The organism is Bacillus sp. KICET-3, assembly GCF_033261025.1.
Taxonomy (GTDB): Bacteria; Bacillota; Bacilli; order Bacillales; family Bacillaceae; genus Bacillus; species Bacillus sonorensis.
This window is the reverse complement of record NZ_CP137345.1, coordinates 2073826-2298720: the sequence shown is the minus strand read 5'-3', so window position 1 is coordinate 2298720 and position 224895 is coordinate 2073826. Positions and strand designations below refer to the sequence as shown.

General features: G+C 36.3%; 288 protein-coding genes and 13 pseudogenes (2 of these 301 cut by a window edge). 93 read left to right on the top strand and 208 right to left on the bottom strand.

Annotation, left to right across the window (positions count from 1 at the left end; genetic code table 11):
- Positions 1-364 carry the 5' portion of a response regulator gene (locus R5H20_RS11705; RefSeq protein ID WP_006637031.1) on the bottom strand. The gene continues 2 nt to the left of window position 1, outside the view, so only the first 364 of its 366 coding nucleotides appear in the window; its start codon is at positions 362-364; the stop codon is cut by the window's left edge — 1 of its three bases falls inside, at position 1.
- A gap of 54 nt (positions 365-418) precedes the next feature.
- Positions 419-1126 carry a cytochrome c biogenesis protein CcdA gene (locus R5H20_RS11700; protein ID WP_006637030.1) on the bottom strand — a complete coding sequence of 236 codons (708 nt, stop codon included), beginning with the start codon at positions 1124-1126 and terminating at the stop codon, positions 419-421.
- A gap of 244 nt (positions 1127-1370) precedes the next feature.
- Between R5H20_RS11700 and R5H20_RS11695 the strand changes: the two genes are divergently transcribed.
- Positions 1371-1535 carry an aspartyl-phosphate phosphatase Spo0E family protein gene (locus tag R5H20_RS11695; RefSeq protein WP_006637029.1) on the top strand — a complete coding sequence of 55 codons (165 nt, stop codon included), beginning with the start codon at positions 1371-1373 and terminating at the stop codon, positions 1533-1535.
- 81 nt (positions 1536-1616) lie between these two features.
- Here R5H20_RS11695 and R5H20_RS11690 read toward each other — a convergent pair whose 3' ends face one another.
- The 6 genes from R5H20_RS11690 to yneA all read right to left on the bottom strand — a co-directional run bounded on the left by R5H20_RS11690 (position 1617) and on the right by yneA (position 5980).
- Entirely contained in the window at positions 1617-1835 is a 219-nt protein-coding gene (locus R5H20_RS11690) for a YneF family protein (RefSeq protein WP_003182236.1), read from the bottom strand.
- Between the two features lie 84 nt (positions 1836-1919).
- The gene (gene sirA, locus R5H20_RS11685; protein ID WP_006637028.1) at positions 1920-2360 is read right to left on the bottom strand and encodes a sporulation inhibitor of replication protein SirA; all 441 of its coding nucleotides are present in this window, start codon (positions 2358-2360) and stop codon (positions 1920-1922) included.
- A gap of 164 nt (positions 2361-2524) precedes the next feature.
- Positions 2525-4528 carry a transketolase gene (gene tkt / locus R5H20_RS11680; RefSeq protein WP_006637027.1) on the bottom strand — a complete coding sequence of 668 codons (2004 nt, stop codon included), beginning with the start codon at positions 4526-4528 and terminating at the stop codon, positions 2525-2527.
- Between the two features lie 176 nt (positions 4529-4704).
- Positions 4705-4938 carry a DUF896 domain-containing protein gene (locus R5H20_RS11675; protein ID WP_006637026.1) on the bottom strand — a complete coding sequence of 78 codons (234 nt, stop codon included), beginning with the start codon at positions 4936-4938 and terminating at the stop codon, positions 4705-4707.
- Between the two features lie 47 nt (positions 4939-4985).
- Complete coding sequence (locus R5H20_RS11670) at positions 4986-5648, bottom strand: YneB family resolvase-like protein (protein WP_006637025.1); 663 nt, start codon at positions 5646-5648, stop codon at positions 4986-4988.
- Between the two features lie 20 nt (positions 5649-5668).
- Positions 5669-5980, bottom strand: coding sequence for a cell division suppressor protein YneA (yneA, locus tag R5H20_RS11665; RefSeq protein WP_006637024.1), 312 nt, complete (start codon positions 5978-5980; stop codon positions 5669-5671).
- A 156-nt stretch (positions 5981-6136) separates the two neighbouring features.
- On the opposite strand from yneA, the gene lexA reads away from it, so the two are divergent.
- On the top strand, positions 6137-6760 hold the full coding sequence (gene lexA / locus R5H20_RS11660) for a transcriptional repressor LexA (protein WP_006637023.1): 624 nt from the start codon (positions 6137-6139) through the stop codon (positions 6758-6760).
- Between the two features lie 329 nt (positions 6761-7089).
- Here lexA and R5H20_RS11655 read toward each other — a convergent pair whose 3' ends face one another.
- The 5 genes from R5H20_RS11655 to R5H20_RS11635 form a co-directional block, all read right to left on the bottom strand.
- Complete coding sequence (locus R5H20_RS11655; RefSeq protein WP_006637022.1) at positions 7090-9522, bottom strand: peptidase G2 autoproteolytic cleavage domain-containing protein; 2433 nt, start codon at positions 9520-9522, stop codon at positions 7090-7092.
- A gap of 266 nt (positions 9523-9788) precedes the next feature.
- Positions 9789-10628 carry a thymidylate synthase gene (locus R5H20_RS11650; RefSeq protein WP_006637021.1) on the bottom strand — a complete coding sequence of 280 codons (840 nt, stop codon included), beginning with the start codon at positions 10626-10628 and terminating at the stop codon, positions 9789-9791.
- A 68-nt stretch (positions 10629-10696) separates the two neighbouring features.
- Positions 10697-11461 (bottom strand): hypothetical protein, encoded by a 765-nt coding sequence (locus tag R5H20_RS11645; protein ID WP_006637020.1) that lies wholly within the window; start codon positions 11459-11461, stop codon positions 10697-10699.
- A 70-nt stretch (positions 11462-11531) separates the two neighbouring features.
- Positions 11532-12359, bottom strand: coding sequence for a prohibitin family protein (locus tag R5H20_RS11640; protein ID WP_006637019.1), 828 nt, complete (start codon positions 12357-12359; stop codon positions 11532-11534).
- Positions 12331-12492: a hypothetical protein gene (locus tag R5H20_RS11635; RefSeq protein ID WP_006637018.1), complete on the bottom strand. Its 162-nt coding sequence runs from the start codon at positions 12490-12492 to the stop codon at positions 12331-12333. Before R5H20_RS11635 ends, R5H20_RS11640 begins: the two co-directional genes overlap by 29 nt.
- 194 nt (positions 12493-12686) lie before the next feature.
- Between R5H20_RS11635 and R5H20_RS11630 the strand changes: the two genes are divergently transcribed.
- Positions 12687-13226 carry an AAA family ATPase gene (locus tag R5H20_RS11630; RefSeq protein WP_100244879.1) on the top strand — a complete coding sequence of 180 codons (540 nt, stop codon included), beginning with the start codon at positions 12687-12689 and terminating at the stop codon, positions 13224-13226.
- A gap of 91 nt (positions 13227-13317) precedes the next feature.
- On the opposite strand, the gene R5H20_RS11625 is transcribed toward R5H20_RS11630, so the two are convergent.
- From R5H20_RS11625 to resA, 5 genes and pseudogenes are all read right to left on the bottom strand, one after another.
- On the bottom strand, positions 13318-13923 hold the full coding sequence (locus R5H20_RS11625) for a TetR/AcrR family transcriptional regulator (RefSeq protein ID WP_006637016.1): 606 nt from the start codon (positions 13921-13923) through the stop codon (positions 13318-13320).
- A gap of 350 nt (positions 13924-14273) precedes the next feature.
- The gene (locus R5H20_RS11620; protein WP_006637015.1) at positions 14274-14573 is read right to left on the bottom strand and encodes a hypothetical protein; all 300 of its coding nucleotides are present in this window, start codon (positions 14571-14573) and stop codon (positions 14274-14276) included.
- Between the two features lie 658 nt (positions 14574-15231).
- On the bottom strand, positions 15232-16032 hold the full coding sequence (locus R5H20_RS11615; protein WP_006637014.1) for a DUF2935 domain-containing protein: 801 nt from the start codon (positions 16030-16032) through the stop codon (positions 15232-15234).
- A gap of 88 nt (positions 16033-16120) precedes the next feature.
- A pseudogene (locus R5H20_RS11610) lies at positions 16121-16518 on the bottom strand (manganese catalase family protein).
- Positions 16519-16667: 149 nt separating this feature from the next.
- Positions 16668-17210 carry a thiol-disulfide oxidoreductase ResA gene (gene resA, locus R5H20_RS11605; RefSeq protein WP_006637012.1) on the bottom strand — a complete coding sequence of 181 codons (543 nt, stop codon included), beginning with the start codon at positions 17208-17210 and terminating at the stop codon, positions 16668-16670.
- Positions 17211-17383: 173 nt separating this feature from the next.
- Here resA and R5H20_RS11600 point away from each other — a divergent pair, with 173 nt between their 5' ends.
- Positions 17384-17569 (top strand): DUF4177 domain-containing protein, encoded by a 186-nt coding sequence (locus R5H20_RS11600; protein ID WP_006637011.1) that lies wholly within the window; start codon positions 17384-17386, stop codon positions 17567-17569.
- A gap of 74 nt (positions 17570-17643) precedes the next feature.
- Here the strand turns inward: R5H20_RS11600 and speG are convergent, their stop codons facing one another.
- The 6 genes from speG to R5H20_RS11570 all read right to left on the bottom strand — a co-directional run bounded on the left by speG (position 17644) and on the right by R5H20_RS11570 (position 22527).
- A complete protein-coding gene (speG, locus tag R5H20_RS11595; RefSeq protein WP_006637010.1) occupies positions 17644-18171 on the bottom strand; it encodes a spermidine N1-acetyltransferase in 528 nt (175 codons plus the stop codon).
- Positions 18172-18188: 17 nt separating this feature from the next.
- Positions 18189-18503 (bottom strand): DMT family transporter, encoded by a 315-nt coding sequence (locus R5H20_RS11590; protein ID WP_006637009.1) that lies wholly within the window; start codon positions 18501-18503, stop codon positions 18189-18191.
- Entirely contained in the window at positions 18503-18838 is a 336-nt protein-coding gene (locus tag R5H20_RS11585; protein ID WP_006637008.1) for a DMT family transporter, read from the bottom strand. The genes R5H20_RS11590 and R5H20_RS11585 overlap by 1 nt, the downstream gene beginning before the upstream one ends.
- Before the next feature lie 71 nt (positions 18839-18909).
- Complete coding sequence (locus R5H20_RS11580; RefSeq protein ID WP_006637007.1) at positions 18910-19500, bottom strand: TetR/AcrR family transcriptional regulator; 591 nt, start codon at positions 19498-19500, stop codon at positions 18910-18912.
- Positions 19501-19942: 442 nt separating this feature from the next.
- Entirely contained in the window at positions 19943-21073 is a 1131-nt protein-coding gene (locus R5H20_RS11575; RefSeq protein ID WP_006637006.1) for a Rap family tetratricopeptide repeat protein, read from the bottom strand.
- A 194-nt stretch (positions 21074-21267) separates the two neighbouring features.
- Complete coding sequence (locus tag R5H20_RS11570) at positions 21268-22527, bottom strand: MFS transporter (protein WP_006637005.1); 1260 nt, start codon at positions 22525-22527, stop codon at positions 21268-21270.
- Positions 22528-22850: 323 nt separating this feature from the next.
- Between R5H20_RS11570 and R5H20_RS23595 the strand changes: the two genes are divergently transcribed.
- Both R5H20_RS23595 and R5H20_RS11560 read left to right on the top strand, forming a co-directional pair.
- Complete coding sequence (locus R5H20_RS23595; protein WP_373870216.1) at positions 22851-23189, top strand: hypothetical protein; 339 nt, start codon at positions 22851-22853, stop codon at positions 23187-23189.
- Positions 23190-23731: 542 nt separating this feature from the next.
- Positions 23732-24181: a YrvL family regulatory protein gene (locus tag R5H20_RS11560; protein WP_006637002.1), complete on the top strand. Its 450-nt coding sequence runs from the start codon at positions 23732-23734 to the stop codon at positions 24179-24181.
- 14 nt (positions 24182-24195) lie between these two features.
- Here the strand turns inward: R5H20_RS11560 and R5H20_RS11555 are convergent, their stop codons facing one another.
- On the bottom strand, positions 24196-25131 hold the full coding sequence (locus R5H20_RS11555) for an aldo/keto reductase (protein ID WP_006637001.1): 936 nt from the start codon (positions 25129-25131) through the stop codon (positions 24196-24198).
- A 194-nt stretch (positions 25132-25325) separates the two neighbouring features.
- Here R5H20_RS11555 and R5H20_RS11550 point away from each other — a divergent pair, with 194 nt between their 5' ends.
- Entirely contained in the window at positions 25326-25424 is a 99-nt protein-coding gene (locus R5H20_RS11550) for a YjcZ family sporulation protein (RefSeq protein WP_081605354.1), read from the top strand.
- A gap of 406 nt (positions 25425-25830) precedes the next feature.
- Here R5H20_RS11550 and R5H20_RS11545 read toward each other — a convergent pair whose 3' ends face one another.
- From R5H20_RS11545 to R5H20_RS11505, 9 genes are all read right to left on the bottom strand, one after another.
- Positions 25831-26556, bottom strand: a complete 726-nt coding sequence (locus tag R5H20_RS11545) for an NPP1 family protein (RefSeq protein ID WP_006637000.1) — start codon at positions 26554-26556, stop codon at positions 25831-25833.
- Positions 26557-26797: 241 nt separating this feature from the next.
- Positions 26798-27571, bottom strand: coding sequence for an acetoin reductase (locus R5H20_RS11540; RefSeq protein WP_006636999.1), 774 nt, complete (start codon positions 27569-27571; stop codon positions 26798-26800).
- Positions 27572-27708: 137 nt separating this feature from the next.
- Positions 27709-27885 carry a hypothetical protein gene (locus R5H20_RS11535; RefSeq protein ID WP_006636998.1) on the bottom strand — a complete coding sequence of 59 codons (177 nt, stop codon included), beginning with the start codon at positions 27883-27885 and terminating at the stop codon, positions 27709-27711.
- 336 nt (positions 27886-28221) lie between these two features.
- Complete coding sequence (locus R5H20_RS11530) at positions 28222-28638, bottom strand: VOC family protein (protein ID WP_006636997.1); 417 nt, start codon at positions 28636-28638, stop codon at positions 28222-28224.
- Positions 28639-28724: 86 nt separating this feature from the next.
- Entirely contained in the window at positions 28725-28928 is a 204-nt protein-coding gene (locus tag R5H20_RS11525) for a helix-turn-helix transcriptional regulator (protein ID WP_006636996.1), read from the bottom strand.
- Complete coding sequence (locus tag R5H20_RS11520) at positions 28929-29231, bottom strand: hypothetical protein (protein WP_006636995.1); 303 nt, start codon at positions 29229-29231, stop codon at positions 28929-28931. It abuts the gene before it with no gap.
- 327 nt (positions 29232-29558) lie between these two features.
- Positions 29559-29696, bottom strand: a complete 138-nt coding sequence (locus R5H20_RS11515; protein WP_236835616.1) for a response regulator aspartate phosphatase — start codon at positions 29694-29696, stop codon at positions 29559-29561.
- A 273-nt stretch (positions 29697-29969) separates the two neighbouring features.
- Positions 29970-30197 carry a hypothetical protein gene (locus R5H20_RS11510; protein WP_224254505.1) on the bottom strand — a complete coding sequence of 76 codons (228 nt, stop codon included), beginning with the start codon at positions 30195-30197 and terminating at the stop codon, positions 29970-29972.
- A 224-nt stretch (positions 30198-30421) separates the two neighbouring features.
- Positions 30422-30928: a Rok-like winged helix domain-containing protein gene (locus R5H20_RS11505; RefSeq protein ID WP_006636992.1), complete on the bottom strand. Its 507-nt coding sequence runs from the start codon at positions 30926-30928 to the stop codon at positions 30422-30424.
- 275 nt (positions 30929-31203) lie between these two features.
- Here R5H20_RS11505 and adhP point away from each other — a divergent pair, with 275 nt between their 5' ends.
- Positions 31204-32220 carry an alcohol dehydrogenase AdhP gene (gene adhP, locus R5H20_RS11500; protein WP_006636991.1) on the top strand — a complete coding sequence of 339 codons (1017 nt, stop codon included), beginning with the start codon at positions 31204-31206 and terminating at the stop codon, positions 32218-32220.
- 380 nt (positions 32221-32600) lie between these two features.
- Here adhP and R5H20_RS11495 read toward each other — a convergent pair whose 3' ends face one another.
- The 4 genes from R5H20_RS11495 to R5H20_RS11480 form a co-directional block, all read right to left on the bottom strand.
- A complete protein-coding gene (locus R5H20_RS11495; protein ID WP_006636990.1) occupies positions 32601-33041 on the bottom strand; it encodes a hypothetical protein in 441 nt (146 codons plus the stop codon).
- Between the two features lie 428 nt (positions 33042-33469).
- Entirely contained in the window at positions 33470-33904 is a 435-nt protein-coding gene (locus R5H20_RS11490; RefSeq protein ID WP_006636989.1) for a dUTP diphosphatase, read from the bottom strand.
- Positions 33905-33933: 29 nt separating this feature from the next.
- Positions 33934-34398: a DUF2691 family protein gene (locus tag R5H20_RS11485; protein WP_006636988.1), complete on the bottom strand. Its 465-nt coding sequence runs from the start codon at positions 34396-34398 to the stop codon at positions 33934-33936.
- Between the two features lie 70 nt (positions 34399-34468).
- Entirely contained in the window at positions 34469-34855 is a 387-nt protein-coding gene (locus R5H20_RS11480) for a hypothetical protein (protein WP_040348003.1), read from the bottom strand.
- A 263-nt stretch (positions 34856-35118) separates the two neighbouring features.
- On the opposite strand from R5H20_RS11480, the gene alr reads away from it, so the two are divergent.
- The gene (gene alr / locus R5H20_RS11475) at positions 35119-36300 is read left to right on the top strand and encodes an alanine racemase (RefSeq protein WP_006636986.1); all 1182 of its coding nucleotides are present in this window, start codon (positions 35119-35121) and stop codon (positions 36298-36300) included.
- Positions 36301-36562: 262 nt separating this feature from the next.
- Here alr and R5H20_RS11470 read toward each other — a convergent pair whose 3' ends face one another.
- Positions 36563-36814 (bottom strand): hypothetical protein, encoded by a 252-nt coding sequence (locus tag R5H20_RS11470; protein WP_006636985.1) that lies wholly within the window; start codon positions 36812-36814, stop codon positions 36563-36565.
- A 530-nt stretch (positions 36815-37344) separates the two neighbouring features.
- On the opposite strand from R5H20_RS11470, the gene R5H20_RS11465 reads away from it, so the two are divergent.
- Entirely contained in the window at positions 37345-37728 is a 384-nt protein-coding gene (locus R5H20_RS11465) for a UPF0715 family protein (protein ID WP_006636984.1), read from the top strand.
- A gap of 616 nt (positions 37729-38344) precedes the next feature.
- Here the strand turns inward: R5H20_RS11465 and R5H20_RS11460 are convergent.
- Together R5H20_RS11460 and R5H20_RS11455 are read right to left on the bottom strand one after the other, a co-directional pair.
- Positions 38345-39568 carry a cation:proton antiporter gene (locus R5H20_RS11460; protein WP_006636983.1) on the bottom strand — a complete coding sequence of 408 codons (1224 nt, stop codon included), beginning with the start codon at positions 39566-39568 and terminating at the stop codon, positions 38345-38347.
- A 16-nt stretch (positions 39569-39584) separates the two neighbouring features.
- Positions 39585-40073, bottom strand: a complete 489-nt coding sequence (locus R5H20_RS11455) for a cation:proton antiporter regulatory subunit (RefSeq protein WP_006636982.1) — start codon at positions 40071-40073, stop codon at positions 39585-39587.
- A 608-nt stretch (positions 40074-40681) separates the two neighbouring features.
- Between R5H20_RS11455 and R5H20_RS11450 the strand changes: the two are divergent.
- Positions 40682-40875, top strand: a pseudogene (locus tag R5H20_RS11450) (hypothetical protein); the annotation flags it as partial.
- Positions 40876-41003: 128 nt separating this feature from the next.
- On the opposite strand, the pseudogene R5H20_RS11445 reads toward R5H20_RS11450, so the two are convergent.
- The 4 genes and pseudogenes from R5H20_RS11445 to R5H20_RS11430 form a co-directional block, all read right to left on the bottom strand.
- Positions 41004-41183 (bottom strand): annotated as a pseudogene (locus R5H20_RS11445) (NPP1 family protein); the annotation flags it as partial.
- A gap of 85 nt (positions 41184-41268) precedes the next feature.
- Positions 41269-41370: a response regulator aspartate phosphatase gene (locus tag R5H20_RS11440; RefSeq protein WP_224254503.1), complete on the bottom strand. Its 102-nt coding sequence runs from the start codon at positions 41368-41370 to the stop codon at positions 41269-41271.
- A gap of 251 nt (positions 41371-41621) precedes the next feature.
- Complete coding sequence (locus R5H20_RS11435) at positions 41622-43058, bottom strand: DUF6179 domain-containing protein (RefSeq protein WP_006636981.1); 1437 nt, start codon at positions 43056-43058, stop codon at positions 41622-41624.
- Position 43059: 1 nt separating this feature from the next.
- Entirely contained in the window at positions 43060-43527 is a 468-nt protein-coding gene (locus R5H20_RS11430; RefSeq protein ID WP_006636980.1) for a DUF6323 family protein, read from the bottom strand.
- Positions 43528-44198: 671 nt separating this feature from the next.
- Here R5H20_RS11430 and R5H20_RS11425 point away from each other — a divergent pair.
- Positions 44199-44363: pseudogene (locus tag R5H20_RS11425) on the top strand (XkdX family protein); the annotation flags it as partial.
- Between the two features lie 491 nt (positions 44364-44854).
- On the opposite strand, the gene R5H20_RS11420 reads toward R5H20_RS11425, so the two are convergent.
- The 14 genes and pseudogenes from R5H20_RS11420 to R5H20_RS11350 form a co-directional block, all read right to left on the bottom strand.
- Positions 44855-45085: a hypothetical protein gene (locus R5H20_RS11420; RefSeq protein WP_006636979.1), complete on the bottom strand. Its 231-nt coding sequence runs from the start codon at positions 45083-45085 to the stop codon at positions 44855-44857.
- 802 nt (positions 45086-45887) lie between these two features.
- On the bottom strand, positions 45888-46016 hold the full coding sequence (locus R5H20_RS11415) for a hypothetical protein (protein WP_255131167.1): 129 nt from the start codon (positions 46014-46016) through the stop codon (positions 45888-45890).
- Positions 46013-47119, bottom strand: a complete 1107-nt coding sequence (locus tag R5H20_RS11410; protein WP_006636977.1) for a Rap family tetratricopeptide repeat protein — start codon at positions 47117-47119, stop codon at positions 46013-46015. Before R5H20_RS11410 ends, R5H20_RS11415 begins: the two co-directional genes overlap by 4 nt.
- A gap of 133 nt (positions 47120-47252) precedes the next feature.
- The gene (locus tag R5H20_RS11405) at positions 47253-48515 is read right to left on the bottom strand and encodes an MFS transporter (RefSeq protein WP_088272871.1); all 1263 of its coding nucleotides are present in this window, start codon (positions 48513-48515) and stop codon (positions 47253-47255) included.
- Between the two features lie 726 nt (positions 48516-49241).
- On the bottom strand, positions 49242-51842 hold the full coding sequence (gene ppsA, locus R5H20_RS11400) for a phosphoenolpyruvate synthase (protein WP_006636975.1): 2601 nt from the start codon (positions 51840-51842) through the stop codon (positions 49242-49244).
- 502 nt (positions 51843-52344) lie between these two features.
- Positions 52345-52647 carry a ClbS/DfsB family four-helix bundle protein gene (locus R5H20_RS11395; RefSeq protein WP_006636974.1) on the bottom strand — a complete coding sequence of 101 codons (303 nt, stop codon included), beginning with the start codon at positions 52645-52647 and terminating at the stop codon, positions 52345-52347.
- A 751-nt stretch (positions 52648-53398) separates the two neighbouring features.
- Entirely contained in the window at positions 53399-53521 is a 123-nt protein-coding gene (locus R5H20_RS11390; RefSeq protein WP_255131860.1) for a hypothetical protein, read from the bottom strand.
- Positions 53511-54641, bottom strand: coding sequence for a Rap family tetratricopeptide repeat protein (locus R5H20_RS11385; protein ID WP_006636973.1), 1131 nt, complete (start codon positions 54639-54641; stop codon positions 53511-53513). The genes R5H20_RS11390 and R5H20_RS11385 overlap by 11 nt, the downstream gene beginning before the upstream one ends.
- A 129-nt stretch (positions 54642-54770) precedes the next feature.
- Positions 54771-56030, bottom strand: coding sequence for an MFS transporter (locus R5H20_RS11380; protein ID WP_006636972.1), 1260 nt, complete (start codon positions 56028-56030; stop codon positions 54771-54773).
- A gap of 662 nt (positions 56031-56692) precedes the next feature.
- Positions 56693-57067, bottom strand: coding sequence for a DUF956 family protein (locus tag R5H20_RS11375; protein WP_006636971.1), 375 nt, complete (start codon positions 57065-57067; stop codon positions 56693-56695).
- Between the two features lie 195 nt (positions 57068-57262).
- Positions 57263-58174 (bottom strand): PTS system mannose/fructose/sorbose family transporter subunit IID, encoded by a 912-nt coding sequence (locus R5H20_RS11370; RefSeq protein WP_006636970.1) that lies wholly within the window; start codon positions 58172-58174, stop codon positions 57263-57265.
- Positions 58175-58195: 21 nt separating this feature from the next.
- Positions 58196-58996, bottom strand: coding sequence for a PTS mannose/fructose/sorbose transporter subunit IIC (locus R5H20_RS11365; protein ID WP_006636969.1), 801 nt, complete (start codon positions 58994-58996; stop codon positions 58196-58198).
- A gap of 35 nt (positions 58997-59031) precedes the next feature.
- Positions 59032-60018: a mannose/fructose/sorbose PTS transporter subunit IIA gene (locus tag R5H20_RS11360; protein WP_006636968.1), complete on the bottom strand. Its 987-nt coding sequence runs from the start codon at positions 60016-60018 to the stop codon at positions 59032-59034.
- 977 nt (positions 60019-60995) lie between these two features.
- Positions 60996-61274: pseudogene (locus R5H20_RS11350) on the bottom strand (hypothetical protein); the annotation flags it as partial.
- Position 61275: 1 nt separating this feature from the next.
- Between R5H20_RS11350 and R5H20_RS11345 the strand changes: the two are divergent.
- A pseudogene (locus tag R5H20_RS11345) lies at positions 61276-61438 on the top strand (small, acid-soluble spore protein, alpha/beta type).
- Between the two features lie 124 nt (positions 61439-61562).
- Positions 61563-61799: a hypothetical protein gene (locus tag R5H20_RS11340; protein ID WP_006636965.1), complete on the top strand. Its 237-nt coding sequence runs from the start codon at positions 61563-61565 to the stop codon at positions 61797-61799.
- 82 nt (positions 61800-61881) lie between these two features.
- Here the strand turns inward: R5H20_RS11340 and R5H20_RS11335 are convergent.
- Both R5H20_RS11335 and R5H20_RS11330 read right to left on the bottom strand, forming a co-directional pair.
- Positions 61882-62144 (bottom strand): annotated as a pseudogene (locus R5H20_RS11335) (ERCC4 domain-containing protein); the annotation flags it as partial.
- Positions 62145-62407: 263 nt separating this feature from the next.
- Entirely contained in the window at positions 62408-62563 is a 156-nt protein-coding gene (locus R5H20_RS11330) for a hypothetical protein (protein WP_157678839.1), read from the bottom strand.
- Between the two features lie 151 nt (positions 62564-62714).
- Between R5H20_RS11330 and R5H20_RS11325 the strand changes: the two genes are divergently transcribed.
- Entirely contained in the window at positions 62715-63152 is a 438-nt protein-coding gene (locus R5H20_RS11325; RefSeq protein ID WP_006636964.1) for a hypothetical protein, read from the top strand.
- A 689-nt stretch (positions 63153-63841) separates the two neighbouring features.
- On the opposite strand, the gene R5H20_RS11320 is transcribed toward R5H20_RS11325, so the two are convergent.
- Positions 63842-64267, bottom strand: a complete 426-nt coding sequence (locus R5H20_RS11320; RefSeq protein WP_006636963.1) for an HIT domain-containing protein — start codon at positions 64265-64267, stop codon at positions 63842-63844.
- Positions 64268-64631: 364 nt separating this feature from the next.
- Positions 64632-65300 (bottom strand): 7-cyano-7-deazaguanine synthase, encoded by a 669-nt coding sequence (locus tag R5H20_RS11315; protein ID WP_088272872.1) that lies wholly within the window; start codon positions 65298-65300, stop codon positions 64632-64634.
- A gap of 312 nt (positions 65301-65612) precedes the next feature.
- On the opposite strand from R5H20_RS11315, the gene R5H20_RS11310 reads away from it, so the two are divergent.
- The 5 genes from R5H20_RS11310 to R5H20_RS11290 all read left to right on the top strand — a co-directional run bounded on the left by R5H20_RS11310 (position 65613) and on the right by R5H20_RS11290 (position 67935).
- Positions 65613-66011 (top strand): hypothetical protein, encoded by a 399-nt coding sequence (locus R5H20_RS11310; RefSeq protein WP_006640443.1) that lies wholly within the window; start codon positions 65613-65615, stop codon positions 66009-66011.
- An 81-nt stretch (positions 66012-66092) separates the two neighbouring features.
- Complete coding sequence (locus tag R5H20_RS11305; RefSeq protein WP_006640444.1) at positions 66093-66551, top strand: hypothetical protein; 459 nt, start codon at positions 66093-66095, stop codon at positions 66549-66551.
- A gap of 70 nt (positions 66552-66621) precedes the next feature.
- Positions 66622-67476: a hypothetical protein gene (locus R5H20_RS11300; RefSeq protein ID WP_326072251.1), complete on the top strand. Its 855-nt coding sequence runs from the start codon at positions 66622-66624 to the stop codon at positions 67474-67476.
- Entirely contained in the window at positions 67461-67655 is a 195-nt protein-coding gene (locus tag R5H20_RS11295) for a hypothetical protein (protein WP_006640446.1), read from the top strand. Before R5H20_RS11300 ends, R5H20_RS11295 begins: the two co-directional genes overlap by 16 nt.
- Positions 67656-67758: 103 nt before the next feature.
- Positions 67759-67935: a hypothetical protein gene (locus R5H20_RS11290; protein WP_006640447.1), complete on the top strand. Its 177-nt coding sequence runs from the start codon at positions 67759-67761 to the stop codon at positions 67933-67935.
- A 69-nt stretch (positions 67936-68004) separates the two neighbouring features.
- Here R5H20_RS11290 and R5H20_RS11285 read toward each other — a convergent pair whose 3' ends face one another.
- A complete protein-coding gene (locus R5H20_RS11285) occupies positions 68005-68301 on the bottom strand; it encodes a hypothetical protein (RefSeq protein ID WP_006640448.1) in 297 nt (98 codons plus the stop codon).
- A gap of 53 nt (positions 68302-68354) precedes the next feature.
- Positions 68355-68606 carry a hypothetical protein gene (locus tag R5H20_RS11280; protein WP_006640449.1) on the bottom strand — a complete coding sequence of 84 codons (252 nt, stop codon included), beginning with the start codon at positions 68604-68606 and terminating at the stop codon, positions 68355-68357.
- A gap of 86 nt (positions 68607-68692) precedes the next feature.
- Here R5H20_RS11280 and R5H20_RS11275 point away from each other — a divergent pair, with 86 nt between their 5' ends.
- The 5 genes from R5H20_RS11275 to R5H20_RS11255 all read left to right on the top strand — a co-directional run bounded on the left by R5H20_RS11275 (position 68693) and on the right by R5H20_RS11255 (position 71617).
- Positions 68693-69223, top strand: a complete 531-nt coding sequence (locus R5H20_RS11275) for a hypothetical protein (RefSeq protein ID WP_006640450.1) — start codon at positions 68693-68695, stop codon at positions 69221-69223.
- Positions 69187-69654 carry a hypothetical protein gene (locus tag R5H20_RS11270; protein WP_006640451.1) on the top strand — a complete coding sequence of 156 codons (468 nt, stop codon included), beginning with the start codon at positions 69187-69189 and terminating at the stop codon, positions 69652-69654. The genes R5H20_RS11275 and R5H20_RS11270 overlap by 37 nt, the downstream gene beginning before the upstream one ends.
- A gap of 194 nt (positions 69655-69848) precedes the next feature.
- Complete coding sequence (locus R5H20_RS11265) at positions 69849-70172, top strand: DUF3139 domain-containing protein (protein ID WP_006640452.1); 324 nt, start codon at positions 69849-69851, stop codon at positions 70170-70172.
- Between the two features lie 78 nt (positions 70173-70250).
- Complete coding sequence (locus R5H20_RS11260; protein ID WP_006640453.1) at positions 70251-70811, top strand: YiiX/YebB-like N1pC/P60 family cysteine hydrolase; 561 nt, start codon at positions 70251-70253, stop codon at positions 70809-70811.
- A gap of 383 nt (positions 70812-71194) precedes the next feature.
- Positions 71195-71617, top strand: coding sequence for a hypothetical protein (locus R5H20_RS11255; protein ID WP_006640454.1), 423 nt, complete (start codon positions 71195-71197; stop codon positions 71615-71617).
- 550 nt (positions 71618-72167) lie between these two features.
- Here R5H20_RS11255 and R5H20_RS11250 read toward each other — a convergent pair.
- From R5H20_RS11250 to R5H20_RS11240, 3 genes are all read right to left on the bottom strand, one after another.
- Positions 72168-72335: a hypothetical protein gene (locus tag R5H20_RS11250; RefSeq protein ID WP_006640456.1), complete on the bottom strand. Its 168-nt coding sequence runs from the start codon at positions 72333-72335 to the stop codon at positions 72168-72170.
- Between the two features lie 233 nt (positions 72336-72568).
- A complete protein-coding gene (locus tag R5H20_RS11245) occupies positions 72569-72841 on the bottom strand; it encodes a DUF3986 family protein (RefSeq protein ID WP_006640457.1) in 273 nt (90 codons plus the stop codon).
- A gap of 1065 nt (positions 72842-73906) precedes the next feature.
- The gene (locus R5H20_RS11240; RefSeq protein WP_006640459.1) at positions 73907-74566 is read right to left on the bottom strand and encodes a hypothetical protein; all 660 of its coding nucleotides are present in this window, start codon (positions 74564-74566) and stop codon (positions 73907-73909) included.
- A gap of 282 nt (positions 74567-74848) precedes the next feature.
- Here R5H20_RS11240 and R5H20_RS11235 point away from each other — a divergent pair, with 282 nt between their 5' ends.
- Together R5H20_RS11235 and R5H20_RS11230 are read left to right on the top strand one after the other, a co-directional pair.
- A complete protein-coding gene (locus tag R5H20_RS11235) occupies positions 74849-75139 on the top strand; it encodes a hypothetical protein (protein ID WP_006640460.1) in 291 nt (96 codons plus the stop codon).
- A 178-nt stretch (positions 75140-75317) separates the two neighbouring features.
- A complete protein-coding gene (locus R5H20_RS11230; protein ID WP_309521149.1) occupies positions 75318-75404 on the top strand; it encodes a putative holin-like toxin in 87 nt (28 codons plus the stop codon).
- Positions 75405-75811: 407 nt separating this feature from the next.
- Here the strand turns inward: R5H20_RS11230 and R5H20_RS11225 are convergent, their stop codons facing one another.
- The 7 genes from R5H20_RS11225 to R5H20_RS11195 form a co-directional block, all read right to left on the bottom strand.
- Positions 75812-76021 (bottom strand): DUF3600 domain-containing protein, encoded by a 210-nt coding sequence (locus R5H20_RS11225; protein WP_006640461.1) that lies wholly within the window; start codon positions 76019-76021, stop codon positions 75812-75814.
- A gap of 85 nt (positions 76022-76106) precedes the next feature.
- On the bottom strand, positions 76107-76631 hold the full coding sequence (locus R5H20_RS23590; protein ID WP_411802013.1) for an HAAS domain-containing protein: 525 nt from the start codon (positions 76629-76631) through the stop codon (positions 76107-76109).
- Positions 76565-76864 (bottom strand): hypothetical protein, encoded by a 300-nt coding sequence (locus tag R5H20_RS11215; RefSeq protein ID WP_155011462.1) that lies wholly within the window; start codon positions 76862-76864, stop codon positions 76565-76567. Before R5H20_RS11215 ends, R5H20_RS23590 begins: the two co-directional genes overlap by 67 nt.
- Positions 76857-77201 carry a PadR family transcriptional regulator gene (locus R5H20_RS11210; protein ID WP_040348883.1) on the bottom strand — a complete coding sequence of 115 codons (345 nt, stop codon included), beginning with the start codon at positions 77199-77201 and terminating at the stop codon, positions 76857-76859. The genes R5H20_RS11215 and R5H20_RS11210 overlap by 8 nt, the downstream gene beginning before the upstream one ends.
- A gap of 202 nt (positions 77202-77403) precedes the next feature.
- Entirely contained in the window at positions 77404-78237 is an 834-nt protein-coding gene (locus R5H20_RS11205; protein ID WP_006640464.1) for a GNAT family N-acetyltransferase, read from the bottom strand.
- Between the two features lie 44 nt (positions 78238-78281).
- Positions 78282-78725 carry a GNAT family N-acetyltransferase gene (locus tag R5H20_RS11200; protein ID WP_006640465.1) on the bottom strand — a complete coding sequence of 148 codons (444 nt, stop codon included), beginning with the start codon at positions 78723-78725 and terminating at the stop codon, positions 78282-78284.
- A gap of 501 nt (positions 78726-79226) precedes the next feature.
- Entirely contained in the window at positions 79227-79472 is a 246-nt protein-coding gene (locus R5H20_RS11195) for a hypothetical protein (RefSeq protein ID WP_006640468.1), read from the bottom strand.
- 66 nt (positions 79473-79538) lie between these two features.
- Between R5H20_RS11195 and R5H20_RS11190 the strand changes: the two genes are divergently transcribed.
- The 3 genes from R5H20_RS11190 to R5H20_RS11180 all read left to right on the top strand — a co-directional run bounded on the left by R5H20_RS11190 (position 79539) and on the right by R5H20_RS11180 (position 80872).
- Positions 79539-79919: a UPF0715 family protein gene (locus tag R5H20_RS11190; protein ID WP_006640469.1), complete on the top strand. Its 381-nt coding sequence runs from the start codon at positions 79539-79541 to the stop codon at positions 79917-79919.
- Positions 79920-80222: 303 nt separating this feature from the next.
- Positions 80223-80486, top strand: a complete 264-nt coding sequence (locus tag R5H20_RS11185; RefSeq protein ID WP_255131670.1) for a tyrosine-type recombinase/integrase — start codon at positions 80223-80225, stop codon at positions 80484-80486.
- A gap of 41 nt (positions 80487-80527) precedes the next feature.
- Positions 80528-80872 (top strand): tyrosine-type recombinase/integrase, encoded by a 345-nt coding sequence (locus R5H20_RS11180; RefSeq protein WP_373870219.1) that lies wholly within the window; start codon positions 80528-80530, stop codon positions 80870-80872.
- Positions 80873-80989: 117 nt separating this feature from the next.
- On the opposite strand, the gene glnA is transcribed toward R5H20_RS11180, so the two are convergent.
- From glnA to R5H20_RS11135, 9 genes and pseudogenes are all read right to left on the bottom strand, one after another.
- Complete coding sequence (gene glnA / locus R5H20_RS11175) at positions 80990-82324, bottom strand: type I glutamate--ammonia ligase (RefSeq protein WP_006640470.1); 1335 nt, start codon at positions 82322-82324, stop codon at positions 80990-80992.
- Between the two features lie 57 nt (positions 82325-82381).
- Complete coding sequence (locus R5H20_RS11170) at positions 82382-82789, bottom strand: MerR family transcriptional regulator (RefSeq protein ID WP_006640471.1); 408 nt, start codon at positions 82787-82789, stop codon at positions 82382-82384.
- Between the two features lie 101 nt (positions 82790-82890).
- Positions 82891-84156, bottom strand: a complete 1266-nt coding sequence (locus R5H20_RS11165) for a methionine gamma-lyase family protein (protein ID WP_006640472.1) — start codon at positions 84154-84156, stop codon at positions 82891-82893.
- Between the two features lie 19 nt (positions 84157-84175).
- Positions 84176-85438 carry a GTPase HflX gene (gene hflX, locus R5H20_RS11160; RefSeq protein WP_006640473.1) on the bottom strand — a complete coding sequence of 421 codons (1263 nt, stop codon included), beginning with the start codon at positions 85436-85438 and terminating at the stop codon, positions 84176-84178.
- 102 nt (positions 85439-85540) lie between these two features.
- Positions 85541-85963 (bottom strand): annotated as a pseudogene (locus tag R5H20_RS11155) (stage V sporulation protein K); the annotation flags it as partial.
- Positions 85938-87638 carry a recombinase family protein gene (locus R5H20_RS11150; RefSeq protein WP_224254498.1) on the bottom strand — a complete coding sequence of 567 codons (1701 nt, stop codon included), beginning with the start codon at positions 87636-87638 and terminating at the stop codon, positions 85938-85940. The gene R5H20_RS11150 and the pseudogene R5H20_RS11155, both read right to left, overlap by 26 nt.
- A 208-nt stretch (positions 87639-87846) precedes the next feature.
- On the bottom strand, positions 87847-88449 hold the full coding sequence (locus R5H20_RS11145; protein WP_088272875.1) for a PDDEXK family nuclease: 603 nt from the start codon (positions 88447-88449) through the stop codon (positions 87847-87849).
- 48 nt (positions 88450-88497) lie between these two features.
- Positions 88498-88674 (bottom strand): hypothetical protein, encoded by a 177-nt coding sequence (locus R5H20_RS11140; protein ID WP_167373795.1) that lies wholly within the window; start codon positions 88672-88674, stop codon positions 88498-88500.
- Positions 88661-89101, bottom strand: coding sequence for a riboflavin biosynthesis intermediates N-glycosidase (locus tag R5H20_RS11135; protein ID WP_088272876.1), 441 nt, complete (start codon positions 89099-89101; stop codon positions 88661-88663). Before R5H20_RS11135 ends, R5H20_RS11140 begins: the two co-directional genes overlap by 14 nt.
- Positions 89102-89585: 484 nt before the next feature.
- Here R5H20_RS11135 and R5H20_RS11130 point away from each other — a divergent pair, with 484 nt between their 5' ends.
- Positions 89586-90680, top strand: coding sequence for a hypothetical protein (locus tag R5H20_RS11130; protein WP_088272878.1), 1095 nt, complete (start codon positions 89586-89588; stop codon positions 90678-90680).
- A gap of 197 nt (positions 90681-90877) precedes the next feature.
- On the opposite strand, the gene R5H20_RS11125 is transcribed toward R5H20_RS11130, so the two are convergent.
- Entirely contained in the window at positions 90878-91690 is an 813-nt protein-coding gene (locus tag R5H20_RS11125; protein ID WP_088272879.1) for a metallophosphoesterase family protein, read from the bottom strand.
- Between the two features lie 112 nt (positions 91691-91802).
- Between R5H20_RS11125 and R5H20_RS11120 the strand changes: the two genes are divergently transcribed.
- A complete protein-coding gene (locus R5H20_RS11120) occupies positions 91803-92012 on the top strand; it encodes an alpha/beta-type small acid-soluble spore protein (protein WP_407654258.1) in 210 nt (69 codons plus the stop codon).
- A gap of 261 nt (positions 92013-92273) precedes the next feature.
- Here the strand turns inward: R5H20_RS11120 and R5H20_RS11115 are convergent, their stop codons facing one another.
- From R5H20_RS11115 to R5H20_RS11030, 18 genes and pseudogenes are all read right to left on the bottom strand, one after another.
- The gene (locus tag R5H20_RS11115) at positions 92274-92723 is read right to left on the bottom strand and encodes a hypothetical protein (protein WP_224254497.1); all 450 of its coding nucleotides are present in this window, start codon (positions 92721-92723) and stop codon (positions 92274-92276) included.
- A 12-nt stretch (positions 92724-92735) separates the two neighbouring features.
- The gene (locus tag R5H20_RS11110; protein ID WP_088272881.1) at positions 92736-93119 is read right to left on the bottom strand and encodes a hypothetical protein; all 384 of its coding nucleotides are present in this window, start codon (positions 93117-93119) and stop codon (positions 92736-92738) included.
- 293 nt (positions 93120-93412) lie between these two features.
- Positions 93413-93778: a hypothetical protein gene (locus R5H20_RS11105; RefSeq protein ID WP_088272883.1), complete on the bottom strand. Its 366-nt coding sequence runs from the start codon at positions 93776-93778 to the stop codon at positions 93413-93415.
- Positions 93779-93965: 187 nt separating this feature from the next.
- Positions 93966-94817 (bottom strand): thymidylate synthase, encoded by an 852-nt coding sequence (gene thyA, locus R5H20_RS11100; RefSeq protein ID WP_088272884.1) that lies wholly within the window; start codon positions 94815-94817, stop codon positions 93966-93968.
- A gap of 1 nt (position 94818) precedes the next feature.
- Entirely contained in the window at positions 94819-95106 is a 288-nt protein-coding gene (locus R5H20_RS11095) for a hypothetical protein (RefSeq protein ID WP_088272885.1), read from the bottom strand.
- A 41-nt stretch (positions 95107-95147) separates the two neighbouring features.
- Positions 95148-95312 carry a hypothetical protein gene (locus tag R5H20_RS11090; RefSeq protein WP_167373796.1) on the bottom strand — a complete coding sequence of 55 codons (165 nt, stop codon included), beginning with the start codon at positions 95310-95312 and terminating at the stop codon, positions 95148-95150.
- A 111-nt stretch (positions 95313-95423) separates the two neighbouring features.
- Positions 95424-95858: a dUTP diphosphatase gene (locus R5H20_RS11085; protein ID WP_088272886.1), complete on the bottom strand. Its 435-nt coding sequence runs from the start codon at positions 95856-95858 to the stop codon at positions 95424-95426.
- A 43-nt stretch (positions 95859-95901) separates the two neighbouring features.
- Entirely contained in the window at positions 95902-96336 is a 435-nt protein-coding gene (locus R5H20_RS11080; protein WP_046132825.1) for a hypothetical protein, read from the bottom strand.
- An 18-nt stretch (positions 96337-96354) separates the two neighbouring features.
- Positions 96355-96654 carry a hypothetical protein gene (locus R5H20_RS11075; RefSeq protein ID WP_006640503.1) on the bottom strand — a complete coding sequence of 100 codons (300 nt, stop codon included), beginning with the start codon at positions 96652-96654 and terminating at the stop codon, positions 96355-96357.
- 47 nt (positions 96655-96701) lie between these two features.
- A complete protein-coding gene (locus tag R5H20_RS11070) occupies positions 96702-97058 on the bottom strand; it encodes an aminoacyl-tRNA hydrolase (protein ID WP_065894503.1) in 357 nt (118 codons plus the stop codon).
- Positions 97059-97063: 5 nt separating this feature from the next.
- The gene (locus R5H20_RS11065; protein WP_088273122.1) at positions 97064-97309 is read right to left on the bottom strand and encodes a glutaredoxin family protein; all 246 of its coding nucleotides are present in this window, start codon (positions 97307-97309) and stop codon (positions 97064-97066) included.
- Positions 97309-98235 (bottom strand): class 1b ribonucleoside-diphosphate reductase subunit beta, encoded by a 927-nt coding sequence (gene nrdF, locus R5H20_RS11060; protein WP_411859081.1) that lies wholly within the window; start codon positions 98233-98235, stop codon positions 97309-97311. The genes R5H20_RS11065 and nrdF overlap by 1 nt, the downstream gene beginning before the upstream one ends.
- Before the next feature lie 54 nt (positions 98236-98289).
- Complete coding sequence (locus tag R5H20_RS11055; RefSeq protein WP_065894499.1) at positions 98290-98511, bottom strand: hypothetical protein; 222 nt, start codon at positions 98509-98511, stop codon at positions 98290-98292.
- 22 nt (positions 98512-98533) lie between these two features.
- Positions 98534-101068 (bottom strand): annotated as a pseudogene (locus R5H20_RS11050) (LAGLIDADG family homing endonuclease); the annotation flags it as partial.
- A 251-nt stretch (positions 101069-101319) separates the two neighbouring features.
- Positions 101320-101994: pseudogene (locus R5H20_RS11045) on the bottom strand (ribonucleotide reductase N-terminal alpha domain-containing protein); the annotation flags it as partial.
- Positions 101995-102001: 7 nt separating this feature from the next.
- A complete protein-coding gene (nrdI, locus tag R5H20_RS11040; protein WP_009328274.1) occupies positions 102002-102403 on the bottom strand; it encodes a class Ib ribonucleoside-diphosphate reductase assembly flavoprotein NrdI in 402 nt (133 codons plus the stop codon).
- The gene (locus R5H20_RS11035) at positions 102403-102750 is read right to left on the bottom strand and encodes a hypothetical protein (RefSeq protein WP_009328275.1); all 348 of its coding nucleotides are present in this window, start codon (positions 102748-102750) and stop codon (positions 102403-102405) included. The genes nrdI and R5H20_RS11035 overlap by 1 nt, the downstream gene beginning before the upstream one ends.
- A 131-nt stretch (positions 102751-102881) precedes the next feature.
- On the bottom strand, positions 102882-103055 hold the full coding sequence (locus R5H20_RS11030) for a hypothetical protein (protein WP_017474745.1): 174 nt from the start codon (positions 103053-103055) through the stop codon (positions 102882-102884).
- A gap of 397 nt (positions 103056-103452) precedes the next feature.
- On the opposite strand from R5H20_RS11030, the gene R5H20_RS11025 reads away from it, so the two are divergent.
- The gene (locus R5H20_RS11025) at positions 103453-103767 is read left to right on the top strand and encodes a hypothetical protein (protein WP_009328276.1); all 315 of its coding nucleotides are present in this window, start codon (positions 103453-103455) and stop codon (positions 103765-103767) included.
- Positions 103768-103807: 40 nt separating this feature from the next.
- Here R5H20_RS11025 and R5H20_RS11020 read toward each other — a convergent pair whose 3' ends face one another.
- The 23 genes and pseudogenes from R5H20_RS11020 to R5H20_RS10905 form a co-directional block, all read right to left on the bottom strand.
- On the bottom strand, positions 103808-103945 hold the full coding sequence (locus R5H20_RS11020) for a DUF1653 domain-containing protein (RefSeq protein WP_231105304.1): 138 nt from the start codon (positions 103943-103945) through the stop codon (positions 103808-103810).
- Positions 103946-104033: 88 nt separating this feature from the next.
- Positions 104034-104225 (bottom strand): hypothetical protein, encoded by a 192-nt coding sequence (locus R5H20_RS11015; RefSeq protein WP_017474747.1) that lies wholly within the window; start codon positions 104223-104225, stop codon positions 104034-104036.
- Positions 104226-104268: 43 nt separating this feature from the next.
- Positions 104269-104616, bottom strand: a complete 348-nt coding sequence (locus tag R5H20_RS11010) for a hypothetical protein (RefSeq protein WP_088272889.1) — start codon at positions 104614-104616, stop codon at positions 104269-104271.
- A 49-nt stretch (positions 104617-104665) separates the two neighbouring features.
- Positions 104666-104872 carry a hypothetical protein gene (locus tag R5H20_RS11005; protein ID WP_006640517.1) on the bottom strand — a complete coding sequence of 69 codons (207 nt, stop codon included), beginning with the start codon at positions 104870-104872 and terminating at the stop codon, positions 104666-104668.
- Positions 104873-104890: 18 nt separating this feature from the next.
- Entirely contained in the window at positions 104891-105238 is a 348-nt protein-coding gene (locus tag R5H20_RS11000; RefSeq protein WP_006640518.1) for a hypothetical protein, read from the bottom strand.
- Between the two features lie 14 nt (positions 105239-105252).
- Positions 105253-105648, bottom strand: coding sequence for a hypothetical protein (locus R5H20_RS10995; RefSeq protein WP_006640519.1), 396 nt, complete (start codon positions 105646-105648; stop codon positions 105253-105255).
- Positions 105649-106142: 494 nt separating this feature from the next.
- On the bottom strand, positions 106143-106313 hold the full coding sequence (locus R5H20_RS10990) for a hypothetical protein (protein WP_157678840.1): 171 nt from the start codon (positions 106311-106313) through the stop codon (positions 106143-106145).
- Positions 106314-107095: 782 nt separating this feature from the next.
- Entirely contained in the window at positions 107096-107857 is a 762-nt protein-coding gene (locus tag R5H20_RS10985) for a DNA-methyltransferase (protein WP_082142532.1), read from the bottom strand.
- An 88-nt stretch (positions 107858-107945) separates the two neighbouring features.
- Complete coding sequence (locus R5H20_RS10980) at positions 107946-108143, bottom strand: hypothetical protein (protein WP_048355945.1); 198 nt, start codon at positions 108141-108143, stop codon at positions 107946-107948.
- Positions 108144-108154: 11 nt separating this feature from the next.
- Positions 108155-108739 carry a nucleoside/nucleotide kinase family protein gene (locus R5H20_RS10975; RefSeq protein WP_048355944.1) on the bottom strand — a complete coding sequence of 195 codons (585 nt, stop codon included), beginning with the start codon at positions 108737-108739 and terminating at the stop codon, positions 108155-108157.
- Between the two features lie 174 nt (positions 108740-108913).
- Complete coding sequence (locus tag R5H20_RS10965; protein WP_164918157.1) at positions 108914-109057, bottom strand: hypothetical protein; 144 nt, start codon at positions 109055-109057, stop codon at positions 108914-108916.
- On the bottom strand, positions 109054-109272 hold the full coding sequence (locus R5H20_RS10960; protein ID WP_006640523.1) for a YorP family protein: 219 nt from the start codon (positions 109270-109272) through the stop codon (positions 109054-109056). The genes R5H20_RS10965 and R5H20_RS10960 overlap by 4 nt, the downstream gene beginning before the upstream one ends.
- A 4-nt stretch (positions 109273-109276) precedes the next feature.
- Complete coding sequence (locus R5H20_RS10955) at positions 109277-109987, bottom strand: 3D domain-containing protein (protein ID WP_118310541.1); 711 nt, start codon at positions 109985-109987, stop codon at positions 109277-109279.
- 9 nt (positions 109988-109996) lie between these two features.
- Positions 109997-112558 (bottom strand): annotated as a pseudogene (locus tag R5H20_RS10950) (DNA polymerase III subunit alpha); the annotation flags it as partial.
- A gap of 288 nt (positions 112559-112846) precedes the next feature.
- Entirely contained in the window at positions 112847-113779 is a 933-nt protein-coding gene (locus tag R5H20_RS10945) for a helix-turn-helix domain-containing protein (protein ID WP_053071255.1), read from the bottom strand.
- Between the two features lie 62 nt (positions 113780-113841).
- Positions 113842-115239 (bottom strand): annotated as a pseudogene (locus R5H20_RS10940) (PHP domain-containing protein); the annotation flags it as partial.
- Between the two features lie 15 nt (positions 115240-115254).
- On the bottom strand, positions 115255-116976 hold the full coding sequence (gene recJ, locus R5H20_RS10935; protein ID WP_046132617.1) for a single-stranded-DNA-specific exonuclease RecJ: 1722 nt from the start codon (positions 116974-116976) through the stop codon (positions 115255-115257).
- Positions 116977-116979: 3 nt separating this feature from the next.
- Positions 116980-118113 (bottom strand): hypothetical protein, encoded by a 1134-nt coding sequence (locus R5H20_RS10930; RefSeq protein ID WP_046132618.1) that lies wholly within the window; start codon positions 118111-118113, stop codon positions 116980-116982.
- 16 nt (positions 118114-118129) lie between these two features.
- Positions 118130-119644 (bottom strand): replicative DNA helicase, encoded by a 1515-nt coding sequence (locus tag R5H20_RS10925; protein WP_088272892.1) that lies wholly within the window; start codon positions 119642-119644, stop codon positions 118130-118132.
- A 14-nt stretch (positions 119645-119658) separates the two neighbouring features.
- Positions 119659-120129: a hypothetical protein gene (locus R5H20_RS10920; protein ID WP_046132620.1), complete on the bottom strand. Its 471-nt coding sequence runs from the start codon at positions 120127-120129 to the stop codon at positions 119659-119661.
- 41 nt (positions 120130-120170) lie between these two features.
- Positions 120171-121142 carry an ATP-binding protein gene (locus tag R5H20_RS10915; protein WP_088272893.1) on the bottom strand — a complete coding sequence of 324 codons (972 nt, stop codon included), beginning with the start codon at positions 121140-121142 and terminating at the stop codon, positions 120171-120173.
- A 54-nt stretch (positions 121143-121196) separates the two neighbouring features.
- Positions 121197-122107: pseudogene (locus tag R5H20_RS10910) on the bottom strand (hypothetical protein).
- 249 nt (positions 122108-122356) lie between these two features.
- Positions 122357-122689 (bottom strand): hypothetical protein, encoded by a 333-nt coding sequence (locus R5H20_RS10905; RefSeq protein WP_088272895.1) that lies wholly within the window; start codon positions 122687-122689, stop codon positions 122357-122359.
- 243 nt (positions 122690-122932) lie between these two features.
- On the opposite strand from R5H20_RS10905, the gene R5H20_RS10900 reads away from it, so the two are divergent.
- The 5 genes from R5H20_RS10900 to R5H20_RS10880 all read left to right on the top strand — a co-directional run bounded on the left by R5H20_RS10900 (position 122933) and on the right by R5H20_RS10880 (position 126567).
- A complete protein-coding gene (locus R5H20_RS10900; RefSeq protein WP_157678842.1) occupies positions 122933-123823 on the top strand; it encodes a S8 family peptidase in 891 nt (296 codons plus the stop codon).
- A 17-nt stretch (positions 123824-123840) separates the two neighbouring features.
- Complete coding sequence (locus R5H20_RS10895; RefSeq protein WP_088272897.1) at positions 123841-124731, top strand: SAR2788 family putative toxin; 891 nt, start codon at positions 123841-123843, stop codon at positions 124729-124731.
- Positions 124732-124761: 30 nt separating this feature from the next.
- Positions 124762-125121 (top strand): hypothetical protein, encoded by a 360-nt coding sequence (locus R5H20_RS10890; RefSeq protein WP_006640535.1) that lies wholly within the window; start codon positions 124762-124764, stop codon positions 125119-125121.
- A gap of 365 nt (positions 125122-125486) precedes the next feature.
- Positions 125487-125972, top strand: coding sequence for a hypothetical protein (locus R5H20_RS10885; protein ID WP_006640536.1), 486 nt, complete (start codon positions 125487-125489; stop codon positions 125970-125972).
- Positions 125973-126045: 73 nt separating this feature from the next.
- Positions 126046-126567, top strand: coding sequence for a hypothetical protein (locus tag R5H20_RS10880; RefSeq protein WP_006640537.1), 522 nt, complete (start codon positions 126046-126048; stop codon positions 126565-126567).
- Positions 126568-126702: 135 nt separating this feature from the next.
- Here R5H20_RS10880 and R5H20_RS10875 read toward each other — a convergent pair whose 3' ends face one another.
- From R5H20_RS10875 to R5H20_RS10840, 8 genes are all read right to left on the bottom strand, one after another.
- Entirely contained in the window at positions 126703-126957 is a 255-nt protein-coding gene (locus R5H20_RS10875) for a hypothetical protein (RefSeq protein ID WP_006640538.1), read from the bottom strand.
- Positions 126958-127057: 100 nt separating this feature from the next.
- A complete protein-coding gene (locus R5H20_RS10870) occupies positions 127058-127246 on the bottom strand; it encodes a hypothetical protein (RefSeq protein WP_006640539.1) in 189 nt (62 codons plus the stop codon).
- Positions 127246-127440, bottom strand: coding sequence for a hypothetical protein (locus tag R5H20_RS10865; RefSeq protein WP_088272898.1), 195 nt, complete (start codon positions 127438-127440; stop codon positions 127246-127248). Before R5H20_RS10865 ends, R5H20_RS10870 begins: the two co-directional genes overlap by 1 nt.
- Complete coding sequence (locus R5H20_RS10860) at positions 127437-127625, bottom strand: hypothetical protein (RefSeq protein WP_009330082.1); 189 nt, start codon at positions 127623-127625, stop codon at positions 127437-127439. The genes R5H20_RS10865 and R5H20_RS10860 overlap by 4 nt, the downstream gene beginning before the upstream one ends.
- Positions 127622-128002 (bottom strand): YopX family protein, encoded by a 381-nt coding sequence (locus R5H20_RS10855; protein WP_088272899.1) that lies wholly within the window; start codon positions 128000-128002, stop codon positions 127622-127624. Before R5H20_RS10855 ends, R5H20_RS10860 begins: the two co-directional genes overlap by 4 nt.
- Before the next feature lie 38 nt (positions 128003-128040).
- Positions 128041-128214 (bottom strand): hypothetical protein, encoded by a 174-nt coding sequence (locus R5H20_RS10850; RefSeq protein ID WP_157678843.1) that lies wholly within the window; start codon positions 128212-128214, stop codon positions 128041-128043.
- Between the two features lie 119 nt (positions 128215-128333).
- Positions 128334-128696 carry a BC1872 family protein gene (locus R5H20_RS10845; protein WP_006640545.1) on the bottom strand — a complete coding sequence of 121 codons (363 nt, stop codon included), beginning with the start codon at positions 128694-128696 and terminating at the stop codon, positions 128334-128336.
- Positions 128693-128917 (bottom strand): hypothetical protein, encoded by a 225-nt coding sequence (locus tag R5H20_RS10840; protein ID WP_006640546.1) that lies wholly within the window; start codon positions 128915-128917, stop codon positions 128693-128695. Before R5H20_RS10840 ends, R5H20_RS10845 begins: the two co-directional genes overlap by 4 nt.
- A gap of 92 nt (positions 128918-129009) precedes the next feature.
- On the opposite strand from R5H20_RS10840, the gene R5H20_RS10835 reads away from it, so the two are divergent.
- Positions 129010-129822: an ATP-dependent DNA ligase gene (locus R5H20_RS10835; RefSeq protein WP_006640547.1), complete on the top strand. Its 813-nt coding sequence runs from the start codon at positions 129010-129012 to the stop codon at positions 129820-129822.
- Between the two features lie 9 nt (positions 129823-129831).
- Here R5H20_RS10835 and R5H20_RS10830 read toward each other — a convergent pair whose 3' ends face one another.
- The 32 genes from R5H20_RS10830 to R5H20_RS10675 form a co-directional block, all read right to left on the bottom strand.
- Entirely contained in the window at positions 129832-130080 is a 249-nt protein-coding gene (locus R5H20_RS10830) for a hypothetical protein (protein ID WP_006640548.1), read from the bottom strand.
- Between the two features lie 26 nt (positions 130081-130106).
- Positions 130107-130622: a hypothetical protein gene (locus R5H20_RS10825; RefSeq protein ID WP_006640549.1), complete on the bottom strand. Its 516-nt coding sequence runs from the start codon at positions 130620-130622 to the stop codon at positions 130107-130109.
- Positions 130623-130725: 103 nt separating this feature from the next.
- Positions 130726-130953: a hypothetical protein gene (locus tag R5H20_RS10820; protein WP_006640550.1), complete on the bottom strand. Its 228-nt coding sequence runs from the start codon at positions 130951-130953 to the stop codon at positions 130726-130728.
- Between the two features lie 159 nt (positions 130954-131112).
- A complete protein-coding gene (locus tag R5H20_RS10815; RefSeq protein ID WP_006640551.1) occupies positions 131113-131922 on the bottom strand; it encodes a hypothetical protein in 810 nt (269 codons plus the stop codon).
- A complete protein-coding gene (locus R5H20_RS10810; RefSeq protein WP_157678844.1) occupies positions 131909-132073 on the bottom strand; it encodes a hypothetical protein in 165 nt (54 codons plus the stop codon). Before R5H20_RS10810 ends, R5H20_RS10815 begins: the two co-directional genes overlap by 14 nt.
- Positions 132074-132223: 150 nt before the next feature.
- Entirely contained in the window at positions 132224-132511 is a 288-nt protein-coding gene (locus R5H20_RS10805) for a hypothetical protein (protein ID WP_006640553.1), read from the bottom strand.
- 21 nt (positions 132512-132532) lie between these two features.
- Positions 132533-132706, bottom strand: coding sequence for a hypothetical protein (locus tag R5H20_RS10800; RefSeq protein WP_040348866.1), 174 nt, complete (start codon positions 132704-132706; stop codon positions 132533-132535).
- Between the two features lie 26 nt (positions 132707-132732).
- Positions 132733-133077 carry a hypothetical protein gene (locus tag R5H20_RS10795; protein ID WP_031314806.1) on the bottom strand — a complete coding sequence of 115 codons (345 nt, stop codon included), beginning with the start codon at positions 133075-133077 and terminating at the stop codon, positions 132733-132735.
- Between the two features lie 46 nt (positions 133078-133123).
- A complete protein-coding gene (locus R5H20_RS10790) occupies positions 133124-133321 on the bottom strand; it encodes a hypothetical protein (RefSeq protein WP_006640555.1) in 198 nt (65 codons plus the stop codon).
- Between the two features lie 179 nt (positions 133322-133500).
- Positions 133501-133764, bottom strand: a complete 264-nt coding sequence (locus R5H20_RS10785) for a hypothetical protein (protein WP_088272900.1) — start codon at positions 133762-133764, stop codon at positions 133501-133503.
- A gap of 41 nt (positions 133765-133805) precedes the next feature.
- Positions 133806-134432 (bottom strand): SLOG family protein, encoded by a 627-nt coding sequence (locus R5H20_RS10780; RefSeq protein WP_088272901.1) that lies wholly within the window; start codon positions 134430-134432, stop codon positions 133806-133808.
- Positions 134433-134572: 140 nt separating this feature from the next.
- Entirely contained in the window at positions 134573-134695 is a 123-nt protein-coding gene (locus tag R5H20_RS10775; protein ID WP_263441275.1) for a hypothetical protein, read from the bottom strand.
- Positions 134696-134735: 40 nt separating this feature from the next.
- Positions 134736-135365, bottom strand: a complete 630-nt coding sequence (locus tag R5H20_RS10770; protein WP_088272902.1) for a DUF3920 family protein — start codon at positions 135363-135365, stop codon at positions 134736-134738.
- 35 nt (positions 135366-135400) lie between these two features.
- Positions 135401-135688, bottom strand: a complete 288-nt coding sequence (locus R5H20_RS10765) for a hypothetical protein (RefSeq protein WP_088272903.1) — start codon at positions 135686-135688, stop codon at positions 135401-135403.
- 28 nt (positions 135689-135716) lie between these two features.
- Positions 135717-135965 (bottom strand): hypothetical protein, encoded by a 249-nt coding sequence (locus tag R5H20_RS10760; RefSeq protein ID WP_088272904.1) that lies wholly within the window; start codon positions 135963-135965, stop codon positions 135717-135719.
- Between the two features lie 27 nt (positions 135966-135992).
- Positions 135993-136340 (bottom strand): hypothetical protein, encoded by a 348-nt coding sequence (locus tag R5H20_RS10755; RefSeq protein ID WP_088272905.1) that lies wholly within the window; start codon positions 136338-136340, stop codon positions 135993-135995.
- Entirely contained in the window at positions 136337-137065 is a 729-nt protein-coding gene (locus R5H20_RS10750; RefSeq protein WP_088272906.1) for a hypothetical protein, read from the bottom strand. Before R5H20_RS10750 ends, R5H20_RS10755 begins: the two co-directional genes overlap by 4 nt.
- A gap of 227 nt (positions 137066-137292) precedes the next feature.
- On the bottom strand, positions 137293-137523 hold the full coding sequence (locus tag R5H20_RS10745; RefSeq protein ID WP_224254496.1) for a hypothetical protein: 231 nt from the start codon (positions 137521-137523) through the stop codon (positions 137293-137295).
- Between the two features lie 329 nt (positions 137524-137852).
- Positions 137853-138125, bottom strand: a complete 273-nt coding sequence (locus R5H20_RS10740) for a YopT family protein (RefSeq protein ID WP_088272908.1) — start codon at positions 138123-138125, stop codon at positions 137853-137855.
- A gap of 386 nt (positions 138126-138511) precedes the next feature.
- A complete protein-coding gene (locus tag R5H20_RS10735) occupies positions 138512-139516 on the bottom strand; it encodes a phage lytic cycle repressor MrpR family protein (RefSeq protein ID WP_088272909.1) in 1005 nt (334 codons plus the stop codon).
- A gap of 17 nt (positions 139517-139533) precedes the next feature.
- On the bottom strand, positions 139534-140910 hold the full coding sequence (locus tag R5H20_RS10730; RefSeq protein ID WP_088272910.1) for a DNA sulfur modification protein DndB: 1377 nt from the start codon (positions 140908-140910) through the stop codon (positions 139534-139536).
- 57 nt (positions 140911-140967) lie between these two features.
- Positions 140968-142068 (bottom strand): tyrosine-type recombinase/integrase, encoded by a 1101-nt coding sequence (locus tag R5H20_RS10725; RefSeq protein WP_088272911.1) that lies wholly within the window; start codon positions 142066-142068, stop codon positions 140968-140970.
- Positions 142069-142131: 63 nt separating this feature from the next.
- On the bottom strand, positions 142132-142434 hold the full coding sequence (locus R5H20_RS10720; protein WP_065894446.1) for a hypothetical protein: 303 nt from the start codon (positions 142432-142434) through the stop codon (positions 142132-142134).
- On the bottom strand, positions 142431-142640 hold the full coding sequence (locus R5H20_RS10715) for a hypothetical protein (protein WP_088272912.1): 210 nt from the start codon (positions 142638-142640) through the stop codon (positions 142431-142433). Before R5H20_RS10715 ends, R5H20_RS10720 begins: the two co-directional genes overlap by 4 nt.
- A gap of 402 nt (positions 142641-143042) precedes the next feature.
- On the bottom strand, positions 143043-144209 hold the full coding sequence (locus R5H20_RS10710) for an AimR family lysis-lysogeny pheromone receptor (RefSeq protein ID WP_088272913.1): 1167 nt from the start codon (positions 144207-144209) through the stop codon (positions 143043-143045).
- A gap of 136 nt (positions 144210-144345) precedes the next feature.
- A complete protein-coding gene (locus R5H20_RS10705) occupies positions 144346-144573 on the bottom strand; it encodes a hypothetical protein (RefSeq protein WP_088272914.1) in 228 nt (75 codons plus the stop codon).
- 52 nt (positions 144574-144625) lie between these two features.
- Positions 144626-146083, bottom strand: coding sequence for an adenylate/guanylate cyclase domain-containing protein (locus tag R5H20_RS10700; protein WP_088272915.1), 1458 nt, complete (start codon positions 146081-146083; stop codon positions 144626-144628).
- A 10-nt stretch (positions 146084-146093) separates the two neighbouring features.
- Entirely contained in the window at positions 146094-146693 is a 600-nt protein-coding gene (locus tag R5H20_RS10695) for a Pycsar system effector family protein (RefSeq protein WP_088272916.1), read from the bottom strand.
- 27 nt (positions 146694-146720) lie between these two features.
- Positions 146721-147260, bottom strand: coding sequence for a hypothetical protein (locus R5H20_RS10690; protein ID WP_088272917.1), 540 nt, complete (start codon positions 147258-147260; stop codon positions 146721-146723).
- A 25-nt stretch (positions 147261-147285) separates the two neighbouring features.
- On the bottom strand, positions 147286-147564 hold the full coding sequence (locus tag R5H20_RS10685; RefSeq protein WP_088272918.1) for a recombinase family protein: 279 nt from the start codon (positions 147562-147564) through the stop codon (positions 147286-147288).
- A gap of 21 nt (positions 147565-147585) precedes the next feature.
- Positions 147586-147822, bottom strand: coding sequence for a hypothetical protein (locus R5H20_RS10680; protein ID WP_088272919.1), 237 nt, complete (start codon positions 147820-147822; stop codon positions 147586-147588).
- Between the two features lie 300 nt (positions 147823-148122).
- Entirely contained in the window at positions 148123-148572 is a 450-nt protein-coding gene (locus R5H20_RS10675) for a hypothetical protein (protein ID WP_088272920.1), read from the bottom strand.
- A gap of 93 nt (positions 148573-148665) precedes the next feature.
- Here R5H20_RS10675 and R5H20_RS10670 point away from each other — a divergent pair, with 93 nt between their 5' ends.
- Positions 148666-148845 carry a DUF8096 family protein gene (locus R5H20_RS10670; RefSeq protein WP_065894433.1) on the top strand — a complete coding sequence of 60 codons (180 nt, stop codon included), beginning with the start codon at positions 148666-148668 and terminating at the stop codon, positions 148843-148845.
- A 50-nt stretch (positions 148846-148895) separates the two neighbouring features.
- Here R5H20_RS10670 and R5H20_RS10665 read toward each other — a convergent pair whose 3' ends face one another.
- From R5H20_RS10665 to R5H20_RS10565, 21 genes are all read right to left on the bottom strand, one after another.
- Entirely contained in the window at positions 148896-149117 is a 222-nt protein-coding gene (locus R5H20_RS10665; protein WP_006640579.1) for a CAP domain-containing protein, read from the bottom strand.
- The gene (locus R5H20_RS10660) at positions 149114-149626 is read right to left on the bottom strand and encodes a DUF262 domain-containing protein (protein WP_006640580.1); all 513 of its coding nucleotides are present in this window, start codon (positions 149624-149626) and stop codon (positions 149114-149116) included. Before R5H20_RS10660 ends, R5H20_RS10665 begins: the two co-directional genes overlap by 4 nt.
- Positions 149627-149892: 266 nt before the next feature.
- On the bottom strand, positions 149893-151134 hold the full coding sequence (locus tag R5H20_RS10655; RefSeq protein WP_006640582.1) for a hypothetical protein: 1242 nt from the start codon (positions 151132-151134) through the stop codon (positions 149893-149895).
- Positions 151135-151182: 48 nt separating this feature from the next.
- Positions 151183-151482 (bottom strand): hypothetical protein, encoded by a 300-nt coding sequence (locus R5H20_RS10650; RefSeq protein WP_088272922.1) that lies wholly within the window; start codon positions 151480-151482, stop codon positions 151183-151185.
- Between the two features lie 101 nt (positions 151483-151583).
- On the bottom strand, positions 151584-151790 hold the full coding sequence (locus R5H20_RS10645) for a helix-turn-helix domain-containing protein (protein WP_006640584.1): 207 nt from the start codon (positions 151788-151790) through the stop codon (positions 151584-151586).
- A 399-nt stretch (positions 151791-152189) separates the two neighbouring features.
- Complete coding sequence (locus R5H20_RS10640) at positions 152190-152381, bottom strand: hypothetical protein (RefSeq protein WP_006640585.1); 192 nt, start codon at positions 152379-152381, stop codon at positions 152190-152192.
- A 132-nt stretch (positions 152382-152513) separates the two neighbouring features.
- Positions 152514-152726, bottom strand: coding sequence for a hypothetical protein (locus R5H20_RS10635; protein ID WP_006640586.1), 213 nt, complete (start codon positions 152724-152726; stop codon positions 152514-152516).
- A gap of 43 nt (positions 152727-152769) precedes the next feature.
- Positions 152770-153162, bottom strand: coding sequence for a ribonuclease H family protein (locus R5H20_RS10630; RefSeq protein ID WP_006640587.1), 393 nt, complete (start codon positions 153160-153162; stop codon positions 152770-152772).
- A gap of 44 nt (positions 153163-153206) precedes the next feature.
- On the bottom strand, positions 153207-153452 hold the full coding sequence (locus R5H20_RS10625; protein WP_006640588.1) for a hypothetical protein: 246 nt from the start codon (positions 153450-153452) through the stop codon (positions 153207-153209).
- Between the two features lie 381 nt (positions 153453-153833).
- The gene (locus R5H20_RS10620; protein WP_006640589.1) at positions 153834-154076 is read right to left on the bottom strand and encodes a hypothetical protein; all 243 of its coding nucleotides are present in this window, start codon (positions 154074-154076) and stop codon (positions 153834-153836) included.
- A gap of 272 nt (positions 154077-154348) precedes the next feature.
- Positions 154349-154618 carry a hypothetical protein gene (locus R5H20_RS10615; RefSeq protein ID WP_006640590.1) on the bottom strand — a complete coding sequence of 90 codons (270 nt, stop codon included), beginning with the start codon at positions 154616-154618 and terminating at the stop codon, positions 154349-154351.
- Positions 154619-154651: 33 nt separating this feature from the next.
- Positions 154652-154846 carry a hypothetical protein gene (locus tag R5H20_RS10610; protein WP_048407291.1) on the bottom strand — a complete coding sequence of 65 codons (195 nt, stop codon included), beginning with the start codon at positions 154844-154846 and terminating at the stop codon, positions 154652-154654.
- Between the two features lie 154 nt (positions 154847-155000).
- Positions 155001-155213, bottom strand: a complete 213-nt coding sequence (locus R5H20_RS10605) for a hypothetical protein (protein ID WP_006640591.1) — start codon at positions 155211-155213, stop codon at positions 155001-155003.
- 32 nt (positions 155214-155245) lie between these two features.
- On the bottom strand, positions 155246-155686 hold the full coding sequence (locus R5H20_RS10600; protein ID WP_048407292.1) for a hypothetical protein: 441 nt from the start codon (positions 155684-155686) through the stop codon (positions 155246-155248).
- A gap of 20 nt (positions 155687-155706) precedes the next feature.
- The gene (locus R5H20_RS10595) at positions 155707-156057 is read right to left on the bottom strand and encodes a hypothetical protein (RefSeq protein ID WP_006640593.1); all 351 of its coding nucleotides are present in this window, start codon (positions 156055-156057) and stop codon (positions 155707-155709) included.
- A 113-nt stretch (positions 156058-156170) separates the two neighbouring features.
- Positions 156171-156428: a hypothetical protein gene (locus tag R5H20_RS10590; RefSeq protein ID WP_006640594.1), complete on the bottom strand. Its 258-nt coding sequence runs from the start codon at positions 156426-156428 to the stop codon at positions 156171-156173.
- A 6-nt stretch (positions 156429-156434) separates the two neighbouring features.
- On the bottom strand, positions 156435-157127 hold the full coding sequence (locus R5H20_RS10585) for a hypothetical protein (RefSeq protein ID WP_006640595.1): 693 nt from the start codon (positions 157125-157127) through the stop codon (positions 156435-156437).
- A gap of 309 nt (positions 157128-157436) precedes the next feature.
- Complete coding sequence (locus tag R5H20_RS10580; RefSeq protein WP_276562602.1) at positions 157437-158639, bottom strand: hypothetical protein; 1203 nt, start codon at positions 158637-158639, stop codon at positions 157437-157439.
- Positions 158640-158655: 16 nt separating this feature from the next.
- Positions 158656-159531 (bottom strand): GIY-YIG nuclease family protein, encoded by an 876-nt coding sequence (locus tag R5H20_RS10575; protein ID WP_006640597.1) that lies wholly within the window; start codon positions 159529-159531, stop codon positions 158656-158658.
- Positions 159532-159843: 312 nt separating this feature from the next.
- Entirely contained in the window at positions 159844-160023 is a 180-nt protein-coding gene (gene yonT / locus R5H20_RS10570; protein ID WP_006640598.1) for a type I TA system toxin YonT, read from the bottom strand.
- 611 nt (positions 160024-160634) lie between these two features.
- Complete coding sequence (locus tag R5H20_RS10565) at positions 160635-160916, bottom strand: hypothetical protein (protein ID WP_006640599.1); 282 nt, start codon at positions 160914-160916, stop codon at positions 160635-160637.
- A gap of 236 nt (positions 160917-161152) precedes the next feature.
- On the opposite strand from R5H20_RS10565, the gene R5H20_RS10560 reads away from it, so the two are divergent.
- Positions 161153-161590 carry a hypothetical protein gene (locus R5H20_RS10560; protein ID WP_006640600.1) on the top strand — a complete coding sequence of 146 codons (438 nt, stop codon included), beginning with the start codon at positions 161153-161155 and terminating at the stop codon, positions 161588-161590.
- A 695-nt stretch (positions 161591-162285) separates the two neighbouring features.
- Here R5H20_RS10560 and R5H20_RS10555 read toward each other — a convergent pair.
- The 3 genes from R5H20_RS10555 to R5H20_RS10545 form a co-directional block, all read right to left on the bottom strand.
- Positions 162286-162711: an HIT domain-containing protein gene (locus R5H20_RS10555; RefSeq protein WP_006640601.1), complete on the bottom strand. Its 426-nt coding sequence runs from the start codon at positions 162709-162711 to the stop codon at positions 162286-162288.
- Positions 162704-162982 carry a P-loop NTPase family protein gene (locus R5H20_RS10550; RefSeq protein WP_006640602.1) on the bottom strand — a complete coding sequence of 93 codons (279 nt, stop codon included), beginning with the start codon at positions 162980-162982 and terminating at the stop codon, positions 162704-162706. The genes R5H20_RS10555 and R5H20_RS10550 overlap by 8 nt, the downstream gene beginning before the upstream one ends.
- An 81-nt stretch (positions 162983-163063) precedes the next feature.
- Positions 163064-163732, bottom strand: a complete 669-nt coding sequence (locus R5H20_RS10545; RefSeq protein ID WP_053071294.1) for a 7-cyano-7-deazaguanine synthase — start codon at positions 163730-163732, stop codon at positions 163064-163066.
- 311 nt (positions 163733-164043) lie between these two features.
- Between R5H20_RS10545 and R5H20_RS10540 the strand changes: the two genes are divergently transcribed.
- From R5H20_RS10540 to R5H20_RS10505, 8 genes are all read left to right on the top strand, one after another.
- A complete protein-coding gene (locus R5H20_RS10540; RefSeq protein ID WP_006640179.1) occupies positions 164044-164496 on the top strand; it encodes a hypothetical protein in 453 nt (150 codons plus the stop codon).
- A 30-nt stretch (positions 164497-164526) separates the two neighbouring features.
- A complete protein-coding gene (locus tag R5H20_RS10535) occupies positions 164527-167301 on the top strand; it encodes a hypothetical protein (protein ID WP_048407314.1) in 2775 nt (924 codons plus the stop codon).
- The gene (locus R5H20_RS10530; protein WP_006640181.1) at positions 167298-168098 is read left to right on the top strand and encodes a hypothetical protein; all 801 of its coding nucleotides are present in this window, start codon (positions 167298-167300) and stop codon (positions 168096-168098) included. Before R5H20_RS10535 ends, R5H20_RS10530 begins: the two co-directional genes overlap by 4 nt.
- Before the next feature lie 105 nt (positions 168099-168203).
- A complete protein-coding gene (locus R5H20_RS10525; protein WP_006640182.1) occupies positions 168204-168479 on the top strand; it encodes an HU family DNA-binding protein in 276 nt (91 codons plus the stop codon).
- Between the two features lie 526 nt (positions 168480-169005).
- On the top strand, positions 169006-169521 hold the full coding sequence (locus R5H20_RS10520) for a hypothetical protein (RefSeq protein WP_006640183.1): 516 nt from the start codon (positions 169006-169008) through the stop codon (positions 169519-169521).
- 647 nt (positions 169522-170168) lie between these two features.
- A complete protein-coding gene (locus tag R5H20_RS10515) occupies positions 170169-170372 on the top strand; it encodes a YonK family protein (protein WP_006640184.1) in 204 nt (67 codons plus the stop codon).
- Positions 170373-170384: 12 nt separating this feature from the next.
- Positions 170385-171602: a hypothetical protein gene (locus tag R5H20_RS10510; RefSeq protein ID WP_006640185.1), complete on the top strand. Its 1218-nt coding sequence runs from the start codon at positions 170385-170387 to the stop codon at positions 171600-171602.
- Between the two features lie 19 nt (positions 171603-171621).
- A complete protein-coding gene (locus R5H20_RS10505) occupies positions 171622-171774 on the top strand; it encodes a hypothetical protein (RefSeq protein WP_006640186.1) in 153 nt (50 codons plus the stop codon).
- A 296-nt stretch (positions 171775-172070) separates the two neighbouring features.
- Here R5H20_RS10505 and R5H20_RS10500 read toward each other — a convergent pair whose 3' ends face one another.
- Both R5H20_RS10500 and R5H20_RS10495 read right to left on the bottom strand, forming a co-directional pair.
- Positions 172071-172445 carry a hypothetical protein gene (locus tag R5H20_RS10500; protein WP_006640187.1) on the bottom strand — a complete coding sequence of 125 codons (375 nt, stop codon included), beginning with the start codon at positions 172443-172445 and terminating at the stop codon, positions 172071-172073.
- A gap of 25 nt (positions 172446-172470) precedes the next feature.
- Entirely contained in the window at positions 172471-172668 is a 198-nt protein-coding gene (locus tag R5H20_RS10495) for a helix-turn-helix transcriptional regulator (protein WP_006640188.1), read from the bottom strand.
- A gap of 171 nt (positions 172669-172839) precedes the next feature.
- Here R5H20_RS10495 and R5H20_RS10490 point away from each other — a divergent pair, with 171 nt between their 5' ends.
- The 22 genes from R5H20_RS10490 to R5H20_RS10385 all read left to right on the top strand — a co-directional run bounded on the left by R5H20_RS10490 (position 172840) and on the right by R5H20_RS10385 (position 189964).
- The gene (locus R5H20_RS10490) at positions 172840-173772 is read left to right on the top strand and encodes a hypothetical protein (RefSeq protein WP_006640189.1); all 933 of its coding nucleotides are present in this window, start codon (positions 172840-172842) and stop codon (positions 173770-173772) included.
- A complete protein-coding gene (locus R5H20_RS10485; RefSeq protein WP_006640190.1) occupies positions 173756-175525 on the top strand; it encodes a terminase large subunit domain-containing protein in 1770 nt (589 codons plus the stop codon). The genes R5H20_RS10490 and R5H20_RS10485 overlap by 17 nt, the downstream gene beginning before the upstream one ends.
- A 17-nt stretch (positions 175526-175542) precedes the next feature.
- Complete coding sequence (locus R5H20_RS10480) at positions 175543-177063, top strand: hypothetical protein (RefSeq protein WP_088272924.1); 1521 nt, start codon at positions 175543-175545, stop codon at positions 177061-177063.
- A gap of 33 nt (positions 177064-177096) precedes the next feature.
- Positions 177097-178536: a hypothetical protein gene (locus tag R5H20_RS10475; protein WP_006640192.1), complete on the top strand. Its 1440-nt coding sequence runs from the start codon at positions 177097-177099 to the stop codon at positions 178534-178536.
- A 25-nt stretch (positions 178537-178561) separates the two neighbouring features.
- The gene (locus R5H20_RS10470; RefSeq protein ID WP_006640193.1) at positions 178562-179164 is read left to right on the top strand and encodes a hypothetical protein; all 603 of its coding nucleotides are present in this window, start codon (positions 178562-178564) and stop codon (positions 179162-179164) included.
- A 43-nt stretch (positions 179165-179207) separates the two neighbouring features.
- A complete protein-coding gene (locus R5H20_RS10465; protein WP_006640194.1) occupies positions 179208-180224 on the top strand; it encodes a hypothetical protein in 1017 nt (338 codons plus the stop codon).
- 40 nt (positions 180225-180264) lie between these two features.
- On the top strand, positions 180265-180735 hold the full coding sequence (locus R5H20_RS10460; protein WP_006640195.1) for a hypothetical protein: 471 nt from the start codon (positions 180265-180267) through the stop codon (positions 180733-180735).
- Between the two features lie 11 nt (positions 180736-180746).
- Positions 180747-181145 (top strand): hypothetical protein, encoded by a 399-nt coding sequence (locus R5H20_RS10455; protein ID WP_006640196.1) that lies wholly within the window; start codon positions 180747-180749, stop codon positions 181143-181145.
- Complete coding sequence (locus R5H20_RS10450; protein WP_006640197.1) at positions 181142-181384, top strand: hypothetical protein; 243 nt, start codon at positions 181142-181144, stop codon at positions 181382-181384. The genes R5H20_RS10455 and R5H20_RS10450 overlap by 4 nt, the downstream gene beginning before the upstream one ends.
- Positions 181371-182030 carry a hypothetical protein gene (locus R5H20_RS10445; RefSeq protein WP_006640198.1) on the top strand — a complete coding sequence of 220 codons (660 nt, stop codon included), beginning with the start codon at positions 181371-181373 and terminating at the stop codon, positions 182028-182030. The genes R5H20_RS10450 and R5H20_RS10445 overlap by 14 nt, the downstream gene beginning before the upstream one ends.
- The gene (locus tag R5H20_RS10440; RefSeq protein WP_006640199.1) at positions 182027-182557 is read left to right on the top strand and encodes a hypothetical protein; all 531 of its coding nucleotides are present in this window, start codon (positions 182027-182029) and stop codon (positions 182555-182557) included. Before R5H20_RS10445 ends, R5H20_RS10440 begins: the two co-directional genes overlap by 4 nt.
- The gene (locus R5H20_RS10435; protein ID WP_006640200.1) at positions 182554-183273 is read left to right on the top strand and encodes a hypothetical protein; all 720 of its coding nucleotides are present in this window, start codon (positions 182554-182556) and stop codon (positions 183271-183273) included. The genes R5H20_RS10440 and R5H20_RS10435 overlap by 4 nt, the downstream gene beginning before the upstream one ends.
- A gap of 44 nt (positions 183274-183317) precedes the next feature.
- Positions 183318-184112 (top strand): hypothetical protein, encoded by a 795-nt coding sequence (locus R5H20_RS10430; RefSeq protein WP_006640201.1) that lies wholly within the window; start codon positions 183318-183320, stop codon positions 184110-184112.
- A gap of 39 nt (positions 184113-184151) precedes the next feature.
- Complete coding sequence (locus tag R5H20_RS10425) at positions 184152-184523, top strand: hypothetical protein (RefSeq protein ID WP_006640202.1); 372 nt, start codon at positions 184152-184154, stop codon at positions 184521-184523.
- A gap of 109 nt (positions 184524-184632) precedes the next feature.
- Complete coding sequence (locus R5H20_RS10420) at positions 184633-184998, top strand: hypothetical protein (protein ID WP_006640203.1); 366 nt, start codon at positions 184633-184635, stop codon at positions 184996-184998.
- 2 nt (positions 184999-185000) lie between these two features.
- A complete protein-coding gene (locus tag R5H20_RS10415; RefSeq protein WP_006640204.1) occupies positions 185001-186671 on the top strand; it encodes a pyocin knob domain-containing protein in 1671 nt (556 codons plus the stop codon).
- 12 nt (positions 186672-186683) lie between these two features.
- On the top strand, positions 186684-187001 hold the full coding sequence (locus R5H20_RS10410; protein ID WP_006640205.1) for a hypothetical protein: 318 nt from the start codon (positions 186684-186686) through the stop codon (positions 186999-187001).
- A complete protein-coding gene (locus R5H20_RS10405) occupies positions 186998-187189 on the top strand; it encodes an XkdX family protein (RefSeq protein WP_006640206.1) in 192 nt (63 codons plus the stop codon). Before R5H20_RS10410 ends, R5H20_RS10405 begins: the two co-directional genes overlap by 4 nt.
- Positions 187190-187229: 40 nt before the next feature.
- A complete protein-coding gene (locus tag R5H20_RS10400; RefSeq protein WP_088272925.1) occupies positions 187230-187712 on the top strand; it encodes a hypothetical protein in 483 nt (160 codons plus the stop codon).
- Complete coding sequence (locus R5H20_RS10395; protein ID WP_088272926.1) at positions 187712-188131, top strand: hypothetical protein; 420 nt, start codon at positions 187712-187714, stop codon at positions 188129-188131. Before R5H20_RS10400 ends, R5H20_RS10395 begins: the two co-directional genes overlap by 1 nt.
- 14 nt (positions 188132-188145) lie before the next feature.
- Positions 188146-189147 carry a tyrosine-type recombinase/integrase gene (locus tag R5H20_RS10390; RefSeq protein ID WP_088272927.1) on the top strand — a complete coding sequence of 334 codons (1002 nt, stop codon included), beginning with the start codon at positions 188146-188148 and terminating at the stop codon, positions 189145-189147.
- 139 nt (positions 189148-189286) lie between these two features.
- Entirely contained in the window at positions 189287-189964 is a 678-nt protein-coding gene (locus R5H20_RS10385; protein ID WP_016886023.1) for a type II toxin-antitoxin system PemK/MazF family toxin, read from the top strand.
- Between the two features lie 136 nt (positions 189965-190100).
- On the opposite strand, the gene R5H20_RS10380 is transcribed toward R5H20_RS10385, so the two are convergent.
- Positions 190101-190403, bottom strand: a complete 303-nt coding sequence (locus R5H20_RS10380; RefSeq protein WP_088272928.1) for a hypothetical protein — start codon at positions 190401-190403, stop codon at positions 190101-190103.
- A gap of 109 nt (positions 190404-190512) precedes the next feature.
- On the opposite strand from R5H20_RS10380, the gene R5H20_RS10375 reads away from it, so the two are divergent.
- The 3 genes from R5H20_RS10375 (at position 190513) to R5H20_RS10365 (ending at position 192240) form a co-directional block, all read left to right on the top strand.
- Positions 190513-190890 carry a hypothetical protein gene (locus R5H20_RS10375; RefSeq protein ID WP_224254495.1) on the top strand — a complete coding sequence of 126 codons (378 nt, stop codon included), beginning with the start codon at positions 190513-190515 and terminating at the stop codon, positions 190888-190890.
- A 157-nt stretch (positions 190891-191047) separates the two neighbouring features.
- Positions 191048-191422 (top strand): hypothetical protein, encoded by a 375-nt coding sequence (locus tag R5H20_RS10370; protein WP_046132697.1) that lies wholly within the window; start codon positions 191048-191050, stop codon positions 191420-191422.
- Positions 191423-191514: 92 nt separating this feature from the next.
- A complete protein-coding gene (locus R5H20_RS10365; protein WP_088272929.1) occupies positions 191515-192240 on the top strand; it encodes a hypothetical protein in 726 nt (241 codons plus the stop codon).
- On the opposite strand, the gene R5H20_RS10360 is transcribed toward R5H20_RS10365, so the two are convergent.
- Positions 192237-192383, bottom strand: a complete 147-nt coding sequence (locus R5H20_RS10360) for a hypothetical protein (protein WP_156183657.1) — start codon at positions 192381-192383, stop codon at positions 192237-192239. The two genes, R5H20_RS10365 and R5H20_RS10360, sit on opposite strands and share 4 nt — an antisense overlap.
- A gap of 119 nt (positions 192384-192502) precedes the next feature.
- On the opposite strand from R5H20_RS10360, the gene R5H20_RS10355 reads away from it, so the two are divergent.
- On the top strand, positions 192503-192967 hold the full coding sequence (locus R5H20_RS10355; protein WP_048407055.1) for a hypothetical protein: 465 nt from the start codon (positions 192503-192505) through the stop codon (positions 192965-192967).
- Positions 192968-193007: 40 nt separating this feature from the next.
- Positions 193008-193169, top strand: coding sequence for a hypothetical protein (locus R5H20_RS10350; protein ID WP_167373797.1), 162 nt, complete (start codon positions 193008-193010; stop codon positions 193167-193169).
- An 80-nt stretch (positions 193170-193249) separates the two neighbouring features.
- Here R5H20_RS10350 and R5H20_RS10345 read toward each other — a convergent pair whose 3' ends face one another.
- Entirely contained in the window at positions 193250-194170 is a 921-nt protein-coding gene (locus R5H20_RS10345) for a DUF4062 domain-containing protein (protein WP_088272930.1), read from the bottom strand.
- 258 nt (positions 194171-194428) lie between these two features.
- Here R5H20_RS10345 and R5H20_RS10340 point away from each other — a divergent pair, with 258 nt between their 5' ends.
- Positions 194429-195055 carry a hypothetical protein gene (locus R5H20_RS10340; protein ID WP_224254494.1) on the top strand — a complete coding sequence of 209 codons (627 nt, stop codon included), beginning with the start codon at positions 194429-194431 and terminating at the stop codon, positions 195053-195055.
- Positions 195056-195064: 9 nt separating this feature from the next.
- On the opposite strand, the gene R5H20_RS10335 is transcribed toward R5H20_RS10340, so the two are convergent.
- The gene (locus R5H20_RS10335) at positions 195065-195223 is read right to left on the bottom strand and encodes an Arc family DNA-binding protein (RefSeq protein ID WP_081691817.1); all 159 of its coding nucleotides are present in this window, start codon (positions 195221-195223) and stop codon (positions 195065-195067) included.
- Positions 195224-195374: 151 nt separating this feature from the next.
- Here R5H20_RS10335 and R5H20_RS10330 point away from each other — a divergent pair, with 151 nt between their 5' ends.
- The 16 genes from R5H20_RS10330 to R5H20_RS10255 all read left to right on the top strand — a co-directional run bounded on the left by R5H20_RS10330 (position 195375) and on the right by R5H20_RS10255 (position 214288).
- Positions 195375-195629, top strand: a complete 255-nt coding sequence (locus tag R5H20_RS10330; protein ID WP_088272931.1) for a hypothetical protein — start codon at positions 195375-195377, stop codon at positions 195627-195629.
- Positions 195613-197070: a PDDEXK family nuclease gene (locus R5H20_RS10325; RefSeq protein WP_088272932.1), complete on the top strand. Its 1458-nt coding sequence runs from the start codon at positions 195613-195615 to the stop codon at positions 197068-197070. Before R5H20_RS10330 ends, R5H20_RS10325 begins: the two co-directional genes overlap by 17 nt.
- Positions 197067-197318 carry a hypothetical protein gene (locus R5H20_RS10320; RefSeq protein WP_009328405.1) on the top strand — a complete coding sequence of 84 codons (252 nt, stop codon included), beginning with the start codon at positions 197067-197069 and terminating at the stop codon, positions 197316-197318. Before R5H20_RS10325 ends, R5H20_RS10320 begins: the two co-directional genes overlap by 4 nt.
- Positions 197319-197406: 88 nt before the next feature.
- Positions 197407-199059: a phage tail tape measure protein gene (locus R5H20_RS10315; RefSeq protein WP_224254493.1), complete on the top strand. Its 1653-nt coding sequence runs from the start codon at positions 197407-197409 to the stop codon at positions 199057-199059.
- Between the two features lie 112 nt (positions 199060-199171).
- On the top strand, positions 199172-199435 hold the full coding sequence (locus R5H20_RS10310; protein WP_157678845.1) for a phage tail tape measure protein: 264 nt from the start codon (positions 199172-199174) through the stop codon (positions 199433-199435).
- Positions 199436-199750: 315 nt separating this feature from the next.
- Positions 199751-204616 carry a transglycosylase SLT domain-containing protein gene (locus tag R5H20_RS10305; protein ID WP_411859078.1) on the top strand — a complete coding sequence of 1622 codons (4866 nt, stop codon included), beginning with the start codon at positions 199751-199753 and terminating at the stop codon, positions 204614-204616.
- 53 nt (positions 204617-204669) lie between these two features.
- Complete coding sequence (locus R5H20_RS10300; protein ID WP_048406883.1) at positions 204670-205431, top strand: distal tail protein Dit; 762 nt, start codon at positions 204670-204672, stop codon at positions 205429-205431.
- 3 nt (positions 205432-205434) lie between these two features.
- Positions 205435-208074: a phage tail spike protein gene (locus R5H20_RS10295; protein WP_048406882.1), complete on the top strand. Its 2640-nt coding sequence runs from the start codon at positions 205435-205437 to the stop codon at positions 208072-208074.
- Positions 208075-208089: 15 nt separating this feature from the next.
- The gene (locus tag R5H20_RS10290) at positions 208090-208887 is read left to right on the top strand and encodes a hypothetical protein (protein WP_046132709.1); all 798 of its coding nucleotides are present in this window, start codon (positions 208090-208092) and stop codon (positions 208885-208887) included.
- An 18-nt stretch (positions 208888-208905) separates the two neighbouring features.
- Entirely contained in the window at positions 208906-211470 is a 2565-nt protein-coding gene (locus R5H20_RS10285) for a peptidase G2 autoproteolytic cleavage domain-containing protein (protein WP_088272935.1), read from the top strand.
- Between the two features lie 25 nt (positions 211471-211495).
- Entirely contained in the window at positions 211496-211654 is a 159-nt protein-coding gene (locus tag R5H20_RS10280; protein WP_156415981.1) for a hypothetical protein, read from the top strand.
- Positions 211655-211805: 151 nt separating this feature from the next.
- Positions 211806-212894, top strand: coding sequence for an N-acetylmuramoyl-L-alanine amidase (locus tag R5H20_RS10275; protein WP_006640227.1), 1089 nt, complete (start codon positions 211806-211808; stop codon positions 212892-212894).
- 131 nt (positions 212895-213025) lie between these two features.
- A complete protein-coding gene (locus R5H20_RS10270; protein ID WP_006640228.1) occupies positions 213026-213412 on the top strand; it encodes a hypothetical protein in 387 nt (128 codons plus the stop codon).
- 18 nt (positions 213413-213430) lie between these two features.
- Positions 213431-213685 (top strand): phage holin, encoded by a 255-nt coding sequence (locus tag R5H20_RS10265; protein ID WP_006640229.1) that lies wholly within the window; start codon positions 213431-213433, stop codon positions 213683-213685.
- An 18-nt stretch (positions 213686-213703) separates the two neighbouring features.
- Positions 213704-214012, top strand: a complete 309-nt coding sequence (locus tag R5H20_RS10260) for a hypothetical protein (protein WP_006640230.1) — start codon at positions 213704-213706, stop codon at positions 214010-214012.
- Positions 214013-214138: 126 nt separating this feature from the next.
- Positions 214139-214288 (top strand): putative holin-like toxin, encoded by a 150-nt coding sequence (locus tag R5H20_RS10255; protein WP_156183647.1) that lies wholly within the window; start codon positions 214139-214141, stop codon positions 214286-214288.
- 584 nt (positions 214289-214872) lie between these two features.
- Here R5H20_RS10255 and R5H20_RS10250 read toward each other — a convergent pair.
- The 12 genes from R5H20_RS10250 to R5H20_RS10195 all read right to left on the bottom strand — a co-directional run.
- Entirely contained in the window at positions 214873-215010 is a 138-nt protein-coding gene (locus R5H20_RS10250; protein WP_006640232.1) for a hypothetical protein, read from the bottom strand.
- Positions 215010-216107 carry a response regulator aspartate phosphatase gene (locus tag R5H20_RS10245; protein WP_006640233.1) on the bottom strand — a complete coding sequence of 366 codons (1098 nt, stop codon included), beginning with the start codon at positions 216105-216107 and terminating at the stop codon, positions 215010-215012. Before R5H20_RS10245 ends, R5H20_RS10250 begins: the two co-directional genes overlap by 1 nt.
- A 193-nt stretch (positions 216108-216300) precedes the next feature.
- The gene (locus R5H20_RS10240) at positions 216301-216654 is read right to left on the bottom strand and encodes a hypothetical protein (RefSeq protein WP_006640234.1); all 354 of its coding nucleotides are present in this window, start codon (positions 216652-216654) and stop codon (positions 216301-216303) included.
- A gap of 77 nt (positions 216655-216731) precedes the next feature.
- Positions 216732-217238: a Rok-like winged helix domain-containing protein gene (locus tag R5H20_RS10235; RefSeq protein ID WP_088272936.1), complete on the bottom strand. Its 507-nt coding sequence runs from the start codon at positions 217236-217238 to the stop codon at positions 216732-216734.
- Between the two features lie 139 nt (positions 217239-217377).
- Complete coding sequence (locus tag R5H20_RS10230) at positions 217378-217842, bottom strand: SMI1/KNR4 family protein (protein ID WP_088272937.1); 465 nt, start codon at positions 217840-217842, stop codon at positions 217378-217380.
- A 119-nt stretch (positions 217843-217961) separates the two neighbouring features.
- Positions 217962-218417: a DUF4274 domain-containing protein gene (locus R5H20_RS10225; RefSeq protein ID WP_088272938.1), complete on the bottom strand. Its 456-nt coding sequence runs from the start codon at positions 218415-218417 to the stop codon at positions 217962-217964.
- Positions 218418-218627: 210 nt separating this feature from the next.
- The gene (locus R5H20_RS10220) at positions 218628-219155 is read right to left on the bottom strand and encodes a hypothetical protein (protein ID WP_088272939.1); all 528 of its coding nucleotides are present in this window, start codon (positions 219153-219155) and stop codon (positions 218628-218630) included.
- Between the two features lie 9 nt (positions 219156-219164).
- The gene (locus R5H20_RS10215; protein WP_088272940.1) at positions 219165-221018 is read right to left on the bottom strand and encodes a T7SS effector LXG polymorphic toxin; all 1854 of its coding nucleotides are present in this window, start codon (positions 221016-221018) and stop codon (positions 219165-219167) included.
- A gap of 171 nt (positions 221019-221189) precedes the next feature.
- The gene (locus R5H20_RS10210; RefSeq protein WP_157678846.1) at positions 221190-221741 is read right to left on the bottom strand and encodes an SMI1/KNR4 family protein; all 552 of its coding nucleotides are present in this window, start codon (positions 221739-221741) and stop codon (positions 221190-221192) included.
- Positions 221742-221762: 21 nt separating this feature from the next.
- Positions 221763-222638 (bottom strand): HNH endonuclease signature motif containing protein, encoded by an 876-nt coding sequence (locus R5H20_RS10205; protein ID WP_224254492.1) that lies wholly within the window; start codon positions 222636-222638, stop codon positions 221763-221765.
- A 175-nt stretch (positions 222639-222813) separates the two neighbouring features.
- A complete protein-coding gene (locus R5H20_RS10200) occupies positions 222814-224244 on the bottom strand; it encodes an IS4 family transposase (protein ID WP_088272942.1) in 1431 nt (476 codons plus the stop codon).
- 232 nt (positions 224245-224476) lie between these two features.
- Positions 224477-224895: the end of an MFS transporter gene (locus tag R5H20_RS10195; RefSeq protein ID WP_088272943.1), read on the bottom strand. The gene runs 841 nt beyond the window's last position; only the last 419 of its 1260 coding nucleotides appear in the window; its start codon lies off the right edge, out of view; the stop codon is at positions 224477-224479.

Sequence of the window (224895 nt, the reverse complement as noted above, 5' to 3'; positions counted from 1 at the left end):
ATGCGTTACCCAATACAAGCCGAATGGCTTCCAGCACTTTTGCCTCTTCAAAAGGTTTGACAATAAAGTCTTTTGCCCCGGCCTCGATCGCTTCGACGACAATCCGCTGCTGGCGCATGGCCGTACACATAATCACCTTTACTTTCGGATCAATCTCGATCATTTCCTTTAACGCTTCGATTCCGTTTTTCACAGGCATCGTAATGTCCATGATCACCAAGTCCGGTCTCAGCTTTTGGTACAACAGTACGGCGTCTTTTCCATTCCCGGCTTCCCCTGCGACTTGAAAGTTCTCCGTTTCAAGTATTTCTCTGATTTTGTCTCTCATAAATTTTGTGTCATCAACAATTAATACCCTTGTCATACTCCCCTCCAACATCACGATTGATTATAGCAAAATCCATATCCAAAAAGGCTTCTAAAAGCCCCTAAAATCGCCGAACAGCTCTGATAACACAATGATGATTTTCGTCATCCAGTCAAAAAACAAAAGGACTCCGATCAAAACCATGGCGGCTCCTCCAATCTTCATGATCAAAAGCTGATGATTGCGGAACCATTTCATCTTTGAAATGAAAAAGGACAGCAGCAAAAACGGCAGGCTGAATCCAAGCGCGTAAAGCAGCATATATGGCACTGCAGATACCGGATTGGTACCGGCCAGCGCGATAACGGCTGCCAATATCGGCCCCGTGCACGGCGTCCAGCCGGCCGCAAATGCCATTCCAATGCCGACGGACCCCAGGAGCCCGCCCGGCCTGTTTTTCAATTGGAGACGCCGTTCCTTCATTAAAAACGCCGGCTTAAAAACGCCCAGCGTGACAAAACCGAAAAAGACAATCAATATAGCGCCAAGCTGCCTGATCAGATTGTGGTACTCTTTAAAAAAAGAGCCGATAAGCGATGTCCCGTAGCCCAGGGCAACAAAAATAACCGAAAAGCCAATCAGAAAAAACACCGTATGCAGCAGGCTTCTCTTTTGCAGCATAAGCCTGTCTGTATGGATTTCTCTCATGCTGACACCTGTAATGTAGGATAAAAATGCCGGATACAGCGGCAGACAGCAAGGTGAAATAAACGATAGGAATCCGGCGCCGAAAGCCAGCACATAATTAATATCTGCCATTCCCCCTCCTCCTTCCATCTATTGGAATATCATACAGAAAAATCATCTCTTATGACATTTCCATTTCAATTTCCTAACATATCACCAAAAAGGATTTCGATTTTCCGAATTCATTTATATAATCAATTTTGGCAATTTCCCCTTCTCACCTTTAGAATTGAAAAGAAACCTATATATGGATATAATAGCATTTAGTAGGCATCGGAAAAGATGAGTTATACAGAAGAAAGGATAAATTTCTGTGATGAAAGAAAACCTGCTTCATGAAATTGAGGAAAAAAGAAAAGAGCTGCTGCAAATCGTCATGACAAACGGCATGACATCACATGTTACCCTTCAGCACAGCCAGCAGCTGGATATCCTTCTCTTGGAATACCAAAAACTATCGCTCAGCGGCAGCACCCAATAATTATAGATCAAAATAAAAAACCCAGAAAGCGGGTTTTTTATTTTATAACCATGTTCCTTCTATGTCATAATCGCATTCGTATTATTTCGTTTGATTTTCCATGGCTTTCATCATTTGGTTAATTTTCTTTTGCGACGGCTTCATGCCCATCTGCATCATCATCATACGTAACATTTGTTCATTAATTGGCGGATTCTTTTTCAAATAGTTCATCATATATTTACGAGCGATGAAAAATCCAAGTGCAACTCCTGCGAGCAATGCCAAAACGCCCACTAGGATGACAACCCATAAATCCATTTAACTTCCTCCTTCATGTTGTCTCGTATAAAGTGTACTAAACCAAAGGCTATTATACAACATTTACAGTCCAAATTCTTTTTTTTATATAAAATTTCTTTCTTTGACGGGGTTCAGCCATCCGTAGCGCTTCATACCAAAATCCATTGCGAGAAAACAAGGGCTTACTTTCCTTAATATTTCAAAAAAGACGGTTTCCACATCGAACTTGCCGTTTGCTAAAATTTCGATATAGCGATCTTTCATAATAAAAGAAGCGCTGCCCTCCGGAACCAGCAGTCTGTAAATACAGTCAACCTGTGTATATTCCGCTCTGCTGAGGTTCATTTTAAGCCTTTTGTGGATATGAGAAACCGGAATCGGCTTTGTAATATACTCGATTTGCCTGGAAGCCAGCTGAGATTTTGTTTCCTCGGGGCTTGTCCAATGATAATCATAGAAAAGCTTGAACATGACAGATTCCTTCCCAAAATAGTGGCTGGCAAATTCCTCTTCAATCAGATACGTATAATAATGGCGTTCCATCCCTGCTCATCCCCCTCGGTATCACGATTCTGATGATATATGTCTTCTATTATACAAGAGGGGACAAGAAATAATTGTCTGATGATGATAAAAGAAGGGACTAATTTTGTCGAAAACCAAAAAAGAGAATGATCATCAAGATCATTCTCTTCTCTATTTGTTAATTATTTTTGTAAAAGTTTTTTCACGCGGTCTGCCACGTTTTCTGCCGTAAAGCCGTATTCCTTCATAATGGTTTCTCCAGGAGCGGATGCACCAAATTGATCGATGGCGAGAATATCTCCTTCAGTGCCCGTGTATTTGTCCCATCCTAGCGGGGAACCCATTTCAATTGCAAGACGCTTCGTCACATCAGACGGAAGAACAGCGTTTTTGTAATCTTGAGGCTGCTTGTCGAAGCGGTCCCAAGACGGAACGCTGACGACAGATACGTCAATGCCTTCTTTGCGGAGTTCGCTTTGTGCGTCGACCGCAAGTCCGACCTCTGATCCGCTCGCAAGGAGAATCGCGGCGGGTTTTTCATTTTGAGATTTTGAAACGACATAGGCTCCTCTTTCAACGCCTTCATATGCCGCTTGGCCAGACTGGTCGATCGTCGGCAGGTTTTGGCGCGTCAGTACGAGAGCGGTCGGCTGATCTTTCGATTGCAGCGCAAGCTTCCATGCAGCAGCTGTTTCATTTCCGTCCGCAGGTCTGATGACAGACAGGTTTGGAAGAGCGCGAAGCGATGCAAGCTGTTCAATCGGCTCGTGCGTCGGGCCGTCTTCTCCCACCGCGATGCTGTCATGGGTAAATACATATGTGACCGGAAGTCCCATAAGTGCAGCAAGGCGAATCGCCGGTCTCAAGTAGTCTGAGAAGACGAAGAATGTGCCTGCAAATACCCGCAGACCGCCATGGAGAGCCATCCCGTTTAAAGCGGCCCCCATCGCAAATTCGCGAACGCCGAACCAAATGTTTCTGCCGGCATAGTCCTTCGCTGAAAAATCGCCGCCGTTTTTGATCGTTGTTTTATTGGAGCCGGCCAAATCGGCGGAACCGCCAAAGAAAAATGGAACTTGTTTTGCAATCCCGTTCAGCACTTCTCCTGATGAAGCGCGGGAAGCAAGGCTGCTTCCTTTTTCATATACAGGAATTTCTTTATCCCAGCCAGACGGGAGATCTCCTTTTATGCCTAATTCCAGCTGCTCCGCAAGATCAGGATAAGCTTTTTTATAGGCGGAGAAGAGCTCGTTCCATTCCTGCTCTTTGCGTTTGCCGTCTTCTTTTACCGTTTCACGGAAGTGGTCGTACACTTCGGAAGGAACATAAAAATCTTCTTCATATGTCCACTCGTATGCTTCTTTCGTCAGCTTGGCCTCTTCTGAGCCAAGAGGAGCGCCGTGAACGCCTGAAGTTCCCGCACGGTTTGGAGAACCGTAGCCGATCGTTGTTTTTACTTCAATTAATGTCGGCTGCTTCTCATTTTGCTTCGCCTTTTCAAGGGCTGCTGTAATTTCAGCAATATTATTTCCGTCTTCCACATAGAGTACTTCCCAGTTCATCGCTTCAAAGCGCTGCTTGACATTTTCGGAGAAGGAGCGGTTCAGCTCTCCGTCAAGGGAAATATCGTTGGAATCATACAGCACGATTAAACGGCCGAGCTTCAGATGGCCAGCAAGAGAAGCCGCTTCTGATGATATTCCTTCCATTAAGTCTCCGTCACCGCAAATGCTGTATGTATAATGGTCGACAACACGATACTCGTCACGATTATAAGTTTCCGCAAGGTGGCGTTCTGCAAGAGCCATACCGACCGCCATTGCGATTCCTTGTCCAAGCGGGCCTGTCGTCGCATCAACCCCAGGAGTATGTCCAAATTCAGGGTGCCCAGGCGTTTTGCTGCCCCATTGCCGGAAATTCTTTAAGTCATCCATTGAAACGTCATATCCGCTTAAATGAAGCATGCTGTACAACAGCATAGAACCGTGTCCGGCAGATAGCACAAAGCGGTCTCTGTTGAACCAATTAGGATTCTCAGGGTTTACATTCATCATTTTAGTCCAAAGCGCATAAGCCATTGGAGCAGCCCCCATCGGCATGCCTGGATGGCCGGATTTGGCTTTTTCGATAGCATCTATGGATAGTGTTCGTATCGTTGCTACAGACTTTAATTCAATCGTTTTCATTTTTATCCCCTTCCTGTATGTACTCTACTTTCTTATCATAAATCTACCCATCAGTTTTCACAACCATTTCAGCTCAAAAGCTGAATGAAAAAATCATGAATTTTTGTCATGCTTTCCTTATTGTTCATCAATAGTATATACAAAAAGGGAATACGATATTGGCGTATTCCCTGAAATTAATGCAGCCTGCGGCTTCTTTTTTCCTTTTTCAGCTTTTCGGGAGTTACATCATTGCCCTCCGGATCTACGATCGTTACGTTTTTCAAAGTATTTTTCATAGATGCGCGGACTCCCTTCAGATATTCTTGGCGAAGCTGCTGCTGTTCGGCTTTTTCTTCGTCTGTTAAAGAGCCAGTTTTTGATTTTTTGGCAAGCTCTTTAATTCTGGCTATTTTTTCTTTAGAAATCATGGTAAACTCCTTTAATCTGTTTAATCTTCATACTACTAAATTCGCTCTCATTTGACAACAGATTGGTCTGATCCGCCCTCTTTAAATTCCTGGTAGCGGCGGTGAACAGTTGCTTTGGAAATGCTGTAGCCAAAACCTCTTAGAACCGCTGCAATCTCGGCAAACGTCAGCTTGTTTTCCCTCAGCCTGATGATTTCCGACAACGGGGCTTCTATCCGCTCCCTGCCGGTTCCTTCATGCTGATTTTTCAAGTTTTTCTCCGGACGGTATCCGTTTTCGACCGCTTTTTTCATGCCCCTTTTTATTTTCAGATTATGGATCTTCCGCTGATATTCTTCCACAATGCCGACAATCTCCAAAACCATTGAGTCTGCTTCTGAAAGTTCCAGCTGTCCCCTGTGGGCCAATGTGTAGATTTGGACACCTTCTTTATATAAACAGTGAAGCAGCGCGATTTTTGCATTGCCTCTGCCGAGCCGCGTGTCATCCTGAATTAAAACGGCGTCGACATCAGACGTTTTTATCTCTTCAAGCAAATCGAGGACGCCGTCGCGATCCAGCTCATATCCGCTCGCCTGTTCGGAAATGACTTTCAAAACGGTCATCCCGTGCTCGGCGGCAAGCATTGCAAGCTCTTCTTCCTGCCGTTTTAAGGAGGTCTCCTGCTGTTCTTTCGCCGTGCTCACCCTGGTGTATATAATCGCATTCACGGAAATCCCCCCCATTCCTGTTACTCTACCACAGCCAGCTGATATTGGTCAGAGTGCTGCTTGGTTACCGGCACGACTAAAACATCGCCGGGTTGGATAACGGATGTCGGCAAATCGTTTTGTTCGGCAACCCACTCGATGAATTTTTGCCTGTCGGCGGCTTTTCCTCCTTGAATGCGGTCTGCCAGCCCCCATAACGAATCCCCTTCTTGAACTTCTATTTTAACATATTGCTTGTTTTCTTCGATCTTAGCGGCAAAAGACATAAACAGAATACAAATGCTAATCCCGACGGTAAAGAGACTAACGAAAATGAATGATTCTTTTTTCAAATCGATCACCTCAAACAGAATATTTGTTCGCTTTTAGTGACTTCAGTATACATACGAACAAATGTTTCTGTCAATCGTTTTTTTCGAACCTATGTTTGTACTCAAAGGAAAAACATGCTATAATCTAGCTAAAATCGACGTTTTGAGGTGCAAAACATGACGAAGCTATCAAAAAGACAACTTGATATTTTGCGTTTCATAAAGGAAGAAGTGAAGCGCAAAGGCTATCCGCCTTCCGTGAGGGAGATTGGCGAAGCGGTCGGCCTGGCATCAAGTTCAACCGTACACGGCCATTTGGCAAGGCTTGAAACAAAGGGGCTGATCAGAAGGGACCCGACAAAGCCGAGAGCGATTGAAATCCTGGACACTGAAGAAGGAGTCCACATTCCGAAAAACCAGGTTGTCAATGTTCCCGTCATCGGAAAGGTGACGGCCGGAACACCGATTACCGCCGTCGAAAATATCGAGGAGTACTTTCCGCTTCCGGATCGCCTGGCTCCGCCGGACGAGCATGTTTTCATGCTGGAGATTATGGGGGAAAGCATGATAGACGCAGGAATATTGGATAAAGACTATGTGATTGTGAAACAGCAGAACACGGCAAACAACGGTGACATCGTCGTCGCCATGACCGAGGACGATGAAGCGACCGTCAAACGGTTTTTCAAGGAAGCGAACCATATCCGCCTGCAGCCGGAGAACCCGACGATGGAGCCGATCATTCTGCAAAATGTAACCATTCTCGGAAAAGTGATCGGCGTTTTCCGCACCGTCCATTAAAAGGGGAAGCTCTTCTTGCTGCCGGTTATTCCGGCAGCTTTTTTGCATAAAAAAATCAGGTTCATATCCGGACCCGTTTTGGGAGGATGAACCTGAAAAGAGGAATTCATAATATGCTTACAACATCATTATCTCCGATATCATATTTCCAGTCAACAAAAAAGTTGCATAAAGGAAACTTTTTTTAGGCTTCGCCGGAACTGCCGGCCCCGGAACCTGCCCTTGCCATCTAGCTCAGCATGTCCCGCCGATCTCTCCCGATAGTGAATGTTTGGCACTCCAGTTGTGAATGAAATATGGAGAAATGTCTCTTCTGCCCGTCTTGCCCGCTATTTAATCATGACAAGCGCGATCCCGTATCCTTTTTCAAGGCTGTAAGGAGCGGTTATTTTCATCACTTTCCAAGAACCTGCGCCAGCCCTTGTCCCGATTCCGTTAAGCGCCTTGATGTAATCGCCTTGTTGTACCGTGCCGTCAATCCGTACATACTGCCGTCCCAAAAGGCCAACGACATGCCATTGGTCTCCGGCAGCCCGCAGAAAACGGCTCGCTTCCAGAGTTTCATCAAAGTCGGGATTTATTTTCGGGATGCGAATCGTCTCCCCTGTTTCTTCATCAATCGCGTTCTCTTCAATCAATCCGCCGAATTCGTTCGTCAAATAGCGTTCCTGCCGGGCGAACCCCAATTCTCCCGAAATAAAAGCGACCGTTTCCGAAATAACCCCCAGCATGTCATCCCCTGCTTGGGCCGGTGCGATTTTTTCTCCTCTTAACGCCACAATGGTGCCTGTTTCGATGAGCTGCCCGTTTTCACTTTCAAAATACTCTCCGTATCCGGTTAAGGAAGACCTGACAGAACCCGCAAATGTTCCATTCCCGTAAAGGGAATCCAGAAGCCATTTAATTGACTGGTATCCCCCGGCTACTGTGTACGGCTCTTCAAGCGTAATGCTTTCAGAGGACAGTATCGTTCTGGATACGCTGTTTCCTTTAATATGAGAGTTGTTTGAAGCGGTGATAAAGGCGCGGGAGCCCTCTGTGCTGGAACCGCCTGAAGACCCGATGACGGCATTTCTTTCGCCTTTGGCCGTAATATCGCCTGTTCCTGCGATGACGGCGCTTGATGGCTCAAACGCAAAGCCTGAGGTGGTGGCAATTTGCGCTCCGCCCTTTAAGCTGACGGGTACCTGCTGGTAGGTTTGCCCTTTAATGGATGCAGCCGCATCATACCCCTCTGCGAGAACGCCGACGACCACGGCCTGGCTGTTCGGTGTCTGAATTCCTACTGTACCGCCATCGGCTATCATCGTTCCATTCATAATATTGACATTATAAAGCCCGCCGCCAATCGAGATTCCTTTTGGAGCGGAATGATAAATATCGAAGTTTGAAATTTTGACATGATCGGTTTTATTTGCCCCGCCTGACAGATTGATATCGACGCCGGCCTTTTTAAATCCGCGGATTTTGATGCCGTTGATCGTGATGTTTTGACTGCGGTACTGCAAGGCTACCACCGGATTGCCTCCATAGTCGTATTCCGGATTGCCGATCGCTGTGAATCCGCTTACATAAACATTCTTATATGCTGAAATAACGAGTGCCCTTGGCGTTATGCCATCATACAGCGAGTTAAAGACCGGTTCGACAGCCGTGCAATCAATAAGCGTGACATCGTACGCTGTGGTGCTTTCAGGATCTGTAGCCTGATGATGGCCGATATGGCGAAGGTCAAATGCACGGGTATCGCGGTATGAGACATGCCCGATAATATGGACGTTTTGAGAAGCCGGCCACATGTCGTGCGCTTTGACCTCAACCCCGCGGATGTTTCCGCTTGTAACATTATTCAAAAGCCAGACATGCTTGGAACCGTCGTCAATTTCTATCCCATTGGAGTTGGACGCCCCTTCGGCATGCTCTGTCCCGCGCGGATTTGCCGAATGACAGTTTGAAATAAAAATGTATTCGCTGTAATGCGTTGTGATCCCGTCATCACCCGCGCCATATGCCACACAATTATCGATCCAAATATATTTCGAGCCGTCCTTTGTCCAGTCGGTTTCAGGAGAATGATCATATGTCGGCGACGTAATGTCAATGCCGTGAAGACCTGCATTGACGGCTTCGACATCTTTGATCCAGCCGAACTCCACTTTGGCAAGCGTTAAACAGCTTGAATACTGCCCGCCGGGATTTCTTACCCCGCCTTGCCTGTCCGGATTCCAGTCCAATGTCATCCCCTGGACGAAAATATTTCGGTTCCCATTTTGATAATCATCATTTGTGATCACCCATTCATATGCGGGTGCATCTTCATGAAGTTTAATGACAGTTACGCCTTTTCCTTGTCCGACAAAATACGTCCAGGACGGAAGCTTGATTCCCTGAACGAGATATACGCCTGCCGGAACGTTTATTTTGACGTGTCCATTGCCAATCGCTTTGCGAAACGCTTCTGTATTATCTCTTCCATCGGCAACGGCTCCAAAATCTTCGACATTTACCTCCCGGGTGATTTTGCTGAGAAGCTTTTCATATTCCTTGTCAAGCCGCTCTTTTAACACCGAGGTGATCTCGCCTTCAGCCGTCACCCTTGCATCTGTTACTTCAACGCTTTGAGAAGTCCCTGCATGCTGTATAAGATTATCCATCCTTGCTTTGAGCTGCTCCATTTCTGTAAGTGCAAAGGAATCCTCATCAATACGAGTCCGCAATCCCGCATGTAGAGACAGATCAGAAGGTTTCTTGAAATTGACCATTAAAAGACACCTCTTTCTTATAATATAAGCGTTGAAATGTGGGGCGGAAAAACCGCGGTCTTTCATTACAGGATCAGTAATTTCCGCCTTCTTTTTCAAAGTTATAATTAGCCGTCCATGGTCAAAACTCCTCTGCCAAACATGATGATTCGTAAAAAAAGATGGAGAACATTTATGGTACCCCATCCTTTCATGTAAAACCTGCAATTTTTTCCTCGCTGCAATTCCTCCCGGAGTCTGTAAAAAAGCGGAATGACCGCCCCTTTTCATACTGCCACTTCAAATGTCAGCTTTTCACCGTGCTTATAATCGATCAATTTAAAATCATCAATCGTAAAATCATAAAAATCTTTTACATCCGGATTGATCCAAAGTTTTGGCGCTTCATGCTGCTCGCGCTTCAGCTGAATGCGCAAATGATCAATATGGCGGGTGTAGATGTGGCAGTCGCCGATATTAAAAATATACTCCCCAAGCTCGTAGCCGAGCACTTGGGCAATCATCCGCTGCAGCACATTATATTGAAACACATTGAACGGATTCCCCAAAGCCATATCATTGCTCCTTGCTCTTACTTCCAATGATAGTTTTCCTTCCTTAACATACCATTGCGTTTCATACACGCAAGGCGTCAGCGCCATCTCATCCAAATCATCCGGATTCCACAGCATTGTGATATGTCTGCGTGACGACGGATTGTGCTTTAATTGATGGAGCAAATAATCGACCTGATCTACTTTTTGGCCGTTTAGCGCTCTGTTTTTCTTTGCCAATTGATACCCGTATGCCGCACCGATCGTGCCGTCCTTCAGTCTCCACTGGTCCCAAATATGTACACCCATATCATTCAGCACTTGCACGTCATTGGATTTAAGCTGCCAGATCCACAGCAATTCTTTAATCGCCGTTTTCCATGCCACTTTTTTCGTTGTCAAAATCGGAACCTCTGAATTATCAAAACGCATTTTCTGGCTCATGACGCTCAAAGTATGGGCCGGTGTGCCGTCTGAATCCCACCTTGTCCGCACATCATACTCTTTATCAGAAATGCCGTTGTCCATAATGTTTTGAATGATTGCGTTGTATTGCTGATCATAGTGGCTCATGATATCCTCTCCTCTTCTTCTCTTTCCAAATGATATGAATAAAATGAGTTTTTTTCAATAGAAAAATCTTACGTGAATAAGTTGAACTTATAAATTTCCAAAGCTTCACGCAAAACATGTTTGTCATATCCGGCCATATGATGAATGTTTTCAACCCATCCCTCTATTGTATCCGGAGCCGGTTCATTGACTATTCCCCGGCTTGTGCTCAACCAGCTGCTCCAGTCGCAGAACTCCCAATGCGCGGTTTCATCTTGATACGGGACCCTGCACTCCAATAACGGCTCTCGATTGAATGTACGTTGCGAATATTCGGCGGCTTCTAAAAAAAGCTTCATCTCAACAGGTTCAGGGTTATAGCCTTGTTTTGACGTTTTTCCGTTCGGCCTGTGGTAGACGACTTCAATATGGCTGTGGACAGGCGTGATTTGAACCTGTGCAGCCGGAAAAAAGCCGCTCAGCTTCTCGTTTGTATAGTCTTCACTCTCAATATCCACTAAAATCGGCTGCAGCCACTGGTCTCCTAAATCGCATAAAAACCGCCGTCCTCTTTCATCGAGTGCGATCACCGCTGCATGCGCATCTTCCGTTTTGAAATGATGGCCGATCGGATAAGCTTCAATCCCCTCTTTGCTAAATTCATCAAGCAGCCAAATCGCGAGGTCGAAACAATTGCCTGAAATGCCGAATTGCCGGTAATGCTCTTTCATCAAAGATACCTCGCGCTGCTTCCGATTCCCGGCCTGCTGATAAAACCACGCTTTTGTCAACGTTTCCATCGGAAAACGGTCAAATTTCCGCCATGTCGAAAGGATGTTTTTCGAAGCCTGCATTCGATCACTCCTCTGTTTTTATTCGAACGCGAAAAAACCCTTAGTCAATAAGGGATTTTTCATAGAAAACTTATTTCTCATCCTTTGGGAGCTGGATTAAAGCATTTGAACCCGTAGCCTTCGGCATTTTTCCGTCCCACTTTTGTATCCATTGGTACTGAATCATTTCGTCAGACATTGATTTTTTGATAATGTCATTATACTCGGCAATACCTTCTGCTTCGATCTTTTTCTTTTTCGCTTCCGCTTCGGCTATCTTGAGTTCTGTCTGCGTTCTTTCCAGCTCCTGTGATGATTTGACGCGTGCGTCAATCGCTTCTTGTGTTGCCTTGTCAGGCTTTGGTACGCCCAGGGTTAAATCGTCAATGACAAAACCGAGCCTTTTCATATCATCGGCAAACGTTTTTTGCACCTCAGCGGCGGCATCAGATGACTTTTGTCCGTACGTATCAATGACTGAGTATTTTGAAATCGATTTTCTCGCCGCGTCCCACAGTCTTGTTTTCAGATAGCTGTTCTCAATTGATTGGATATCGACGGCTCCGAATTTATTAAACAATTCCACGACTTTATCAGGCTGAACGACATAGTTATAGGCAATGTCCATAGAAATGTTTTTTCCGTCAGAGGTGGCCACCTGGATATCCTGGTTGTTTACCGTCTGCATTCTGACCGGGTACTCTGTCACCTTGTCAAACAGTCCGACGAAATGCCACCCTTGATCAAGTGTTTCTGATTTGACGCCGCCGTTTGGAGAGTATACAACGCCAACGTAGCCGTTTGGTATTTTTTCGATAAATAACGATGCCAGGAATCCCCCTGCAATCAAGGCAATGCCAACGATTATTCCGCCAAGCAATGCTTTGCTTTTATTCTTTTTCGTTTGTTGTTCTTTCATCCGTGTCATCCTCCAGTGTTTTCTTGATTTTACTTGCCCCTCTTCCGATTTTTTGAAAAAGCGGACTTAGCATAAGCCATACTCCAAACCCGATGATGAACAGCAAAATGATCGAACCAATCATAACTTTCATGTTTCTCCCCCCTTGAGTTTAGAATGCAGTATGACTTTTCATCCTGCTTATATTTACGTTCATATGAACTTAAAGTTTCATTTTTTTAAAGCCGTCTGGAGGATTGCTGAAAGCTTTAGAGAATTTATAGCAAAGCCCCCCTAAATTGCTGCTTTTCGGGCAGAGTGACGAATATTTCAATAAGGAGGAATCCCATGATGCTTAAAAAAGGCGTTTATATCATAACCGGACTTATGGCCTCAGGAAAATCTACGATTGCGCAGATGCTGGCAGAACAATTTGATCAGGGAGTCCATGTACGCGGAGATATATTTCGGAAAATGATTGTAACAGGAGGAATCGATATGGCGCCTGAAAGCCCTCAAGCCGCAGTAGAACAATTGAGGCTTCGCTACCATATAGCGGCAAAAGTTGCAGACATGTACTACAAAAGCGGATTTGCAGTTGTGCTGCAGGATGTTTACTTGGGAAAAGAGGTCTATTCTTTTCTTGACCTGTTTGAAGCAAAGCCGCTGTACTTCATTACGCTGAATCCAAAAATTGACGTTTTGTTGAAGAGAGAGAAAAAGCGCAGTAAAACAGGCTACATTATCTGGGAAGTTGAAGCGCTTGAAAACATCATGAAAAATGAAAATCCGAGAATAGGGCTTTGGATCGATTCATCTGATTTGACGCCTGAAGAAACGCTGAATGACATTATCAAACGGGCAGAATCTGAGGCGCGCCTTGTATGACACGCTGATGACCCGGGGAATTCTGAGACAATGCAAGGCTGCAGACAAAGTCAGCAGCCTCTTGACAAGCGCCGGCTGTTCAAAACATTGGTTATGTATTGAAGATTTTATTTTTTATTTGTGAATAAATGGTTGGATTGAGCAAATAGATGATGGATTGCAGCTGTTCCTGTTTGTTGATCGAGGGATCTGCGTGATTCTGATGATTATAGCCGCTAAAAATCGCGATCATCGTCGATGCCATTACTCTTGGAGGAATCTGGGTTTGAACGATGCCTTCCTTCTGCAGCTGCTCGATCAGCACAACAAAAAACTCTCTCCATTGTTCATATAATAGTGCGACCTTCTTCTGGATTTCAGGATATCTGTGACTGTTTGCCATAAATTCCATAAATAAAGCTGTCGTATGCTCTTTATTCGTTTTTTGAATCAATTGCTCGATACCTGTTAACAGTCCCCTTAAAGTCTTCTTCCGAAAGCATTTCATGCTGATCTGAAAGCGTTCTTCCATTTGCTCGTTCACAATATGTAAAAATAACGTCTCTTTAGACTTAAAGTACAAATAAAATGTGGCTTTCGAATAACCGGCTTCCTTCATGATTTCATCAACAGAGGTTGCCGAATAGCCATTTTGAGCAAACAAACGGCAGCCCGCATCTATGATTTTTCGGACCGTATTCAGTGTATTCTTTTTCATTAAGCTGTCCTCTCTTTTCTGATTGAAAGTGAATGGGTATGTATTTAGAAAAGCAATAAGCGTTAAGCACCATTCCATTTTTGATAGAATCATAACTGTAAAAAACGCTTAATGATTACGATACGCCAACAGCCTGGACAGACGCTCTTTTATCAAGCATAGCAGTGTCAAGCGAACTACGCCAAGTGACATAAGCCCGTTATCTCCAATGAATTGAACAAGGCCAAACGGTATGTAAATTTATGCTTGAAGGTACTTCTTGACGACGAATTTCTCCCTTGTTTTGTTTTAATAAAATTCCCGGCATCCATTCTAACATTTAATGCTAAAAAATTCATATATATTCTAATTTATTTAATGAAACATTTCAGTCTTTTATAGGAATTGATAAAATGATCCGGGTCACCGTTGACCTCATAGGCGAAGACCCCTTGATTTGTATGGAGATAAAGCAGACCGGCGTCAGTGAACGGCCTGTATGACATATCATTGATATTTTCCAAATCAAATTGATGGCTTGCGCTTTGGACTCGATCTTTGTATAAACGGAGACAGTGCTGTGTTTTCACATATTTTTGCTGATTGTATTTGATGATCTTTTCTGTTTTATGATAAGAAATAACGGAAATGACGCTTTGCTCTTCCTTCACCTTGTTAGACCTCCATATTCAGGACAGACTGATCGGTATCCCGGCTTTTGACTACATGTTATCTGTTTCATAGACAAAGGTAAAGTCGCGATCTCCGTCAAAAAAGCACCGTTGAAGCATAATGAACCGCTTTTAAAACTACGCAATTGGATGTCGATGGATTTTATATAACATCTATCCTTTTGTGTATGGCGAATCCTCTATAGCCGGATGGTTTCCGCAGTGTGACAGGTGCCAAAGCGCTCTCCTGTTTGGGAAAGCACCTCTTCCCTTAATGTTGCTGTCGTCGTGCAACGCCTTCGTCCACCATATTGCTCGCATGACGGGCGGTTTTCTGGCGCTGAGATGATCAAGAGATTTACCGGAACGGAAAAATCGATACTTTCGCCGCTTTAAGTCTGTTTCATCAATACCCATTTGTTGTTACCACAAACTTACTTTTATAGCCGATTGCGCTGCCGGAAAAAAGCGGTCAGCCGTTTTTTTCGTTCGTTTCCCGGTAGTCTGCGGGCTCCCTCCTTTCATTGATTTTGAACATGAATGGTCCGTTTTCTATATTTTTCTTTTACCCCAAAACATGTCTGTCCTATTTTGTACATCGGAAGTAAAATGGATTTCTTTAACAAATGAAACATAAAAAAGCATACATATGTACGCTTTATTTTTCCTGCAGCCGCGGTTTTGCAGGATCGCACGCTGGCTTTTCCGTATTTGTCGATTCAGCGATTTTCATTAAATAATAGCATTCTTCCCTCGCCATATGGTCTGCCATCAGGGCTGAAAAAGTCCCAAGCATTTGATCGGTCAACTCCAATTCCTCTATCTCATGTAAAAAAGTACGGAACAATTCGATCTCAAGCTTGATGTCTTCGTTCATTTTTCTGAGGGCTGGAAATGATTCAACATTGGCTCTAAGGTAGCCTGTCAGCTCCACAGATTTCAGATAAAACTGTTCAAAGTGCTTCACAAAACCCCGGCTTTGTTTTTTCAGCCGTTTTTCAACCGCGTCGAGATCGTCGCTGATCGCCCCCGCATGTCCCGCTGCATCCATCAGCCACAGCATATGATGGTGCAATTCATGAAAAATGGGCGGGACTTCCCGCTTTTTCAGATATTTCATGACAAGTAAATACTCCTCGAGTTCATTTACCATATGATTGATAAATGTTGGTGAAAGGTGAATCCTAATATCGCCTGTTAAGTGCCTTCTAATCAGAGAAAGCTTGAATTTTCTGAAGCTGAGGGTATATTCCTCCGCTTCCAATGTGAGCGAATACAAATCGGCAGAAGTATTTACTTTCTTCAACAGCACATCAAACGTTTGCTTGAACCGCTTCGCCTGCTGAATGTCATCCTTTTCTTTTTCCGCCAAAGAATCAAGAATAAAACGGGCATGATCCCCCAAAACCTGAAGCCAGAATTTGTGTTCAAAGACTGCCGTTTCCTGAAATGTTTTCAAGACCGCGCCTCCCTTTCATAACCATTCTTCATTATGGCTATTCGCCGTCGGCTTGAATTATGATCAATGCAAGCTGTGATTCTATTAATTAATAGAGGTGTGGAGGCGGCGTGTCATGAATATAAGGCGGAGCTGGTCTTAAAACGGGTTTTTTGGCAAGCGGCTGCGGATGTTCTACATATGAAACACCCCTTCGCCATCTATGCTTCGGCCCTTTGCCCATCTTCCAGCGGCACTTTCATTTCCTCTGGAGAAATTAAATAAAACACGGGACACTTCTCTTTTCTCAAGATTTCTAGGGAAGGTGCTGGAAACGACGACATTTTCTTTTGCTTCTAATTCTTTAATCGCCAGTTCCCCAAATTGGCCCCCTAAAATTTCTTGGAGCTTTTTGGCGAACAAGGCATCGGGCTTGTCGGGTTTTGCATGATACTGCAATTCTTTAATATGAAAAACATAGGAACCGCTCCTTTCCCGATACCTTATGAGAAAGAAAAAAACAGGTGTATGTCTGATGGGTCTGATTGTACAGAAGGAGCCTTGGTACACAAGTCCTTGAAGCCGGCAAAGCGGCGAAACCGGCCTGGGCAGACATTCTAAAGAGCAAACATTAAAGCGGAAAAGCCTTCCGATTTTCATGATTTGTCTTGCAATAGCTCAACTATCCACTGATTCAGCTGCCGGGTTGACATTTCTCCTTCATAAGCGCGCTCGACCGTGCCGTCAGAATGAATAAAAAAGGTTGTCGGCAGATTAAGCAGCTCCCAGGAACGGAATACCTCTGCTCTCTTGTCCATAGCCACAGGAAAGGTCAAGCCGTAACGATCCAAAAAACTCCTCACCGCCACATCTGATTCCTGGACATTTACGCCGATGATTTCAAAATCGTCTCCTTTATAGCGCTCATATGCTTTCTGAATGGCCGGCATCTCTCTTTTGCATGGTTCACACCAAGAACCCCAAAAATTCACGACAACCGCCTTGCCTTTAAAATGTTTCAGCTCGATTTCCCCGCCGTTTACCCGCGGCAATGTAAAATTCGGGGCGGGCTGATGAAGTTCAGTGCTTTTCCCCCGGTCATCGTTCATCGCAAATTGCTGATAAAGAGCAAACCCTGCGGCCGAACATAACACGATGAAAATGATCATTCTGAACAAGCATCTCTTCTGTCTTTTCATCTGTATTCTCCTTTGACTCCCGCATGATCACGGATACAGCTCCCATAATACTTAGATACGGCCGGGGTGAATTCCTTTATACTGCACAAAAAACTATGCTATATATGGCAAATATTTTACGGAACCATTTCCCTCCTCTATTCGTATTTATCATTATAAAGGAGGAGATGCTAATGAAAGAATATGAATTTGTAAGAGTCGAACTGAGCGCATTCAACAAAAAACCAAAAGAAGATTACCAACAAATCATTCACGATTACGCACAAAAAGGATGGAGGTTTGTTCAAATCTTCGCGCCCGGCATTTCCGGATATGGAACAGCAGCTTATTTTGATCTGATCTTTGAAAGGGACGCCTAGTCAAGATGACTGGGCTTTCATTCTTTTTCAGAACCGGCTCTGTGTGGCCCCCTAAAAACTAGATATATAAATGCTCACGATTTATTTTGTTTTATGGCTAAAAATTCGTTTTGAAAAATGCACATTCTGATGGCATTATGGTAAAAGCCGTCCACGAAAAACTCGTCTTGCAGCTCGCTTTCGATTGAAAAACCGGATTTTTTATAAAGATGAATCGCTTTTTTGTTTTCTTCATCGACGATTAAATAAAGCTTATGCAAATTTAAAACCGAAAACGCGTAATTCATCGCCAAATAAGTGGCATCAAACGAATAGCCATTGCCTTGATGCTCCGGATCGATGATGATTTGAAACTCCGCTCTCCGATGAATATAATCAATCTCGACCAGCTCAACCAATCCGATCATCTCTGTGCCTTTTTGCACGATAAAGCGCCGTTCACTTTGGTCATGAATATGCTTATCAAACAAATCCTGCAATTCCACAAACGTCTCATACGGCTCCTCAAACCAATAAGACATGATCTTCGCATCATTATTGAGACGGTGGACAAACGGCAAATCCTCTCTTTCCAACGGACGCAATTTCAGCTGATAATCCATGTACATATCCTCCTCTATTAAGATGTAAGCCGGAGCCCAATGACCCCGACGATTATAAGACAAAGGGAAATCAATTGCGGGACACGGAACCGCTCCTTGAACCAAAGAAAGCTGACGGCTGTCACGCCGATGCTCCCTACTCCGGTCCAGACGGCATAAGCCACGCCGGAAGGAAGAGCCTGCATAGCTTTTGAAAGGCAATAAAACGATAGAGCAAAGCCCAGCGTCATGACAATGATCGGCCATTTCTTTCTCATGCCATCAATATATTTCATCGCTATGGCCGCAATCACTTCCTCAATACCGGCAATGAATAATAAAAACCACGCCATTACTGTTCACCTCTGGATTGAATGTTTTTTTCTTTAGTGAATAGCTTCATTCCGATAATCCCGGCCAGCAGCAAACCTAAAAAGAAAATCTGTCCTCCTGAAAAAGGTTCCCCAAAAAAGATTCCTGCTGCATATGTGCCAACCGTGCCAATTCCGACAAAGACGGTGTAAGCCGAAGCCATCGGTATTGTTTTGTAAGAACAAATTAACAAAATAAAGCTGACGGCAATCAAAACAAGGATGATTAACCAATCAGAGAACGTATCCGCATGTTTAAGAGCGGTGGCCCAAATCACTTCAAGAAAACCCGCGATGAAAACAAGCAGCCAGCTCAAACAAAACACCCCCATGATATGAATGAATGTCAGTCATTTTTAGGCCATAAAAAATGAACGGTGCATACCCGTCATTTTTTATGTAAAACTAAGCTCCTTTTGAGAAATGTAAAAATTTCATTCTTGAATGCTTCCAGATCTTCATCTTTTTCAGCCCCAATGTAGTACCGTTCAGCTGTATTTTCAACAAAATTAATAATCGTTCTGGCCGTCCATCTTACATTAATATCACGAATAATGTCACCGTTCTCAGCGGCTTTTTTGATGATTTCCTCAAGCCAGGAATAATACGGCTGATAAATCGCTTCCCACTTTTCCATTGAGTGATCGATCGCAAGACCGGAATAGCAAAGAACGATAATATCCTTATGAACGTTGGTTATATGAAAGGTTTCATCAATTAAAATCTCTAAAACCCTCCAGAAATGCTCTGTGCCGTCAATTTTGCCTTTAATTTGCTCCAGAGTATGTGTCAGAAGATTTTCGGCAATCGCCGGTATCAAAGCATTTTTTGAGGAGAAGTATAAATAAAAGGTCCCTTGTGCGGTCCCTGCCCGTTTCACAATATCTGAAATGGAGGCCTTATCCAACCCTTTTTCAGAAATGACTTCAATGGCCGCATGCAGAATTTTTTCATATTTCCCCGACGTTTGTTTTGGCATATTGAAGACCTCCCTAAAAATGAATGACTCTCATTCATTTTAGCGGATCAATTTTTTCGTGTCAACAGAGGCTTGAGCCGTTTTGCTGAACGTTGAAACGGTCTTCGATGAATGAAAATCCACAACCGTATTCTATGATACTGTCTTGTCACTAAATGAAATAACCGAGCGAATCCGGCGGGTGGATTGATGTTAATTGCCCTTTGCCAGCAAAGAAAAACTCCTTGCAGCGCCTATTTGGTATGCATGCAGATGTCTGTTATCGACGCCACTCAATCGACAAGACAACCTAATTCAAGGTTGTCTTGCGTTGAAAAAAGCCCCTGTATTCCATTACGTTTCCATTCTTTCAGCAGCTTTAAATGCTGCACTTTCGTATTGGACGTTGGTCGTGCCGATAATCCCTGTGATTCCCAAAAAAACAACTGCATAAATGAAAATTTTAGACTTCAAGCAACAATTCACCCCGCTGAATTTTTATTCGTGCGTCAATCGCCTTGCGGTAAAACTCGTTTGCGCCCATTAATTCCCGCTTGCTGGACAGAAAGTCCCCGATAAAAACGCCGTACCATTCCATATCAGGATACATGTTTGTTTTTTCGAAGTATTGAAATGTTTCCCGTAAAAGGTCTAAATTCGGAGATAAGTAAAGACCTTTAACCATTTTTAGTTTTTCGAGCACGGTTTCCTCTCTGCATTGTTTCGCTAACTTCTTTGACTTTTTATAAAATTCCTTGGCATTTTCCAGATTATTTTGTTTCCCTTCATTAAACGCCATCATAAACAACGTTCTTGCCTGATAGTTCAAATTTTCAGGCTCTTGAATGTCAAGTGATTTTTTGTAATAAAGGGAAGCATTAGCATATTCTTCAAGCTTATCATAACATAATCCAACATTAAAAAGCGCTTTGCGGATCAAATAATTTTCGCCAAGTTTCTCGGCATCTTCTAATGCTTGCTTCGCGTGCTTTAACGCTTCTTCATTGCGCATATTATCGAGCCAGTTTCCTGAAATGACAAACTGACAGTGAACCTGTCTGCCGCCATAGCTGGGGTCGTTGCGGTAAATATGATAGGCGCGTCTGGCGTAATGCATCGAAAAGTATGTCTGCTTCATATGGTAAAAGACTTCAGACATCTTAAAGTAAAATTCAGCTTTCTCCACTTCTTCCCCTTCGATAGAATCGAGTTCTTGCTCCGCTATTCTGTAGAAATTCAAACAATGAATCAGTTCTTTTTGCCTGAAATAGTACATTCCCATAAAGAAATGATAATAATATTCAAGCTTCCCATTTAAGTTCTTGCTTCTTCTCGTTGTCTTCAGCTCTTCATATCGCTTTTCAATATCCCTCTTCACATCTGGATAGAGGTAGTCAAGCATCAGTTCGTGGCGGAATTCCAGAAGGGAAAAATAAAGGAGCACATCTTGATTTTCTTCCATCAGTGCTATTTCTTTTTTAACTTCCTCTTTTCGTTCTTCAGCTGTCTTCACCCAATTATTTTTAATAGCGACATACCAATGATTCATTTTCGTTGCTACCCAATCATAAGGAATCACCATTTCATTGGACAAGTTTCAAACCCCTTCCGTTGGGATAAATGATAAAAATGAAATTGTTTCATCCCGTATCTTTTGGACTTGTTCAATATCGTGTGAAACTTTACCGCACGCACTCTTTAAGCAACTCCCAAATATTTATTGATGTTTATTATATTATACGATATTTTCAGAATCTTAAGAATATGTAATGCAAATAAATGATTTTCTTACATTTTTACGCTTCCCTCTTTTTCCCTTATCAAGTCTGAGCGCTGTGACCGACAAAGTTTTGTAAATGTTAACACCCCTATCCCTGCAAGGATTTCAACCAGCCCTCCAAAAGCAATTACTTTTCCCGCTCCAAAAATTTCCGCTGCGTAGCCTGAGATTAACGCCCCCAACGGAATCATGACATACGAGATCGTTCTGATAACGGCAAATACTTGCGGCTGATCATCATCATCAACCGATATCTGAATAATCGTATGTTCAGGGACATTGATTGCACTGATTGTTGCTCCAAGAGTAAAAGCCGCTAAGAATACAAGCAGCAAGATTGAATTCATTCCGGTCAAGAAAAATGCTGCGCCCTCTACCATTCCGGCTGCGACAAACAGCAGCCCATATCGATTCACTTTTACTTTTGTCAAAATATATCCCATCAAAAATGCTCCTGCGGCTGTTAAGATCCTCATGATGGAATGAACCATCGGCCCCTCGTTTAAATCTTCGGCAATATAGACTGCAGCCAATGCTTCCCATGGAGCGGAACCTATATTTAAAAAAATGCAATAGACCGCAAGCGGAAACAAAATATGATGCTGCCGGACAAGAGCAAATCCCCTTTTTAATTTCTTCAAATATGTACCCTGCTGTTTAGGGCCCCCGGCTTTCGCTTCTTCAGCTTTTGTATGGTACGTAATCAAAAGAACCAGAAAGGCCGACATCATGTAGAGCGGAAGGATGATCAGCATTGTATAGGCTGCGCCGATCACAACGATCATAGCGCCGCAAAGCGTCACAGCAGCCAGTTTTACAATTTGACCCGAAGACTGGATCACTGCATTCGCCTTTTGAATGAGATCCTCTTTCACAATTTTCGGAATGATGGAAACAGATGCAGGGTCATATGAAGCTCCTGTGGCTGAATGAATAAGCATGAGTAAGATGATAAACCACAGCGGAGAAAAGCCATTAAAATAGCATATTGGAATCACCAGCATGATGAATGCCCTTGTCAGATCAGAAAAAAACATCCAGAACTTTAGTGCGGCTGTGTTCATCAGCGGCGTGATGATTGGCCCTATAACGGCCTGAGGAAGAAAAGTGACAGCTATTAAAAAAGCAGTACCGAGAGCCCCTTTGCCATCCAGAATCAAAAACCACAGAATCGTATTAAACGCCAAGGTATCTGCCGTTATCTTTACCATTTTTGAATAAAAAAGAAACGTGAAGTTTTTTTGCCAAACCGTGTTTGTCCCATCCATTTCTCCGAAATCCCCCTTACAAAAATCCCTCATTTTTACAATAGCTATCTATTAAGGTATCCTATTTTTGGTTTGCAAGTCAATAAGTGCATGAAGGACTTTTACATTCTCTCGTTATAGTAAGAGCCTTCTCACATGATTGCTTTATCAGCAATATAGACATGGCGTTATATTCCATTCGTGAAATATAACAAGACTAAAAATGTGTTTATTCATCTAAATGGAAAACGAAACGTATGGCTTGACAAACGGCAAGCCTTGATTTCCCATGTCTTCCAATGATATGATTCGTGGTGAACATATTCATTTTAACGGTCCGACTTATGAAACAATGTCCGGCAGCTAAAACACCGTATAATCACAAATGGCTGGTACATGAATGGAGCAGGGGAGGTTCAGATACATACAATATAGCTGAAAAATTCGGGTTTAAAGAAGGTGGAATACATATGAAGTTTAACAAAGCCGGTTTTTTGGGGGCTCTTTTTATTTTTTTCTCTTTCATCATATCAATATATTTTATCTTTTATACTGATGCTTTAATACCTGCAGGGTATGATTTAGCGATTGACGGAATCGTCATCTCCAGAACTTTAATGATCGCTCTGACTTTATACTTAGCCTCAAAATTAGGATACTTCCTTCTTAACAAAAAAGATTAACTGATTCATTGAAAGCCGGTTGCAGCTTTGTTAATAATCTGTGGTAACCGCTTTCCCCCTTTCAAGCTTTTGCTGCTATGTATGGCCTATATATGATAACCTGTCCTTTTCATCCGCTGTAAAAAGGAATGACATTTAATGATGGATATGATTAAAAAAATCATTGCCGGTTTTTTCATCTGCCATATAACGTTTTTAAGTCTCATCTATTTACATCTTTTTCGGCTGGGAGTACTTAATGAATGGGACGATACGTTCATCTATGCATTCATGATATTTTCTTACATACCAGTCATGGCTCTATTGGAGTACTTTATGTTTTATATCTTTATCAACATGCTTCATTTGCGATTTTCCATAAGAATAGCCACAGTGTCTGTATTAACGGTTCTGGTTAATAGTGTCATTCTTTATTTCCAATCAAAAGAAATGATAATAGCGGGTATAACGGCCATAAGCACTCTCATGATGTGTACGGCCCTGCCTTTTATAAACAGAAAAAAACGCACCGAAACAAAGAACTAAAGGAGTACAGCTGAAACATGAACAAAAAAGATTTACCCTTCAAAAAATTGGATTTGAAGTCTAAGTTAAGCGTCATCATTGGCATCGGTCTGATTCTCTTTGTGGCTGTTGCAATCACCGCGTTTTTTATCTTTTTTGGCGTCACCGGATTTTTCAGGCTATTTGGTGTTTCTTATGAATCGAACACCTCCATCGTGATCTTTATTCTTCTTTGCTTTTTAGTCGGCGCGTTTTTTGAATTTATTGAAAAAATACTGGTCGTTATGGTCTCTCTATCTTTTGATAACAGAGCTTTATATCTTTCTCTAACATTTACAATCCATTTTTTTATGAATTTGATCACATTTCACATTGTAGACAGGATCATGTCCAGCATTTTTATACCTGCACACGTTCTTTTAGCCGCCTCAGCCTTGATTGCTTTCATTGAAGTGGTGTTTGATAAAAAACACGCTAAATCTCATTAAAAACAATTTTATATTTATGGCACGATGTTGCCGGCTGCTTTGTAAATCTCATACCATTCCTCACGGGTCAGCTTGATTTCAGAACCCTTGCACGCATCCTTCATTCTCTTCATTTTCGTCGTACCGAGCACCACTTGAATATCAGCCGGATGAGTTGTAATCCAAGCAACAGCGATTGCCGTGTTTGGCACATCATATTTTCTAGCAATTTGCTCAATCACTTCATTTAGTTTTGGGAATTTTTCATGATCTCCCAAAAACGGCCCTTTAAAAAAGCCGGTTTGGAAGGGCGACCATGCTTGTACCGTAATATCATGCAGACGGCAATATTCCAATATACTGCTGTCGCGGTTAATCGCTTGATCTGCTCCCATATTTAAAGCAATTCCCGCATCAATCAGCGGTGTATGGGCAATGCTGAATTGGAGCTGGTTTACCACCACTTTATGCCGAATATACTTTTCCAGTAATTGAATCTGTGCCGGATTGTGGTTTGATACGCCAAAATACCTTACCTTTCCGCTGGCATGAAGCTCATCAAACGCCTCGGCAACCTCCTCCGGATCCATCAACGGGTCGGGACGATGAAGCAAAAGAATATCCAGATAATCCGTTTTTAATCGATTTAAACTATTGTTGACGGAATCAATAATATGCTCTTTTGAAAAATCATAGTAATTTTTTGCGGAGTTGATGCCGCATTTCGTTTGCAGAACCATTTTCTCGCGTATACCGGCGTTCATTTGAACCGCTTTCGCAAAATGTTCCTCACATTGGCCGACAAATTCGGATCCATAAATATCTGCATGATCAAAAAAGTTAATGTTCTCCTCCATCGCTGTACGAATAAGCTTTTCAGCAGCAGATACAGACAGCTCAGTTAAACGCATATTTCCCATTATCAGATTTGACACTTGCAAATCGGTATTAGCTATCCTGTTGTATTTCACTTAAAATACCTCCTTTTGAGATGTGCTGGTGAGAATTGCTGTTTACTCCTAGTATTCGATACGGGCACCCTCTCCTCCTTGGAAAAACTGGTGAATAAAGATTATAAGTTTATTTTTGAAACCCCTTATATATGATCTATACAATAACTCGTGATTAACATAGGATGAACTATGACTTCAAGGAGGTGAACTACATGAGCGGAGGTTACGGAACAGGTTTTGCGTTAATTGTTGTTTTGTTCATTCTCTTGATCATCGTCGGAGCCAGCTGGGTTGGCGGCGGATTTTATTAATCGTCATTCCCCAACTCCTATTTGAGAAGTGCAGGAATAACATGTCGGTACACGGTAAGCAAAAGGTGTTATCACTGCACTCTCAAACCACTGTCAGAAAAAAATGCTTTTCCCTGATTTATTTACTCCTCCCCATGTTATTGAATGACGTAATAAAAGGCCCTTTTTAAGGGTCTTTTCTCTTTACAGCTGTTTCAGCGGGTAAGAATCGTCGCATGCAGTTTCAGTTACAGATGACCCGGAATGGCAGTTTCCATAAGTGCTGCCTGTCCCAAAAAACCCTCAGCCATTAGACGGTTCTTTAAAATAAAAAACTGGTATGAATTCGATTAAATATCGTCATCACACCAGCCAATATGTAAAATTGCTTCTATTTTCTGATTCAACTGTAAAAACCAATTAGAAATTATTTAAACCAAGCTTTTCCTAAGTTATTCATAAAGTTTTTATCGTTAAAAGGAACGTTTGCTTTTCCGAAATCTGTTGTATTTAGTGCATTCCTTGCAGCAGGAGTTAAATCATCCCAGCCGATTAACGGCTGAGTGCCACCTACAACACGATCGCTCATCATCAATTCATGGTTGAGCGGCCACGTGCTGTCATAGGCAATCAAAGGATGAGTGCCATCTTCCATGTTGGTTCCGCTAGGAGCTGCATTTGTAAATTTTCCGTGGCCTGAATATGCAACCGATAAAGCTTTTGGATTTTGATTTGCCGGATTATCAACCCATACGACGATTCCTTCCCAGTCGTGTCTATGACCTAATCCAGGCGAAGCTTCATCTTTAGGAAAATACCAGGAATACATAATAGCCCAAACTCCATTGTACCAGGCAGAGCGCGTATATACTTGTCCAGTATTTTTGCTGCAATGTCCTTCAGGCGCTCCAGTAGGCTCCAACCCTCCACTTGTGTTGCCTTGCGCATCGACTGCAGGAAATGGCACACATCCGCTGTACACCTTCAAATATGGCTGAAAACGTTTTGCTGCTTTTTGAGAAACGGTTGAAGGGGCTACTTCTTTGAATCCTACCACTTTGTCATGATCAATGACACCTGCATTTGCAGTTGGAACCAGGCTGGCAGATGAAAAAAATGACAGTAACAGTGCGGCACATACAATTTTCTTCATTTTTTTACCTCCTCTTCCTTTATAAGATTGATTGTATGTAAGGGGCATGCTTTGTCAATTGCATCATTTGTACTATTTTTCAAGGATGGATGTGATTCGATTTATAAAAGGAATCCCCAGGTTAAAAACTGGAGACTCCTCCTTTTCTCAATATTTTCTTAAACGATAGCACGATAAATAAAAGAGAGACGATCATTTCTGATCATCTCTCTTTTAATTTCCAACCGATGCACTGCATTTCTTATCGATAAACAAGACCGCCATCAGTCAGTATAGCCTGGCCGGTTATATAATCTGAATCATCTGAAGCCAAGAAAGATACTAAATTAGCGACATCTTCAGGTGTTTGATATCTTTTGAGCGCAATTTCTGAAGAGAACTTTTCAAAAGCTTCCCCCGGCTTTAAGTCATCACTGTACTTAACCATTTCTTCATCGATTCTGTCCCACATTTTTGTTTTTGCAACACCTGGACAGTATGCATTTACGGTTATTTTATATTTAGCCAACTCTTTAGCGGCTGAATGTGTGAAAGATTTTACGGCATGCTTAGTTGCAGAATATGTGCCAAGCATTTCAAATGATTCGTGGCCTGCTATACTGCAGGCATTAATGATTTTTCCTTTTGTTTCTTGCTTAATGAATTGTTCTGCCGCTGCCTGAGTGCCAAATACCACACCATTCACATTAATGTTAAACAATCTGTTGAGCTGTTCTTCTGTAATTTCCAAAAACGGCGAAACCGCATCGATCCCCGCATTGTTCACAAAAACATCTAAACGGCCAAATGCAGCGACTGCTTTTTTCACTAAATTGAACTGGTCTTCTCGTTTAGATACATCCCCTTTAACACCGATAACACGAAAATTTTTTTCTTCAAATTCTGAAACCGTTTTGTTTAGCAGTGCTTCATTTATATCATGCAGCACAACACGAAAACCATCCTTGCATAGCCTCTCAGCTATGCCTTTCCCTAATCCGCCTGCAGAACCTGTAACGATTGCTACCTTGTTCATAAACATTCCCCTTTTGCGAAAAAATTAGTGTGTTCATCTCTTTCAGTATAGCAAAATCGATGTCAATTTTGTTTGCAGACGCATGGGGCGCTTAATTAAATGTAGTTTGAATGACTGATTTTGCAGAGAGGAAAACCTTAAGAATCAGCATGACTAAATACTTGTTTAACCTTATAAAAAATTGCAGCAAGATATAAAATTGCAATAAACACTAACACTCCAGTGCCAAAATCAGTTTTCGACACTAAATAAAGGCTTATCACACCGAAAATAATGTACATTACAATATCAAAAACACTTTTCTTGTTGTTCATGAGGCTCCCCCATTTAGAATTGACTGCAACCCTAGGATTCTACAATATTACTTTGGATCATTATTTACCACTAACCCTATCATATTTCTTTTTTGTCATACATAAAAAATCAAAAAATTGAGTCAATGTTCCTGATGGATGCTTTGAGTTCTTTTTCTTATGTTTGCTTCTATTCCAAATTTAAACAAGGAAAGGAAGTGATCAGCTGTCAAAAGCAGCTCCATACAACCTTACTGAACAAGCGAAGTTTAAAAAAGAAAAGGCATCCTAACGGATGTCTCTTTATAGTGATATCTATATTAAGATTAGCCTTTCGAAACACAAAACAAACAATTTTTAAATTTCCCAATCCGGATTCCAGACTACCTCCCATAGATGGCCATCAGGGTCTTGGAAATATCCAGAATAGCCGCCCCAGAAAGTATCGTGTGGCGGAACTGTTATAGCGGCACCTGCTTTCTTCGCCCGTGCCATGACCTCATCTACTTCCTCTTTGCTTCCAACATTATGCCCTATCGTAAATTCTGTTGGGCTTGGCGCTGTCTTTTTAAGCTTAGTGTCATGGGCGATATCATCCCTCTTCCAAATTGCAAGCCTGAGGCCTGCTTGTAAATCGAAAAAAGCAACAGCACCATGTTCAAACTCTTTTCCAACAATACCGTCTGTGGAAAGCCCTAATCCATCGCGGTAGAAATGAAGTGATTTTTCCAAATCTTCTACTCCCAGTGTTATCACTGTAATTCTTGGTTTCAAAATATAGCCCCCCCAAAAAGATTTTTTCGCATCAGAAAAAAGAAGTCTCTTTAATTGCCCAAGTCAGTTTGAAAAAGCTCGTTTTATCACTTTCTAATTGAACCACTGATGAAAAGCTCATCTACTGTGGTATCCAATACAGAGGCTATGTCAAACGCTAATTGTAAAGTAGGGTCGTATTTATCATTTTCAATTGCATTTATTGTTTGTCTGGATACCTTACAGAGTTTAGCCAGTTCTTCCTGGGATAATTTAGCTGATTTTCTTAATTTCTTAATGTGATTTTCCATTTAATCACCATATTTTTTCCTGTAAATTAGTAATGTTACCAGGTATATAATTAAAATCACCGTCAGAAACATTATCGGCGAAATTCCATAACCATTATAAGAAGTATTCCCCTGAATAGTTAGATAAATTGACTGTGCAACTTCTAAAATCAGCATACCTGTAACTACGATAAATACATATGATTGAGCTTTCGTGTTGATAAACTTCCTTCTTTCATCACCCTTTTGAGAAAATGGTGCAGCAAAAATCAAAATTCCGCAAACTAATAATATGACTGAATACACAATTTTAACCCAATCCATTTTTTAGTTTTCCTCCTTATTAAAAATGTAAAAAGTATTTGACACTTATTATTGTAGCAATAGCTTCAAAAATGTCAAATACTTTTTACACTATAAATTTTTTTTATACAATTATAACTAAAAACAACAATCTTTTAGAAAACAGCCTAAAATAAGATTCAGCCTTTTCTGTTCGGTCACTTTCGATCGCTTCGATTTCCATTTCAGCCCTTCTGTAGCAATTCAATGAGAATACAAGCTCTTTTTGTCTGAAGTAGTACATTCCCATAAAAAATGATAATAATATTCAAGCATTCCGTTGAGATCTTCGTTCCCACTTTGTTTCCTTCAGCTTTTTGTATTGCTTATCGTTGTATCAGCAGTTGGATAAAGTTCTCCCAGCATAAGCTGATGACGGAACTCCAACAACGAAAAATAAACAAGAGCATCTTGATTTTCTTCCATCATTGCTATTTCTTGCTCCACCTCTTCTTTTGCTTTTTCTGCAGCAGCACGCCTGTTATTCTTGATAAGGAATCACGCTTTCAGTAGCCACTTCTTAACCCCCTCTCGTTAAATGAAGCAAAGCGATGAAAAGATGCCCTTCTTGATAAGAAAATTAATATTATCTCTCTTTAAAACTCTAAATATTCTATATACAGAAAAATATATTCCATATACTCAGCTATTAAAGCGCCCAGAGGAATCATCACATATGAAATCATGCTTATAATAGCGTATACTTGGGGTTGATCTTCATCAGCAACCGATATTTGTATGCTCAGGGACATTGATGGCATTAATTGTCGCTCCTAATACAAAGGCTGCAATAAAAACCAGAAGCAAAAGTGAGTTCATGCCTGTAATGAAAAATGCTGTTCCCTCAACTATTCCAGCGGCGACAAACAACTCCCCATATCGATTCACCTTGACTCTAGTTAAAATGAATCCCATAAAAAATGCACCGCCGGTTGTTAAAATTCTCATGATCGAATGAATAACCGCCCCTTGGTTTAACTCTTCCGATATGTAAACTTCTTCCGTTTATTCCTATGATGCAGATCTTAAATTTAAAAATACGCTAAAAATAGCCAAGGGGAACAAAATCTGATGCCGCCTGCACAAGTGTAAACCCTCTTCTTCATTTCTTGAAGCGTGGTTCTTATGGCCTTGTTACATTTGTATTTGTGTTATCACATGTAAGAAAGCCCTTATTCAGAAGGGCTTTCATTCATTGCATTCGCTTTCGTTTTTCTATAAACATAGCGGCCGCGATATGTTTTTTCAACTTCAGGATGGAATCTCATCAACCCCTGCATAAAAGTTGTCATATTATTGATGGGTATACCCGTTTCTTTTTCAATTTCCTTTTGAAGCTCATAACCCCTTATTTCACCTTTTTGGTTCTGTAATATTTTTAATGCTGCTTCACGGTGTTTATAAGCCTTTGTTCCAGGTTTGGGTTTTCTCGGTTTTGAGATGGAATCATTTGATGAAGCCGGATGTTTTAATTTATTATTTTCAAAAGACTTTGCGGTTTCACTGACCAGCTCAATTAATGATTTTTTATTCATTTCGGGGGAATCACCCTGACTGTCTAATTCACGCAGCTTTGCATAAATTTCATTTCGCTCTGTTCGAAGTTCCCGCACGGCATTAATCTCAGCATCTTTGAGCTGTTCAAGTCTTAATCGGAGTGCATCTCTTTCGTTGAACAACATTCCCATCTCCCAAAAATATTATTTTATTATAGTTTATAGCAATTTTTTAACTTTAACAATTGTTTTGTTAATTTATTTAAATGCAATAAGCTCCTTCTCACGACGGAAGTTGATTCCCCTTTTTTAGGGTGTCGAAATTATATCATTTGAGTACACGGACTGCCTTTTATCTAAAAAGTTCATATTTATGTTGATTTTGAGAACAGAATAGTGTGCTAAATTATGAGTGTAGGACCAATTACCTAACAAAAATTGGAAGGGGTTTTATTTGAATGAAAGCAGTAATAGCAACAAAAGACAAAAGTGTAGAGGTAGTAAAAAAAGAATTGCGTCCTTTAAAACATGGTGAAGCCAAAGTCAAGATGGAATACTGCGGTGTATGCCATACTGACTTACATGTTAAGAATGCTGATTTTGGTGATGTTGCAGGCGTCACTTTAGGTCATGAAGGAATAGGGATTGTAACCGAGATTGGTGAAGGCGTAACGACCTTAAAAGAGGGAGATCGCGTCTCTATTGCGTGGATGTTTGAAAGCTGTGGTCACTGTGAGTACTGCTTAACAGGTCGTGAAACACTATGCCGTGATGTGAAAAATGCCGGTTATACAGTTGATGGAGCAATGGCTGAAGAAGCAATCGTAACAGCCGATTATGCAGTAAAAGTGCCTGAAAATTTAGATCCGGCAGCAGCAAGCAGTATTACTTGTGCAGGTGTAACAACATATAAAGCAGTAAAAGTCAGTGAAATTAAGCCTGGTCAATGGATCGGTGTATTTGGTGTCGGTGGTTTGGGCAACTTAGCTGTGCAATATGCAAAGAATGTATTTAACGCTAAAGTGATTGCTTTCGATATTAACGATGAAAAATTGGAGCTTGCTGAAAGCTTAGGTGCAGATATTGTTGTAAACAGCTTAAATGAAGACCCAGTTGCTACGGCAAAAGAAGTGACAAACGGTTTAGGTCTTGATGCTACAATAATTACTGCTGTTGCTAAAACCCCTTTCAACCAAGCAATTGATGTTGTAAAAGCTGGCGCTCGAGCAGTTGCTGTTGGTTTACCCGTAGACAAGATGGATTTGGATATTCCTCGTCTTGTACTGGATGGAATTCAAGTTATAGGTTCATTAGTTGGTACTAGAGAAGACTTGAAGGAAGCTTTCCAATTTGCTGCAGAAGGCAAGGTTGTTCCTAAAGTTACAAAACGTCCAATCCAAGATGTTCATGATATTTTTGAAGAAATGGAACAGGGTAAAGTAACAGGCCGTATGGTTATAGATTTTGCTGAGTAATAATTTTAAAGTAAAAGTCCAAATCAATAAGGCTGTCGAGATGTTGTCGATAGCCTTGGGTCCCCTCTTCTTTAAAGCTATCGGCTTATGAACTGCTCGAATCGCCTATGCCAGAAGGATATCTCGTTATGGCCGATATATGCGAATCATCCTTCCAGAGTATCGAGGGTTTTGTTTTTATGGTGAAGGAGGAACTATCAGAAATATTTGAGGATGCACTTGAAGAATGGTTTCTCTCTGCATCAATTCTCATAAGCCAATACGGTGGAGATAGTGATGATCTTGAAAGGAGAGAAAAATTGTTTAGACAGCGTTTTATTGATGTGTTGAATAGAAAGGGAAGCAGTTCTCTCCTTTCAGGCGGCATTAAACGTTTCAGATTAATTCCAGTCCGGCTCCTCATGTTCAAAGCCGTAAAAACCTTTAATTTTGACGTCACCGCAGCCATCAGACACCTTAGTAATGTCTATATAATGGTTCCTTCTTGGGGTTCCTGCTACTTTGTCGGTGGCGCTAAAATCAAAATGATTTCCAGTAAACTCTTTTTCGCTTAGCGTAAAATATCTATTGCTTATTGTTATCCTCTGCAATTTAATGTTGAGAGTACATCCATCCGCATTAAATATTGTAAATCTGTAATAAGGCCAGGTTGAATAATTATCCTTATTATTACTGTCAGCCATAAAAAACCCTATGTTATCCTCAGTCATCGTAAAACTGACTTTTTTTTGATCCTTTGTGATCTTTGCCATTGAATTCTGCACATTGAAATTCAAAGCCAATAAAAATGTTAACACCGTACAAGCTAAAAATTTTTTCATGAACACCCCTCCCTATTTACCCGCATTATAACTCTTTTTCAATAAAAAGGAAATCAGAAGTTTAATTGTAAAGTGTCTTTAAGTGGTTTAGTGATGGAAGCGTCGATCGAACAAGTGAGGTCTGAAATAGAGAAGCAGTACCCCCTTCTATAGAAAACTGATAACATGAACAACTGGTGTTAATGAAGGGAAAAATGTCATTATCGGAAAAGAATTGTTTGCATTACTCGAATGTTACACCCGGATGAGTGGCCATGCCGATAATCCAAGTTGTTTGAGAGCTGTCATTATGGCTATGGTTAATTTTAAGAACATTTTATTTTTCAATTTGTTAATTTCTTCCACTTGATGTCATGCGGAGGCGAAAATATAAAAATGATCCCTTGGCTGCACTCTGCATAGTATGAAGGCAGCCAAGGCTTGTTTATTTACTTAGTGCCGGTTGAGCCGTGTCCTCCGCGATTTTCGTTGCCTAAATGATCAACTTCAACCAATTCAACTGCAGGCATCTTCTTCATGATTCTGAACTGGCAAATACGTTCTCCTTTCTTAATTTCAGTGTCTCTTAACGCATAAGCCGGGAAAAACCAGAAATCATCGTCCCCTTTGTATGACTCATCAATCACGCCCATAGAATTTGTCTGAATGATTCCAAAGTTTTTATATGTACTTGAACGAGGAACAACATGAGCTTCATATCCTTCAGGCAATTCCATCGCTACTCCAAGAGGGATCAATTTAAACTCGCCTTTTGGAATTGATACATCTTCCGCGGCTCTTAGATCAATCCAATCACCTTGTGCAATTTTTGAAATTCGTGTTTGTGTTTCATCTGAATATTTGATTTTGATTTGCAGTGACATATGTATTAGCTCCTTTATTATTTATTGCATTACCATACGGTAAGACTTGTTCTTACATCGTTTTCATCAGTTATAAATTTAACATCTTCGAATTCATTCTTTAAGGCATTTAGATAAAGCTTTTCAACAACATTTATGTCTTTGCAGTATATCGAAACATAACTACTGTCTACCAATAATAGGACAAGTTCGCATTCACTGTTCATAAACTCTTCATATGTATTGATTTGATTAACTACTTTGCCCAATGGATATGCTCGTAATTCAACGAAAATGGCATAGTACTGATTATTTCGTAAACGACTGGCTAAGTCTGCTCCTTCAATTACTGAGTTGTCTAAAAGGAATTGTTCATAATCTAACTCACCGTCTATAACGAAATAAGATTCCCCACCCATTTTCCACAAATAGTTCCCTACGTTAAATGGCTTTAATATCTTCCATAGGTAGTTTCCATATTCATTTGGTATTTGAAAACTTACTCCCCTTCTCATTAAAACTCCTTTCTAGGGTCAAAAACTGAATATGTAATTATATACTCAAACCTAATTAAAGTATAACAATCTAATAACCCTTATCTCCAGCTAAAACTTTGACGCCAGTCCCCTTTCTCATCTTCACACTTGACCTAATACTGCATTTCATTTTATTTCCATTTTTGACGAGAAGGATTGTGACAGTGACCTCATCACTCCATACTCTGCTGCCCGTACGTAACAACAATCGCAAGAGTGGAATGATGACAAGTAGTCCAAGTTTGATTATAATGTCTTCTGTTGCTGTTTTGCACCCATTTCCTATTGTGGTCAAGAAAAATCGAGCGATTTTATTTTCATAATCAACCAATAAAGTTAACATCTTCAGGTCTGCCCCAAACTCATTTTCTTCATATACCATGGATAATTTGATAGGTGATTTCCCAGATTGCATTAATTCAATACTGCTCAGCAAACTTCTCTTCTTCAATAGCTGCAAAGAGTGATCCCGAATTTTCTCAAACAGAAGATTGAAAAGGCCTCTTGAATTTATGATGTATATGATCCCCTAGTTGTGACATCGATGAACTTCTTCTCGTTATATCAACGGTTTACTGTTGAATGATTTCAGTAAAGGTTGAATAAAAATTAGATTGAAAGCACCAACATTGATGTTAAGGAATTTATGGAACGGCTACATGCGGTTTATACTATTCTATAAGAAAGAAGGAAACGTTGATGAAAAAGCTTTGCCGTGAAGTTTGGGCAGAAGTGGATCTTGATGCCATTAAAAAAAATTTACGAGCGATTCGCCATCATATTCCAAAGAAGAGCAAAATTATGGCTGTCGTAAAAGCGAACGCTTATGGTCACGGGTCGGTCGAAGTGGCGCGCCATGCATTGGAACATGGGGCGAGTGAGCTCGCTGTTGCCAGCCTTGAGGAAGGAATCGTATTACGAAAAGCGGGGATTACAGCACCTATCCTTGTGCTTGGTTTTACACCCCTTAGATGTGTCAAAGAGTCAGCAGCATGGAATATCACGTTATCAGCATTTCAGGTTGATTGGATAAAAGAAGCGAACGAAATATTGGAAAAAGAAGCGGAGACGAACCGGTTGAATATCCATATTAATGTGGATACCGGCATGGGGCGATTAGGTGTACGGACAAAAGAAAAGCTTTTAGAAATAGTGAAAGCACTTACAGCAAGCAAATTCCTTAGATGGAAAGGAATCTTTACACATTTTTCAACAGCTGATGAGCCAGATACTACACTCACCAGACTGCAGCATGATAAGTTTATCAGTTTTCTTCGCTTTCTAAAAGATCAAGGGTTTGAGCTGCCCACCGTGCATATGAATAACACGGCTGCTTCTATCGCTTTCCCGGAGTTTAGCGCTGATATGATTCGTTTAGGTATAGGTATGTATGGGCTATATCCTTCAGAATATATAAAGCAACTCAATCTCGTTAAGCTTGTTCCTGCATTAAGTTTGAAAGCGCGTATCGCTTATGTGAAAACCATGCTGACAGAACCGCGGACCATTAGTTATGGTGCTACATACATCGCGGAGCCTGGGGAAGTAATCGCTACACTTCCGGTCGGCTATGCTGACGGTTATTCCCGCGCACTTTCCAATCGCGGGTTTGTTCTTCATCGCGGAAGACGAGTGCCGGTGGCGGGAAGAGTGACAATGGATATGATAATGGTTAGTTTAGGAGAGGGTGAAGGGAGACAAGGAGAGGAAGTTGTGATTTACGGCCGGCAAAAAGGAGCAGAGATTTCCGTTGATGAAGTGGCTGACATGCTGGATACGATTAACTATGAAGTGGTATCTACCATAAGCCGCCGCGTCCCTCGTATTTATATAAGAGATGGCGAGATTTTGAAGGTGTCGACTCCGGTATTATACGTGTAGGTTTTTAATCCCTCTTGTAATCACCTTACTTGAGGGGTTGCACAGAAGAACATCACTTTATCCAAAAAAGGAAACAAAGTGATGTTAACATCATTAGCTATTATGGTCGTATATGGTGCAACCGCCTCCCCATTCCAATCCTTGATGCAGTCACTATAAAGCTGCTGAGTGAAAGGAAGATGAAGAAGTTTACCAATAATGCGATAAAAAAATTCTGTCTCAATTGCTTGAGACAGAATTTAAAAAATAAGTTACGATTTAATCACTTATATACGTAGCAAGTACCACTGATAACTGTTACACATGTATATGTTCTAGAATAAGATTTACCTTCACTGTCTCTAAAGAAAACAGTTACAGTATTGTCGCCATTCCATTGGAATTGATATGCATCTGGATATTTATCTCGAATAGGCGTTAAATCCGGCGCCGCACTTGCAGGTAGTCCAGATACTAACAAAGCCCCGGCAACTGCAACCGCTCCCACTACTTTTTTGAATTTGTTTTTAAACATAAACACATCCCCTTTACATTTTGTTGTCCTATTAAATGCTTGTCCATTTAATAGGCATCTTGATCTTAACACTTCAAGGATGAAAAAATTGTCAAATAATGTAGAATTGAAAAATTTTTCAAAAATAATACACATATTTACATTTGTTTAATAAGGAGTGTTCCCTTTCAACCCCTCTTCCTTAACCGAAAAACAAAAGAACACCACTTTTCAGGGCGGGGTTCGCTTTAAGTATGCTTCTCTTTGCTATTATAGCGGACTTTACAATAATGCCTATTGGGTAACTCTATAAATTTATCAATAAACTCTTGGATTCCAGTGTTTCTTCTCAACCTATTTGAACACTAGTCCCCCTTTAAAAATTTCCACATTTGCTCGATAATAGATTCGAGGTGAATATTGGCATGTGGCCATTTAAGAAGAAAACTTCAGCAGGAACTTGATTTGGCATTAGAATAGAATGGACAATTTTTGACGTTTAAACCTCAACCTTCAGCTAAAATGTATTGATTACACAAGGAAGGGGCTTTATGAAAAAAATGGCAGGTTTCACTATAACGATTTTGTTTTCAAGCCTAACCTTAGGCTTGATTCAATATTTGATAACTGGCGCTTTCTCTCAAATATATTTGATCATTGTATTTCCTTTTTATTTTTTCTTCCCTTTATTAATATTTGCGATTCCTTTGCAGTATGTTCTGAATAAAAAACCAAAAAAATTCTCGTTCGTTTATTTCCTGTTCTATTTACTCGTGTCATCGGCAGCAAACTTTTTGCTTTTTTATCTCGCAAGCATCCCTGGTTATCCGCCCTTATTTGCAAGACTTGAAATATATTTCTATAGTGTGGTTGCTGCTATTACATACTGGTTTTGGGATTCGATAGTTGCACAAAAGAAAATTACCGAGCATTAATTTTTCCTGCATCTTACTATTAAAAATACCCGCGAATTAAAACCCCTTGGCACCAGTGGTGTCAAGAGGTCGACAGATTGATACTGAGCATATACTGCTCGCACTCCCAAGGATAGACTTGTGTGCGGATTATAATCTAATAGCACGATAAAAAAAGAAGACGACGTTATGCGTCCCTCTATTTCTGACATTGTTTTCGTATAAAACACCCAGACCAAACAAAAAAATTGAAGTAATTATTGTATCAGCCGACCCAATTACGGCAAACAATATACCGCAAATGATTAAGGAGAATGATTTTACATTTGGGGTGAAGATTCTATTGCGGCATTACTTTGAAATAAGATCACTCACTCTTAACAATTTGCGGATTCAAGGAAACGGAGGCAGGATCATAAGAAGCCCCAGTTGCCGAATGTATCAGTACAAGATCGTATAAGACAAAAAGAAAGGAAAAACGCACATGTGAAGCCATCCGCTGCGGCTCTCACTCCAATAGTGCAAAGCAACGTAGTTTGAAAGAAGCTGATTTTTATTGAAGGAAAGTGAATGTTATGTTGATAATGTAAGTTTAAGTGAAGTAACTGTTGCCAATTGGGAAAGATAGGCATATAGATTAATTGGGTGTTTTCATTTTTCTCTTTTCCGCAGGTTTGCTCCACTTGAAAATTTTGTTTAAATGTTTATAAAAACTCTTACTTTCTTTTGCCATAAGTGGTCCTGCAACTGCCAGAATGAGAACATAGAGCGCGGTAAAAGGCGTTAAAATAGGATTTAATCCTGCTGTAACCCCTAAATTAGCTACGATGATAGAAAATTCTCCCCGAGCCATGATGGTTAATCCGATATTAGTAGAAGCTTTATGGGATAGCCCCGCTTTCCTTCCAGAAATCATTCCGGCCACAAAATTGCTTATTATCGTAAGTATAGCTGCACCTAGTGCCAGCCAAATGGCATCAGCTAATGTTGATGGATCAATACTTAATCCAAAACTGAAAAAGAAAATGGCCCCAAAGAAATCCCTAAATGGAACGACAAGATGTTCAATACGATCCCGATGCTCAGTCTCAGAAAAAACCAAACCTAACAATAAGGCACCAATCGCTTCTGCCACGTGAAGTGTTTCTGAAAATCCCGCAACAAAAAATAGGATCGAAAATATCACAATAATAAAAATTTCATCTGATTTTATGTTTAACCATTTATTTAATAACGAGGCTCCTTTTCGTGCGATAATAAAGAATAGTAACATATAACCAACAGAAATAAGTACAGAGGTGAAGATACCGAGAAAAGATGTAGAACCTGCAAGCAAAATTCCCGATACAGTTGTTAAAAATAAAGCCAGAAAGATATCGTCAAATAAAATAATCCCCAGTATGAGCTCTGTTTCGGGATTAGCTGTTCTTTTTAAATCGACAAGAACTTTGGCTACAATCGCACTAGAAGATACACTAAGCAGTCCAGCAATAATGAGTGTTTCCATCCAAGGCATACCTGTGACAAATCCATACAGAAGACCTAAGATAAAGTTAATGGCCACATAGATACTGCCGCCTACTACGATGTTTTGCCCTGATTTGACCAGTTTGCCAACGGAAAATTCAAGCCCTAAATAGAAAAGCAAAAAAAGTACGCCTATTCGGCCTAGGAATTGAATAATCTCCTGACTTTCGATAAATGTTAAATCAATGATCCCAATCGTCGGAGCATGTGGGCCCACAATCATCCCAAAAATAATTAGAAAGGGGATGATTGAAAACTTTAGTCTGTTTGCAACAACAGCTCCAATCGCAACTATAACAAGTGCCGTACCAACTTCAAATACTAAGTGATCCATCTATATTCTCCACTCCTTACGTTGATAGCAGCTTTTTAATTAATTCTTTAATCTGCTGTCTTTCTCCTGAAACAACTAATGTGTCGCCAGCTTCAATAACTGTATCAGATCCCGGATTGTGTGACTTTTTGCTGTTTTTTTTCTTAATAGCAATGACAGTAACTCCAAAGTTATTTCTGATATCAATTTCACCAATGGTTTTATTTACAGCGGGTGCATTGGGCTCTACTTGATACCATTCAATGATTGTATCATCAAAGGCAAATTCTACAGTTTCTAAAGCTTTAGGTTTATATGCCATACCTCCTAGTATACTTGCAATTTTTCTGGCTTCAGAATCGTTAAATGTAGCACTGACCAAAACCTCTTCATGATCGTCAGCATCAAAATGATAAATTTCTCTGCGGCCGTCATCATGGATTACAATGACCAACTTATCCTGATTTTTTGTAAAGATCTCAAACTTATATCCGATTCCCGGAAGCTCAATTTCCCGAATATTCATTTAATATTCCTCCTCTGAAAACAATAATGGATATGGATTAGGGCTTTTCTTAAGATTGACTTCAATTTTGCATTCCTTCCCCATTTTAAATTCCAAGACATTTGAACGACTCAGAAGGGCCGAATGATGAAACCGTTTTCAAAAGAAACCTCCTTCCCTATTGCCCCTTCTTACTCCGATAAATTTAGATGTGAAGACAAAAAAGAAGGTAAGATTGTTCCGAACACTTTTTTACATATTTTATAAAATTAACGCACTCAACATAATTTACATATATTGCTCAATGAGCCTCCTTTATCCATGTAACTCAATACCATTATAGTATTGATTTGTAACAATGCAAACGCCAAAGATTATGTAATTAGCCAACACTTGATTAAAGATCTTTCGACTTCCTCAGTTTTATACGATTTTCTCACGAATGCTCGCTTAATCGCAGGATTCCATCTGAATTAACGGGTAATTGCAGAGGGATTCAGGAACAGTTTAATAAACCTACAGAAGTTACATGCAAAAAGAACCTGGTTGAACACTTTAGCTCAATTTGGGATGCTGCAAATGCTAATTTGTTGTTTGTAGGACCTGACACACTATATATAAAAAAGGACACATTTCAAGTAAATAATATTTTATTTCACCCCACTCCTAATGAATGTAGTGTGTATGATTGGTTGAGACAAGGAGAAAACTCCTTGAAATTTCCCTTTATGATGATCCACCAAGTGCAGTATACTTAGCGGATGGTCAGAAAATATGGAAAATAAATAATGATGAACAGCAATTGACAAGTTGGAATTTATAAAAACAGCCCTCTCTTCAATTTTAGCCTTTGTTTTCGGCTCGTAAATGCCGTCAGCAGAGCAAAACGTTCATGGATTGAAAAAAAGAGCCCAACTCTTTAAGAAGGACTCTTTCAATATGTGACAAATTTTATTTAAACCAAGCTTTTCTTAAATTGTTGTTAAAATTAGCATCATTAAAAGGAACATTGGCTTTGCCAAAGCTGATTGTATTAAGAGCATGTCTTGCAGCAGGGGTCAGATCATCCCGTCCAATCAGCGGTTGCATGCCGCTTTTTATGCTATCAACATACAAGCCATGATGTAGCGGGGCTTGAGGAGCATCATATGCAGGAATGTACCATTTTAGACAAAAAGAACTGCTTCACGCTCTGGGCTACTATCAGCTAAACTCTTCATAATGAACCTCTATATCTCTCGCTGCTTCTGGATAGAGGTATTCTATGACGGAATTCTAGCAATGAAAAATAGATAAGAACATCCTGATTTTCTTCCATATAGCGATCTCTTGTTTAACCTCAGATTTCATCTTTTCGGCTTCATCAAGCCAGTTGTTTTTAAGAGCAATCTTTCTAATACTTAGATTCTTGAAAACTCTTTGTACTATACTTTTGAAATTTTTAGTATTGAAAACATGAATTTTCCTACATTTTAATTTAAAACTGCTATTTTATTCAGACTCCTTCTCATAGCTGTTTTTGTTATTAACTGTTGACTTTAGACTCTCCCTTTTTAATTACGTCTTTACTCAATAAAACGATATCTCCTCATAGTCAATATCATCGATCAGGTGTCCAACAGCTGCAATGCGCTCATCTTCCAATTGCTTGATAAACTTTATATAATACGTTTCCCACTCGCTCTTTGCTTCAGTGCAGTCAGCAACAATGTCAAAGAAATTCCGAATTCCCCCTCTTAATTCTTCATAAAATACAATTTTAGCAAAAATAGCCAATTCAAAATTTCCAAACGTAGCAAAAAGTGCGTCATATTCGTCGTCAAACAGACATCCCGAATTTAGCAAATCCAGATAATCATGAAGTGAAACAAAATGATCGCGAATCAGTGATATTTTTTCTGTTATGTTTTCACTTCCCATGATGCAATCCACCAATTTCCGAATTTCAATATCACTCATACGATCATTTTCATTTAACATTAACGCCATTGGTTTTTCGCTCTCTTCAATTTCCCTGATGATCAACATTTTGAAGCTATCAATTTCCGCAGCGTTATTTACCCTTTGAATAAATTCATCACGATACAAATTGATATAACTGGTAAGCGTTTGATCCGTTTGTAAATCCCTCTGTAACCGATCAAATGCTTCGTTAATCAAATTTGCCCTTTTATCTGCATGGCAATCACTTAACAACCGACTCAACCTGTCATATTGAACTTCAGAAATTCTGACTTGATTGGCGCCACCCCCGGATAGCAGTGAAAAAACAGCATTGTTTATCATTAACTCAAAAATATTAAAAAGTTCAATGCGATAATTAAAGCGGCATATTCTCCCGAAGTTTGTCAAGACATACATTAAATCCTGATGGTTAAAAAAGTGACAGAATCTCGTTTCTATTAGCAGTCGTTCTAAATACTGTTTAATATAAAAAACACCTTGAAGTTGCATATTGTCAATGGCTAAAGGATAGTCAATGCTCGCCATTGTGTTTTGAGCTTCAAAAATAATATTATAATTGTTCATAAATACAGGTAACGATTCGTCAATAGTTAAATTATAAGCATCAACAGGAACATCTAATTTCATTTTTTTCACGTCTTGATACAATTGTTTAGTTTCTTCAAAATAATGGTGAAGTAATTCGACACCTTTGGTATATATATTTTTTACACTATCAGAACGCAAATGCACTACAACCTCTTCAGGTTTCTCAAAATGGAGAGCATAAGCATCCATTGCATACATGAGGGAAACCATAATCCCTTCCGCCGTTTCCGTTGTCACTGACGTACTTTCCCCTTGGGTATACTGACCTATCAATCGTTGCAGGATTTGCATCATCTCTACCTGTATCTGGCAAGCTTTCTCACTGGTAATAGCTCCAACATTTTGGCCTTCTTTTAGAAGTGACAACATATATTGACTTTGCTTTAGCTTTGATTTATCAATAGTAAAATTTGATACCGAATCATAACGATTTAAAGTGTTATCTAAGTCCATGTTATTCATCACCTTTATATAAAGACTCACTTCTTATCTTATCCCTTCTGAAACTATCCGCGAATTCCTCCATGTTACTTCTTAATAACTCTAAAGACCCGGCAGAAGGCCCGTTAAAACACTCCATCATCTGATGAATCAGTTTCATGTCCCCAATCTTATCTTCTGTTTCATTTCTAAGATAATAAAAAATCTCCTGAAGCTCGTTTAACGTTTCAACATAATTATCCTCATCCGTATAGGGGGAGGCAGCAAACACCTCAATTAATTCCTTTAATACTTCAATCCCCAGTTCTATACGTCCATGATCATGAAGCACTTTATTTCTAAAAACCATTAACGTTTTTATATCGTTGGGCGTTAAAATCAGGCCATGCTCTTTTGTTTTTTCATTTAATTCAAGTAGTTCGACTATTGGTTTAGATTGGGGAGATAATTGAATGGAATTCAAAATCCGAGATAAGTTCATAACCTCTCTTCCTTTCAAAAGCATTTTTTTTAAAAAAACATTGACTTTTTATATCTTTTGTGTTATAATAAAATTGGACTCTTTTAGTCCGTAAACAATAATTTATTCTATTTACTTAAATATGTCAATAGTTGTTTTTCATCAGTATTGTTTCTTTCCCTCTTAAAGGCTACAAGATACGATTCGGCTTTTTTATTCCTCAAAAACATTTTTAATTCCCTTCAAGAGTTTTCCGTCTTTTGCAAAATTACGTTTTACCTCCAAAATTTTTATCTCCTTATACTCCATTCTGTTTAAAATTGTTTTTTATCCTACCTGCTCTACATCATTCAAGTTAAACCATTAAATCATAATTGGATTATCAGGGTTTGGTTTATCATATTTTTCAAATTCGTTTTTCTTTATATTTATATTATTTTTAATTAGTTTATAAAGTTGTATGTATTAGTCTGCGAAGGGTTTGGGAAGGTACAGACCAAATTAAGACAGTGAAAGCAGTTTTAAATATTGATCAGCATCCCAAGGTTTTCATATGTTTATTCTTTTGAAGTAATTCAGATAATGTAAAAGGTCCCTGATCAATTGTATACGCTAGGTATTCTTTATGTTTAAAATTATTTGCAGCTCTTGCATTGCATGAAACAAAACCTTTAGTATAACCGTTACCCTTTATCTTCCTTGTTTATGATTGGGGCTGCTATGAAGACGATTCTATTATGAGAGATTACGTTGAGTGGGGTCATTTCGTTCCTGCTGAGTATGAAGAAATTACAGGTAGAAGCTATGATAAACCATTCATTAATGTCAGTGTGGATTTGGGAACGTGTGTGACACCAAAAGGTGTTTTTTATTTTGGATTTAAAAGGAGGAATTATGATGACAACGCAAAAATTAACGCTCAGTCATATTAAAGAGGATAATAAGAAATATAATGAAAAGCAAAGAATCGAATTGAATGATCAATATCATACTTGCATTTATCCGAATTACAATAATACTCTCCTGAAAGACTTGAGATCCAATCAAAAAAAGGAGTTAAAACTGATTTAGGTGCTGGAGATTTAGCTTATCTCTATATGTTAAATGATATCAGAAGAGATGAATGTTAAACAGGTCATGAAGGATGTCGATTTACACTACATCCTTCCCCTCTGCTTTTCGTGAATACGAAATAAAAAAAGAGCAGTCTCATCAACTGCTCCTAAATGCTATGTGTATTATTCTATGATCTCCGCTTCTATGTGAGGCAACGTAATCTGATATCCTATGTATAGGAACCTTGAATTGTCCGGCATTCAATAATCTTATTAATTATTCAATCGTTCCTCTAAATCATGAATCCTTCGTTCAACTCAGAGAACTTCTTGTCGTTGTATCTATGATCACGTTCAATGTTCTTATTGATTAGTTTAAGCATGGATATGACTTCTTCAGGCTCGTTTTCTTCAATGCGTGTTAATGTTTTGTCGATTGTATCTAAACGCTCATTTACGCTTTTGAAGCCTTCTTTCATTTCCTTTTGCATTTCGTAGATCGCTTGCAAAACTTGATTATCCATTTCGTTCACCTCTTTCTATTGATTATATCATCATTGTAATGGTTTTGTTTAATCTTTTTTGGAGTGTTCCCCCCGCTGCTCGATTTTCAGAAGAAATCATGTCTGTCAATTTGACAGGTATTATAAGTTGAAAAGTCCACTGTCGGTTTAACCGACGGCGGGTACAGCAAACAGAAATTCAGTTTGCAGGTAAAAATACCGCCTTGCGTTTAAGGTTGACGATTTAAACTGCACCTTTCCCTTCTGCTTAAGATAAACATTCCTGAGAAAGAAAATTGTGGTATAATTAGGCATATTGTTTGATGAGGTGGTTTGATGAATAATAAAGCTTTATTTTATATGGAGTATTGACAGCTTTCTTCCATTTTATGGATGGAGAGTTTTTGCTGTGATACTCACCATATTAGGAATATCACTTTTGGCAACTGAGCCTTTTTGAATGCGAAATAAACAACTAGCCAATAAATTTAGAAATGATGTTGAAATTCTTAAACAATACGATTCAGACTTCAATGCCGATGGTTCTTTTACTAATTACAATAAAAAAATTTCGCTCAATGAGTTCAAGCGTATTTTAAAACTTTATAAACGAAATGAACAGAATGAACTTGTTGAGTTCTCCTACCCTTTTTCACAAATAGTTGAGTCATCAATTGCATTAAACTTGGCATTGTTTATATACATTAAAAAGAAATAGACCATCCCTTGTGTTTATGGAAAAATTAAAGGGCGGTCTATATTTTATTACTTTAATTATCCGCTTACAGTTTTTACTTCCACATGCTTTTTTGAAAAATGTGTATCAGAAGACAGCCTTTTCAGCAACTTGAACATGTTCACCTTGTTGGATTGCAATCTTTCCAGTAGATACTCCGAAAGCAACCAGACCAGCTAAGATGACCGTAGAAGCAATGGCAATTGTCTTTTTCATTTTAATTCCTCCGTCATTTTTAGAATTTGATCCCTTGCGTGAATACATTTTTCAAGAAACTTAGCCGTGTTTGTAATATCATCCGATTTTTTGAAGTAGCATCCCACTTCTAGTGTTAATTCTGCTACATCGTTCCATAACCCCATCTGCTCTAAAGTGTCAAGGGAATCCGCTAATACACTTTCATTGTACTCATCGTACAAAGTGTTAACAAGAGTAAATTTCGCCAAATATTCCTTATCCCCTTCTTTTTCTGCACGATTTAATCCTTTTTTTAACCATTCCCTTGCTTCTTCAATATGTCCAGATTTGTACAAAACGTGAGTTAGATTGTAAATAGCTTTTAACCCATTATAAGTATGAGCATATTCATCAATTAGTAAAGCGTTTTTAAAACAGTCTTCTGCTTCAGAAAGCATATTTCTTCTAATATAAAAAATTCCCAGATTATGATAAACCTTTCCCACTGAGTTGGGGATACCCACTGTTTTGGCAATGTTTAATGCGTGTTCGTAATGTTTGTATGCTGCTTCATAGCGGAATAAATCCAGCTTGTTTGCTCCGAGAATCATTTCACTGCTGACTGTACGATGGGCATAGTCGTCATATTCGCGAAATACAGCCAAGGCTTTTTCTGCATACGCCAACGAGAAAAAGTATTGATCAATATGATAATAGGATATGGCTAAATGATAATAGAATTCTGCTTTTTCAATTTCATCCTCAATTTTCACAAGTTTATCCTCAGCTAATTTATAATAATTAATTGCTTCAATGTATTTCTTTTTGGAAAACATGTATTGACCAGAGAAAAACAAGAAGTAATACTGCAACATGTCATCAGTTTTCTGCATTTCGGGACTTTTCTGAATCTTCTCGAGAATACTGCCAGATGATTTGAACATATCTAACAACAGTTTATGACGAGAATCTAAGAGATTATAATAAAGAAGCAAGTTCTGATTTTCTTCCATGTCTTCTAGCATGTTGTTAATTTCTTCTTTTATTTTCACTGCATTTTCAATTTCACGCTTCTTAATCATCGTATACCATTGATTAATCTTATTAGCTACTTCTTGATATGCAATTTTTGTTTTTGCCAATCCCTTTCATCCTTTCTTTTATGGTTCACGAAACAAATTTTATAATCATCTGTATTATCGCAAAATTCAGAATGATTCGAAATATTTTTGTTTAAATTTGTAAAACGATGTCGTTTTTCATAACAATTCTTTTTTAAACCCTTAAACTCTCTTCCTTTTCTTTGATTAGATCAGTACGCTGAGCTTTCCCAAGCTTAGTAAACAGCAGGATACCAATTCCAGCAAGGATCTCAATTAATCCACCGAAAGCAATTACTTTTCCTGCACCAAATACAGTTGCAGCATATCCCCCTACTAATGCACCTAAAGGAATCATGACATACGAAATCATACTAATAATTGAATAAACCTGTGGCTGATCGTCATCATCAACAGACATTTGAATAATGGTGTGTTCAGGAACATTAATTGCGCTAATTGTGGCTCCTAATGCAAAGGCGGCTAGAAATAATAAAGGCAAAAGGGAGTTCATTCCTGTGACAAAAAAAGCTACACCTTCTACAATTCCGGCTGTGACAAACAACAGACCATATCGATTTACTTTAACCTTTGCCAAAACGTAACCTAATAAAAATGCTCCACCAGCAGTTGTGACTTTGATTAAAGAATGAATGATTGGATCACCATTTAGTTCCTCAGCTATATAGACTGCCGAAAGTGCTTCCCAAGGTGCAGAGGCCAAATTAGAGAAAACGCAATAAATAGCTAATGGAAACAAAATATGGTGATTTCGGACAAGAGTAAAACCTCTTCTTAGTTTTTTCAAATATGTATCCTTTCGCTTTGACTCTTCAACTTTCTGTTTATTGTTTTCTTTCATGCTATATTTAATAAAGAGAACTAAACTTGCTGAAATCATATAAAGTGGGAATGTAATCAACGTAGCTTGCGCTGCCCCAATTGCGACAATAAGCACACCACAAAGGGTAACTGCAACAAGCCTAACGACATGTTCTGACGATTGCATGATTGCATTTGCTTTTTGAATGAAATCTCGTTTTACAATTTTCGGAATTAATGAAACAGATGCAGGATTATAGGATGCTCCTGTGGCTGAATGAACAAGCATAAGCAAAATGATAAACCATAATGGCGAAAAACCGCTGAAATAGAATATTGGAATCATTAGCATGATCGACGCTCTTGTTAAATCAGCAAAGAACATCCAAAATTTTAATGAATATGTTCTCATGAGAGGAGTAATAATTGGCCCCAACAGGGCTTGTGGAAGAAAAGACACCGCCAAGAGCAGAGCTGTACCAATCGCGCCCTTCCCTTCATAAATCAAAAACCACAGAATCGTATTAACAGCAAAGCAATCTGCGGTTATCTTCACCAATTTAGAGCAAAAAAGAAAGGTGAAGTTTTTTTGCCATACGGTATTACCACTATCCATTTTTCATAAATCCCCCTTACAAAAATCCCTCTTTTTTACAGTGGTTATTTTATAAGCATATCCTATTTTTAGTTAACTGGTCAATGTCAGGAGGGAATAATTAAGGAAAAGTTTATGTTAAATGGACTCTTAATCGGTACTCGGTAATGGAAAATGATGTTCACAGCTCCTGCAATTTATTCTTCATATGCAACTTTAACGAGCTACCTCGCCTCCCCTTCTTCAGTTCTTATATAATAAGGATACTCTACAAACATGTCATCACATATGATCCTTCTTGGATTTTTGCTTTTTCTTTTCTCAAATAATGATTAAGTTGTTTTATTATCGAAAAAACTTTCTTAACTTTTCCTCATAAATTCAACAAGCTCTGTGCTTTTATCTGAATCTGCTTTCTTCATCCTTGTTCTATTGCATGAATACAAAGATTAATAATGATTTTTTCGTGGATAAGTTCATCTCAAATAATAGGTTTCATACCCTATTACCTCGTTAACCGAATATATGTTATACATCAATTTAACAGGTTCCAAACAAAAAAGCCCTTACTTGGGGTAATACCACGTAGCTGACACCACTCGAAAAACTCATTGATAAAAATATAAGAACCCTCCGGATCCGGAGAGTTCTTTTTATGAGTGATAAATGCAGCTGTAGCAACCGCATGATGTTGGTTGACCACCGTCTTTCGTTTGTTGAATAAGGCTTTTGTGCAATAGACAGCAATTACAATATTTCGATATAACCTTCTGTTCCATGCATGCGAATTCGTTGCCCATCTTTTATCAGTCGGGTAGCATTCTCCACTCCGACGACTGCCGGTAAGCCATATTCACGTGCGATAACTGCTCCATGGGTCATCAGGCCGCCGACTTCGGTAATCAGGCCTTTTATGGATACAAACAATGGTGTCCAGCTGGGATCAGTAAAGGAGGTGACTAATATATCCCCTTCTTCCAGATCGGCATCTTCTAGTTTTAAGATGACACGCGCTCGCCCCTCTATAACTCCGGAAGAAACAGGCAGACCTACAATTGCTCCGTCCGGAAGATTTTCTCGTTTGTACTCACCTGCAATGATTTCGCCATCAGACGTGATTACACGTGGTGGAGTTAGTTTTTCATATAATTTGTACTCGTCTTTTCGTTTGCTGATAATCTGATCATCTAATTTTTTTGTGCGTACGACTTCGTGAAGTTCTTCAAAAGTGAGATAGTATATATCTTCTTTTTCTTGGATAACACCCAATTGTACGAGTTGTTCGGCTTCTTTCAGTAAAGCCTGCTTATAAACGAAGTAGCGATTCACCATGCCGTATTTTGGATATTCCCTATACCCGCTGAAATTCCGGATTATGTCGATCATTCGTTTGGTTTCTTTGGCTTTTTGTTCACCATCCGGTAATTCCTTCAATCGATCTAATAACTCTGGTTCTTTTTTCAAAGCTTCCTGCCGTCCTTGCTCGAATTTTCGTTTTCTGGCATTAGGAGCAAAGTTTTTGATGTTGCCCAGAATCAGCGGGACAAGTGTAATGGGTTTTTCACTCCAACGAGTTCTGGTTATATCGATTTCTCCGGCACAGCGCATTCCGTATTTGTCAAGATAAGCATAGATAGCGTCTTGTGTTTCCTGTCCGCCATCAAACTGAGCCAGCTCATCCAAAAAGTTATCATCTTTTACATGTTGTAAATAATCAATGACTTCCGGATAAGGACGAATTACATCTGCGACATTGAGTAGCGCCAGACCCATTTCCGAAGTAATATTGTTTGGTACAGATTGAGAAAGCGGATCTGCTGCATGTTTTTCACCTAACCACTCGTTCATATTTTCGTTAATCCATGATGAAGCATTCATAGCAGCTCGAATCACAACCGAACTTTTTGGGTTAAATAAAATCTTCTTTAATTCCTGGATATCTTCCAGAATAAAGCTAAATAAATCCGATCCTGATTTCGTTTGGATGTTTTGTTTTAATTTTTCTATCGATGTTTGACTACTCTTAATCAAATCAGAAACGATTGTCGGATCGTTTTCAACTTGAGCCAGCATATCTGCATTGCCTCTGCTGGGATTTGGTGCTGTTTTATCATTTGGTATCGACTTAATGAAATCTCGTCGCTCAATTATGGTCATAAGTGCGTCTTTTAAGAGCGGATCGTGTTGTCCCATGCCATTTAATAAAAATTCTCTGCTGTCAGGTGATGCCAGATTATGTGTGACATCAACAAATAACCTTCCACCAGCTTTACGCATGGGTGCAGAAGTCGTCAACAGAAAAAAAGACAATCCCAGTGGTTTTATGGGATCCGTCATCATTTGTTGATGACCAACAGAGATATAGACGTGATTTTCTTGATCGCTCGCTTCAGGGATGGGGTATAAAGTTGTGATGGGACGACTCTGGACAATATAAAAAGTATCGCGGGCCAAACACCATTCGATATCTTGCGGCCGGCCGAAATAAGCTTCGATCTGTCTTCCGATGCGTGCCAGTTGTAAAATTTGTTCATCAGTCAGTGTTTGAGTCTTTTGCTGATCAGGATCGATCTGCTTCGTCTCCGTTCCGGCTTCTTTTCGTCCATAGATCGCCAATTTTTTGGCCGCTATCCTCTTATCGACGATTTGCCCATCCTGTACTTTATAACAATCGGCAGATACCAAACCAGAGACCAGCGCTTCTCCAAGTCCAAAACCGGCATCGATTGACAGCAGCTTTCGGTTGGAAGTAATCGGATCAGCGGTAAATAAAATCCCTGAAGCCTGCGGGAAAACCATCCTTTGAACAATAACGGATATATAAACTTGACTGTGGTCAAATCCATTTTGCACACGGTAGATGACCGCGCGGTCGGTAAATAGGGAAGCCCAGCATTTGCTGATATGCTGCAAGATTGCTTCTTTTCCAATGATATTTAAATAGGTGTCTTGTTGACCGGCAAAAGAGGCATGTGGTAAATCTTCAGCAGTCGCACTAGAACGCACGGCATAAGCATGTTCATCGCCAAACTGGGAGAGATAGTGAGCAACTGCTTTCACAACATCGGAAGGAATTTCTGCTTCCATAATGATTTGTCGAATCTTCCTGCTGATTTCACGAATTTGATCTCGATCCTCCACTTTTAGCATGTTCAGTTGATCCAACAACGCTTGGAACGTTTCGTTTTGTTTGATGGCTTCCCGATACCCAACTGTTGTGACACAAAATCCTTCTGGTACTTGTATTCCTTGAATTTTTGATAATTCCCCTAAATTTAACCCTTTTCCCCCAACGAGCGAAAGCTTTGTTTTTTCCATTTCGTGAAAACCGAGAACCAAAGAATCCATTCTATATCTCTCCTTCGAAAAAAAAAATTGACAAAAGCTTTCCGGCGTGGTACACTCAAAATATAAGATGGATAACTATAACTTTTCACCCGAAAGCAGACGTAATCTGATTATATCATCGTGTCTGTTTTTGGGCAATATAAAAAGAACCTGGCGAAAATGTCAGGTTCTTTCTTACTTTCCCGCTACCATTCGTCACATCAAAAAACCTGGTTCAATCGGTTAGATCGATTAGATTGTTTTGCTTGTCTGAGCAGCTTAGAATATTCATTTTGCTCTGCTCTTCCCGAGGTTGGCGTATAATATTAATCTCAGAATCGTTGAATTGCTCAGATCTCACACGTAATGCTTCCCTTTCAGTAATGGTGTTTTTTGATAAATTGCAAAGAAAACGAGGAAAATCACCTTATAGACAAAAAGAATAAGAAAAAAGAGGACATTAAAGAGATAGTATACGCGCAAAAGGCGGTGACTACAAAATCTTCTTGGTCAGATACTCATATTATCCAAGCTGATTCTTTTTCCACTTCCGTATTTTAGTCCTGAAACTTTTAAATGGAGCCACAGAGTTGATATGAATAAACCTTATGGCAGGCCATTTTGGATTTTTGCCTGTCCAATTTAAAGTACCTTGGATATATAATTCTTCGTTCGTGAGCGTATCAACCCAAGACTGAAATTGCGCCTCTACTTTCTTGAATTCTTGACGAAGTTCAGTTAATGAAAGGTGGGAATATGTATTGTAAAAAGATTGATAAAGAGCTCCTAATTGGTTCCATTTATAATCAGGAGAAGGCGTTACCACTGGTTTCCCTAGGCGCTCATCAGTGTACACGATTATTTGAGTTCGGATAAAGGGATGCTATTATATTTGTTCTAAGGCTGCTAAAAGTTCTGAATCATTAATTTTAAGAAATTTTTTGAATTTACTTGGGTTAAAGTTATTCAATGCTCGCCCTCCAATATTGTGTATAATGTATAGCACAACAACGATAACGAATTACTTATCTCAAATGCACAGGCAGCTATTGCACAAATGAAAATTGAAAATAGCTCAAGAGTTTGGTGTTCAGTTAGGTGCTGACCTACACTTGGAGTAAATGGATAAGCTGGCGGAGTTATCAACTAAAACGTCTTGTTCAAATTGCTCAATAGCATCAGGGCTTTCAGTCCCATTAACTTTCCGGGCTACTTCTAAATTCCCTTGCTTTAATTTCCATAATTTACAATTCTGCAATCTTCTATATAGCCATAGGACCTGACACCCACTTATGAATGGTAAAAGTAAATCAATTAAGAAAAGAGTGGTTTTCAGATGTTCAAATCCCATCCTTTTATTAGAAATGCACTTAACTTCCTGGTCATCGCTATCTCTCTAATCAAGGTATTAATCATCTATTAAGTGTAGTCTTAGCATTTGTTCCTGCAGGAATTATTCGTGCTATATTAGGTTGCACATGGGAGCCTATCAAAAAAGCCTCAATAACTCCAATTAACAAACAAAAAAGACAACCAAGTCACAGTTGTCTTTTTGAAATTTATTTAGATATAGCCATTTAAATTGCCATTCTGTCCGCCACATGATAAGTTGTTGCGTTATCTAATTGGGCAAAAGAAGAACCTGCCACACCGACAGCACCCAATAAAAGAATAGTACACATAATCAGCTTAATCTTCATTTATCATGCCCCTCCTTTGAATTTGCCTTCTTGCATCCACTACTCTACGATAAAACTCAATTGAATCATGCAGCATGTCTTTTCTTTCTAAGAATTCTGCAACAGTGACTCCATACTCTTCTATGTCTGCATACATACTTTTCTGCTCGAAGAACTCGAAAGCTTCTCTAACTAAGTCTAAATCAAAGGACAAATATACTCCATTAATCATTTTCATTTTTGTTAGGAATTCATAATCCCCCAATTTTTCAGCCATTTCCTTACCTTCAAAATATAAATCTTCTGCGTCAATCCACTTCTCCTGTTTTGCTTTGACATGCGAAAGATTAAAAATGGCTTTAGGCAAATAACTGTGCTTATCTTTTTTATAAAGCTCCACAGCTTTTTGGAAATGTTCATCCGCTTTGTCAAGTTCTTCAAGTTGATTATAACATATTCCAGTGTTTAAGTGCGAAGAACCGATTAAATAATCTATTTTGAGTTTTTTTGCGTCTTTAAGAGCTTGTCCAGTGTGGTGTAGAGCTTTTTCAGGATACATTTTATCTAACCAGTTACCAGAAATCAAAAATTGGCACTGAACTCGCCGCTGACCATAGGTAGGGTATTTTAAATAAAGTTTGTATGCATGATTAGCATAATACATTGAAAAGTATGTCTGTTTCATATAGTAATAAATTTCTGACAATTTAAAGGAGAATTCCGCCTTTTCCATTTCATCACAGTCAAATGAGTTCAATTGGATTTCAGCATCCTTGTAGTACTTCAAGGCAAGAATCAATTCTTTTTCTCTGAAATGATACATTCCCGCAAAGAAATGATAATAATACTCTAACATTCCGATTAACTTTTCGTTTTTTCTAACTACCTTCAAGTCTTCATATTGTTTGTCAATGTCTCTTTTACCATCAGGACAAAGATAGTCAAGCATAAGCTCATGACGAAATTTTAAAAGCTGGTAATAGACCACCGCATCTTGATTCTCTTCCATTACCTCAATTTCTTTTTTGACTTGCTCTTTCATTTCCTCAGCTGTTTTTACCCAGTTATTTTTCAATGCAACATACCAATGATTCATTTTCGTTGCTACCCAATCATAAGGAATCACACTTTCATTCGACAAGTTTCAAACCCCTTCCCTATTTTATGATAATCGAATTACAACTCAATCCTCATTTAAACTCTTTAAATTATAGCATATTTTTGGAATATTTAGCATATAAAACACATGTGAGTATGAAATAATTTTCAATCATATTTTCAAGCTCTCTTCTTTCACCTTTATCAAGTCTGCTCGTTTTGTTTTACTAAGTTTAGTGAGAGTTAGAATAGCAACTCCTGCGAGAATTTCAATCAATCCACCAAAGGCGATTACTTTTCCTGCACCAAAAACAGTTGCTGCATATCCACCAACTAATGCTCCTAATGGGATCATTACATGAGATGTCATTCTTATTACGGCAAATACTTGCGGTTGATCTTCTTCCGCAACTGATGTTTGGATAATCGTATGTTCAGGGACATTGATAGCACTGATTGTTGAGCCTAAAACAAACGCTGCAGTGAGCACCAATATCAAGTATGAATTAATACCTGTGATGAAAAAAGCTGTTCCCTCTACTATGCCAGCAGCGACAAACAGTAATCCATATCGATTTACCCTTACTTTTGTAAGAATAAAGCCCATAAAAAAAGCACCTATTGCAGTTGTAACTCTTAAAAAAGCATGAATGACCGAGTCGCCATTCAAATCTTCTGAAATATATACAGCTGAAAGCGCCTCCCAAGGAGCAGCACCCAAATTTAAAAAGATACAATAAATAGCCAATGGGAATAAAATTTGATGATTTCTTACAAGGACAAAACCTCTTTTAAGTTTTCTCAAATATGTACCTTTTTGATTGAGTGCTTTTTCCTTGGTTTTATCATCTTTTAATTTATATTTTATTAAAAGAACTAAGCCGGCGGAGATGATATATAGTGGGAAAGTAAGTAACATTGTGTTTGCTGCCCCAATAACCGCGATCAACACCCCGCAAAACATGACGGCTGCCAACTTTACAACTTGTACTGACGATTCTATAGTGGCATTTCCTTTTTGGATAAGATCTTTCGTTACAATGTGCGGAATTAAAGAAACAGATGCAGGATCATAAGAAGCTCCAGTCGCCGAATGTATTAACATTAAAGAAATAATAAACCATAATGGTGAAAATCCATTGAAATAGCATAGTGGAATTAATAACATCAGTATGGATCTCGTTATATCTGCTGAGAACATCCAGAATTTCAGTGTGTCTGTTTTCATTAAAGGAGAAATCAACGGTGCAATTAAAACTTGAGGAAGAATAGTGACTGCTATTAACAACGCTGTCCCAATAGCTCCTTGTCCATCTAATATAAGAAACCACAGAATAGAATTAAATGCAAAACTATCTGCAATTACCTTCACCAACTTGGAACAATAGAGAATGGTGAAGTTTTTTTGCCATACGGTCTTACCACTATCCATTTTTCATAAATCCCCCTTACAAAAATCCCTCTTTTTTACAGTGGTTATTTTATAAGCATATCCTATTTTTGGTTAACTGGTCAATGTCAGGAAGGAATAATTAAGGAAAAGTTTATGTTAAATGGGCTCTTAATCGGGAGTGAAAAATGATGTCACAGCTCCTGCAATTTATTCTTCATATGCAACTTTAAATGAGCTTTCCAATACCTCGCCTCCCCTTCTTCAGTTCTTATATTATTAAGGAAACTCTACAAACATGTCATCACATATTAGCTTTCTTGGATTTTTGTTTTTTCTTTTCTCAAATAATGATTAAGTTGTTTTATTATCAAAAGAACTTTCTTAACTTTTCCTCATAATATTCAACAAGCTCTGTGCTTTTATCTACTCTGCTTTCTTCATCCTTGTCTCTATCTCATGAATACAAAGACCAATATTAATTTTTTCGGGGCAATAAAAACATAACGGAAGAACAGGCAAGAGCGAAGCTAACACGAAATGTTAAGCGGTTCAAGATGAAGCGCCAGAGCGCGTTCTAAGAAGTGGGCTCTTTTCGAATGTTTATATGTATCATGATCTTCACATAACCGAAATTTGCTAAAGCTCATGCTTTATTCCGTTTCTTTAAATGCTAAAACAATCATCTTCTTTTTTTCATTCCATTATTTCTTCTTACCTATCGACTTAAAAGCTCGTTTAATAACATCAAAGAAACTTAAGGACCGTACCATGTGATCTGGATTTACATATTCTCGTATGGCCCGAAGAACTTTTTTAGGTTCCTTAGAAGAAAAGCTGAAGCTCCCGTTTGTCTTCGTTTCAATCGCATAACGCGGAATCCATTTCCCCTTAAACATCACAGAGGCTATAACGTAGTCTACTTCCTCCCACGGAATTTGAATAAACTTACGAGGATCACGAGAATTATAAAATTCAAACCCTTTATCACCAATCATAATTTTCCCATAGTCTGTAAATCCAGTAAAAGCGGTGGCATCCATTACTAAATCTACCTTTGTATTAATTGATTGAACCATTATATCCGCTCCATTTCATTTATTATACGTTTCTTTAAGCAATTGACCCAATACAAAAAATGGCTAAGACGATAATTTCCAGCCACTTTTTGTATGCTAACATTATCGATTCACAGACTACAGAAGTCTGCTACTAAACTATACTTCAATCTCAACAATCTTAAATACTAAACATGAAAGCATCAGCAACTTTAATTATAAAAGTCCAATTACGTGACCAACTACCCCAAATACGAATAAACCAAGAATAATAACAATTGGGCTGACTTTTTTCTTAAGCAGCCACATACATAAAAATGTCAGAAGCAATGCAGCTAAACCAGGAATTAATTGATCCAAGTTATCTTGTAAGGTCGTTACTTTCGTAGATGAAAGTGCCAGTCCTGAGTTTGCTTGTTCAAAAGCTTGACGAATCCCTTCTCCACCTGCAGGAAGTTTGTCCCATTCAACATATGCACCTTTATCTAACTGAACTTCAGAAACAACCGGCTGGAATTTAATCGATACCCACCGTTGCACTAAGGCAGCAAGTACGAACATACCAAGGATTGATGCACCTTTTGTAATATCTTGCAATAATCCACCTGAAAGATCATCGGTGATTTTAGAACCGGCTTTATATCCAAATTCTTGTGTATACCACATAAATCCCCAACGAATCAGGTTCCAAGCTAAGAAGAAAAGGATTGGCCCAAGAATATTTCCACCCATTGCTAATGATGCCCCTAAAGCACCTAACATCGGACGTAAAGTAAACCAGAATACAGGATCACCGACACCAGCTAAAGGACCCATCATCCCAACTTTAACTCCTTGAATTGCCACATCATCAACTTCTGCACCATTAGCACGTTCTTCTTCAAGTGCTAATGTAACTCCTAGAATTGGTGAAGCTATATAAGGATGCGTATTAAAAAATTCCAAGTGACGTTTTAACGCTGCTACACGATCTTCTTTGGATTTATATAATTTTTTGATTGCTGGAATCATTGAGAAGGCCCAGCCGCCATTCTGCATACGTTCATAGTTCCAAGAGCCCTGAATAAACGTAGAACGCCAGGCAACGGTTAAGCGATCTCTTTTTGTTAATTGTATTTTTTCCGCCATTTCTCTTCTCCTCCTTCAGGATTAATAATCATTTAAGATATCACCAAGCGGGTCGCCAGAATTGCCTCCGCCACCTTTTGAAGAACCACCCATTTTAGAAAGATTCAAATAAATAAGAGCTAAAGCTACACCTAATGCACCCAGTGCAATAAGTGTTAACTCAGAAATTGCGGCTATTACGAAGCCAATAATGAAGAATGGCCATACTTCTTTTGTTGCCATCATATTAATAACTAATGCATAACCAACAGCAACAACCATTCCACCACCAATAGCCATTCCGTCTGTTAGCCATGCAGGCATTGACTCCAAGAATGATCGAACGCTGTCTGCCGGGATAAATAAAAGTGCTCCTGCAGGAAACGCAATTCTGATACCTTGTAAACACACCGCAACGATATGTAAAATTTCGATTCTTTTAATATTTCCTTTCTCAGCTGCCGTATCCATCATATGTACGATAGGAACAGCAATTGTACGAACGATCATTGTTAAGAATAGACCTGCTACTGCAAGTGGAACCGCTACTGCGATTGCTGATGCAACACCGTCAACACCTTGTCCGCCCAATACTAAAATAATTGCTGATGCAACTGATGCAAATGCAGCATCCGGCGCTACGGCTGCCCCGATATTTGCCCATCCAAGCGCAATCATTTGAAGTGTACCGCCAAGAACAACACCAGCCTCCAAGTTACCTGTTACTAAACCGATTAATGTACATGCCACTAGTGGTTGATGGAATTGAAATTCATCTAATATTCCTTCCATACCAGCCAGAAAAGCAATAAATATGATTAAAACAATTTCTATAATAGACATCATATGCCCTCCTTTTATACAAAATTGTTATATCACTATACCAATTCACCCTTCGCTTTTTTTAAAATGTCATCCATGTTTGCGCGAGAATCACTAGGTACTTTACGTACATCAAACCGGATGCCTTTTTCTTTCATTTTTTCGAAAGCCTCAACATCTTCTCGCCCCATAGAAAGTACATGACTAACGACAACTTTACCGGTTGAATGAGCCATAGACCCAACGTTAACTTCTTTAATCGCCACACCACCCTCAATAACTCTTAGGACATCTAGTGGGTTTTCAAATAATAATAGTGCTTTCGTGCCGCCAAAACGGGGATCTTTTGCAACTTCAACCATTTTTCTGATTGGAACAACATTTGCCTTAACCCCTGGCGGTGCCGCCTGCTCGATCAATTTCTTACGAAGGTCATCTCTAGACACTGCATCTGAAACTACGATTATACGATTTGGTTTTGTAGCCTTTGTCCATGCAGTCGCTACCTGACCATGCAATAAACGAGAATCCACACGGGCTAAAACGAACTTAATCTTCCCGTTACCAACTACTTTACCTGGAGGAAGCACACCCAGTGCTTGTCCGCCTTCCGCAACTGCAGCAGCAGCATTTTCTTTAGGTTCTAGCTCTTCAGGTTTAATTCTAACCCCTTCTTTTGCTGTTTTAATGATGTGAGCTGCGATTTCTTGAGCAGACGTCATTGAAAAACGGGATGCATAAGCTTCAATCACCATTGGCAAGTTCATACCGGCAACGATTGCCCAATTGTCTTTGTGTTCTTCATACAAGCCATTAGCTTGATTAAATGGAGTACCGCCCCATAGATCGACAAGGAATAATACTTCATCTTGATTATCAAAAGATGCAATTGCTGCTTCCATTTTTGCTCTCAAATCGTCTGGACCTTCGCTTGGCATTAAAGTGACAGCCTTAACATTTTCTTGTTCTCCCAAAATCATTGTGCCAGATTGTAAGATGCCTTCAGCAAATCCGCCATGGCTTGCCAGGATAATCCCTACCATCTCTCTACCTCCTAAACATTTATTCTGAATGGATACAACCAACACAACTATTTATGCTTCAGTTTCGTCAGTCTTTATCTATTAAAAAATACTTCCCCTCCTAAGAAAATCCACCCTTTACTCCTAGTCTATTCTGTATCACCACTTGTATAAACCGCTTTCATTTTACTGTTTTTAAACTAAATTGATTCTAAATCGTCACTTCAAATACATTAAACTACCAGTTTTTTGTTTGTACTATACTTTTTTCTCATCTCCCTATCGAATCATTTGTTCAGTTATTACAATAACATAGGAAAAAGGTTACAAAACAAGTCCTGTATGACATTTTTATGAAAAATTCCATTCTATCATTTTCACGAGAGAAACCGCGATAATATTTTCTCTATTTAAATCTTCGCTTCACCCCCTGTAGAAATGGTATTTCGATTTAATCCAATGCCCGCAAACTTCCATGGTTTTCGCTGTTTTCATCTCGGTTTTCTAATGAATCCTGTTGATGATCATTATCCCAATCGATTATCGTAAAATTAACATTTTTTTGAAAAATTAAGACCGTAAAATAAGTCGTTTAATTGTAAATATTGTGATAGATCATGGAACAGTTTCCGAATATCCGACAGACGGCAAGAACAAGCCGTAAAAATGGATAAAACCGTATTACTTTGAGGGTTGTCCATAAGCTACTCAAACAAGAATTCTTTTGTCTGTTTAGCAGGAAGCACCCATTTTCTCCCGACTTTTCTTTTCGGAAATCTTGAATCAAAAAAGGACTTCTCTTGAATGGCGTTCCAACAGATTTTTGTATTTTTCATTAGATCTTCTGTATCCCAGAATAATAATTCATTGTCTAATTTATTCAAGTGTTTTTCTAGTTCCTCAAGATATAGCTTCTATACTTCTTTTTGATCAATGTTGATATTTAACATATAATCCCCTTTCGATTTCCGTTTTTGCTCGTTTTTTATTAATTCATCTCAGAACTTGTTCAGATAATATGTATAATTGACTTTTTTCTTCATCCATCTGACTTCAGTTTCGATTTCTTCACAGATCTTGACTATCGGTAAGCTTGAGTTGTTAACTTAATTTATGCTCTAACTGATTTTCAGCTATGTTTTATATGAAAGGAAATTATCAATATGTACGAAATACACTTTGTTTCCCGGCTCTCTAAATTGAAACAGAAAACCTGGTATCACATAATCGAATTTAGATGCCTCTTTAAGATATTTGATTTGTTGAGGCTTTATAATTATGATGAATGAATTGCTTATCCTAAATGCTCAGGCTGCTATTGAACAAATGAAGTTTGAAATAGCTCAAGAGTTTGGTATTCAATTAGGCGCTGAGACTACTTCAAGAGCAAACGCATCGGTTGCTGGAGAAAATTACTAAACGCCTTGTCCAAATGGCTTAACAGCAAATGAGCGGGCAATTTCATTAGGAGTGGCTTATAGCTGCTCCTTTTCCATCTACACTTGATCAACCACAATTTCTAATGGTATTATTTTCTTATACAGAAGCATTAAGAGGTGTTAATTGTGACTTGGATCAAAAGATTAAGAGAGTACTTTAAACAACATCGCAAAATATCTTTGATTATTGAATTACTTATTGCGATTCTATCGGTATCAATAAGCATTCTATTTTTCGGACGCCATGAAGGTGCTTTTATTGGATTTTTCATGTATATCTTTATAAGTAATTTTATTGGTACAAATGGATCTTTTATCGATCCTGATAAATTCATCGAGTCAAAAAAACATGGAGATAAATAACATCATTGTAAATGATTGACGTGATCCTCTTCCAAATTCGTATAAAAATTATATTCACCTCAAAAGGCCTTCATTAATTCATTCACACAAGGCCCCCCTTTAACAGCTCCCGGGCCATGTAATGAAAATGATGATAGATATAGTTTCCGGTCGCGCTCGGGTTAATAAAAACGGTTGAAAAATTGTAACGGACTTCAAACGTTTTTAAGCTGCCGAGCAGAGACTGCGGCTTATATTTTGAGCGATATTTTCCGTTCAGTATTTTTTGAAGCCTTCCAGATCCTCCACAAGAAGAGCGAAGGGATAGTTTGAGACGCGGATCAATTTATTTTCAAACCGGTAACGAGAAGAGCTTGTGCGTTTCTTCATAGCTCACCCCGACCGTTCTCCAAAATAGAACGAGCAACATAACAAAATAATTGATGATTTTGGATTTTATCAATCGTCTGTCTAACTGTATAATCTTGTTCAGAGATATTCACTAAGAACTGTATATTATGTGACTGGACAAATTCCTAGAGCTCCGGATCAGCGCTCTCCATGATACTTAGTGTTCCGATTTACTATCATAGCAACAAAAATGATCTGAATTTAATGATTTGATTATTTTATGCATAAAAGACAGCAAGTTCTTTTGTTGTTACACAACCATTAGGACACTTCACAGTTTTAGGATATCCCGTTCCCAACTCCTTAAACATTTTCTTTCTGCACTTTGGACATACTCTATACGCCATTTCAGCATAGTCTTTTTTTGTCTTCATTTTTGTTTCTCTCTTTTTGTTTATATGTAGATTCTCATATACATAAAATACCAATCTATTGACACATTGAATAAAGAGAGATGCTAGGCTATGATTTCATTAGATGGAATTATTTATATAAAATTCCATCTAAAAGGAGGAGAGTTTAAAGATGAAAAAGGTTTTAAGGCTGTGTGTTTTATTCGGTGTCACCATGGCAATTCTTTTAGGGTTCTCACCTCAGAATGCTTCTGCGGCTTGGTCAGATTGGCAGAGCTTTGACGGGTTTAAACAAGGCTGTAAAGTGCGTGTCTATACTGATGCCTTGAACTACTCATCTAAGGCTAGTACAGTTGATGTGAAGGCTGAACAGAATGGTAACTGTGGTACTATTTATTATAATATGTTTTTGTCCTGGAAGGGATCAGATTCAGTTTCGATAGGATCAAACGTGCCAACAGGTTCATTTACTTCTAATACTCCTTTGAAATCTATTAATATTATTCATCAACAAGAGAAAACAGATGCTATTGTTTATTTAGAGATGAAAAAATCGTCTGATGGAGATATTTTATATAGAGCTAAATCACAATGGCTTACTGTAGAATAAAGAATAGTGGGGATCAGTTTAATAACTGGTCTCTTTTTCATGTGAGGAATATAATACATGTGTGTTGATGTAATGAGATGATTAATAATATAGCACAAGTGTGTTAAATAAAAAATAAGTCTTCGACTCGCGGCTTGCTGTTATTCTCACGATTATAAATAAAAAAGAAATGTTTCAGGGTTATTGTGAACATCAATAAAATTTTTTCGAAATATATTTACTCAACCTATTGACTTTTCATTATAATATGTTCTCTCTTATTTCTGAATAATGGTTCAATAAATCCAGTTATAACAACCCTTATAACCGCAAATGGATTCCATATATTAGGTTATAGAGGGGGGGTTAACATCCAAATTGCGTCAAATGGGGGTATATTCGCCCCTAGCACTTCCATTTCCACACCATGATTATTTTTTCGATTTCAGCCAAAATTCAATCGTAATCGCTATCGTAAAATCCTTTCACCCCATTGCCTTTCTCTAGTACACTCCCCTTCTCAATCTAATCATTCTCATTTCCTTCTACATCAGGGGTTTTACGATTCAGCTCCCCTCTTCCCTAAATAAATAACGCATAAATCCCTTGGCGCTATAGCCTTTTATTTACTTCTATCATCTCATAACGATAACTTCATTTTTTCGGTTTCAATATAATATGGGGAAACAAAAAGAGATAATCATTTCTGATCATCTCCCTACAATATTTTTCCATAACGAAAGTAAGTTGTTCTTATTAGCTGCTGTATAGTCGGTATCTAATTTAAATTCCAACTTTTCATTCACGTGCCTTGGGATTACATGAAAATGCAGATGTTTAATATCTTGTTGAGCAAAATGCCCATTATCCGACAATATAGTGTAATCTTCACAAACACCTGAGTTAATTAATATTTGAGGAACATTTATAAGAGAATTCATTAAAGCCTTTGAAAGTGAAGGGTCGTTTAAGTGATCTAATCTTTCAATATGATTATTAGGGATAATTAATGTATGACCATATGAAATAGGATTTATATCAAGAAATGCTGTTACAAAGTCATTTTTGTATATCTCAAAACAAGAAATTTTTTGTCTAACTATATCACAAAATATACATTTATCCATTTCACTCATACTTTGTTAAGTGTTCCCCTCTTTCTGACATTGTTTTCGCACATAATAAAAAATAAAATTCCATTACAAAACACAAAAATTGAAGTAGTTAAAAATAACAAGTATTCTGTCAGATGTATAGTATTTCCGACTACACTTCTTTTTAAAAGTGAGGATATAGAATATAAAGGTACAATATCGGAGAAAAAGTCTGTGTTAAAAGGCAATGACATTACAGCTAACAACAAACTTACTAATTCACCTGGATTAACATTAAAAGAAACATTTAAGAAATAGCCAACATTTATCTATCCCACCTCTAAACAGTTAAAAACAAGCCTACGTTTTCTTTTTGTAAGAAAACCTAGGCTTTTTATGTGTTCAACTACACATTTACACTTGAATTTTTGCTATTTACATTTCCATATAGCGTATTGTCAGTCATTCCATTGTCTTTGAAAGCCTTTTGCCTATTTTTACATGGATCACACCAACCACAATGAATAGTGCTATTAGAAGCGCAACTCCAAGTTTCTTCAAGTGGTACACCAAGATCGAATCCAGTTTTTAAAACCTCAGCTTTTGTCTTATCAAGAAATGGTGTGTGAATTTTAAATTCGCGACCCAATTCAATTGAAATAGCTTTTGAAAGTAAATTGAAAAATTCATAATTGTTTTCTCTAAAAATCGTATCATCCTTGTGAACCGCGTAAAATAAATGATGAATGTCATTCTCTGCTGCATAAGAAGCAGCTAAAGAAATAGCAATTCCTGCTCCAAATGCTTTAATAGGAGATGGCAGATGGGCTATACGAAGAATATGAATTGGATCGTCTTCCATATAGAATTCTCGTAAAACGCTTTCAAAACTAATGAATTTATGAGACTTACTAATATCTTTCGCAATGAAATTAGCGGTTCTCTTTTCTGCCTCCCCCTCTTCTTCTCCAAAATTGAACGTTAATGTGTGCAGTTCATATCCCTGATGTTTAATCCAGTAAGCCAAAGTTGAAGAATCTGGTCCTCCTGATAACATTAGTAACGCTTTTTCCATTAAAAATCACCTCTTCCAATTTTTCTTATATTGTAACCACAACCCTTATTGGGATCAATATATTTTTTGAAATTATTGAAAATACAATTAATATTGCCCATTTTTGGACGTGTTATGTTCAACCCTGAAAGGTTATGGTATTAAAAAAATATTAGATACAAACAAATTAAAAGGATATTTTAGATATATATAAAAGTGAACAGGGAGTTTGATATGTAATTGGGATCAGTTGATTAGTGTTAAACGTCCTAAAGAATATTCAATAGGAGTGTGATTCAGTGAAAAATAAATCGAAAATTTTGGAGGAGAAGCATGTTACTACATAATACAGAAGGATATACATTAACAAAAGATATTCAAATCAAAGAAAATGGTCATACATACATAAAACGAGAAGCATTAAACCGTGATCTCAACATTGGGGAAGCAGCTTATGTTGGTCATAGCAGAAATAAGAGATTAAGTGAAGAAGAATATATGTTTATTAGAAAAGAACCTGTTACCTATGAAAACGATACTATTTCAAAAAAATTATTAAACAAATTAAAAAGATTGATTGAAGACGAAATTAGTAATGACATTTGTCTTTCGTCTGAAGAGAAAGTGAAACACATTAAATCGATCATCAAGAGAAACCCCTGGATTGAAGATATGTCGTTTATATCTTGTCCATCCAATATGAGTAATGAGGATCTTCCATCACCTGCTTGATCAGATGGGATCATACATAACTGAAATCGAATTATTAAAAACAAATTAAAAAGATGAATTAAATAAAAGGAGGATTGCCTATTGGACAATAAACAATTTTATACATATAAATTTAATTCTTCGCGCCTAAAGGAATTTGGATACAACATTACTCTTTCCTTTCAAGAAGCACAGGAATACAACGAGGTAATTGCCTTATTTGATAATCAAATTTTAAGATCAATAAGAGACATTAAGAACGAAATCATCGACTATACTTACCTTGAGACTCTTCACAAAGAGAAAGAGCATTTACAAAAACAAGAGCATTCTCAAGAAATCTCCAAAAGATTAAAAGAAATTCAGTCAGAAATCAATGAGATGCTTTTCGTGCCAGAATACATAACGATCAAAATGGATCACAATAGCCATTATAGAGACTTACATAAAAATGGATTGATCTTAAATAATAAACGGTTTGTCCGCTTCTCTTCTTCTGCAGGTCAAGCAAAGAGTATCAACCGTTGTATTTATCGAAGAAGAGACATCGAAAAGACTTAATGAAATCCTGGATAACGGAAGAAATTTAAACAAAGCCCTAGTCCCTTCTAAGTTTAATGCTTATAAGGGATTGGCTGGCAGCGCCACTCAAGTGGTTAGCGCTCCCCGGTTTTGCTTAGTCCCTGATTATTATAGCGAAACTAACGTTAAAGTAAACTTTGTGACTGAAACAGATTATGAAGACGATGACATTATCGAAATTAAAGATATTGTTGAATCATTTAACCGTTTTGACGGCCAAGGTTTGATCAGCTATGAAATGGCGAGGAAATGGGCAGATGAATTGGGTTTAGATTATGTACCCGCGCAATGGTGCATCAGACAGAACTTCATCAAAGGAATGCTCAACACCTTCCCCATTCATGAGTTTTGTGAAAAAGTCAATAACGGCAATTACAGAATAAGAACTTCATATAAGGACATAAATGGGAAACCAAAAATTGTTGACTTAAGAGACATCGATGTAATCCTTACCGAAAGCCAATTTAAACTTTGGGACAGCTTTCCTTCTATTGAAGTTTATGAACATAATTGCGAAAAGAACAATTTAAAATGGCATAGTCCTAAAAAAGATAAAGGCATTTTGAAAATGAATTATCAATTTTTGCAGACACTGAACCTTAATAACGAGGACATTGAAACGATCTGTGAGAAGTTTGTAAATTGGATTACTGGTGTTAATTCAGGGAACATCTATTACACCATTCTGTTCTTGCTTGGAACTGACATTACAGACGAAAAAATCATGAATTACTTAGAGAAATCTGAAAATCATTGGGTTAAGTCCTTAATCGTAAATCTAAATTTAATCAATTCATCTTTTCTCTCTAAAATTATCTATCTCACAGTTAAAATCCTTACTTATTGTGGGAAGTTTTCTGATATACTCTTCGTAAAGGAGACAATTATATGGATGCAGAAATGAGAGAAAAACCCATTGTAACAGGAAAAGATGCTGAAAGGTTCCTTGAAAAAGTACGACGTAATAACAGAAGAATTGAGGCGAGAAGAGCACGAAAAAAAGAATTAATTCGAAAAGGATCCGCAGCAATTAACAATCAATATGGAACCACATTGAAGATGTTAAGCGAAAATGATGAATAAGGATGTGTGGGAACTTAAACAAATAAACATGCCTCTTCCCTTCCCATCAAAAACAATTGGGGTAGAAACATATGAGTTAAAATTCTTGAGGTGACTGACAAAAATGACTTTTTTAACTGTTATTAAGGTTATTGTGGCATTAACTGTGCTGGGTTTATTTGCTTGGACATTCAAGAGCCAAAAAAGTGCTGACGATGATGATGTGTTCAAATATGGCAGGTATATGATTTATCTGCTTGTAGCTGAAGTCGCATTGTATGCCATATTCAGTTTTGTTTGAGATAGTAAACCTACATACATGTTTCCTTGTTCTAATTCAAAATCCCCACCATTCAGTGGGGGTTTTATTTTATATTTGATCTAGTATAGCTAAAAGTTCCGGGTCATTAATTTTAAAAATCATAAATTGAATATAATCAATTTTGTTTGTGTCAGGGAAATGACAAGTGGTTATGGTAAAGTTCGTAGCATGTTTTCCTAACAGTCCAGCAATACGCAAGGCGATATCTACATTTTCAAAGTCAATATTAAAGCTTGCATACTCTTGATTCGAGTAATAATTTCTTATCCTTGTGTCCTTTGGGTTTGGTGGGTTTGAAATGCTATCAAGAATTTTCTTGAATTTTTTCGAATCAAAGTTAATCAATGTTTGGCCTCCAATAAATGTTATCGGCTTTTAAGCACAGCTAAAAGTTCAATTTAAAATGTAGGCTCTTCTCTTTCAATTATGTTTTTGCAGCCCCTAGAAATAATGATACCTAAAAGTATTAGTGGGATAACAAAGCTCCATACGGCTAAAATTCCTAATATTGAAGCTCCAGCATAATCAACTGCAGCAGCTTGTTTAAATATCGAACCTGCTAAACCATTAAACAACAGAAACATGGTAAATAAAACTCGACCTTCCACTGTAATTAATGCTGCTATGTATTTTTTTAATTTTTGCATCATAATAAATTTCTCCCCCTTTATGTAAATTATAGCACAAAATGCTTTAAAAATTTCCACATTTGCCCGATAATAGGATCGAGGTGAAAATGGTGGAATTTAGTGAAATCGTAAAGCATCAGCTTGCAACAGCAACATTAAGAAAATTAACCAAATTCATTCGAAAAGAGTTTCCTGCTAAAGGACAACCTCATTCTGAACAAGAGAGGAAGTATGAAGCTCTTAAAAAGTTAAGTGATAATGATCTCTCCTCTGGCATAGCTCGGATGGTCAGAATTGGAACAAGCTTTGATCATTCAAAATTTGCTGCGCTTTTTGTTGTGATATTGACCTTATTATTTGGTGTATTCAAAGTTGTATTCGTTGACAACAAACAACCTCTTGGAAGTGGAGTTTACTTCACATTTACGGTGTTTGCAGTTTCATTGCTTTTGATTGCTATCGGATTAGATAAAGGGAATATGATTACTGCTTCCTATTTTAAAACACTGCTGGAACAAGCAAAGGCGGACAAAGGGAATGAAAAGAAGCCCCCTCTTCTAAAACAAGATCTAATAATCAAATTAAAACAAAGATCTCAAATGTGTGGCCTTTTTGGAAAAAGAATAATTTTTATATAAAAGAAGCAAAAAATTTAGAGGAAGTCTTACTTAAGTGGACAAACAAAGAATTAACTTTCTATATAAGTGACTGCTTTGGCTATTGGTCATCTAAAGATAAGAAAGCTGAACTGCAGCGTATAAGGGGCTTAGATCTGGACACTGTAATTCTGTCTATTGCAAGAATGAAGGATATCGAAGAATACACTGATAATTCAAAGATTATACCAGGTCTAGCAACGGTAACCACCTTCTTCGTACCACAACTTATACAGTACTTTGCGTATGGAAAGCTTACTTTTTTTTCAGTCACATTTGGATTTATTTTTTCTTTGGTGACCCTTTATGTGTTTAGTGTGAATATTGATTTTGGAAGGACATATCGAGCAAGAGCAGCTCAATACAGAAGTTTACTTGAACAGGTGAAGTCTGAAATGGAGAAGACATCCTAATGGGTGTCTTTTTTATTTAGTTGCAAATAGCCTGTAATTTTCGTAAGAATGTCAGTCAAAGTTTTGACCCGAATATGTCAACTCAATTTGAATATAGTTAACATTTTTGTTAGAATAGAGAGGGCTAATCACAAAATCCCATTAGGGTAAGCATTTACCACGAAACCTAATTTTTAAAGGATCGGTGATTGAGATTGAAAAAAATTGCACTGTCTTTTCTTATTGTAGCTGGTTTGGTTGTTGCAGCAATTTTTTCGGTTAATTATTTTTATAATGTCCAAGCTGAAAAAATTGCGGATAAAACTGAGAGCTATCTTTTAAACAAGGAAAATAAGAAAAAAGAAGATATCAAAGAGATAAAAGGCATACGTTCAAAGGGTGGTGACTACGGGATCTTGGTTCGAGTAATTTACAAAGACAATCCGAACGTTCATTATTTTTATAAGTCTTATAAGGGTAAGATCACCTACGACGGCAAGGAAGATATAAGCAAGGCTAAAGAACCGAAATTAAATTGAAAAAAATGATAAAAAATGAAGGATTATCCTCCTTTGTGTTTAATTATGTAAAATAACACAATAAAAGGAGGATAAAATATGAAAGTCGTTCGCAAAACATTAACTTTGTTGCTTTTGTTTGGGTGTATATTTACTCAAACGCAATTTGCTCATGCTGTTAACTATAGTAATGGTAAAGCAGCTAAAGCCGGAGATGTTTTAATTTCCGACCTCTCTATAGACAATTATTTTGTAGGTCATGTTGCAATCGTTGGGCAAGATGGGAAATCAGCTATAGAGGTGTATAAAGGCAGAAGTACTGTTAAAAGCTCTTCATTAAGCTCGTGGCTTAAAAAACAATCTACAGGATATTATGTACAAAGGTATAACAATGCTAGCATCAGAGCTGGGGCAGCCGCATGGGCAAGTTATAATGTTGGAGCAAAATATAATTATAAAATTATATCTGGTTCTGCCTTAAGAGACTGGAAGGATCTTTATTGTTCCAAATTTGTGTATCAGGCTTTTTACTATAGTGGAGGGGTTAAGTTAAAAGCACTGGGACAACAAGGTGAGTTGATAGAATATCCTCCAACGTCAAATTGGGTTCTTCAACCTATGACTATGATTGTTATGAGTGGCTTCACAAGAATTAAATAATCTTACAAACAAATAAAAGGCATCCTAATGGATGTCTTTTTTTCATATTATAATACAGAAGATGCCCTGAAAGCCCATGAACAATACCTAGAAACTCTTCAAGAAAGCCAAAACAGTGATATTTAATTCTTCTTTATTTTCGGCGGATTTAATATTAGTGATGGTTTATCGGCTGAATTTTGTTCGTGTTTTGGTGTGTTCATTGCATTCTCAGTCGGTCTAATATCTGGTCTAATTTCCGTTGGTCTGTTATTGGGTCTTTTTTTCATAACAATCTCTCCTCGTTTGGTGATCATTCTAATCGTACCACAATTTAGGGAGGTTTTCCCTCCTCTTTAAAATTTTCCATTTATGTACGATAATCATCTTGAGGTGAATGTACAATGAGTGCTGATGAATATTATAAAAAATATTTAGAAGAGAGTTTAATTAGGCTAAAAACTCCAGAACTCATAAAATTTATTAAAAGAGAATTTCCTGAAGAGGTGACTTATAACCATGAGGTTCACCAAAAGAAAATTGAAATTTTGAAATCCTTATCAGCAACAGACTTATCAGCAGCTATTGCAAGATTGTCTAGAATTCAGCGAAAGTTTGATCATACTAAATTATGGACTATTGGCGCGGTTTTTATTGGTACAGCTCTTGTTAATTTACAAATCTTATTTAAAGTGAATCTTACAAAAATTTCTGAGGAAAATTATATTAGTTGTATATTGTATGGTATTGCTGCCTTAACAGTGTGTTATATCTTGTATAGGGCTATCAGAAAGGATAAGAAAATATCAGATACAGCACATACTTAAAGGACTTGATTGAACAGGTTAAATCAGATAAGTAACATTTTAAGCTGATATGAAGAAAGAAAAGGCATCTCAATTGGGTGTCTTTTTATTTTGAGGTTGCGGGTGAAAACCTATTGCGGACACCAGAAAAAGAGTCCGCCGAGATGGAACGACAAAAGCAGGCCAGGCAGCCTGCTTAATCTGCTTTAACTAGCCTGCTCTTAACAATCCCCATGAACAAAATGTGAATCAATACAACGATGATATTATACAAAGGGTCAATTTTTAAAAAGAAAGTATTAAAAGTCATCACTAGAACCATAAGGAGTGTTGTAATCCACCATATAAACTCATATTTTTTTTCACTCTGCTTTTCTCTTACGTTTAACTAGGTCAAAAATCAAACAAGCAGCCACAAAAAACATTAAAACAATTGTTGTTACAGTAAACGAAAAATTTTCTTTAATAGTATTCATTATTATTCCAATCAGAGCAAACCCCAAAAAAGTCCAAAGAATTCTCATGAAATATCATACCCTTTTAATTTTCACTTAATTTATTAAATCATTAATTAGCCGCCTACGTTCCCTTTTTTCATGTATCCATCCAAATTATTTAATTGCTCCTCTATGTGTGTTAATGTCTTATCGATTGAATCTAAACGCTCATTTACGCTTTTGAATCCTTCCCTCATTTCTTTTTGCATTACATGGATTGCTTGCAAAACTTGATTAGCCATTTCGTTCACCTCTTTTCTAGAATAGGTATCAATTAGCACAAATATTGTAAATGAAAAAGCTGATGTCGGTTAAAATGACGGCAGCTATGAAGAAGAAAAGTCTCCACTGTCGGAACCGACGGTATTCCATTCTGCTCAAGATACATATTGCTAAGGAAGGAAAATTGGGCTGCGTTTATTCTTTCTCAACGTACTATAAAGCGCCCTCGCTTTTTCAGTGAGGGAGCTTTAAATTAGAGAGCTTTATTTAACTCATGTTTAATCCAAAGTTCGAAGTATTGACTAGCCTCGTCTTCACTTAAATCTTTACTTGTTATTGAAAATATCTTGCAACCGAATGGATCGATTTTTGAAAACCTCAAAGGCGGCTCATCCATTGTATGATCCTGAAAGTTAAAATAAACGTCCCAAACATCAACATCTTGTCGCTTTAATCCTACTGCTTCAAGATCTAATCCCTTTTTATTGTAACTAATATGTAGATGTTGCATTTCATCATAATTCATTAGGAAACCCTCCCTTTTGAAAATTATATGATGGGCGGCAATGGTACTAGTGTTGTTTAATTTTTCCCTTTAATTGATCCTAATCCGCTCATGATCAGAAGAACACAGACGAAAAATGTATGGATAATTCCGATACCGCTTAAAACTAGAGTGAAACCGGCATTATTCCATATGAAGTTAATAATTGTTTCAGTCGAAGCAAATCCTGTTTGAAAAAACAACAAAAAGATTAAGAAAAAAAGTATTGTTAGCTCAGACATAAATGTATAAATCGAATCCATGTGAAATTTCGGATATCTAAAGTTTTCATCTAAAATTTCATATTTCTTGGAAGTATATTTAATGTACCACTTATGAAATAGAAAATTCCAGATGAAGCCAACCCCAGAAATGGATGAAATGATCGTGAAAATGTAAAGTGTATCAAGCGTGTTTATGTTTCTTTCATGAAAATAATTGACAACAGATGATGGAAGAAATTTTATGATGGCATTGAAAAAATGTGTGAGAATTCGAGGATCTCCCCATGCAATGAGATTACAGATTATAAGAATAATAATCGTGTATATTGCGTATTTGGAATAAAGTTCAGGAATTTTATCAAACATTGAATAGTCCCCTCCTTTTTTCATGAACAAGAATAATATACCAGAGAGTTAGTGAAAAACCCATGAATAAAAGTGAAGTATTAGAAATATTTGAGGACGTTCTTGAGGAATGGTTTATCGCTGAATCGACTCTCATAAGCCAATGCGGTGAGGATTTTGATGATCTTGAAAGGAGAGAAATTGTTTAGGCAGCGTTTTATTGAGGCGTTAGAAACGTTCCCTTAAAAACATTGCCTAAAGGGATTTTTCGTTGTTTACCTTCAAAGGCAACCAGAATCGGTGTTTAAATACTACCATTTGGTCTCGAAAAATGGAGCTTCTTTAATTTTTTTGAGAGTTTCTCTTAAAAAATATTTTTCTGAATAAAAAGATTAACCCAATCAAACCTAAGATGGTGATGATACTTCCTGGAATTCCAATACTACTTAGCATGTTATGGATTCTCCTTTTATAAGTACTAATTTGGGTTTATTGTGAAAGTACCACCTTTATGATTGACAGTAACAGTACACCATGTTGAAGCATAAGCTACAACCGCGGTGTATCTCTTAGTCGCAGATAGAGTGGTGTTTTTTCCAGAAGTGGAAATTGACCCTGAGTATACTTTACCAACACCTCCACTTCCTACTAATCCATAGGCATTGTGATAAACTACAGTTTTTACAGAAGTTACTTTACTAGCACCTGCTGTTGTTCTAGTCTTTAGGTTAGAAGCGCCAAAACTTTGATTTATCAAATTTTGAATATCATCTTTAATGTTCCCGTTAACTTTTACTGTAACACCATTGGATGTTTTAGAGCCGGAAATGTATTTTGTAGCAAGAATATTTACACCTTCAGGATTGACTGGAGTTGCATACATCTCAACAAAAGCTTGGTCTTTTAATGAAAATTCCTCCCCTAAATTGTATTCTCGATTGATTCTTTCAAAATTTGAAACTATTTCTTCCTGAGTTAAGTTTGTCAATTTTTCTTTATACGCTTGTTTTTCTTCTTCAGTTTGACTTGAATAATCTTCTTTTGAAACCTTTGAAGTAGCATGAGTTGTGTTATTAAATGTGAAACCCAAAGTTAAGACAAGTAGCATAGCTAAAAATAAGAGTTTCTTTGCCAACATAAAAATTCCCCCTCACTACCTATTATTTGTGACTAAAAAAATAATATCATAGTAGAGGGAAATTCCGTGTAAAGATTTTGTAAAATTGCTTATTGATTCCTGTTGACTATTTCTGTAGATGAAGATGAAAAGAATACCGCCATTTTAAATGACAGTATTAAGTTGAAAAGTCCACTATCGGTTAAACCGACACCCTTCCCTTCTGCTCAAGATACACAAGCTGAGGTAAGTAAAGTTTACCTCTCCGATTTGATAATGGTGAAAAGAATACTGTCATTTTAAATGATGGTATTGGGAACTAAGTTTTCAGAGGTGAAAATTGACACTGGTGAGGATAAGTCTATAACGCTTCGTCTTGTTATTCCCCCTGTGGTTTCAGATGATACTACTCTTTTTCCTGATAATTCGAATACTGAAAGTAATGCAGCTCAAACATCAGCTACTACATTAATGGAGCCTATCTTGAAATTTGAAGTTAACGATGGAATAGCGACTGAACAGATCATGGATATGAACAAAGAGGATGCCACGATTTTGTTGCAGGTTCTCAGAGATTTTTTAAAACAAATGTAACTCAGAGGGGATTTCTCCCCTCTCTTAGTTTATTACGTAGAGATAACATTTTGACTTAATCTAAATTTTACCTCTAGGTAATAAAATTTTCCCGAAAACCCAGTTAAATGGTATACTAGATGCTGTACAAAGTTTCGGCTCACTCAAGGGAAGTCTTGCTCATCCCCTATGAAAGGGGATGATGCTGATGACAACATTCGAAACAACCCCTTTAATGATTGCTTTCGGCATGTTAATTGCCGTGTTGTCAAAGAAAGAAAAATAGACCTCCCTTGAGCCTGGAAAACTTAAAGGGATAGGTCTATTTTAAAAACGCCTTTTCTGAGCAAGCCCCTTAGTGGGCTGCTTTTTGTACATTGACTCGACTGTTGGGCGTAGTCGGGTCTTTTTTATTTTATGCATTTTTTTCTGAGTTGATGAGTCATTGCAATACTTTTGCTTAATGAAAGCAGTTTTCTTAGTTTGTTAATATTAGGTGTAATGCATTTCACTAATATAAATTTTTCAACATTATTATGTTGTTTCACCATTTATTATATTCATGGCAGTACATATTGTCAAATACGTGGTAGCAACAACAAAACGCGAATTTCGGACGATAAGCGAATTTCGACACAAAAAAGCCAAATTCCTAACGTATAGGTATTTGGCTTTATGAGAGATTCAAATAATCTAAGGAAACCAGGCCTTATCTAACTTATCATAATAAGGTTTTAGCTCTTTTTTAAGTTGCTGAAATATTTGTCTTTCTTCTTTTTTTAGTATTTCGATACAACCATTTGCTTTATCAATTTTTAATTGATAAGGTGCTATGTCTTTAAGTAATGAGATAAAGTGATTAAATTCTTGAGTATCTAAAACTTCTTTTAAGTTCTGTTTCATCCCTATAGCCTCACTTTCATTGCCTTAGTAAATATGAAAAAAACAGAACCATATACTTCTTCATATACTTATTTGGAGACAGTCTTCACTTATTTTTTTCTAGTTTATACGATATCCATAGATAAATGGCAATTCCGCCAAAGGTAATCCATGTGCTTGTGATTAGTTGTATTTCATGTTTCAATGGTGTTAAGTTTAGTAAGTAATCGGGAAGAGTTAACAATGCTACTATAATGATTAGAGTCCATGTTTTTGCCCAAAAGGACATTCCAATTATAAATAATGCTGTAATAACGCCGATAATCATGCTTGCCGTATTGCCAAAGTGAATGATAGGAGTATCGATGGCTCTATTTAAGTAGATCAAACCGACAAATAAAACAATTGGTAGTATCACAATAGTCATTAATATTAATCCTTGTTTCTTGATAGATTGATTCGTTGTGGAAATATATTTAAATCCCGTAAAAATGGAAGCAATAAAAATTACACCGATCATAATATGTCCGACAATTTCCAAGACAGAATAGGAAAGGTTCCCTTTCAATAAATCCGTGAAAATCGTAAAAGAAAATGATCCAAAAAAATTAGGCAAATGTATTTGATCCATGTTCGATAGTCAATGACCATTTCATTAGAAACCATCTCCATATATTCCTTCGGTGATTTTCCGATAATTTTTTCAATGGGCTTTCCACTTTTTTCCGCTTCTGTTAAATGGACTTCCAATTCCTCCACAATTTCTTCGATTTCATCCAAATTTTTTCCACTGGAAAATAAGTATAGGCGTAAATTTTCCAAAAATAATTTACTTTTATCAGAAAGTTTTAGTTCATTATTCAACCGTCTCATCTCCTTTTGCATGTTTTGTATCTGATTCATGGTGTAATACCCTGTTTACATTGGTTTGTAAATAGTTCCAACGCTCCATGAACATTTTCAATTCTTCCTCGCCCTTTGGTGTAAGCGAGTAATATTTCCTTCTTGGTCCTGCCGTTGATTTTTTCAATGTTGAAGTAACTAATTCTTCTTTTTGCATCCGCATCAACAATGGATAAATCGTACCCTCGCTGAAAGAGTGAAAACCATAGCTTTCAAGTTTTTCGGCCAGTTCGTAACCATATACTTCTTTATTCTTGATAATCGCCAGCAAACAGCCATCAAGAATCCCTTTTAGCATCTGTGTTGTTGACAAATCCTTTTCACTCCTTTCAATATCTTGCAATACAAGGGTTATGATTGATAATAAGCCTTGTATTACATGATATGCAATTAGTATAGCATTGTTAGTCATGTAATACAAGGTAATTTATCTCCTTTATTTGGATCAGTGTAACAATGAAGACATATTAAATAACTTCTTTATCAAGAAATCCCGATAATTACCGCCATTCAAACTCCAATGTTTTTAGTTTTGACTCAAATTCAAAGCCCAATTTTTTTGCTAAACGTTTAGATTCAAGGTTGGTTTCCATCGTTGACCATTGGGGCTTTAAACCATTTTTTATACAATGCTCTAAATATGCAGTACATACTAATGTAGCTAGTCCTTTATTCATATGCTCCTCATCATATGTCTCAACACTAATTTCATGTTTATTTCCGTGCACACAACAAGAAAAACATGCACTTATTACTCTATTATCCTTAATGACACAATATCCAAGTCCATGAGTATGAAAATCTTCAATTGAATACCAAACCTCTCCTAATACTTCAGAGAGAATTCCATCTGGATCGTTCTTAATGACATCAGTGTCAATTTTTTTTATGAGATAATCCTCTGGTAAAGATTTATACTTCTCTTTTAAAGAAGCGAAGGTTTTAGGATTGAATTGATAATACAACTCATAATCCAGTTCATACTCTTTATCTGCGATAATATTCTTTAATGTTCGTTCCCATGTTTTATCTTTTAAGACTGTAATAAACCAAGTTCCGCCACACGATTCATAAGTATCAATTTTTAATTGATTATCGAGAAAATCACGTAAATAATCAATAAACTGTTTATTTGTCGCATCTCCAATAAAAATACTAATTATTCCTGTTACATCTATCAGTGCTGTTTTTGGTGCTTGCAGATTGTCTACATAAATTGTTCCTCTATTCATACCATTAATTATTGAATTTAATGTTAGATCATTCTTTTGGTCAGGAGTTTGTAGCAACCTTTTTATTTTGTAGTAGTCCCTTTTATCTAATTTATAAATCATAAAAATACTCCTTTTAAATATAATATATTGTTACTATTTAATTTCTATAGTCTTTTCTTGAGAAAATACTGCTGTATATCTTCTGGATAGTCTTCAATTATCCCAAAAACCTCATACCCCATGTTCTTATAAAAATGAGGAGATTGATAACTAAAGGTCGATGTATGTGCAAATGTACATCCGACTTTTTTTCCAATACGCTCTGCCTCGTTAATTAACAGCCCTCCATAACCTTTGTTTCTATATTTTTCTGCTATCCAAAACATATCAATATATAAACAATAAGAATACGTTTCACAACAGATTCCACCTACGACATTCCCTGATTTATCTTTTAAAAACAAATGAATATCTGACTCTGGTTTTGTTAGTAATCCTTTCGTTGCTTCTACGTTATATGCATATAAACTGTTAGCAACAGTGTCATAATCCTCATCATTAAAATCATCAGCCATACTTATATCCTTATCAAGAAACAATTCCCCCATAAATTCTCACCTATTTTCTATAAGTATTCAGTACGAAATTACATAGACTTGATATCATTGCGATATCCACAAAAACAAATTTTCAGAAAAGCATCTCAATCCTTTTCATCTTCAATAAAAGAATAGAATTGACTGCTCATCTTATCAAAATCCTCTAATCTTTTTGATACATTTTCTACGTCGAAGATCATCAAACCATTTACCAATATTTCTAAAATAGAAAAAATGGTAATCATCCCCCCCTACATATATCGTTTCAGGAGGGGTTACTTTAAGCATTACATCAGCTTCAGAAGCAATAGGAGATACTTCTCCTTCTGTTATCGAAATGATTTTTGCACCAATCGATTTCACCGCTTTTATAAATTTCTGTTTTGGGATGACGTGGGAAGGATATGATAATCACTAGCCATTCTGATTCTCTATCGGTAAAGAAATAGTTAGTACTATCTATACCACCTGTATATAAATAGGTATTCCCCTTAATCGTATTCAAAATCATTAGAAAACCACCTTGCTGGAACATGTGCCTCCATAAATCCAACAACCAATATTTTCTCGGCCGTATAATAATTGATCGTCTTTAAAAACCTTATAATAATCACCGTCTTCTTGTATATCTAACATAACAGATTTGTTGCTAGATTTAATATTTACAGGTGACTCAGCAGCAGCAACATTATCTGAAATTAACACAATAAGAGCTGCTACGGATATGCAAATAAAAAAATGAATAAATTTTCTCAATTTAAATCCTCCAACTTCAGTTATAATGTAATTTGTTACATATTTTCCAAAAAAGGAGGGGGTACCATGAAAAAAAGAAACTTAGCTGCGACGCTTTTGTTCTCAAGTCTCACCTTGGGTTTTATTCAATATTATAATGTGGGACTTTTTTCAATGACATTTTTGATTATTGCATTTGCCGTTTATTTTTTCATCCCTCTATTGATATTTGCGGTTCCTTTACAGTACTTTCTGAATAAAAAACCAAAAAAATTCTCGCCTGTTTATTTTCTTGTCTATTTGCTCATGTCATTAGCAGCAAATTTTTTGATTTTTTATTTAATGAGTAAGCCGTTCCAACCACCTTTACATACAAGAACGGAAATTTATTGGTATGGTGTGGTTTCCGGTATTGTATATTGGTTATGGGATTCGATATGTGCACAGAAGAAAAATACTGGCCAATGATCCCTCCCTTTTCATTTTATATTCATTTTTCAGTCACTCCTTTACGTGTTTTTGGTATAACTAAGAATAAATGTAACATAATTCATGGATATTTCAACAGAAAAATACATTTTTTCCATTTTGATTTCAATTGATGCCTACTTTCTCCTTAATTAGTAGGCATTTTTTTTCGGAATTCCAACAGCTTAACTTTACCTTCAAGCCTAATTAAAACATTTCATTGAACGTGTATTAATAAAATGAGGATTTTATCGGGAATTATAAAAGAAAAAAACCTTCAAAAGGAAAAAGAACAGACGCAAATTGAAAAAGAATAACTTAGAATACATCAAATCAGAAGATATACCTAAATTCTTACGTATCGCAAGACAGGATAATTATATCTATTATATCTTCTTTAAAACACTAATTGAAACTGGGATGCGAGAAGGCGAAGCCGCAGCACTACAAAGAAAAGATATTGACCTTAAAAACAGAACTATTACCATTAATAAATCACTTGATTTTCAAAGAGAGCCAGATGGAGATTTGTTCGGAAATACAAAACCTATCATTCAGAACGAATAATCAAAATAACCGAAAGTTTTGCTAAAGAATTGTCGTCACATATGAAGTGGATTAATGATAATAAAATAGTATTTAATGAGATTTATGAAGATCTTGACTTGGTTTTCTGTAGAGAAAAAGGAGAGCCTTTACCTAAATCTACCCTCTTCAATGCATTGAATCGAATTTTAGACAAGGCAGGTTTGGAGAGAATACCTGTTCATGGATTACGGCATTCACATGTTGTTCTTTTATTAGAATCAGGTGCAAGTATGAAGTTTATTCAAGAAAGGCTTGGACATAAAAATATAACTATCACGTCTGATGTTTATTCTCACATTTCGGAGAAACTCGAAAACACATCAGTGGACAGTTATGAGAGTTATTTAAAGTCAATCATGACTTAAATTTTTTTATGAATTTTGGTGGTCAAAAAGTGGTCAACCCTATCAATTTAGGTGTCGCCATTCGATTTGACCACCAAATTATTTTTCTAAAATCCCGTTAAATCAACGTTTCTCAACTTAATACTGAGACATATACTGCTCGCGCTCCCAAGGGTGGACTTGCGTGCGGAACATATCCCATTCGATTTCTTTTGCTTCGACGAAGTGTTCGAATAGATGGTCGCCGAGGGCTTTGACCATGACTTCGTTTGATTTGAATTCTTCGAGAGCGTCAGCAAGTGTTGCCGGAAGGTCGACGATTCCGTTTTCGAGGCGCTCTTCTTTTGTCATGACGTAGATGTTGCGGTCGATCGGAGCCGGTGCTTCCAGTTTGTTTTTGATGCCGTCAAGGCCTGCTGCAAGCAGAACGCTTAGTGCAAGGTACGGGTTTGCAGAAGGGTCAACGCTTCTAACTTCTACGCGGGTGCTGACGCCGCGGGAAGCCGGGATGCGGATTAACGGGCTTCTGTTTTGTGCGCTCCATGCTACATAGCAAGGCGCTTCATAGCCTGGAACTAGACGTTTGTAAGAGTTTACCGTCGGGTTGGTTACGGCTGTAAAGCTTGTTGCGTGTTTCACGATGCCTGCGATAAATTGCTTCGCCGTTTCACTCAGCTGAAGATCGGCGTCTTTGTTAAAGAAGGCGTTGGCGCCGTTTTTGAAGAGTGATAGATTGCAGTGCATGCCTGAGCCGTTTACGCCGAACAATGGTTTTGGCATGAATGTCGCGTGCAGGCCGTGTTTGCGCGCGATCGTTTTGACGACGAGTTTAAATGTTTGGATGTCGTCGCAAGCACGAATGGCACCAGCGTATTTAAAGTCGATTTCATGCTGTCCAGGAGCGACTTCGTGGTGGGACGCTTCGATTTCAAAGCCCATTTCTTCAAGCTCAAGAACGATGTCGCGACGGCAGTTTTCGCCGAGGTCTGTCGGAGCCAGGTCAAAGTAGCCGCCTTTATCGTTCAGTTCAAGTGTCGGCTCGCCTTTTTCATCAAGCTTGAACAGGAAGAATTCCGGCTCTGGTCCGAGGTTGAAATCTGAGAAGCCCATGTCTTCCATTTCTTTTAAAATGCGTTTTAAGTTGTTGCGCGGATCACCTTCAAACGGTGTGCCGTCCGGGTTGTAGATGTCGCAGATGAAACGGGCAACTTTACCTTTTTCAGCTGTCCAAGGGAAAATCACAAAAGTATCTAAGTCAGGATATAAGTACATATCTGATTCTTCAATGCGGACGAAGCCTTCAATTGATGAGCCGTCAAACATGACTTTATTATCAAGTGCTTTTTCCAGCTGGCTTACAGGAATTTCAACGTTTTTAATCGTCCCAAGAATGTCTGTAAACTGCAGGCGAATGTATTTGACATTCTCCTCGTTTACTAGTTTAACAATGTCGTCTCTTGTGTACTTTGCCATTCGTAAAACTCCTCCTCTAAAAAGGTAAATGTATATAGCAATGCAGTTGCTAACTCATTAATGAAAAAACCTGGACATGTCTCCCTGGCGGAATGTCGTCCCTCTTTGGAAACGGCCTGCTTGAATGAGCTCGTTTTTCAACAGCTGTCTCAATTCTTCATCAGACAAATTGTGCTTCTCCGCTTTTTTTGGCTGGTCTTGCTTCTCTGTTTTTTGTCCGTTTTCTGATTTGGCGAAAATTTGTTTGATTCCCGCCATGTTTACACCTTGTTCGATCAAATCTTTAATCTCAAGCAGCTTATCTACATCCTGAAATGAGAATAAACGCCTGTTCCCCTCGCTTCTCGCGGGAAATACCAGTCCATTTTCCTCATAATAGCGAATTTGCCTTGCCGATAATTCGGTCAGCTGCATGACGATTCCTATTGGAAATAAGGGCATTGAGCGGCGAATTTTATCACTCATCTCAATTTCCTCCTTTTCTTAATAAATTCATTATATGTGATGTTATAAAATGTGTCAATACGATGTTAGGATTCTTAACATCAATTTCGTTGATTATTTTTTTATACTAATTGCTTTTCCATTAATGCATTAACAGCGCTGCAGATCGCGTTTTTGACGTGGGCGTAGGTTAATCCGCCTTGCACGTATGCGACATATGGCGGCCTTATAGGGCCATCAGCCGATAATTCAATGCTCGCCCCTTGAATAAAAGTGCCGGCAGCCATAATGACATCGTCTTCATATCCCGGCATATAGCTCGGATACGGCGTGACATGGGCGTTGACCGGTGAAGCGTATTGAATCGCCTGACAGAAGGCGATCATTTGTTCAGGCCCGGTAAATTCAACCGACTGGATCAAGTCGGTACGTTTCGCATCCCATGAAGGGTTTGAACGAAAGCCCAGTTTTTCAAGGAAGCGGGCGGTAAAAACGGCGCCTTTCAACGCCTGGGACACAACGTGCGGCGCGAGGAAGAAGCCTTGATACATCTCTTGCAGCGAATAGAGCGATGCCCCGGCTTCTCTGCCGATTCCGGGGGATGTCATCCGGTATGAGCAGGCTGTCACCCATTTTTCTCTCCCGACAATATAGCCTCCCGTTTTAGCCAGCCCGCCGCCGGGATTTTTAATGAGCGAGCCTGCCATGAGATCGGCTCCGACGTGGCAAGGCTCGCGCTCTTCCACAAATTCGCCGTAGCAGTTGTCGACAAAGACGATAATGCTTTCATTTATGCCTTTTACGAACCGAATCATTTCTTCAATCTCGTCAATCGTAAAAGAAGGCCGGTTTGCATAGCCCTTTGAGCGCTGTATTCCGATTACTTTTGTCCGGGGCGTTATGGCAGATGCAACCCGGTCAAAATCGACGGTTCCGTTTTCCGTCAAGTCAATGTGGCTGTAGCCGATGTTGAAATCCTTCAGCGACCCCGAATGTTCCTCGCCTCTGACCCCGACGATTTCTTCAAGTGTATCATACGGTTTTCCGGTGATATAAAGAAGCTCGTCCCCCGGACGGAGAACACCGAATAAGGCGATCGATATCGCATGGGTTCCCGAGATGATCTGCGGTCTGACAAGTCCCGCTTCACCGCCGAAAACGTCTGCGTAGACGGCTTCAAGCGTGTCCCTGCCGATATCATCATAGCCATAGCCTGTCGAAGGTGTAAAATGAGTGTCTGACACTTTATGCTTTCGGTAGCTTTCCAGCACCCTCCATTCGTTCCGTTCAGCGATTTCGTCGATCGTTTTATGAACGGCCGCGATTTCTTTTTCGGTTTCGATTGCTGTTTTTTTCAATAAATTTCCGTGCTTTAATGTCTCAAACATGTTTTGCAAGTGTCCTTTCTTACGTATACTTCTTAAGCTCTCCTAAAATGTTTTGTTCAGGCATAACGTATCCTTCCACCTCGTATACTTCCTGTTCTTCATCAAAAGTGGTGCTCTCTGTCATGGTTTCCGATTTCACTTTTGATAGGAGCCTGCCTTCTGAGGCGGGAATCTGCGCCGTGTACGGAGTGAGCAGCTCTTTTTTGAGATAGGCTTCAACAGCCTGCTTGCATAGCGGGAGGTCGCCGGCGATTTTGGCGCTCAGCATAATATGGTCTCTCCCTGATGAAGGGATGAAATCCGGCCTTTTTTGATCCCTTTTGTTGTAAATCGTGAGTACAGGGATATCGTCTGCTTCAAGCTCCTTCAGAAGACGCTTGACCGTAGCCTCGTGACCTTCATAATCTTCGTGTGAAGAATCGATCATATGAAGAATCAAATCGGCTTCTTTTACTTCCTCCAATGTTGAGCGAAACGCGGCGATTAACGTTGTCGGCAGATCCTGAATAAAGCCGACCGTGTCCGATAGTAGCACGCTGTAGCCGCTGGGAAGCGTCATTTTTCGGGTCATCGGATCAAGTGTGGCGAACAGCAGGTTTTCCTCGAGGCTGTCCGCGTCGGTCAGAAGGTTGAACCATGTGGATTTTCCCGCATTTGTATAGCCGACAAGCGCGATTTGCAAGACGCCGTTTTTCTTCCTTCTTTCTCTGTACCTGCTTCTGTGGCGGATCACTGTTGACAGCTGAACATTGATTTCGTGAATCCGGTTTCTGATATGGCGCCGGTCGGTTTCAAGCTTTGTTTCCCCCGGCCCCCTCGTTCCGATTCCGCCTCCCTGCCTTGACAGGTTGATCCCCTGTCCGCTCAACCGCGGGAGCGCATATTGCAGCTGTGCAAGCTCGATCTGCAGCTTTCCTTCTCTCGTTCTCGCCCGTTTCGCAAAAATGTCGAGGATCAATTGCGTCCGGTCGATGATTTTCACGTCAAGATAAGTGACAAGCGTCTTGAGCTGGCTTGGCGATAATTCATCATTAAAAATAATGACGTCAGGCGACAGCTCTTCACAGAGCCCCGCCAGTTCATCCACTTTCCCTTTTCCGATATATGTAGCAGCGTCCGCGCGATTCCGCTTTTGCGTAACGGTGGAGACGACCGTCCCATCAGCCGTTTTCGTCAAGGCGGCGAGTTCTTCCATCGAATAGACGAAGCGCTCGTCAGAGACATGCGGAAGCTGGCATCCGACTAATATGGCCTTTTCTTTAATGACATCCTGTCCATTCAAATGATCATGTTCCTTTCTAAAACATAGTCAATAAACAGTACTATCATAACAAACGTAGGGAGAGGTTGCCAGAACTCCTTGAAAATAAAAAAAGACGCGCCGTCATACGCGCGGCGCGTCTTCTTTCAGGTCAAGATCCTGGCTTTTAATGGTCATTAAATCATTCTTCAAATAGCAGTCTCCCATCAAAAGCCGCATTGCCTGAGAACGGATTGATTTTTCGATTAAATTGCGGACAAAGCGGCCGTTGCTGAATTTTGCCGGACTCACCGTGCTTTTGACCGCCATCAAATGGTCTTTCAGCTTCCATTCCGCCTCAGGGCTGAACTGGTATTCTCTTTCAGCCATCATCCGTTTGGCAATATCCATCAGCTGACTGACCGAATAATCGGGAAAATCGATGCTGATCGGAAACCTGGACTGGAGGCCGGGATTTAATGAGAGAAAATGATCCATTTCCCGTGAATAGCCGGCCAGAATGAGGATAAATTCATTGCGTTTATCTTCCATATGTTTGAATATGGTTTAAGTTTCTGTGCGAGTTATCAAGAATTGCTCCCATCTCTTCGTTGAAGAGTACACCTTGAGTTTTCTGATCATCATTTCCCTTCCAGACAATTTCCATATGGTCATCATCAAACAATGTTACCTTTTCGATGAAAAAATCAATGAGTTTTCTTTTTTCATCCATTGAAAGATCTTTGTCAACCATTTCGGAAAAAGATTCTACATATTGCATTATTTTTTGGTTTTTGTCTTCAACTTCTTTATTTGTTTTTAGCTGAGATTTAACTACGCTCAATTCATTTTCAACATACTTTTTGTTTTGTTCAAGTGGTTGAGTTAATTTATCAAACATGTCTTCGTTTATTTTTCCTTTACCAAAGAGAATCACGTAATTTGCAATTTCTGAATCAATTCCTTCAATTTGTTTCTCTAGCTTGTTCGCTTTATTTTTTAGTTCTTCAATTTTCTTTTCATTTGAAGTTTCAGCTAATAATCGTTCTAAAAATTCAGTCGGATTCTTTAGCAACTTCTTAAACCATTTCCAGAATACATCATCCACAATGTCAACTCGCCAATTCTTACCATGACATTGCAACACTTTCTTCCCATTATGATAGCCTTTCGCATTTTTTCTTCTACACGCATAATACTTATATACACCTGATTTTGATCTTGAAACACTTCCTGATCCACATGAGCTTCCGCAACGGCCACATTTAGCTTTATTTTTCAATAAATAGTCTCTCGGTGATCGACGTCCACCTTTTCTGTTCGCCTTTAAGTGTTTTATAATCTGATCTCTTGTCTCATGATCCCACATTGGAGGAATTTTAATTAAAACCCATTCCTCTTCAGGTGTTGGGACTTGTTTTTTCTCTCCGTTTATTTGAACCACCTTGGACTTTCCATAATAAAAATCCCCTGTGTAGTCCTCATTTTGAAGAATTCTACTTACTGTTGCTTGATACCAGATGTCGCCATCAGGTGCAGGTAATCCTCTTCGTGAAAGTTCTTTGGCTATTTCATTTGAAGACATTCCTTGTATTAAGAGCATGTTTTTCATTTCAAGTAATATTGCTCGTTCTTCTTCGTTATATTCTGGAATGTCAGTTTCTTTATTGAATGTATACCCATATAGCCTTTTAAACGATGGGAATTCGCCTTTTTTGGCCTTAGCGAACCTGCCCCTTTTAGAATTTGCACTGATTTTTGCTTTATTGTATTGGGCAATAGATCCTTGGATATTGTACATAAGCATAGATTCTGGATTTGTTGGATCTACTTCAAATTCAATGAATTCAATATCAACACCCATTGACCAAATTTTTCGAGAAACAATACCTTGTAATGTATTATCTCTTGTTAATCGATCTGGATGTAGGACAATAAATTTCTTTCCCAATCCTTTTTCCATTAAATACAAAGCATGATTAAGAGCAGGTCTATTGGGGTCATCCCCCATTTTACCTGGCTCGATCAGAGCGATTAATTCACTATCCTTATATCCGAATTTTGTTATTGCTCTTTCTTTACATCTATCAATCTGCGATTCTAATGAATAACCTTTTTTAGCTTGATCGGCTGTAGACACCCTTACATAAATAATTGCATTTATTCTTCCGATCAGCCCCATTATTTGCTCTGTGTTTAGTCTTTCTTCTCCTTTGAGTATAAGCAATTCATCTACCTCCAATTGCTTTATCCTTTATGCTATATAAATTAACAAGTATATCACCCGAAGGTGATACACTTGAATGCCTATATCTTTTTATACTTGTACATTAAGGATACAGCAAAATCATAAAATTTTTTACTTCGCATCACCTCCTTAATCCATTCTTGAGCTTCCTCAGTTATTTCTGTTGTTACTTTATAATTTTCTGGGCATTCTATCCGTCTACTCATTGATGTACCACCCCTAATGATGACTTGGTGCAATCAATGTATGTTGATGTAGGATTGTCCAATGACATATGTTTATATATAAGCTCATTGCAGAGCTTGTTCAGATAATATGTATAATTGATTTTTTTCTTCATCCATCTGACTTCAGTCCCGATCTCCTCACAGATCTTGATCGGTATACTTGATTTATTAATTTTATTCTTATATGTATGTCCTAACTGATTTTCAGCTATATGTTTATATGTAAGGAAATCATCAATATGTACGAAATATACTTTGTTTTCCGGTTCCCTGAATTGAAACAGGAATCCAGGAATTATGTATGGATATTTAGCTGCTTCCGCGAGATATTTGATTTGTTGAGGCTTTATAATTTTCTCGCTGAATGAGAAGGACTTATTCTTCGTCGATTTCATCTCAACAGGGAACAAGTATCCTTTATAATGAATGAAACAATCATATTTGTTTTTGGATACTGCAGCCCCTCTTCTCAAAAACATGGGATTGACATCTTTTATTCTGTAAAAGAAAATGTTTTGATCTTTTGCTGATTTTTCAACATTTGCTTCAAATACTTTACCTTGATTACTTGCTACCAATAAACCACTCTCCCGTTCTAATTTTTAATTCGTTTTCTCTTTAAGACTTCATTCCTTTTTCATCATCACCCGACACTGATGCATAAGCTCCTCATTATCGTTTGAAAGATTAATAAGGTTTCGGTGAGCTCTTGAATAGTCATTTCCCTTTAACGCCTCTGTTGCGGTATCTAGATTTCTCTGAATCTTGTTTAAAATCGATTCAAATTGATTACTCTGTTCCATCCGAAGCCTCCTTAAGTTCATTTCTTACCTTCATTAGAATTTTCCCCAGTTTGTTTTCTCCGACTCCATTACAAACTCCCCAAATCTTGTCTCCCCAAGTATTACCTTCGATTAAAATTGATTCTCCAGTTTGTAAAAGCTTATTTTTGAGGTGAGCATTCTGCTCAAATTTAGCTTTCACGATTTCATACATGAACGTTTCCTTTACTTCCTCCCAATCTAGTCTCAGCTTAACTCTTCGTCCTTTCCTTTTGGCCAAATTAGGGGGAAGGTCTGAAAACTCCGAGTGAATCGATTTGTCTGTTACTTTCATTGCTTGAAAGGCAGCTTCATTATTTTGATATGTGATTCCTTGATACATTACTGGGGCTGAATAAAAATTACTTAAGAAATAATACTTGCCTTTAAATTCATCAATTACATCCAATTCATATCATCCCTTTTAATTAGTTTATTTAAAAGACCGATTTTATCTAATTTTTATTTCACCTTATTTAAATTAAAAGACAAGTGTAGTGTATCCAATAAACTGTATAGTGACTTAAGAAATTCTTCGCTGCATTCTTGAATAAGAATAAAATATTCTTCAGTCGTCCGATTAAAAACGAAAACTATTCTAATCAATAGAACACCCCTCCCCAAATCACAGAAATTAAATTTCATTAGAATGAAGAACTTGATATCCTGTGTTTCTGAATCTGTTAAGTTCAAATCTGCAGCATGATCCATGCTGTTGTAACCATGAATGCTCAGCTCCTTTTAAGCTTGTAGATCTAACTGTACCAATCTTCAACTACACCAATACTTTATAATTGTTATACTATAATGAGAACCCCATTAATCATTAAAAACTGGTAATACAAATGTTGTTTTAGACTTTCGAATACATACTAATAACTGGAGGTTTATTTATGACAAGCTACTCAAAAACTATAAGTCACGATTTACAAGGTGTAACCAAATTATTAATAGAAGGACGAACTTTACCTAATTATGCGTCAGGCCCCGTATTCTCTCTTTTTCGTGATATATGTACAATTCTTTACGAAACAAACAAAGTATTAAAAGAAGAAGGGGTAATTCATTCAGATTTACCGAATATGGATATAATTAAAGAAATCCGTCATAAAGTAAAAACTAATCAAGGTAGGTTAAATAGGGAAATTTTCAACAAACTCCTAAACGGACATAGAAATATTTTTGGTAGTGATATAGATAATCTAGGCTTTTATCTGGATAATGATATTTTAGCCAGCAGTACACTATTTCCAACCTTCGTTTTCGCTGGCACTCCATTGTTTAATCAAAACCAATTTGATAAAGAATTTTTCTCTAATTTCATACCTTTTATTGGCTCATTGACAAGCAAAATTATCAATATTATTAATCAGCCGCTCGATTTATACTCAAACCAGTTGATCATTCGTGATGCAAAGGAATATAGCAACAAGGATATTTGGGACAGAAGATTCTTTAAAGAAGACATTACATATAATATATTCTTAACTCGACTTCTCCTTATTCAAAATGAGCTTACTACCTGCATATGGGTGGAAAATCACTTGGACTATAATTCACAAAAGTTTAACCTTGATAAATACATATTATTACGTTTAACATCCATAAAGTTATATGAGACAATGCGAAACATATTAGATATCCGAAACCGAAAAGAACTCAAACAACATTGGAAAGCTTTCAATTTTAACACCTTAGATACTTTAATTGAGAAGTATGAAAGCACACTTCAAGATGAGATGAAAACTCTAAGAGATATGCTCCATTATGACAACAAGGGAGTTAATTTTTATGATTATATTGAACAAAAATTTGATGAAGATTCTAACTACCCGGATGAATTAATCAAAACAATATTTAATGATTATATCCATATCATCAGGAATGCAATCTCAGTTAACATCAACATTCAGTCTTATGAAAGCATGACTGATACTGAGAAAATCACTCGCAGGTCAAAAAGTTTTTCAAATGAATCATTTAATTAATGTTCATTGACATATGAGATTATATAATGCAACAAAGATAGATAAAGTTTTTTATTATACTCATTTATCTTTGTTGCATTTTAATGGCTGACATAAATAACATTATCATAATCTCATCATGGTCTACATAAATCTTTTATTTTCTAACTCGATCTTTCCATTAAGAGTCCAATTCTAATTAAAATTAGAATTTCATTTCAAATCTCAAAGGTTTTGACCTCAAACTCTTCATTACCTGGTATCTCGTTTACACTCGGATACTTATCGTAGTCGTATGGATACCTAATACAGTTCATGTGAAAGCTTGTCACCTCATGATTAAACTCAGTTTGCAAATGTTCATGCCCACAAATCCAATGTTTAGCATTAATGAATGGTACATCGACCATATAGCAGCTATTAGGTTCAAATGGAGAAAAAGGATTATGAACAGGAGGGACATGAGAAACAAACACATCGATGTGAGTTTTTTCGAGCGTTTCATACCAATCCATCGAACCTTTCCACATTGCTCTTACTCCATCTTCCTTACTGTAACCATTAATGCTAATGTAGTTTGAGTCATTAGAGACTCCTTTGAAGAAATCCCATCCTTCAATCCCTTTTGGTAAATACCACATAACATCTCCTGCAAAGACTTTCCCTTTGAAAGTATCCGTTGACTTGATTAACGGAGTCACATTCTTTATGTCATCAGCCTTTTTGATTAAATCATTCACCCTTCCCAATGAATCAGAGTATCTTCTTTTTTGGTTTTTGCTTAGTATATAAAGATCATGATTTCCATATGTGAAGTAAACCTTCTCGTATTGTTTTGCTACTTCATCTAAAACCCAAATGGCTTGCTGATTCCATTCAGTAAAATCACCAGCAATGATTAATACCTCTCCATTACCGTTTGAAATTAGTCTCTTAACAAGCTCCCTTGTTCGCTTCTCCCATTTGAGTTGGTTATTATTCCAAGGAATCCAATGATTGATATGGAGATCTGATACATAGTCAATTTTCATTTTATCCTCCCATTTTTCATCATGAACAATTAAAATTTGTAAACGTGTATAAATTTAAATAATACTTCCATAATATAATTCGAACAAGTTTGATTACATTACACTTTAGGAGATGATTTGTATGGCACGCAACAATAATAATGAATTACTTATTCCAAATGCTCAGTCAGCTATTGAACAAATGAAGCTTGAAATAGCTCAAGAGTTTGGTGTTCAATTAGGTGCAGAGACTACTTCAAGAGCAAATGGTTCAGTTGGTGGAGAAATTACTAAACGTCTTGTTCAAATGGCTCAACAACAAATGGGTGGACAATTACATTAACAACTACATGAGGGGTCATCCCCTCTACATTCCTTTCACACTCTCTCCCTTTCTACATGAAATACAGCTTTCATATAGAATCAATTGTGTCAGTGGATAGAGATCTCACTTAGACCTAAAGTTAATAACACCGAATGCAGATGTCATAAATCCATATATCCCAGCATATATCCACTCCGCATTGAATAATGCCAACATGACCATTGCAGCTCCATAAATACCAAATATGTAGCTAAAACCCTACTAGCTTTATCCGGGAATCTAAATCACCTCCGTCCGGCTGTCGTCGATGATTTTTGCGTGTTTGACAGCAATAGATGTAAGCGCGGCTCTTCCGCCCCCTGTTGGTTCACCATCGGCAACTACAGTCGCATACTCAATCGTTTTATAGAATCCGCGGTAAGCGACAACATCTCCCACACGAACCTCAGTCGGCTGCGGTGCGTTAAGATATTCGTCAGGTACTTCGAGTCCAAGTGCGCGATGGAGAGCGATGGCTTCTCCGATATGAACGTTGAAGCAGTCGTTCGGTGCGGCCTTGGCGATTCCTCTGCGGACTATGTTCGTACATCCTCTCAGCTTTCTCAAAACCACGACGGTTCTTTTTTCGGTGTTTACGATGAATTCGTGATCATGTCCGATGTCTCTTTTGAGTAAACCCGATACATCCGCCTTCGCCTTCGTAATTACCGGCCTTTTAATTTCGCTCATCTTAGCGCCTCCTTATACTGAGAATGCCTCGTATATCTCCCGGATCTCTTTTGATAATTCCGTATAGTCCGTCTTACTTTCGTCCAAAGCTGGCAAGCAATCCGCGAGCATTTTAATAAGTTTAACGTTGTATTCGTCGCATTCTTCGTATAGATATTTGTGGAATTCATCGGAAGCCTTCATCCGCTCGACCGTTTGCTTTACGAGGTCTCTTACGCCCTCCGGATAAGCTACCGCATATTCGAGTGTGCCTTCCTCGAATCCGTAATCTTTCGGCAGCATATCGCGAATAGCCGCGAGTTCTCTTGCCCAGCGCTCGTTTTCTTCCTTCAACCGCTCGTTTTCCGCAATCAATTCGGCTATGGTACAGCGTAGGTCTGCGATTTCGTCCGCCATGTTTTTTCACCTCCATTGGTTTATTTGTCTTTCTTGATTTGTTTAACATAGAATTCTTTGTAAAATGATTTATCGCATCCACATACAGGGCACACTTCGATCCTTTCATCAAAACCATCGTAATCCATGACTTGCTTATAGCTTGGTTTCTCGAATAAATGTCCTTCATGACACATATAAACCTTTTCAGAATCATCTTCTGTGACAGAGATGAATATCAATGTTAAAGAAATAAGAATTAGAAAAAAACAAACCACCTCTCGACACCCCAATATATTTTTAATTAGTTTATATCACTTAATTTCATTCAACTCACCTTTCAATATGAAAAACTCATGATCCAATTCTTTCAATCTTTTATTTATTATGTATGCTTTACCGTTTTTCATTTCAAATAGATCAGAGTACTTCCCTGGATTAGTTCTAATAATCTTAAAAGCTATTGTTGCGCTTACCCATTTCTTATTTTCAATTTGCTGAAGCACTTTACTCATTTCAAACAATAAATCAAGCTGCTCTTTATCTTGTTCAGTTTCCAGTTTTAATATGTCACGCTCCTTTTCAAGTATCTTCCCTTGAAGAACCTGGCTCTCCTTTTCCAATTCAGCTTGCTTTGTTTCTAAATTGTCATTATGTAAATCATTCATTTCAGAATTCAACTGATCACCCCCTTGAATCAAAATAAAATATTAGTTTTATTCAGTTTTCACTTTTAATTCGTTTGTTAATTGTTAAAAAAATGACCCCCTATGAATGAAATAAGAGCAAGCCTCTCGGCTTACTCCCATTATATCCTTTTAATTTGTTTAAGTCTATAATTTTTTAAAATTTTTTTCCTCATAATTCCTATATTGCCACTTCTAATTTGACCTGATCATGAGGATTATAACCAGCCAACATGAAATGTTCAGGCTTGAAATCATAAAAATTCTTTATTGAATCATCCATAATAAGTTTAGGTGCAGCTAACGGTTCACGCTTAACAATTTCTTTTGCTTGATCAATATGGCGATCATAAATATGTAAATTGTTTATGTAATGATGAAACTTCCCTGGTTTATATCCGCACACTTGAGCAATCATATGCTGCAATAAAGAATACTGAGTAACATTTATGTTTCCTGCAACGAGATAATCGGATGAACGCTGGATAAGAGTCATGTTTAAATACTCGCCATCATAGTCCCACATTGTCAGAAAAGCGCATGGATACAGCGTCATTCCATGAAGATCTTGGTGATTGTACAAATTGGTGATCATTCGTCTGCTATATGGGTTGTTTTTCAAATCCCAAATTAACCTGTCAATCTGATTGAAGTAACCTTCTTTGTATTGATGTTCATACTTCATTTGTCTTCCATAAGCTAAACCAAGATTCCCGTCTTTATTAGCCCAACTACGCCAATACTTAACTCCGTATTTCTCTTCTAGCAACTGTACATCGTTAGCTTGATCTTGGTAAATCCAAAGAATTTCTTTCAGTCCCGATTTAAAAGCTGTTGGCCGTAAAGTAGCAATAGGAAATTCTTTTTGCAAATCATATTCATTCAACACTCCAAAGCACTTCAACGTATAAGCAGGTGTTTGATCAGACCACTTGGGACGAATTTTTTGTCCCTTATCTGATTTTCCCTCGGATAGTACTCTTTTTAAATTTGATTTTAAAACTGTATCTGCAATGTTAGCGATATTGTTCACCTCATTTTAGTCCATTTATTAGTTCGTCCATATTCTCCTTGACACTTTTCTGAACCGCATCGGGTAAAGCTTTAATTTTATTATTGATTGTTGTGCTTCCTACATTGCGTATTTTTTCAGTTAATTCAAGACAAGCATCTAAAGATAAGTCTCCAATTTCATTAAACTCCCCCTGGATTTTATGAAGGACATCAAGGTACAAGTCATCTGATTCTTCAAAAACAGACAATGTTTGTTCTAGTTTCTCGATCTTTTCTAAGCGCTGCTTTATTTCATCTACCCTATTCATTTTGCACCTCCTCAATAATTACGATAAAAGTCTTCTTTTATTTAAATTTTGAACCTATATAAATCCCCTTTTCGATCAAGGTGATAATTGCCTTTCGGATAGGTTAAATACCCGTCAGAGTTCAGTTTTTCAACTAGATTAAACATAAACGTTCCATATTTTGTTTTGCCTTTCTTCCACATCTTTTTTCTCAAAAGTTTTTTCATTAAAGTCTCCCTTGAATTAAATGAGATATAACTGAATATATTATTAAAGTGGCCTTGGCTGCACTCCACATCAGCTTGCTTTACATCATGAAGACAGCCAAGGTTCTTTATTTACCTAGTGCCAGTTGAACCGTGTCCGCCTCTATTTTCATTGCACAAATGATCGACCTTGACCAATTCAACTGCAGGCATCTTCTTCATAATTCTGAATTGGCAAATCCGATCTCCTTTTTTAATTTCAGTATCTCGGAGCGCATAAGCCGGGAAGAACCAAAAATCATTGTCCCCCTTGTATGACTCATCGATAACACCCATTGAATTAGTTTGAATAACGCCAAAGTTCTTGTATGTACTTGAACGAGGAACGACATGGGCTTCATACCCTTCAGGCAATTCCATCGCCACTCCGAGAGGAATCAGTTTAAACTCATCCTTTGGAATAGATACATCTTCCGCAGCTCTCAGATCAATCCAATCACCCTGTTCGATTTTTGAAATGCGCGTTTGTGTTTCGTCTGCATATTTGATTTTGATTTGTAGTGTCATTTTTCAAACTCCTTTTGATTTATTAATTAATCTTAGCAAACCATTAGAATACTTTAGATAACCATTTAGCGGCTTCTAAAATTGCATCCTTATCGTAGTTATCAAAAATAAAACCCTCTAATGAAACTCCGCTTGAATATTCACCGCCTCCGTAGTATTCATCTTCAGTTTGAACCCATAAACTAATACCATTTTCAAGTTCAATTACCCAATCACACGTTTCTTCAGCAAATGGCATATGTATGTCATAAGGTTTTTCATCAAAAACGCAGTTTAAATCACTTATAGCATTCTCTGCATCATCGTAATCTCTTATATTGAAATTTGAATTAGACATTTTTGAAATCTCTTTTCTTAATTCAAACTCCCCTTCAAACTCAGGATCTCCTGAATGCCTTATTGGATATCTTAATAACTTACCCTCTTTAGCTTTTTTATTTATATAAACCCAATTATTTTTGGTAAGCTTAGATTTCATCTCTTTTCTCCTCTCCTTTTAATTTAATAATTCTTCAATTTCTTTAACTGAGATGACCCCTTCCGTGGCCATTTCTTTAATGTCATCTAATAAAAGATCTTTACGTATGTATTTTGCATTTATTTCATCGATGATAAATTGAGAATCCGTCAGTGGTTTTGAATATTGTGTAAAGAAAGAATAAACTTGAGACGCATTTTTTAAAAGGTTTTTATAATCGTATAATTCTTTTTTTACCTGCTCGGTGTTTAAAGTTCCATCGCTATTTTCCACAATTCCTTTCCAAAACAATTCATAAATCTCCTCATAATTTTCCATACCATCACCCCTTTTAATTCGCATTAAAATTACCATTTTATTTAAATTTAGGTGTACAGTTTCAATTCCTTAACCCAATCAGGGAGCTCTTCAGGAGTATGAATGCCAAAGTTGACACAAGTTAAGGTGTTAGGCTCAAGCTGTGTATATCCTTTATCTCGAATCACAAAATAGCCCCCTTCGTGTTCAAGCTCTTCAAGTTTCCACTGTGGACATTTTAGAATAATTTTCTTTTGTTCAGCCATGTATTCATCCAAACTTACATATTCTTTTCTTTCTTGTATCGGTTTGATCATTCGATGATACACATAACTCATGACTGCATGTCCCACTTGCCCAGCCAGTTTCCCCTTACTGATCTTGATATCTTCGTTGACCAAGATATACATCCGATAATCCCTCATGTGTATCACTCCTTCAAATTTTTAATTAGTTCATCTAATTCATCTGGCTTAAATCCGATGCTGCGTTTTACTTCGTTCCCCTCTCCATCTAGCAGGATAGTGACGGGTACCCCCATTACTCCATACTCTGCTGCAACTTCTGGCTGTTCTGTAACATCAATTACTTCATACTCAATTCCTTTTTCGTTTAGATAATTAGAAACTAATTGACAAGGGGTGCATGATGGCTGTTCTAATTTGATTAATTTCATCATAGTGATGCCTCCTCAAAATAAAAATCTTCATCCTTAAGGGCTTCTACAGTTGCTTTTTTGTATCCATTCCCCTTACCCGAAAAGAAGTCATGCGATTTAGTTTTTGTGCTTAATCCGTTCAACACAATTGGGTTAACATCCTCCTCCTCAAAGTAATGATCGAATCCTAAATTGTTTAAGGCTTTATTTGCGTTATACCGAATAAACTTTTTCACATCATGAGTAAGTCCAACTTGATCATAAACATCTTCGGTATACTCAAGCTCGTTTTCATATAGATCGAGCAGCAAGTTAATAACCCATTCATACAATTCTTTTTTCTTGATTTCAGTTTGTTTATTATAGATTTCCTGAGCCAACAATCCAGTGTATACACCATGTAGTGCCTCGTCACGAATTATCAAATTTATGATTTCTCCGCTGTTCATTAACTTCCCCTGACCATAAAAATACAATGGATAATAAAATCCTGAATAGAACAGGAAGCTTTCAAGTAATACAGATGCAACCATTCCTTTATACAAAGACAATTCATCATCACTTTTAATTTGTTTATATATAGAAACAATAATACTGGCTTTCTTCTGTAGATACTTATTGTTTTTAACCCATTCGAAGACTTCATTAATTGTTTCCATCGGAGCTAAGGTAAGAAAGATATTGCTGTATGATTTAGCATGAACAGCGTTTTCCATCATGGCCATGAAATTCAGCACAGCTTTACGCTGGTGTCCTTCGACATGATCAGCAATTGTTGGCATACCAGTATTCCCTTGTTCTGTGTCCAGTAAGGTTAATCCGGCCAACACTTTCATGTATGTATCCTTTTCTTGGTCTCCGAGGTATTTCCATGTAAGCAGATCGCCATTTAGCGAAATCTCTTCAGGAAGCCAGAACTGCTTAACGTTCTGTTCGTAAAACATTTGTGTGAATCCGTCTTCGTGTTGCGACCAGTTGGCCGCTGTATATTGCGTCAATTATTCGTCCTCCATTCGCTTTAATGCCTCGTAATTATTGTTGATTGTTTCGTTGATTAAGATTTCTCTAGCTTTCTCTTGTGATGTGATTCTAAATGCACATTCGCCCTTCCCGTACATTTCGGAATTGACAACATAATCGCGAAACAGCTCATTCATGTATTCGAGGTTGCCGGCGCCGTAGAATTTTCCGTTTAAGAAACAGGCGTATGTTTGCGACATATTATTAACACAACTCCTTCATTTAAACTACACAAGACAAGCAGCCTTCCTGCCCCGTGTCCTTTGTCCGCGCATAATACAGCGTTTTGATGCCGCGATGATGCGCATACAAGTCAATTCGGTTCAGATCACGCGTCGTCATCGTATCCTTCAGGAACAGCGTAAATGAGATACCTTGATCAACGTGCTGCTGAATTGTCGCAATCATATCGACGACTTTAAACATATCCATGTCGTACGCTTCCTTATAGAAGAACCAATTCTTCGCACTAAGTCCCGGCATCGGATAATACGTCTTGGAATTTCCGTATGTCCGTTCCTCTATGCGCTCCATAATCGGCATGACACCTGCTGTTGAAGATTGAACATATGAGATGCTTCCTGTAGGTGCTATTGCTTGTCTATATGAGTGATACAAACCATATTTCATCACATCTTTTTTAAGCTGCTTCCAATCTTCAATTGTTGGAATATGCTGATCTCCAAACAGTTTTTTTACCTTTTCGAACTTTGGACTAAAGCTTTGTTCTTCGTATTTCTTGAAATACTCACCTGATTTGTATGTAGAGCCTTCAAACTGGTAATATGTTTCCCCGGTTTCTTTGGCGATTTCCATTGAGCGCCCAAGGGAATAATAGTTCATCATCATAAAGAAAGTGTTGGCAAAATCTCTCGCTTCTTCGCTCTCATAGGCGATGCCATTTTGAGCTAAGAAACCATGTAGATTCATTGCTCCAAGTCCGACTGACCTCATAAGCTTATTTGCCTTAGCAACTGCTGGAGCATTTGTAATATTGGTTTTATTCGATACATGAGTCAATGCATCAATAGCTAATTTGACTGTATTCTTAATTGACCCATTCTTCATTACGTTGAAGATATTAATCGAGCCTAGATTACATGAAATGTCCAAGCCAATTTCGTCCTCTTCGCCATAGTCTGTATACGTTGATACTTGGGAAGCCTGAAGGACTTCTGAACAGTTACCAGTTACAATTCCATTAAAAATTAGAGAATGATAATCTTCTTGTGTTGTGTCATAGACATCCTCTACCCCATCTTTTTCAATGCTGATAATTTCGGCTGTGAAATCATGTTTTGGCTTTCGTGATTTTGCTTGCAATGTTTCAGTCAACATGTTGAATTTGTACTTATCATATTCTTTCAAATCAACAATGCTCATGAACAATTCTCTTGACGCTCTGTCTTGAATGCTAAGCTTATGAGTTGGTTTAACTTTGTATAATTTGGAACCGCCCCGGCCATCAGGGAGAAGCTCCTGTGAGCGTTTGTTATTGGTATAAATGGTTGTATATACTCCCATATTAATGAGTAACTTTTGCACATCTTGCAAACTCTCAAAATCAACTGATGTTAATTCAATTGTTAGTGCCTTCGCTTTATGATTGGCATTTACACAACCATCCGTTTGAAATAATCCAGACAAATAAGCTGCTTGTGTTTCCTTATCAGCTTGATATAAGAACTCTGGAACTCTTGTTTTTGTTTCTTTTGTCATTCCATATTTATTTAAAATATCAAAGAGTACTGTACTAGACATATATAATAGATCTTGTTTTTCTGGATCAGCAGCAACAAATTTTGGAGTAAAAGAAGTGTTGTGCTTATAAACACGATTAATTTTATGTTTATCAATTACACGGTGCACAGCATCTTTTACCTTCTTCTCCAACACCTTTTTATTGTCATATAAATAAATCTTCGCTGTCTTATCTGTAATTGTTCCATCCCCAGCTATAATCCCCATGATATATGCGAGGTCAGGTTCATGAATACTCCCATATTCTCCTTCACCAGACTGAATCAGTAGTTTGTCTCCCGGAACAAGTTGGTTAAGCTGAAGTTTTTGTATTTCGTTATTTCGCTTAACATAAAACTTATGCCACTCTGTTGCTCTGATTTCAAATCCTTGCTTAGTTTTAACTTTAAAGACATCTGCGTTCTTTTTAGTTAGCTGCATAGGTATCGCATTCACAATTGAAGTCCCCCTACAATCCTTGTCAAACTGTTTTGTCCGATTGTCAATAACGACCCTTAAATCTTTTTGACTTTTATATAGATCTGAGGCTTTTTCGTACCCATTTTCGGTTAAAAGAAAAGTATCTCCTGTCACACACAAATTAGAAAATTTAACCATCGAAATATGACTGTTAGCGTGGAATCGGTTTACATTGTCGGTAAACATCAGGTAAGGATAACCCGATTCTGATCTTAAGATTGCGAGCTTTTCTAATAGTTTACGAGCATTCGCTTTTTTCTTTCTGACATTTAGGTTTTCGACCAATTCATCATACATTTTTGCAATATCCATTTCGTCTAAATGTTGCCTGTATTCCTTATAAACTGAATAAGGATAGAACATGTAGAAGTCTTTATCTTCCCTAGCAAGTTCAATAAATTTATCTGGGATAACTACACCAATTGATAATGTTTTTGCCCTGACATCCTCATCTGCTGAGATTTTTTTGGTATCAAGGAAGTCATTAATGTCTGGATGAAAAACATTAAGATAAGCAGCTCCTGATCCTTGTCTTTGCAGACTATTCGGACGTGTTCGCTACAAACGCCCCGCCTTGCGGCAGCTTCATGTTACCACGAAGATTAGACTATATCTTCATCCCATTGGGATGCCTCCTGTTTCGGCTACCAATCGCTTGTAGCCTACGGCTTTTGCCTAGTCGTTGAACGTTCCTCAAATGAGGCTTCGCTGCTGATTGTCCTATAAGGAGTTCCCAGCAATTAAAGAGGTTTTTCGATCGCCATTGCTGACGAAAGGGGCCAAATTTAACCCATCTGGTCTGCATATCGAAAAGCGTTATCGAGCAGTTTCATTACACCTACAACGCCTTTTGTAGCATTCTCAACTTTTTTAATTGGCTCACCTTTTGCTCGAATCTTGCTCAGATTAAGTGCAACACCACCACCAAGCTTAGATAACTGCATTGAAATATCGACTGCTCTAGAAATGTCATTCAATGAATCATTAACTTCGAGTAAGAAGCAGCTAACCATTTCACCTCTTCTTTTTCGTCCTGCATTAAGAAAAGTAGGTGTTGATGGTTGATATTCCTGTTTCATCATAAGTGAAGTGAATTCTTTTGCTTTTTCAGCATCTCCATTGGCGAAAAACAAAGCAACAACACTCACTCGATCTTCATACCGTTCAAGAATTTTCGTTTTATCGTTTGTCTTCAAGGCATAGTCATTGTAAAACTTGAATGCACTCATGAATGAAGGGAATCTGAATTTGAAGCTATACGCCAATTTGAACACTTCTTTAATCTGTTCAAAAGTATATTTGCTTAAAAACTCTTCTTCGTAATAATCATTCTCTAAAAGATAGTCCAGTTTTTCTTTGAGATCGTGAAAGAAGACAGTGTTTTGATTAACATAGTCAACAAAATAACTGTGTACAGCTTCCCTGTCCTTCTCGAATTGAAACTTCCCGTCTTTTTGAATCATAATTTCGTTATTCAGTTGAACCCACTTTGGCACCTGATTGATTACTGTCAATAAACTTAACCTCCTGTATTAACTTGTCCAAGTCTGAATCTGATCCACTTAATTCAAACTTAAGAAGTACTGGTACTTGATAATGTTGTGAGAGTTTATCTGCCGCCGCAGCATAATAGCTACCCCAATTTCGATTCCCGCTTGAACAAACCCCGTACAAAAAATCTTTATTATTATGTATAAACTTCTGAGTTTTTTCAGGAATTTGCCCGAATTTAATTGTGTATGTAATATGTATGAATGGCTCATCAACCTTTAAATCCTCAGTGATTTCCATAGTTTTAATTTGCATTTTTTGCTCAAGCTTTCTTACAAATCTTCTAACATTACCTGTCATGCTTTCATATGTAACAAGCATTATTCGTTTATACTTCCTGAAACAAATTTTTCAATGATTTCTTCTGCTTGATTATCTGCAGAAAACCCGGTATTTGCCTCTTCTAAATTAATTGCTGCCATTTCTTGATATCCTTTTGCCATCGTCTCGTATAACGAAGCATCCCTAAACTGTTTGACTTCGACATACTTGTTCCTGTAGCTTTTAGGTACTACATATTGCTCTCCTTTTGGATTGGTGGCCACAAGTTCTCCCACTGCTACAGGGACAGAATAGCCTTCCGGTGTATGTATTGTCATATTACTTTTAGCTTCTTCAATGCTCACAAGTTGATCTTTTTTCACATACAGTTTTTTAGCAGCGACCATCACTTTTCCTCCTTATATTACTTTTAATTAGTATATAAAATTATGATTTTATTTAGATTATTAGAATCAAATCACCATTTTCGATATTTGACAGTTTAAATTTGAAATGGTTACTCATAATCTTCCTCCTTTCATTTCCCTATATTAAGCACGGCTCTTAATTCATCAGCCAATACTGAAACTTCACGACCATAATCATCAAATTTAAGGTTTACATACTCTCCGTTTGGTTTTACGATGAGTTTCCCTTGTGGATGTGTATTGTCTGAATCTTTGTGTATTTTCAATCTAGCTTCAAGTTCCATGAGATCATACCTCCCTATAAATCCGTAATTCCACCTAAATACACGATAACTTTGTACTTCACCTCCCTTTACTGATCATTAATAAATGCTTAGCTCCTATCCACAGGTTCCTAGCTAAAGCAAACTGTGAACATTCATCAACTCGAGCACAGTATATTGTGTTTCCCTGAATGGTAGTATACTATATATTGTGAAGGAACACATATTCTACCTTGAAAGGCAGGTGTATACATATGCCTAGAAAACCAAGCTCCAGAAGAGTCTCATCGCCAAAAATGGTTAAAGTCGCTTCAAAAGTCTTGAGAAATAAAGGCTCTAGCAAAACTTCAAAGAGTTTAGCAGGTTCAGTTCTCTCTCAAGCAAAATCAAAAAGAAAATGAACAGGAGATGAAAAATTATGAGTAATGGTTTCAAAGAATTCGATCGAAAACTTAAAAAAATGCAACAAAAAGCTAGTGAACTTGAAAAGGGACAAGAACTTCAATTAAATGAGCTTTTTACCGATTCATTTATGAAAAAGAATACGAAATTTTCGTCTCTTGATGAAATGCTTGATAAATCTCCTTTCACCATTGAAACCCAGCAAGATTTTGAATCAATCCCCGATGATTTATGGGATGACTTTGTTAGGGAAAACAGTAAATTTTTTAACTGGGAAGAAATGCAACAAGAAGCAGCAAACATATATGTTGCTAAACAATTAGGCTTCTAGGGAGATGGCTTCGGCCATTCTTCCTTCGATTAACGGCTTCTCAATCCATTTTTATAAATCTCTTATTCTCTTTTCCATCTACAATCACATTCCCAAAAAACATGTCCTTAGGTCTTGCCCAAAGTGTTCCATCTTGATCTTCATATGTAACAAGTATTTCTTCTGTTTCAGTATGAATGATTTCCCCTATAACCTTATAAATGCCACCTTTATAGTGTTTAAAATAACATCGATAAAATCAAAAGTGTCCATTGTAGCTTTCCTCCTTAAACTTCCTCTAAATGCAACACAAGAACATTTTTATATGGATCTAATTGAATCTCATCCCTTGCTTCTTCACCATCAATCCTGAAGTTAACTGGTGTGTCGCCGTAAAAATCAAGTTGATCTTGTAATGCTTTAATTACATCACTTACTTTTGGGTTAATTAACTTGCCATTAATCTCATCATAAGCCACGGGCTTTCCTCCTCTTTCTTTAAAATCATCCTTTTATCTAAAATTACCCCAAGATAACACTCTTAACATGTGGGCTCGTTTCTTTTAAATAACCAAGAACGTGTTGTTTAATTCTTTCTTTCAATAATGAGTTTTCCTCCCCCAGAAATTCTGCTAACTCCTCGATATTTATAGAAAGTAGATCGTGGTTGATTTTACTTATTATATCTTTAAGCTGAATCGACCTTTTTTGAATCTTTTTAAAATCTTCAATATTCATTTCGTGGATAGTATTCATAAAACGCTTCATCATAAAATCAAGTTGAAATGAAATTGAATCTATCAACATTTTCTTTAGTGACTGAAATCTTTCATCTTTTCTTACTTCAGCAATATATTCCCCAATCGTCACGCTTATCTCCTCATTTCTGTGCTATGTTCAAATAAATTAAAACTTTTATTTAGACTTCAATCAACTGATTCGTACCTTTAATCTTTGGATAGGTTGTTTTCTTATGAACTCTTTTCCTACACAATGGGCACTGAAACGGATATTGTGGTGGGTTTGATGTGAGCATCATATTTACAAACACAAGCTCTGGAGCTTCTTCGCATTCATCACAATGTAACGTCTCTCTAAAAACTTTAACTTGCTGCGATTTAATCATATTCAGATTCCTCCTTCGTTAAATAAACAATGTACTGACATACAGAACAATCAATGCAAAAGCTGAATGAAGTAAAGACTTGCCGGCTTTCTTGAAAATGTTCTCATCTTTTTCCTGATCTGACCGTTTTACACCTTTGACAAATACGTTGAGTAAAACACCAATAACAAATGCATGAGGTAAAGTGACATGGACATTCTGAATGTTGTATGTATCAATAAGCAAAGGATTTAACACGTGATTCAATCCATAATAGACAACTAGTGACATAGTCAATGCTTCAACAAAAATGAGTAACCCAACTACAATCATTGAACCTGATCCGATAAAGAAACCGTTCCAAATATCTTTTGTATCCTTATTCAATAAATATCTCTCCTTTAGTCTTTTTTAGTTAGCCTCTTCCACCAAGAAGTTTTTATCAATCTTTTATTTCTTCCATCATTGCTTTTTGCTTGCTCCTCATTGAGTTCTTCGCATTCCTTCAGGCTTTTTTCATCTACAATTGTCTTAATCAATCTGTCAGTTTGATATGTCCATTCGTTATGTATGTTTCTCTGCCTGTCAGTCACTATGACATATTCTTTAAGTCCGGGGATATAAACCTTGCCTCCAATTTCTATAGATTCAATATCTATATAACCCTCGAAGATTGCTTCAGTACGAGCTACCACACACACTGGCTGAGTAATCCACCTCTCTGTACCTGGTGCACGGTGTGCGTAATAACTTTCTTTCATAACCAATCCTTCAAATGTTGCTTTATGCCGTCCCACTTATTCACCTCCTTACAAGGGATGTCTTTAACGTTACATTTCATTAAATGCCTTTATTGCAACCAATAGTTGTTTGGCCTCAACTTCTGCCATTTGATCTCCAATTTGCACCTTTACCTATGTATCTGGATAATCAATACTCTTAGTTGCCAGGAGTTTCATAGTTTTTCTGTTTACTCCTCTTAATGTGAATTCGGATGTAATGTCTCTCATGATTTTCTCCTTTCTTTATAAAATTTGAATTTCATTCAAATCTTTGTTTGGATTTGTCGTTATATGCGCTTGCCTGGGAAATTAGATTATTGAGGTTAAGAATAATTGCCAAGCCTGTTGTGATTGTTCCTAAAGCCAAAAATGCAATATAGTAATTCTTAAAATCTCTCCAATCTCTATAAAATATTAGATGAACCAATGTTGATGCTAATAAAGAAACCCCGCATATAATAAGCAAAAAAGCTAATCCTTGATAAAGAATATGGATACACCTCCCTTAATTAAATCAAACCGATAATCAATAACAATGCTGCTGTTATAAATGATAATCCAGACAATAATGCTATAATCGTATGTACATTAGAGTGAAACCTTCTTCTCTCTTCATCCAAAGAGACAATCCCAATCAGAATACAACCAATAATTTCAAGAATATTGATAGCTAACTGCATTGCTTTTATCTTCTCCTATATCTATTTTTGTCACAATGTGCGCTTGCCCAGGAAATTACAAGAGGAATACCCCTACGCTCTATTACAAATTATCTTTTTAATTAGTTTTATGGGGATAATTAAGCCCTATATGATTTAATGTTTTCTTAATACTCATCCCCTTACATTCGTTACTAATCCTTGAGAATAATTCATTACCACATTTTTTACAGCAGTTAATTTCAATTCTGTCTTCTGCTGTTCTAACTTTTTCTTCGGATATCCTTACACATAACGGTTGTGCGGTGTATCCTTTGCAGATATCACATATGTAGTTCATTATTCAACCTCTAAAATTATGTTTTAATTATATCTTTTTAATTTGTTTAAGTAAATAAGAATTCACCAAATTTCATTTTTTATTTCTTTGATTTTCATAAGAGAAAAAATCAAATCATTGTCTACACGTTTCCAGGCTTCATCAGAAATTGTGTCTTCTAAATATGTATGTAACTTATCAAGCCGATCTTCAATAAAATCCAGGTCATTAATTATGAATCTATAAGGATGACTAATGTTCCTTTCCTCCAATCAGTATGTATGGATAATCCAACTATTCACCAGCTTGTGGTCATATGTGCGCTCTTGAATCTCACAATTGAATGCTCTTCTTCTGTTTATGTATGCAATAGCTTTCTTTTTAGTCGGGAATTTAAGGTTGACCCTTGTCCCGTTCCATAAGACTCTAAAATAATTCTCCCCCAAATTCACTTACCTTTCTCTGTTTAAATTTGATATTTTATTTAGATTTTTATGTAACTGCTCAGGCGTTTATTTGCAATTTCACAATACTCTTTACTAATCTCAGTGCCTATGTATTTGCGATTATTTAAAGCAGCCATCTTGGCCGTTGTTCCACTACCCATAAAAGGGTCAAAAACAATGTCTCCTTCCTTAGACCACGATAAGATATGGTCTTCGGCTAACTTCTCTGGAAATATTGCCGGATGTTGAAAAGCTATTTTGTCACTAGTGCTCTTATGCATACCAACTAAATAACTCCAAATATTCCCCTTAGTCTTTTCATCCTTAGTAACTAAGCATACTGATTTTCTTCTTACCGCGGGATTGCATTCCTCAATAGAAGCTACTCCACCTCTTTTAGAATAATCATATTTCATTCCCGCGGTTCGACAAGGTTCTTTTCTTGGATTAAACACGTTTGGTTTTCCTTTAGAAAAAACGAACGTATATTCAAACTCTTGTTCATACCTGTTATGGTTTTGAGGCAGCGGATTTTCTTTTCGATAAATCATTGTATCGTGCAGATTAAAGCCAATTTCCTTAAAGAATAGAGCCTGTTTAAAACTTGTCCCTGACTCAGACCCTTTGTGTGTTTTGTCTCCAACAACCCAAACGACCACTCCTCCCTTTTTTGTGATTCTGTACAACTCTTCAGCAGTTTTTTCGAAATTAAATGAATAGCCATTGTAATTTCTTAAATCATCATAAGGAGGAGAAGTAACTGTTAGATCAATGGAGCAACTATCTATGTACTCTTTCATAAACTTAATACAATCGTAGTTATGTATCTTGTTTAGAATCTTGTAATCTATTTCTCTTCACGTCCTTTTTCTCTTTAAAAGAGATATTTTATACAATTGTTTTCTCAAAGGTAAGGCTGTCTCTTCTAATTTCCCGAAGTTTGGCCTTTAGTTCACTTGTCTCTCTATCAATCTCCAAATAGCCATTTACTTCTTTCATCACCTTAACTTCTTTTTTAGATTCGAGAATTTCAATGACTCTTTTCATTTCTAAAATTAGAAGCTGCTTTTTCTCTTCTTGACTCATCATAGTCCTCCTCAATCGTTTTGAATTTGTCTAAATACGAAATCAACAACCTCGTCTTGATTCATGTGAGCAGTATCAATTTCAATCAACTTCACACTTCCCTCGCAATCCCAATCAATATGTCTTTTTAATTCATCTATGAATTTATAATAAGAATCCTGCTGTTTTAATGATTCTTCCACACTTTCCTCCACTTGAGCAAACAGAATCTTATCTCTTTTCAATCTTTCTTTAAGCACATCCTTATCGGATACCGTAAAAAAGAAAATGTAGATTTCGTCATCGAGTGTAGGTAGCAATTTACACAGGCTCTTAAATTTTTGATGAAAATCATATTCTTTATATAGGGATGAGAACACCATTTCTGTTGGGAAGAAACGATCTAATATCGTTGTATAGCCACTCATCTTTGACTTCCATTTGTGAAAGAGCTCAAACATGCCATCATAATAATTAGATATTTTCTTAAGCCCAACTTCACCATCTTCGTGGAAACCTGTCGGATTAATCAATGTACTATGCTTCAGCCGCTGCCTAAGTTTATAAGCTACTGAAGATTTTCCAGTCCCTCTTGCTCCCTCTAAAATTATCAGCATTAATCCACCTCCTTTCGAATTTTATGGAATCCCAATACCTCATAAGATCCATCTTCATATTGAACTTCTACTTGATGATATCGTTCGTCCACTGTTTTTACAGTAGCTCTTTCGCCGGAATGGTTAACAATGACTTTCTCATCAACTTTGCACACTAAACACACATCCTTTTAATTAGTACAAAATAATTTCATCAAAGTCATATTCCTCATACCCAATTCCATCAAAATCAATTCCAGCTATTTTGTTTTCATGATCTATGTATGAAATAACCCCAGTTCCCATTTCATCTACGTATGCCTTTTGGTTAAGCTTCAATATGTATCACTCGCTTTATGTATTAAATTCAGTTCCGACTCTTTGTATCTTCCAACCTCTCCATTAGTGAAATGAAGAACATCGTAATCATATTGCCAACTGTTTATTCGATCAATAATAATACCTTTAAGCCCAACATACGATGGCATTCCATATTTGGCGTTACTGTTGACCTCAACTTCATCATTAATGTCGTAAGACCAGTACTTCGGCAATAAATCATCTCCCTTTTTTAAGAACTGTTACTTTAACATTTTTCCGGCCAAAATCTTTTGCAATTGATTCAGATCCAACAAGAACATCAATCCTATTTCCTTTAATATCTCCTCCTGTGTCTATTGCGTAGGCTTCAAATGAATTGCTGCCGTATGAAACTCTGACTAATGAATTTAAAGGGATTAGAGAGGGATCAACAGCAATGACCCTCTTCCCCCTGTAGTAAATCGTATTTGACACGTCGTAGCCTGTTTTCGTTGTACCTATGCAGCCAGTATCGCAAAATGAAATGTAGGCTGTGGCAACCATACTAAAGACTTGAGCTTGTTCTTCAGGCTTCTTTTTTGTTTTCTGCTCATATCTCTTCTCCTCACTCTCGTAACTCACTTTTAATTTGTTTTTATGTTTTTTCTTTTTTATTTCTTCTACTTTTATATGTAAATACTTATCTTGCGCTTCATTAATGATCTCTTGACTTGTCTTTAAATGCGGCAGCACCTCACTTTCAAATTCGAAATCCCAAATGTTGAGTTTTTTATAAAATGGCTCTTTTATTGGGTCTTTGTTTGGCTGCATTAATTGATCATTCATTGATTTGTATGTTAATGTTGATCCCACCCCCAGTAAGAAGATAACTGAATATATCTTTATTTCTTTATAGATATTATATACTTTTAATTTGTTTAAGTCTATCAGTTTTTTGAAAATTTCCATCACATCCGTTTATATTTGCTTTCTTCCTGTGGTTAAAATTAAGTTACCTTCTTCGTCTACATCTTCAATCTTACATACAGTATGCTGATAGACACTGTTTTTATATATCTTAGGAATAAAGTTGTTCCCTCGTCTAAAACCAGTAAACATAAGCAATGTTCCTCTTGTATACCAGGACTTCTCAATAACTTCTTTCTTTCCGTTCACGTTATGTGAAATTTGTTTATTATAATGACTGAAGCTCCCCGCCCATTGTTTTACGGTAACAACTCCTGTAGGAGTTAAGAGAGTAACTGTGTGCTTGGTTTTGTCTCTGTCTAGAGCAGTGCCTATGATTCTTGAAGTCTCATACTCATATAATTCTTTTCCTCTCCATTTATATGGACTGCCTTTAACTGGTTCTTCTGGCAACTGATAAAAGTCAACAATGTTATACTTTGAAAAATTCACATTTCTTAATTCATGATCATGGTAGTAGTAACTTAGTGAATCCATTTCCCATTTGCCATAAGATCCACTTGCATACTTTTCCCATTCTTGCATAAAAAGACATTCATTTAGCTTTATTAATGGCTCTTGGGTTCCAATCCAGTTTTTTAACTTCAGCATTTTTTTGTCGTATTCCTTTTTAAATGCCTTTTCGGATATCACAAGATGACCGTTATGTACATCAACAATGCTGCTCTCATCAAAGTGTTCATTATAAAAAGCAGACGCTATATCATCAAGTAGCAGTAATTTATCTTTTGGAGAATCGATCTTTTTAAACACTCTCTTGCTAATATAGTCTTTAAAGCGAAAAAATCGTATTTCTAATGCAAAATCCTCTGAAACTAAATTGTTTTCAATAAGCATCTTCAAATTAGACATGGTTAGCTTACTTTTAGGTTCAGAAATTAAAGAAATAAACGATTTCATTAAATCTTTTCTCTCCCCAAATGAATCAAAGCAGCCCCCTTTGATCAGTTGAATAACCTGTCCTTTCTTTATGATGCCACTGTGGTACATCCTTTCTAGAAAATCTTCAAAATCAGCATAAGGCCTATTGCTGATGATTTGATGAACAACCTCGTCACCGATCCCGTTCATCCCCTTCATCCCAAAAATAATTGAATTATTTTCAATATCAGCCTTGAAACCAAATCCCGCTTTGTTAATATCAGGCAAATCAACTCTAATACCACGGCGCCGTATATTCCCTATTGCAGAAGCTACTTTACCGTAATCTGTTTTTTGTGTTTTCTTCTTTTTGTCTGGGTCATCAAATTCTTCTTCAGTTTCAACACCTCCGCTGTTTACAGTCAAGCAAGCCGTATTCCAGTATAAAGGGTTATACCGATAGTTTAAGTTCAATTCTTGTAACGCAATAATCGAATACGCCAAAGTATGAAGTAAACTGAAACTGTAGCCAAACTGTCTTTTAAATTGAACATTCCATACATAATTCAAAAGGTTGTCTGACGCTCCAATTTCCTTCCCCTTTTTGAAGAATAATTTTTGAACCTCTTTTAACACATCCTCTTTTTTCTTTGCTATGGATTTTCTTAGATAATTTGACTCTTTAATATCGAACCCAGCTATTTCATTATCCATTACCATTTGCATGACAACTTCTTGAGTGTCAGCAACCCCATAGATGTCTTTCAAATGTCTCTCAATTACCTTTATTTCATCATCACTTAGGCCATATTTCCGCATTTCTTCATACCATAGTGATAAATTATTTTTATATTTCACATATGTGTCTACAGGTTGCTCTTCCCCATCGGACATGAGTCTCATTAGAGAATTTGTAACTGCTGCCTCAAGCAAATTTTTAGGTTTAACTTTAATTACAGCTTGGTGGCCGACCTCGGTCGAAAATTGGAACAAGTCCATTACCCCTCCATTTCCGGCCATCTCCCACAACTTTGCATTTTCATACTCAAGTACATCAGGATGAATGTATTTATTGTATGTTTCTTTTAAAGAGCCCTGCCATTGAATTTCTTCATTTTCGATCAATTGATCCAGTGTTACCCGAATCTTATCTAATGCTTCAATTGTAAGAAGATCAAATTTTACCGACCCCATTACTTCACTGTCGCCCATATTGAATTGTGTGATATAAGCCCCTTTAGGAGTTTTCATCATTGCATTAGACTTGGTGTACTCATTATTAAAAATGATAACCCCAGCAGCATGTGATGAGCGCTTATTAGTTAGTCCTTCGATTTTCAAAGCAGTTTCTTTGAGGTTAGGATAGCGTTCAACTTCCCTAATGAATTCCTTAATTGGCTTCCTGCCTGTTTCTACATCTCCATAAAAGCAGTGCTTTAAAGGCCAGTTTGATCCTCTTTCGAAAGGAATCATTTCACTTAAAAACTGAGAAATATCGTTATCAATCCCTAATCCCCTACATGCTGTCTGAAGAGCAGACTTAGAACCTTCAGTCCCAAATGTAGCGATCTGCAGTACACGTTTTTCACCAAATCTGTCTCTAAGCGCTTTAAGTATTTTTTCCCTTTTTGATCCTTCAGTGTCTATATCAATATCCGGCAACTTCCCTACCCTCTCTTTCGAGATATTTCTCATAGTGTCTTGGCACTAATCGGGAATAGACCATATCTTCACCCTCAGCACAATCTGTTAGGGCTGCCCCGCTTCGCAGAATTATATTCCACTACGTTCCTTTGAACTGGTCGTTGAACCTTTACCATTTTACAGGCACTTGGCTGCTGATTGCCCAATCATTATTCTTTTCAAACTTTCACGTTCACCGTTTCCAGTCACGTTGTAGTGAATAATGCTCTAAGGGGTTCCCAGCAATTCGAGGCTCTTTAAGCATACTGTTTCCAATATGCACGACTATCGTGTATCTTAATTTACCTTATTTAAAACTTTTCTTATGTAGTCTCTAGAAAAACCAATGATTCTATGAATTTCTGATTTATTAGTTATTCCATCATGAAAAAGGCCAAGAACTTGTTTTTCTTTATCTTTACTAAGAGCTGTTCTATATTTTTTCACATACCTTGTTATATTGGCTTCTCCGCAGTCAAAATGTTTTGCAATATCTTTTCCCGTGTATCCTTTTCTAAGCATCTCTACCATGTGTAAAGACTTGATCTTAAACTCTAATTTATTTATCTCATCAATACATTGATTAATTTCATTAAGCAATATTAAATCCTGATATTGTTTAAACTTTCTATCTAAATAAATTGTTGCATTATTGTAGAGCTTGTTTGCAACATCTAATGATTGCTTATTCCCTTTAATTCTAATTTGTGCAAAAGACTCCACATCTTTTTTGTTTATTAACCGCAAATTTTGCTTATTTAATTGACTTAAAATAAATTCGCATACCTGTGGCGTTCCACAAAAGTTTACTGCATAAGTAAGGTATTTATCATGAGTGGTAAATCCTCCATCTCCATCAAAATAACCCCGAATATAGTGAAACATTAAATTAGGTGGTATTAACTGTTCTGTAGGTGGAATAAGAGTTTTTGACTTTCTTTCAGTCACACCTAATTTCAGTAAATCTTGAAATATTTTTCTGCTGACAATTGATACTCTGCAGCTATTAGTGTTTTGTATTATTGGATAATTCGAGTCTAAGCATTTATTGAATTTAACTAAGTGATTAACATCTTTGATATTTAGACTTATTTCTAAAATTCTTGATCCAGAATTTTTTTTAATATACACACAACCATCAGCACTTATAAACCCCAACCAATATGCCTTTTCCTCAGTATCAATTGTCTCAAAAAAGGAATCATTAACCCTATACTTTCTCTTGTTCATAACATCACCTCCTCTTTGTTTATTTCGGTTTTTCTTCAAAATAAGGTAAGTTAAGATTGACAATCTGGCCTTGATTTATGAATATGCCTCCAATGTGGTAAATCATATTGCATTGGATTAATTTGTGTATTGTCAAGCAAGTAATTGATTAAGAATCCCGCCGCGCTTCCTCTTGCAGCACCAACTAAACTGTCTCCACCGCATTCATCATCCCAAATGATATTAATGATTTCCCTTACAGTTATGTAATAAGAGGCCATAGATTGGTTTAGCTTTTGGCTGATCTCCCAAAGCTCACCCAATTCAACATTAATCCTGAATAAAATTTTATGGAATCCATCTCTGGTTAGGTCGTCTTTTAATAATTTGGCTTCAAACCCGTCTTCAATAAGCTTTAGTAAGTATCTGTCTTGCTCCTCCTCCGACTCTGACATCTTTTTAATGTATTCATACTTCTCATAGGCTGGTTTAAACAAATGCCTAAGTTCAAAGTTAGGCAGTTCCATTTTAGGAATAATGGGCTCGTGCTCAATCGTATAATCTTCTATCATCTCGCCAATTAAAAGAGTGTTTTGAATTGCTTCTTCAACAATCTCTTTATCAATATAATTCATTCTTTCATGGATCTCATCTATATTCTGCACAAAACAAGCTTCATAAAATGAGTCGACTTCTCTTTCCCCATCTTTGGCATTTAAGAATGCTTGGTGTATGGCTCTGTCTTCTGGTCTTAAATAGTGAGCATCAGTGGTTACAATTCTTTTTAAACCATAACCATCTGCTATCTGAATCAACTTTTTATTACAATAAATTTGTTCCTCGCTCAAAGCTGGTTGTAGCTCTATAAAAAATTTGTCTTTCCCAAACACATCAATACACCATGTGATGAACTGATGTATTTTTAATTTATATTCTTTGATTAGATCAGGATCTCCATCGCCCTTTTCGATTTCCATGATCTTCTGTAAGTAGATATTTACTTCTGAACCTAGACAGGCCGTGGTTGCAATTATGTGTCCAGGATCTTTCTTAAGAAGTTCTTCGACATCCCGTTTTACAGTTGGCACCCTTTCCATTGTTCCAGTATAAAACGAGTTTTCCCATGCTTTAGAAGATAAAATTCGTAATTGCTCATGACCTTTAGGATCAACGGCCAACATTAAAAAGTGAGGAAATTTTGTTTTACCTGGCTGGTAGTTGTCTCTTACTTCTTCTAAGGAATCAACCAGATATGCTTCATTACCAAGGATAAGTTTAAAATCTTGAGGCATTTTCCCCTCTTTTTTCATGCTTCTAACAGTTTGTATTGCTTCTAGATGTGCTGACAGAACTTCATGGTCTGTAATAGCGAGTCCTTTATAATTCATTTCCAAAGCAGTTTCAAGTAAGCCCTTAACTGAATTTGTGGAATCCAGCAGCCTGATGTTACTTTTACATGTATGACAATGACATCCAATCACAGCAATCCCCCCTATCTAAAAAACAAGTGCTTTTTTCTTTGTTTTTACCACCTCCATCTCTTCGATTTCAATCTGAGGTGTTTCTTTACCCTTGTATTCATTTACTTTGGCTTTTCCGATTACAGTAAGAACCAATCGATCTCCTCTATTAACGAGAGATTCATAGAATTCTTCATCGCTTTTAAATCTTATGTACTCAATACCGCCAACCTTGAACTTGACAGTGTTTTTTGTTTTTTTGCCAATATGACAAATATCCTCTTTATTTATTTCAATATCGGTAATGGCAAGTAGCGGTTCTTCGACTTTATATCCCCAATAGTCTTGGTAACTATTAATTAGCTTTATAAATCGTTTAGTGAGATTGCTCGCAGCGATCTCAAAGTCAACTTCATATTCATTTTGATTAATCACAATATCTTTTAATTTATGATTTAGAATATCATTGACCTGGATTAAATTCTCTGGTGCAATGCTGAATCCAAATGCCTCAGCATGTCCCTCTACAAACTCGAATTTACCTGTTTCCTCTAAAAGCCGTTTGAAATTTTTTACTGCCCCTTTGTCGTATCCCCTTCCTGATCCCCCTAGAGTTCCATCTTCAAGTTCCCTAGCCAATAAAACTGGTCTCTTGTATTCACTTGCTAATTGGTTCGCAACAAGCCCAGCCAAGTTCTTGTCTAAGATACCTTCAATATAAACTATCAAGACCTTATTTTTTAAAAGTCCTTTTTCTTCAATCCGCTTCTCGATTTCCAATACCGCACTGTCAACTAATTTTTTTTGGCGTTGCTTAATATTCCCCAGTATTCTTGCTGTATCCCAATGAATCGATACCAGTTCGCCCTCATCTTTTCCTCGCTTTTTGTAGTATACTTCTTCATTAGATTCAAGCAGCGATCTCATCATCTGATGCTTCTCTTCTTGGGAACCTATTCGAATAGCTGCATTAATTAATGGATTGATATAGAACTGTGTGCTCTGTATGTTCTTTTTCCCTTTGGTTGAGTATTCTTGTTTTATGAAGAGCTCTCTAATCAAAGGATTCCTTACCTTTTTGAGCCCTTGATTCATATAGTATCGTGTCTCTGGCTCCCTTGAGTCTGCCGAATCCGCAATGTTCCCGACAGACACAAGATCTATAAATCGTTTTGCTTCATTTTTCCCAAGTTTATCATCTAAGGCTTGGCACAGCTTATAAGCCATTCCCGCTCCAGTTAAAGCTTTATTTTTATACTTTGGCGAAAGCTGATTATTTACCACGATAGCATTTTCGGACTCCTTATCACATTCATGGTGATCAATTACTATAACATCAATCCCTTTTTGTCTAAGGACATAATGCTCTTCATATTGATTAGAGCCTGCATCGGGTATTAATACAAGATCAACGCCTTCAGGAATAGTTTCTAAAATTATCCCGTGCTGTTTCCCTTCATGTATTCTCCATTCAACATTAGCTTCGGGGAAGAGTCTCTTTATGTAGTTAATAATAATAGAGCTTGAAGTAACTCCATCAACATCGCTATCCACCTGAATAAAAATTCTAGCCTGGTTTCTGAGGTGCTTTATTAGGCATTCTGCTGCTTCATCAATATTTTCTAAGTCAGAATAATGATTGACTACGTCCTCTGATAAATTTAAAAAGCTTTCAACGTCTTCAATCCCTCTGTTCTTTAGTATGGTTTTTAGAGGAGAAAAACAAAAATCATTATTACCAATTAAATTATATTTCAAAAACTATTCACCTTCTCTTGTTCCAATTTCAATTTTATTTCTCATCAACTCCTCTAGAATTTCTTTTCCTTTGTCTGCTGGGCTGTCTTTATAATCAAGTAACCCTTTAGTATCCCAAAGAACATATACACGCATAAATGGCGAAAATTTTGCTGCTAAATTCAATATTTTTTCTTCATAATTTTTTAGGTTTTCTTTGTACTTTTCGTTGCTTTCACCTTCCTTAATCCCTCTAAATTTATCTAAAGCAATAAACACTTCTTGCACATCCAAGGAAAGAAGAATGTCTCTATGGAAATTTGAAATATTATTTGAACAAACAGCGCAGGTGAAATTCAAATCCCCATAGAAATCTTGACATTTTAATACTGATTTTTCTGATTCGAAAATCATCGCCTTTTTCAAGCGTTTAATTGCTTTTTTTGTTTTATGTAATCCATAAAGGTTCATCATTGTTTGGTGATTATACATTGTATTCCCGACGGTTAACGGCATATACTTTCGGCCATTGTCAATATCTTCTTGGATCATTGAACGTCTGCGTATGCCAATTAATCTCCCATTAATGTCTCTGTGAGGAATCACTATGCCTTCCTCTCGATTTCGAAAATAATATCCGATCTCGAATTCCATTATGGTTTCATAACTAATTCCTTCGTTTAGCCACGCTTCATGAGGATATTTCATAAAAACATCTAGAACTGTCTCACTATAGGCTGGCAGCGTAGTATCAATTTTTTTCCGTGTTTTAAATTTAGTAATCCAATCCCAATCATCTACTATGTGTTCCTTTGGGGTTGAAGATAGAAAACCAAATCCAAAGTTTTTACCTGATACTTTAACCACAAACTCAATCGCTTGTGTAAACGTTAGGGAAATACCTTGCTGTTTTTTAGATCGGATAACCAGTTCATAAATATCAAAAGTATCGCCACATTCTGTATAACAGTGAAACTGTTGTGCCTCATGATAGTAATAAAGTTTAAAACTCCCGTTTGTTTTATTGTGACATACTGTTCTATAGATTGGATTTCCGTTGCTATCAGTTTGATATGTTTCGCTACCAAGTTCCCTTAAAATCTTATGTATGTCTTCAATTGATAAACTTTCTTTAACTTGATCTTTGTCGTATCTCAAAGGGCTTTACACCCCGCTACCCTGCTTTAATAATTAATTTTTCAATTTGAATCAATTCATTATCAACATTAGTAACAAAGCAATCTTTTATTCTCATGTTCCCCATGTTGATATGTGAAAAGACTTTAACTTTATCATGTTCGTTCCCTCTATTTTTAAATACATGAGTTACGAAGTTTGGCTCCGGATAGAATCCAGATTTCAAAATAACATCAACCGCTTCTTTTTCTTTCTTGCTTAATGGCAAAACAATCATTGCAGCGTCAGTTTTATCTGCGATCGCTTTACTTCCTCTTAAATAAGTAGCATCAATTTGAAGCCCTCTTAGCCAAGCGTCTTTCCACTCACCATTTAACTGTGTTGCACTCATCATATAGATATCGTATTTGTTGCAAAGTGCCTTCAACTTATCTGACATGAGCAATAGTATTTGATCTTCTCTAAGGTTAACTCCACTTTTCTTACTCATTTCAGCGAAGATTGTTACAGATGAATGAATATAATCAAAATAAACATATTCAACTGCATTTCTTATGACGTTTTTTTCAATAGTTCTTTCTATTTCTTTGATATTGAAATCAGGCAAATGCTCAAACCAAATGGGTGATTTTTTCAACACCTCAGCAGCTTTTTTTACTCGCGCTTTTTCACTCTCTGTTGTGGTGTTTCTCAGTATATTTTTCTCCTCAACCCCGCTGATATAAGCTAAAGCTAAACTTTGCAGCTCTTCAGAGATCATTTCAGTTGAAATGACTACCGACTTTTCCTGAAAATCATTTTTAACCCATTTATTTTCTTTTAAATCATAAAGTTGATCTGCACTTAGCCTGCAAGCGTCGGCCACCATATTACGGGTTTTCCCTCCGCCAGTCATACTCGATCTTAAATAAAATTTCTTTTTCCTAGATCCACGAAAAATAGACGTTAACATCTCACTATTCATTGGAACCCCAATATCCGGTGATTGTTCAAGTCGCTTGAGAAGCTCGTCTATTCCTTCCCCACCTTGAATTCCGATACTGTCAGAATTTGTACTGAACTTTTCTTTAATTTCAACGATTTTCATTTCATAAAAAGAGAGAATGTCTTCAATTGATGTCTTATCAAATTTTTCCTTCATTATTTCTTGATCTTTGGGATCAATTATTGATTCATCATATATCTCATCAATATTGAATCCTAGACCGACCATCTCTCTGAGAAGGCTAAATTTTTTCAACCTGTTGTAGTAGTAATCAAAGTTTTCAACAACAGCCAATTTTTGAATTTGTTCGATATACTCATGTCCATTGTTTTCATTGAAAATTTTGTATTGTATATCGTAATCTCTAAGATATCCATCAATTTCAATTTCGTTAATGACTTCTGTTCCTTGATGAAATAAGTTATACATCGCAAAGAAAAGAATTGAGTGAAAACGTTCAGGGAAATCACTTGCTGTAATTTGGTATTTGTTGCTGTCCGATAAAAGCGAAGGTTCCTTTAAGATGCTGCCTAACACTTGAATAATTGCTTTCTTGTCTTGTAACAAATGAACTCCCCTTTCTACAAAGTAGATATATCAACAATTTTTGTATTTCTTCTGCTTTGTTTTTTTATTACAACAATTCTCTCTCTCTGTTTTTGATTTATTGCGCTTTTCACTGATTCTTCAATGGCCTTTTTCTGAAGGTAGTCTTTTTTCGCTTCTTCATAAATGAATGGAACTATTCCCAAACCATCACCTTCACGAACTGGATTACCCAAGGTTTCATGAAAGTACCTTAATGCTAATTCAATCCCTTTTAATTTATATTTATACTCCTCTTGAAATTCTTTAATTTGCTTAAGCATCATCCCTGTTGGAGCTTCTATTTTATATAGTTCACATATGTATTTGATTAACTCTTTCCGATGTTCTGCTTCCATCTTCCATGTTTCAAAACATTGCTTGTGATAATATCTTTTTTTATAAGGGATTGCATCATCCTTGTCTAAATAATTTTCACAGTATGGACATTTAACACGACGTGCCATATACTCACCTCTAAATAAAGAGGGAGATAAACTCCCCCACTTTAGTTTTCAAGAAGGTCTCTAAGATCGTCTAAAATAACAGACATTATATCCGTTTGTTTTTTAGTGCATTCAGTCACCCTAGCCCCTTGTCCGAGATGTTTTTCAGTTACTTCATTAACTTCTTCAAGTCTGCCTTCTTCGTTTAGCTTTGACCCAATTTCAATAATCTGCTCCATTAGTTGATCATAGTCTAGTTTTTCTGATAAGTTCTTTTGTTTCTGTTCTTCATATGTAACGGCTTGAATTCCCTCTGCTTCTTCTTGTCGTTTAATTGCTTCAACAACTGCCTTTTCTAGATTTTCAGCAGTAAACTCTTCAATATATGTATCAATATAATCAAAACGGCTTCGAGCAAAGAACTTCTCAGTTTCAGCTAACCAAGCACTAGATTTAATTACTTTATTATCTTCATCCACACCATTTGAGCTCAGGAATAAGACGATATCGCTATTATCGATGACTGGTGCAAGCACTCGCTTATCACCTTTAGGAATGATTTTTCCATCCTTATCTTCCGTTGCGTGAGCAATAAAGACTACAGTGAATCCTACATTTAAGAGCTTGTTAATTTCCTCCCAGACTTCCGTTTCATACTCTTTCCATAAACCGAATCCATCGTTCCCATCCTTAATTCGACCAACATCATATTGGTCACATACATATCTCGTTGCATACTTTGAAAAAGCATCTACTTCATCAACAATTATGGTTTGATAAACTTCTTTAGCCTTTTCAGGATTTTTTGTAAGCTGCTTGTTCACTTTTTTGAAATCTCCCCAGCTATTAATCGGCATGAAAGGGACTCCAGCAATTGCGTTTAATCCTTTTTCAAATGGAAGGTAAAGTGGTTTTTTCATTCTGGTACTCTGTTTTGTTTTTCCTAAGTTGTTAGATCCATATATCGTAATAACTTTACCTTCAAGTCCTTTTGCTACTACGGAAATCTGAGGGTTAAAAATATCTAATGCCATAAACACTTCTCCTTTTAATTGATTTATTAACGTTTTCTCGATTGTCATTAATTATTAAAATGGTAGACCATCTTTAGAAATCGATTTAGAAGCGCTTGTGCTTGCTTTTCCTCCGAAACCTGTTTTCTTCTCGTTTTTATTATTTTTCTTACTGTCATTCTTCATTTGCTCTAAGTAAAGCTCTCTTTCAGTCAATCCGCTTTAATCGCTTCAGCGTCAAAAGCTGCTTTATCGTCTTCGTCATACGGCTCAAAGCCACCTGTAATTAAAAATTCGCGCTTTGTATTATATGTAATGTTTTGTTTGTCTTTACCAAAGGCAGCTTGTTGAAGAGTCACCTTCTTTTCTTTGAAATTGATGATGTTTCCAAATACTTTTACACTGCTGCCTTTTTCATAATTGTTCTCTACGTAATCAGACCCCTCTTTTGTAACCGCAAACGTAAAAGGAATAATCTTTCCACCATACAGAGGGATGTACCCTTCCAATAGGACTCTGCCCGTTTCTTCGCCTTTAATTTTTTCTTCTTTAACGCCTTTTACAAAAAATTCGACTTCAAATTCTGCTCTCGGATTATATTCTTCATCCGACTTTAAACGGTTAACAAAATTAGTTGACAATTGCGGGTACGATTTTAAATTATCTTGGACAAAATATTCATTCAACCCAATTCTTCCTTGTGTTACTCGAACTCTGTCAGCTTCTTCTTTGCCATGAGTAGCTACAGACTTATAGTCGTTAATGATTGTTTTGTAGCCTTTAGCAATCCCATTGTCTGATCCATCTTCTTTTTTATACTTGGACATTCCAGTGACTGTATGTACTTCATTTGGAGCTGTTTCAATGTCTAATTCAATATTTAGCCCCTCTCCATTTTTCCATTCATTGTGGCGCACTTCTAGAAGTAATCCTTCTAAAACTACTTTGTTTTCTGCTTCACGCAATACTGTTTGATTTTCTGCCATCCAGCAACTCTCCTTTATTATGTGTATATTTTTAATTAGATTATAAAAAATGAATCAAAATACTCTCCGTTATGCGAGTTCTTAATATGTGCTTTTGCATTTTGTTTTTTTAAATCAAGAAATTTTGAAATTACTAAGGCTACATCAAATCCAACATAGACGTTGCCAAAAACCTGATTATTCAAACCGATCTCAGCAAATTCAACAAGAGAATATTTTATCAGTTACCTCAGAACATGTTTATGTACGCTACCTGGCTATGCAATGCTTTCTGTAATACTTTATGTCTTTGATGCCTAAAGCTTTCGATAATTCTATGTATCTTTTCTTCGAAAATCTTGGTCTCTTATGGTTTACAATTTTAATAACCTTCCCATTCCTCACCGTTATATGGAGATCATGGTACATATAAACCTTTGAAAAGAGCCCAATTCTTAGAACACGCTCCGGTGTTTCAGCTTGAACCAGTTTTACATTTCGTGTAAGCTTCGCTCTTGCCTGTTCTTCTGTTATGTTTTTATTCCCCTTGACGCTTTTCCTGTAGTAATTTAAAGCATCGTTTGTAACTTTTAACATCTTCATTTTCTCACCTCTCTCTCAACAGGATAATTACATTATATCCTTTTAATTTGTTTATGTAAATGCAAATTAAAAATTTTTTTATTATCAGGTTAACAGTTAACATTACCTTCTATTATTATATATTTAATTTTTCTAAGATTAAGAATTATATATTCCCATCTTTACTTGACAATGGAAATATTATATTATTTTCTTGTATTAGTTAAATTATGGTGGAAAAGGTAATTGAAAGAGGTTATTAGATTGAAAAACGTTGTTTTTACTTTGATTTTGTTAATATTACTTGCTAGTTGCACTAATAACAGCTCCCAAATTTCTTTTTCAAAAAGCGACTGTGAAAAAAATTGGGCACTTTGTGCTGTTTTCCCAAATGAAAAAGTCAAATTGAATTCACCTAAAGAACCTGTAAAGGTAGCATTATTGGATAGTGGAGTCAATAGTTCTCTATCATTTTTTAAGAATAGTTCAATAATTTCATATGATGCTATAAACAATAAGCCTACTACCACAGATTCTTTAGGTCATGGTACTGCTATAGCCAGTATCTTATTGGCTCCTGCTAATAAACGAACAGTTCATGGCGTATCACCTAATGTGAAATTATTTGATGTAAAGGTACTTAACGATAAAGGAGGTGGTGACATTGATGATGTAATTAACGGAATCGATTGGAGTATCAAGCAGGATGTTGACATCATTAATCTTAGCTTTGGTTTTCAAAAAGATGACAAAAAGTTAAAACATGCTATTGACAAAGCAATCGAGAAAAATATTATAGTTATCGCTTCTGCTGGGAATACATTAGGTCTTTCAGCAGATTATCCAGCAAAATATCAAAATGTCATATCTGTTTCTTCTGTCGATAAAAACCTAAGAAGAGATAAATTTGCAGCTAAAGGCAAGGTTGATTTTGTTGCACCTGGCGTTCAAATTCCTGTTTTGACTCATTCAGGCAAATTAGAAACCGTTGATGGCACATCCTTTGCAACAGCTTTTGTCACAGGTATAGTATCAAATATCCTATCGAAAAATCCAGAGTATGAAAGGAAAGATGTCTTGAATTATTTAAAGAGCACAGCAAAAGATTTAGGAAGGAAAGAAGACTATGGTTACGGGTTAACACAATATGACTAAAAAAAAGGAGAATTAAATTGAAATATTTTATTAGCTTTTTGTTAACTGTTTTTGTATTTTATAACGTAGGGACGAGTTTTTCCTCTGCAACAACAAACCAAACAGAAAACAATTATGAAGATGTAATTAATAAGGAGCAAATAGAATCTGAAACAGAAGATTTCTTTGGTGAGTCTGTCAATGGTAATGATGTTGCATTAGAAAGCCAAGTCGATGGTAATGAAGCAACTATTCAAACAAAGATTGAAACAGATGATTTATCGGTTGATGGTGAATTAGAATTAAATTTAGATACTAGTGACATAATTGTTTCCGCAGAAGCAAAAGATGATAATGGTACACTTTTTCAGGGCGATTTTGAAGTGGAATTACAAGATATAAATGATGATGGAGATTTTATTGCAACTTTAACTGACACTGAAACAGGAGAACAATTTAAAGTAAATACTGCTGAAGTTAAAGCTTCATGGTATCCTTTAGTTGTAATTGCTATTACTGTTGCACGTATTGGCATTAAACAAGCTATTAAGAAATTTGGAAAATCCAGTGTCAAAAAAGCAACGAAAAAATATGGTAAAAAAACCTCAGCGTCAAAAGCTGTACGAAAAGTAAATATGTCGAAATTAGATTCTCATTACAAAAAGCACAAAAAAGAGTTCGGTAATATCTCCAAATCTCAATATTTGAATAAAGCACGAACATTTTTAGGGAAAGCTACTAGCAAAACAGTTCTCCAAAAAAGGAGCAAGAAAAAATTCAATGGTAAATATCGTTACTATAAGTATAATAAAAAGACCAATGAATTTTTAGCAGTAGAACGACAAAAGGATAAAGATGTGATTATTACATATTTCAAGCCAAAACATCCAAATAAAAAAGCTGGTTATGAATATTATAAACGGCAATAATTAAATAAAATAATAAATGGGGGATCAATATTGGAAAAAGAATTATATTCCTGTCTAGTATGCGGATATAAAGGATTAAATGAAAAACTTTTAGATAATGGCGAGTATCAAAAAACATTTGAAATTTGTCCATGTTGCAATTTTGAATTTGGCTACAGTGAAGATCATGATGTGAGTTTAGGCTTTATTGTAACTCCAGATCATTTAATTGAGGCTGCATTTCAATTGTATCGAAAACAATGGATCGAGGCTGGGATGAAAATTGCTCATCCTGAAGAAATTCCAGAAGATTTAAAAAATGGGGAGTGCTTAAAATTTGAAGTTTTAATGAAACAATTGAAAGCCCTAAATCTTGACATGGAAAATCTCGATATTGATGGCATTAATTAATATCCCAACCTTAGAAAAAGCCCTTATGGGCTTTTTCTTATCTACTCACTAAAATACACATATACAGGGATACTCTTGCTATCACTCCCCCACCGTTAATTAACTTCCCGTTAAAATGACAGTTTTATTGAATCTTCTTCACGGTAATGAAATGGGTATCCCCAATGAGACTTTAGGTTCTTTTTGAAATAAGTTATGTCTCGTATAATAACAAAATAGTGGACTATATGTTTTTAGATCAAATTCAATTTTTGTCCTTTCTTTTATAACCAAAAATTTCTTAGGGAATATATTGATTTTTATCCAAATATTTAATATAGTTAGCAATATATTAAATTAATGGTTATTAAAGGAGGAGTAAAGAAATGAAGAAAAAACTTATTTCATTTATCATGGTGTTCACGTTAGCTGTGCTGGCTGTATCAGTTGTTTCTCCTGGCTATGCAAGTGCAGCGGAAAGTAAAAAAGTACCTGTAGTTCAAAATAGCATACAGGCTCCTTTAGCTTCAAATATGAAAACCGATATTGCTAAAATCCAGTCAAAGCTTGAGACTCCTGTAGCTGCAAATTCTAAAGTACATACACAGGGTATTCCTTTCGCTAAACAAATATTAGTAAAAGCACTTAGGGTTGGTGGTCCCGCTTTAGGAACCCTTATTAAAAAGATCCCATATAAATGGGCTCAAAAAGCTGGAGATGCTTGTTCTAAGTGGGGACACAAAGCCGCGGACGTTATAGATGAACTTACAAATTTCGGAGAAACAGCCGTTACTGTGGCATTAGTGAAAGCTGGAATTCCATTAGCTGATGCACAGTTAATTGCGAAGGTTGTTGTGTTCTTTTTGCTATAACTATACATTAAAACAAAAGAGTGAGGCTTATAACCTTCACTCTTTTGTTTTAATTAGGTAAGGAGAGATCACCATGAATCTGCTTGTTATGACGTTATCAATTTATCTTTTGTTTCTCATCGTCTTTTTTATTTTTATGTACAGAGGAGAAAAGAAAGAAGCTGCAGAAAAAAACACAAATGAAAAATTTTTATTATCTACAGTAATAGGAGCTTTGGTTTTATCACTAATTCCTACTGCAGTCATAATGGGGATAATCTTATTTGCAACAGGATCAGCAAATGTACTTGTAAGCTTCTTTGAATTAGAAATAGGATTCAATCAGATTGTTATTATGAGTGTGTGTATGGTTGTTTATTCTTTTACTTTTGATAATATTTTTGTGGCTGTTGGAAGGCACCTCATTGGAGATAACTTTTTCAAGTTTATATTTGCCTCATTGTTTAGGTTTTTATTTATTTATATAGTGGGTATCTTGTGTTCAATTGGGAGTAGCGACAACTTTAAATTATCATTAGGATTAACTTTATTTTTTCTTTTATTAGAATGTATTTTCCCTAAAAAGCCTGATCGTACTCAGAATATAGAATCTTAAGGGCGGACATATCATGACCGACAAAGAAAGAGAAGAACTTGCTGCGAATTTAATGCATATGAAAAAAATGAACAAAATGATTAAGAAGGTACTGAAGTAGTAGATATAAAGCAGGCTCTAAGCCTGCTTTATTGTTTAAAACTCCTCTTCATACAATGCTTTCTCCAAGCAGTCCAATTCCTTCAGCTCGCACTGAACCTTTTCTAATTCACATTTAACCTTTTCAAGGCTATCATTTTCTAATTGCAGTAAATCTGTCAGACGTCTAATCTTAGCCTCAATATTTGCCAATTGAGTGAGTAAGGCACTTTGCTGCTGCAGTAATTGCCTTCTAACCAATTCAATTGTTTCTTCTGTACATTGTCCTCCGCATAGTTGTTCTACTGACATTTTACTTCTCCTTTTTATTTTTAATTAGTTTATGAATCCTATAAAAGATTGTTTTTATTCAGAAGTTATGTAATCATTCCTCCATTGCCCGCTCTGTAACTCATTCCGTCGCCTGCCGAAGCAATGATTTTTCTGGCGGATGGAATGTCAATTCCTTATAACCTTCTTCATCTTTATAAGTAAATACTCGTTTTCCGTAGTGGTATCCATCTATTCTTACAATCGGGTGAAATCGCCCGTTAAATTCAATAGTTCCTAAATCTGCACGAAAAGGAATGTAAATTCCCATTATTCCGCCGCCGCCTCCTTATTGATCCGGTTACTCCTTCTATCTGCAAACATCATCATTTGATACTCCTGCAACTGCTTTTCAACAGTTTCCACAGGCACTAAAGGAAAAGCAGTCTTTTCCCACAAAATAAAATCGCACTGCTTATCATTTGCATCAGGGAAATACTTTCTCACTAAGTCAATCCACGTCATTCCGCCGCCTCCACTTCGCATTTGGCACCTTTGAAAACAGTTTCGTAATGTTCGTTTGTATAATGCCCTCTCAATTCCCGGTCGACTTCAAGTGTGACCTCGCCGACATTACCAAACTTCTTTTCTAAATTGTTTTTAATTATTTGTTTCACTTCTTCAGGTGATAAAGTCACTTGCATTTTCATTCTTCCGCCGCCTCCAATAGATTAGGATTTTCGTAGATATTGCCGATTATGTCCCCTTCATAAGGTTGATAAACTTCATCAGCGCAACAACCGCAACCTCCATCATTAGCAAAGGGGAAATACCCGCACCGATCTTCCTCAAATTCAACTTGAAACCTTCTGCCAATATCCCAAATATCCCTATCGTAGATCATGCGGCCGTTTTTGTCCTTCAATCCAGTGAATAAATCCCGGCTGATTAGTTCATATTCATCTGAAAATACCGGGGACAGTTTGGCGGCTGCCCTTTCTTCCAATTGCCCGATGCTGTACCATTTCATTTCAATGTTGCCGCTGCCTTTATGTCTGAATGTGTAACGAATCTTGATAATTTCCATTTCTCTTACCTCCCGTCATCTTGTAACCATTGTTCAATCTATTTTTTATTTGCATTGTGATAATCTTCATCATAGGAGACAACTCCGCATTCTTTGATTACTACCTTTTGTTCCCCGCCCAACTCAATCATTTCCTTTTCCCATTTAGCCGTTTGTTCATCTCCGCATATAGACATTAATTCGTTATTAGCCATAACAACATAGACTCGCATTTCCCCCTTACCTCCCGTCATCCTCAATCCATTGTTCAATCTGTTTTTCCCTGTATCCGACTGCTGTATCCTCTGTCCCGCCTTGTTTACTTACTTTTAATTTGTATAAAATTTCTGTTTTATCTAATTTTCAGTGCTTTTAATGCCGCTAAGCATGTTGCTTTCTCTGGTTTTTCTGCCCAAGCTTCATACTCGTCAAAAGCAGCACACCAATCTTCCAGACCGATAAAATCGTGTTCTCTTGATAAATAAAAATTTAGTCCATAACCTTTTTGTAGCTTCTCAACTACCTGCAATGCTAAACTCATTTCTCCCGCAAAGTTTTTAAGATTAACCACTTTCCCATCATTATCAAAAGCCAATTCATCGGCCACAATATCCCCTAAAAGCTCAAAGCATTCATCTGGAGTGATTTTCCTCTTCTTGTAACCGTTGAATAATCGGTCTTGAATCAATTCATTAATTTCAACATTACTTCTCATCTAATCCCTCTTCTCAATTTGTTTTTATCCATCACATCAACAACAAAAGCTTCAAATTCCTTATCCCAATATGGTTTTGTTCTTGCTATGTACTTTTTTAAAACTCCATCTTCCTCGATCATAAACGTCTCGCCACGTTCTATTTCAGTGAATTTCTTCTTTGTCCAGATTCCCCTAATCAATACTTTCACATCTTTAAGCTGCACTGATGTTTGGTACATTACATCCCTCCTTTTAATCCATTAAGTACCATCAGCATTTTGCTTTAAATAACATCTCTCCTTAGATAAGATGTTTAAATGGAGGTGGTTTTTTGTTTATAGCTCCAATGCTGCTTGATTCAGCCAAAGAGCCATTTGATGATGAAAACTATATTGCTGAGCTTAAATTTGATGGAATACGAATCATTCTATCTAAGCAAGATGGTAAGATTAAGCTCTACACGCGCCATAATAATGAAGTCACCAATAAATTCCCTGAGCTGCATGATATTGATATTCCCGAAGGGACAGTCTTAGATGGGGAAATTATCGTTACCAATTCTGATGGGTTGCCCGATTTTGAATCTGTTATGGAACGTTTTCAATCAAGCAAATCTTCTCATCAAATTGTTTATTGCGTGTTCGATGTCATAAGATTAAATGAAATATCAATAGCTTCAAATCCACTTTTTAAACGCAAGGAATTCCTTAGATCACTAAATCTTAACCATCCAAATATCTTTGTGATTGAAGGAGTACAAGGCAAAGGAAAAGCCTATTTTGAAATGGCTAAAGAAAAGAACCTTGAAGGAATCGTGCTTAAGAAAGCAAACTCCCCTTACGAGATCAACAAGAGATCGGAAAACTGGATCAAGGTTATAAATTATCAGTACACTGACGTGCTCATTACTGGATACACTAAGGAAGATATCAAGTTTCTTCTCAGTTACCCTGACGGTTTATCTGCCGGGTTCATGGAATTTATGCCATTCGATGAACGCAAATACTTCCACTCTATCAAACAAATAGAATATGAAAATGACGATTATGTATTCATTAAGCCTTTATTATGTAATGTGAAGCACCGTTTTAAGACTAAAAATGGCAAACTTCGTATCCCCTCATTTAATTCCTGGAGAGATTAATACTCTCCGTTACATAGCTTCTTCTAAAACAAATTCAAAAATTTTATTCTTCACATACGATTTACCTTCGTATACATCGATAATTCTCCATTTTTTAAACATATCGCAATACCATGTAACTGCATATTTTGCGTGTTTCAATGAACTGAAAGCTTCTGCATCTCCCGGACAGGCCACTTCGATATAGGGGTGTTCTAATGACTCGCTCCCATTATGTTTCAAATAGAATTCCGTTTCGATGTTTTGAATGATAAACACACAATTCCTCCTTCATAATAAAATAACTATTTGATCTTAATTGAATCCCAATCAAATGTTTCTAATATCTTCAATAGTCGTTCCACTTTAGGCGCTCTCCAAGCTGTCATAGCATAAGTATGAGCTTTTGAAGTGTAATGATGCTTATTCGATTTGATGTGACTCTTTGCTTCTTTTTTGGTTAAAAACATTGTATTTGGTTGTATAATGTGAACCTTTCTTTCTGGAATTAGCTCTGCTTCTTCGTCAATGTATTTTCGAATCCACTCAATAGTTTCGTCATAGTCGCCCCCAATTTTTTTCAGCTCAGTTAGGCATTCTTTAGACAGCCCACTATCTTTTTTTATTTCTTCTAGATAATCATCTAAAACATATGATTCTGCAACATTTGGCAGGTATACAGAATAGCGCTCTGCGTTCTCCTCCCGAGCTTCGACCCATTCATAATCACCGACTGTCCAAAATCGTGGTGCAGCTTGACCGTCGTTTTCTTGCGTCCTCAATTCTTCTTGCAACTCTTTTAAAAACTGGATATCTCCCACATAATACCTCCCACCTCGTTAAAAACATGCTTTTATCTAAACTCTAATGGTTCATTTAATTCATGTGCTAGTCTGCAGCCAGCAATAAACTGTTTTGTGCACTCTATGTATCCACAATCACGTAATATATGACCATGAGACATTTCTTTTTTGCCAACTCTTCTACATATGGCAAGATGGCTTCTAATTCATCCGCAACAATTTTACACATTTCAGGACTAATTTCACCATCACAATCTGAATGACCGAAAAACTCAGTTAGCCCCTTATGCGTTTTTGGAATAACCTTTACCAAAATACCAATAGCCATCCTTAAATTTTTTATTGTCATGAGGCGGCCAACTACCTCCAATTGACCTTAATAAAAACCTTCTAAGATTATTAAACGCCGAGTGTGCTCCAATAAAGGCGCCATGTGTTACATTTAATCCCATATAATCCTCCTTCCATTTGATGAAAACTATCTTTTAATTTGTTTAAAATGACGATTTTATTGACTTTTCAGCTCCACACTTATGTTCAGGTTATTTGCAATTCGTTTGCCTACCTCATTTGATACTGTTTGAGACACTCTTTCTTTAAAGCCGTAGAGCAACCTTCCCTCATCTCCAAATCCCTCTTCTATAAGTGAGTCAATTTTTGAACTTATAAATGACTGAAATTCCCCTGACTCTGCTGCTTTTTTAACTTCATTTGATACTGCAATGCGAATCATTTCTTGAATGTCCTCTTTCGTTATACCTAATTCATTATGTATAAAGTTTTTTACTTCTTTGTATCCCCTTTTCTTATTTTTGAATTCTTGGTATTTATTTTCTTTAGACAATGGAACAAGGACACGGTAACATCCATGGGAAAATCCGCACGTGATGTCTCCGTCTGGACGTTCGTATTCGATTACATCGATCGTGCCAACGCCCACATTAGTAACCTCCCTTACCCTTCCTCCCGATTTACCGTTGTTCATATGAATAACCTTCTCGCATACTTCCGCCTTGCGGTCGACCATTTCGTAGCGCTCCCCGTCAATGTGGACGACGTTGGTCGGTTCGAGTGTACGGTATTCGTTATTACCAACAAGATGACCGCATTCTGTTGCTACGCCACTACCATAACCCGTGTAGAGCTCGACCGTAAATATATCCTCATTTGAATAATGATCTCCATAACCTGGGTCTGCATCGACAATTACGATCTTCTCACCCAGTTTCGCCTTCCTATTGACCTCTACATACTCGCGTTTGATTCCGCCAAGTGATTCGTCAGCCAATACGTGAATTTTTTCGTTAGTTTTTGTCATTTATTCCTTCTCCCAAATATCCTTCATAATTTTGATGTGTTCTTGTGTCAACTTCATCTTTTCTCCCCCTCGTCATCTTCATCCACTTCAAACTGTTCCTTATAGCTATCCCAACCGCAACGGCATTTGAAAGCGCACCAGACGCCTTCACCAAGTGACCTCCGCAATAACTTGCCTGTCCTCGCAGAGCGTTCATATCGAAAAGTATCCTCTCCATACTCGATAATCTGCTTATTCCCGCATTCCGGGCATTCTGTGTAATTCATATCGCTTCTCCTTCCCGGCTCCGTCCGCGTATTCCTTACTGTGTCACCTCTTCTTCTAAGATAGAAGAAACGCCTCCCCCTCTATCAGAAGACCAAATTTCAAAGGATTTTCCATTAATTAATTTCACAATGATAGGAAACCAGTCCTCGGGTAACAACTCACCTTTTTGCCTTTCTTCATTTTTTTTCAATGCATTATAAAGCTCTTCAAATGAATGAGTGGACACATAAGAAGGCTTATTTATAAATGCAGACTCCACGACATCACCAAAAATTTCTTTTGCTTTTTCCGTCAAAATAATTTTATCTTTTGTTAGTTTCAAAAGTTCACCCACTTCTCCTATCTAAATATTGTAACGTTCCTTCATTTCTTCAATTTGGCAGTTAATTTTTAGTAACAAATCCTGTTCGCTTTTAAAGTCATCATTTGTTATACCTTTACGTTGCATATACTCCAATAAAGCGTGTTTTAATGTGTACAGCTGTTTGTATGAAAATTTAGTGTTAATGCCGCTCATTTCCTCATCCTTTCTCAGTCACTACCTCAATACTTTATATAAACCACTATTGCTTTTTTCCACGCTAGACTCTCTATTTTTTTCTTAGCTTGCTTCTCTACAAAAGCTGATTGATCATTAGTTAGTGGAAATTCCGTATATAAATCCTCCGCGACACTATCAGCAATCTCCTCAAACAATTCGTCTTTCTCTTCATTAAATAGCCATACTCGATCATTCAATGTAATATAAGAATCAATTAAAATTCTAGATGGATAACCAAGCGTGTAAGGGTGGTCAGATCCTTCATTTGGATACATGAAAATAAGTTCTCTTTCTGGATACATGCTCAATATATTTAATAATTCTGCTGTTTTATCCAGTTTCCTCATCTCCTTATAAACCATTTTAATATTGTTCTTTTAATTAATTTATGTTTTATCCAATAGCATATTTTGATTTGTGCGGTCTTTTATGTATGAATTCAGGAATATCAATACGCTTATTGACTTTTGTTTTAGTTCTTACAAGGACACGGTTTTCAAGAAACTGTACTTCTTCCACTTTCTGACCATGGGACTCAAAATAAAAATCAAAAATCTCTTTAAGGGTCTTATCATTAAGATTGTAATTCATCATTGCCCCTCCTTTTGGAATCTATATAGTCTTTCCAGCTGCAATTCTCAAACACTTTCATATCTGCCCCCAAATGCCATTTAAACCATACTAAGTTAAACCATGCTGTTTCCAATATGTATTTGATGTAACCGATACTTTCATCCCCTCTTTGGATAAAATAATCCTTTTATATAATTTTATTGTTTAAAATCAGATCCAAACATTAGCTTGCACTCCTCTAAAGTAAACGGCTCTTCCAAAAACAAAACATCCCCTTTGTTAAACGTCACACAAAATTGATTATTACTTAATGGAAGTGGGCATTCGCTACTATCCTCAACTTCAACTACATCACCTACAGCAATCAGACCTTCTTCAATAAGTTCTCTGAAATCCAAAGAGCCATCATAATGCTCTTCCCAATCCAGACCTCCCAAATTTACAATTTTATATTTATTCATCCCGTGTCTCCTTTTATTTTAAATTTAATTGTATTTTTCACTTACCCTGCTGTATATGAAATTTCTAACTCAAAGTCATACTTAGGATACAACCTCCATATTTGATGTCCTAAATAGCATCTCCTTGCATAATTCAAGCAGTTCGCTGTACCTCCTTTACCCCCATCATAGACGGCCACTATTGCTTGACTGTGATCAACCATATACTCATTACGTTTCAGCATTTTAGCGACTGAAAATTCACCTGGATTATCGTCATCAGTTTTATACTTATCGATTTCCTCAACATTCACAATTTCATCAGCCAATTCAAGCATTCTCTTGTACCAGTACTTCTGGTCATCTGACCAAACTTTATCTTGGTTCTTGAATGGAATAGCGACAATGTTTTGAATATCGGGGTATTTCTTCTTCAGCATATATACACACCAAAATGCAGCTATATCAGTTCCTAATGCGCCACCAGAAATGAATCGATTTTTATTTTCTCGTGTAATCAGTTCTTCAATGACTTCAAGCAGCTTGTCTTTCAATTTCAGCATTGTAGGGTTTTTCATATCATACCCTCCTAGCTTGTCCGGCCTATGACCAGTGAAACACACAGTTTTCTCTCTTAAAGCCTCCTTTTCTTCAAATTGCCGCTCACGTTCTTTTCTCTCAATTTCCATCTGCTTAATATATTCAGGATCACTAAGTTTTTTGAAATCGACTATCGGTTCTCACCCTTTCCCTTAAAACAGTTTTTTATTGAGTAATCTTTTCATAGTCCTCAAATTGCAACTGCCTTTCATGTGGATATCCTTTTGGTTTAATAAATGGGAGTCCGTCTCTCTCCTCCCCCTTTTACCTCTACAACGCTGCCCGCTTTCAAGACGATACCGTCTCTAAATAAAATGTCTTTTTTCAGCAAGATTTTATCTCCTACTCTCATTATCTCTCTCCTCTCTTTAAAACAGTCTTTTTATTTTAATTTATTTATAAATCTCTAATCTTCCCCAGCAAGTTTCCCATTTAAACTTTATTCCTAGAATATTATTAATATCATCATGAAACTTATTCATCATTCTAGTCGCAAAGTGTCTTGCATCTCGCTCGCTTTTCTGTGCAAAATAGCCAGGTTGACCTCCATCTATATATTTCGAATCTTTAACGCAAGTCATAAACTCATCTTGGTAAGCGTGTCTAAGTTCATGATACAGTGTTTCGAGAATAAAGAGCTTTATAGTCTGATTGTAGCCTTTTGGATAATTGAATGGATAAATGTGAATAACCCCAAACCCATTTAAACCAACCAGTTGTTTTCTAAAGATACTTCTGATGGTTTTTAAGCAAAAAGGTGCTCCAAGTGGGTTCAAAAAATTAAGCAATGCTTGGATTTTATTTTGAAACACAAATATTCTAATCCCTAGGTTATGATAATCCTTATGTAGCAGCTGTATACACTTCTCAATCTCTTTTGCACTTATTACAGATGATTTATTCTCTATCAAATTACTTTTTAGGTCTACCCCCGTTATCAATCGAAAATGATCTTTATATAACCTTGCTATATCATCCTCTAAATACATCTTTACTGAGGCATTAGTTTTTTCAGCAATCACTGATCTCCTCCTGTATTTAACTTAAAACTTCAATTTTATTTGATTTCACGCTCATGTATTGTAAAGAGGACAAATGGACAATCATTAAAGTATGAACCCCTTTCAGGTTCTTGCACTTTAGTCGTTTGATAAAGTTCTTTAAACCTTTTTACTTCCTCATCGTTACGCAATTTTAGTTCAAAGAGAGGCATCCCTACAACGCTCACTCTTGTGTTTCCAGACCACCCCTCTTGTTCAAGTCGCTTGATTGTTTCCCACATCTCATCCAAGGAATTATGAAACACTTCTATAACCATCTTTTTGGTTTGTTTTTTAATAAACATCCTAACCCTCCTTTTAATTATTTTGAAACTAATTCTTCATCCATGACTTTATGGTTTCTTTGGACATAACCACAACCACTACAGCCCCCAACAAAGTCATAGCCGCGATAAAAGCCATTTTGTTTCCGATGAAAAATTCAAGCACATTCGTTTCCACCTGATCTAATTCTTTTTGAGCTTCCTTTGCCATATCTCTTTCAAGAATTTGATCTACAAAAACCATCTTCATTCCTGCCAGAAATCCAATGGCTAACCAAATGAATAAAGCGATTCCCAAGTAGAACACATAATCACCTGTCACACATTATTTTTGAAAGCCTGACCATGGAATCTTATTGGAAGAATCATTTTCTAACAATTCATCACACACTTTGCAAAGAGTCGACTTTGTTATTGTCTGATAAAAAGAGTCTTTTCTACCGCAGCATTGGCAACTCAAATCAAATGCATTAGACTCTCTCTTTTGCTTCCTTTGCATGGCATTCCCAGTTAATATTATTTCTGATTGAGATAAATCCCCGCTCTTTACACGTGCTTCCGTACTCCAAGGAAAAACTGATTTTTTCAGCACTCTATGAACTGACAAGTTCAAGGGGCTTTGTTTAATTTTCTGAAAATCCCTGTTGTCCGTAAGATCTACGTTTCTTTTCATTGCTTATTCCCAAAAAGCTTTTTTAACCAACTTGAACGTTTATGTAGCTTACGTTCTCGATTTATTCTAAACCCGTCAACGCCGTCCTCCATATTATTTAGTTGATTTTTTAATTGCTTTATGTCATGAGGAGTACTGATTGTTATTGAAATATCCTTGTTCTTAGATCTCTTGACTTCAGAAATCATTTTGTCCAAAGTTAAATCGCAATACTCGTCTTCCCAATCACCTATGTAATAAAACCGTTCAATTAAAGTACCACTAGATTCATCTTGAAATGTTCCAAAAAGAATAGGATCTTTATCCCGCCTTTCTTTCTCCACCTGTTTTTCGATCCTCCCTGTATAGTCAGTAAACACAACGTAAAATCGGTCGAATTTATCGCTTACTTTTTCATATTTATGAATCACGTCATCAGGGATCTCTCGTTCGTAATTTTCAAGCTCAATGATCTTAACAGTATTTTTTGCAATATTGTCTATGAATTCCTCGATATCATCTCTATAAATAAAAGTATCGATTCCCAGCTTCACAATTTCGCGTTCTTTTTCAATTGTTTCAAGATGAAAAATCAGCTTTTTAGCTGCCTTAATTTGGTTAGTTCTGTTATATTTGTTTAACAACACTAAACAATTATCGTAATATTGCTGGAGAACTTCATCTGTTACTTTGTTTTTTTTCGACTTAACCATTTCGAAATATTGACTTGGCTGCAATTCCTCCATAATCATCCTCCCTTTTTAATTTGTTTAAAATACATCTTTTATTTAAAACGATAATTCAACCATACTTTTAATCAATGTTAGATTTCTTCATTATCACAAAATATTCGAATCGACTTGAATATGTACGTTTATTGCAGTTATGTAGTACTGTTTCTACACATCTTTTTGAAATACGTTGAGCGCACTCCCATCCGACTGTCTCTTTTTCTCTAATTCTTTTTATTAAGCTAATTTGATTGTAATCTTTCATAAAAATTTTCGTCGGGTATGTTCCAATCATTCTCTTCCCTCTCCTCAACGAGTTCGTTCAGTATGTATGTTGCTTCCTGGGCATTTTCAATGACAAAATGCAAATCCCCGATTGCCCGTCTGAAATCCCCTTGCTTCATGTCATGTAGTGCTCTACTGTGTGAATCAAGTATCTTCTTCATCTTTTGTAAAACAATCTCTATCTTCATCACTCCTTTTTTTATACTTTTAATTTGTTTATATTTTATTATACAGAAAATGTTTAGTCAATAGGGATTTGAAAAGTCATTAAATATATTTACTTTCATTCATCCCTATTGACATTGACTGTCATCTGATCTTGAAGATGAATTCGTTGATTTCATTTCTTAACTTTACTAAATCTTCAGTGGTAATTGTTAATTTCAAATTGCTCTCGGTTTTGTCATGAAGGACTATTACGGCCGAAAACTTATTAGACGAAAGACTTTTGCTCTTCAATTTGATCTCTATGTTCTCTAAGGCAATATTAATTGATATATCCATATCGATTGTCCTTTTAAATTTTAATCATTTGATTCAATGCTGCATCTGTTTCCTTTATATAGCTGTCTTCCCATTCTTCAGTATCTTCAACCTCATACTCAAGGTTACAGATATCAAACTCTTCAGCCTCCCCGTCTATATTTATAAAAACAATTTTATAAGCCTCTTGCAATTTCTCAAGTAAAAATTCGGCTTTGTCTTTTGAAGATTTCATTGAGTCTGCTGAGTTCTCAATGAAGGTGTCAATCTGTAGTAAGCAATTGTTTAGATACTTTTGTTGTGCCATTATCATTTCCCCTATATAATGAATTTCCGGAGCAGAACACATGTTCTGTTTTGTTCGTGAGTTTATTATACCTCTTTTTGCTAAACATTTCTAGAGGTAATTTTATATCCTTAAATCACTAGGCCAAAAGATCTTATTTATAATATTCCGAAAGTGATTCTTAAACGAAAAGGACTTATGACTCATCCAACTCACTAATACCTCTTCGCTCCGTATGACTATGTTACTATATGTTAATTCTTAAGAGAATAGCTATTTTTGTCTCTTTATGTCGAACAAACTCGTTTAAATGGATTTTTCCGATAAATTTACTCGATATTTTATTGAATTTATAAATCTAAATTTTAGTAAAAGAAAAGGCACCCTTTCATTGGGTGCTCATTTCATTAACGCATTTTTATCCCGTCTTTAATTCCAAGTTCTTTAGCGTAGTACTTTTTAATTTCTTCTTCGTTTACATACTGTTTGATACTATATATTTTTTTAGATAAGTCATCATACCGTTCACTTCTCTTATTGATGATATGCTCATAATCCTCTTTCTCTAACTTACCCTTTTCCTTGTATATTTTATAGCCTTCATACAAAACACCCGATCTATTTATCCTTGTCGGATTTAAGAAAGGATAATCATTAACTTCTGGGGCCAGTACAGTCCTCATGGTATAAACAACAACATTAAAAGAAGATCTCTCTAAGTCTTTTTGGGTGCTTGTTTTTTTATTCCGAATAACATATTCATTATCCGCTAAGGTAAACATACTCCCTCTTGATGATTCTGAAGCTCCATTCTTGTTATGATATTTATTTTCATCCGCTGCAAGAAGGCATTCGTTTATACATTCATCGCTGACCTTGATTTCCCTTGAGCCATATTTATCATCATGCACAGTTAGGATGTTTCCGTTTTCTTTTGCTTTTAGAACATCGACTTTTTTTAAATTACGTATTTCACTACATCTATGTCCCTGAACTCCATCAAACAGCAACATAAACATGGCTCTATCCCTATGATTGACTAAAGTGTCAATAATCCCTTCGAATTCATTAGCAGTAATATAAAGTTTTTTTCCTTCGTCTATACAATTTTTAACATCTTCAATTGTCAAATCTCTAGACAAGTTTGTAGTACCTTTAGTTATTTTTTGATAAATCGCCCAATCAATATACTTTGTAATGTGTGACCAGCAACTCAATAAAGATGAAGTTGTAGATCTATTCAAGAGTGTCAAATAATCAAGGATTTCATTAGAATTAAAATCATAAAGATCTTTCTTTAAAAATTTTTCAACCTCTGCTCCTCTTCTAAATATAGAAAGGATTTGAGGCACCTCTTTCTCATTGACTATTTCTAAAAATTTATTCTTTATATCCTCATTATATAATTTCATTATAAGCACCTCTAAACTTAGACATCTAACTTGGAAAAGTAATCAATCACATGTTTTAAGCCGTACCTAAACTGAACATGCTTTTTATTATTTAATACTTTTAGACTTTTCCATAGGTCGTTATCCATGGAAAAATCAACTTTCAAAAGTGCCTTATCGATTTCCTCGGCAGATTTTGACTCCTGTTTCATTTTTACTCCTAATGCTAAAATGCCTATTATAACAGGAGACGCGGTGATTAGACTTCTTCTCTCTCTGCCAAATGAATGATTTGTAAAATCATCGATATATGAATTAAAAACAGTATTGAACACTTCCGTAAGATACATGCCCAACTTTCTTGCCTCAGCTAGATTATCCACTTTGTAATTTAAAGAATTGAGAACCATTTTTAAACCTGTAGTAAACCTTTGGAATGTAATGACGAATTTTTCATTTCTAAAAATTTCATCACTATTTACTTTAATGTACTCACCTATATCACTGTTATCTCTAATAAAATTAATAATAGTTGACAGATAATCATTCTCACTCATTTCTGCAACTTTAGATTTTGCCACAGGATTGATGGTGTTTTGTTGTCCAAAATGTTTTCTCGCTTTTTTCATTGTATAGTTATACAAATCAACTTTCAAATAAAAATCGTTAACGCTTGGATTCCTTCTGAATGCTCTATTTATACCGTTCAATCTGTGCCATCCATCAATCACATCCAATTGCGTTCCTTTAGTGACAGTTAATTTTCTTTCTTCCGGATCGAATAACAGTTCAATTCCCTCTTCTGAGCTGCCTAATAAGGCATTGAAAGTCAATACCGATTTATTTAAATCATTTTGTTCCACTAATTTTGCAATTGCTTCAACGGAAGCATCAACGAGATCAGGAACTGGTATTTCATCTTCAATCTCTTCGATATAAAGTGTTTTATCTGTTCTCTGAGCTTTTGGATTATAGCGCAATAGCTGTGATTCATATAGTTTATGCAGTTCACTTGCTTTAACAAGAAAAATAAAATTATCTTCTGAAACCTTTGTTACATCTGTAAATGTATAGGGAAATGAAACCTCTTCACTCTCATAACCCTCCCAATTTAATTCCATCTCTTTAATACGGTTAGGGGGAAAATAATTTTCAGGTGAAATTGTTTCATCTCTTGTTAAAGTATACAAATTTTTTGCAAGAAAATATTTTTCAATTGTTGTAAAAACAGCATTTGGGTTACTCAATTGTTTAAAAAGCTCCTGCGTTTTCCCAGGCTGAAATTTATCTTTAGCCATCAAATTTCTAAAAGAAATCATTAATTTATTATCGTGTTGTATTTTTAATTTAACATCAAGTAACCCATCCATTAATTTTTTATCTGCTTCCGCATCAAAAATGATTGGAGAATTCATTACATCACCTCATTTAATCTAAATTAAATGTAGCAGATCGCCTTTTTTTAATCAAGATTATAATGGTTTAACCGCGAAAAAATGTAATGCCTTTCTTAACGTTTGTTTATCACACTGCTCAAAAAAACGTAAGAATTCTTCTTTTGTAATGTCTTTCAAAATTGATACATCTAATTCTTCATCCATTATAATACCTGCAGTCTGTGAAATGTCTTTATTATCATTTAAATAACGTAGTGTTGTGTCGAATCTGCTGTGGTCTGCTTGCTTCATTGCAGCTCTATAATCTTTCCCTGTCGCCTCAAATACTTCAGTTATTCCCACTCCTCTAAATGAATGAGGTACTATACCTTTTTCTTCAGGTATTCCAAGTCTTTTCAATGCACGCTTTAGTGATTCTCTAAAAGCGTCTTCTGAAAGTCCTTCAAACACTCTGTCAGTGTCTTTTGTTTCTTCACTCTTTAATGCAAGTAACTGTTCATAAAACACTCTGTGTATACCTGTAGTACGCAATTTCGCTCCCTTGTCAATGACCGTAACAATAAACCAATCCGGGTTTTCAGAAGAAACCTCAAAATCACACCATCTAACGTCCAGGGCAGCCGATATTCTGAAAGATGATCTAAGCAAAAAACCTCCGAACAATTTTTTCAAAAGTGGTTTTTGCTTTTCATAAATGAACATATTTTCACAGATCATCTCTGCTTGAATTTGGGAAGTGTTTGCCCTAGTTCTCTTTATTTCAGGACTTCTTTTAATTTTATAGAAAGCATCATCGTCAACAAATTCAGGATACAGTCTCTTGAGCTCCGAGTGAAGCGATTTCAATGCTGCGATCTTTCGATTAATTGTTGTGTTAGCTAATCCCTTCTGTGTAAGATGGTGTTTAAATGCCAAAACATCTGACCTTTTAAAAGACAGATGCTCCTCTTTTAAAAATTCAATTTCAGTTTTACAATAAAATCTAAAGAACTGCTTTATGTCACCTAAATAATTTATTGCTGTGTTTGATTGAAGTCCGTACTTGGATTTTTTCTTTTGTTTTCTGTCAAATCCTTTAACGTTTCCGGCCAAGCTTTCGGTGTCTTTCTCTCTTAAATAAGTTAAAATATCATTAAAGACCGAGTATTCCCGGATAGATTTAACTTGAGCACCCATTATCCGTAAATCCCCCTTTTTATAAGCTATATTATGTATTCGATTTATATTTTTAATTTGTTTTTATTTAGATAGGAAAACTCCAAATTCGTTCAATGCGTCTTCTTTTATGTCTAATAAAAATTTTAGAACTTCTTTATTCTTTTCTTTCTTTTCAAATAGATCACTACAAGTTATTCTAATTATTTTAATCGATTCGTTTATTTGTTTAAAAAATTCATCTATTCTTAATTTCGCTCTAAACAACTCCATTGAGCTGTTGGATCGTAATAATTGATGTCTAATATGTAGCCTTTCGTCTTGAAATGTTTTTATAATCTCTCCATAATCATTATCTGCTTTTAATTTGTTTTTTATATTTCTCATCTATTTTCCCCTATTTGTGCACTCAGTAGCGCCATATAACCTTTTGTGAGTTCTTTTCTAATATTTTTTCTCTTTTCTTTATCTAGCTGCTCTTTTTCATGATCAACATCAAAAATCCATTTTTCTCCATACTTTCTTAATTTATTTTCATATGCTTGTTTGAAGTACTCAATTGTGTTATTGCTTTGTTGGCCGCATGGAATCATAATCTGAACCCCTCTCTAACTAAACTATTTATTAATATATTATCATTTTAATTGATATAAGAAGCTTTGTAAACCCTTTTAGATTATTTTTCCACGGCAAATAGCACATTCTTTTTGGCTTTTTTGAATGTGCTGCATGACTTATGATTTTACTGAAATGGAGAACTTGAATTTTAATAAAAATTCTAAGAAAATGGAAAAGACGCTTGACTAAAGTGTCAAACGTCCAGTTATGTATAAAGTGCTTTTATTTAATTTTATGCTCCAACCGTAAACCCTGCAATAGAATAGCCGCTGTTGTTAACTTGGGAAGCAACGTATCCTACTGCCAGAAGAGTAGCTGAAACAAAGATTCCGATCAATAATTTCTTCATACTATCACCTCCTTTCAAGGATAATGAATTACATTACCATTATCTCTAAAATTTCTTTGTCTACTCCCAATTTCTCCAACTCCATTAAAGGCAGTCTACAAGAGAATTTATCACCGCTCATTTTAAAATACTTAACTGATTTTAAGAAATAATCTTTAGAATTTTCAACAAGTCCTTTGTAATAATAATGCAATCCCATTTCATTAGCGTCTTGCTCTAAAACCTCTAATTTAGAAAGCATTTTTTTGGCCTGTCCAATATCCCCTTTTCTGATAAGATAATGAATAACCTCTTGTCTATCTATGATTTCCTTAGAGTCTACATTTAAATATTTGTTTTCTTTATTCCATAAATTCTCTAAAAAACAAAGGTTTCTAATAGCAAATCGCTCATAAAATGCATCCCCTTTTACAAGTTCTAATCCTTTTAAAAAACAACTTTTAGATTTCTCATAATCAGTCATCATTAAAGAACTCCCATAGGTAAGAAACGAGAAAAAATTAATTCTTTTTACATTTGAGTTTTCCATTCCATATTTGGCATACTCCCGTGCTTTTTCAAGCTCATTAGTTCCAAAAAAACAATTAGCTAACAACAGCATATATCTACTTTTAAATGAATAATAAACATAATTCTCGTTCCTAATAACGTCTAAGACTACGTTCTCACTCATATCTTTAAGCCTGGTAAACTGCCTTGAAGCAAGAATGGAATACATAGGAATTAACCTTGAATAAACCTTCATTTCAAGTGATTTAGGATTAATTTCTCCCAGAATCCTTATACACTCTTCGATGCTTATCTTTCCGCAGTCGAGTTCTCTTTGGAGAGAGTATACCTTTCCCCATTCCTTACTGATTGCATTTTTAGCAGCTCTTAAGTTCTCGATATGAGTATCTAAAGTATCGTATAACTGATTTACACTTAAATATTCTAAACCTTGTCTTGCTGCAGACTTATTAGGATCTAAAGTTAGTATGTATTCACTCATTAATTCAAATTCATTATCAGGGGATACTCTTTGAACAACATTTATTAAGCCCTGGATGTTATCCATTTCTTTTTTATCATTAAAAATAAACTGATGAAACCCAGATGAATTAGAATATCCAGCTATTTTAGCGAGTTCTTTTTCGAGTCCTCGTTCTTCTTCACATTTGTTCTTTAATAAACTTTTCAACTCCAATTCTTTCACCACGTTTCCCCTTTTAATATACATTCATAATATCATGGTACACATTTCTGGTCAATTATTATTTTTAATTTGTTTATAAAATTTTAAATGCACAGAAGATCGCTCTCCCCTGCGCATCATAGGTTATATAATATTTTCAATTTTCTTTTTTCATTAAGATATTTAAGTGCTCTCTAAGAAACTTTTCGAACTCTTCATCATTATTAAGGTCATTGAGATCCGTTTCTTTATTTAATATAGTTTGCTGACTGTTATACTCACTTTTCAAAGTCTCAATAAGCTGCAGAAAGCTTTTGTCGTGCTGTCGCTCCCAGATTTGAGTAATCAACCCTGCTATTCTATTAATTCGTTCACCGTCTCTCATGAAACACCTCCAAATGACTTTAAAACAATTATTTTAAATGGATTTGTTATTATTACATGTTAATTTGCGCCAACTCGAGGGCATAATCAGGAGAAACACCTAAACGAATTAGAGAGTCCTTAATATCATTTTTATCATAAGCCACGTAATCCTTGCTATAATGTTTCATAGTATATTGAATAAGCTCTATATATTCCTCTATTTTGTTTAACCTCTTAACAATTTTCTCCACAACCATTGGATTCGGCATTTCAAAACATTTTTTTGATTCGCTATTCCTTAATTGTTCCTTTATTAAACGATATGCCCATCCAATGTCTTTGTCTTCTAAGAAGCTAATTAGTTTCCAATAATGTAGGTCATTTTTAACTTGTACGTTACTCTTCCCTATTTTGTTACCTAGAATAACAACCTCATCATAAAGGGATCTAAATCCCTCAAGTGTAAGTGTATCTAATTGGTCATACAATATTTTAGTTTTTATTTCATATTCTGCAGTGATTTTTCTTTGGCTTATGGTCTTCTCCTTGATATTTAATTCACTTTCTTTTTTTTGTATTCTTTCTCCTCGTTTCAGCAGTTCTTTTTCTAGACTTTTCAATTCATCTTGTTTCCTTACTATATCTTCCATCTTTTGGAATGCTAAAGTTAAAACTTGATCGGCTTTTTGTATTGGAGTAATCTCGTTATCTTTAATATTAGGAATTGCCTTGAGTCTAACTGTTTTTTCATCATTAACATTGTCATTATCTCTTATTTCTTGCTCATGTTGAAAACAATCAAGATAATAATTTTTAATAACATAGCCTTTAAAAAAGTCTTCATTTTTAAATCGCAATACATTATTCCATAAATCGTTCCCGCTATGATCCTTTTTGAACTGAAATGGCAAGCCATCAAAAAAACGTTGAGTAATAAATATTTCACCTGGCTCAGCCATGTCTGTGTGTTTACTTGCGATATTTGCAATTTTTCCAGCCCAAACTAAATCTTTCGACTCTTCTTCCCGCAACTTCATGCCGACTTGAGTAAGTAATACATTTCCATAGTCAATACCTATACCACATTCTATCTGTTTCCCATTTACAGTTTCTTGGCATTTAGGGTTAAAGTAGTTGTCAATTACAGTGAGAATCGCTCTTGCAGCTTCTAAAGCTTTTTCAGTTGATTTTCTGTCTTCATCGTCCACAAACACGCCCATAACTCGATCGCCTACAATCTGTCTTACACTTCCACCACTATAATTAATACACATTACGATTGCACGCACAAAAGCTCTATATATCTTTGCCATACTTTTAGCCCAAGAGCTATCTGATAAGCTGGTCGAGCCCCTAATGTCAACGAACAGAATTGAGCAGCTAACCACTAAACCTATATTAACGTCCTCTAGTTCCTCAACAGAAGGAACTACACCGCCATCATAATCCTGTACCTTCATTTCTGAATCAAAAACTTCACTCAGCTTATATTTAATTTCTTCTAACTTATCAAGTTTCCAGTTCTCCATTTCCCCACCTCTATTTAACTAAAAACATTGTCCAAGTTCCCATAATCAAAAATAATGCAAAAAACAGTAATGACCATTTTGTAAATGACATTGCTTTTTTAAAACTTGTAAATTTTTCAGTTGCTATTTTTGAATTAATATAGACTTGTGACTCTATGTCCTGTATTAAATCTTCCTCTGATTCTAATTGTTTATTTTCTTTATAGAATTCGTTAAAACTTTTTTCTGCTATGCTTTGAAAATGCAAATTTGAATTGGCTTTAATATCATACTCAATAAAGTGGTTAGGATCTAAATTCGGTCTTAATGAATCTAAAATATACTTACTCGCAATCCCAAACAAAGAGAGAAAAACAATTAATATTATTAAGGACAGCGATGCTAAATAAAAAATAATATTTTTATAATCGAATGCCAGCAATATCTGAGCAATCGTTTTTAGAATGTCATAAAGAAACTCACTCGAAAACAGTACTCCTATAAATATTCCTAAAAAAGCGAGCACAAATGATGCTTTGCTGTCGCTGTTTGAAATCCAAAAGTTTATTCTATCTAAGTTTTTATATGCATCATCCTTGTTATATTTTCTTACTCTGTTACTATTCTTCATAAAATTTTCCCCTATGATATGAATTTACTATAAATTATACTTTTTTAAATCCTCTAAGACTCTATAATGATATTCAGAATCCTCTTCCAATACGTCATATACTATTTTTGTTTTCGCGTATTCATCTGCCCAAGACATATCGAATGTATCTTGTGAACTCACTAACAATATTTTTTTAACATTTTTAAAGAAATTAAGATCCTTCATTAACTCTTCTCTAAGGGTCTGTTTTGTCAAAGGCTTAAGAGGGTATACAATTACAAAATCAAAATCATTTGGCGTCTTATCCCATGTTCTTTTATTAACAGTATCAATATAAATGGTACTTCCATTCAAATTATAAGGAACTCCTGTTTTTAAAGCTCCCGTTGCTTTCATGAACACTTTAGCATTATCTAAGCTGCTAGTTCTAAGTAAAATTCTTGATCCAGCGAAATTCTCAGTTATTGTTTTAAATACTAACTCATGTTTTCTAAACATGTTTGTCCCAGTCATCAAAGCGGTTTTCTCCTCTGACTCAATAAAAGAAAGAATTTTTTCAATTGCTTGATCCTTATTATTGTTCATTTGTTTCGCTCATCCTCTTCTGTCCTTATTTAACCAATACTTTTATTTCCGCGCCTTTTGCTTTAATCTTTTCTAAGATTGATTTCATTTCCTCTTCATCTCTTGAGAGACGATCCAGACTCAATAAATATACTGTATCCCCACTCTTTAAATCGGTGATTAATTCATTGAGTGCTTGTTGTTCGTGTCTTCCAGGAACATCGTAATAGACCTTTTCGGCGCCTGCTTTATTGAGTTCATCAATATGTTTAAGCAGCATAGGTTTCTGTATCTCCATGCTCATTCGAGTGTATCCATAAATCATAATTTGTTCCCCCTCATCGTTTTAAATTTTTGTCACCGTTTCTTCTATTTCTAGCCCAGAGTTTAACCCATGAACTGTTTCTGTAATTGCAGTAACACCCTCAATAGATTTCATATACAACTCAGTGAGTTCTCTAATTTTCGTCATAGTCTCATCCTGATTTCTAATATTCAGTTCCATTTGACACAAGACGCTATTGTCTTGATCTTTCAGTGTAACATTAAACCTTTCTAATTCAGCTTTCAGATTTTTAACCATTTGATTCCTCTTCCTTTAATCAATAATACAAACACAATCTATGTATTCTCATTATTAATATTATACAACATAGGAAAGGATTAGTACCCAAAATGTGCGAGAGATAATACAAACACTGTTAGTCCTAGACTTAAAACACCAATAAAGATCAAATTGTCTTTCCAATTTTCAATAATCAATCTTAATCACCCCATGTAATTATTTTTAATTCGATTAAATTGGCCGTAATCATTGTCGGCTGCTGTTATGTCTGATTTATGTTTTGTTTATACTTTTAATTAGGATTAAAACGGTAATGCTTTATTCTTCATCGATGTAATCGTACCAAGAGTATCCGAAAGGATCATAGCCGTTAACATTTAATTTTACGCCAGCTTTTTCAAAATCATCTAATGTCCAAACAGGTTTATCTTTTAATAAATTGTTCAATTTATCAAGCATATCTCCATTATAGTCGCCGCGAAAGCGTAGTTCATTGATTAGCTTTACATTGTCCGCTTTTTTGATAATAATTGCTGTTTCAGTTTGAAAAACTCTTCCGATGCCACTTTCAATATCTTCTTCCTCAAGGTCATACCCTGAAACATTCACAAACACTACAGCATTTTCATCTTCATGCAATTCAAAAAAGTAGCTGAAATCATTGTTGTTTAATTTGTTTACTTCCATCAAACCTTCAATATCTTCAATCCTTTTATCACTGTTAAGCTCATTCCATTCGATTTCAATTTTGACTTTGGGCAGTTTCATTTTGTCTCCTCATTTCTTTGATATTGATCTGTATTTGGATTTCGAAATTTGTTATTCTTATAAAGCTGACTTTATTTTTTGAAGGTGATTTTTATGGAGAAAGAGTTTGAAACAAAGGGTTATGATACTTCTATTGTCTACGACTACAAAGAATATCCAGATGCTCATCATGGCCGATGTGACAATTGTGACAATACCTTGTTTAAAAGCTCAGTTAAGGACGGCATATTCTTGCGGGAATGTCGCCGCTGCGGGATGAAGAAGAGTATTTAACCGCTCTTCTTCCGCTGCCTGTTATGTTAAAATGCTTCTTTTATTTAAAGTTACTTAACGGGAAACATGTAGCTAACATAAACGTCAATATCCCCATTCTTAAATACTGCAACTTTATCAACATCAGGCTCAATTTTGTTTATAATCTCTTTAGCATCCTTGTTTTTCTTCGGTGTATTTGCAGTAACAATCCAATTCCAGTAATTCCATTCAGAAATACATGCCTTGATCTCTTCAGGGATTCTATGTCCGACTGTATAAGCCTTAATCATCCTGCAGCCTCCAATTCGTTCAACATATTCTTAACCCTTGCAATCTCTTCTTCTGAATGAACAGTACCGCCTGTGTTCAATTCAATATACCACTTAAGAACATCTTTCTTTGTAGGAAGATCGTTTATAACAAACTCTAATGCAATCAAATTACTCAAACTATCTTCGTATTCACCTAAAAAGTGCCCAAATACAGGGATTTCATTATTGAGGAATCTTAAACATGCTGTTATTCTTTGTAAACCATCAACACATACAAATTCACCTTCAGGCTTTTTCATCCAACCTTTTTGATTCAGATAGACTGGAGTTGTTTTACCACCCCTCAATAAATGTTCAACGAATTTAACTTGCTGCTCTTCAGTCCATACATGACCGCGCTGAAAGTCTGGGTTAAGCTGCAACCCTTCTTCAATATACGTTTCTATGGTGCTTTTTAAATATTTTAAAGGATGATGTACCCTATAGTTACCATCTTTCGTATAAGGTTTGATATCCGAAAATTTCATAAGTGATCTCCTCTCTATGTATTAAAATCAAATGAAAGAGTTGTTTTATTTAAACTTTTTGCAGTGTTTTAATATCATTAGCAGAAAGGCACTGCCATCCGTTTTCCTTTGTATACAAATCATACCGCCCTGTATCATTTAGAGTTTCTTTAATAGCGTCTATTGAGTTGAGATTCCATCCAATTGAAGGATCGTTTAAAAGCGTCTGACCATCATTCAAAATTATTCGCAACATATACAGCGCCCTTCCTTATAAAATCGTAATTTTATATAAACTCTAACAATACAGTTGTAAAAATACCGATCAATGATGCAATGAGTGATAAAGTTGCTATTAGTATAACTAAATTTTCCTTCTGAATAGAATAAGCCATTTTAATATGATCAAAGCATTCCTCATAGATAGTATTATATTTCTTTGTATATTGCCCATTTTCAAAACTAATTGAATCTTCTTCTTCCCCCCCATAAAAAGGTGTCCAGTTTTCTAATAATTCTTTAGAATCGCGATAGCCCTGATGTAGTTTATTATCATTTAATGAACGTATTTTGTTAATCAACCATTTATAATCGTTTAGGGAGACCCTCTTTTTTGAACCTGAAAAATATTTGTTAATCCTTGAGTCAATTTCAAAACTTTCTATTTTTTCGAATAGAAAATAATAAAAATCCATCCTATAATTAGAAAGTAGTTGCAAAAAATTCATTGCTGAATATGCACCAGAAAAGTACAAATTCATTTTTAATCCTTCTTCGCTCGTTAAATCAACAACCAGATATTTATTTTCAATTTCATAAGTTCTACAGAGAAAGACATCGTTAAAATACTCGTTTTTAAAATGTTCTTGAGGAACATAAACTGCGTTATATTGTGGCAAAATATATTCGCTTCCAAAATTCAATCTAAACGTATTTAATAGCTTTGCTTGCAGGGCTGCATCTCTAACCTTAGAAATAGAATTATAAATCAAGGAATAATGCTCTGATCTAATTATTTTATCAATATCGTAACATCCAAAAAACTTTTTCTTGTAAAGCAGCTCTTTATTTTCTTTTATGAAATCAATCCAGAGCTCATGAGTCATAGATTTTTTAAATGAGATTCTAAATTCAACTACTGCTTGATTATTATTTATTTGTGTAAAACCTGCTTCCACATCATCTATAAATAAATCATCTAAAAAAGTTACTTTGCATAACGACCGCGTACTAGAACGATCGTATTGGATATTCAAATACATTAAATTCTTATATTTTTTAGGAATTAATGAAAGTTCAATTCTGTATTTTTTATTATTTAAATTATGTATTCCCTTTATTAAATTGTTCAATTGTTTATTATTAAAAACATCAAAAAATGTAACTTCCCAAACACCTATATTATAGTTAGATAAAAGCTCTTCTTTATGAGTATTAATGAATTCTAAATAGCTTTCATTACGCTCTATGGTTTCAAGAAATTTATTAATAAATTTTTCTCGGTATTTATGTATCTCTCTTTTTCGCAAAAAGCATCACCCTTATTCCAATTACTATTACTATATAAAAGACTGGTTTTATTCTAACTCTTGATCAGAAGAATCTTTCTTTTCCTTTTTGCTTTCCTTGATCTTATGTAGCAGCTCATTCATTTCTTTAGCATCGTCTTCAGGAAGCAAATCAGACTTTAAAAGAAATTCGTTTGCTTCCCCAACCACATGCGCGGTCATTTCCAAACACTCAAAATGGATCTTGGATAATTCGCGGAGCTCTTCTTTTGTAATTGATCCATCATGCAGTTTAAACAGCAACTCTTTCAATCTTTCGACATGTGTGCTAAAAATTAAAGATCTAACTGAAGTTGAGCTGTTATCCATTTGATTTATCATCCTTTTTCAATGACTTAAGAAACCCACAAAAATCTCTCTAATGATTCCTTTAAAAGTATGATTTCATTCAAACTTACTTTGAGATAAACTCACTCATCTTTTTCGAATTTTATTAAATCACCTGGTTCACAGTTGAAATGCTTACAAAGCTTATCAAGCAATTCCCGTGGGTATCGTTCCATGTCATCGTTGTACATTTTTCTCACAGTTTCTTTCCCATGATTTATTTCGGCACTTAACCGAGAAATTGAGATACCTGCTTCATCTGCGATAGCCTTTAAATTTGATCTAATCATTTTTCTCACCTCTTATTCAACTTTACTTTGACTACTTAAAAACGTCAATCAAAATTTTCCTATTTCAGAAAATGCCCGTGATTTTTCAAGTTGGCTGTTATATCGTTTCCGCAAAAATTGCCCGCAACTTTTTACCGCTGCTGTTATACTGTTTTAATTTTTTTAGTGAGCTATGTGGCATCTTAAAAAATCCATTTGTGTACAAAATTTTGCCCGCAATAAAGGATAAGAGCTGTTATACGCTTTATAAAGGGTATCCCTTTTTGGTTGCTTTAAACTCTTTTTAAAATGGTGTTTTTATTCAATTCTGTCGCCTTTCTTTTTTGATTTTCTTTGAACAGCACGATCACCATTTACTCAATAATAGTACGGCCGTGTAAATGTGGGTCAAGATCAACCTTATAAACGATTTTCGTTTTTTGTTTGGTTAACTTTTTCAGCTTTATCAGAAGACGCTTTAATCCTTTCACTAACCTGCTTAAATTGTTCTTTTGCCTCTGGGGTCTCTAAAGCTCCAAAGAACTTATCAGCAAACTCATCCCCTAAAGTCTCCGCCGACCGCTTCTTAAATTCTTCTTTATCCTTATCCAACTTTAACCCTCCCACTCTTTTTGTTGCTTAAATATTAACATCTTTAACGGCATCATTCATTAATTAATCAAATTACACTTTATAAACACAGTAGCAGCCACCCGAAAACAACGTTCGTCATTTTAATTTGTTTTAATGATAGCAAGGCAGCTCCGCGCACCATTCAAGATAATCGTTAATACTGCCGCCATACTGCTGTTGGTATTCAATATAGCCTTCCGCAAGCTCATCTAGTACCTGTTCCTGGCTTCCCCATTCTTTGGACAAGTCTGAAGACTCTGGAGAAAGCAAGTACAATTTAATTTGCTCTCTTGTTACTTGGAATTGATTGTTATGTAAGATCATTGATTAACTCCTCTTTCTTGTTATATTAAAACAAAGTATACTTTCAAATATTTCTTAACCTTTGTGCTAATGCTTGTTGATATTTTTTCCCTTCCTCAGTAGCTGAACAGTCAATTAAATTAAGTGTATGCCCACCTTTTTCTATAGCCTCTAATAATTGATCTCCAACATCGCGGTTAACCCATTTCTTATGTTTTCTTTCGAACATGTACGAAAAACCAAAATTGTTTTGGGTATATAAGTTAACTTTACAACTATAAGAAAGACTCTCTATTGCTATTTTAGAAGCCAAAATAATTGATCTGTTTTGTGTCCTCTCTAAGCAAGTAAAATATGTTTCCTTCGCTATTTCTTTATATCTATGTATTACAACAGCCTTTCCGGATTCAGCAGGCGCTTTCTGTAAGACTCTAACGAATATATCAATTTCCATCATAGACATAATATTCACCTTTTCCAAAGATTTTATATTATATCCAATTATCCCACATATTCCTTGAAATGCTCAATATCATTTAAGATAAAACTCCGTGTCATTGATATTTTTCTATACAGAGCAAGGACTTTTCTATTTTCCCTTTCCCATTCAGGATTTTTCAAAATGGGAATACAAAACTCTTTTTCTAGCTCTGTCATGAGAATGGCAAGTTTTTCATCTTTTGTTTTTTCTGTAAAATTAGAATTTAAAATATCTTCGTATCGATTTTGATATTCTGACAATATCATTGTCTCATTCCTCCATTCTGTCTAAACTGCTCCTTATCAGTAATTGCAATTACATGTTTCATGACTTCTCCACATTCTGGACATTATCAAGCATTCTTTACCCTCCTATCTGTTTGAACAACTGTTTTATTTTCTGTAAAGCAAACCGCTTTTTAGTTCTACATTAAGTATTTCTAAAGAATCTTTGTCAAATTCAACAGGGCTTGACTGCATATAATCTATATAAAAATCAAGAGCATGATCAGGATTACAAAAAAAACTCGCTGCACCATTTGCTGTATTCTACCTCTGTTTTATCGGTTATAGGTTTACCACACTGTCCGCACTTTATTTTTCTCATTAGAAAAAAGTCCTTTCTGTTTAGAACTGCTGTTTTATTCATTAGTTTTCAAAAATCAGTTTTGTTTTATTGCCTATTAAAGAATCTGATAATATAACATTTTCATATTCGTCATATTCTAACTTAGAAAGATAAACTTTAAAGCCTTTTTTATTGCTTGATTTTATCAGATTTACGAGTTTTTCTGCTTCATTAAGCGCACTATTTTCAGTTAAAAAACTATTCATTTTTTCCCCGCCGTTATTGGATTTCAACACTACGCCGTAAAGAGTTTTAATATTCATAATATCATTTACCTCCTATGTAAAATTGTTGTTTTATTTAGAGTCCAAGTACCTTTTAGCTACTTCATCAATGTGCTTTTCAAGCCCTCCAATTGTTGCTCGTGTATTATTTCTCGCACATTCTCGAATATAGATCGTTACGTTTTCGCCTAATTCTGTGAGCCAATTTTCTCCACACTGTCCTTCATATGCTTTTCTTTCATACGATTCCAGCTTTTTCTACAAATCTTTTTCCCCATTTCAACCTTCTCCATTCTGTTTAAATTACTGTTTTATTCATCCTTAGAAAATTGTCTATTGAAAAGTTCAATCGCTCTATCATAGGTTGCTAATTGTGCGAGATGTTTGTCAATATTACTGCCATTTCCTTGCAAGCCATCCGATATATATAATTGCTGATTGTTTTTTAACTTTGATTCTAAATTATCTAACATGTTACGAATGCTTGAAATTTCATTCTCTAATCGCATTTTAGCCTGTTCTCTTTCTGCTTCAAGTATAACTAGGTTCCTATTTTCTTTCGTCATATCATTCTCTTTCATTTCAATCTCCCCGTTCTGTTTAAAATATGCATTTTATTTATTTAGTAGTTGATACACGTTTTCCATACTGTCCATCATGTCAGGAAACACTGTATGAAATACTTCTAGGTCATACTCTTCTAAAAGCACATTTTCTAATTCTTCGTACTTCTCATCAATTTCTAGTTCGTATTCTCTAGCTACCATTAACATTGATTTAAATGCATGAATTAAATCAATTTCATTCATATTATCATTCCTTTTCTTTTTAATTCGCATTTTAATCGCGATAAATAATATAGAGTTATTCCTGTTGCAACCTACCCAATAAGGGGAACGCTGGCGGCTTAATGCCTAGTTAACGTCACCGCCACGACTGTTATACTGTGTCTGATATATCCTTTTAATTTGTTTTATTTTTATTTAATAAGCTTTTTTGTGTCATTACCCAGTCACCGATTTTTTCAACCACTTCACAGAAATCATTATCAAATGGATAATCATCACAAAGATTACTATCTGTTATGCTGTCGGCTTGCTCCCAAGATTCCCGGATTTCATATGCTGAATTTTTGAACTGCATTAATGCGTTTATTAATTTTTCGTTGTGTGTCATTGTTAAATCCTTCCCATCTATGTAAAATATCTTTACTCGCAATATTCTTCTGTTACACTGATTTCAAAAGAACTGTTATCACTCTCTACACTGCTAGTATTTAAACCTTTCATAAACTCGTAGCCCCATGTGTGCCCTTCTCTCCCTCTGTTGTGAATATGCAGAGTATAGACAACAAACACCCTGTTAGGCTCTTCGGCTTCTTCCCACTTCCTCCCGCTGAATTTCTCCCATTCTTCCACCTGTTGCGGGGTAGGATATGCAATTAATTTATATTCGTACTCGTCTTGGACAAAATCTATTTTCTCGGCTTCTGTGTACTGTTTAAATTTTGTTTCGAACTCCTCGGCTTCTTCATTAGTCCAATCATTAGAAAGATAATCTTGAACTAAGTCGTCGAAAATATCGTTTAACGTTGTATGGTGTGAAAATTCTCCTGTCTGAAGATCTTTAATGATATACTGTTTTGTCATTTTAACCGCTCCATTCTTTTTCAATTAACATATGTTTCAAACTCATCTGCTAAGCTAGCATTAAAAAATCTTACAGCGTCAATAAAATAGTGAACTCCATTTTTAAACTCTTTTATTTTATCGATATCATTTTTTTCTTTAGCTCTGTTTAGGAATTTCAATTCACTATAGAATTCTTTTCTTATTTCATCATCGGATAGAGTAATCTCTCTCTCATAATCTCTTGCTGGCTTGTTGATTTCATCTCTTTTAACTCCAAACGCTTTCATGATTATTGCTATTTGTATCATTACTCTTGTACTATGCTCTCGTGTACTTAAATTTTGAGTACCTAAATCATTTACTTTTTCCATTAACTTTTTATTTCTCATTTCCCTCTCCCCTTTTCAAATTTTACTTTTAATTAGTGTTTTGGGTTTTTATTAATCGCTTTTTCTTATGTTTTTATTATACTACGACTATTTTAAATAGTCAACACATCTTTTTAATTTATTTTTAATTCGTCTTTGATTTCTCTTAAACATTCTAGAATTAAAGAAAATTTATCATCAGGAAACATTTTGTACCCTACAGCATCAACTTTAATCAGCTTGCATAAGGATTCTTTATAATGTTCTTTAAGCTCTTGAGCTTGCCTTTGTTTATTCATGATATCAATTTCAAATTGATCACGATTTAAACCGTATTTGCTTGATGGATCGCCTACACGCTTGCTATACATGAACCCAACTCTTTTTCTCATATATCCTTACCACCTTGTTATATTAATTATTGGTGTTAAATTAGTTGAGTTTGCCGCATCTGTTATAAACCGAGCGTCAAAAGCTCCATATCTGCTTTGTTTTACAATCAAGTCCGCTGTCTCGCTTACTACTTCTGTAGCTCTTGGATCGATGTCATGCCACCCTTTATAAACAATCAATGTATTAACAGGTGTAAACACTTCCTTATAATCAGTGCGTTTACGCTTCACCCTGTGAGTTAGAAAAAGACTGTATTTATATTGAGCATAAGCTTCTACTGACACATCTTTGACAACTGTTTGCGTAACACTTGGAAAACCAAAGTCATCATATTCAAGCATTGTTACCCTCTCGCCTTTTAAGGGTTCAAGTTGCCTAGCCGCTTCGGTGAATGTTTTTTTGTCTTCGCGATACATAAATGATTCTAAAAGATCAGTAACACAGTTCCCCGGATACATTCCTTTGAAATCGTAAATCATCATAGGAAATTTGTATTTTTTATCAAAGTCTTTTTCGATTTCCGTTTGTTCAAGCATTTCAAAGAATGTTTGTTTCACCTTCTTTTGCTGCTCCTCTGTCATATCTCCATAGACACAATGATCAACACTAAAGACAGCCTCCGCAAAGCAATCTAAGATAATATTTTCAAAAAAGTCTACCGGGCTCATTTCTTGCCCTTTGTATGTATAAGTTTTCATGCATATCACTCTCTTCTATAACTTTTAATTTGCTTATGTCTTTATTATAAGACGACTATGTTAAATAGTCAATATATTTCTTTTAATTTGTTTATAAATGTGTATTAGTCTGTGAAGGGTTTGGGATGGTGCAGACCAAAACATTTAAGGCAGCGAAGCTGTTTTAAATGTTTGTCAGCATCCCAATGTTTTTCTTTATTTATTCTTTTAATTTATATACATCCTTTGTTTTACGAGACAAGCCTAAAAACCCCTTGTGTATCAAGCTTTTTAAAAATGGTTTATTGCTTTTTTTTTCATATCCTTCTTTTAAATTTTGTTTTCAAGCCAGTTTTTTAACAATCCCCTCATTCTTGCAGATGGAACATATATATTTATTGTTCCTCCGTTTCGTATAGCTGATCTCCAAATCCATTGAATCATCTCAGATAACGCATAGATATCTTGGTTAATTAATATTCCTTTTGATCTGAAATAATCGTCAATAGCTGGATTGACAAATCTGTTTATTGAATAGACTAATGTCTTTTTGTGGCTATATTCATTTGTTGCCTTTGTATTGCAAGGTAAAAAGCCTTTTGTGTATCCCTTCCCGCTCAATTTGCTTTTATGTGTTTTGAATGTTGTCCAAAGATTATCTTTTGATTTTGATTTAATAATATTTTGATAATAATTTAAGATATTATTTTTAAGTCTTTTATGTAGTGCTGAACGTCTTTCAAACCAGTTTTTAGATAATGCATATTTGTCATCACCTATTTTGTTTAATTGCCCTTCATATATCTTTATTTTGTCTTTTAGATCCGCTTTTATTTTCTTATCATTGTCTTTATTATAGTTAATTAGTTTATATTCATTCCCATCGTTAATTACTGTGTATAGACTGTATTGAATATTATTCAGATCATAATAATATTTTTGTATTTGGGCATCAAACAAATAAGTTAAATTATATACCTGTTTAAACTGTTTAAAGATATCGGCTGGAAATTGCCAAAAAAGAACGCTGTCGTTATGTAAAATTAAATTTCTGCTCAATGCTAATTGTTTAAGGTTTTGAAATTCTCCTTTGTATTCCCTGTTTAACTTTTCTTCATGTTCTGCATTCCAAACAATTTGACCGTTATTATTTATAATCCATTTGTTTTTAAACAGCATATCTAAATCATCTTTTGATATGTTTAATTTTTTTACAACCTCCATAGCTTCATCTAGGATTAGTGTATAGTTACCAGAATAAATAAGTTCTTTTGTTGTTTCATTAGCCATGCTAAATAATGCGTGTGTTGTTACAATATCTCTGTTTTCTGCTAAATATTTGTGAAGTGAATCAAGTTTATATACTGTTTCCCCTTCCTCGCTGTGAACTTTAGGTTCATAAAATTTTCTATTCGTACATGATTTCTTTATTCTTGCCACCTCATCAAGATAAGGCGTAATAAAAATAAAGTGTTCATCTTCTGAAGAATTATTCATCATATTAATTACATACGTTGTTTTGCCGCTTCCCATTATTGAATCAATTACTTTAACTTTCACTATAACGACTCTCCTTTTTATTATGTTTTATCCAACCTTTTAGGATATCCTCCATTCTTTTTGAAGCAACATAAATGTGAATAGGTTTATTTATATTTGAAACATCTACAATCCATTTAAGTAAAACCGAAAGCGCATAAGTCTCTTCAGTAAGATCTTTTAATTCTTCATATTTTCGTTTCAAAAATGGATTCAGAAAACAATTCGCCGCAAAACAAAGAGTATTACGTCTGTCATCCTCTTCAAGTTTATCTGTCAAAGGGACAAAAGACTTGATATTACCAACATAAGATAACCTTTTATACTGTTGTGTAAATGTTGTCCATGCCCTGTCGTTATGGACAGTTTTAATTTGATTCGCAAAGTAATTGTTTATGTTAAGCCTTAATCTTTTTACCCCTTCACTATTTTTATTGAACCATAGTTTAGAATAGTCATATTTACCATTACCATATTTAGATAGATTGCCTTTCTTTTCGTGTATATTTAGATTTTTAATTAGTTTATTTTTGATTTCTTCATCCATTCTGTCAGAAAAGAAAACACTGTTTAAAAAGTCTACAGGTGCTGACTTTCTCTTTAATGAAGTGTCCAACATCACATTATAAAGGGTTGATACATCTTCCCCATCTATCCACATTTGTTCGATTTTTAATAAGTCTTTCTTGTCCTCAACATATTCCAACACTTCAAAAGTGAAATCATTCAAACTGTATTTTTTCCAATCTTTTTGTAACAGGTGTGAATGATGCAACCCATAGTGCAGATCAGTCACATGCTGTTCCCATCTTTTGAATACATTTGAACTACTGCCTATATACTTCTTCCCGTTTTGTTTATTTGTTATTTGGTAAACGCCTTTCATTCACTATCTCCTTTTAATTTATGTTATGTATTGATGAGCGATTACCTTCACTCATCTTTTTTGATTACGCTTGATTCCAAAGTAAACAAACCATGAAACCACAATAAGGACAAGCGTAACAATAAACACCGTATAAATAATGATCTGTGTTGTGCTGCTGAAGTATTGTTTATTGAACAAGAATAGAACAAAGCAAACAATAAACAATAAATGTGTTAGCCATAATGGATTACGCTTCATGTTTTATCATGTGCTTGATTGTGTTATACTGTAGGTGTAGCTAAGGGAGAAGCCTCCCCTAGCCTTGCTGTATTATTGGCGTGTACGTCTGCGATGCCTTGCCCGGATTCGCTTATGTATACGCCTTTTCTTTTGCTGTTTTTGGCGTTCCTTTCTTATCGCTGTCAGCTTCTCAATGATCGTTAAGATATTAAGTGTTAACGTTGATAAAGAAAGGACGGTAGCCAATACAACACCTACCTTATCAAGCACATTTTCCCCTCCTTTCTATATATTAATTTTATCACGACTCCTTTAAATAGTCAATCATTATTTTTAATTTGTTTATAATTTTTAGGATGATAGATAAAGAGTGTTTACGTTCGATATAACAAGGATTAAAGTTGATGAGTGTATTTGGGTTAGGATTTGATTGTAACGTCTGTATGAGGCTGTAAAGGTGGTTAGAATAGAAATAAAAAAGACCCAGTTATAAAACTGAGTCGTGTTTTATTTCTATTTTTAATTTGTTTTGTCATTTTATGAATCCCTTTCTTGTTTCGTTCCTTTACTAGACCTTTCAGTCTTCGTGTTGCTTTGATTTCCTGGCATTCACCTTTTGCAACTGACAGCCTATACTTTGCCCATTGTTTAGTTGAATCATCTAAGCCCCAACAGAAACGCAAAAGAGTCATAACGTTTAGATCGTTATTATATTCAGCATGGGCAAACTCTTTAAACCATTTACCGGATTGGATAAGTCTTAACGAACGCTTGCGAGATTTTTCGCGAATGATTCAAAATTATCCTCCTTCCTCTAAACATATTATATATTCAATGAGTATGAAATAAAAGAGAAAAATTTAAAGGGCCATATCCCTTTTTTAAAAGATCCTATACATTGCTTTCTCATCATCGTTTTCAATGTGATTTTTCCACTTGGAAAGGAATTTATCTACTTTGTTGATGTGTTTTGAAGGCACATTCGTATGTCCCTCAATCGCAAGGTCGCGCTCAGATAAAACCTTAAACATTACACTAGAAATCGTTTTGCTTTCAAGGTTATCAAGTTCGGGCGCGAATTCATCTAAATGCAGCCCCCACGCTTCATTTAAACATTTCTCGAATTTTTCATTTTGACCCATAAATTTGATCGCTTTTGCCATTTTTCATTTCCCCTTTCGGTTATATATGTATCGATTAACTATATTTAAATTGTATCACGACTATTAAAGATAGTCAATATATCATGTAATTATTTTTAATTTGTTTATGTTTGGATTCTCAACATACATAAAATACCAATCTATTGACACATTGAATTAAGAGAGTTGCTAGGCTATGATTTCATCAGATGGAATTATTTATGTAAAGTTCCATCAAAAAGGAGGAGAGTTAAGAGATGAAAAAAGTATTAAAACTATGTGTGTTGTTCGGTGTGAGTATGGCGATCTTATTAGGGTTCTCACCTCAGAATGCTTCTGCGGCTTGGTCAGATTGGCAAAGCTTTAATGGATTTAAACAAGGATGTCAAGTTCGCGTGTATACTGATGCATTGAACTACTCATCTAGAGCTAAGACAGTTGATGTGAAAGCCGAACAGAACGGTAAATGCGGGACTATTTATTATGAAATGTTTTTGTCTTGGAAAGGAGATTGGTCAATAGGAATGGGTGAAAATCTGCCAACAGGTTCGTTTACTTCCGTTACTCCTTTGAAATCTATAACTATCATACATCCGGAAGAAAAAACTGATGCTATTGTATATGTAGGATTGAAAAAATCTTCAAACGGAGATAATTTATATGAAGCTAAATCGAAATGGTTGACTATAGAATAAATAACAAAGGGGATCAGTCTTGTGGCTGGTCTCTTTTTTAATGTGAGGAATAGCAATGGAGAGAAATTTATAATATAGTACAAGTGTGTTAAAAAGAAAATAAGTCTTCGGCTCGCGGCTTGCTGTTATTCTCACGATTATAAATAAAAAAAGAAATGTTTCAAGGGTTATTGTGAACACAAATTAAATTTTTTTGAAATATATTCACACAAACTATTGACTTTTCATTACAATGTGTTCTCAGGAAGATTCTGAATAACGGTTCAATAAATCCAGTTATAATAGTGCTTATAACCGTAAATGAATTCCATATATTAGGTTATAGAGGGGGGTATATTAACATCCAAATTGCGTCAAATGGGGTTATATTCGCCCCTAGCACTTCCATTTCCACACCAAGATTATTTTTTCGATTTCAGTCAAAATTCAATCGTAATCGCTATCGTAAAATCCATTAATATCAACACATTTCACACTCTCCACTCCCTCTAAATCATTCCTCGTCCTACTCAAATCTTTCTCATCACCTTCTCCATCAAGGGTTTCACGATTCACCCTCCCCCTTTCCTAAATAAATAACACATAATTCCCTTGCAGCTACTGTCTTTTATTTACTTCTATCACCTCATAACGATAGCTACATTTTTTCGGTTTCAATACAATATGAGGAAACAAAAAGAGATAATCGTTTCTGATTATCCCCCTACAATATTTTTCCATAATGAAAGTAAGTTGTTCTTATTAGCTGCTGTATAGTCGGTATCTAATTTAAATTCTAACTTTTCATTCACGTGCCTTGGGATTACATGAAAATGAAGATGTTTAATATCTTGTTGAGCAAAATGCCCATTATCCGACAATATAGTGTAATCTTCACAAACACCTGAGTTAATTAATATTCGAGGAACATTTATAAGAGAATTCATTAAAGCCTTTGAAAGTGAAGGATCGTTTAAGTGATCTAATCTTTCAATATGATTATTAGGGATAATTAATGTATGACCATATGAAATAGGATTTATATCAAGAAATGCTGTTACAAAGTCATTTTTGTATATCTCAAAACAAGAAATTTTTTGTCTAACTATATCACAAAATATACATTTATCCATTTCACTCATACTTTGTTAAGTGTTCCCCTCTTTCTGACATTGTTTTCGCACATAATAAAAAATAAAATTCCATTTGTATAGTATTTCCGACTACACTTCTTTTCAAAAGTGAGGGTATAGAATATAAAGGTACAATATCGGTGAAAAAGTCTGTGTTAAAAGGTAATGACATTGCAGCTAACAACAAACTTACTAATTCACCTGGATTAACATTAAAAGAAACATTATCAATAACACGTGACTTTCCAAATGTCTTACTGACATAAGAAATAGCCAACATTTATCTATCCCACCTCTAAACAGTTAAAAACAAGCCTACGTTTTCTTTTTGTAAGAAAACCTAGGCTTTTTATGTGTTCAACTACACATTTACACTTGAATTTTTGCTATTTACATTTTCATATAGCGTATTGTCAGTAATTCCATTGTCTTTGAAAGCCTTTTGCCTATTTTTGCATGGATCACACCAACCACAATGAATAGTGCTATTAGAAGCGCAACTCCAAGTTTCTTCAAGTGGTACACCAAGATCGAATCCAATTTTTAAAACCTCTGCTTTTGTCTTATCAAGAAATGGTGTGTGAATTTTAAATTCGCGACCCAATTCAATTGAAATAGCTTTTGAAAGTAAATTGAAAAATTCATAATTGTTTTCTCTAAAGATCGTATCATCCTTGTGAACCGCGTAAAATAAATGATGAATGTCATTCTCTGCTGCATAAGAAGCAGCTAAAGAAATAGCGATTCCTGCTCCAAATGCTTTAATAGGAGATGGTAGATGGGCTATACGAAGAATATGAATTGGATCGTCTTCCATATAGAATTCTCGTAAAACGCTTTCAAAACTAATGAATTTATGAGACTTACTAATATCTTTCGCGATGAAATTAGCGGTTCTCTTTTCTGCCTCCCCCTCTTCTTCTCCAAAATTGAACGTTAATGTGTGCAGTTCATATCCCTGATGTTTAATCCAGTAAGCCAAGGTTGAAGAATCTGGTCCTCCTGATAACATTAGCAACGCTTTTTCCATTAAAAATCACCTCTTCCATATTTTTATTATATTGTAACCACAGCCCTTATTTGGATCAATATATTTTTTGAAATTATTGAAAATACAATTAATATTGCCTATTTTGGGTCGTGTTATGTTCAAACCTGAAAGGTTATGGTATTAAAAAAACATTAGACATAAACAAATTAAAAGGATATAATTAATATAGAAAAGTAAGCAGGGAGTGATTTTGATATGTGATTAGGATCAGTTGATCAGTGTTAACCGCCCTAAGAATATTCAATAGGAGTGTGATTCAATGAATAAATCGAATATTTTGGAGGAGAAGCATGTTACTACATAATACAGAAGGATATACATTAACAAAAGACATTCAAATCAAAGAAAACGGTCATACATACATTAAACGAGAAGTATTAAACCGTGCTCTGAACATTGGTGAATCAGCCTTTGTTGGTAATAGCAGAAACAAGATTAAGAGATTAAGTGAAGAAGAATATATGTTTATTAGAAAAGAACCTGTTACCAGTGAAAACACTGTTGTTTCAAAAAGGTTATTAAACAAATTAAAAGGATTGGTCGAAGATGAATTTAGAGATGATATTTGTCTTTCTTCAGAAGAGAAACTGAAACACGTTAAATTGATCATCAAGAGGAATCCTTGGATTGAAGATATGTCATTTATTTCTTCTCCATCCGATATGAGTAATGAGGATCTTCACTATTTGCTTGATCAGATTGCATCATACATAACTGAAATTGAGTTATTTAAAACTAATTAAAAATACATAGTGTAAAATGAGGGGTGCCTATTGGACAATCAACAATTTTATACATATAAATTTAATTCTTCGCGCCTAAAAGAATTTGGATACAACATTACTCTTTCTTTTCAAGAAGCACAGGAATACAACGAGGTAATTGCCTTATTTGATAATCAAATTTTAAGATCAATAAGAGACATTAAGAACGAAATCATCGATTATGCTTACCTTGAGACTCTTAACAAAGAGAAAGAGCATTTACAAAAACAAAAGCATTCTCAAGAAATCTCTAAAAGATTAAAAGAAATTCAATCAGAAATCAATGAGATGCTTTTCGTACCAGAATACATAACGATCAAAATGGATCACAACAGCCATTATAGAGACTTACATAAAAATGGATTGATCTTAAATAACAAACGGTTTGTCCGCTTCTCTTCTTCTGCAGGTCAAGCAAGAGTGTCCACTGTCGTATTTATCGAAGAAGAGACATCCAAAAGACTTAATGAAATCCTGGATAACGGAAGAGATTTAAACAAAGCCCTAGTCCCTTCTAAGTTTAATGCTTATAAGGGATTGGCTGGCAGCGCCACTCAAGTAGTTAGCGCTCCCCGGTTTTGTTTAGTTCCTGATTATTATAGCGACACTAAAGTAAAAGTAAACTTTGTGACAGAAACAGATTGTGAAGATGATGACATTATCGAAGTTAAAGATATTGTTGAATCATTTAACCGTTTTGATGGCCAAGGCTTGATTAGCTATGAGATGGCGAAAAAATGGGCAAATGAATTAGGCTTAGATTATGTACCTGCACAATGGTGTATCAGACAGAACTTCATCAAAGGAATGCTTAACACCTTCCCCATTCATGAGTTTTGTGAAAAAGTCAATAACGGCAATTACAGAATAAGAACTTCATATAAGGACGCAAATGGGAAACCGAAAATTGTTGACTTAAGAGACATCGATGTAATCCTTACCGAAAGCCAATTTAAACTTTGGGACAGCTTCCCTTCTATTGAAGTTTATGAACATAATTGCGAAAAGAACAATTTAAAATGGGGAGTATCACTGCATAGTCCTAAAAAAGATAAAGACATTTTGAAAATGAATTATCAATTTTTGCAGACACTGAACCTTAACAACGAGGACATTGAAAAGATCTGTGAGAAGTTTGTAAATTGGATTACTGGTGTTAATTCAGGGAACATATATTACACCATTCTGTTCTTGCTTGGAACTGACGTTACAGACGAAAAAATCATGAATTACTTAGAGAAATCTGAAAATCATTGGGTTAAGTCCTTAATCGTGAACCCCAGTTTAATCAATGACAAATACATAAAAAAGAAAATATATGACCTTATGAAAAAGAAAATCCAACGTGGCTGCCTAGGGGATATTATCTTAGACGGAAATTTTCAGACGCTTGTCAGCGATCCCTATGCAATGATGCAGCACGTTTGTGGGTTAGAGGTAACGGGGCTTTTAGGTAAGCGTGAATACTACTCAAACTATTGGAATCAAAAAGGGGTCAAATATGTTGACAGTATGCGCGCTCCCCTCACCTATCGCAGCGAACATTTGATTTTGAATCTTAAGCGAAATGAGGATTTGGATTATTGGTACAGATACAATTACACAGGCATCATTGTGAATGTGCATGGATCTGAAACAATGAACTGGGCTGGTAGTGATTTTGACTATGACATTATTGCAACCACGTCCAATGAAACAGTATTAAGAGGGGTTTATAAAGATGAGCTGCCAGTTGCATACACCCCTCCCACTTCGACTAAAAAGGTTTTAACAGAGGAAGATTTGTTTAATGCAGACCTGTTTTCGTTTGGGTCAATCATTGGCTCGATAACAAATAAAAGCACGAGTGGATATGCCCTTCTTTCGCAATTAGACGTTGATACTGATGAATATTTGACTACATTGAACCGTGTAAAGATGTGTACGAAATTGCAAAGTGCTCAAATCGACAAAGCAAAAATTGGGAGAGAAGTTAAAGGAATTCCTTCGCGTTGGATCAATTATCAAAAGATCAAAAAAGATGATCCGGAGAAAACAAAACTGGAAAAGGAATTTCACAATAAAATCCTATTGGATAAGCATCCCTACTTCTTTATTTATTTGTATAAAGGCACAAAGAATAAGTATAAAAAACATGTCAAAACCTACGATATCACTTGCAAGCAGAAGTTTGGAATTAGCCTTGAGGAGCTAAGGAAAGTAAAACGAAAGACAAAGGAGCAACATGAATTCCTTAAGCTATTTGAAAGGTTTAACCCTGTGATTGAGAGCGACTGTGTAATGAATAGGCTATGTAAATACATTGAATCTGTTGATTTCGGTATAAGAAGCATTGTAAACAAGGATGTTGACTATGAGATTTACAAGCTTTACATGGACGACACTATTGACTTTGATGAATCGCGTTACAAAAAAATAATGAAAGCATACCAAAAACATAAGAAGAGCATTAATCAATCCTTTTCATTTGGAACAAGTAATGAATCTGATAAGAATCTCTATGATGCAGAGCTCTGTAACAATTTCTCAAACTCCCTAGAATTATTTAAGCAAAAGATAAGCGATATCTGTTCCAATGTTTATGAAGCAGTTAATTACCTTATTCGCTTATTCTATGTTGATGAGAAGAGCTCCAATAAAGAGATTCTATGGCATTTATACGGCCAATACATATTTGAAAACGTAAAAAGAAAACAAGACAGCTTCTACCTCCCTGTTTTGGATCAAGACGGAGATATTAATTACCTTAATAAACACTATTCATTAAGAAAGGTGTGTCTATGATAGACAAATTTAAGTTTAAAGAGAAAGAATATGCAGAAGCAATTATTGAAAATGGATTTATTTCAAAAAACCTGAATTATGAATTGAAGCTATTGGCCAAGTATTATAAAGAATTAGGATATAAACCTAAAAAACGAGAAGAACTCCTTTATGATTTCTGTGAAAAAAACATAGAGAATTTTAGCCGGGTGCTATATTACAAAAAAATTAATACAGTACTCAATCATGCAAGAAAAAAAGAAAATATTTTAATCAATATAGATGAAATTGATATAACCGATAATGAACTTCGATTTATTGATTCTTTAGATATCAACCATCAACAAAAAAAGCTCTGCTTTACCCTTCTCGTCTTAGCAAAATTATATTCGACAGTTCATCACATCAAATACGGGGAGCATACAACAGAACACTATTTTGGCGGAAACAACAAAAGATACAAAGAACTTATAGATGCTTCTCATACTTCGCTAACTGCCAACAAGCTGCATCAAAACATTGGAGAGTTGGCCACGAAAGACATTGTTGAGATTCGAAATAAAGGATTCATTAAATTAAGTTTTATCTATGGTATTGAACCTGGCGGAGAAACGGCTATCAAAATAAGATCGTTTGACAGTATCGGCCTTTATTATGATCTGCACACTGGTCAAAAGAAAGTTAAACCATGTGTCAATTGTCAAACCCCATTTAGATTTAAAAGTAACAAATCTAAATACTGCCCTTTTTGTGCATCCGTTATAGCAAAAGAAAAAACAAGGGCAAGAGTAAGAAAATATCGAAATGTAACGCTTTAGAAAAACGCTAAAACCCTTGATATATAAGCGTTTTTGAACCATACATAAATTTTTATTATATGGAAGGATACATAAAATTAAACTTACATTTAGGAGGAAATAAGAATGAATAAAAAAGAACTAATTGGTGCAGTTGCAGAGGCTACAGGACTAACAAAGAAAGATGTGGAATTGGTTGTTGACTCAACATTTGATGTAATCACATCTGCTCTAAAAGATGGTGAAAAAGTTAAAGTGCACGGTTTTGGCAGTTTCGAAGTGCGAGAGCGTGCTGCACGCAAGGGGCGCAACCCTCAATCAGGGGAAGAAATTGAAATCCCAGCAACAAAAGCACCAGCATTTAAAGCTGCTAAAGCTCTTAAAGATGCTATCAAACAATAATTAAAAGGAGAATTATTCTGTTGATTGAGTTTAACTATGATGATTTAGAAAAAGTAATATTAAAAAATGCAAAGAAGCACAATATTACGATTACCAAAGAACAGATCGAGCTTTTCTTCGCCTCAGAGGAAGAGTATATGAGGAGTATTGGGTTAATCCCTTAGAATAATTACTCCTTTTCCCTCCACTTCCATTTGAAGTGGGTCGGATAATAGTCATTTGCGAGGGATCGAGGTTAGATCGATCGTCTGTATCTCTAGGAGACAGGCAAGTGGCTATTATCGGGCTGGATATTGTCGATAAGACCTAAGCGCATAAAGACGGGCGAACCCATCGCAGTCTTATCATGGGGGACAATTAAGCTCACCAATTAATTGCGGTGTACAGCTTCGGCTTGCACTTAAGGGGATTGGATGCGTCTTGTCCCCTTCTAAAAATAATCTATCAGAGATAATGTGTAATAGTTGGCAATATATCAAAATTATATTAAAATCAGTCTATATTCCTAAAAAGGAGTCGATAGAAAATGTCAAAAATCGCACTATTCGAGGCTCTTCCTTTAAGAAATACTATTTCTAAACGTATTCAGGAACTCTTACAAGAACGTGACAGTGTTGCATATGTTGAGTATGATAAAGGCGAAGAATACATCAAACCTACAAAAAGTGTAGATCAAATTACATCTGATCTGGAAGAGGCTAGAAAAGATTATCGAGATCTGGTAGTATTAATGTCCGAAGCTAACCTTAATGCTAAAGTTGTATGGGATGAAAAAGAATTGTCTATTACTGAGGCTCTTGAGTTAGCTCAGCAACTTAGAGGTGAAGCTAATAGACTTAAAAGCTACGGCCGTTCTAAAGAAACTGAACGACTATCATCTTACTCTGATGTTATTAGCTATCGTAAAGCAATGTTTGATCCTGAGAAAATGCAATCTAAAGGATTAAAACTTGAAAGAATGGCGAATCGCTTATCAAATGCAATTGAAAAAGCAAATCATAACTATGAAATTGAGTTTGAGGCCGCTGACAAGTATCTATAAATGCTGGGCTTTTGCCTTAGCTATGAGGGTGAAACTGATTTCACCTTGATAGCTGATGTAAAATCATCAGCACGGAGCATCAGAGAAGTAGAGAGCCGCCTTGGTTTAGAGCGTATCTGAACTGTAATACCGATAAAATTACAACATTTATTTGTAGGATGGGAAACGGATAACGTTTAACAGCTTACGATTTACGTGATTTACGATTTGACGGACGTTAGATATTTAGTGTGGTCATATTTCGATAAAATAACTTTAACTCTGTTCTCTGCTGCTTCACTTTTAGCTCATCTGCCACGTGTAGAAGGAGTTCCTGAAGACGTCTTATAAAGGCGTCTTTTGTTATTTCGGCTTACTTAAATTTTTGCCGATTTAAAGGTTTTGGCTAACCCGTAATCAGCCACATTCCCTGTCGATCCGAAGGCTTGCGTTCCTACGTGAGCTACTTATGTAGGTGAGAGGGGCTTTTATTTTTTGTAAATTCCTTCGGGTGTTTTCCCTCAACACCTATCCGATTTATTCATTTCTTATTATTCCCCTCCATCCCCTCTTTTCGGATTGGCCGATGCTGTCGGATCATCGGACTTCCGAAGGAATTTATTTAAGTTTATATATCAATTAAAAGGATAACAAGGAGGAATTTTGGTATGGCAAAAGGTAGATCAAGTAAAAAAGTTAACCAAGTGAATTTAAAAGGTTTTTTGGATATGGATTTAATGGAGATAACTGAACAAACAAAAGAAGATGAGTACACATATGATTTAAGGGAACGATTATATGAGTTTAATGGGAAAAACGTGTCAATCACAATCAAGGAAGAAAATGAACTTCCTGTTAAAGAAGATGAGTAGGATGGTGATTGAGTGATCGATCCTATTCAAACGAAACGTCGCCCTGATGAGAATTTAAAAGAATGGAAAATTAGAATTTGCTCCAATAAAGATGCTTACGATTTAAACTGGGAAGAAATTAAGGAGCTTATTAACAAAGAAACTGGTGAAAATAAAGGAGAATCCGTTTATAGGAAATGGTTCAAAAACTTCATTGAAGGCGTTGAATACCAAAAAGAAAAATCAGTAGATTCCAACGCTGCCTTGATAGAATTAGAAATGAAAAAGCTTGAAGTTATGGAAGAACGAAAGAAACTTCAGGCCGTTAAACATGAATTTCATAAGGAAACACGAATAAAAAGCAGAACTGAACTGCTTTATGAAAATGTATCTCAAGCAATTAAAGAAATTGGCACTCTTCCCCCTCCCTCTTTTCAAGTGTTGGAAAAGAACGTGGGAAAAAGAGCTGCTGTTCTTGGCTTTGGTGATGAACATTTTGGTAAACAATTTAAAAGTTGTAACAATGAATACAACGAGCAAATTTATCTTGAACGTATGAACCAAATTCTCTCTGAGACTATTGAATACATAAAAAAAGAAAGCTTAGATGAATTGGTCGTACTAAATGGTGCTGACAGTGTTGAAGGAATGGCATTACGGGTATCTCAACTGACGGCTTTACAGTACGGTTTCATTGATCAAGTTATTAAATACTCACGTTATAAGGTTGAGTGGCTTAAAGAACTTTCTAAATACGTAAAGATCAAGTACATACATATCCCTTCTGCTAACCATACAGAGTTAAGATTACATAATTCAAGTCGTTTGGAAATGCCTAAAGAGGATGTTGAGCGTATCATTGCCACATATATTCATGACATGCTTAAAGACAATGAGCGAATTGAAGTTCCGCTTCAAGATGAAGCTATCGTAGACTTCAAATTACTGGAGTTTGAAATTGCAGCTTGTCATGGTCACCAATTAAAAAATAAAAAGAACGCTATTCGTGACATTTCACAGCTGAAGCGAAAATTCTACGACTATTTATATGTGTCCCACTTCCATCATGGAAACATGCTTACAGTTGGCGAAGCAGCCACGCATAATATTCAAGTTATTCAACTCCCTTCTGTGATGGGCTCTGATGAGTATAGCGACGGTCTAATGACAGGTGCGAAAGCTGGAGCTAACCTCTCAATTTATGAGTCTGGTAAAGGTCGGACTATTCAGTATGATTACATATTAAATTAGATTAAAAGGAGTTGTAAACATGAGCAATGAAAGAGAATCAGCTTTTAATAATTTAGTAACATTGATTTGTAAAGAGTGTGAAAAACACGGTTTTACGTTAAATGAGTTAGAGAGGATTCAACCCCTTGTAAAAAAGTTTTACTACGACAATGCTATTCCTTTTAAGCATTAGAATGATAAAGCCTTTCTCAAAATTAATCGTATATAATGATGAAGATATTGAAGCTATATACATAATTCGTTTTACATGAGAAAAACTTTAGGAGGATTTTAATGAAACTAAGAAGGTTTTTAATTGAAAAGTTGGCTGGGAACTGACCTGTAGCCCTTAATTTAAAAGTAAATGGAACATTGGATGCAGATAAAACAAAAGAAGGTTTGTTTAAAAACATTAAGTGTATCTGAATAAATCTTTAATTTTATTTGAATTTAAAGATCATTAAGAGGGTATGATTCCCCTCTTAATGATTAATGTTTTTTTGATAATATGATCATAGATGTAAATAGTGTGATGAGTGTGAGTGCTATTACAGTACTTATGATTTCAAAGATTGTTAACGTTATAACATTAAAATAAGTACCATACAATATCAAAACCAAATATATAAGTAGAGCAATGAATGAGTATTTCGTCCCTTTTTGCTTAATAAAATTTGCTCTTTCGTCTTTCTGTTTGAATTGATGATAAATATATCCTCTTGCAAAGCATATAAATGCTGCGGTTCCATACATTAGTATTTCTATAAATGATAAAGAGTTTGTTGCTACTCTAAAAAAAGCTATTACACCTAAAAGGATCAAGAATAAAACCCCAAGAAAATAGAAGTTTCTTTGAGAAGTCATAATCATCCCCCTATATAAATAATTGTTAATCATCTTCCAACAAAAAAATTTCCTCAACAATGGTATTAAATGTTTTTGCAATTTGTAACGCCAAAGGTAATGAAGGATTGTATTTACCTTTTTCAATGGAAATAATCGTTTGCCTACTTACGTTCAGCAAATCTGCAAGTTTATCTTGTGAAAAACCATATTTTTTTCTATATTCTATTACTCGATTTTTCAAAGGCATTCCCCCTTGTTTATTAATCATAACGTAAAACCCCCTTTACGTAAAGGTTACTTTACATATTGCAAGCACATTTTTAGAACGCCCAGTGATGATTAAGGTTGCCCCTCCTTCCTATTGCTGGGCGTTTTATAAAACGTGTTTAACTTAAGTATTGGAGGTGAATTAATGGCTACACAAAAAATTATGTGTTCTTGCTGTGGGAAAGTTCAAAATATAAATCAATTTTACAAATCTGAATCATTATTTAATGCTGCTACTGGAAAGCTGACAGTTTGTAAGACATGCCTTCAAACTGAATACAAAAAAGATCCTGAAAACTTAAAGCATGTGCAAAATATTTTACGCATGATTGATCGTCCTTTTATTTATGATATTTGGACAGCTTCAATTGAGGAAGCTAAAACAAAATCCAAGAATGGCGATGCTAATGTTTTTGGTGTATACATGAAAAATATTGGCATGAAAGATTTCATCGCTAAAAACTGGTCAGACAGTGAATATGATTTTGAAGATGATCAAGAACATACTACAAAAATGCTGCTCGCTAAAAGTAATGAAGATGTAACTCCAGAAGATATTGAGGAGTTTATTCAATTTTGGGGACGCGGTTTATCGGTTGAGGACTATTTGTGGCTTCAAAATGAGTACATTGATTTTACAAATCGGTATGAGTGCGATTCTAAAGGAATGGAACTGCTTATAAATCAAATCTGTCTTACAATGTTGGATATTCGTAAGCGCCGTGAAAATGGAGAGAAAGTCGATCAGCAACAAAAAACACTCCAAGACTTATTGGGTTCAAGTAATTTGAAGCCGGTTCAAGAATCAGGAGCTAGTGGCGTTGAGCAAGAGACCTTCGGAACATTAATAAAGAAATATGAAAACGAAAGGCCAATTCCAGAACCTGAGCCTCGCTGGAAAGATCCTGATAAGATCGGTAAGTACATAAAAGTATTTTTCTTAGGTCACTTATCGAGGATGCTTGGTATCAAAAATGAGTATTCAGATGAATATTGGAGCGAAATGCAAAAGCACACTGTTGAAGAGCCTGTAGATGATGAAGAAGACGAGGTAACAGAAAATGGCCTCATACAGTAACTTCACAACAGATCGTAAAAAACACAGCAGAGGTATTAACCTCTTCAATAAAGGCAGGAACTTCAACAAGAAATCTAAATCAGAAAGACTAATGGATGGTATTGGTGCTTGGGCTTCTTTTTATCGAGCAAATCCCCATCGTTTTGTAAAAGAATACTTAGGGATAACCCTTAAACTATTTCAATGTATTTTGATTTACATGATGGTACATAACCATTATTTTATGTATTTAGCTAGTCGTGGACAGGGTAAAACTTGGTTAACCTCGGTGTACTGCTGTGTTCAAGCCATACTATTTCCTGGCACAAAGATAGTCATTGCTTCAGGAACTAAAGGACAAGCAAGAGAAGTTATTGAAAAGATTGATGATTTGCGAAAAGAGTCTCCGAATTTAAGACGAGAAATTGAGGACTTAAAAACTTCAACTAATGACGCAAGGGTCGAATTCCATAATGGTAGTTGGATTAAAATTGTTGCATCAAACGACGGAGCTCGCTCAAAACGTGCAAACCTTTTGATTGTGGACGAGTTCAGAATGGTCGATTTTGAGATCATCAGCAAAGTATTGAGAAAGTTTCTTACCGCTCCAAGGTCTCCAAAATATCTTGAAAAAGAAGAATATGCTCATCTAAAAGAACGAAACAAAGAAATTTACTTATCATCCTGCTGGTATAAGGTTCACTGGTCATATAATAGATTTGTCACCTATTTTAATGCAATGATGAAAGGATCAAAATATTTTGTATGTGGTCTTCCTTATCAAATTGCCATTAAAGAAGGATTGCTTGATAAAGATCAAGTAAAAGACGAAATGTCTGAAGAGGACTTTGACCCAATTGGCTGGTCAATGGAAATGGAAGCATTGTGGTTTGGAGAATCAGAAAAAGCTTATTTTAAATTTGAAGATCTCGAAAAAAATCGAAAGCTCGCCTCTCCCCTATTTCCACCTGATTATTATGACCTCATTAAAGATTCAAATTTTAAATTTGAAAATAAAAAACCTGGTGAACTAAGGTTAATTAGCAACGACATTGCTGGCATGGCTGGTAAAGATAATGACGCCAGTGTTTACACTATTTTTAGATTAATTCCAAATTCAAATGGTTATGATAGACACATTGTTTATATGGAGAGCATAGTTGGTGGACACACAGGTTCACAAGCAACAAGGATAAGACAATTATTTGAAGATTATGCATGTGACTATATTGTGCTAGATACTCAAAGCATTGGTCTAGGTGTATATGATGCTCTTTGTCAGCCTCTATATGATAAAGAAAGAGCTAAAGAATATGAACCACTCTCTTGTATCAATGACGAAAAAATGGCTGAACGTTGCACGTATCAAAATGCCGAAAAACTCATTTACAGCATTAAAGGTAACGCTCAGTTAAATAGTGAGATTGCAGTTCTTCTTAAAGACGGATTTAAACGAGGAAAAATTAAAATCCCTATAAATGAAAATGAAGGTCGAGAGTATTTGAAGCGATTCAAGGGATACGAAGCCTTACCAGAAGAAACCAAGGCCAAATTTGTTTCATCTTATGTTCAAATCACCTTGTTGATCAATGAAATGATAAACCTTGAAGCTGAATACAGCGATAACGGACAAATCAAGCTAAAAGAACCTAAGAGTAAACGAAAAGACAGATATAGTTCCGTGGCGTATGGGAATTATGTTGCTACCCTTTTAGAACGAAAACTCAACAAACAAACAGAATATGACATTGATGATGATCTTGTCTACTTTTAAAAGAAATGAGGTGAATTATGGCTGGTATTAATAAAATCGATATTGAATCAGAGGAGTACCAAAAGCTGCTAAACGATTACAGTACCTATGTGTCTACTTTTGCATCTGGCTTCGTTTCTAACCTATTTTCTCAAGGTATTATAAGTGAAGTAGATGCTAAGCAGTTAAAAGAATACTTTTCTAACCCTGATAAGTTTCAGGAAGAGATAGAAAATCTTGCTCAATATTTCTATATTTCAACCGCTGAGATCCACCAACTTTTTGAGTTAATCGAAGCTCTCCCAACTTTGAATTATAAAATTGATTCCTTTGTGAAAAGCAAGTCCTCTGATAAGCACATCTCCCTTTTAAATAAATCCCTCCATAGAGTAAAACATAAAAGATTAACTCGCGACTTGCTAAAACAAACTGCAGCAGCAGGAACACTCGTTGGAATTTGGCTAGGAGATGAAAAATCCCCCTACCCTTTTGTGTTTGACAGCGTTAAATATGCTTTTCCAGCTTTCAGAAGAAATGGTGATTGGGTTTGTTTAATCGATATGGAGTATTTCAGCAACATCAAAGAGGACTATAGAAAAGAGCTACTACACAGCTTTTCCCCTTTCATTAAGAATTCAGATTATGAAAACTTCCTAAAAGATCGAGAGAAATACAGATATAAGGAACTCCCTCAAGAACGGACATTCCCACTTCGAACCGGAACTTTAAAAAGGAATCAAGGGTTAGGTACATCTTGGGTAACACCAGGTTTATATGATGTTCTACATAAGAAGAAACTTAAAGACGTTGAAAGAGCTATCGCCAATAAAATCATTAATGCAGTTGCTGTTTTAACCATCGGGACTGATAAAGGTAAAGGCGAGTACACAAATCTTAAGCTTCCAAGACCAGTAAAGCAAAAAATTCATTCTGGAGTGAAGACTGCTTTAGAAAAAAACAATAAAGATGGAGTTACAGTCGTTTCCATCCCCGACTTTGCAAATTTGGAGTTCCCGGATGTAAAAGCCGATGGATTAGACGGAACAAAATTTGACCACATCAACAGTGACATACAATCTGCTTATGGTTTATCAGGATCTTTGCTAAATGGTGATGGCGGCAACTATGCAACGTCCTCATTAAACTTAGATACCTTTTACAAAAGAATTGGCGTCTTAATGGAGGAAGTTGAACAGGAAGTATATCAAAAACTCTTTAACCTTATCCTTCCTGCAGGTCAAAAAGATAATTATTACATGAACTATGACAAAGATAAGCCTTTAACACTTAAAGAAAAGATGGACATTCTCATTAAGCTTAATGATAAAGGATGGTCAATTAAACATGTTATCGACAATATTGCAGGCGTGTCATGGGAAAGTTATTTGGAACAAACTTTATATGAAACAGATGAATTAAATCTTCAAGATAAGATAAAGCCTTATCAAACATCCTATACATATACAGGCAATGAAGCTGGACACCCTGTTGTAGATGAAAGTACTAATGAAAACACTATTAAATCTGCAACATCAAATGGAAACAGCTTACCAGACTAATTTGCAATGTTTTGAAAGGAGGTGAATAAACGTTTGTCCAAAGAGCAAAAGAAAAAAGTTTTTCAATTGCAGCTAAATGAGATAAAGAAAACAGATGATCCCACAAAGCTCCCCTGCACTTTTATCATTTTTGACTTTGAGGCATCTCATAACAATACAGTCATTTCTAAGGAAGTTGCTTTGGACGCCTCCCCTACTATTATCAATAAGCCTATTGTTGCAAAATACCATGAGGTTGAAGAAGTCAACACGGCTACCGATGCTCTTGGATCTCATGAAGCATTTTTAGGTACTGATAAACATGGTGAACTTGAAGTTAAGACAGATACTACTCCAATTGGCGTGTTTACTTCTGAAGGATACATTATGCAGATCGATACTCCAGAAGGAAAAAAAGAAGTTTTGGCCGCCGATGCAGTTTTATGGAGTTCACGTTTCAGCGATGCCTGCGAGCTTTTATTGGAATGGTATTCGCGGGGCATCAATATAAACACAAGCTGCGAAATTCTATACTCAAATTACTCTGTTAAAGATGGGATAGAGTATATTGAAACACCCATTTATTTAGAAGGTCATGCGATCTTGAATTCTGAAAAGCGAGGTGAACACGATGTTGTCCTCCCTGCTTATGATTCATCTCGTTTAGTGAGCTTTAATGAGATGCAAAAATTCGAGAAATTAATAGCGCAAGCCGCTATCCAAGAAAAACAAAAGGAAGGTGAAAAAGTGGATAAATTTAAAAAAGTCTTTGAGTTATCACATTCAGACATAAGAGCACTTATCTATAATCAGCTTGATCCAACTCTCGAATCAAATGAGGAATCATACATTGCTGATGTGTATGATTCATATTTTATTGTAAACATTTATAGCTGGTCTGAAGATAATTCTTACGACAAATATTACAAAGTTAACTACACCAAAAATGGGGATACTTTGACAATTGATTTGGACTCTAAAACTGAAGTCTTCTTAAAAAGAAATTGGGAAGAAGTTGTCCCCGAAGATATCCAAAGTCAACTGAATGAGAAAAACAAAAAAATTTCAGAGCTCTCCGAGCAATTTAATGAAATCAAGGAGAGTAAAGCTAAGCTTGAAGAGCAGTTTAATGCAGCAAGCGAAAAACTCGTTCAGTTAAATTCTGCTGTAGAAGAGCTAAAACCGTTCAAAGAAAAACATGAAAAAGCAGAGTTCGAAAAAAGAATCCAAGAAAAGAAAGAATTCTATAAATCTAAATTTGAAGCTCTTAATGCTGAAGAGAAATATGAAACTGAAGAAGTTCAAAATCTTATTCTGGCATCTGCTAAAGACAACGAAGAAGCCGATAAAGCAGTTCTTCAATTGAATTCAATGTTGGTCGAACTTGTTGATCATGCAACTGATCAAGATGGAATTTTTATTAGAGAGATGTCCAGCAAACGTGAAAAATTACTAAAAGATGATGATTCGTTTGAATCGCGTTATTCATCTTAAAAAACTTAAAATGGAGGATTTATAAATGGCTACTAGACTACAAACTGCCCTCACAGAAGTAGGCACCCACACTACTGGTAACTTGAATTCATTAAAAATCAAAACTCTTGCTCACGGTGCTAAGGTGTCTGGATCAGATATCGACAACTTTATGCTTGTGGAACTCGGTTTTGATGAAGAAGGAAACCGCATTGCAAAAAAACTTTCCGACAAAAAGCACAGAGCTTATTTAATTGCAGCCCCAGAAGTTCGTTATTTGGGCGAGTCTTTGACTGATTTCTATAATGCTAAAGGTGAACATGCTCGTATCGTTATTTTGGAACCAGGATACACACGTTTTGATGTTTCTGCTTTTTCTCTGAATGAAGGCGTCAAAGAAGTTAAACGAGGACAAGTGGCGCACTTTGATATTAAAACTGAAAAATACATTTTAAGTGACGCTGCTTCACCACATGCTGACTTTGCAGACTCTTCTGCTAAATTCCTTGTTGTAAACAGCGAGGATGATCTCCAATACACAATGGGACAAAAGCTCGTACGTCTCGAAGTAATCACAGGATCAGAAACAGGATTAGTCCCAAGAACAAGTGCAGAAACTCAAACTAAAGCCGTAGACATTGGCGATTAATACATAAATTTGAATAAACACTTATTGAAAAGGAGTACGTTATATGAAACTTGACACTGTAAAAATTAAAGGCTTATTCAGCCGTGTGGTTAACAATAAGATGGAAACCACAGATAAATCAGATATCGAAACTTATATTAAAAAAGTATTTGGTGATGGAACTGTTACTCCTGACCCTTCTATGTTGCATCAGTTTAATACACTTGTAGTCCAACAGGCTGATGAAATTGCAAAACCGATGGTAACGAATCTTCTTTCGCTATTTGCAAATCTCGAACAAGAGAAGCCTGGGAATCTAAAACTAATCAGAATCCCTAAGAAAAACAAAGCAAAAGTGATTTGGTCTGCTAGTGGATCAGGCGTAGATCTGGTTCGAGTTGAAGGTCGGGAGAATGTACCTGCTGTTCCTCAAACCCTATCTACTGGTTTTTACTACGAGCCACTTGATCTTGTAACTGATTCTGTTGAGTACTTCAACAAATTAGTTAATGATATTGCCAATGCAAAAGTTCGTTTGTATTTGGATAATATTCATCAATTAACTGCGGCTGCCATTGCTAAAGGAAAAATCCCACCAAAAAACGTTTCTGTTGGTTCAAACCTAACACTAAAAAAATACAGTGAAGTTGCCTCTGTTCTTCAACGTTATGGAGGTAGACCGGTATTCATCGCCGATTCCCTACTCATTGATTACTTTGCATTCCAACAATCTACAGATTCTACATATAAAAACCTTCTAACTGATGGCATTAAAAATGAACTTTTGACTGCCTTAAACCCTGCAACAATTGGAAGAACCACAGCAGTAAACCTTACAAATCCATTTACTGATGAAACTAATTCAAAAGTTGAACTTCCAGTAAATAAAGGCTATATGTTTGCTGGTGGTGTATCACAAAAACCATTTTCAATTGTTGAGTATGGTGGACTTCGCCAATATACAGAACAGGATATCGAAGACGAAAGAGTCAAAATGAAAATTGCTCAATCAGCTTCCGTCAACCTTCTGTTTGGTGAGGCAATTGGAATTATCGAGGAGCAAGCAGCAGTATCTATTTAAGGATTTAAATATAACAATAAGGATTTATTAGGAGGAAGAAATGGCTGAAACAGTTAAATTGGCTCGATATAGAAACACTTCTTATTTTGTTGGAGACACTGGAGATGGCACACATAAACAATACACCTGGGCAGGAAGCAAAAACGGTAAGGCTGACATTAAAGAAGTGCCAAAAGAGGTCGTTGAATGGTTGACAATGAACAGCGTCTGCTTTGATAAAGGTGAATTGGTTATTGTCGATGAAGATGACTCAACAAAAGAACTTAAAGAATCTATTGTTGATGCAGAGACATATTCAAATAACACCCACACAAAAGAAGAAATCACAAAAATGATCAAAACAGGTAACATTGCACAAATGAAAAGTAAACTTGAAAAGATAACAGTTGACTCGGAAAAACAGTTTGTTATTGATGTTGCCTCTGAATTCAGTGATGATATTCCTGCTGGGAAACTTAAAGCATTAGCTGAATGGATGGGTGTCGAAGATCCTTCCTTGCTTTTTGACTAGGAGGTTCAATAATGACTTCTTATGATGAAATTTGGGAGTTTTTCTTGCTAAACTGCAAAACGTCTGATATCAATTTACCCACAGACGAAACGCTAATTTATAAGTCTATAAGGAATGCAGTTCTTCGATTCAACAATCGACTTCGCGACAAAAAAATAAAGTGTAACGATGAAACCGAAACGGTAAATAGAGTAATGAACGAGGATGATTTATTGATTCTCGTTCATTATTTACGTCTAATTTTTTTAACTAATGAACAGACTTTTTTCCAGACAACATGGCAGCCATTTGCAAAAGACGTTGGCGTTACTAACTATGGTACACAAATCAATTCATTAGGAAAGTCTATCGAAGAGCAAAAAGCAGAAATTGATCGCCTCATTATGAATACAGAGGTGGACTATTTATGAGCAATAAAAGTGTTTTTCAACCCTTTGATGAAGGACAAGCACCTTTCTCATTACAAGAGCACTGCGTAAGATTAAGCAAGAAAAACAACTCAGTTCTTTATAAAGTAGAGCAACATCTAAATAAGAAAATGCTTGCTGATGCAGAACTGGCTGAAATTCGTGAAATCATTTTGGACGTGAGTGCTGAAATCGTAAGATTAGGTCAATACCTATCCGGTGATTTAAATGAAGGACTTTAGAAATTATTATCAGATTGATGCTAATAAAAAAATTGAACATGATGGAAAATTGATTTTTCAGGCTGGTCTAAAAGGATTTCAATCCGAGACTGTATCAATTGACGGGAAAGAATCGATACAGTGTTTGATTACCTCGAAGTATTCCAATGGTGATGGAATGACTAAATACATTCTTGGACTGCCCGAAGATATCTATATTGGAGGAGTTGTTAAATGGGGTACTGAGCAATGGTTAATCAGTACATTCCCAAGCTTTAATAAAATTTATAAAAAAGCAGAAATTAGACTGTGCAACTCCTCAATAAAGATCACCGCTAATGACAAATGGATTGATTCAGACAAGATAAGCGAAGTTACTGGAAAACCAATCAAAGTTAAAGTGCCTGGAGAAGTTATTAAAATACCCTGCATTTTTGAACGATCCACATCTATAAATGGGACTGACCTCGCTGTAAATCTCCCTGACGGCCAAGCGAACATCACAATTCCAAATGTAAATAACGACAAAATTAAAATTGGGCTCCTCCTCTCTTTCTTTGGTGAGGATTATCTTGTTAATGACATTGACTACTCTAAGGTTTATGGAGATCACGGCACAATAAAATTAATTGCTAAAAAGAAAGTCAGAGGTGATGGTAGTGCATGAGCAATATGGTTGAACACATGACCAAGATTTTCAGAACATTGATTAATGATTCTGAACTCAACAGGCTTCTGTATTATAAGGACAACCCCCTCTCCCCTGACCTCCCGGATGTTCAGGACTTAGAAGGCTATGAAGTCGAAACAACTGTTGAAGAAGATGGAAAAGTCCGCATTATCCCCCCTATTTTCAAGACAATCTTCAAAAGAGCTCCAAAAACCGATGACATTACTGAATCACCAATCTGTAGAGTATGCATGTATTTAGGAAGTGGCTTATCAAAGCCCTCTAATCAAAGCTATTTGCTTATGGATCAAGACCTTCATATTGATGTCTACACTCATATTGAGACATATGAAGAAAATGAATTTAGATCTTTAAAAATTTTGGACAGGTTATCTGAGCTTCTTTTCAATAAAAATATCGCTGGCTTCGGAAAGGCTATGGCTCCTAAAAGAATGCTGATCGGAAACCCACCTACTGGGTATTTGGGTTATAAAATGATTTTCACATTCGGAGCAATGAAATGAACGAAAATTCTCAAGAACTATTTATCTTAGGTATCCCCGTTGACACTCCTATTGGTAAGTGTCATTTCCTCAAAATGAAGGATTACAACGACTATGCGGCATACCTGAACTTAATAAAGATGAGCAAAAATGAGATTGTTTATAGATATAGCCAGCTTAATAAAAACGGTGAATTAAACGAGCTTATTGAAGAAATGAAGAAGCTGCCTCTTTTTGATATCGTTAATCAATTACCAAATTTCAATGAGGCTTATTCTGAAGTGTTCCAAAAGGTCTTTCAGAATGAGGGTATATTTGAATTAATTGATCGAGATAATTTCATTTCAATAAGAAAACTTATTATAGAAATGCACTGTCTCAAAGAAGAAAAGATTAGTCCAAACCCAGAAGTTCAACGAAGAATCGAGCAAAGTAAAAGATTAAAAAGACAAGAACAAGAGCTGCTTGAAGTGTATGACATGATCAGTTCAATCATGGCCTTTACAGGTGTCCCATACAAAGAAATTGCAGAAATGACAATGTATCAAATGTATATGACTTTCTATCGTATCGATAGAATCAAGGATTACGATACATCTATTTTATTTGCAACAGTATCCCCTGAAGCAGGTAAGAATATTAAACACTGGAGTGAACATGTTGACCTCTTTGAAGAAGAGAGTCATGCACTGACTGATGAACAAGTTAAAAACTTAAAAAGATTGTTTCAAGGCTGATTAATCATCAGTCTTTTTTTATTTAAATTCAAGGAGGATATTTAATGACCAAGAAAACAGTTATTCATGATACAGCAGATGTTACTTGGAAACGAAAATCCGATGGACATGTGATTTCTGCTGCCGAAGCTCAATTGGCTTCTATTTCTCAATCAATTTCAGAAGAAGAGTTAAAAGGTGGTATTGGAAACAAAACTCTTTATCTCCTTCGTTCTGATAAGTCAATTGATGCAAAAGTTAAAAATGCATTCTTTGACATGGAATTCATGGCAATGACTCAAGGGGTTGCAATTGAAGAAAACAAATTCAATGTATTTGAACGCGAAGATGTAACCGTTGATACAGATGGGACAGTAAAACTGCAGAAAACTCCTATTGGTACGGTATCGCTTAAAAATAGCAAAGGTGCAGCTGTACAAGCTGAATTTAAAGATGGCGTAGTTACGGTTCCTGAAGGTTTTGCCGAAGAGGGAGATGTGCTTACTGCAGTATACAAAGTTGAAGTAACTGGTGAAACAGTAGAAATCAACACGAACAAATTCTCTGAAATGTACGAGCTTGAATATCACACTATCGAGTATGATCCGGACACTGGTGTTGTTTACAGTGACCTCTATATTCAATTCGACAAGGTTGCACCATCTGGTGAATTTGAAATGTCTCTTGAAAATGGCTCTGCTTACACGCCAGAGCTTTCATTTAAGGTTCTTGCAGCAGACAGCAAAGGTAAAATTGGTAGGTTCGCACGAGTGCCTCGAACTGAAACCAACACACCTGTAACTCCTCCCCCATCTCCAGATACAGGAACTCAAACAAAAGCTGTAGATATTGGTGACTAATAATCAAAATTCAAAACATAAATAAGGAGAGATTCTATTATGGCAGAACAATTTCTAAACGAAAGTAACGGAGTATTCACTGCTGCAGAGAACGATGGCACAGGTAAACCAGTAACTCCCGTATATCTGAAAGGTAACAGTGAGGTCAATCCTTTATACATTAAAGGAATGCAGGGTGAACCTGGACCACAAGGGCCAAAAGGTGATAAGGGAGATAAAGGTGACAAAGGTGATCCGGCTGTCATTGAAGCAAAAAGTATCACCAACGAAATGCTAGCAGACAAGTCTGTAAGAAGTAACAACATCGGAACCGGCAGCGTCATGCTGGATCACTTTAACAGCGAAGTAAAGGCCGTTTTAGATGGTCTGCAAAAGCAAATCGATGAGTTGAAAGGTGGAACAACTAGTTAAAAAGAGTAGTATTCGAATACAGAATATAATGACGAGGGGATTTCTCCCCTCTTCTTTTTTATTTCGATAAAATACAAGTTTTATGCAAATCAATATAAGGAGGCGTGTAATGTCAGTTTGCGATTATAAGAAATTGCCTCGAAAAATCGAACCCTTAGTTACCCCCTTCACCTTTCACGATTCAGTTACTGAAGTCGGAGAAGGAGAAAAATTCATCGTGGAGTCTCATCGAACACTTACAGTAGAGATTACAGGTGACTGTACTTCAAGAGAAGTTAAGTTTTTCACCGTTACACAGAATGGGAAAAAGATCGCTCTTGAAGGAATTAACACATCTAATCACATGTTTGGCGCAAGTACACTCGGTATTGATGAGATTTGGGAGTTCGACATTGCTGGGAAGACCGCAGTTCTACTTGAAGTGACAAAGATTAATGGTGGTTCAATTACCATCAAAGGAAATGCGGTGACTTAACTATGGATAATCTCTCAAGAGCACAGAACAAAGAAAATGAAATTAAGATTGAGAACCTTAAAGGGAAGTTTTCTGGATTTGAAAAACACAGCCTTGACACAGAAAAAGAACTAAGGGTAACAATCGAGCAGCTTACAGATTTGATTAATTATCACATAGATAATAAATCGAACCCTCATAATGTTACATCAGAGCAAGTCACCATTATCAGTGACCCATCACCATTTCAAGATGCTTCTTACTCTGGAGATAACTATCCAATAGGAATTTCAACATTTCACCTCTCAACAGGTTCAGTTGGATATCCAAGTTCCTATGGTGAGTGTTTAAATGTAAAGACAACTAAATATCGATTTGCACAGTTTTTCTTTCATGCTGGAAACCGTAATGATTCAAGAATTTATCTTCGTCACTGGTATCCATCTATTGGATGGACTGAATTTATAACTATCCCCTCTTCTTCTGATTTGGATTCTGCTTTAGCTTCTATGAAGGCTTACATAGATGCCCATGCGAATAATAAAGATAATCCACATAAAGTTACAAAAACACAAGTCGGACTGTCTAATGTTGATAACGTAAAGCAGGCATCGAAGACTGATTTTGATAAACACAACTCAGACAACACAAGGCACATAACAGTTGATGAACGGACAAAATGGGACTCTGGGCAGCTCTTTAAAATGACCGACGATAATGGTAAGCCTTTTTATAAGGGAAGCAATGAGATAACAGACTATGACACACTGACTCAAACCGGTATGTATCTTATCTACAATGAAGGAGTAAATTCCCCTCCATCTTCGAACCGTGTGTTTTTAATGGTTATAAGCTTCGGGAACACGCTTGCTCAGGTTGCATATGAATCCTATAATGGAACGCAGTCTTTCTTTAGATTCAGAAAGAGTGATTCAACAACGTGGACACCGTGGCAGACACAAGAAACGACTTCGGGTGCACAAACAAAAGCAGATAAAATGTTGAGTGATGCTAAAGCTTATACAGATACTCATGCGAAAAATAAAATTCTGCACATTACTGATTCTGAGCGCGCAAAATGGAATAGCGGACAGCTTTATAAAATAACTGGTGATAACGGAAACCGAACAAAACTTCCTGACGGTACAGATTTGCTAACTTTACCTACTGGATTTTATTATGCACAAGGTCACCTTGTACAAAACAATCCCGTACCAAACGATTTAAATTGGTTTAACTATGATGTCGTTGAAACTGGAATGGGGAGAAAAACATTTTTGGTTTGGCGTAGCTCCGATAATACCCTATGGCATTCAACTACTCATAATGATGGGGTTTTTAAAGGTTGGAAAAAAGTCTTAACTGACTCAGATATATTAGCAACATGGAACACGGTTACGTTAATCAATGGTGCAAAGCAAGATTCAGCTTATCCTCTGAAATTCTCTGTGGTTAATAACGTTATATGGCTAAGAGGCACTTTTGGTTCCTTACCTGCTATCGGAACAAACGTTGCAAAGTTTGCAAATACTCCCTCTCAATTAGTTGATATAGTTGTCCCTACTGTGGGCTCTTATGGAACTGCTCGATTTGCTTTTACTACAGAAGGATATCTCCGTTATGACGGGATAAACGCTAATGATCCTGCTAGTGTAACTAGGGTTTCCTTTAATGTTGGAATTCCGCTATGGTAAGGAGGGATTGACATGCATGTTCTTTTTTATGATAAAAATTTGATGTATGCTGGTGAAGGTGATATTGAAATAAACCTTGAAGCAGGTGAAGAAATGCCGCCGAATTGTACAACAACTTCGGTATCAGTAGATATCATCAATCCTAAATATGATCCTCAAAAAGACGTTTGGGTCGAAGCAGCTACACCGGAATATATTGAAAAAATAAAACCGACTAAACCTAATCCAAGTGAATTAGAATTGCTGAAAAGGCAAAACGCGTTACTCTCCTATCAACTAGCCCAGGTTCAAGCAGAAATTGAAAAATTGAAAGGTAGCGTTGCTACATGAAGTATCCTGACTATGCTGCAATTAAACAATTTTATGATTGGGGCTGCTATGAAGACGATTCTATTATGAGAGATTACGTTGAGTGGGGTTATATCACTCCTGCTGAATATGAAGAGATTACGGGTAGAAGTTATGATAAACCATTCATTAATGTCAGTGTGGATTTAGGAACGTGTGTGACACCTTAATAAGTGTTTTTTATTTGGATTTAAAAAAGGAGGAAATTTGATGACAACACAAAAATTAACGCTCAGTCATATTAAAGAGGATAATAAGAAATACAATGAGAAGCAAAGAATCGAATTGAATGATCAATATCATACTTACATTTATCCGAATTTCGATCCTACAAGGATAAACAAGATGATTAAAACTCTCGTTAAAGACTATGTTGAGATCCAATCAAACAAAGGAGTTAAAACTGATTTAGGTGCTGGAGATTTAGCTTATCTCTATACGGTTATTGAATTTAGTGATATCGCTGATATGCCCCAGACTTTAACAGCTAAAATTAAAATGCTTGAAGAAGTTGCTAAATCAGAGCACATTAGAACTATTCATGAAGCCTTCCCTAAAGAAAGTTTAAAAAAAGTTGAAGATGCTGCTAATGGTTTTGTTGATTTTATATCAAGAGCAGCAAATGAAAATGCAGACAAAATAAACGAAGACATCCTAAAAAAAGTTGAAGAGCTTACTAAAGAGGACAGCTAATGGCGACTTACAAAGATCTCGCCATTTTAGTTCAAAAAGAAGCTTTAAAGGCCATCCAACAGTCAAATAGCAGCACAAAGCAAACATTAATCAAAACTGGGCAGGATCATGTTGAAACAGATGTTTACGATGTATACGATCCCCTAGTTTACGAAAGGACACATGAGTTGAAAAGCTCTTTTGTAGCAGAAAATGAAGTAAACGGGATCTCATTGGATAACATTCGCGAAGATGATGGGCGTGACGTTGCAACGATTGTTGAAACTGGGCAAGGTTACACATATCCAGATGAACATGGTTATGGATATGGAAAACCAAGACCTTTCATGGCTAACACTGCTGAAGCTTTAAAGGATGGCCGATTAATTGAAGCTGTGTCCAAGGATGTGAACAGGCTTGGACATAAGACAATAAAATAGTCGGTGGTGGATTAATGGCAAAAGAAATTAAGAAAAATATGATACGCCCCCGTGCAAAGAAGCTGCCTGAAGTAACTGATGAAATGTGGTCTCAGGTTGATGAAGAGCACAGAAATTTAACACAAGAATTTTTGGACGCTCACTCATTCCGTGATAAAACAAGAAAACAGTACACCTCTTCCCTTCGGCAATTCTTTTGGTGGGTGCATAATTCTCTAAATGGAAAAAAATTATACAAAATCACTAAACGTGACTTCATTAAATATCAAAGTTTCCTAAAAAACAGAGGCATGTCTTCTAGTGGTATTGCGCTTAAAAAAGCTGGTGTTTCTTCTTTAAACAACTATATTGAAAATGTTGTAGCTGAAGATGATGACAATTATAAAACATTCAGGAACTTTACCCGCGGCCTCCCTGCTATTCCTAAGACAGTCACTTATGAGAAAGTAAAGATTACATATGAAGACTATCAAACAATGATGAATACGCTTGAGGAAGATGAGAATTATTTGGGAATGGCCTGGCTTGCAACGGCTTTTAACGTAGGTGCCAGGAGAGCTGAAATCATTCAGTTTAAGACAGAAATCTTAGATTACCCTATCCCTGCCGGACAACCATATGTGTTGTCACATAAAGTGTTTGGTAAAGGAGGCGGTGAAGGCAAGGTATTGGAATATATGATTAACACCGAAGCTCTAAAATATTTAAAGTTGTGGCATGAAAAACGTGGATATGACCATGAATACCTCTTTACCACTACATACGGTGGACAACCAAAACAAATGTCAGAAACGTGGGCTGATTATTTTTGTTCTGATGTTCTGTCAGACATTCTTGGCCGTAGAATCAACCCTCACCTATTTAAAGCCTCTTGTATTACCTACTTACTCGAAGTCAAGAAAATCAAGATTGAACTTGTCAGCAAATACATCGCTCAACATGAGGATGTTTCCACTACAATCAAACATTATGATCTTCGTGATTTTAAAGAAGAAAAGAACCAAATATTTATGTAAAATCACTCTTTTATTCAAAATCAAGATCCCTTCCCTAGAGGGGGTTTTGCTTTTGAGTGAAATAAAAATTTTGTAAAAAAAGAAGGTATTTCCTCCTATTCTGTCGAATCGATTATTCATCAAGTTTTGGGAGGATCAAATGCTTAAACCTGATTTTAGCAAGTTTAACAATTTATCAAATAATATTAAGGCTTCTGATTCAGAAAAAGTATGGAGAGAGTTTCTCCTCACATCTTTTAACTTTGTAAATCACTGTTCTTATAAAGTTAATGAAGATGAGCTGTCAGAAATAACAAAGAGCCTACAGAACTGGATTCAAAGAAGGCGGTTTAATCAGTATAAGGAAAGGAACAATATAGTAACACCACAACAAGGGGAAATCTTTTTAGCCGATTTAGGACTAAATTTCGAATTTGCTTATTGTCATCCTGTTCTAATTCTCGATGAAATTGAAAACAAATTGATCGTGTTACCTGTTACATCAAGTCCTGACAAAGTGAAAGATGCTTTTCATCCAATAACAAATCCTTCTGGACTTAAACGTTACAGGAGGGTTACTCCTGCTGATGGATTTGAATCTGAATCAGCTATTGTAATGGATGAATTGAGGATTATAAGTAAAGGGCGATTATTGAATAAGATATCCTCTTTGAATGAAGATATTTATTTAGTGGGATCAATTTTTCAAGAAGTAATTGAAACTTCCTTTTCATTGCTTTATAGCTTACAGTATCAAAAAATCAATGACATGGAACAAGAAATTGCTGAACTAAGAGATGAAATAAAGGTTTTAAAAGAAAAAAACCATCAAGTTTAAAACAACCATTGACAAAATAAAAACTTAGATGTATTATAATAGTAACAAAAATGTTAATCGCTTTTTAAGAGTGCATCCTTACAGAGATGCACCGATTAATAACCAATCCCACTTATCATTAAGTGGGATTTTATTTTTATATTTGATCTAGGATAGCTAAAAGTTCCGGGTCATTAATTTTGAATACTATAAATTGAATATAATCAATTTTGTTTGTGTCAGGGAAATGCAAAGTGGTTATAGTAAAGTTCGTAGCGTGTTTTCCAAAAAGTCCAGCAATACGCAAAGCGACGTCTACATTCTCAAAATCAATATCGAAAGATACAAACTCTTGATACTCTTGATTCACATAATAGTTCTTTATTTTTGTATCCTTTGGATTTGAAGGATTTGACGCAGAATTAAGAAGTTTCTTGAATTTCTCAGGATCGAAGTTCATCAATGTTCAACCTCCAATATTTTGGTAATTAAAGTATAGCACATTGTCATATCCCCCTCTTTAAAATTTTCCACATTTGCCCGATAATAGGATCGAGGTGAATGATGGGATGTTTAGATGGTGGATTAGGAAAAGGAATAAACTAAAAAAAGAGCCTGAAGATTTAGGAGAGGTATTGCTAACGTGGCCTGATGAAGAAATACAGAAATACATTAGAGATTATTTTGGTTATAGTTCAAACAAAAACAAGAAAATCGAGCTTCAACGAATTAGACGGCTTGATTTAGATACAGTCATACTTGGTATCGCAAGGATGAAAGAAATCGAGGAGTCTTTCGACAATTCGAAGACAGTTCCCAGTTTAATTGCGGCAACTGTTTTTATGCTTACTCAAATTTTCAATTATTATACAGATGACGAAATGTATCGATTGTTCCTTATTCTGGTGTCTTACATTATTTTCTTCGTTTTTCTATTTGCCTATTAAAAATGGTAGTGATCATCGATCCCGAGCAGCTCAATATACGAGCTTACTGGAACAGGTGAAATCGGAAAAAGAGAAACAGTAAGCAAAAGAGGATACAGAAAACCACGCAGTCTGAATCGATGTTATAATTGAGGAAAATATTACTGGTGGTGAGAAAATGACTGAATTGAATGCAAAAGAAAGGGTTTTAGTCGCCCTTTATTTAGAATATCAAAAGGATTTACCTATGCTTGAAAATGTAGATGCAAACTGTTTAGGAATGAGTCAGCAAATGTTTTACGAAGCAATTAAAAAGCTTGAGAACGAAGGATTCTTAAATAATGTTAAATATACGAAGCCATACGGCGTACTTTTGCAGTTTGCTTATCTCAGTCGCTTTGGAATAAATTATGTTGAAGAAAAATTGAAAATTGACGAACACCTTAGTAAACCTGAAAAACTTAAAGAGATAGCACGCAAACTGGCTAAAGGTGGCTACAATGAAATAAAAGACATAGCAATAAAATTGGCAGCAGAATTACTTAAAAACTAACCAAGGCATCCTAATGGGTGTCTTTTTCAATTTGAGATATGTGGTGAATTATCCAACATTTTTCTGTAAAATTAATTTAAAGGAGTGTCAGGATGGAAAACTTTGTAGCAATTTTGATTTTTACTTTACCAGGATTATTGAGTTATTTTTGGATACAGTTATTTGGATTACATCCAGCAAGTAAACATATAAACTTTGAGATAGCAGCAATAAGCGCAATTCTATGGTTCCCTGTTGGTATGGTTGTGCTTGGGATTTATCAGCTTGCCGCGAAAATTATTAATGCGAATTCGGTAAATAATCCTTGGTTATCTGTTCATACACTTAGTGACGTTCTCGAATTATCGAATAACCTTGGTTTCCTTGTTTACTTTGTGTCATTCAGTGTTATTTTTAGCTTTCTTTTCTCTTGGTTTGTATCAAGGTTCGCTTACAGATGGATGATCAGATTAGTGAATGTTGTGAGGAGAGGAAGTGGAACTGCTGAACTTTCAGATACAAGTACAGTATGGAATGAGACATTTTTAAAGAATGATGCTCAGCTCGTTTCATTTAGAAAAATTGATAATCCAGATGAAGTAATTTATGGAGAAATAAAAAAAGTGTCCAGACCTGTTGAATTAGAAAGGAATCTATTACTCTCTAATACAGAATACTGGACAGAACTTTTAAAAGACAATAAAGATGTTAGGGTACCATATGTATTCCTTGATACTAAGACAGGGTTTATCATATCTATTTATAATACAGAAGATGCCCTGAAAGCCCATGAACAATACCTAGAAACACTTGAAGAAAGCGAAAACAGTGAAATTTAATTCTTCTTTATTTTCGGCGGATTTAATATTAATGATGGTTTATCGGCTGAATTTTGCTCATGTCTTGGTGTGTTCATTGCATTCTCAGTCGGTCTACTATCTGGTCTAATTTCTGCTGCTCTGTTATCTGGTCTTTTTTCCATAACAATCTCTCCTCGTTTGGTAATCATTCTAATCGTACCACAATTTTTGGGGGTTTCCCTCCCTCCTCTTTAAAATTTTCCATCTGTGTACGATAATCACCTTGAGGTGAATGTGTGATATGTGGCCGTTTAGAAGAAAGAAAAACGATATAGACCTTGAAGATGTGAAAAGTTGGTCTAAAGAAGATACAAAGCACTTTTTCTTAACTGCATCGGATGAAGAATTCCATGTATTTATCGAAACTTGTTTTTCAGTTAAATCTGAAGGAAACTGTGTCGATATGTTAAACCTTTTAAGGGGTCTTGACAATGATGGATTATTTTATGGGATTGCAAAGGCAACAAAAGTTGAATCCCAATTTGATCATTCTAAATACTTTGCGGCAATAGTTGCTTTGATAGGATTATCATTAAAACTTTACATGGAGATTAGTATTTGGTGGGCTTTGTTTGTGACTTCGCTTATAACTGGAGTGTTGTTGAAAATGATTGCCAGAGAAACTAGAAGACGTGTAAGTGCTGTTTATTTAAAAAGCTTACTGGAGCAAGTTAAAACTGAAAAAGAGAAAGAAAAGGCGTCCTGACGGATGTCTTTTTTATTTTGAAATTGAAGGTGAAAAGCCCATGAACAAAAGTGAAGTTTTAGAAATATTCGAGAAGGTTCTTGAAGAGTGGTTTTCTGCTGAATTGATTCTTTTAAGCCAAGGTGGTGATGGTACTGATGACCTTGAAATTAGAAAAGAATTGTATAGGCAGCGTTTTATTGAGGCGTTGAGTGGAAATTGATGAACCTCTCCTCTTCTAAAGAAGAATTAAAGAGAGTGAAAGCCCACTCCCTTTAAATGGCGTTGTTTAAGCAAAACTGTTTAAAATGGCAACTCAAAATAATGTGAATTTACAACCTCATATATTTCTTGTTTGACAACGGGGGCTAAATTGCGAAGCTCATCAAATATTGGCATAGGCATTTTATACAACTTCACATTACCATATTCCGTATAATCTTTCGGCTCAATTAAACCTCTATCCAGAAAATTTTCTAAAACAGATTCATAATTATCTATTAAATTACTCTTACCTAAAGATCTTTGATTCTCCCATTTTAAAATCATGTTCTTCGAATCATCCGCCATCCACCTAACTCCAAAAGAGCGATTCCCGGTCTCCAATATGTAACCAAGCAACAAAAATTCATTAACAGTTAGACTGCCGGAATAAATTAGATTTTTAAGGTTGACTTCTTCGATCTTTTTCTTCGTTAATTCCCTTTGAATAAATGCACTTTCTGGGTTGTTTCTTTTATATTCAACTACTTTATCGTATAGATGATCAATAACTTTATACTTGTCATAAGAACTGTATAGTCCAGTGTATTTCTTTTTAAATTCATCTACTCGCTTTAGCTCATCATAGTTAATTCCTTCTCGAGGAATGTCCTTGTCAACAAAGTAAATTAACACTTCTTTTTGTTGCTGTATAAAACTTTCGATTTCTTCAAGTGTTCCTGATGGGGCACTAGTAGTACGAGTCCCAAGTTTTGTCCAAAAAACACCTATTAAAATATCGCATTTCTTCACAAGTGTTTCATTTATAATTCGCTGTGGCTCAATAGGATGGTATGTTGGTGCAACATCTTTTTCCCAGCGATTAGGCAGAAGTACAATGTTCAATTCTTCTGCAAAACGTCTGTTCCAATCAAAAATCGCATTTTCAATTTCGTCTCGTTGGCTTGATACATCGGAAGGTGATGCAATAAAAACCTGCAGTACATCAGCTTTAAAACTCACAGTAATCAACTCCACTCTCTAAATCGTTTGCTCTCTATATAATGAACATCTCTAAGTGTTTACTTCACTGTTAAATTATATCAGAAGAGGTGAATGTTAAACAGATTATTAAGGATTGGAAGTAATCCATCTTGTATTTAACGCAAAGTGAATATTGTTGGATTTAAACTATCCCCTTCCCTTTTGCTCAAGATAAACATTCCTGGGGAAGAAAATTGTGGTATAATTTAGGCATATTGTTTGATGAGGTGGTTTGGTGTGTTTATCGCAATGTTAATTATTGCAGGGTTTATTGTTTTCTTTTTGATTGGATTTATAGGAATGAATAAACAAAAAGAAGACGAAAAACAAATTTTAAATTTGCTCGAATCCGCAGGTAATTATCCATCTGATTATAAATTTCATATTACACCTGATAAAGATATGAAGCTTACTTTAATTGAATCCGAGGAAAAATTCGTTGCACATCGATTACATAAAGATCAATCTTTAGAGGAAATCGAAATCCCATTTAATAAAATTATCGAAGCAGAAGTAACAGTAGACGATAATTCTGTTTCAAAAGTTTCTAGAGGAAGTCAGTTGGCCGGAGCAATAGTCGGTGGGGCTGTAGCTGGTGGTATTGGAGCTGTGATTGGTGGATTATCTTCAGACAAAGTAGAAGCAAAACGCTTTCGAAAAATTGCACTTAAAATAAAATTGGATGATTTCAAGTCCCCCATTATCAAAATTGATTTCCTGCCAAGTAAAACTGATATGGGCTTAGAGAATGTTACTGGATTTAAACAAGATGATCCTAAGGTTAAAAAAGCTCTATCTAATGTTGAAATATGGCAAAGCATTTTTAAAATTGCTATTAAAAAAACAAATCAAGTCGCTCATTAATTGGGCGACTTATTTATTATCTTCTTTATTTTGATTATCCATAAATTCTTTAAGAATGTGCACTATCTGTCCATTTAAGCTTCTCATATTGTCGTCCGCTTCTTTAACAAGCTTAGAATGAAGCTCCTTAGGAAGCCTTAATGTCATTCGTTCAATCTCCTTTGACATGGAACCCTCCCCTTACTTACACTGCTTTACACTAACCACACATACAGAATACTAACACAAATCAATCGAATAAAAAAGTAAATATTTAATTGACAACAGTGTCATTATGGTGTCATAATAGTGTCATAATAAATCGAGAGGATGACTAACAATGTGGAGTACAAATGTGTATGGCACTATTATTCTTACCGTTTCGCGCAAAACAGCAGCTTCAAGCAAATGTTTAGCAATACTGGATTCATACTATGCCATATCCGATGACAGAGTTGATTTAACAGAGTTAACTTTGCTTCACCAAAATGGAAAAGTTCTAGGGACTGTAAAGATTCACAATATCGATTTAAGATGGAATGGTTTTTGTTCTAAGTTCAAAAGTGGAGATGTAAACTGTGGCAGTAATAATTAATCAATTTGTTAAAGTCCGAGCAAGTAACAGAAACAAAACTTATTATGCCAATTTGGGTTATACGCCAAATGAAAAACAAGAATTCAAAATCCATTTAAAAGATCTCCCATTATCGAGTCCTTCTGAGGTTAAAATTGTATGTGATTATTGTAATAAATGTTCAAGTAAACCCTACAAAAATATTTCTAGTCAAAAAAACCATTTTTGTTCACGAGAATGTGCTAACAATTTTCTAATAGGTAAACCTTCGTGGAATGCGAGGCTAATACATATTAAATGCTCAGAATGTTCAAAAGATATTATAAGATCTGAATGGGAAACTAAACAGCATAAAAACCTTTTTTGCAGTAGATCTTGTGCAGACAATTTCATGAGAAGGAATAGAAAAGGAAAACTGAAAGTAAAACGATATGAATTAAAATGCTCTTTCTGTAATGCGACTATTGAAAGAACAGAAAATGAGTTAAAAAGAGCTAAAAATCATTTTTGCTCTCAAAAGTGTTTGAGTGAATTCTCTAAAGGTAAGCCGAAAAATACTAAAGAAAAGATAAAGAAACTATGTCACAATTGCAATAAGCCAATATACATGACTCCATATAGAGCTTTACAAAGTAAACGAACATTTTGCTCAAGAAATTGTCGTTCTAGTTGGATGAGAGAGTCAGATGAGTACAGAAAAATTGTTTTTAAAGGAAAAAGCGTGGAGCTTACATGCTCTAATGAATCATGTAACAAAACATTCACTCGGAAATTTTCTGAACTAAAAGAAAAGAATTTTTGCTCTATGGAGTGCGCAAAATCACTCAAAAAACTATCCTTTATAAGGAATAATCCTAATCCAAAGAAAGAAAAAATAAGTGTCAGCTGCTATACATGTGGTGCTGGTAAAAAGGTACATGAGAGTGTTTTTAAAAAGAATAAACATTTTTTCTGCTCCTATGACTGCTACCATCAAAAAAGACTTGAAATTACTGAAAAGAAAGTTACTTTGACTTCAATTCATAAAAAAATAAATAGGCTCTTGAATGAATGTGAAATAGAACACATCAATGAAAAAAACATTGGATATTTTTCATTGGATATATATCTACCTGAACATAAACTAGCCATTGAAGTTATGGGAGATTATTGGCATGGACATCCACAAAGGTACAATTTCAATAGTCTCAATAACATTCAAAAAAAGAACATCAAAAGAGACTACAGAAAGAACAGATATATCACAAAGAATGGCATAGTAATTCTCTACCTTTGGGAGAACGATATAAATCAAGATTTTGAGTTGTGCAAACAGCTTATTTTGAAATTTATTTCAAAAAGAGACGGTCTTCAAAATTTTCATAGTTTCAATTGGGCACTCGACAGTAATTCAAAAATAGTTTTACGAACCGAACTTTTTTGTCCCTTTTTTGATTATTTTCAAGGAGATGAACAAAAATGAAAAAATACGTTAATCATTTGACATTGACTATAGCCGCTTGCCAAACAACACTTGGAAACTCTGAAGATGGAGCTAAACGATTTACAGAGTATGATCTCTTGGATTTTGGAGAGTTTGAAGAACTTAAAGAAATAACATTAATAAATTTTGACGGTGATAAGATAACCCTTCAAGCCTTTAATATGGGGCTTGAAATTGAGGACACCGAAGAAATCGATGAAGAAGATGAACTGCTATACATAAAATAAATGATTTTCTTGACTCTGCTAATGCAGAGTTTTTTTATTTTTGTCCACCTCTCCCCCACTCTTCGCTTTGAAAGGATGTGATTATTAATTGAGCCAACAGTTGAAAATTGTAGTTACTCCAGTTGCCGACACCTCCGCTCAATCAGTTGAACAAATTAACAAGCAACTTAAAACACTACAATCTAAGTTAAACTCCCTTCAGCTCCAAACAAATATTGATGCTTCTGCTTTAAAAACCCTCAAAGAATTCTCTTCTGCAATTGAAACATATCAAAAAAATCTTAAGAATTACAATCAGACAGTTAAAGAAACACAAACGGTCATTAAGAATGCTGATGGGACAACTGAAAAAATCATTCAGCAGCACAAAAAGAATGGAGAAATACTTCAGCGAGAAATTAAGACGATTGATAATCGAAATCAAAAGATTCGTCAAGAAACTCAAGAAACAGCAAAATTAACCTCTGAAATTCAAAAGCTTGGCCAAGCTCAAAAGATAATTGAACGTCAAAATGCTCAAGGTATCAAGACAGGCACTACTCAAAAAAATCGTGATGGTTTTAAGGATATTACGTACAATCTCGACCAAAATGGGAATATTAAAAACTCAACCACTGTAACAAATATTGATCAACAAAGAAAAGCAATCGAACAGCTTAGAGTAAGCCTACAAAGACTAAAAGAGCAAGGGCAACTGTCTGAAGTCACGCTCTCCTCTCTTGGAAGAAAAATTAATTTAGTTCAGTCTACAGAACAAATTGAAGCACTCAGAGTCAAGCTTAAGACTCTTGATGACAAGTCAGCAGCAGTTGCAAAGACTAAAGAGCTTGAAAGGCAGTTAGAACTATATAGAAGACAAGCACAGGTAAATACTCAGAACCTGCAAAACAGATACGGCAGCTCATTGAGCAATACAAGTAATCAACAGCTTCAACAGTATTTGAATTCAGTTAATCAATTAACTGCAAGGACACCTAATCTAAGAAATCAGATGGCTAGTCTTAATGTGCAGTTTAGGGAAATGTCCTCTAACATTGCTGCTACTACAAGGCAGACAATGAGTTTTGGAGAGCAGCTTCAAGTAGCAATGTCCCGCGTGCCTGTGTGGATGGCATCTATGACACTTTTTTATGCACCTTTGAGACTGCTTCAAGATCTCACCAGCCAAGTAATATCGCTTGACACTCAAATGACTGGCTTACGACGGGTTATGGACTTACCTGATTATAAGTTTAACGAGCTTCTTCAAAAATCTATTGATTTGAGTGATGAGTTAGCAAACAAGACTTCAGATGTTCTAACTATAATGAACGAATTTGGGCGTATGGGTTACAAAGATGATGAGCTATTAGATCTAACCAAGACAGCTCAAATGATGGAGAACATTAGTGAACTACAACCTGAAGATACCGTTAAAGCTCTCACAGCAGCGATGGTCAACTTCGGAATTCAATCTAAAGACAGCTTAAAAATCGCCGATGCATTGAACGAGGTTGACAATAATTTCCAAACAAGTACATTGGACTTGGCTCAATCAATGAGAAAGTCAGCTGCCGCTGCAAAAGTATATGGCGTGAGTATGGAACAGCTTTTAGGATACACAACTGCTATTCAATCTAGTACCAAAGAATCTGGTAACATTGTCGGTAGAATAATTGCTGACATTAAATCTCTTCTGATTGACTTGGAAATCCTAACGTTCAGTCGAGGACGACAAGGGGCAAGCGTAATGGTAGCCTGAACGACTGAGTGAAGAGACACAGAAATGTGAAGCGACAGTCTGAACTCTATGGAAACATAGAGAGTGAGGTTGAAGCGCCTCACCGCCATTTATAATGGTCAGTAGCCTTTTGGTGAAAGTAACAGAATTGAACGCCTTAAAAACAATATTCGCCAGAATCCAAACAAATGGAGCAGCCATTAAAAGTCTTGAGAGTGTAGGAATTGCAGTTAAAGATGTAGGTGGAGAAGCTATACCTGTATCTGAAATCCTTGAGAATCTTGCTTCTAAGTGGGACAGTCTCTCTGAGGCACAGAAGCAGCAAATCGGGGTTTCGTCAGCAGGTATGTTTCAAAATACTCGATTAATTATAGTCGCCTTATACAGTAATGTATAAGTGAAAACCCAGTGAACCCTATTGCTCAGGGGTGTGTCCTTTTCACAGGATGCTAACGGTGGAACTCTAAGGGAGAAATCCTATGACAATACCGTGCCAAGCCTATTTTAGGAAGGTGTAACGACTAGCCTAACGGCGTAGAACAGACATTGAGCTACTGTTCAAAGTGCTGGGCATCCTTTTAGGATGAAGATATAGTCTAGTCCCCTACTTAAATATCGGGAAACCGAGGGTATAAACGTTTTAGCGCTCATGGAGCAATGGAGTACGGCTACCAAGGCCACTACTACTGCAATTAACAGCCAGGGATCTGCAATGCGTGAGCAAGAACGATACTCTGAAAGTTTGGAAGGACGCCTCAACAGATTGTCTGCTTCTTGGTCAGGTCTTGCAGCAAATGCAGGTGATGCTTTCCTTTCTGATGGAATAATTTCATTTGCCGAAATATTGAAAGATATAGTCCAAGCAGGAGCAAGCGTAACAAAAACAATTGGATTTTTGCCAAGTGTATTCGCGACAGCATCTGCTGCAATTCTCCTGTTTAATAGCAATCTAAGGTCAACCATGATTCTTGCCGGATCAAATATGGGAACCGCGTTAAAGTCTCTTATAGCTAATTTTAGTTTGCTCAATGTGGCTTCAACTGGTGCTGCCGCAGGACAGAGAATGCTTGCAATTGCGACTAACGTAACTTCTGTTGCAATAATTACATTAGGCAAAGTAACCAAAACAACAATGGCTTTTCTTGCAGGTGCTGTACTGCCTATGGCAGGTTTCATGGCTTTAGGCTTCGTAATCGAAAAACTTGTCTCTGCTTTTTCTGATGCTAAACAAGAACAAGAAAAGCTTGCAGAGTCACAAAAGAAAAGCGTTGAAGCAATAACCACAAATAAAGAACAGACCGATCAGTTAATACAAAAATATAAAGAGCTGCAAAAAGCAAAAGATAATGGCTCCCTCTCCCCTGACAAGGAGCAAGAATATCTACAGGTCACGCAACAATTAGCACAAACGTTCCCTAATTTGATTTCTGGCTATGACTCCCAAGGTAATGCCATCATTAAAAATAACGAAGCATTAGAAGATGCCATAAAATACACCAAAGAATTAGCTGAATTAAACAAAAAAGACATTCAAACTGGCGCAAATAGCAACTTTAAAGAAACCCTCAGTGATATCAGTAATCTGACTGATGAAATGAAAGAGTATCAAAAAGTTGCAGACCATTATAAAAACAACGATCGGCCATTCTGGGATATCTTCGACAGCGACAGTGATTATAAAAATTTTGGGATTAAAGCTGAACAACAAGCTCTTCAAGTCAACCAGAAGCTATCTAGCTCACAAGCTAAACTTAGAGAGCAAGTGCTGCAAACTGTTGACGCTTATAACTCCATTAAAATCAACCCTCAGTTAACCAAAGATATCAACGAAGCCTTCAATAAAATTGACTTTAGTAAGATGACTTCTGATGAATTAGAGTCGTTTTCCATTAATGTTTCAAAATACATGGATGACATTCAGAAAGCATTGGAATCAGGGAATAAAGTTGATTTCTCAAGAGCATCTCAAGCACTTCAGAATTTAATTAACCAACAAATCAAAGGTTCTGATGAAGCTGACAAACTTTCCTTATCTTATGATGACCTAAAGAATGCTATAGACTCTACAAAAAATGCTGCTGATTCTGCAAAGGTCACTTGGGATGAAAATGGTGAAGGGGTAAACGAATTAACAGGAGAAGTCGAAGATTTAAGTCAAAAGCTCAAGGATGCTAAAGGCGATCTAGAGGCAATAAAAGCTGTAATGGACGATTTGGTGGCTTCTCAGCAAACAGAACTAGCTATTTCTGCCCTTCAAAATGAAGCATATGATTCTTTTGCTGACTCCATCTCCCCTCTCAATGAACTGCTTGAGAAAATGGCTGAAGGAAAAAGCATCTCAGCTGCTGAAGCAATGAAACTGGTTCAAAAAGAAAAAGACTTGGCTGGAGCTATTAGTGTTGAAAACGGCGTAGTTAAATTAAACCGAGATGCTATCATAAAACTACGTGATGCAAAACTTAAAGCATACAATGATATGCAAAAGTCAGTTAAACAGGATCTAATCAACCAGGCAAACGCAACAGTAAAGAAAATAAAGAACTATGGTTTAGAGGTCAAATCAATCCAGACTGTTGCCGATGCGCAAGCCAACCTTTCCAAAATGAGAAAACAAGTAGACACTTTGATGGAAAGTGGCAATATCCAGATGGCAATGCCAATCATTAAAGAAATAAACGAGTTGAGCGACGTCACTGGACAGTTAGAAGATCTGGATAAAATGGCTGAATTGGCCAACTCATCTTTAAATGAAGTTGGTACGTCCCTTGAGAAATATTCTGATGAACAAGAGAAAGCCAGCAAAGAAACTGAGAAATCCAAATACGTCATTGATAAATATAAAGAAGCCCTTGAAAAAGTAAATGCAGAAATTGAGAAATACAACAAGCAAACCAATGATTATCCTAAATGGTCACAAAAATACAGAGACGCAATCAATAAGGAAATCAAGGCATTAGAGCGTAAGAAAAAGCTAATGCAAGATCAGATTAAACTGCTGAAACAGCAAATCAAATCTGGTTATATTCCTCAAACTGGACTTGTTACCTCCTCTTCCTCTTCTGGTTCTTCATCAGGATCATATTCTTCTGGAGGATCATATTCCGGAAAATACTCTTCTTATATTAATACTGCAGCAAGCAAATATGGTGTTGACCCTGCACTAATCGCTGCGATTATTAAACAAGAATCAAACTTCAATGCCAAAGCTCGTTCTGGCGCTGGAGCAATGGGTTTGATGCAACTCATGCCTGGTACTGCAAAAAGTCTAGGTGTAAACAATGCATATGATCCTTATCAAAACATCATGGGCGGTACAAAATATATCGCTCAAATGCTCAATAAGTTTGGCGGCAACATTGAAAAAGCATTGGCTGCTTACAATTCGGGGCCAGGAAACGTTATTAAATACGGTGGCGTCCCTCCTTTCAAAGAAACACAAAATTACGTTAAGATCATTCTTTCCAACTACAATAAGAGCTTATCTACTGCGACATCAAAAATTGCTAATTACTACACCAGCGCGAATGGATTTAGAGTAAGCTCAAAATTTGGACAAAAAGAAAGTGGTCTCCGCTCCTCCCCTCATAAAGGATTAGACTTAGCAGCTAAAGCAGGTACTCCTGTTAAAGCTTTAAAAGCTGGTAAAGTCATAACCGCTGCCTATTCTAAAACAGCAGGCAACTGGGTTGTCATTCAACAGGATGATGGAACAGTTGCAAAATACATGCACATGCAGAAAGGTCTTAAAGTCAAAAAAGGCGATGTTGTTTCTGCTGGTCAAACAATAGGTAAAGTTGGAAGCACTGGACATTCAACAGGAAATCACCTTCACTTACAGATTGAACAGAACGGAAAACCAATCGATCCAGAAAAGTATATGAAAGGTTTGACGTCTGACCTATCTCAATCTGAAGCCGAAAGACAACAGGCTATTGCTCAAGCAAAGTCTGATCTAATCGGCTTACAAGGTGATTTGGACTCAGTAAATGATCAGATCCAAGAACTTCAATATGAATTAGTTCAATCTAAGCTCGATGAATTTGATAAGCGTAAATCAGATTTGGAAGTTAAGATTGCTAAAAACGAATCCTTAGCTAAACACTACCTCACCGACAGCAAAGAATTCCGTAAATACACTAACGAGCAAAAGAAAGCTGTTGATGAGCAGCGGAAAATTCAACAGGAAAAGCTCAATTGGATTAACAAAGAGCTTAAAACAAACAAAAAGCTCAACTATGCTCAACGTGATCAGCTTAGAGAAGAACTGAAACAGGCCAAATTAGATTTAATCTCCCTTGAGGATCAAGTCAGAGAGCTACAAGGTCAGCTTGTTCAATCTAAAGTTGATCAAGTACTCAACAACATCGAGAAATCAGTCAAGAAAACTGAGGGTAAGCTTAAAGATGTTGATATCAAGATTCAGATGACTGAGGATGACAATCAAAAAGTCAAATACTACAGTCAGCAAGTAAAATTGATTCAACAGCAACAAGCTGAAGCCAAAAAGTACATCAAACAGCTTGAGGAACAGAAAAAGGCAGCTAAAGGTTTTCCTGATATCCAGAAACAAATCACAGAGGAAATTGAAAACTGGAAAGATAAACAAAAGGACTACAACCTTGAGCTTTATAACACCAAGAAGTCCATTAAGGATATTTACAAATCACTTGCAGATGAAGTCGTTTCTATTTATAAAGAAATGTACGAAAAGATGCGTGATATTGAACTTGAAGCCCATCGAAAAGCAACTCAAAACATCATTGATGAAATTGACAAAGAAGACGATGAAGCCAAGTTCCAGAAGTCCCTTAAAGAGAAACAGGAATCCATTCAGGAAACAAAAGATCAAATCAATAAGCTGTCTTTAGATGATTCTGATGAAGCCAAAGCAAAATTAAAGGATTTGGATAAACAGCTTCAGGAACAAGAGCAAGACCTTGAAGAGTTTCTGAAAGATCGTGAAAACACGAAACGAAAGGAAGCACTCCAAGATCAGCTTGAAAAAGATGAAGAATCAATCAACAAAAAGTATGATGACCTTGTTAATGATGATCGAGCCTTTAAGGAACTTGAGAAAAAACTTTTGGATGGTAAGATAACCGATATTGCTAAACAGCTTAATGAATTCACTAAGTTCATCAACAGCAACATGGATTCCATCGGTAAGAGTATTTCAAACAACCTTATCGATAAACTTAAAGAAGCTTCCAATGCTTTAAATGTCGTGATTGCCGGAAATAAAACTGGCAAGAAGGTTTCCTCTTTTGATGTTGGTGGGTATACCGGAAAATGGGGAAGCTCAGGAAAGCTTGCTATGCTTCATGAGCAAGAGCTTGTATTGAACAAATCTGATACAAGCAATGTCCTGAAAATTGTTGAGCTGACTAGAAACATCTTCGGAGACATTCCAACAAAAGCTACGCTCCCTTCCCCTTTTACTGCACCTAATCAAACGACAAGCAATCAAACAATCAATATTAACTTTAACGTGGATAAAATGACTGGTTCTAAGGCTGATGCAGAGAAATTCTTAGGAGAAGTGTATAACATTGCATCAGCTAGAGGAGTGAAAATTTAGAGTCGGCAAAATTTGTCGGCTCTTTCTTTTTAGAAAGGATGTGAGAAACATCAGTGATAAGAGAGAGCCGTTACTTTTTCTTCGGAGATAGAAAATCAACAGATATGGGGATTGAAAATGTCAATACTGAAGGCGGTTTAGTTGAAGAAACATTTCTAGCTACCTCTTCAATAAACGAGACAACCATAAAAGGAAATGACACTCCCTTTTATGAAGGAAAAAAACGCGATCCTAAACAATTCAACCTTAATTTTTATATTGTAGATTACTGGAATGATAAAAGACTCGCTGACATTAAACGATGGCTGGATGTTGATACATACCAGCCTTTATCTTTCAGTGAAAACTTAGACATCGTTTATTATGCTATGCCTGTTGATACAAATGATTTAGTTCATAACGCAAGCAAAGAGGGCTATGTCAGGTTAACAATGCGATGCGATTCCCCTTATGCCTACAGTAGATCGATAACCACTCCATTGTACGATGCTTCTAAGGAAGACATTACAATTGAAATCAACAATAAAGGTGAATGCACCATTGTCCCATCGTTTAAAATTCAAAAGATTGGTAAAGGCGATGTTCAAATTGAAAATCTAAGTAACTTCTCCTCCCCTTCTAAGTTTATTGATCTTGAGGATGGCGAAGTCATAACAGTTACAGGTGAAAAAGAGATTGTAGATTCATCAAAATATGGAGACGAACGATACGACAATTTCAATGAAGAGTATCTTCAACTCGGTTATGGAATGAACCGAATTAGAGTGACAGGCAGATGTAAAATTCTTTTCAACTATAGATTCAAATATCGTTAGGAGGTGTCGGTACTGTTTCAAGAGGTATCAAGATCATTCAATTTATTAAAGCCCAAACTTTCCCTAGCCAAAGCAAATAAAAAGAAAATCGCCAACCTGGTTGATGTCTCAAACGTTAATTTGACTATAAAGTTAGGCGAAATTAATGAGCTTTCCTTCACTGTGCCTTTGAAAATTGAGATAGACAAACAATGGGTAAAGAACCCCCATCTCAAGAGATTGAAGCTCCGAAGGCTGGTGAAATTGTCTGCTTATAATTTCAAGGATGAATGGTTTATCATCAAAACTAAGCAAAAATCAGGGGCAGAGAATGAATCAGTTACATTTACCTGTATGTCTTTAGCTCATCAATTAAGCTACCGGAAAGTCAGAAGGTACGAAGTCACTTCCTATAACATGAAACAGGTAACTGATGATTGTTTTGCAAATACGAACTGGAAAGCCGGATATATCAATCCACTATTCAATGAAAAATTCAGGAGTTTTGATATCACATCTTCAACCAAGTTAGATTTCCTAATGAAAATTTGTGAAACGTTTGAAGCTGTTCCGGTGTTTGACACTATAGAAAAAAAGGTTCATTTCTATACTGAAGATGAAGCGTCAAAATATAAAGGAATGAGAATTAAGTACGGCCAATACTTAGACACCATTGAAGACACTGAGGAGCTTGAAGAAGTTTGCACCAGGCTTTATGTGACTGGTAAAGATGATCTTTCAATTAACGCGGCCAATCCAACCGGACAAGCATACATTGAAGATTTTACGTACTACCTCTACCCTTTTGAACGAGACAAGGATCGAAATGTAATATCCCATAGCTATGAGATGAGTGATGAATTATGTCATGCCATTCTTGACTTTAATGAGTTCATCGATTCTCAAACAGAAACGTTCTCCTCCCTTCTTGCTCGACAAACTGAAGAAGAAAAGAAATTGGCCAAATTGAAAGCTCAAAAGACGCAGCTTGATTTAGAGCTTCAAGTTATTTTGGATAAGATTGTAGTCGCAACTGAAGCGAAAGATCCCACTGCTGAATTGATTAAAGAAAGAAATGCGAAAGAAGCAGAGATTGCTGCTAAAAAGAATGAAATCAAAAACAGGGAGAATTTGATTGCCGATATTCAAAACAAAATTACACTTTTAAAGGGAAAATTAACCCTTGAAAGTCATCTTAGCAATGAACTCAAAGAAGAGTTGGCTGAGTTTATCAATGAGCAAGAATGGTCAAATGACAACCTATATGATGAAACTGACCTTTATGAAGCTGGTCTGGAGGAAATGAAGAAACGAAATACCCCACCAGTCAATATCACAATGAGCATCGTAAACTTCTTTGGCATCATAAGTGAACATCAAAACTGGAATCGGCTTTCTATTGGGGATATTATTCGAGTTCAACACGACCGTTTAGGCATCGATGTTAAAACAAAAGTAATTGAAATGAGTTTTGATTTTGAATCTAATAAGATCAATTTGACTATTTCAAACTCAAAACGTGTTGAGACTGTAAAAGAGAAAATGGTTAAGCTCGTTTATACCATAAATCACATCGACAATGATTATGCTGTTAGAAAAATTGATTGGATGAAGACTGCGGAAAACTTCAACATCAGGAATGATCGAATTTCTACTCCTGTCGCAGCCCCTACGGTTAAATCAGATGGGACAGCGATCTCTCATGAATACAACGATAATGGATCGGTTGATATTGTTTTGAAATGGGAGTATCCAGAATCTGATGAAGATCAGTACAACATAGATGGATTTGAAGTATATCTCTATTCCAGCGAATCATCTGATGAATATATTTTTGGTTCTAAGATGAGTCATGAGGAAATGGTAAATGTGAAGTATGATAAGCGTTCCTATAAATTCACGGGATTAGCATCAAATAAATACTACACATTAGGTGTTAGAGCCTACCGTAGGGTTGATGCAGATATTGAAAGAGCAGGAATTATTCTTTCAGATATTGCTCAATCGAAACATGCTTCTGAAAACCCCTACCTCCCTTCTGCTATTGCTGAGGTCAAAGGGAGAGTGAATGGATTAATTCAAGCAGTTTCTGAGGTAAGACCAGAAAATCCGGATGTAAACACTGTTTGGATTAATCCCAAAACGAATAAACAGGAACTTTACGACGGTGAAAAGTGGATTGAGCAATCCGTTACATCCGCTGAATCTTTGAATGGATACACTGCTGAAGTTGCATCAACTCCTAATACAATAGCTGTTCGAGATGAAACAGGAACAATTAATGCTTCAATTACAGGAAGTGCAACTCAACTCGGCGGTTATGATTCATCTGCGTATGTTCTTAAGTCTGATCTCCCCTCTTCTCCTCAATACGCAACAGGAGAGTACATCGGTGACGGAAAGCAAAGCAGATCAATTAGTTTAAACTTCATTCCTACTTTGGTCAAGATTTATTCTACTTCCCCTACTGATTCAACACTTATCATTCAAAACAGTTTAGGTGGCTACTCAATTCAAAATGGAGAAGCAGGTTCCTACCTTAAAGGCGGCGATAAAACATACGGGTCAATGAATTTGAATTATTTTATTACCGGCTCAGACATCAACACACGCGGAAATAAGCTGAACGTTAAATATATTTGGGAAGCATTCAAACAAAATTAATACGGAGGTGATCATTTGGAAGATACTGCAAAACTTTATAATGATCCTATTCTTTCTAAGAAGAGAAAAGGATCGATTGATGATCCTTACCAGCTTTACAATGAAACACAGGTGGTTTATAACGGAAAAGCTCAATTAACCGAAGTCCCCAACAGAGAAATGAGAGTTGAAGTCACTGGGGACGACAAAGTGTGGAAAGAAGTTGAAGACGGTGAGTTACAAGACGACTACTTTAGGGTTGATTACCTTAATGGAGTTGTCTATTTTAATGCCTCAAATGAAGGGAAATCTCTTCAATTCAAATACAGCGGCGAAGGTGCTTATTACTTCCCAGGCTCACGTATTTGGACAAAACGCGACGGAAATGAAGTTGTTGAAACACTCGACTCATTGACTGAAAGAACACGAAAAGCGACAGAAGAATGCGAAGAAGCAACTGAGGAATCAAGAGAAGTTACAAAATGGACTAAGTATGCTACTTCAGATTATGAAGATGTGGTGGCTAACACAAGGAAGATATACCTCCCTAAAGTTTATACATACACAGATATCATGACTACATATCCAAACCCTCAAATCGGATGGACAGTTGTAACCGAGGACACACACATTGAATGGAGATGGGATGGGTTTGATTGGATCGATATAGGTGTGTCAGATGCCTATGATGGATTCAATGTAATCGTCAGTGAAGTCCCTCCTAACAATGTTAATCACTTATGGCTCCAAGCACCTGTCTCTCCATTTGCAGCAAGAATCAAAAAATCAGAGACTGCTCCCCTTACCAATCAAATATGGCTCAAGATCGAATAGCAATTCAGGAGGTATATAATGAATTATTTAAAATATTATGATCCACTCTTGGAAAAGTGGGTCTCTATTGAACTTGAAGCAATAAGCTCAGACGGGGAAAGATGGACAGCCCCAATGATTACAGAAAAATTTAAAGAAGTATTAGGCAATATCGGCGACGTTAAACAAGATATCATCAATGTCAAAATTGAATTTCAAAAAGAAATCACCAATGTTTCGGATAAGATCAGCAACGTCGAAAAGATTATTGGTGATGTATCAAAGTTTAAGGTTATTGGTGACACCCTAGTTGATAAAATCATTAATGAATTCAATATGAGAAGTGTTAATGTTAAAGATTTTGGAGCAAAAGGAGACGGAGTAACTGACGATACCGCTGCGTTTGAGAAAGCTATAGGAAGTGGATTTTCAAGTATTTACGTTCCTGATGGCACATACATGGTCAAAGGAGTTAAACTTCCCTCTTTCACAAAACTTTATGGCAATGGTATGAAGTCAGTGATCAAACTTCATCCTGATACCCCTCCTACTACACATGTCATTACAAACAAAGATTATACAAATGGTAACTCATATATCCAGATCGAAAATCTGCTTGTTGATTGGAATTTAAATAAAAAAGACAACAAGATTGGATCGGGGCCAAATGCAAGCTGCGTAAACATCACTAACAGTCAATTTGTTTGGATTAATAAAGTTCACGCAAAAGATGCTGGTCTTCATGGTTTTGATGTCACCTCTCCAAAGTACAACTCTTCCTCAGATGGTGCTGAATACTATCAGCCTAAAGGTTCCAAGTACGTTTGGATCGACAATTGTACAGCTTGGAACTTCGGGGATGACGGGTTCACAACTCACTTTTCTGACTACATTTTCTTTTCAAATTGTTATTCATATGATGGAAATGGTTCGGCTCACCGTGCTGGAGGCAGTAACACAAATGGTTTTGAGATCGATGATGGTTCTAAACATGCATGGCTTATGAACTGTCATAGTAGAAAAAATTGCAGAGGTTTTGAAGTAAAAGCGCACGCTTTAGCACCTGCAGCCCAAGATGTTCATTTTGTAAATTGTTCCTCTGAGAATGATATTCGAGGCTTTGACTTCAGACATATTGGATTCCACCGCGCTTCAGATCCAGTTTCAAAAAGTGCTTTTAATGTTAGTGCTACAAATTGTAGAGTTCTTAACCCTATTTTCAACAGCTTGTATGAAGGACTGTCCCCTAGAGCCTTGGTAATCTCCGCATTTCGCAATGTAAATATAAACAACTTCACAGCAATTGGAGATCCCTCTTATGACTACAAAGGAAATCCTGCAATTGCAACTCAATTTAAATCTAGAAACATTAATTTAAACAATATTTCCGTTTCTGGCTTCAAGACGGCTGAAGCAGACATTTACGTGATCGGAGGAAGTCAAAAATCTGACAACGTAAATATAAGCAATATCAATTCCTTTGAATCAGCGAGAGTCGGTGTAAGAATCGGCAGCAAAACAGAGAATGTAAAATTAACCAATGCAAGCTTAATCGGGTATGGTCGGAAAGATAGTGTTGGTGTTTATTGCTCGAATTCTCAAGCTTACATATTTGGAGTCACTGCTGAAAAGTATGGCAAAGCTTCAACAATCGCTGGCTATGATTACTCATATGTTCCAAACAACTTTAAAGGTGGGACAAGAGCTGCCACTACTTCTGGACATGTTAAAACATCGACGGGTTTTATCGCCGCTTCTTCAGGTACGCCAGAAGTTACTGGAGAAGCATCTGCAGCTATTGGAACAACTGGAGGAGCAAAGGCTAAAGGAGTTCGAACAGGGGTTTATTCTTCATCTGGCGGAAGCTCTGTTGATGGTTCCCGTAGCACAGTCATGTCTTCGAATGATTCCCATATTGAAGGTGAAAATGTCTCTAGAACCATTCTGTCTTCTGGTGGGGTTAAGCTCGGAGCAAATGATCGCTATATGGTTGTTGGCGGATATGGAGAAACCCCTTCACGTTCAAATATAAAGTGGATGCTTAACTCTATGAATGGAGACATCTCCGCCACAGGGAAGATCAATGGTGGAGCAACATTCAGTGACTACGCGGAGTATTTTGAAAGCCTTGATGGCAAAAGCATACCTTCTGGAACCATCGTTACCCTTGAAAAAAATAAAATAAGACCTGCTCAAAAATCTGAATTTATGCTCGGCGTTATATCTGAAACAGCAGGAACTGTACTTGGAAGCGCTGAGGTTTATTGGAAAGATCGTTATTTAAAAAATGAGTTCGGCGGTCTTATTTATGAAGATGTTCTTGATGAAAAAACAGGCGAATACGTCAAAATGCCTGTTGAAAACCCTGAATGGAAGTCAAAAAAAGATTATATACCAAGAGAACAAAGACCTGAATGGAATATCGTAGGACTTGTTGGACAGGTGTATATTCGCATTGATGGAACTGTCGAAGTTGGAGATTGCATTGAAGCAAATAACGGAATAGCTACAAAATCAGAGAACTCCACTTGGAGAGTTATGGAGATTACAAAACCATACTTTAAAAAGGATGGATATGGAGTGGCAATTTGCTTTATTAGATAAGTCGCTTGGACGATTGGAGGTTCAGATGAATACATTAAGTTTCTACAACAAAAAGAAAGATAAATGGGAAGACATCTACACTGTTGCGGTCACAGATGGGAAAAACATTCTCACCGCATCTGAATTGTTTGAGAGATTGAAAACTTTAGAGGATGAAGTTGCTAAGCTAAAAGGTAAGACTTAAAGGAGGTGATTCAATTTTAAATAAAATTTAGATTTCATTCAAATTACATATTAGCAAAACAGAGAAAACAAGAGCATATGTGAGAACGAGAGAGATTGGTAAACAGCCAGTCTCTTTTTTAATGCTCAAAAACAAACAGGAGTGATTTAATTTGGTTAAAGTCGTAAAAAATTTTGTGAAAGTCAATCAATACACTCGTCCAGGTCTAAAGCTTTCTGGCGTTAAAGGAATTGTAATGCACTGGACTGCAACTCCAGGAGCTAGTGCGTTAAATGAGCGAAATTATTTCAATGGTACATGTATTGCTGACAAACGTTATGCTTCTGCTCATTACTTTGTAGATAGAAATGAAGCGCAATATATTATTCCTGAAAATGAAATGGCTTATCATGCACACGATCAAAACCGCTGCTTTGTGAGCTTCCTGAAGCCGAATGCGAACCAAACATCGATTTCCGTTGAAATGTGCGTGGAGAAAAACGGCACCATTCATGATGAAACTGTGCAGAATGCTGCTGAATTGGTTGCTGATCTTTGTAAAAGATTCAAATTGTCTACAGATAAAATCGTCCGTCATTACGATGTCACAAATAAAAGCTGCCCTGCTCCTTGGGTAAGTGACTCAAGCAAGCTGGCAGCATTTCGCAAAAAAGTTGATGGACTGCTCGGAAACAAAACTGTTTCAAATTCTACAGCTCCCTCTAGTAAAGGTTCTTCCTCCTCTACTGCTGCAAGTGGCTCCCTGAAATCAAAAGTTAATGGTCTTCGCTTTTATTCTAAACCTTCTTGGGAAGACAGAGATGTTGTTGGTACAGTGAATAAAGGCTATGGTTTCCCTACTGTTGTTGAAAAAGTTAAGGTTGGAAGTGCTTATCAGTACAAAGTTAAAAACTCTAAAGGAGCAACATATTACATTACTGCATCTGATAAATATGTTGAACTTTCAGGCAATGTGAAGACTGCCTCCTCCCCTTCTAAATCAACAGCAACAAAATCTAGCTCTCGATCTTCTTCCATTAAATCTGTAGGGAAAATTAAAATTGTTGGAGTGTCAAATGCTGCAATTGTCATGGACAAACCTGATCGTAACAACTCAAAGAATATCGGAACAGTTAAACTTGGCAGCAAAATTGACATTTCTGGATCAGTGAAAGGGAAAAATAACCCTAAAGGCTATTGGGAAGTCATTTACAATGGCAGACGCGGTTATGTTTCAGGTCAGTTTGGTACAAGAGTCTAATTGATTTTTAAATATCTTTAAGGATATTTGTTGATCTAAATTTATCAATGAATATCCTCTATTTCTTTTGGAGGTGAACAACGTGGGATGACGTACACCTTCTTTATTAAGGATAAAGGACGGTTGAATTTGTGGCAGAAGTAGATGTAAATACACGATTAAGTGTATTAGAAGAAAAAATGAAAAATCATCAAGAAAAAATTACAAATTTAGAAGCAAGAACTGAAGACATGAGCCGACTAACAACTCTTATGGAACAACAAATCGAAATAAACAAAGATACCCAAAAACAATCGCGAGAACAATTTGTCACATTGACTGAGATGAATAACAGCTTAAAAAATTTAAGTAAATCATATGAAAAGCTCGATAATCGAGTGGGCATTCTTGAGCAATCAGATTCCAATAGAAAAATCGACCCAGGTCAGTTCGGTAAAGATCTTATGTACAAAGTTTTGCCAACCGTGATTGCAACATTAGTCGGTGCATGGTTGCTTATACATTTTGGACTTAAATAAGAAAAGGAGATTGATATTATGACTAAAATCAACTGGAAAGTAAGACTTAAAAAGAAAACATTCCTTGTAGCAATTTTCTCCGCAACACTTTTATTTGTTCAATCAATCGCTGCAGCATTTGGATATGATTTGACTGCATTTGGCAATGACCTTACGGAGAAATTTAATGCCTTCCTTGCGTTTTTGACTGCAATGGGCATTATCGTTGATCCAACAACTAAAGGTATCTCTGACAGCGAACAAGCAATGGATTATGAAAAACCAAGAGAATAATCGTAAAGGGTTGATTTGATGAAAACAACAATTACATACTCCCCCTATCCTTCAAATTTTTCGGAAGTCAAAATTGACACTGGTGAAGATAAATTTATAACGCTTCGTCTTGTTATTCCTCCTGTGGTTTCAGATGATGATGCTGCTTCTCCTGATAATTCGAATACAGAGAATAATGCAACTCAAACATCAACAAATACGTTGATGGAGCCTATTTTAAAATTTGAAGTTAACGATGGGATAGCAACTGAACAGGTTATGGATATGAACAAAGAGGACGCAACGGTTTTGTTGCAGGTGATTAGAGATTTTTTAAAACAAATGTAACTCAGCATAGAGGGGACTTTCCCCCTCTTCTTTTTTATTATCTAGAGGTAACATTTCGGTTCAGCCAACAAATTTTACCTCTAGATAATAAAATTTTCCCAAAAACCCAGTTATATGGTATACTAAATGCTGTACAAAGCGGCTCACTCAAGGGCGGTCTGGCTCACTCCCGATAGAAAGGGGGTGAGAAAAATGTCAACTTATCAGAGTTTAACTTTGATGTTTATGTTTGGAATGTTCATTCTGGCATTGTTGACATATCTAAAAAAGAAATAGACCACCCTTGAGACCTGGAAAGTTACAGGGGTAGTCTATTTCAATAGAAAAGACACAAAAGAGCTTTGGCCGCTATTGGCCTGCTTTGTGCGATTGACTCGACTGTTCCCAGCAGTCGGGTCTTTTTTATTTTATGCATTTTTTCATAAAATAAAACTAATTTGCAATACTTTTGCTTAATAAAATGGCTTATGTTCCATGCTAAGATGTAATGCATTTCATTAATCTAACTAATATAACATTATTATGCAGTTTTATTGTGTTGTTGCTTCACCATTTATTATAGTCAATGGTATACTTTTTGTCAATTGCAGTCTTCGGTGATGGTTGCATTTTGAGCAGTTCCCAAAGTGAAATTCAAGAATAATTGTAATGCATTACATACTTTTGGTCAATCTAAAAAAGAATGTAACGCATTACAATTAATTAGGAACAGCCAACTTCTTAAAGAAAACATGTCATGATTAAGTCAATTAACAAATGTGCTGTATTTATTGAGATCCTTAAGAGCATGTTTCTTACAGAAGTGAATACAGATGGCTACAGAGAGACTGTAAGTCTCTCTGTATTTTTGTTTTGTGTGGTTATGAACCCGCTCCCCTTGATGCAAGTAAGTTGATTGTGTTGTCTGTGTGGAATGTTTCATTTAAGAATCCTGTAGCACCTGCTAAAACAAGCCCCAGAGTTGCAGTAATAAAAACTGTTACAGCTAATTTTTTCATTATAAAACCTCCTTTCCTGTTAGTTTACCTGATTTTATGGCTTTTTCCAAGAAGTATGTGGAAACTTTGTAATTTTTTAAAGCTATATAAACATATGCCACATCCTCAGCAAGTGCCTCAATGTCTACATAAGCCTTCCTTGCCTCCAGTCTGTTGATAAACTCTTTGACTTGATCTACACCATCAAGAGGAGCAGTGTAACAAGTATTAAGAACAGAAAATTTCAAAGAAAAATTTATATTGTTTGTCTCTTGTGAAAATTCAAAACCTTTTTGCACCCATTCAAGAGCTTTGTCCACATTTCCTAATTTATAATTTGACCTTGCTGACTCATAAATACACTGCAAGTACATTATGGGAGCATTCTTTTTCAGATCATTTGTTTCAAAAGACTTGTTAAAGTATTGAATAGCCTCAGTATGTTTGTCCTCTTGGATTTTTAAAAAGCCTAAATCATAATAAACAGCAGATAATAAGTGATACTCATTCATCTTGATTAATCTATCAGCGCAAGCTTTTAACATATTTTCAGCTCTCATAATTCTTCCATCATCTATGTAGTTAAGTGCAAGTAGCACAGTACAATTAATGGACTGTATTTTGTATTCTTCATAGGCTTGATAGATACTCTTAGCTATTGAAAGGTGATGGAAAGAGAGTAAGGTAGTTTTAGTGAAGTAGTAGAGGTTGCCTAGTTTATAGTGAAACTCAGCTTTTTCTATTTCATCCTCAACCTTGTCTAACATTCTCTCTGCTACCCTGAAACACATAAGTGCCTGAGAATAGTTATTTTTGGCACTCTCATACATTCCTTTAAACAAAAAATAATAATACCTTAACATTCCATCAGTTTTAGCTTTATCCTCAGCGCTTGGAGGTAAAGAAGGTTCTTTTCCTGCAATGTCTTCCATTAAAACTCTAAATCTGTAGTCAAGCAAATTAAAATAAAGCAAAACATCTTGATCTTCTTCCATCTCATCAAAAAGCTTTACAATCCTGTCTCTTAACTCTATGGCCTGAGAAACCTCTCTCTTTTTGATGTGAACATACCAAGTATTGATGAGGTTTGCCACATCAACAGAGGCAACAACTTTCATTATTTACCCTCCTTGTAATAGTCTTCCTCCAGTCCTATGATAATATTTTACAGAATACGCCTAAAGTTTGCAAAGGAATTCCCATGTACATCTTACTTTTTCAAGAAAGCTGGGTTATAAGCCCCGATCTTCCCTCTCTACTGTAACAACATGTGAATTTGACACTCATACTTTGATAATGGTCAAATTTTTCTCACAATCCTTCCAGCTTATTCTTCATATGCAATTTCAACGCCGCTTTCCAATACCTTGCCTCCCCCTCCTTTATCCCCCCTTCTTTAGTTCTTATATAATAAGGATACTCCACAAACATATCATCACATACGACAACTTCTTGAATCTTTGTGTTTTCCTTTTTTAGAAAGTCATTCAACTCTTTTCTTATTGAAAAGAGCTTCTTCAACTTACCCTCATAGTATTCAACAATTTCTTGGTCTTTATCTGATTCTGTTTTCTTCATTCTTGTCTCTACTGCATGAATACAAAGATCAATAATGATTTTTTCGTGGATAGCATTTGCAAGTTCATCTGAAATAACAGGTTTCATACCCCATCACCTCGTTAACCGAATATACGTTCCCCTTCATTATACATCAATTTAACAGGTTCCAAACAAAAAAGCCCTTAATCAGAAGGACTTTCATTCATTGCGTTCATTTTACTTTTTCTGAGAACATATCGACCGCGATATGTCTTTTCAACTTCCGGATAGAATTTCATCAATCCCTGCATAAAAGTTGTCATATTGTTGATTGGTATACCCGTTTCTTTTTCAATTTCCTTCTGAAGCTCATAACTCCTTATTTCACCTTTATGTTCCTGTAAAACCTTTAAAGCTGCTTCACGATGCTTATAGGCTTTTGTGCCAGGTTTAGGCTTTCTTCTTGGTTTTGGTGTGGAATCATTTGATGAAATTTCATTAGACTTGTTATTTTCTAAGGCTTTTGCAGTTTCACTGACAAGTTCAATTAATGATTTTTTATTCGTTACGGATGAATCACCTTGACTGTCTAATTCATGTAACTTTACGTAAATCCTATTACGCTCAGTTCGAAGTTCGCGCATGATTTTAATTTCAGCATCTTTAAGCTGCTCAAGTCTTAATCGGAGTGCTTCTCTTTCATTGAACATGTTCCCCATCTCCTAAAAACCATTATTTACTTATAGTTTATAGGACTTTTTTATGTTTAACAATTATTTGAACGAAAATCCCTTCTTATAATTTCCAAAAATAAAAACCTCACCCTTATTAAGGATGAGGATAATCTGATTACTCTTCATCTTCCCATTCTTCGTCTTCTTCCCAGTTTTCTTTCATTCGTTTAAGCTTATCGTAAAAATATTCAATGAAACTGCTGGCCACAACATTTTCATATCCATTTTCTTGATCCCATATAAATACTGGACATTCCCCATTCTCCATCTTGTTTGTATCTAAACAATAAGCAAAGAAGTCAATATCTTCTATGACCACTAATCCTTCTGCTAAGTTGTAATCTTCTCTGTATTCTACAGTTTTGTTAACAACTGTAGCGGTGTCAATATTATATCCGAAAATTAATACACCGAACATTCCACCCGCACCATAATTTCTTAAAAACCATTTATAACTCTCTGGAAGATTGACATTAAGTTCGTTTTCAATAAGTTTAACTTTTTCTTCAGAAACTCCCCCAGTAAAAGTCGCATGATCTTTGTTGTCATTTATAAAACCCTCTACTTTTTTAAACAACAAATGAAACACTCCTTAATCTCTATTTTAAGTATTGTTTGGCGGCTCTTCATTTCATCTGTTTTGATTTGAACATAAAAAACCTTGATTAGCAACTGCCTTTCAAGGTTTTTTGAAATGAATTAAATTTTTGGAACATCAACCACATGTCCTGGTGACTTATCAAGTAAAATATCCGAAATATTCGGGTTGCTTTTTTTCAACTTAAACTTTTGAATCTTTGTTAATTCAGGGTCAAATGAAATGTTCTGAGATTTAAACTGCAAATTTATAAGCTTATTATAAGTTTGGACTAAAAAATCCTTCCATTCTTCTAAAGTAGATTTTGAAACATCATCTGGATTTTCCAGCATACGATAACCATCTGCATAATGGAACATTAATAATCCCGTTCCAAAATCACAATTCTCATTTTCAAGAATTGCTTTTGGGACATCAAAGCCGCTATTCCAATTATAATTAGCTGCAAAAACATGGAGCAACAAAGGGTCATCAATGTTTCTTACCTGACTTATTGTGCTGTCTTTTTCTGTATTATAAAGCAATTCTTCGAGGAAATTAATATTTTTCTTATCCATTACATTATTACCTCCTAACACACATAGTATATAACTTTGTTGGACATGGTTTAGATCTGATCAATCTCATCCACAGCCCAAAAGAAAAAGCTCTCTTTCCAGAGAGCCTTTGTACCCCATTAAAATTTCTTTCAGAATAATATATAGTTTATGACCAACATCTTTCGGACAAACCACCGAAACACTTATCTAATTTATGGGAGGTGTATTTTAAATATCAGCAAGGAATTTTTTTCTCAAAGACTCAATCATATCAATTTCACCATTATAATCTACGTTATTAACATAGGATTCATTCATTTTTTCAAAAAAATAGTCCGCCCCTTCAATTAAAGCAAGAAGGAAGTCTCTTTTAGGTACGGCAGCTTTAACTTGAGTAGGAGCATCTAATTCAAAAAATAATAAATCATTAGCTAATGATCGCATACTTAAACGTAACGGCTGATCTGGAAAGTAAGTTTCACCATATCCTGTGTTCAAAACATTCTCGATTACATTTAATAAATATGCCCACAAATCATCAACTAAATCCCATGTGGTTACATCCATCAAAATTTGATCATTAAATTTTATTATTATTGCGCCTTCAAGATAGTCAAAATCCAATATATGTTCAATACTTTTTAAATCATTCATGTTATTAATATCTACAAAATAATCATTTTGCTTTGATTTCAATATCGATAAATCAGTAATTGTTTTATCTGGTCTACGAATTAATGTATTAATATAAAACAAAATTTTCACCTACTCTACTGGATAGAATTGACCTATTCGTCCTTTTTTAAAACCAACTACATATTTTACTCCGTTATACGTTCCTGTTATTTGCTGCTTACCTGTTGTTCCCCTAAAGTCTTTTTCAGTCAAAACCCCTCGGTTTTGTTTTAAAATAGATTCTATCGCATTAGCTATGTCTTCTATAGACAAATCCTTCTTGAAAAAAGACTGTGTCGTTTTAACTGATCCGTCCCAATATTCAGGATGATGTCTTTCCAAAATATGCTTCATCCCTTTTTTATCTAGTAAGAACCGTTGATTTCCAAATGTCATTTTTCTGCTTTTGAAATTAGACAAGGCATTAACGACTTTTTCGGAAGTAGCTTTATTTATTCTGATATCGCCTTTCTCAACATCAGCAAGTTCCTTTATACGCCGAATAAGGGTGTCTTTAAAGTTTTCACCATCAATAGCATTATAAGGTACTTTCCCCCCACCAGCCAACTGAACTTGTGGCTCAAAAGGATTGTGTATATGAATCCCTTTTACTTTGGAAGCGACCCTTTGCATCGTTTTTTGGAAAGACGCTACGCTTTTTTCCACAGCTTCTTTCGAAACCTTAATCGTTTTGCTCACTGCTTTTTTAGAAGCTGCCTTTACTTTAGATCCAGCTTTCCCGATTTTCCCGGCTTTCGATACTTTGCTTAATTTGTCTGTTCCTTTTGTGCCTACTATCGATGTTCCCACCGTTGTAAGGGCATATCCGAACCAATGGCTTCTACTGTAGGAATCACCATTGATCACATCTCGTTCAAAGGATTCTTCAATATCCTTTTTTATAATGTTAAAGGTATCTACGGGGTGAATGATCGCATTGCCGATGCCCTCAAGTGTTTCCATAGGATGGGTTACAGCATCCCATAAACCAACGCCCGTATCGACGAGATTATCTTTTACTCCGTCAACAAATCCAATCGGATCGGACTCTACGTACTTCTTTTTCTCCAGCAGCCATAAATATAGCTTCTGATCTGAATCTAGATTTTCATACCCAATCTCTTTAGCAATCTTAATGTATTCCTCTGAATTGGATGCGTTTTCGAGCTTTTTCTTTAACTTGTACATTTTAACATCATGTTCGCTAACTTCACTAATCTCTTTTTCAAGCTTTGATCTCTTATCAAGCTTATCCAACATGACTCCCATCGCTGCCTCTTGATTCCCGCTCAAAGCATCCAACTCATCCGGTTTTAAAATCGATCCTTTTTGATAGGTGGCAATTTCAATTTTAGGCCCCGTATACATTTTTTCAAGTCTTTTTATGTATTGTTGCATCGTCTCAAGATCGTTTTCAGCCGTTTTGAGGGCGTTTGTCTGTTCCCTGTCAAACGTATGCAGCTTTTCAATTGTCTGATTGATGTCAGTCAATGCTTTTCTATTCTGTTCGTGAAAATCGTTGTCATTTAAATCTGGAAGATCGACAATATGGCTGACTTTTGCAATCGTGGCGTTGGCTTTGGAAACCAAATGTTTTGTTGTTCGATCAGCCGCGTTTAAACCTTGTTCCAGATCGTGTTCGAGAAAGGTCTGCGATATATATCCGTTGTGATTCGGTTCAAGGGAATTCAGTGCATTTTTGATTTTTTTCAATGCTGATTCATATTCGTCGATGAAAGTTTCGTAGAACTGAAGAAACGGGGTGTGGCATTCTTCGTAGAAAGCACGAATCGCATCTCCCCCTTTTCCTTTTAAGGCATCGTCAAGGGATGTGATGGCTTTAACGCTTTTTTTGACTTTAGCCATTTCATCCGATTGCTTTTTTAACTGTTCCAGCGTATGGTCAATTGCTTTGTGCAACGCCTGAACGTCCAAAGTTTTCATGACATTCTCCTCTAATACAAAAGTTACAATCAGTATATATTTTACCACTTTATAGAAGAGTATTGGCGAATAAATCCTGCTTATCCATGAAAATGAATCGAATAGACTAGTTCATCATTCCTGTTTGTTTTAGACACAAAAAGACAGCCATGTCTGACTGTCTTATGCTCATTATCTATAATAATTTTCTGCTGTTCGATAACGCCAATCCCAAAATGGCTGCCCTTGGCACATGATATAGCGATCTAGAAATATCTCAAAATTCAAGTTTAACGGTGTGTACTCAAGACCATCTTCAAATAAATAGAGATAATTTGGATCACCCTGATCAATTCTATTCTTGTCAATCATTAGATGACATTCCTCCAAGAGGTGCCCTATCGGAATGCCGTTTACGCCTTCAAACAATTCCACATATCCCAGTTGTTCTTCAACTTCTTCAAGGCTGAATAAATGGAGTCCACCACCTATGTTCTCGCCATCAGAAATAATATCAAAAATTCTGGCGCCATTGTACTGCGTCAGAAATTTTGTGTAATCTTTTGGGAGGGATAGTTGATGTTTGGATTCAAAGTTTTGAATCTCCTCATAAGATGCACCATAGGCAGGGAAAGTAACAAGTGTTTCAGTAACTTCTCCTTCGGAACCAAATAGTTTAATAACCCCGTTTGAGTCTAAAAGACTCTTTAGACCATTCACAGTGTTATGCACAAAATTAGTCAAATACATCGCCTCACATATAGATTAATATGCACTCCACCAAGGTGTTACAGTCTTTTGATGAAACTTTTTTTCAAGAGGAAACAAGTTGCTCATATCATTACTCCCCCCATATTTTAGAGGAATAACATGATGAACTTCGTATTTATCCCAGTTCCATTTTGGTTCTCCGTATTTTTTAATATACCACTTTTTGAATTTTTTTCTTAAGTTAGGATCTCTATCTTCCCTCTTATCTTTTGGAACAACTTTCATGTTTGCATCTGCAGGAGCTCCCATTACTTGTTTAGTGTGACTATCCTTAGCGTGTGGATAAAGAGCAGGTTTTTTATTTGCTAGAAAAGGCGAACTCTTACTTGCATCCGCTATAGGTGGAGAATCTTTCCAGACTACTGTTGCTGCATAATCTCTCTTATAGTAACTAGAAGCCCCTACCCTAAAGCTTTTTGACGAACTGCTTCCGGGTTTAATTTCAAGTACTGAGAATTTCTTTGTATGATTTAACACCTTTATAAACTTACCATTGTAGTAGCGACTTGCAAGTAGATCGTGGGAGGCGTTGATGTATAGTGGTTTTTCACCCATAACTTTACCGATTCTTATGACATTGGTGATTGTGTGATTTTTTGGATTGAGCAAAGTTTCAACTTGAATTTCGACGTATCCAGGTACTTTTCCTTTAATTTTATTATTGTTTTTTTGTTTTTCTGAGTATAGGTCGACTCGTTTACCATCTTCACTAACAGCACCTGGATTTGAATGGATTAAATAATCATGCTTAAGTTTAGCTGCTTCCTGGTCTGCTCTTTTAATTTGCTCTTTTTCATCCCTGAAATCAACTTCCTTAAGTTTAGCAGTTTTATTTTCGTCAACTTCAAACTTAAGAGTACCCTTGAGCAATGATTCTGTAGCCTCATTCTCCGTTTCTAAGGATGCTGCTTGTACCCCATCGCTATCAAGCTAAGCTCATACAACGTCAATTATAGTAGATGTTGTTTCTTTTTTCTAAAGGCTACGTGTAGGGATTTTAAAGATTTGCATACGAAATAAACCCTAACGGGTTTCATTTTTTGATTTAAGCCGCTTGATTATCAGACATGGTACAACTGTAAACGACACCTAATATATCAAAGACTGTTTTCTTCTCATATCGATGAGATTTTCGCCCGTTTTGCTGTAGGAGGTTGAACAAGCGAATTAGAATCTTTGATAGCTCTTGGGTGTCTTTCTGTATAGCTTGGAAAAGAAGAAGAAAGTAATCTTTAATCATATATATGGCCTTATATTCACTCAGTTCTCGTTTCTTTTTTCTAAGAAGTAATTGCCGCATTTGAAACATGGTAGAAGAACAGAGTAGAATGGCAATCAGTTGCCCATACAAATGGCATTCCAATCGTTCTCGTTTTATCTTTTTACAATGATGAATATGAAAGAATGATTTCCACGTTTTAAATAAAATCTCGATTTGCCAACGTAAAGAATACCAATCATGTACTTGTCCCATTGGGACAATATCCGTAGGAGTATTTGTCATATATACATTGATACCGCTAAGTCGTTTACTACGAGGAGAATACTTCATTCCTTTCTTTTTTTCTCTTACAGTTTGATCTTGTAATCGTTTTTGTTGTTGTTCTGTTGTTAGTCGATGAACAATCACACGAGTTGGGACTTTATCAGTCATTCCTACATAAGCGTTGGATATTTCACATGTTTGTCCTGATTGAAGAGAGTTCATTAAAACCTCCATATCAATCTGGATATACTCTGTACCTTTCTTGATTCTGCCATCTTGAAAATAATCAGGGTTAGGATTTTTTTGATAAATACGTGTATTCGATTTGATACGAGAGATATAGTAAGCCTTTTTATCTTGTATATGTTGAAGATCTTTCAAATGGAAATAACCTAAATCTCGGATACATAAATCATTCGCTGTTACAGTTGGGACACACAGGGAACCGTAGGTTCGATCATGTTGTTTACCTGGACCTGTATGAATATGAAGGAACTGTCCACTTAATAAATCATACTCAAGCTGAATCTTTACTCCCGCTTTATGGCTGCATCCTCCCGCACCTGGATAAACGAACAAAAAGGGATCTGGAAGTTGAAATGCAGTTGAATCTAAAATACGAATACGTTTGAAAACAGAAGTATATGGAGAAGAAATCGGCATAGATGAGGTCAATTTATGGTTTAGTAGTTCAGTTAATAGGTGTTGTAAAAATTGGACAGCTGCTTGATTAAATCGTTGATTCAATCCCTCAGGACTGATGAGCACTTCTGTTGATGCTTCCAAACAGCTAGATAATTGAGTTAAAGAAGTCGTAGCGATATTTTGACTCATCCATACACATAAAGCGACTAAATCTTTTGCTTGGTATTTACTGGTTCGTTGCACGAAACCAACATCTCTAGCAAGATCTCGTAAGATATGTGGAGATAAAAAGCTTTGAATCTCTTGAGCAAATAGTTGTAATTCATCGGATACAGAAATAGACATACAAAAACGCCATCCTTTCCTATGATTCTACAGAAAGGATAACGTCTTTTTAGTTTTATGGATAGTGCAAAACTTTAGCTTTATGGCAGTACTTTATATAGCCGTTTAATAATTAATTCTGTTATTTACCTATGTTTACATGACCTTCGTTATTGGTAATAAAAAGAATCTTTCAGTAAAGATCCTTTTTATTTCATCACTATTATTTAATTTTATTTATTAAACAAAGAATTTATTGAAACGAATCTTTAAGCTCATTTGAATTAGAATAGAATTTTGCTTTTGATGGTTGAACACTGCAAATAAATAGTATAATAGATATCAAAAACATTACAAATGCTCCTGACACTACAACAAATCGTATAGATATAAGCTCTGAAAAAACACCAAAGATTACAGTAAATGTAATAATTAAAAAAGCCTCAATAAACCCGTAAATACTTACAACTCTGCCCATCACATCAACAGGTATATTGTTTTGATAAAAAGTGTCAAAACCGGTATTAGAAAAGGCAGTAGCAAATGATAAAACAAAAACCCCTACAGATGCTATAAAAAAGGTATTAGAAGATGTAAAAATCATATAACCTACTGCAGTTATTAAGGAACCCATACCCATAAGCCATGAGGTAGGTATTTTTTCATTAATTA

What these genes read in the sequence shown, in the direction of transcription:
- R5H20_RS10985 (WP_082142532.1), bottom strand. Translation starts at nt 107,857, where the DNA reads ATGAAAGAGTACATAGATAGTTGCTCCATTGATCTAACAGTTACTTCT.
- R5H20_RS11630 (WP_100244879.1), top strand. Translation starts at nt 12,687, where the DNA reads ATGATGCTTAAAAAAGGCGTTTATATCATAACCGGACTTATGGCCTCA.
- R5H20_RS10610 (WP_048407291.1), bottom strand. Translation starts at nt 154,846, where the DNA reads ATGAATGAAATTGATTTAATTCATGCATTTAAATCAATGTTAATGGTA.
- R5H20_RS10200 (WP_088272942.1), bottom strand. Translation starts at nt 224,244, where the DNA reads ATGTCTATTTCTGTATCCGATGAATTACAACTATTTGCTCAAGAGATT.
- R5H20_RS10880 (WP_006640537.1), top strand. Translation starts at nt 126,046, where the DNA reads ATGAATCTGCTTGTTATGACGTTATCAATTTATCTTTTGTTTCTCATC.
- R5H20_RS10650 (WP_088272922.1), bottom strand. Translation starts at nt 151,482, where the DNA reads ATGGATAACAGCTCAACTTCAGTTAGATCTTTAATTTTTAGCACACAT.
- R5H20_RS10545 (WP_053071294.1), bottom strand. Translation starts at nt 163,732, where the DNA reads ATGGAAAAAGCGTTGCTAATGTTATCAGGAGGACCAGATTCTTCAACC.
- resA (WP_006637012.1), bottom strand. Translation starts at nt 17,210, where the DNA reads ATGAAAAGACAGAAGAGATGCTTGTTCAGAATGATCATTTTCATCGTG.
- R5H20_RS10690 (WP_088272917.1), bottom strand. Translation starts at nt 147,260, where the DNA reads ATGAACAATAATAAGGATCAAGCAATTGAAAAAATTCTTTCTTTTATT.
- R5H20_RS11130 (WP_088272878.1), top strand. Translation starts at nt 89,586, where the DNA reads ATGACAAGCTACTCAAAAACTATAAGTCACGATTTACAAGGTGTAACC.
- R5H20_RS11545 (WP_006637000.1), bottom strand. Translation starts at nt 26,556, where the DNA reads ATGAAGAAAATTGTATGTGCCGCACTGTTACTGTCATTTTTTTCATCT.
- R5H20_RS10355 (WP_048407055.1), top strand. Translation starts at nt 192,503, where the DNA reads ATGTGGCCGTTTAGAAGAAAGAAAAACGATATAGACCTTGAAGATGTG.
- R5H20_RS10855 (WP_088272899.1), bottom strand. Translation starts at nt 128,002, where the DNA reads ATGGAAATTATCAAGATTCGTTACACATTCAGACATAAAGGCAGCGGC.
- R5H20_RS11260 (WP_006640453.1), top strand. Translation starts at nt 70,251, where the DNA reads ATGAAAGTCGTTCGCAAAACATTAACTTTGTTGCTTTTGTTTGGGTGT.
- R5H20_RS11655 (WP_006637022.1), bottom strand. Translation starts at nt 9,522, where the DNA reads ATGGTCAATTTCAAGAAACCTTCTGATCTGTCTCTACATGCGGGATTG.
- R5H20_RS10410 (WP_006640205.1), top strand. Translation starts at nt 186,684, where the DNA reads ATGCATGTTCTTTTTTATGATAAAAATTTGATGTATGCTGGTGAAGGT.
- R5H20_RS10860 (WP_009330082.1), bottom strand. Translation starts at nt 127,625, where the DNA reads ATGAAAATGCAAGTGACTTTATCACCTGAAGAAGTGAAACAAATAATT.
- R5H20_RS10585 (WP_006640595.1), bottom strand. Translation starts at nt 157,127, where the DNA reads ATGAAAACTTATACATACAAAGGGCAAGAAATGAGCCCGGTAGACTTT.
- R5H20_RS10975 (WP_048355944.1), bottom strand. Translation starts at nt 108,739, where the DNA reads ATGCTGATAATTTTAGAGGGAGCAAGAGGGACTGGAAAATCTTCAGTA.
- R5H20_RS10920 (WP_046132620.1), bottom strand. Translation starts at nt 120,129, where the DNA reads ATGGCACGTCGTGTTAAATGTCCATACTGTGAAAATTATTTAGACAAG.
- R5H20_RS11165 (WP_006640472.1), bottom strand. Translation starts at nt 84,156, where the DNA reads ATGTTTGAGACATTAAAGCACGGAAATTTATTGAAAAAAACAGCAATC.
- R5H20_RS10255 (WP_156183647.1), top strand. Translation starts at nt 214,139, where the DNA reads ATGCTGTACAAAGCGGCTCACTCAAGGGCGGTCTGGCTCACTCCCGAT.
- R5H20_RS10435 (WP_006640200.1), top strand. Translation starts at nt 182,554, where the DNA reads ATGAACGAAAATTCTCAAGAACTATTTATCTTAGGTATCCCCGTTGAC.
- R5H20_RS10320 (WP_009328405.1), top strand. Translation starts at nt 197,067, where the DNA reads ATGAAAAAATACGTTAATCATTTGACATTGACTATAGCCGCTTGCCAA.
- R5H20_RS11275 (WP_006640450.1), top strand. Translation starts at nt 68,693, where the DNA reads ATGGTGGAATTTAGTGAAATCGTAAAGCATCAGCTTGCAACAGCAACA.
- R5H20_RS10285 (WP_088272935.1), top strand. Translation starts at nt 208,906, where the DNA reads ATGAATTATTTAAAATATTATGATCCACTCTTGGAAAAGTGGGTCTCT.
- R5H20_RS11125 (WP_088272879.1), bottom strand. Translation starts at nt 91,690, where the DNA reads ATGAAAATTGACTATGTATCAGATCTCCATATCAATCATTGGATTCCT.
- R5H20_RS10425 (WP_006640202.1), top strand. Translation starts at nt 184,152, where the DNA reads ATGGCAGAACAATTTCTAAACGAAAGTAACGGAGTATTCACTGCTGCA.
- R5H20_RS10600 (WP_048407292.1), bottom strand. Translation starts at nt 155,686, where the DNA reads ATGACAAAACAGTATATCATTAAAGATCTTCAGACAGGAGAATTTTCA.
- R5H20_RS10635 (WP_006640586.1), bottom strand. Translation starts at nt 152,726, where the DNA reads ATGATCTTACATAACAATCAATTCCAAGTAACAAGAGAGCAAATTAAA.
- R5H20_RS10875 (WP_006640538.1), bottom strand. Translation starts at nt 126,957, where the DNA reads ATGTCAGTAGAACAACTATGCGGAGGACAATGTACAGAAGAAACAATT.
- R5H20_RS10725 (WP_088272911.1), bottom strand. Translation starts at nt 142,068, where the DNA reads ATGGGTGCTCAAGTTAAATCTATCCGGGAATACTCGGTCTTTAATGAT.
- R5H20_RS10800 (WP_040348866.1), bottom strand. Translation starts at nt 132,706, where the DNA reads ATGAGCGGCATTAACACTAAATTTTCATACAAACAGCTGTACACATTA.
- R5H20_RS11235 (WP_006640460.1), top strand. Translation starts at nt 74,849, where the DNA reads ATGATGGTATTGGGAACTAAGTTTTCAGAGGTGAAAATTGACACTGGT.
- R5H20_RS11405 (WP_088272871.1), bottom strand. Translation starts at nt 48,515, where the DNA reads ATGGATAGTGGTAATACCGTATGGCAAAAAAACTTCACCTTTCTTTTT.
- nrdI (WP_009328274.1), bottom strand. Translation starts at nt 102,403, where the DNA reads ATGCTTGTTACATATGAAAGCATGACAGGTAATGTTAGAAGATTTGTA.
- R5H20_RS11250 (WP_006640456.1), bottom strand. Translation starts at nt 72,335, where the DNA reads ATGGCTAATCAAGTTTTGCAAGCAATCCATGTAATGCAAAAAGAAATG.
- R5H20_RS11280 (WP_006640449.1), bottom strand. Translation starts at nt 68,606, where the DNA reads ATGATGCAAAAATTAAAAAAATACATAGCAGCATTAATTACAGTGGAA.
- R5H20_RS11360 (WP_006636968.1), bottom strand. Translation starts at nt 60,018, where the DNA reads ATGGTAGGGATTATCCTGGCAAGCCATGGCGGATTTGCTGAAGGCATC.
- glnA (WP_006640470.1), bottom strand. Translation starts at nt 82,324, where the DNA reads ATGGCAAAGTACACAAGAGACGACATTGTTAAACTAGTAAACGAGGAG.
- speG (WP_006637010.1), bottom strand. Translation starts at nt 18,171, where the DNA reads ATGGATTATCAGCTGAAATTGCGTCCGTTGGAAAGAGAGGATTTGCCG.
- R5H20_RS10420 (WP_006640203.1), top strand. Translation starts at nt 184,633, where the DNA reads ATGTCAGTTTGCGATTATAAGAAATTGCCTCGAAAAATCGAACCCTTA.
- R5H20_RS10590 (WP_006640594.1), bottom strand. Translation starts at nt 156,428, where the DNA reads ATGAGAAAAAGAGTTGGGTTCATGTATAGCAAGCGTGTAGGCGATCCA.
- R5H20_RS10905 (WP_088272895.1), bottom strand. Translation starts at nt 122,689, where the DNA reads ATGAAGATGTTAAAAGTTACAAACGATGCTTTAAATTACTACAGGAAA.
- R5H20_RS11200 (WP_006640465.1), bottom strand. Translation starts at nt 78,725, where the DNA reads ATGGGGGAATTGTTTCTTGATAAGGATATAAGTATGGCTGATGATTTT.
- R5H20_RS10790 (WP_006640555.1), bottom strand. Translation starts at nt 133,321, where the DNA reads ATGAATTACAATCTTAATGATAAGACCCTTAAAGAGATTTTTGATTTT.
- R5H20_RS11085 (WP_088272886.1), bottom strand. Translation starts at nt 95,858, where the DNA reads ATGACACTACAAATCAAAATCAAATATGCAGACGAAACACAAACGCGC.
- R5H20_RS10250 (WP_006640232.1), bottom strand. Translation starts at nt 215,010, where the DNA reads ATGAAAAAATTAGCTGTAACAGTTTTTATTACTGCAACTCTGGGGCTT.
- R5H20_RS10500 (WP_006640187.1), bottom strand. Translation starts at nt 172,445, where the DNA reads ATGACTTCTCAAAGAAACTTCTATTTTCTTGGGGTTTTATTCTTGATC.
- R5H20_RS11495 (WP_006636990.1), bottom strand. Translation starts at nt 33,041, where the DNA reads ATGAAAAAATTTTTAGCTTGTACGGTGTTAACATTTTTATTGGCTTTG.
- R5H20_RS11420 (WP_006636979.1), bottom strand. Translation starts at nt 45,085, where the DNA reads ATGGATAATCAAGTTTTGCAAGCGATCTACGAAATGCAAAAGGAAATG.
- alr (WP_006636986.1), top strand. Translation starts at nt 35,119, where the DNA reads ATGAAAAAGCTTTGCCGTGAAGTTTGGGCAGAAGTGGATCTTGATGCC.
- R5H20_RS10990 (WP_157678840.1), bottom strand. Translation starts at nt 106,313, where the DNA reads ATGCAGTTAGCTATCAATATTCTTGAAATTATTGGTTGTATTCTGATT.
- R5H20_RS10885 (WP_006640536.1), top strand. Translation starts at nt 125,487, where the DNA reads ATGAAGAAAAAACTTATTTCATTTATCATGGTGTTCACGTTAGCTGTG.
- R5H20_RS11245 (WP_006640457.1), bottom strand. Translation starts at nt 72,841, where the DNA reads ATGAATTATGATGAAATGCAACATCTACATATTAGTTACAATAAAAAG.
- R5H20_RS10615 (WP_006640590.1), bottom strand. Translation starts at nt 154,618, where the DNA reads ATGAAAGAGAATGATATGACGAAAGAAAATAGGAACCTAGTTATACTT.
- R5H20_RS10540 (WP_006640179.1), top strand. Translation starts at nt 164,044, where the DNA reads ATGTTACTACATAATACAGAAGGATATACATTAACAAAAGACATTCAA.
- R5H20_RS10305 (WP_411859078.1), top strand. Translation starts at nt 199,751, where the DNA reads ATGCGTGAGCAAGAACGATACTCTGAAAGTTTGGAAGGACGCCTCAAC.
- R5H20_RS10400 (WP_088272925.1), top strand. Translation starts at nt 187,230, where the DNA reads ATGACAACACAAAAATTAACGCTCAGTCATATTAAAGAGGATAATAAG.
- R5H20_RS11635 (WP_006637018.1), bottom strand. Translation starts at nt 12,492, where the DNA reads ATGAAAGTTATGATTGGTTCGATCATTTTGCTGTTCATCATCGGGTTT.
- R5H20_RS11230 (WP_309521149.1), top strand. Translation starts at nt 75,318, where the DNA reads ATGATGCTGATGACAACATTCGAAACAACCCCTTTAATGATTGCTTTC.
- R5H20_RS11205 (WP_006640464.1), bottom strand. Translation starts at nt 78,237, where the DNA reads ATGATTTATAAATTAGATAAAAGGGACTACTACAAAATAAAAAGGTTG.
- R5H20_RS10845 (WP_006640545.1), bottom strand. Translation starts at nt 128,696, where the DNA reads ATGAGAAGTAATGTTGAAATTAATGAATTGATTCAAGACCGATTATTC.
- R5H20_RS10955 (WP_118310541.1), bottom strand. Translation starts at nt 109,987, where the DNA reads ATGGAAATTTTCAAAAAACTGATAGACTTAAACAAATTAAAAGTATAT.
- adhP (WP_006636991.1), top strand. Translation starts at nt 31,204, where the DNA reads ATGAAAGCAGTAATAGCAACAAAAGACAAAAGTGTAGAGGTAGTAAAA.
- R5H20_RS11095 (WP_088272885.1), bottom strand. Translation starts at nt 95,106, where the DNA reads ATGAATAGGGTAGATGAAATAAAGCAGCGCTTAGAAAAGATCGAGAAA.
- R5H20_RS11490 (WP_006636989.1), bottom strand. Translation starts at nt 33,904, where the DNA reads ATGTCACTGCAAATCAAAATCAAATATTCAGATGAAACACAAACACGA.
- R5H20_RS10215 (WP_088272940.1), bottom strand. Translation starts at nt 221,018, where the DNA reads ATGAAAACTTTGGACGTTCAGGCGTTGCACAAAGCAATTGACCATACG.
- R5H20_RS11380 (WP_006636972.1), bottom strand. Translation starts at nt 56,030, where the DNA reads ATGGATAGTGGTAAGACCGTATGGCAAAAAAACTTCACCATTCTCTAT.
- R5H20_RS10360 (WP_156183657.1), bottom strand. Translation starts at nt 192,383, where the DNA reads ATGGAAAAAAGACCAGATAACAGAGCAGCAGAAATTAGACCAGATAGT.
- R5H20_RS11520 (WP_006636995.1), bottom strand. Translation starts at nt 29,231, where the DNA reads ATGGATTGGGTTAAAATTGTGTATTCAGTCATATTATTAGTTTGCGGA.
- R5H20_RS11640 (WP_006637019.1), bottom strand. Translation starts at nt 12,359, where the DNA reads ATGAAAGAACAACAAACGAAAAAGAATAAAAGCAAAGCATTGCTTGGC.
- R5H20_RS11675 (WP_006637026.1), bottom strand. Translation starts at nt 4,938, where the DNA reads ATGATTTCTAAAGAAAAAATAGCCAGAATTAAAGAGCTTGCCAAAAAA.
- R5H20_RS11090 (WP_167373796.1), bottom strand. Translation starts at nt 95,312, where the DNA reads ATGAAAAAACTTTTGAGAAAAAAGATGTGGAAGAAAGGCAAAACAAAA.
- R5H20_RS11590 (WP_006637009.1), bottom strand. Translation starts at nt 18,503, where the DNA reads ATGGCGTGGTTTTTATTATTCATTGCCGGTATTGAGGAAGTGATTGCG.
- R5H20_RS11110 (WP_088272881.1), bottom strand. Translation starts at nt 93,119, where the DNA reads ATGGCGGACGAAATCGCAGACCTACGCTGTACCATAGCCGAATTGATT.
- R5H20_RS10755 (WP_088272905.1), bottom strand. Translation starts at nt 136,340, where the DNA reads ATGAAAAGAAACGTAGATCTTACGGACAACAGGGATTTTCAGAAAATT.
- R5H20_RS10685 (WP_088272918.1), bottom strand. Translation starts at nt 147,564, where the DNA reads ATGATTTATGGATACACTCGAATGAGCATGGAGATACAGAAACCTATG.
- R5H20_RS11485 (WP_006636988.1), bottom strand. Translation starts at nt 34,398, where the DNA reads ATGAGAAGGGGAGTAAGTTTTCAAATACCAAATGAATATGGAAACTAC.
- R5H20_RS10455 (WP_006640196.1), top strand. Translation starts at nt 180,747, where the DNA reads ATGACTTCTTATGATGAAATTTGGGAGTTTTTCTTGCTAAACTGCAAA.
- R5H20_RS11295 (WP_006640446.1), top strand. Translation starts at nt 67,461, where the DNA reads ATGGATGCAGAAATGAGAGAAAAACCCATTGTAACAGGAAAAGATGCT.
- R5H20_RS10580 (WP_276562602.1), bottom strand. Translation starts at nt 158,639, where the DNA reads ATGGGAAGCGGCAAAACAACGTATGTAATTAATATGATGAATAATTCT.
- R5H20_RS10795 (WP_031314806.1), bottom strand. Translation starts at nt 133,077, where the DNA reads ATGAGGAAACTGGATAAAACAGCAGAATTATTAAATATATTGAGCATG.
- R5H20_RS10440 (WP_006640199.1), top strand. Translation starts at nt 182,027, where the DNA reads ATGAGCAATATGGTTGAACACATGACCAAGATTTTCAGAACATTGATT.
- R5H20_RS10460 (WP_006640195.1), top strand. Translation starts at nt 180,265, where the DNA reads ATGGCTGAAACAGTTAAATTGGCTCGATATAGAAACACTTCTTATTTT.
- R5H20_RS11510 (WP_224254505.1), bottom strand. Translation starts at nt 30,197, where the DNA reads ATGAGAATTTTAACAACCGGCGGTGCATTTTTTATGGGATTCATTTTA.
- R5H20_RS10605 (WP_006640591.1), bottom strand. Translation starts at nt 155,213, where the DNA reads ATGACACACAACGAAAAATTAATAAACGCATTAATGCAGTTCAAAAAT.
- R5H20_RS11240 (WP_006640459.1), bottom strand. Translation starts at nt 74,566, where the DNA reads ATGTTGGCAAAGAAACTCTTATTTTTAGCTATGCTACTTGTCTTAACT.
- R5H20_RS11255 (WP_006640454.1), top strand. Translation starts at nt 71,195, where the DNA reads ATGAGTGCTGATGAATATTATAAAAAATATTTAGAAGAGAGTTTAATT.
- R5H20_RS10700 (WP_088272915.1), bottom strand. Translation starts at nt 146,083, where the DNA reads ATGGAGAACTGGAAACTTGATAAGTTAGAAGAAATTAAATATAAGCTG.
- R5H20_RS10490 (WP_006640189.1), top strand. Translation starts at nt 172,840, where the DNA reads ATGGCTACACAAAAAATTATGTGTTCTTGCTGTGGGAAAGTTCAAAAT.
- R5H20_RS11435 (WP_006636981.1), bottom strand. Translation starts at nt 43,058, where the DNA reads ATGGACTTAGATAACACTTTAAATCGTTATGATTCGGTATCAAATTTT.
- R5H20_RS11650 (WP_006637021.1), bottom strand. Translation starts at nt 10,628, where the DNA reads ATGAGCCACTATGATCAGCAATACAACGCAATCATTCAAAACATTATG.
- R5H20_RS23590 (WP_411802013.1), bottom strand. Translation starts at nt 76,631, where the DNA reads ATGGATCAAATACATTTGCCTAATTTTTTTGGATCATTTTCTTTTACG.
- R5H20_RS10715 (WP_088272912.1), bottom strand. Translation starts at nt 142,640, where the DNA reads ATGATTCCATGCGGCCAACAAAGCAATAACACAATTGAGTACTTCAAA.
- R5H20_RS10350 (WP_167373797.1), top strand. Translation starts at nt 193,008, where the DNA reads ATGAACAAAAGTGAAGTTTTAGAAATATTCGAGAAGGTTCTTGAAGAG.
- R5H20_RS10850 (WP_157678843.1), bottom strand. Translation starts at nt 128,214, where the DNA reads ATGCGAGTCTATGTTGTTATGGCTAATAACGAATTAATGTCTATATGC.
- R5H20_RS10240 (WP_006640234.1), bottom strand. Translation starts at nt 216,654, where the DNA reads ATGAAACCTGTTATTTCAGATGAACTTGCAAATGCTATCCACGAAAAA.
- R5H20_RS10395 (WP_088272926.1), top strand. Translation starts at nt 187,712, where the DNA reads ATGGCGACTTACAAAGATCTCGCCATTTTAGTTCAAAAAGAAGCTTTA.
- R5H20_RS10380 (WP_088272928.1), bottom strand. Translation starts at nt 190,403, where the DNA reads ATGAACTTCGATCCTGAGAAATTCAAGAAACTTCTTAATTCTGCGTCA.
- lexA (WP_006637023.1), top strand. Translation starts at nt 6,137, where the DNA reads ATGACGAAGCTATCAAAAAGACAACTTGATATTTTGCGTTTCATAAAG.
- R5H20_RS10865 (WP_088272898.1), bottom strand. Translation starts at nt 127,440, where the DNA reads ATGACGTGGATTGACTTAGTGAGAAAGTATTTCCCTGATGCAAATGAT.
- R5H20_RS11325 (WP_006636964.1), top strand. Translation starts at nt 62,715, where the DNA reads ATGAAAAAGGTTTTAAGGCTGTGTGTTTTATTCGGTGTCACCATGGCA.
- R5H20_RS11330 (WP_157678839.1), bottom strand. Translation starts at nt 62,563, where the DNA reads ATGAAGACAAAAAAAGACTATGCTGAAATGGCGTATAGAGTATGTCCA.
- R5H20_RS10625 (WP_006640588.1), bottom strand. Translation starts at nt 153,452, where the DNA reads ATGATATTGTCAGAATATCAAAATCGATACGAAGATATTTTAAATTCT.
- R5H20_RS10620 (WP_006640589.1), bottom strand. Translation starts at nt 154,076, where the DNA reads ATGAATATTAAAACTCTTTACGGCGTAGTGTTGAAATCCAATAACGGC.
- R5H20_RS10525 (WP_006640182.1), top strand. Translation starts at nt 168,204, where the DNA reads ATGAATAAAAAAGAACTAATTGGTGCAGTTGCAGAGGCTACAGGACTA.
- R5H20_RS11115 (WP_224254497.1), bottom strand. Translation starts at nt 92,723, where the DNA reads ATGAGCGAAATTAAAAGGCCGGTAATTACGAAGGCGAAGGCGGATGTA.
- R5H20_RS11320 (WP_006636963.1), bottom strand. Translation starts at nt 64,267, where the DNA reads ATGAGTGAAATGGATAAATGTATATTTTGTGATATAGTTAGACAAAAA.
- R5H20_RS11440 (WP_224254503.1), bottom strand. Translation starts at nt 41,370, where the DNA reads ATGGAAGAAAATCAGGATGTTCTTATCTATTTTTCATTGCTAGAATTC.
- R5H20_RS10785 (WP_088272900.1), bottom strand. Translation starts at nt 133,764, where the DNA reads ATGAATAAATATAAAATTGTAAATTTGGGAGGTCTGGATTGGGAAGAG.
- R5H20_RS11370 (WP_006636970.1), bottom strand. Translation starts at nt 58,174, where the DNA reads ATGGCGGAAAAAATACAATTAACAAAAAGAGATCGCTTAACCGTTGCC.
- R5H20_RS10660 (WP_006640580.1), bottom strand. Translation starts at nt 149,626, where the DNA reads ATGAAATTTTCGGATATCAAACCTTATACGAAAGATGGTAACTATAGG.
- nrdF (WP_411859081.1), bottom strand. Translation starts at nt 98,235, where the DNA reads ATGTTTTACGAACAGAACGTTAAGCAGTTCTGGCTTCCTGAAGAGATT.
- R5H20_RS11415 (WP_255131167.1), bottom strand. Translation starts at nt 46,016, where the DNA reads ATGAAAAAGACAATTGCCATTGCTTCTACGGTCATCTTAGCTGGTCTG.
- R5H20_RS11140 (WP_167373795.1), bottom strand. Translation starts at nt 88,674, where the DNA reads ATGGAACAGAGTAATCAATTTGAATCGATTTTAAACAAGATTCAGAGA.
- R5H20_RS11695 (WP_006637029.1), top strand. Translation starts at nt 1,371, where the DNA reads ATGAAAGAAAACCTGCTTCATGAAATTGAGGAAAAAAGAAAAGAGCTG.
- R5H20_RS10430 (WP_006640201.1), top strand. Translation starts at nt 183,318, where the DNA reads ATGACCAAGAAAACAGTTATTCATGATACAGCAGATGTTACTTGGAAA.
- R5H20_RS11645 (WP_006637020.1), bottom strand. Translation starts at nt 11,461, where the DNA reads ATGCAGGCTTCGAAAAACATCCTTTCGACATGGCGGAAATTTGACCGT.
- R5H20_RS11560 (WP_006637002.1), top strand. Translation starts at nt 23,732, where the DNA reads ATGAACAAAAAAGATTTACCCTTCAAAAAATTGGATTTGAAGTCTAAG.
- R5H20_RS10515 (WP_006640184.1), top strand. Translation starts at nt 170,169, where the DNA reads ATGGCAAAAGGTAGATCAAGTAAAAAAGTTAACCAAGTGAATTTAAAA.
- R5H20_RS10840 (WP_006640546.1), bottom strand. Translation starts at nt 128,917, where the DNA reads ATGTACCAAACATCAGTGCAGCTTAAAGATGTGAAAGTATTGATTAGG.
- R5H20_RS10470 (WP_006640193.1), top strand. Translation starts at nt 178,562, where the DNA reads ATGGCTACTAGACTACAAACTGCCCTCACAGAAGTAGGCACCCACACT.
- R5H20_RS10575 (WP_006640597.1), bottom strand. Translation starts at nt 159,531, where the DNA reads ATGAAAGGCGTTTACCAAATAACAAATAAACAAAACGGGAAGAAGTAT.
- R5H20_RS11035 (WP_009328275.1), bottom strand. Translation starts at nt 102,750, where the DNA reads ATGGTCGCTGCTAAAAAACTGTATGTGAAAAAAGATCAACTTGTGAGC.
- R5H20_RS10235 (WP_088272936.1), bottom strand. Translation starts at nt 217,238, where the DNA reads ATGTTCAATGAAAGAGAAGCACTCCGATTAAGACTTGAGCAGCTTAAA.
- R5H20_RS11075 (WP_006640503.1), bottom strand. Translation starts at nt 96,654, where the DNA reads ATGGAAAATTATGAGGAGATTTATGAATTGTTTTGGAAAGGAATTGTG.
- R5H20_RS10695 (WP_088272916.1), bottom strand. Translation starts at nt 146,693, where the DNA reads ATGAAGAATAGTAACAGAGTAAGAAAATATAACAAGGATGATGCATAT.
- R5H20_RS10530 (WP_006640181.1), top strand. Translation starts at nt 167,298, where the DNA reads ATGATAGACAAATTTAAGTTTAAAGAGAAAGAATATGCAGAAGCAATT.
- R5H20_RS10670 (WP_065894433.1), top strand. Translation starts at nt 148,666, where the DNA reads ATGGAGAAAGAGTTTGAAACAAAGGGTTATGATACTTCTATTGTCTAC.
- R5H20_RS11535 (WP_006636998.1), bottom strand. Translation starts at nt 27,885, where the DNA reads ATGAACAACAAGAAAAGTGTTTTTGATATTGTAATGTACATTATTTTC.
- R5H20_RS10735 (WP_088272909.1), bottom strand. Translation starts at nt 139,516, where the DNA reads ATGAAATTATATAATGAGGATATAAAGAATAAATTTTTAGAAATAGTC.
- R5H20_RS10485 (WP_006640190.1), top strand. Translation starts at nt 173,756, where the DNA reads ATGGCCTCATACAGTAACTTCACAACAGATCGTAAAAAACACAGCAGA.
- R5H20_RS11460 (WP_006636983.1), bottom strand. Translation starts at nt 39,568, where the DNA reads ATGGATCACTTAGTATTTGAAGTTGGTACGGCACTTGTTATAGTTGCG.
- R5H20_RS23595 (WP_373870216.1), top strand. Translation starts at nt 22,851, where the DNA reads ATGAAACAATGTCCGGCAGCTAAAACACCGTATAATCACAAATGGCTG.
- R5H20_RS11055 (WP_065894499.1), bottom strand. Translation starts at nt 98,511, where the DNA reads ATGTCGCAAACATACGCCTGTTTCTTAAACGGAAAATTCTACGGCGCC.
- R5H20_RS11690 (WP_003182236.1), bottom strand. Translation starts at nt 1,835, where the DNA reads ATGGATTTATGGGTTGTCATCCTAGTGGGCGTTTTGGCATTGCTCGCA.
- tkt (WP_006637027.1), bottom strand. Translation starts at nt 4,528, where the DNA reads ATGAAAACGATTGAATTAAAGTCTGTAGCAACGATACGAACACTATCC.
- R5H20_RS10630 (WP_006640587.1), bottom strand. Translation starts at nt 153,162, where the DNA reads ATGATGGAAATTGATATATTCGTTAGAGTCTTACAGAAAGCGCCTGCT.
- R5H20_RS11080 (WP_046132825.1), bottom strand. Translation starts at nt 96,336, where the DNA reads ATGAAATCTAAGCTTACCAAAAATAATTGGGTTTATATAAATAAAAAA.
- R5H20_RS10520 (WP_006640183.1), top strand. Translation starts at nt 169,006, where the DNA reads ATGTCAAAAATCGCACTATTCGAGGCTCTTCCTTTAAGAAATACTATT.
- R5H20_RS10480 (WP_088272924.1), top strand. Translation starts at nt 175,543, where the DNA reads ATGGCTGGTATTAATAAAATCGATATTGAATCAGAGGAGTACCAAAAG.
- R5H20_RS11065 (WP_088273122.1), bottom strand. Translation starts at nt 97,309, where the DNA reads ATGAAATTAATCAAATTAGAACAGCCATCATGCACCCCTTGTCAATTA.
- R5H20_RS10550 (WP_006640602.1), bottom strand. Translation starts at nt 162,982, where the DNA reads ATGTTGGCTATTTCTTATGTCAGTAAGACATTTGGAAAGTCACGTGTT.
- R5H20_RS10385 (WP_016886023.1), top strand. Translation starts at nt 189,287, where the DNA reads ATGCTTAAACCTGATTTTAGCAAGTTTAACAATTTATCAAATAATATT.
- R5H20_RS11170 (WP_006640471.1), bottom strand. Translation starts at nt 82,789, where the DNA reads ATGAGTGATAAAATTCGCCGCTCAATGCCCTTATTTCCAATAGGAATC.
- sirA (WP_006637028.1), bottom strand. Translation starts at nt 2,360, where the DNA reads ATGGAACGCCATTATTATACGTATCTGATTGAAGAGGAATTTGCCAGC.
- R5H20_RS11005 (WP_006640517.1), bottom strand. Translation starts at nt 104,872, where the DNA reads ATGATTAAATCGCAGCAAGTTAAAGTTTTTAGAGAGACGTTACATTGT.
- R5H20_RS11310 (WP_006640443.1), top strand. Translation starts at nt 65,613, where the DNA reads ATGTTACTACATAATACAGAAGGATATACATTAACAAAAGATATTCAA.
- R5H20_RS10665 (WP_006640579.1), bottom strand. Translation starts at nt 149,117, where the DNA reads ATGATTAAGGCTTATACAGTCGGACATAGAATCCCTGAAGAGATCAAG.
- R5H20_RS10820 (WP_006640550.1), bottom strand. Translation starts at nt 130,953, where the DNA reads ATGACAATAAAAAATTTAAGGATGGCTATTGGTATTTTGGTAAAGGTT.
- R5H20_RS10720 (WP_065894446.1), bottom strand. Translation starts at nt 142,434, where the DNA reads ATGAGAAATATAAAAAACAAATTAAAAGCAGATAATGATTATGGAGAG.
- R5H20_RS10750 (WP_088272906.1), bottom strand. Translation starts at nt 137,065, where the DNA reads ATGGAGGAATTGCAGCCAAGTCAATATTTCGAAATGGTTAAGTCGAAA.
- R5H20_RS11700 (WP_006637030.1), bottom strand. Translation starts at nt 1,126, where the DNA reads ATGGCAGATATTAATTATGTGCTGGCTTTCGGCGCCGGATTCCTATCG.
- R5H20_RS11315 (WP_088272872.1), bottom strand. Translation starts at nt 65,300, where the DNA reads ATGGAAAAAGCGTTACTAATGTTATCAGGAGGACCAGATTCTTCAACT.
- R5H20_RS10815 (WP_006640551.1), bottom strand. Translation starts at nt 131,922, where the DNA reads ATGACAAAAACTAACGAAAAAATTCACGTATTGGCTGACGAATCACTT.
- R5H20_RS11120 (WP_407654258.1), top strand. Translation starts at nt 91,803, where the DNA reads ATGATTTGTATGGCACGCAACAATAATAATGAATTACTTATTCCAAAT.
- R5H20_RS11365 (WP_006636969.1), bottom strand. Translation starts at nt 58,996, where the DNA reads ATGTCTATTATAGAAATTGTTTTAATCATATTTATTGCTTTTCTGGCT.
- R5H20_RS11290 (WP_006640447.1), top strand. Translation starts at nt 67,759, where the DNA reads ATGACTTTTTTAACTGTTATTAAGGTTATTGTGGCATTAACTGTGCTG.
- R5H20_RS11465 (WP_006636984.1), top strand. Translation starts at nt 37,345, where the DNA reads ATGAAAAAAATGGCAGGTTTCACTATAACGATTTTGTTTTCAAGCCTA.
- R5H20_RS10330 (WP_088272931.1), top strand. Translation starts at nt 195,375, where the DNA reads ATGTGGAGTACAAATGTGTATGGCACTATTATTCTTACCGTTTCGCGC.
- R5H20_RS10375 (WP_224254495.1), top strand. Translation starts at nt 190,513, where the DNA reads ATGTTTAGATGGTGGATTAGGAAAAGGAATAAACTAAAAAAAGAGCCT.
- R5H20_RS11070 (WP_065894503.1), bottom strand. Translation starts at nt 97,058, where the DNA reads ATGAGGGATTATCGGATGTATATCTTGGTCAACGAAGATATCAAGATC.
- R5H20_RS10280 (WP_156415981.1), top strand. Translation starts at nt 211,496, where the DNA reads ATGAATACATTAAGTTTCTACAACAAAAAGAAAGATAAATGGGAAGAC.
- R5H20_RS10870 (WP_006640539.1), bottom strand. Translation starts at nt 127,246, where the DNA reads ATGGGAATTTACATTCCTTTTCGTGCAGATTTAGGAACTATTGAATTT.
- R5H20_RS10405 (WP_006640206.1), top strand. Translation starts at nt 186,998, where the DNA reads ATGAAGTATCCTGACTATGCTGCAATTAAACAATTTTATGATTGGGGC.
- R5H20_RS11030 (WP_017474745.1), bottom strand. Translation starts at nt 103,055, where the DNA reads ATGGAACTTGAAGCTAGATTGAAAATACACAAAGATTCAGACAATACA.
- R5H20_RS11025 (WP_009328276.1), top strand. Translation starts at nt 103,453, where the DNA reads ATGAGTAATGGTTTCAAAGAATTCGATCGAAAACTTAAAAAAATGCAA.
- R5H20_RS11375 (WP_006636971.1), bottom strand. Translation starts at nt 57,067, where the DNA reads ATGGTTCAATCAATTAATACAAAGGTAGATTTAGTAATGGATGCCACC.
- R5H20_RS11455 (WP_006636982.1), bottom strand. Translation starts at nt 40,073, where the DNA reads ATGAATATTCGGGAAATTGAGCTTCCGGGAATCGGATATAAGTTTGAG.
- R5H20_RS10390 (WP_088272927.1), top strand. Translation starts at nt 188,146, where the DNA reads ATGGCAAAAGAAATTAAGAAAAATATGATACGCCCCCGTGCAAAGAAG.
- R5H20_RS10555 (WP_006640601.1), bottom strand. Translation starts at nt 162,711, where the DNA reads ATGAGTGAAATGGATAAATGTATATTTTGTGATATAGTTAGACAAAAA.
- R5H20_RS10945 (WP_053071255.1), bottom strand. Translation starts at nt 113,779, where the DNA reads ATGAACAAGAGAAAGTATAGGGTTAATGATTCCTTTTTTGAGACAATT.
- R5H20_RS10565 (WP_006640599.1), bottom strand. Translation starts at nt 160,916, where the DNA reads ATGGCAAAAGCGATCAAATTTATGGGTCAAAATGAAAAATTCGAGAAA.
- R5H20_RS11210 (WP_040348883.1), bottom strand. Translation starts at nt 77,201, where the DNA reads ATGCTAAAAGGGATTCTTGATGGCTGTTTGCTGGCGATTATCAAGAAT.
- R5H20_RS10560 (WP_006640600.1), top strand. Translation starts at nt 161,153, where the DNA reads ATGAAAAAAGTATTAAAACTATGTGTGTTGTTCGGTGTGAGTATGGCG.
- R5H20_RS11570 (WP_006637005.1), bottom strand. Translation starts at nt 22,527, where the DNA reads ATGGATGGGACAAACACGGTTTGGCAAAAAAACTTCACGTTTCTTTTT.
- R5H20_RS10915 (WP_088272893.1), bottom strand. Translation starts at nt 121,142, where the DNA reads ATGGCATTAGATATTTTTAACCCTCAGATTTCCGTAGTAGCAAAAGGA.
- R5H20_RS11550 (WP_081605354.1), top strand. Translation starts at nt 25,326, where the DNA reads ATGAGCGGAGGTTACGGAACAGGTTTTGCGTTAATTGTTGTTTTGTTC.
- R5H20_RS10450 (WP_006640197.1), top strand. Translation starts at nt 181,142, where the DNA reads ATGAGCAATAAAAGTGTTTTTCAACCCTTTGATGAAGGACAAGCACCT.
- R5H20_RS10265 (WP_006640229.1), top strand. Translation starts at nt 213,431, where the DNA reads ATGACTAAAATCAACTGGAAAGTAAGACTTAAAAAGAAAACATTCCTT.
- R5H20_RS10765 (WP_088272903.1), bottom strand. Translation starts at nt 135,688, where the DNA reads ATGTTTATTAAAAAACAAACCAAAAAGATGGTTATAGAAGTGTTTCAT.
- R5H20_RS10260 (WP_006640230.1), top strand. Translation starts at nt 213,704, where the DNA reads ATGAAAACAACAATTACATACTCCCCCTATCCTTCAAATTTTTCGGAA.
- R5H20_RS11225 (WP_006640461.1), bottom strand. Translation starts at nt 76,021, where the DNA reads ATGAAACAGAACTTAAAAGAAGTTTTAGATACTCAAGAATTTAATCAC.
- R5H20_RS10415 (WP_006640204.1), top strand. Translation starts at nt 185,001, where the DNA reads ATGGATAATCTCTCAAGAGCACAGAACAAAGAAAATGAAATTAAGATT.
- R5H20_RS10365 (WP_088272929.1), top strand. Translation starts at nt 191,515, where the DNA reads ATGGAAAACTTTGTAGCAATTTTGATTTTTACTTTACCAGGATTATTG.
- R5H20_RS10335 (WP_081691817.1), bottom strand. Translation starts at nt 195,223, where the DNA reads ATGTCAAAGGAGATTGAACGAATGACATTAAGGCTTCCTAAGGAGCTT.
- R5H20_RS10595 (WP_006640593.1), bottom strand. Translation starts at nt 156,057, where the DNA reads ATGAGAAATAAAAAGTTAATGGAAAAAGTAAATGATTTAGGTACTCAA.
- R5H20_RS10740 (WP_088272908.1), bottom strand. Translation starts at nt 138,125, where the DNA reads ATGGCACAACAAAAGTATCTAAACAATTGCTTACTACAGATTGACACC.
- R5H20_RS10445 (WP_006640198.1), top strand. Translation starts at nt 181,371, where the DNA reads ATGAAGGACTTTAGAAATTATTATCAGATTGATGCTAATAAAAAAATT.
- R5H20_RS11470 (WP_006636985.1), bottom strand. Translation starts at nt 36,814, where the DNA reads ATGTTTAAAAACAAATTCAAAAAAGTAGTGGGAGCGGTTGCAGTTGCC.
- R5H20_RS10980 (WP_048355945.1), bottom strand. Translation starts at nt 108,143, where the DNA reads ATGAGTCAAGAAGAGAAAAAGCAGCTTCTAATTTTAGAAATGAAAAGA.
- R5H20_RS10505 (WP_006640186.1), top strand. Translation starts at nt 171,622, where the DNA reads ATGAGCAATGAAAGAGAATCAGCTTTTAATAATTTAGTAACATTGATT.
- R5H20_RS10245 (WP_006640233.1), bottom strand. Translation starts at nt 216,107, where the DNA reads ATGAAAGTTGTTGCCTCTGTTGATGTGGCAAACCTCATCAATACTTGG.
- R5H20_RS10730 (WP_088272910.1), bottom strand. Translation starts at nt 140,910, where the DNA reads ATGAATTCTCCAATCATTTTTGATGCGGAAGCAGATAAAAAATTAATG.
- R5H20_RS11190 (WP_006640469.1), top strand. Translation starts at nt 79,539, where the DNA reads ATGAAAAAAAGAAACTTAGCTGCGACGCTTTTGTTCTCAAGTCTCACC.
- R5H20_RS10680 (WP_088272919.1), bottom strand. Translation starts at nt 147,822, where the DNA reads ATGGTTAAAAATCTGAAAGCTGAATTAGAAAGGTTTAATGTTACACTG.
- R5H20_RS11180 (WP_373870219.1), top strand. Translation starts at nt 80,528, where the DNA reads ATGAAGTGGATTAATGATAATAAAATAGTATTTAATGAGATTTATGAA.
- R5H20_RS11580 (WP_006637007.1), bottom strand. Translation starts at nt 19,500, where the DNA reads ATGCCAAAACAAACGTCGGGGAAATATGAAAAAATTCTGCATGCGGCC.
- R5H20_RS10775 (WP_263441275.1), bottom strand. Translation starts at nt 134,695, where the DNA reads ATGAGAGTAGGAGATAAAATCTTGCTGAAAAAAGACATTTTATTTAGA.
- R5H20_RS11540 (WP_006636999.1), bottom strand. Translation starts at nt 27,571, where the DNA reads ATGAACAAGGTAGCAATCGTTACAGGTTCTGCAGGCGGATTAGGGAAA.
- R5H20_RS10675 (WP_088272920.1), bottom strand. Translation starts at nt 148,572, where the DNA reads ATGAAACTGCCCAAAGTCAAAATTGAAATCGAATGGAATGAGCTTAAC.
- R5H20_RS11625 (WP_006637016.1), bottom strand. Translation starts at nt 13,923, where the DNA reads ATGAAAAAGAATACACTGAATACGGTCCGAAAAATCATAGATGCGGGC.
- R5H20_RS11600 (WP_006637011.1), top strand. Translation starts at nt 17,384, where the DNA reads ATGAAAGAATATGAATTTGTAAGAGTCGAACTGAGCGCATTCAACAAA.
- R5H20_RS10780 (WP_088272901.1), bottom strand. Translation starts at nt 134,432, where the DNA reads ATGGAAATTGAGAGAAAAGAACGTGAGCGGCAATTTGAAGAAAAGGAG.
- R5H20_RS11430 (WP_006636980.1), bottom strand. Translation starts at nt 43,527, where the DNA reads ATGAACTTATCTCGGATTTTGAATTCCATTCAATTATCTCCCCAATCT.
- R5H20_RS10645 (WP_006640584.1), bottom strand. Translation starts at nt 151,790, where the DNA reads ATGATTAGATCAAATTTAAAGGCTATCGCAGATGAAGCAGGTATCTCA.
- R5H20_RS10225 (WP_088272938.1), bottom strand. Translation starts at nt 218,417, where the DNA reads ATGGATAAGAAAAATATTAATTTCCTCGAAGAATTGCTTTATAATACA.
- R5H20_RS10370 (WP_046132697.1), top strand. Translation starts at nt 191,048, where the DNA reads ATGACTGAATTGAATGCAAAAGAAAGGGTTTTAGTCGCCCTTTATTTA.
- R5H20_RS10745 (WP_224254496.1), bottom strand. Translation starts at nt 137,523, where the DNA reads ATGAAGATAGAGATTGTTTTACAAAAGATGAAGAAGATACTTGATTCA.
- ppsA (WP_006636975.1), bottom strand. Translation starts at nt 51,842, where the DNA reads ATGGATTCTTTGGTTCTCGGTTTTCACGAAATGGAAAAAACAAAGCTT.
- R5H20_RS10465 (WP_006640194.1), top strand. Translation starts at nt 179,208, where the DNA reads ATGAAACTTGACACTGTAAAAATTAAAGGCTTATTCAGCCGTGTGGTT.
- R5H20_RS11525 (WP_006636996.1), bottom strand. Translation starts at nt 28,928, where the DNA reads ATGGAAAATCACATTAAGAAATTAAGAAAATCAGCTAAATTATCCCAG.
- R5H20_RS10705 (WP_088272914.1), bottom strand. Translation starts at nt 144,573, where the DNA reads ATGAGAGACGGTGAACGAATTAATAGAATAGCAGGGTTGATTACTCAA.
- R5H20_RS11390 (WP_255131860.1), bottom strand. Translation starts at nt 53,521, where the DNA reads ATGAAGATTAAGCTGATTATGTGTACTATTCTTTTATTGGGTGCTGTC.